Source organism: Enterobacter sp. YSU, assembly GCF_016082135.1.
Classification (GTDB): Bacteria; Pseudomonadota; Gammaproteobacteria; order Enterobacterales; family Enterobacteriaceae; genus Enterobacter; species Enterobacter hormaechei_C.
Window position 1 is genome coordinate 3762913 of record NZ_CP059487.1, and the last position, 230686, is coordinate 3993598.

Below are 230686 nucleotides of genomic sequence, written 5' to 3' on the forward strand. Positions count from 1 at the left end.
CAAGCGCTACAAGGGCGTGGGCTGGGACCAGAGCCCGATCTTCAAAAAAATCTACGAGCAGGAGTACGGCCAGTTCGGTGGCGAGCCGTTTGGCTGCATCGTGGGCGACTACTACTTCGACCACAGCCCGCAGGACGTTGAGCTGCTGGGCGAGATGGCGCGCATCGGCTCTGCGGCCCACTGTCCGTTCATCACCGGCACCGCGCCGGGCGTGATGCAGATGGAGTCCTGGCAGGAGCTGGCTAACCCGCGCGACCTGACCAAAATCTTCCAGAACACCGAATACGCTGCCTGGCGTTCACTGCGTGAATCCGAAGATGCCCGCTATCTGGGCCTGGTGATGCCGCGCTTCCTGTCGCGTCTGCCGTACGGCATTCGCACCAACCCGGTCGACAGCTTCGATTTTGAAGAGCAGACCGACGGCGCGAACCACAACAGCTACTCGTGGGCAAACGCTGCCTATGCGATGGCGGCCAACATCAACCGCTCCTTTAAAGAGTACGGCTGGTGCACCTCGATTCGCGGCGTGGAATCCGGCGGGGCGGTGGAAAACCTGCCGTGCCACACCTTCCCAAGCGATGACGGAGGCGTGGACATGAAGTGCCCGACCGAGATCGCCATCAGCGACCGTCGTGAAGCGGAACTGGCGAAAAACGGCTTTATGCCGCTGGTGCACCGCAAAAACTCCGACTTCGCCGCCTTCATCGGCGCGCAGTCCCTGCAAAAACCGGCCGAGTACCACGACCCGGATGCCACCGCTAACGCGCGCCTGGCCTCCCGTCTGCCGTACCTGTTCGCCTGCTGCCGTTTTGCTCACTACCTGAAGTGCATCGTGCGCGACAAAATCGGCTCCTTCCGCGAGCGCGAAGAGATGGAACGCTGGCTGAACGACTGGGTGATGAACTACGTGGACGGCGACCCGGCGAACTCCTCCCAGGAAACCAAGTCCCGCAAACCGCTGGCGGCTGCGGAAGTGCAGGTGCAGGAAATCGAAGACAACCCGGGCTACTACGCCGCGAAGTTCTTCCTGCGTCCACACTACCAGCTGGAAGGTCTGACCGTTTCCCTGCGTCTGGTATCTAAACTGCCGTCGCTGAAGACGAAGGACGCGTAATGATAATTGCCGCCGGGGGGCCATGCCCGGCGTTAGCTTTATAGTATGGAAATTTGAGAGGAAATATGACCGCGAGACCTTCGTTTGTTGCTGCCTGGGCGGCGGCAACACGTATTTACGATGCAAATGATTCTATCGGCAAAGTTAAGCAAGTTATCGGCGGCAAAGTTAAGCACAACTTCGAAATAGCGCCAGATGAGGGCGGGTGGTCAAATAGTTGTGCCGTACGGATGAGTTATGTTCTTAACTATACCGGGCATCCCGTTCCGCGTATTGCAAATCTCACGGTATCCGGTGCTGATAATAAATGGTACTTCTACCGCGTAAAGGATGTCATTGCCTGGTTGACGCGTCAGTGGGGTAAACCTGACATGATCGTGAGTTATCCTTCCTTACCCGTTGAGCAATTAGCCAACAAAAAGGGCGTCATTCTGTTTGAGGTACAGGGCTGGAGTGACGCCGCAGGTCATGCAACATTCTGGAATGGTTTAACCTGTTCGGATCACTGTTATTTCAATGCGCCGGAGACGAATTACACGACGACCAAAGCTAATTTTTGGGAGTTGCCATGAAAAAAATGATTGCTAGTCTACTGTTGCTCACCAGTTCCGCCTCTGTGTATGCAACTGACGATCCGGTGTCGTTTGTCAAAAAAATGCCTTATAAACAAGTTGTTAAAGACGTTGTTTTTTCTCGCTGCCTGGCACAAGTTGCAGATGATAAAAGCCAGTTTTCTCTGGATGCAGCCCGTAGCAGTAGCGCATTACTGGAATGGGTGCCTTTCGATATTGAAAATGGCAATGACAAAATTAATGCTCTTATTAATAAATATAAAGGTGCAACCAATGCCTTTCATTCTGAGAGAAAACCCGATGTAAAAGGCGTAACCTTAAACTGCCTGCGTCTTTATCATAGTGACGAACTTAATCAACTTGCTCCTCAATTAATCATCGGAAATCCTGACCGCACCTGGATTCAGGATAATCCACAATAGTATAAGACTTCACATTCTTTCCTTTCGTTCAGGGGGAATGTAAGACTGTCAAATGACACGGGTCGTTTGATATGAGGCAGAGGTAAAATATGGACGGTTTTATTCAGCCCCATGCTTTCCTGTTTGCCATATAAGGGCTTTTTCGAAAGCAATATTGTTCATCCACGAAGAGTAGATATTATGGCTATTGATATGTTTCTGAAGGTCGAGGGTGTTACGGGCGAATCTAAAGATTCTAACCACACCGGCTGGACTGATATTACCTCCTTCTCCTGGGGCGCGTCCCAGCCAGGTAATATGAGCGTTGGCGGTGGCGGCGGTGCCGGTAAAGTGAACTTTAACGATCTGCACGTTAACGCTCTGATCGACAAATCCACTACAGCAATCCTGAAACACTGCGCAAGCGGTAAACACCTGACCAAAGTTGAACTGTCCGTCTGTAAAGCGGGTGGTCAGCAGGTTGAATACACCCGCATCACCCTGGAAGACGTTCTCGTGACTTCCGTTCAGTACACGGGTGCAGACAACGGCGATACCGTTGGCGTGACCTATGCATTCCAGGCTGCGAAAGTGAAACAGCAGTACTGGGAGCAGACCACTGCCGGTGGTAAAGGTGCTGAAAGCAGCGCTGGCTGGAACATCAAAGAAAACAAAGAAGCGTAATTGCGCGCGTGACCGGGGAGTTTTCCCCGGTCATTATTTACAGAGACTTAATTTCGTTTGCAAAGGGATGTCAATATGAGCGTAAAATCAACGGTTGCTCCTGGTTATTGTGTTGTTCAGCAGGCTGGTACGTTAGATTTCCAGGCAAGACTACTGTTCAATAAACCAGACAGTGAAGCGGCACGTTATTTTATGCAAGTGAACAGGGACACACGGTGGTTAAAACCCGGGCAAATATTGATCCTTAATGCTCCGGGTGCTGAAAATGCGGTTCAGCTAAAACAATTACAAAATGCAAAGCAAAAGGTTAATGGAGCATTGGCAGAACTGAATACAGATGAAGCTAATTTCTTTAACAAGCATTTTAGTACCATCGCAGCATTAACTAATTTTATGGATAAATCTCTCGGGGTGGTTGCTGATGCAGGTGAAAGGTACTTTAGCGAAATAGAAAAGAAATTAAAAGCTATCGAACTGGCTTATCAAAATCAATACAGAACGCAAGGCACATTGATCGGGCAGCAGTTTTTTGTTGAAAGGCAAAAACTTTTTTCTGAGCTGGACGTTTTATTAAATAAGCTGTCCAGACTAACGCTGAAACTGAAACCTTATGAAGAAATCAAGCACGCTTTAGGTTTATCAAGCAGGTCAATTGTCCACGAATGGAGTACTGCGGGTGTTGCCTCGATACGAGGGTATTCAACATATGTAGACAATGCTTCAAAAGCTGCCCGTTTTCTGAAAATGGGAGGATGGCTTGCTATCGGCTTCGCTGGTGCAAACACAACCAATGAAGTTTACGATGCCTGTACAGTAGGTAGAGAGCAGAGTTGTTCCAAAGTCGCCGTTAAGAAGTACAGTCAATTTGGCGCCAGTCTTGCGGGCGGGATTTATGGCGGAAAATATGGCGCCATGGCTGGGGCTGGCGTATGTGTTGCATTGGGCGTGGCAACAGGTGGTGTAGGGTTGCTCGCGTGTTCTGTGGTAGGCGCCGCTGCGGGTGGATACATTGGTGGCGAAGTTGCCGGTGGAGCAACTGAGTATGTCATGGATAAACTATGGTGAATGTAGAAAATATTCTTTTATTTCTGATTGTAGTTTTATTTTTACTTGTCGTAATTATGGACCTCATCAGTTCCCGTTATTTTAAAAAACACGAGACCGAATATAATCAGCTTCTTTCAGAATATCGGCAAAAAGGCTACGATCTCGATCTGGTGACAAATTACGCATCTTTTTTCGGTTCGCTGGCGAACTATCAAAAAATAATCTGGTTTGTTCGTCTTCGCAAAGGCGTGAAGATGAAATTTACCAAAGACAGAAATGTTCAGGACGATGCCTATAAATTCGTTCAGGCATTACCGGAAGAGAGAATCGGCTGGATATTAAAACTGCATCGACGCTATAAAGCTCAGGCCTTACTTTTTACGCTATGGCTGCTTATCGGTATTATTTTCCTGAATGTAGTCAAATAGTTTTAATCAGCCCTTAACCCCCAAACCCCGCCGTTCTCACCCCCGAGAGCGGCAGCGTTTGAGCGCTAATCATACCAGCAGGAATACGCCATGCGATTCACGATTATTTCTACGAAACCCGGTCATCAGCCGCCGCAAAGCAGCTGTGATTTTTATGCCCCGGGCGGCACCATTGGGCGCGGTACGGATAACAATCTGGTGCTGCCGGACAATGACCGCACCATCTCGCGTTTGCAGGCCATCGTTCACGTCGACGCCAGTGGCGAATGCCGCGTCACAAACCGCGGCAGCGTTACCCGCGTGGTACTGAATGATATCCCGCTGGAGCGTGGGCGTCAGGTTGAGCTTCAGGATGGGGATATTCTCGGTATTGATGATTATCGCATTGAAGTCAGCGAACTCATTCATGACACCCAGCCCGTAAGCCGCATGGCGGCCAGCATGCAGCAGGCGCGCCCAGTGGCGACACCTGCACCAGCGCCGCAACCGAAACCGGCCAGCGCCGCGCCACGCGGAAAAGCTGAACCTACGGCCGTGCCGTCGGAAATCTGGGACAGCCTGATGCAGGAGTTTTCCATCTCCGACAGCATCTCCAGCAACCGGGCAAAACCACAGCCCGCCGCATCCCACGATCCGTTCTCTCAGCCTGCGGCCCCGGAGCGGAATGCCGAAGATCCGCTGGCAATGTTTAACGACGCCGAACCGTCGCTTGAACGTAAAAACGTTGACCCGGACACGCTGTTTAGCGATGAAGCGTTGTTTAAAAAAGAGAGCATCTTTGACGATGTCACCCCTTCAACGCTGGTACAGCCGGACGAAAGCAAACCTGCCCAGCCAAAGGAAGAGGCGTCGGACGAACTCGATCCGTTAGCCCTGTTTGGCGGGTCGGCGAGCGCACCTGCCGCGCGTCACGATGACCCTCTCGGCCTGATGGGCGGCGCACCGTTAACCCATCCGGATGAAATCGTGGCCGATAAGCCGGAGCCAAAGCCTGAACCGCAAGCCGCACAGGAAGAGGATGCGCTGGCCAGCTCACCGCTGTTCGATCCGGAACCGACTGAACCACAGGATGCGCCGCGCGCGGAAGAGGAGCCCGCGCGCCCTGATTACGCTGGCTTCACCATGCCAACACCGCAGGCCGTGGCGCGCAGCAACGCGCAGGCGCCTAAAGGCCGCCTGCGTATCGACCCGGTTAAAAACGCTGCATCGCCTGCTGCCTCCGCGCAGACCGGCGAGCGGGGCGAGGTGCTTCAGGGCGAACTGCTGGAGGCGCTGCTGGAGGGCATGGGCCTGAGCGAAATGCAGCCGGTACCGCAATTCGACCGGGAAAATATGCGTCAGCTGGGGCAGATCCTGGGCATGTTCTCGCAGGGGACCGTGGCGCTGCTCTCCTCGCGCTCCATCCTCAAGCGTGGGGTGAAAGCCGATATGACCATGGTGCTCGACGATGCGAACAACCCGTTCAAACTGTTGCCGACCGGGAAAACGGTGCTTATCCAGATGTTCGGCACGCCGATGCCGGGCTTTATGCCGCCGACCAAATCGGTGCGTGATGCGCTGATCGATCTCCAGGCACACCAGCTAGGGATGATCTCTGGTATCCGCGCCATTATCGCCGCCATGCTGCAATCCTTTAACCCGGAACAGCTGGAGGAGCAGGCTAAGCAGAACGGGATGACGTCACGCCTGGCGCTGCCGGGCAGCCGTAAAGCCGCGCTGTGGGATTATTTCGTTCGCAGCTATGGCGAGACGGCGGGCGAGATCGAGGACGACTTCCATACCCTGTTTGGCGAAGCCTTCCTCCATGCCTATGACATGGAGGTCAATCAGTACAAAGACTCACAAAGCGGATCGGAAGAAAAATGAATATCGCAACGGCTTCTCTCTCCCGCCAGGGGACGCGCGCCAGCAACCAGGATCAGACGGGAGAAACCATCGGGGAACGTTCAGCCTGCTTTGTCGTCTGTGACGGCATCGCAGGCCTGCCGGGCGGCGAGGTGGCCGCTGAGCTGGCCCGCAACAGCATTATTTCCCGCTTTGATGGCGACAAGCACCTGAATGCGCAGCATATTCGTGACTACGTCCAAACGGCGAACCGCACCATTCTCAGCGAACAACAGGCCGTGCAGGACTATCGCCGGATGGGCACCACGCTGGTCAGCCTGTTTATCGACAGGGATTACCGTCTGGCTTACTGGGCGCACGCCGGAGACAGCCGCCTGTACCTGTTTCGCCGCGGCTGGCTGTGGCATGTCACCACCGATCACAGCCTCGTCCAGCAGATGAAAGATGCCGGGCATCAGACTGACGATCTCAACAGCAACCTTTTGTATCTGGCGCTGGGTATTGAGAATGGCGGACCGGAAGCGAGCTACAGCGATGTCGTGCAGGTTGAGGACGGTGATGCCTTCCTGCTCTGCACCGACGGTTTCTGGCACGGCGTCAGCGAAGAGCAGATGAAGCAGTCGCTGCACATGGTCAATACGCCACAGGAGTGGCTGACCTTAATGAACCAAATCATTCAAAAGAATGCCGAACAGGAGGGCAATGCTCAGGATAACTATACCGCCGTGGCGGTGTGGATGGGCAACCCTCAGGACACCACTTTGCTGCATACGCTCTCTGACGCAGCACAATTTCTTCCCTGCGGAACTGATTAGACACACAAGGATTGATATGAAACTTTGGCTATCGGGTTTGGCTCTTCTGACGGTGGCGACCACCGCACAGGCTGAAAACTTCCGCATCGTGCAGTCTCCTGCGCAGAAGCTGGATATCTGGATCGACAACATTAAAGACAATACGCCGCAAAGCTGGTGTAAGGCGGACGTGGCGCTGCGTATCGTGGCGAACGGCAAGAAAGAGGTTTCGGTGCTGGAAAACTTCGTGCCGCGCCTTGGCTCGCTGCTGGAGCACCAGTGCAGCAAGCTGAATACCCTGAACTGGACGCTTAACGATCCGGAAGGCACGACGCTTGCCCGGGGCACAGCGGCTAAAGCGCAGGACTGGGCGCTGGTGGTGAAGCAGCAGGAAACGGCGGCGGCAACGACCGCCACCTCAGGCGCGCTGCTGCCGCCTGACCAGAATCCGGAGACGCACACCGTGGCGGCAGATCGTACGCCATGGCAGGAGTTCACCCTTCAGGACGGTTGCCATCTGCGCACCTTCTGGGAGGGCGGTTCCTCCGCGCCAGCGCTGTTTATTCCGGATTCCGACACCACCCGCTGCGGCAACGGCAGCTGGCTCAGCGGCCACACCGTGGTGACGCAGAACCGTAACGGGACGCAGAAAGCGATTCCGGTCACCTACATTCACGGCTTCCCGGTGATGGGGCTGAACAACGCGGTCGATCCTGAAAAGGCGCTGATCACCTCCGTCAACAAAGAGCGCATGGTCTTCAGCACCCAGAACAGCGACCAGAGCTGGATGATCCTGCCGTACGACAGCACCCTGAACGGCTGGAAGAGCAACGGCACGGTGGCGGTGGAAATCACCCGTGAGATCGCCAGCGACGACGCCAGACTTCAGGCGCGTATCGCAGAGGTGAAGAAAATCTGGAGCGCATGGGTTGCACCGGGCGCGGAGCTGAACGTTGTTCTGATTGACACGCTGCGCCCGCAGTTGCGCGATCCGGCAGTGGGCGCCTGGCGCGCGGCGAATTAAGGAGGGGCTATGAATACGCTTTATCAACGTCTGGCGGGCGAGTCGATTAGCGACGCGCTGCTTCGCCTGGAAGCCGATATCAAAGCCCGTCCGGCGGATGCCGATCTGCGCGCCGCGTTTGTGCAGTTTCTGATCCTCAGCGGCAACTGGGCGCGCGCCCTGACCCAGCTGAAAAGCTGGCTGGCGCTGAAGCCGCAGGCAAAACCGACCGTAACGCTGCTGGAGCAGGCCATTCAGGGTGAACAGCAGCGGGCGCGCGTGTTCGCGGGAGAGGTACGACCGGCAATGCCCGAGGCGCAGTGGCCGTGGCTGACGACGTTAGCCCAGGCGCTGACCGAAAGCGCCGGGCAAGCGCAAACGCTGCGCCTGGCGGCACTCGAACAGGCCCCGGCAAGCCGCGGGCAGGTCACGCTGGAGAATGAAGAGAGCCACACCTTTGAATGGCTGATGGACGGCGATGCCCGTCTGGGGCCGGTGTGTGAAACCCTGGTCAATGGCCGTTATTTCTGGGTGCCGTTCTGCGCCATCGACGCGATCCGTTTTCAGGCTCCGGCCAGCGTGACCGATCTGGTGTGGCGTCATGCGCTGGTCCGCCTCACGGACGGCACCGAGCAGGTGTGTCAGATCCCGGCGCGTTATCCGTTTGCTGACGGGGCGCCAGACAGCGTTAAGCTGGGGCGCACCACCGAGTGGCTCCCGCTGGACGATGACGGCGCCCTGTATGAAGGCATGGGGCAGAAAGCCTGGCTGAGCGAGCAAAGCGAAAGCCCGCTGCTTACCCTGAGCCTGGTGACATTTACCTCGGATGGTGCGGATGAGTAATCCCGCAGGCGAAGGCGATCTGCTGCGCAGCGGCTGGCAGGCCCGCAGCAGGCAGGAGAAAGTGGGGGCGCGCGACAAAATGCAGCCTTCACTGCTGGATCGTCTGACGGATAACGATCCGGAAAAAAAACGCGAGTCCGCCAACAGCAATCTGATTACCCACGCCGCGCTGCGTCGTAACGTCCTGCGGGATTTACAGTGGTTGTTTAATACCATCAACCACGATGCCTCCAGCGATCTGAGCGGGCTGACGCAGGTGAGCCGTTCCGTCGTGAATTTTGGCGTCGCGCCGCTGGCGGGGAAAAGAATGTCCGATATCGAATGGCACGACATTCAGCGCAAGCTCACCGAAGCGATTATTAACTTTGAACCGCGGATCCTGCCGCAGGGGCTTCAGGTTCGCTGCGTGTCCGATACCTCCTCGTTAGATCTGCACAACGTTCTGTCTATCGAAATCAAAGGTCGCCTGTGGTGCGTGCCGTATCCGCTGGAGTTTCTCTTTCGCACTGACGTCGATCTTGAGAACGGCCATTTTGAACTGAAGGATGCGGGGTAATTATGGAAAGCAAACTGCTCGAATATTACAACCGTGAACTGGCCTATCTGCGCGAGATGGGCGCAGAGTTCGCCGAGCGCTACCCAAAAGTGGCGGGGCGGCTCGGCATGCGCGGCATCGAAGTGGCGGACCCCTACATTGAGCGCCTGATGGAAGGTTTCGCCTTCCTGACCTCCCGCGTGCAGATGAAAATGGACGCCGAGTTTCCGCGCTTTTCACAGCGTATGCTGGAGATGATTGCGCCAAATTATCTGGCGCCTACGCCGTCGATGGCGATCGCTGAAATTCAGCCCGACAGCAGCCGGGGCGACCTGAGCAAAGGCTTTACTGTGCCGCGCGGCACCATGATGGACAGCCTGGCGCTGAAAAAGACCGGGGTTACGTGCAGCTATACCACGGCGCATGAGGTCAACCTGCTGCCGTTAAAAATTGAGCGGATCGAACTGGGAGGCGTTCCCGCCGATCTGCCGCTGGCCCAGCTCGGCCTGAGCCAGCGGGGGATCAGCAGCGCCTTGCGGGTCCGCATTGCCTGCGATGGCCCGCAGCATCTCGGGCATCTGGATTTTGACCGCCTGGAGTTCTTCTTAAGCGGCCCGGACATCGAGGCGCTGAAGCTGCTGGAGCTGGTGATGGAGCACCACGCGGGTATTGTCTGCCAGACGGTCAGCAAGCAGCCCCAGCGCCAGCTGCTGTCTTCTGACGCCCTGCGTCAGGAAGGCTTTGATGCGGACCAGGCGCTGCTCCCGGACGATCTGCGCAACTTCGACGGCTATCGCCTGTTGCAGGAGTACTTTGCGTTCCCGGCGCGTTTTCGTTTCATCAGCCTGAGCGGGCTGGGCAAGCTGATCCAGCGCTGCGAAGACGAAAAAGCGTTTGATATCTTCATTCTGCTCGACAAGAGCGACGATCAGCTGGAGCGCGTAGTGGATGCCAGCCACCTGGCGCTGCACTGCACGCCGGTGATCAACCTGTTCCCGAAAGTGGCGGCCCGGCAGAAGCTGAGCGAAAGCCAGCATGAATACCACCTGGTGGTGGATAACATCCGCCCGCTGGATTATGAAATTTATGCCGTGAAAAAAATCTATGCCAGCGCCGATGGTCAGCGGGACGACCAGACGTTTCGTCCGTTCTGGAGTACCTGGAGCGGAGACGCGGGCAACTACGGCGCCTATTTTTCCCTGCGCCGTGAGCAGCGCGTTCTCTCCGAACACGCGCTGCGCTATGGCACCCGCACGGGCTATATCGGCTCGGAGGTCTTCGTCTCGCTGGTGGATGCGCAGCACGCGCCGTGGCAGGAGAATTTGCGCTACATTTCCGCCGAGGTGCTGTGCACCAGCCGTGACCTGCCGCTGATGCTCCAGCAGGAGCTTGGGCAGTTTATTATGGCCGACTCCATGCCGGTGAAGGCGTTAACCCTGCGTAAAGGCCCGACGCCGCCGCGTCCGGCGCTGGCGGAAGGGTTCAGCACCTGGCGGCTCATCAGCCAGCTGCAAATGAACTACCTCAGCCTGATGGACAGCGAAAACGAAGAGGGCGCTGCCGCGCTGCGTCAGCTGTTAGGGCTGTACGCCAACCTGGCCGAGACGCCGGTTGCCCGTCAGGTGGATGGCGTTCGTCACTGCGTGCTGGAGCCGGTGCACCGCCGCGTGCCTGAACCCGGCCCGGTGGTGTTCGCCCGCGGGATCGGCATCACCCTGACGGTGGACGAACGCGCCTTTTCCGGCGCCAGCCCATGGCTTTTCGGCAGCGTGCTGGAACGCCTTTTTGCCCGCCTGGTCTCCATCAACAGTTTTACGGAGTTCACGCTCAAGAGCCAGCAGCGTGGTGAAATCGGCTACTGGGCGCCGCGCATGGGTAAAAGGGCGCTGGTATGAGTGAAGTTGCCCCTGCAACGCTGCGCGTGCATCGCCTGACGCCGCTGCCCGATGCGTTCTGGCGCGGGGTGCGCGAGACGCCGTGGCGCTATGATCTGTTCCAGCTGTTAAGACGCATTGATGCCCAGGGCGGTGAACGTTACCCGCTGGGGCGCGCGCCGCTGCCTAAATTTGAGCCGCTGCGTATTGGTCAGCAGCCTTCAATGGGCTTTGCGCCGTCAACGGTTGCTGAGGTCCGGCAGCGGGAAGAGAACGGACTGCATGACGTTTCCATACTCAGCTTCGGCCTGTTTGGTCCTAACGGCCCGCTGCCGGTGCACATGACTGAGTATGCCCGCGAGCGTATTCATCATCATCAGGATCACAGCCTCAGCGCGTTTGCCGACCTCTTTCACCACCGCCTGACGCTGCTGTTCTACCGCGCCTGGGCGGACGCGCAGCCTGCCGTTTCACTGGATCGCAACGACAACAGGCGCTTCGAAGGGTATCTGGCATCGCTGATTGGCATGGGGCAGCCTGCCCAGATGTCGAAAGGCAGCCTGAGCGCGCACGCCCGCTTTACTCACGCCGGGCACCTGACCCGCCACGGGCGGGACCCGGAAGGGCTGGAGAAAATCCTGCGCAACTATTTCAACGTGCCGGTCAGGCTGGTGGCCAACGTCCCGCAGTGGATGCCGCTCTCAACGCGGGAGCAGGCACAGCTGGGCGAGGGGCGTCGTATGCCGCGCATGGGAGAGTCCGCTTTTCTCGGCATTGCGGTACGCGACGTGCAGCATAAATTCCGGCTCGAGATTGGCCCGTTGAGCGCAGACGACTACAACCGTTTTCTGCCGGGCGAAGGGTGGGTGACCGAGCTGCGCGACTGGGTGCGACAGTACGCCGGGGTGGAATTTGAATGGGAAACACGGGTGATCCTGCGCGCCGATGCGGTGCAGGGCGCCACGCTCGGCAGCGCCGGGCGATTAGGGTACAACACCTGGCTCGGCCTTCAGCCTCAGCCTGTTCCGCGTGGCGATCTGGTGTATCGCGCAGAGCGATAATCCTTCCGTATACCGAATCATTGTTAATGGAAACTAACATGTCAGAAATTAGCCGTGCCGTGCTTTTCGGCAAACTGGATACGCTGTTATTTACCTCTCTGGAAAGCGCGACTGCCTTCTGTAAGCTGCGCGGCAACCCGTACGTTGAGCTGGTGCACTGGCTGCATCAGCTGATGCAGCAGCAGGATGGCGATCTGCAACAGGTCATCCGTCACTTCGCCCTTGATGAACAGCAGCTGACACGCGATATCGTGGCGGCGCTGGATGCCCTGCCGCGTGGCGCGAGTTCTGTGTCTGATCTTTCCGAGCATATCGACAGCGCCGTCGAGCGCGCCTGGGTCTACGGCTCGCTGAAGTTTGGCGTCAGCCGCATCCGCGGCGGCCATTTGCTGATCGGCATACTGAAAACGTGGAATCTGGCTAACGTGCTGAAAAGCATTTCGGCGCAGTTCACCCGTCTTAACGTCGAGGTGCTGATCGAGCAGTTCGACGCCATTTGCGCCAGCAGCAAAGAGAGCCAGCAGGCCGCCGCCGCTGCGGACGCGCCTGCCGGGGCAGTACCGGCTGCGCAGGGCACGCTGGCGCAGTATGGTCAGGATCTGACGGCGCGCGCCCGGGAAGGGAAAATCGACCCGGTGGTAGGGCGCGATGAAGAGATCCGCCAGATGGTCGATATTCTGATGCGTCGTCGCCAGAACAACCCCCTGCTGACCGGGGAAGCCGGCGTCGGGAAAACGGCGGTGGTGGAAGGGCTTGCGCTGCGTATCGCTGACGGCGACGTGCCGGAGCCGCTGCAAAACGTTCAGCTGTGGCTGCTGGATATCGGCATGCTTCAGGCCGGCGCGGGCATGAAAGGGGAATTTGAGGCGCGCCTCCAGGCGCTGATTAACGAGGTGCAGTCCAGCGCCACGCCAATTATTCTGTTTATCGATGAGATCCACACCCTGATTGGCGCTGGCGGTCAGCAGGGCACCGGCGATGCCGCTAACCTGCTCAAACCTGCCCTGGCGCGCGGGCAACTGCGCACCATCGGCGCGACCACCTGGGCGGAATACAAAAAATACATTGAGAAAGATCCGGCGCTGACCCGCCGTTTCCAGACCGTACAGGTTCACGAGCCGGACGAAGCCAAAGCCGTGCTGATGTTGCGCAGCACCGTGTCGCCGCTGGAAACTCATCATCAGGTTTTACTTCTCGACGAAGCGGTCAGCGCGGCGGTGAAACTGTCGCATCGCTATATTCCTGCGCGTCAGCTGCCGGATAAAGCGGTGGCGCTGCTGGACACTGCCTGCGCGCGCGTGGCCGTCAGCCAGAGCGCGCCGCCTGCCCAGCTGGAAGATTGTCTGCGTCACCTGGCGGCCCTGGACGTGGAGCTGGAGATTGCTGAACGCGAAGCGCGCGTGGGGGCGGGCGATCCGGCGCGTGTGGCGGCCTTAACCGCCGAACGTGACGCGTTCGAAACCCAGCGCGAAGCCCTGGCTCGTCGCTGGGAAGAAGAGCGCACGCGGGTGCAGGAGATTATCCGTCTGCGTGCCGCGCTGTTTGCGGCGGGTGATGAGGATACGGCTGAACTGCGCGGTCAGCTGGCAGAACAGCAGCAGGCGCTGAAGACCTTACAGGGTGACGAACCGCTGCTGTTTGCCGCGGTGGATGAGAACGTGGTGGCTGCGGTGGTCTCAGACTGGACCGGGATCCCGCTGGGCCGGATGGTGAAAAATGAGATCGACGCGGTGCTGAATCTGGCCGACACGCTGAACCAGCGGGTTATTGGTCAGCGTCACGGTCTGGATCTGATTGCCCGTCGGGTAAAAACCTCGCGGGCGAAGCTTGACGATCCGAACAAACCGGTCGGCGTATTCATGCTCTGCGGGCCATCCGGCGTGGGTAAAACCGAAACCGCGCTGGCGCTGGCGGAGTCCCTTTACGGCGGCGAGCAGAACGTCATTACCATCAACATGAGTGAATTCCAGGAAGCGCACACCGTTTCGACGTTAAAAGGTGCGCCTCCGGGCTATGTAGGCTATGGTGAAGGCGGCGTCTTAACCGAGGCCGTGCGCCGCCGTCCCTACAGCGTGGTGCTGCTGGATGAAATTGAAAAAGCGCACCCGGACGTGCACGAGATCTTCTTCCAGGTCTTCGACAAGGGCTGGATGGAGGACGGCGAAGGGCGTCACATTGATTTCCGTAACACCATTATTATTCTGACCTCTAACGTCGGCACCGACCTGATCGCAGCCATGTGCGCCGACCCGGAACTGATGCCGGAGCCTGACGCGTTAAGCGGCGCCCTGCGCCAGCCGCTGCTGGAGGTGTTCCCGCCTGCGCTGCTGGGCCGCCTGCTGGTGGTGCCGTATTACCCGCTGAGCGACGAGATGCTGGGGCAGATTGTGCGTCTTCAGCTCAGGCGCATTCAGCGTCGTCTGGAAGAGAATCACAACATTATTTCTGAATTTGACGACAGCGTGGTCGAACAGATTGTTCAGCGCTGTACCGAGGTTGAGTCGGGCGGGCGTATGGTGGATGCGATTTTGACCAATACGTTGCTGCCTCAGATGAGCCAGATTTTACTTACCGCCAGCCGCAGCGACGAGCAGTACCGACGTCTGCATGTCACCTGCGAGCAGGGCGAGTTCCACTGTCAGTTTGCCGCGTAATAATCATCAAGAGAACTGTAAAAGATGACGGATAATGATAACAATCGGACTGTCCCAAACGCGCTCCCGGTCGGGTACCGTTTCAATGAGTTTGAGATAAAAGAGGTGATTGGCGGCGGCGGATTCGGCATCGTCTATCGCGCCTGGGATCACCAGCTCGAACGCACTATCGCTATCAAAGAATTCATGCCTTCCTCCCTCGCCGTGCGCGGCGAGGATATGACGCTGGTGCTGCGCAGCGAGCGCTTCGGCAAAGCGTTTTCTGCCGGTCTGAACAGCTTCATCCAGGAAGCCCGCCTGCTGGCGCGCTTTAACCACCCGAACCTGCTGCACGTACTGCGTTTCTGGGTGCAAAACGACACGGCCTATATGGGGACGCTGTTTTACAGCGGTACCACGCTGTCGCGTCTGCGCGAAGAGAAACCGGAGCTGATTAACGAGGCGTGGATCCGCCGCATGCTGCCAATGCTCTTCGGCGCCATCAAAACGATCCACGACGAGGGTTATCTACACCGCGACATCTCGCTGGATAACATTCAGATTCAGGATAACGGCCTGCCGGTGCTGCTCGATTTCGGATCGGCGCGCCGCACCATCGGTAATCTCTCGGATGAGACGGAAACCATGCTGCGTCCGGGCTTCGCGCCTATCGAGCAGTATACCGACGACAATGAAAGCGAGCAGGGGCCGTGGACGGATATCTACGCGCTCGGCGCCGTATTGCGCACCCTCATCGTGGGCTCTCCGCCACCGGTCAGCGTGGTGCGCTCGATTCAGGACACCTGCAAACCGCTGGTGGAGTTGATGCCGCAGGGCTATTCCATCCCGCTGCTACAGGCCATCGACAAGGCGCTGGCGCTGCATATGGAAGACCGTCCGCAATCCATTGAGGAGTTCGCGGCGCTGATCGAGATGCCCGTCGCCGGTATCGACGAGGTGCTTACCGCGAAGAAGACCGGCACGATGCTGGTGCCGGTGGAAGAGGAGACATCTGCTTCCGCGCTGGACTGGCGACGTTACAAGCTTCCGGGGCTGGTGGCCGCGGGCGTGCTGGTTGGGGTGGTTGCCGGTGCGATGCTGTTCGGCGGCGACAGTCAGGAAACGCCAGCGCAGACGGCGCAAACGCCTGCCGTGAGCCCTCCGGCTGAGACCTCCGCCCAGGCGGAAACCAGACCGGCAACGGCAGACGTGAGCGAGCCGGTTGCGCCACCTGCTACGGCGCAGCAGAGTGCGCCGCCTGTCGACGCCAGCCCGGTCGCGCTGGTCTACATCCGCATGCTTGATGGCGAGACGCTGAAGGTGAACGGCGAGTCTAAAGCGCTGCGTCCGGGCAATAACGGTTACGCATCGCTGAAATTGCCTGCGGGCGAGACCCGCATTGAACTGGAAGGCAATGGAAGAACGCGTACCCAGACGCTGGATATTGCGAAGCCAGGCACCTGGCTGGTGAATCCGTAAGCCTGCGGGTAACAGGACGGAGCGAATGTATAACATCAAGTTTGTCTATCTGTTCCACGAGAACGTCTCGCCAGCGCTGTTTGCGAAAATAATCCGCCCGTCCGTTGCCGGACAGTGGATTATGTCGGTTCCCGACCATTCGCTGCGCTCGCTCTTCACGCGCTACGATCTGTTGCGCACGATCACCGGTGCGAATCCTTATCAGTCCGGGCGCGATACCCGCACGCTGATCGCGCAGGATTTAGAGATGGGCAGAGTGGTTGGCATTGACGAAAGTTTTCGTGACTGGTCATCAGTAACGGAAATTTTTTACATCAATGCCAAAGGGCAACTCCAGGCTGCCTCGCTGGTCGGCCTGGGCTGGTATCCGGTGAGTACGATTGTCGACCGCTACGAAACCATGGTGAGAACGTACGGATCTCGCCCTGCGCCAACGGTACTGCCAAAACAGGTGGTGAAATCTAAAACGGCACAGGTGCCGGATGAACCTACTCCGGGCAAGGACGGTAAAACCTATGCCGGGCAGCTTCAGAAGATGACCAAAGCAGAGCGCTGGCAGGCGCGTAAAGATCTGATTGCGAAGGGGAGCAATAGCCTTTATCCGGATGCCCAGATCGCCGCGAAGCGTCTGGCGGCGAATAATATCGCGGTGGAAAAAGCGAAGCTTGCGGAAAATATTTATAAGACCGTGAACCCGCTGGAAACCACACCGGGCGTGCCGGAGGGGTGGACTGATATCAGTAATGACGATGCGCTGTTAGGAAAGTTCGGGCTGAACAAATCAATGCTCTTTGACGATGATACGTCCCCCAATTTTCTGGCGCGCGTCTATCAACCGAAGCCGGAAGTGTTTGGTACAGATATGAACCCCACACTGGTATTCAGGGGATCGCGCGAGCCTGGTTTCGCCTCTCTGTCTGATAATGTCTCCTCTTTACTGACCAAAGGGGAGCTGGCGCCGGTGGTAAACGGGGCTGACTGGTCGAATAACTTCTCACAGGGCATGGGTATGGCTTCAGATTATTATAAAAAGGCCGTGAGTATTGGTAAGGAGCTGGCAAGGTCAGGCCAGAATATTGATATTGCCGGTCATTCCCTTGGCGGTGGCCTCGCCTCTGCAACCTCTATGGGCAGCGGGAAAGCGGGGTGGACGTTCAACGCCGCCGGCCTGAATGCCGGAACCGTAGAAAAATACGGCGGCAAGATATTAGGCAGTACGGATAATATCCAGGCTTATCGGGTTGAAGGTGAGCTGCTGACGAAGATTCAGGAAGTTAACCCCTGGGAGGATCTGAAAACGATGAAAGGGCATGTCCCTTCGTGGATCCTCAAAGAGGAAATCTCTGCGCTGAGCCCTAATGCTGCCGGAATACCCCACGATCTTCCCGGTGGAACCGGAAGCGCGCTGGACCGCCACGGGATTAATCAGGCGATTGATTGCATAGAGCAACAGAAGGACGAGGATATTTCGATAATCGGGAGTCGATTGTGAAAAAACGGTTGATGGCTTTTGTCGCGTTATGTTTTTTATTCATGATTCAGGGGTGTAAGCAGGATATGGACCTTAATCCACAGGACTACTTCAGCGGTCAGCAGCTTGAACTGGCGAAAGCGATTGAAGAAGGTGATGTCGACGCGGTGAAGACGCTTGCACCAGAAAGCGATCTTAATAAACCGGGAAAGCAGGATATGACCCTGCTTTTTTGGGCCATCGGCAACGCGATTAATGATAAAAAAACATCGCCCCATTTAAAGGTGATTACGTTGCTTGTTAAGGCCGGCGCAGATCCGCTCCAGCCTCGACCGCAGGGAAAAAGCAGCCCTGCCGAATTTGCCCTGAAGGGGGACAGCGCAGACTGGATCAACGCTATGCTGGACGGTGGCCTTTCGCCCAATGTGAAAGATAAGGTCTTCCACGAACCCATCATCTTCCAGTCGCTAAAAGCGAAAAATACAGAGACGCTGGAAGCCATGCTCGATAGCGGAGCTGACGTCAATGCAACCAATTCACTGGGTAAAACGCTGGTGTTTGATGCGCTGGATAACCAGGCTTACGATCATGTCTTGTTACTGCTCGATCGTGGAGCGGACCCGTCAGTTAAGGCTAAAAATGGCTGGTCAATGAGCAATGCGCTTGCGGACGCGCTGAGTGGACTTGATCGAGGCAGTGAGCAATACGAGAAGTTAAACGAAATAAAAGAGAAACTTATTCAGAAAGGGGGCGTGTGGCCACCTGCGCCGGTTAAGTGATTGCTCAACTTTCATGAAAGCCATAGATAAGGTTTTTTCCGGAGTTTCCATAAGCCTGCACTCTTTGGATTTATAAAAACGAAAGTTCGTACCTCCAGACAAATCAACCCAGCATTGCATCAATCCAAAACCACCTCGTCGAAATTAGCTTTACGTTCATAAACGTTCCCAGCATAAACCATTACGGAATAAAGATTATGCTCAACCGAATTACCGTCCAGCTCCCGGTGGAGGGGCTGCTGTTCTGGAAAGTCTCCGGCCGCGAGGCGATGTCCGAGTCGTTCGCGCTGACGCTGACCCTTCTCGGCACAGACGCGCGCATTGACCGCAGCAGGCTGCTGGGCCAGCCGGTCACGGTGACCATCCCCACGCAGAACCTGCTTACCCCCCGCTATATCAACGGCAAGGTGACGCGCGTGGCGGTGAGCGCCGTGGAGCTGACGGGCACCCGCTATGCGGTGTACCAGCTGACGGTGGAGCCGGACCTGTGGCCGATGAAGCGCGACCGTAACCTGCGGATCTTCCAGGGCCAGACGGTGCCGCAGATTGTGAAAACCCTGCTGGGTGAGCATCAGGTTAACGTTGAGGATAAACTCACCGGCAGCTACCGGGTGTGGGACTACTGCGTGCAGTATCAGGAGTCGAGCCTGGACTTCATCAGCCGCCTGATGGAGCTGGAGGGGATTGCGTATCACTTCCGCCATGAGGCGGACAAGCATACCCTGGTACTGACCGACGCCGCGACGCAGCATCAGCCGTTCAGCGGCTATGAGGTCATTCCTTACCACCAGACGCCGTCCGGTGGCAGCACTGACGAAGAGGGGATCAGTCAGTGGGCACTGGAGGACAGCGTGACGCCGGGGATTTACAGCCTCGACGACTACGACTTCCGCAAGCCGAACGCGTGGCTTTTCCAGGCGCAGCAGAACCCGGCGTCACCGAAACCGGGCAGCATCGACGTGTACGACTGGCCGGGCCGCTTTGTGGAGACAGGCCATGGAGAGTTCTACGCCCGAATCCGTCAGGAGCGCTGGCAGGTTGAGCATCAGCAGATTCAGGCGACGGCCACGGCGGCGGGCATTGCGCCGGGCCACACCTTCACCCTGACCAACGCGCCGTTCTTCAGCGATAACGGGGAGTATCTGGTGACGGCGGTGGGCTATCACTTCGAGGAGAACCGCTACGCGAGCGGCGAGGGGGAAACCATTCACCGCACCGATTTCACCGTTATCCCGGCGTCGGTGTCGTACCGTCCGGCGCAGAGCACGGCGTGGCCGCGCACCTACGGCCCGCAGACCGCCAAAGTAGTGGGGCCGCAGGGCGAGAGTATCTGGACGGACAAATATGGCCGCGTGAAGGTGAAGTTCCACTGGGACCGTCTGGCGAAGGGCGATGACACCAGCTCCTGCTGGGTGCGCGTGTCGAGCGCCTGGGCGGGCCAGGGCTACGGCGGGGTGCAGATCCCGCGCGTCGGCGATGAGGTGGTGGTGGACTTTATCAACGGCGACCCGGACCGTCCGATCATTACCGGGCGCGTGTACAACGACGCGAGCATGCCGCCGTGGGCGCTGCCGGCTGCGGCGACGCAGATGGGCTTTTATAGCCGCAGCAAAGATGGCCATAAAGACAATGCCAATATTCTCCGTTTTGAAGATAAAGCCGGGCACGAGCAGATCTGGATCCATGCAGAAAAAAATATGGATACGGATATTGAAAATTCTGAAACTCATGATGTCGGTGTCGATCGTAGAAAAACCATCGGACAGGATGAGAATATAACGATTAAGCGGAACCAGAAATCAGATGTAGGTAATAATGTAACGCATAATATTGGTAACAAGCACGTTATAAACGTTGGGAAAGATCAAACCGTCTTGACCATGGATAAAGAAGGTAACGCGCTGCTGGAATCTGTAACCACGATTAAACTCAAAGTTAAAGACAACTATATTCTGATCGCCCCAGATACCATTGAGATTCACGTAGGCCAAGGCAACCTCAAAGCAGAGGCTGTGGAACAAGCCATCTTCAAAGGTGAAGAGCTTACAAAACTGGGTGATGGGATCAATACCGAGCTCAAGGCAAATGATACGGTGAGTATAACGGGAACTAACCTTACCGATATTAAGGGCGCGATTGTAAAAGTTAACAGTTAATCTGCGTACAGAGAACGCTATTATGGGAAAACCAGCCGCCAGAGCGCGCATTGATTCCAGCGCACATACTGGCCCAATTCAAAGCGGAAGTCCCAACGTAATTATTGGCGGATTTCCGGCGGCACGAAAAGGCGACCCGCTTTCATGTTCTCAACATGGTCAGGGAAGTATTCTCAGCGGTTCAACAACGGTATTTGTGAACGGTTTACCTCTCGCCAGGGAAGGCGACAAGACGGGTTGCAATACTTCAGCGACCCCTGCGGTCGCAACCACTCAACCTGCACCTCCGCAATATTGGGGAGGAACGGCGGCGAAGGATGCGGGTAAAGATGGTGCTATACATGGTGATGTTTACGACGCCCGGGTGCTCGGCGCCTATGCAAGTCTCGAAGATAAATCCGGCTTTGGAAAACCCGATACGGCTTCAGCCGGATTCGCGCTTGCCGATATCACGGTCGGGAATACAAAAAGCCAGGATAAATATAAAGGCGAGGTTCGTACAAAAGTAGGGGTGGCGAATGCCAGCGGCACGTTAGTGACAGATAGGGCCGATTACGGGGCTATCAACCTCAATGCTAACGCTACCGCGATACAATATGGCGCCTCGGGTAGCATTGGAAAAGAAGGGGAGCAATACGGCGGGGTTGGTGGGGACGTGTATCTGGCAACCGCTGAAGCGAAGGCTGTCAGTGAAATGTACGACGGTAATAAAGGACGTTATGGTTTTAATGTGGAACTTGGCGCAGAAGCAGCGGCGGTCAAAGGAGAAGCGACGGCTAAAGCCGATTTTTATGGCGTAGTCGTTGCCGATGGCAAACTTTCAGGGAGTGCAGGGAGCGCTGGCGCTTCTGCTGGCGTGGGAACCTGGATTGATAGTACAGATTATTCATTTAACCTCAAGGTGTCAGGTGAGCTTGCAGCGGCGCTTGGTCTGGGAGGGGATGCCAGTATCAAATTGGCTCTCAAACCGATCCTTGACTGGATTTATGACGATGATGAAAGTAAGCCGTCCCCAGCGGTGGGCAGTGGCGATGGTGTGATTAAGACGGGCTGTGTTACAGTCCTGATAGGAGATTAAAATGTGTAAATGGGGAACGTTGTGATGCATTGGTTTTTCTTTATTCTCTTTATGATCTGGACGCTAGCGCTAATCTGGAATGGAAAAGATTTATTTAACAAAAAACAATGGCTCCTGGCTGGGTTGATGTTCGTTCTGGTGCTAGTGGCTACAGTCGTCATTGGCTTTACGTTGAAATGGCTTGCTCAGTCAATGTCATTATTTTCCGTCGCAACGGCCAAACATTATTCGATCATCTTATCCATGTCTTTCCTGTGCGTCTGGGGATTAAAGGTCACAGTAGTCCTGCTGTGCACGTTATTTTCCGGGATTATGGGGGGGCACAAAAGATACAACGCAGAAAATTATGAAAAATTATCGTCTATGACACGTGCCGTGGCGCCTGGCTTACTTATCTTTGCTAAAAGCTTAATTACCCTCGGAAGCTTCCTTATGTTTTCGGGTTTATGGCTTAAGTAAGCGCGACGAGTGAGGTTGCATTATGGTTACTGAAAAAAAATATCTTTTTCCTCTCGAGATGAAGGATCAGGAAAAAGAGATTCGGGAAAAATTCTGGAAATGTCTCTATACCTCCGGAGAAAAAGAGATGTTCCATTACTGGCTACTGTTACCACAGAATGTTAAGCCAGCAGAATTAAAACCGGTCACGTTTCAGGAGGTTGGACTGACGAATATTGGACGATACATCGCCGATGACACCGGCCCCTATATTGAAGTCTGGGCTGCGTATGAACACTGCCAGTGGGAGATGAATGCGTCAGACTGGCTTATCAATAAGCTCGACTTAATGGGCGAGAAAGTACTGAGCCAGAGGATAATTACGCATCCTTCAGGAAGTGGGAAATTTGCGGATATCCTGTCCATTAAAAAGATGCCATCGGGTGATGAGGTCGTTTCACGGTATACGGTGCAAAAGGATTATAATCCTGTAAATGGTGGAGGGAATTACTTCCTTTTGAAAACGGCTTGTGGTTCTAAGGATTACAACTCGATCGCCGATACTATTTTCCTGATTGCTATCAACTGGGATTTAATGCATCGCAGCAATATGATGCTTTCAGAACTGTTGAAAACAGTTAGCCTTAGCAACAAAAATGACAGTGGATTTAAAATTCCGGATTCATGGCAGGTGAGTACACTAGATGATAATCGTCTGGTAATTGAACACACGTTAGCTAATGTCAACCATGGAGTGATTAATTTCTGTCTTTTCCGTCAGACTGATTATACTTCTGCGCAGGCTATTTTCGAAGAAGCAACTGCGCGTTTTAACCGTTACGATAGTGCGGTCTCTCTTGCGACGTCGGACATTGCCAGCATTCCAAATGATATCAATCTCACGTTTACAGGCGATCTTTATAGCTGTACTGGAGAGGTTGTCAGCGCTGCTGAGAATATCAGGGCTTATTACGACATGCGTATCTTCAAAATTAATGATTTATGGTGTTACGTTGAGGTGGTTGGGCCCCATCGTAATCATCGGGATTATTATTACGAAACCAATAAACGATGTATGGAAATCATTCTTTCTACGTTTCGCATAGAAAAACGATGAGCTGTCAAAGTTAATTCATGGCCATCTAAATAGAACCACAGAAATGTGGTTTTATTTTTGTTGCACAGAAACATGACCATAAACGCGGGTGAATATAAGCAAAAAACTCGCGATCAGATTCGTTCAAGTGGTTATGTTATCGATACGCTTGAGGCTGCGATGTGGTCCGTATGGAATACGGATAATTTCCGTGATGCCATTCTGCTGGCCGCCAATCTTGCCGATGATGCTGACAGCGTTGCGGCGACGGTGGGACAAATAGCGGGGGCGTTGTATGGTTATTCCGCTATCCCGCAGGACTGGAAAGATAAACTCGTACAACACGAACGTATTGCCACAATGGCGGGTAAACTATTCGATAGAGCACCTGAGGATAATTTTTTATAGTTAGAATTATCAAGGGTAAGCGAGGGCATATGATGACTTGCGATCAAGTATGGAATTTTTAGTTAACTGAATCTACTGCAATGAATGAAATGACAATGTTTGGTTACGTTGATAGAGCATTAACTTTAGCACAGAAAAGATATGCAGACGTCAAGAATCGTGATCCCCAATCCCCGCTTTTGCAAATGTACGACTCTATTGTACAACAATTATTATTTCTACGGGATTTAATCGAAGGCAAGGAAAAGGATAGAGCGAAATTATGGGATATGACGTTCGGTATGTATGCAGGGAAGGAGTTTGATCATTCTGATGAGTTGTTTTTTGAAAGGTTGTCAGATGCCTGGTTTATTGTGGATCAAATCCGCCGAGGGTTAAAGGTTAGGCTGCCGCATGAGGTCGATACCAACTATAATAAAAAGAAACAAAACCTCATGAAGAAATTCCCTGATGAATTTTAGTATTTCATATGAATAATATTTTTTATTATGGGTGAAAGGTGATTGACTTACATGCTGATTTAAATGCCTTGTTAAAATATGTTGATAGATATCGTAAATACTTACCCATTAGCAGACCTTCAGTCCAGCGAAGGATGCAGTATACTTATGATAATAAGCCATTAGAATCATCCTCAAATAGTGATGTACAAAAACAATGGGATTTACCACTACCATGTAATATCTCACTAGCGCAATCACGGGATCGTGCGGTAGGTACGCTTATTGGTCTTGCTGTTGGAGATGCTGTAGGTACCACGCTCGAATTTTTACCGCGTGACAGAGCATACGTCAAAGATATGACAGGAGGTGGGCCATTTCAACTTCGTGCAGGCGAATGGACGGATGATACATCCATGGCATTATGTCTTGCGGAAACGCTTCTTGAGAAAGGCGATGCTGATACTATATGTTTCAGGAATAAGCTTCTGGAATGGTATCAGCATGGTTATAACAGTTCAAATGGCGTCTGTTTTGATATAGGTAATACAACGCGATTCGCTTTAGAGCAATATTTAACAATTGGCCCAGGATGGAGCGGCAATACTGCTCCAGAAACTGCGGGTAATGCTTCCATTATCAGACAAGCCCCTGTCTCTATTTTTTTTAGAAAGTCATTAAGCAAAGCGTTTTATGAAGCTAAAAAACAATGTATCGCAACACACGGTGCCGCGGAAGCAATCAATAGCACGCAGTATTTAAGTTATTTGCTTGTGCATATGATTAACGGTAGCAATAAAGATTTTGTTTTTTCTCCGCACGTTATGCCGCTTCAGCCACGCGTAATGATTATCAACGCGGGTGAATATAAGCAAAAAACTCGCGATCAGATTCGTTCAAGTGGTTATGTTATCGATACGCTTGAAGCCGCGATGTGGTCCGTATGGAATACGGATAATTTCCGTGATGCCATTCTGCTGGCAGCCAACCTTGCCGATGATGCTGACAGCGTTGCGGCGACGGCGGGACAAATAGCTGGAGCATTATATGGTTATTCCGGTATTCCGCAGGAGTGGAAAAACAATCTTGTACAACATGAACGTATCGCCAAAATGGCTGGTGAATTGTTCGATAGAGCCCCCGAAGACACTTTCTTATAACTTTTTATCTCAATGAAACTACAGGAAAAGTAGTTTTATTTTGTGGCAAGCGAAGTCAATCTTACAGCTACTCATTATCACATCAACGGCGTTTCCGCTTTGCATACTGAGATGAGTTAACTTCTGGCACTGAGATTCGTCCATAGTGGAATAAAGATTATGCTCAACCGAATTACCGTCCAGCTCCCGGTTGAGGGGCTGCTTTTCTGGAAACTCTCCGGCCGTGAGGCGATGTCCGAGTCGTTCGCGCTGACGCTGACCCTGCTTGGTACGGACGCGCGCATTGACCGCAGCAAGCTGCTGGGCCAGCCGGTCACGGTGACCATCCCCACGCAGAACCTGCTCACCCCCCGCTATATCAACGGCAAGGTGACGCGCGTGGCGGTGAGCGCCGTGGAGCTGACGGGCACCCGCTACGCGGTGTACCAGCTGACGGTGGAGCCGGACCTGTGGCCGATGAAGCGCGACCGTAACCTGCGCATCTTCCAGGGCCAGACGGTACCGCAGATTGTCAAAACTCTGCTGGGTGAGCATCAGGTTAACCTCGAAGACAAACTTACCGGCAGCTACCGGGTGTGGGATTACTGCGTGCAGTATCAGGAATCGAGCCTGGACTTTATCAGCCGCCTGATGGAGCTGGAGGGGATTGCGTACTACTTCAGCCACGAGGCCGACAAACACACTCTGGTACTGACCGACGCCGCCACCCAGCACCAGCCGTTCAGCGGCTATGAGGTCATTCCTTACCATCAGACGCCGTCCGGTGGCAGTACGGATGAAGAGGGCATCAGCCAGTGGGCGCTGGAGGACAGCGTCACGCCGGGAATTTACAGCCTCGACGACTATGACTTCCGCAAGCCGAACGCGTGGCTGTTCCAGGCGCAGCAGAACCCGGCGTCCCCGAAGCCGGGCAGCATCGACGTGTACGACTGGCCGGGCCGCTTTGTGGAGACAGGGCATGCGGAGTTCTACGCCCGCATCCGTCAGGAGCGCTGGCAGGTGGAGCATCAGCAGATTCAGGCGACGGCCACGGCGGCGGGCATTGCGCCGGGCCACATCTTTACCCTGACCAACGCGCCGTTCTTCAGTGACAACGGCGAGTATCTGGTGACGGCGGCGGGTTACCACTTCGAGGAGAACCGCTACGCGAGCGGTGAGGGGGAAACCATTCACCGCACCGATTTCACCGTTATCCCGGCGTCGGTGTCCTACCGTCCGGCGCAGAGCACGGCGTGGCCGCGCACCTACGGCCCGCAGACGGCGAAAGTGGTCGGGCCGCAGGGCGAGAGTATCTGGACGGACAAATACGGCCGGGTGAAGGTGAAGTTCCACTGGGACCGTCTGGCGAAAGGCGATGACACCAGCTCCTGCTGGGTGCGCGTGTCGAGCGCCTGGGCGGGCCAGGGCTACGGCGGGGTGCAGATCCCGCGCGTCGGCGATGAGGTGGTGGTGGACTTTATCAACGGCGACCCGGACCGTCCGATTATCACTGGTCGTGTCTATAACGAAGCAAGCATGCCGCCGTGGGCGCTGCCGGCTGCCGCGACGCAGATGGGCTTTATGAGCCGCACGAAAGACGGTTCAGTCGACAACGCCAACGCCCTGCGCTTTGAGGACAAGGCGGGCGCAGAGCAGGTGTGGATCCAGGCCGAGCGTAATATGGACACCAGCGTCAAGAATGATGAAACGCACACCGTTGGCGGCGCACGCAGCCATTACGTGAAGAAAAATGAGCTGCATCGCGTGGAGGCTAATCAGATCCAGGCCGTGAAAGGCGGAACCGAGATCCTGACGGGTAAAGGCAAGCTGGATGCGGCGGTAGAGCAGTATGTTATTGCTTCCGGGACGAAGCTGCGGCTGGTCTCCGGTGAAAGCGCCATTGAACTGAATGCTAACGGCAAGATTAACCTGATCGGCAAAGAGTTTAATTTCTTTGTGGAAGGGGATGGTTATATCACCACGGGCGGTAAGCTGCACCTGAATACCTCTGGCACAAAACCGGGCACCACGGCACCGGGGTCAGGGCATAAAGGGGATATTGATGCGGCGGTGCAGGAGAAATTTGCGCCGGGAAAGGAGAGTAAGGCTGGTGTGGCTGCCAGCGCACCTGCCGAAACCTCTAAAAACGCTACGCCTCAAGCATCCAATGTTCCTTCAAGCGGATATGGAAAGGATGTAGATAGTCTTGTCGATAAATCACCTACTATGAAAAATGACATAGCTACGTTAAAGAAACGAGGCTGGACATTTGAAGAAGGTGAAGCAGGCAAGGGGACGTTTGCCAATCGTCAAAAGCGCGTTATTACCGTTGATAAAAATGAGCTCGGTAACCCGAATGCAGTCGTTCAGTCTCTGTCACATGAAAGTGGTCACGCTTTATATGAACCCAACATTGATTTTTCTTCGCGCGACGCCTATCTCAACAGCACACTCAGTGATGAAGGCGCTGCAACGTTGAACAATATCCGGGTCCAACGCGAAATCATAGCCAACAAGGGTGGGGATATCGGTATTGCAGGCAATCCAGCAAATCAGACACAATATAATCGTATCTATGATTCTCTCGAACGTGGGGCTATAAAGGAAAGTGAAGCGCGTACGCAGATAGGCCGTATCTTTGGCAAAGGCGAACAAACGTCTACCACAGGGCAATATTACGAAGATTATTATGGCGGTTGGTATGATAAAAATTATCCATAGTCTAAAAACGGGTGCGGTGCTTGCGGCTTTATTAACGACGGGAATGGCAGGAGGTAACATGCAAAAACAGGATCTTTGGCAGTTCATTACAGAAATGAGCGCATCACTCAAAACGTTGTCCGTTAACAGTCTGGATAACGCTCCGTTGTCATTCAAGCTAACGAAACAGAATGAATATATCAATTTCTACAATGCCGACGATATCAAACTGGCGGATGGAACGAACATTACTGCAATTGATTTACGTTTAAGTAAAGAAAGTGAAGGTATGGCACCGTTACTGAATTTTTCACCGTCCGGCCAGTGCATCACTCTCGACACGGTTAAAAAACATTATCCGCAACTGACGTTAACTGATTATCCGCGAGGCCGTTCGGAGAACGAAGTGACCAGTTATACAGCGCCAAAGGATATGAATGGACAAAAAATAAGCTTCAGTTTCACGGTAAAAAAACCTGACTGTTTGGGTGGGATCGCTATTAGCGCTGACTAAAAATGCTTATTTCATTACTCACCGCTTTTTAAAGTGGTGAGTAGCATAATATTTATCCAGCAAATGACGATTAACGTGAAAAAAAGCCTTTCTGTCTCTCTTTTTTTTACCCTCATGTCTACCTTTCTGAGTAGTTATGAAGTAGTAGCTCAGACTATGCCGCCCAGTCTGGCTAAAGAGGATTTTTCTCTGCAGATAAAAGACCAGATTTTGGCACTGGGCGATAGATGGACTCCTGAGGTTGCGCGTAAAATTGCACTTTCTGTGGAAGGTAGTTTTGTCGGTGAGGTTCCTTTTGACGGAACGAACTATAAATTCTACCAGCATCAGAAGACTGGGTTAAAAATATTCAGTTCCAATCTCTGGTGGGATAAAACCGAGCGAAGTGTTGACGATTATATTGTGGCGCAGATTACGCTAACTACTACGGATAGCAAAACAGCTCGCGGGATCCATATTGGTTCAACATTAAATGAACTTAATAAAACATATGGTGGTGGCCAGGTCGAAAATGATTCCGGGGAGCAGTGGGTTTCCTATGAATTGGGTAAGAAATTACTCTCTTTTGAGGTTAAAGACAGTAAGGTTGTAAAAATAACAATGAATTACGATAATGATTCTTTAGAGTGATTTATGACCAAGAAATTTCTGGCAGTCGTATTGTTCACTGCTTTATGGGCAGGCGTAGGTAAAACGTCAACTGCGCTTGAATTATCGCAATACAATAACCTCAATACGGTAAATCGCATCATTAACGTTAGCGAAGTGACAGACAATCTCAGGAAGACGCTGGGAAATCATTACCAGACCTTTATTGATAACTTTGATGTCTTCGGTGAACCGCATACCACCACAGGTGGAGGATTGTTTGTCGAAGGCTGGCTAAAGGATCTCTGCCAGGAGAATGCGTCAGCGCTGGTCATCGATCCTGACGGCAAAATATTTGCGGCCTGGGTGGTTCCGGAGTCGGACGTTATTCATTACCAGTCTTCTGATAATAGCCCGGTTATTCATGCCGATATTAAGCAATGGGCTGCCAGATTCAATGCGATGCATTTTGCAACGAACATCCAGGCAGGCCTCGCGTTTGACGGGGACTGGGCTGGCGAATTCGAGAACGACTCGACGTTAACACTGCGGTTAGCTGAATCAGGCAACCGGATCACCGGCTCTTATTGCTATATCTCCCAGAGAGGAAACCGCATAGATTGCCCTGAAGATGATGAGCAAAATCTTAGCGGTACGATCGCTGGCAATCGTGCCAACGTTGAGTTCAACTCATCATTTGGCGGCCCAGGCGGACGGGCTGTTCTGGAAATAAAGGGGAGTGAGATGGAATGGCGTTTAGTTACTCCTCCTCAAAAAGGAAATTATTATGCTCCGCAGCGTTATACGTTACGTAAAGCCGCTTCGGTTCAAAACGCTGAAACCAGAAAACTGGACACCAAAAGGTTCGCTATTTCTCTTATAAATAAGTGCGGTCATTTTGATAGCGAATGTGACCAGATGGCCTATCTCGGCGTGCGCAAAAGCGATAACAGTACGATCTCCTTAAGGGGAAAAACGTTGCACGACTCCGCAGGTAAAATAATCGGCTCAACGTACAAGAATGGCGAGACCGTTTACACCGTAACGTATGCACTTGTGAAATTGGTTGTCAGCAAAGGCAGTCATGTTTTAGTCGAACAGTCAGGCCAGTGGCTTAAATAAAACAGCCCGCCAAAAGGCCAGCACGGATTGGCCTCTTTTGTTTCTCACAATATTAATCATCCCGAGTTCACTTATGAAATACACCCTCCAGGAAGGTTCCTTTACCCTTTTTCCTGCCGCCTGGCAGGACAACAGCATGAACATCATTCGCGATGACGAAAGCGGGCTGTCCGTGGTAGTCAGCCGCGGCGTTATCCCGGATGGCAGCGACTACGAACAAGAGTTTCACCGCCAGTGGGACGTGCTGCGTCCTCAGATGGGTGAGATCGCCCAGAGCGAATTTCAGCACGTAAAAGCCGGGTCTGCCGGCAACATTGATGGGGTTGAAGTTGAGACCACCTTTGACCGTAACGGCCAGCGCCTGTGGCAAAAACAGCTGGCCGTGCAGACGCCAGGCAAACCGGTACTGATGATTTTTACCCTCTCGGCCTTAAAAGCCTTTACGGAAGAGGACGAGGCGCGCTGGAGCGCACTGAAGCAGAGTCTGACGCTAAACGACAACCGGAATGTGTAAGGCATGAGCGATAACAACGCGGCCCGTAAGGGCGACGAGATTATTCACTCCAGCATTTTTGCTGATATTACCAGCATTGTGGCGGAAGGCGCTGCCTATGCGGTGATTGGCGCGGCGGTGGGCGCGGCAGCGACCGTCGCGGCCCCACTGCTGGGAGCCGGGGCCGCAGCAGCAGGCGTGGCGGCGATTGGATCCAGCTGTCTGTTGAGCGGCATTATCGGCGGGGTTCTGGCGAACGTCGCCGGGATCACCGACGATATCAGCAACGCCGCTGAAGGGCTGGGTAACGCGCTTTTCCCGCCGTCGCCCGCGGGCAAAATCACCACCGGTTCGAGCAATGTTCTGACAAATAAACTTCCCGCTGCGCGCGCCGCCGGGACGTTAACGCCTGCCGATACCCCGTCCCCTGAGCCGCAGTCGCCGGGCAGCTTTGCCGACTACGCGGGCATGCTGCTCTCCGCTGCCGGACAGTTCGGCAGCGAGATGTGGCAGCCGAGCGTCGCCTCTGCCGCCGCAGGGACCTCGCCACTGGAAGAAGACAAGGTGGCGTGTGATAAGCACTCCGGGCCGCAGTATCTGGCGGAAGGCTCGAAAAGCGTCTTCATCAACGGACAGCCTGCGGTGCGCGCAAAAGATCGCACCACCTGCGAGGGCACCGTTTCCGACGACGTATCCCCGAACGTGATCATTGGCGGCGACACGCTCACGGTCCGCGACATCAAAAGCGGCAAAACGCCGGGTCTGGCGCTGGGGATGATTGCGCTCTCCCTGCTGCGCGGGCGTCCGGGCAAGATCCTGAAAAACATGCCCTGTGCGCTGGCTGCTGCCGGTGGCGGGATGCTGGCTGATATGGCCGTCAACGCCGTATTCGGCTCTTCGCACCCGGTTCACGCCGCTACCGGCGTGAAGGTGCTGAATGACGACGACGAACTCGATTTCTCGCTGCCGGGGCGCTTTCCACTGCGCTGGCAGCGCAGCTACAACAGCCTGACCACCCGCGAAGGGCTGTTTGGTCTGGGCTGGGCTACCACCTTTGACAGCTATCTGACGCTGGAAGAAAACAACGCCACCTGGTTCGATGAAACCGGGCGCGAGCTGAGCTTCGAGCTGCCGCCGGTCGACCGCGTGTTTTACAGCATCAGCGAAGGCATTATCATCCGCCGCAATGAGAGCGGCGACGTGGCGATAGCCGACGATGACGGCGCGGTGTGGCGTCTGTATAAACCGACCCGCGCTAACCCCTCCATCCTGCGCCTGGCCTCCCTCAGCGACGAATACGGCAACGCGCTGCTGACTGAATGGGATGAGCACGGGCGGCTGGTCGGTCTGCACGATGAGCCGCGAGCGATCGATGTCACCCTGCGCTATGACGATGAACGTTTCCCGCAGCGCGTTACCGCTGCCAGCCATTTTGACGGCAACCAGACATGGCCGCTGATGCAGTGGGGGTACGACGCGCGCGGCCAGCTGGCCAGCGCAACGGATGCCTCCGGCGTGGTTACCCGTGAATACCGTTATAACGATGATGGCCTGATGGTCTGGCACCGTCTGCCGGGCGGGCTGGAGAGCGAATACCGCTGGCAAAAATTCGACCACTGGCGCGTGGTGGAAAACCGCACCAGCACCGGCGACGGCTGTCGCTTTAGCTACGATTTAGCCGCCGGGCTGACGACCGTCGATCACTACGACGGTCAGACGCGAAAGCATTACTGGAACGCGCAAAACCTGATTGTTCGCTACGTTGACGAGCGCGGTGAGAACTGGCGCTACGAGTGGGATGACAACGAACTCCTCACGCGTCGCATCGATCCGCTGGGTAATGCCGTTACCTTCGTCTATGACGAGATGGGCAACCGGGTGCAGGAGATCGACGCCGACGGCAATACCCGCACCACCACCTGGCTGGAGCACCGTGCGCTTCCGGCGTCCATCATCGAAGCCGACGGTAGCGCCACCCGGTTCCTGTATGACGAACATCACGGACTGAAACGCGTGGTGGATCCGATGGGGCAGACCACGCTGCTGCGTCGGGACGAGTTTGGTCAGGTTGTGGAAGAAGTCGATGCCGCCGGGAACAGCCGTTACCAGGAGTACAACGAGGCCGGGCAGATGGTGCGTGCGACGGACTGTTCGGGCCGAGTGACACAATACCGTTATCATCCGCTGGGCTGGCTGGTGGCTGAGATAAGCGCCGACGGCGAAGAGACGCGTTACCGCTACGACGCCGCGGGGCGTCCGGTGCAGCTCGACCGACCAGAAGGCTGGACCGAGTCGCTCAAATGGAACGAACGTGGCCTGCCGGTGAAGCATGCGGGCGCCGACGGGAAAGAGAGCGAGTTCAGATACGACGAGGCAGGGCGCTTAACCGCCACCCGTAATACGCAGGGTGAAGAGGTGCGCCGCCGCTGGGACAGCCGCGGGCGTCTGATTGCCCTGGAAAACGAAAACGGCGAAGCGTATCAGTTCCGCTGGGGCGCAGACTCGCTGCTGCTGGAAGAGGTGGGGCTGGATGGCGTGGCCTCGCAGTATCGCTACGATGCCTGCGGGCGTACGATAGCGCGCACCTTTGCCGCCGGACATCCGGAGGCCATTACCCATGCCTTCGCCTGGAGCGCGAGCGGCCAGCTGGTCGCCCGCACCACGCCGGAGGGGCAGACCCGCTACCACTACACCCCGTCCGGCCTTCTGAGCCGGATTGGGCTGCATCCCGCGCTTTCAGCCGATGCCTGGAGCGCCGAGGCCGAGCAGGAGCTTGTGTTTGAGTATGACGCGCTCGGGCGCGTCACGCGCGAAACGGGCGAACACGGGGAGCTGGCGTGGGAGTATGACGCGCTGGGTAACCGCACCTCCGTCACGCTGCCCGATGGCCGGGAGCTGAAACAGTTCTACTACGGCAGCGGGCATCTGCTCAGCATCGCGCTTGATAAGCTTTCGGTCTCCGACTTTACCCGCGACGAACTTCACCGTGAAACCAGCCGTACGCAGGGGCTGCTAACCACACGCAGCGAATATGACCGCCTTGGCCGACTGCATCGCCGGGACGTCTTTACCGGCAATGCCCAGCGCCCGTCGCCGCGCCGCTGGTCCCGCCGCTGGGATTACGACTATCGCAATAACCTGGTCCGCGAAGAGCGTGACGATAACCCGTTCAGCTGGTACCGCTGGCAGTATGACAGCGCCGGACGTCTGCTGGTTCAGGACGGCACGCTGCCCGGCCAGGAGCAGTGGCGCTGGGATGCAGCCGGTAACCCGCTCGAAGGCTCTGCTGAGAAGGTCACGCACAACCGCCTGACGCAGCTGAATGGCATTCGCTGGCGCTATGACATCCATGGTCGCACCGTGGAGAAGGATAACGGCCAGACCCGCTGGCACTACCGCTACGACGGCGAGCACCGCCTGACGGAGGTCATCAGCCAGCCGCGGGACCGCAACAGGCCGCAGACGCAGGTCAGCTTCCGCTATGACCCACTCGGACGACGCATCAGCAAAACGCGTCGCCAGATGGTGGGCGGACAGCCAACCGGTAACCCAGTCACCACCCGGTTTGTCTGGGAAGGGTTCCGGCTGTTGCAGGAGGTGCACGGGGATGTGCCGCTGACCTACGTCTATAGCGATCAGGACAGCTACGATCCGCTGGCACGTATTGACGGCGTTGATGCCCCGGAGATCTTCTGGTTCCACTGCCAGCCCAACGGCACGCCGGAGCGGATGACGGATATCGAAGGGCAGGTACGCTGGGAAGGGGTGAGCAGCGCCTGGGGCAAGCTGCTGCGGGAAAGCGAGACGCAGGTATCAGGATATTCTCAGAACCTGCGTATGCAGGGGCAATACCTGGATCGTGAGACAGGGCTGCACTACAATCTGTTCCGGTATTATGACCCGGACTGCGGAAGGTTTACGCAGCAGGACCCGATAGGGCTGGCGGGAGGGATAAACCTTTACCAGTATGCGCCGAACGCGCTGGGGTGGGTGGATCCGTGGGGGTTGAGCCGAAAATGTAAGGATCCTTCTAAAGAAGCGACTCAATGGCAAGGCCCTCATAATAAAGACTATAAAGGAATCGATAGTTACTCGAACAGAACGCTTAAAAAAGGAACAGTCCTTTATGCATTACATCCAAATGGTGATCAGTTACCTTCATATACCGTAACTCATCCTACAGTTAGGCAATATAAAGGTGATTCATTAGGATATCATGAAGCGTTACAGGTGAAACTTAATCCAGATTTCCCATTGCGAACAAAGGTTAGGGCATATTATGTTTCTGAGGATATATTTGTTGCTAGTGGTCGTGCTAATGCGAATCCGCAATACGGAAAAGGTGGAGGGATGCAATTCTATATACCTGAAGAAGCACGTAGTAAATTAATTCCTGGCAAGGTGATAGATATATGAAAAAAATGACATTAAATTTTAAAGATGGAAGCATTAAAATTGATGGCTACTCGATTGAACTTAGTTCTTTTGAAAATTTTACTTCTTCTGAATTTTACAAAGCCCATTCTGAATTCACTAGGATAGGTAAATTTTATTTTGCGAAAGATGATATTGAATGGGAAGGGCAGAACTTTATTGTGGAGTTTAGACCAGCTGTTTTTTCATTTAATTCATCTCTTTTTCTTACAAGTAAAGATGGGGACTTCTATCAAACACTTAAAGATTGGGAACTTAGAGCATCGTTAAAAAACCTTAAAGATGAAGAAAGAAGACTGACAGACTGGATTCAAAATAAACTTTCCAAAGAGAAAATGGTAAAGATAAGTACCCCCCCTTATGGAGTTACATGGAACTTTGAATGGGGTGAGCTAACAGTGCAATCAAATGAAAGATCCTTTGATTGCGGTATATACATAGAATGGAAAGATTAAAATTTAGTATAAATGGAGAATTATAGGGTAGCGCAGCAGACTCCAACAAGGCTTGCGTATGAACAATGCCAGAATTCCCAATCAAGAAACATTGTTCCATGAAAGGCCTTGCAAACCCTAAAATTGAATCTGAAATTATCTCCTTTGTTGAAGTTTCACGATGATAAAAAATATGCCGTGACTTTAGAGCAATACCAAAAAAACTGGCAAGCTCTCCCTGAGCGAAAGTTCGAATGGGAGCCAAACCGGTTTTCTGCCTGCATGTATAGTGTTTATTTTGTTCTCACTACTATGCTGAGGCAAAGAAATGGGGGAAGACGACAATGCGGACCAGTGGATCGGGTATAGTAACGGCATCCTTAATCGATCACGGCATGGTCTTTTAGGAGTACAATCAATTCGAGGAAGCGTATAAATATTTTAACGATGCTTATAACTACGGCAAAGAGCGTGCGTTTCAGGATAGACCTAAAAAATATCTAGAGTTTTATCTGCGCAAAAGGGATAAGTTCGTTACTCTATAAAAAAATCAAACATTACGCGTGGATCCGACTACGCCAGGTAGGTCGTATGAATTACCATCAATATGGGCAGAATGGCTTGAAGAAGTAGCGATTCCAGGCTCCGGGAATGTAAGATAGGTTACTATATGAATATCAATAAAGATGACGAACTCCTTGTGATAGTTAAGTATGAAGGAAGATTTTATTGGTTCGTTGCGTTCAAGGAAATGTGGGTCTTAGACAGAGTAAAATGGGTAGAGGATTTTGTGAAAAGTGGGGTGAAAATAAACCTACAGAATACCCATAAGGAAAGATATGACATACCAGTTGTAAATGAAGAAAACGCGCAGATATTCATTGATGATTTAATTAAAGATGGCTATTCATACGATAAGGATGACATTGCTGAGAAGTTTTATAAAAGGCTTTCGCAAAAAACAATTTGGTGGGATATATATGAACTTATGCCGGATTTATTTATAGACTTTGATAATAAAAGATTATATTCGGAATATGTTGAGACTATGTATTATCAAGAATATGTTCCTGATGGTTGGCAAGGTGAACTTGTTGATTTTTGCAGTAATGGATCGTTACCTCAAGATGAAATTTTCTGGATAAAAAATGAAACTGATCATAGAAGCGTTTTGATCGCTAAATGATAAAATATATTTTCGGCAAACCATTTTTAGACAATGCAATGGTCGATTCAATACGCCAATTTGTGTTTGTATTAAGCGAGACAAAGCCGTTACCAACCGTTTTGACCATCTTCAACGCTCAGGGTGAAAAACTATTTTGGTCTGCATCTCCTGAAGGTGCTATTTTCTATTACTTAACATTAAACCAGTCAAAGGAAGTGGTTGATGTATGTAATTTTACAGTAATACTAAATGGCTGGCATAATTGGTTTTATTCTTGGGATATGAAGCGTAACGCGTTGTCTAGATCAGGACCTTCGTACTAAATTCACATTTAACATTAAAATTACAGCGACAAGAGTGCCTGAAACTGGCGTACGCAAAGGGGGTATACCTGCTAAAGGTGAGAGACTTGCCTGACCAGCAGAGCGTTTACACCAGCACCCTTTTCAGACGTTAAAATTTGCGACTGCCGACATCATTCTCTTTACCATGTAAAAAAAAATCCACGCCCAAGCGGGTTTTTTTCCCATTAAAAACAACTCAAAGGTTAAACAAGAAGTTCATCACATCGCCATCTTTAACGATGTAATCTTTGCCTTCCGCACGCATCTTGCCTGTTTCTTTCGCGCCTTGCTCTCCCTTGTAGGTGATAAAGTCTTCAAACACGATAGTCTGTGTACGAATAAAGCCTATCTCGAAATCGGTGTGGATTTTATCGGCCGCCTGAGGCGCAGTCGCACCCACACCCACAGGGATGGTCCACGCACTTCTTTTACGCCCGCGGTGAAGTAGGTTTGCAGGCTGAGCATCTCATGGCCCGCGCGGATCACGCGGTTCAGATCCTGCTCGGCCATGAAATCTTCACGATCGGCGTCGTTCATTTCAGCGATATCGGATTCAACCGCGTTCCAAAACGCTACCACTACAGAACCTTTATCGCTTGAAGAGTCTGCTGAGAAGGTCACGCACAACCGCCTGACGCAGCTCAACGGCATTCGCTGGCGCTATGACATCCACGGTCGTACCGTGGAGAAGGATAACGGCCAGACCCGCTGGCACTACCGCTATGACGGCGAGCACCACCTGACGGAGGTCATCAGCCAGCCGCGGGACCGCAACAGGCCGCAGACGCAGGTCAGCTTCCGCTATGACCCGCTCGGGCGCCGCATCAGCAAAACGCGCCGCCAGATGCTGTTTGGGCAGCCGACCGGCAAGCCAGTCACCACCCGGTTTGTATGGGAAGGGTTCCGGCTGTTGCAGGAAGTGCACGGTGATGTGCCGCTGACCTACGTCTACAGCGATCAGGACAGCTACGATCCGCTGGCGCGTATTGACGGCGTTGATGCCCCGGAAATCTTCTGGTTCCACTGCCAGCCCAACGGCACGCCGGAGCGGATGACGGATATCGAAGGGCAGGTGCGCTGGGAAGGCGTGAACAGCGCCTGGGGCAAACTGCTGCGGGAAAGCGAGACGCAGGTATCAGGATATTCCCAGAACCTGCGTATGCAGGGGCAATACCTGGATCGTGAGACAGGGCTGCACTACAATCTGTTCCGGTATTATGACCCGGACTGCGGACGATTTACGCAGCAGGACCCGATAGGGCTGGCGGGAGGGATTAACCTTTACCAGTATGCGCCAAATGCGCTGGGGTGGGTGGATCCGTGGGGGTTGAGTCGTTGTAAAAATGACTGGAATGAGTTTCAGAAAAAATCTAATAAGCGTCAGTTCTCTTCGAGAACACAAGCATCTAAGGCCTACGCGTTATGGAAGAAACAAGACTGGGCGGCATTAGAGAAATTTATGGGCGATGGTGCCTGGCCTCCTAATCGTGGATTTATTACTGCAACGAAAACGACTCTAAAACCTGGTACAAAAGTTGACCGCTACGGTGGTTGGACCGATGCAGATGGTTTCCGCGATAGTGGTACGTTTATATCCCCTGCGGGATCATCTTTCGAGGGGAGAGCCCTCCAACAAAATACTTTAAACAAACCATATTCGGTTTATGAAGTTCTAAAACCGTTGCCGGTAGATAGTGGTCCTGCTATACCATGGTTTGGGCAACCGGGCAGAGGAACCCAATACGAAACATCCGAAGCGATCGAAGCACTAATTGAAAATGGTTTTTTGAGGAAAATATGACTTTAATTAATTTTCAGAAAAGAAAAGAACTTATCCATGATGGGCTTGAAGATGACTTCTTAAGGAACGAAAAAGAAATATCCTGTCCATGTTGTGATGCTGTCGTTCGTTTCGGTTTATATAACTCTAAAAGTTTTGATAAGCTTGAGGACTGCAAAAAAACAAAAATGGTAAGTAAGATGCGAGGCGTAAAGTTATCAGATGGTTTAATCCCGGGCTATAGATACAAAGAAAGCCCACTAAGGATATCAGAAAAAAAATGTTCAAAAGGAATCCATGATATTTTTGTCATCTTTACTTATAAAGAGATACAACCCGCTCGTTATGAATCTTATTTAATAGGTGTTTTTAATAGTAATGATGTTTAGTATTCTGCTATATTAAATGTGATTTAAAATGCCTTTGGGATGAGGCTCCAGATTTTAGGGTTTTCGGTAACAACCTGAGAGTAATCTTTGGATGGGATAAAAATATCATCACTCCCGTAATAAATTGTTCGATTATATCAAGCATCATTCAACATGGGTCTTATATAATTTATATTTAGAAGGGTTGATAATTTTATGCAGTTAGGACATGTATGATTGCTTACTTAAGATTCATTAGAGAAAACAACGCGCTCGAATGGATTCACTGTTCAAGAAATATAAGTCTAAACATACCTCGCTTAGATATCGCTATGGTCGATCCTACACGCCAGTTAGTCTTTGCATTAAGCGAACCAAAATCATTACCAACCGTTTTGACCATCTTCAATGCTCATGGCGAAAAACTATTTTGGTCTGCACCTCCTGAAGGCGCGACTTTTTATTACTTAACATTCAACCTGTCAAATGAAGTGGTCGTTGTCTGTAGTTATCCAGTAAAACAAAATGGCTGGCATGATTGGTTTTATTCCTATGATATGAAGCGTAACGCATTGTCTCGATCAGGCCCTGCGTATTAATATCAAATGAGCCCAAAAAATGATAACAATAGCCGGTGGCAAAAGAGATACTATATAAATAATTCCAACAAGTGGTTTAAAAAGGTGTGCGTAAAGGGGAATTATCCTGGCCTCCGGAAGACGGATCCCAAGAAACGGCAGTGTCATTCTCGCTAAATATAAGATTCTTGACTCTTTTGAAGAGCGCTTAGGCGAGGATCTTTTTCAGGCGTTAAAGCTTGTGACTGCCGATATCATTCCTTTTGAACCCAGCATGAAAACAGAACTCTTAAACAATGTGTTTTAGCCACGCAATAAAAAAATCAAACGTTAAACAAGAAGTTCATCACGTCGCCATCTTTAACGATGTAATCTTTCCCTTCCGCACGCATCTTGCCTGCTTCTTTCGCACCTTGCTCACCCTTGTAGGTGATAAAGTCTTCAAACGCGATAGTCTGCGCACGAATGAAGCCTTTCTCGAAGTCGGAGTGGATCTTACCAGCCGCCTGAGGCACAGTCGCACCGACAGGGTTGGTTCACGCGCGCACTTCTTTCCGCCCGCGGTGAAGTAGGTTTGCAGGCTGAACATCTCATGGCCCGCGCGGATCACGCGGTTCAGAGCCGGTTCGGCCATGAAATCTTCACGATCGGCGTCGTTCATTTCAGTGATATCAGATTCAACCGCGGCGCAAACCGCCACCACTACAGAATATTCACCGCTCGAAGATTTTGCTGAGAAGATCCCGCACAACCCCCTGACGCAGTCTTTGCTAAATTATTTAAAAATCACACTATTGAAAAATAAAAGATGGAAGTAATATGGATAAAATAATATTTAATAATTATGGAGTGATCCTTATCGAGAGAGAAGGGCGTTTATTTATTAGGTTTTATTCAGGGGGGATGGTTATGAAAGAGGAGGAGGAAGAAGTGAGTATTGATGCGGCTAAAAAAGTTCAAGTGAGTGAAAAAGATGCTTGTGAGGTTTTAATTTCTATCGAAAATAGAAAAAATAAAGTATAGACTTCATTTTTAATGAGCAACTATAGGTCAGCGACAAAGAAGGCGCATCTAATTATATTGGTGATTTTTACATAAAAATAGTAGAGTAATCTAAATGTATTTTTTAGAAAGAAAAGATGCAGGGAAAATGCTCTTTGAATTCTTAAAGAGAACTTTAATAAAAGAATCTGATATCGATGAGTTAATGAGCATGGCAATTAAACATGAGTCCGGCCCTCCTATGAAAGGCATAATGTTTAAATATGATAAAATGGAGAGAAATGAACTCACCGCACAAGATAGAGATGACCTTAGTACATTGATGCATTTTTATGGTCCGTGATGAGATATATCAATTCTTTTCTTTTAAAATACTATAATTACAGAGACAGGAAAGTTATCAATAATCAAACAGATTATATTTTTATTATTTCTCAGATAAAATATTCAATCCAAAACTAAATTCAAGGTTGTTTTCTTAATAAAAAATTCCTCAAACATCAATGGAGTCTCGAGGCCGTTTTAAAAAGTGAAGCAAGCATCAATATCAAAAAATTCAACATCATCCATGTATAAAAAACATTTTTATTGAGAGCGAACATGATCGCTGACTTCAGGTTTTCCAGAGAAAAAACATGCTCGAATGGATCTTCTCTTCAAGAACTATAAGTCTAAACACACCTCGCTTATATGCCGCCATGGTCGATCCTGCACGCCAATTAGTCTTTGCGATAAGCGAACCAGAACTATTACCAACCGTTTTAAAATCTTCAATGCAGAGGGCGGAGAGCTATTATTGTCTGCACCGCCTGAAAAGGCTTATTTCTATTACTTAACATTAAATTTGTCGAAGGAAGTGGTTGTTATCTGTAGTTTCGCAGTTCAACAAAATGGCTGGTATGATTGGTTTTATTCCTTTGATATGGTTCATAACACGTTGTCTCGATCAGGACCTGCGTACTAAATTCGCTATTAATAATAAAAGTTATATTGGCCCACAGGAAAAATCACAATATTTCCAATGAAGGAGCATTGTTCCATGAAAGACCTTGAAAACCCAAAAATTGAATCTGAAATTAACTCCTTTGTTGAACAAGGAAACGAGTTTCACGATGATAAAAAATACGTCGAGGCTTTAGAGCAATACCAAAAAGCCTGGCAAGCTCTTCCTGAGCCAAAGTTCGAATGGGAACTCGCCAACTGGATCGCTGCCTGCATGTACAGCGCATGTTTTGATCTCGCGGATTACGCTGAGGCAAAGAAATGGGGAGAGACGACATTACGGACACGTGGATCGGATATAGACACTGCACCCTTAATCGATCTCGGCATGGTCTGTTATGAGTTGAATCAATTCGAGGAAGCGTATAAATATTTTAACGATGCTTATAACTACGGCAAAGAGCGTGCGTTTCAGGATAGACCCAAAAAATATCTAGAGTTCTATCTGCGCAAAAGGGGATAAGTTCGTTACTCTATAAAAAAATCCACGCCTAAGCGTGGATTTTTTTTCATTCAAAACAAATCAAACGTTAAACAAGAAGTTCATCACGTCGCCATCTTTAACGATGTAATCTTTCCCTTCCGCACGCATCTTGCCTGCTTCTTTCGCGCCTTGCTCACCCTTGTAGGTGATGAAGTCTTCAAACGCGATAGTCTGCGCACGAATGAAGCCTTTCTCGAAGTCGGTGTGGATTTTACCGGCCGCCTGAGGCGCAGTCGCACCTACAGGGATGGTCCACGCACGCACTTCTTTCACCCCAGCGGTGAAATAGGTTTGCAGATTCAGCAGCTCATAGCCCGCGCGGATCACACGGTTCAGGCCCGGCTCTTCCAGACCCAGTTCGGCCATGAACTCTTCGCGGTCGGCGTCGTCCAGCTCTGCAATATCAGATTCAACGGCAGCGCAAACCGCTACCACCACAGAACCTTCCGCCGCAGCGATTTCACGCACTTTGTCCAGATACGGGTTGTTCTCGAAACCGTCTTCGTTAACGTTGGCGATGTACATGGTTGGCTTCAGGGTCAGGAAGCTCAGGTATTTGATCGCCGCTTTGTCTTCGTCAGTCAAGTTTTTCAGCGCGCGTAGCATGCCCGCGTTTTCCAGCTGTGGCAGACATTTTTCCAGCGCAGCCAGTTCCGCTTTCGCGTCCTTGTCGCCGCCTTTGGCTTTCTTCTGCACGCGATGAATCGCGCGTTCGCAGGTGTCGAGGTCAGAGAGCGCCAGCTCGGTGTTGATGACGTCGATGTCGTCAGCCGGATCCACTTTGTTGTTAACGTGGATAATGTTGTCATTCTCGAAGCAGCGCACAACGTGGCCGATCGCTTCGGTTTCACGAATGTTGGTCAGGAACTGGTTACCCAGGCCTTCACCTTTGGATGCGCCTTTTACCAGGCCCGCGATGTCCACGAATTCCATGGTGGTTGGCAGAATGCGCTGCGGTTTCACGATTTCCGCGAGCTGGTCCAGACGCGGGTCCGGCATTGGTACAACGCCGGTGTTAGGTTCGATGGTACAGAACGGGAAGTTCGCCGCTTCGATACCCGCTTTGGTAAGCGCGTTAAACAGGGTGGATTTGCCCACGTTTGGCAGACCGACGATACCGCATTTGAATCCCATTTCTAAATCACCTTAATATCTTGATAATCAATCCGTTAACGATAACCGATTGAAGAAAAGTAAATAACTACGCCTATTATACACGTAACCCGCGCGACGCGCGGTAAAAAAGCCCCAGGGCGCCGATTATTGCGCTTTGAAAGCGTGCAGTCGATTGGTGGCTTTTGTCAGGCCATCCTGAAGCCAAATCTCGGTGCAGCGGGCCGCTTCGTCCACCGCTTCGTCAATCAACTTCTGCTCAGAAACCGGTGGTTTACCCAGTACGAAACCAACAACTTTGTTTTTATCGCCCGGATGGCCGATTCCCACGCGCAAACGGTGGAAATTAGGGTTATTACCCAGTTTGCTGATGATGTCTTTCAGACCATTGTGGCCGCCATGACCGCCGCCCAGTTTGAACTTCGCCACGCCTGGCGGCAGGTCCAGTTCGTCGTGGGCCACCAGAATCTCATCCGGATTGATGCGATAAAACGTTGCCATGGCCGCCACGGCTTTGCCGCTCAGGTTCATAAAGGTGGTTGGCACCAGCAACCGCACGTCAGCACCCGCAAGATTGATGCGTGAGGTATACCCGTAAAACTTGGGTTCTTCACGCAGGGGAGCGCGCAAACGCTCCGCCAGCAGATCAACATACCAGGCACCGGCGTTATGGCGGGTAGCGGCATACTCTGCGCCCGGATTGGCGAGGCCGACAATCAGTTTAATCGTCACGATTTACTTCCTAATGGGTTCCAGATCTGGCGCGTAGTTTACTGTCTGGCGCGCCGCTTGACAAAGTTCTGCCTGCGGTACACCGAAATGCGAATAATTTCCTCTTTGAACAATTAGAATTTCAAGCTGTTCAATGTCTTATTTGTAAATTTTTGTCCGGGAGTGATCTGTAAATGTGATCATTCACGCAACTCATATAAGAGGCGTTGTCTATACTTTACACACAAGGAGAAGGGGCTTTTCCCCTGACAACCCAAAGTTCCGGAGGTGACATATGAAACGCAAAAACGCTTCAATGCTCGGTAACGTGCTAATGGGGTTGGGACTGTTCGTGATGGTCGCCGGTGTCGGTTATTCAATCTTAAACCAATTACCGCAGCTTGACCTCCCACAATACTTTGCGCATGGCGCGGTGCTGAGTATCTTCCTAGGTGCGGTATTGTGGCTCGCCGGGGCGCGCGTGAGCGGACATGAGGAAGTCTGCGATAAATACTGGTGGGTGCGCCATTACGATAAACGATGCCGCCGCGACCAGCGCAAGCATAGCTAGTGCCCCATAAAGAACACCGAAACGACTTCATCTGAAGTCGTTTTTTTTTGCATGACGCATTGACCCTCACGTAACGTAAGGCTCCAGAGTAACGACACTGGCAGAACAAAAGGAGCCGTTATGTTGATACAGGTGGGTGAACTGGCGAAACGTGCCGGGATCACCGTGCGGACTTTGCATCACTACGAGCAAACAGGGCTGTTGTTACCTTCTGCCAGAAGCGCGGCAGGCTACCGGCTTTATAACCTGGCGGATGTGCAGCGTCTGCATATGATCCAGACGCTGGCAAAAGCCGGGCTGGAGCTTGCCGAAATCAGGGATTTTCTGGAACAGCGTTCGCTGTCATTAGCCGAATTACTCGACGGGCAAATCACTCTGCTGGACAAGCAACTGCGTAGTATCCATACGCTGCGCAACCGGCTGGTGGAGTTGCGTACCGGGCTGACCGACGATGCGACGCCGGATCTGGAATCCTGGCTACAGACTCTGGAGTTAATGAATATGTACGATCGCTGGTTTAGCAAAGAAGAGTTGCAGCAACTGCCGTTTGCGGTAGAGAAAGAGGCGCTGGCGGATATCTGGTCGGGGCTGGTGACGGAGGTTAAACACTTGCTGGAACAGAACGTCAGCGTCACGGACGCGCGGGCGACCGATTTGGCTTCACGGTGGATGGAACGCCTGGAGCAGGATACCGCAGGCAAACCGGAATTTTTGACTCGTCTGAACGAGATGCACAGCGTGGAGCCGCAGATGCAGGAGCAAACCGGCATTACGCCGGAGATAACTGATTACATCACGCGGGCGTTTGCCGAATCAAAGCTCAGCATCTGGGAGAAATATCTCACTGCCGAAGAGATGGCCTTTACCCGGGCGCACTACTTTGAGCGGATGATGGAGTGGCCGCCGCTGGTGGCGAAGCTGCATCAGGCGCAGCGGGATAATCTCAGTCCCGCTTCTGACGATGCGCAAAAGCTGGCAGAAAACTGGCTGGTTTTATTCCAGTCCTATGCGGGAACAAACCCGCAGACCCAGCAAAAATTTCGCCTCGCCATGCAGCAGGAGCCGCATCTGATGAAGGGCACGTGGATGACGCCTGCCGTGCTTGAATGGCTCCAGCAGGCGATCGGGGTGATGATGCAAAGACGCGTCTCTGCATCAGATGACTCACAGATCCGCTAATGCAGCTTCACGGTTAGGGTAGAAGGACAATCGGCCAGGGATCGGCTGCACGCCCGCGCGCGCCATGGTGCGCAGGGGCTGGAATTCAAGGTTACTCACCCGCAGTTCACAGCCTTCCGGCAGGCGGGCAACAAAGCGCTGGAAGGCATCCAGACCGCCGGCATCCAGCACCGGGACGGCATCCCATTTCAGGACCACAATCCGTTTGCCCGCGATGCGGGACGCCAGATCGCTGAACAAACCTTCCGCTGCGGCGAAGAACAGCGGGCCAATCACGCGCAGCACCAGCACATCGTCAGGCACCTCAACGTTAACCGGGGAGAGACGCGTCATCTGCGCGATGCGGCGCATAAAGAGCAGCGAGGCCAGCACAATGCCGACGCTGATGGCGATAACCATATCGAACAGTACGGTCAGCGACATGCAGATCAGCATCACGATAATGTCGTCTTTCGGCGCACGGCGCAGCAGGTTAACCACCTTATGCGCCTCACTCATGTTCCAGGCCACCATCAGCAGCAGCGCAGCCATGGCAGAGAGTGGAAGCCATGAAAGCAGCGGGGCAAGGATCAGCAGCGCCATGATCACCAGCAGGGAGTGAATGACCGCCGAAACCGGTGATGTCGCGCCCGCACGTACGTTCGCGGCGGAACGGGCAATCGCAGCCGTAGCGGTAATACCGCCGAAGAACGGTGCAACGATGTTCCCTAAGCCCTGGCCGACCAGCTCGCTGTTGGCTTTGTGCTTAGTGCCGGTCATGCCGTCGAGCACGACGGCGCAGAGCAGGGATTCAATCGCTCCCAACATTGCCATGGAGAACGCGGCAGGCAGCAGAGCGCGAAGGGAATCCCAGCTTAGGGTGAAGCTTGAGCCCGGCATGTCCCACGGCAGAACCAGCTGCGGCAGCAGCTGCGGAATGCCGCTGCCCTGTGAGCCGTCCGCCAGAACATAGTGGAACTGGGAGCCAATGGTGGCGACCTGTCCACCGAGCAGGTTGACAACGCCCATCACCGCGCAGCCCAGCAGCAGAGCGGGCAGATGCCCCGGGAGACGAATGCCTAAGCGAGGCCAGACGATAAGTGTGCCGAGGGTAACGATGCCAATGGCTGCATCGCCCAGGTTGGCCGTCGGCAACGCCATAAACAGCGCGCCCACTTTCTGTAAATAGTGCTCCGGAACATGGGCCATTTGCAGGCCGAGGAAATCCTTAATCTGCATGGTCCCGATGGTAATCCCAATCCCCGAGGTGAACCCCAGCGTTACGGAAAGGGGAATATATTCAATCAGGCGACCAAAGCGGGCCAGACCAAACAGAATTAAAAAGATGCCGGACATCAGGGTGGCAACCAGCAGGCCTGCCAGACCAAACTGTTGGGAAACCGGGTAGAGGATCACCACAAAGGCGGCAGTCGGGCCGGAGACGCTGAAGCGGGACCCGCCCGTCAGCGCAATCACAATCCCCGCAACGGCCGAGGTGTACAGCCCGTACTGCGGCGCGACGCCGCTACCAATCGCCAGCGCCATCGCCAGCGGGATGGCAATAATCCCGACGGTGATCCCGGCTATCAGGTCACGAACAAAGCGTGACGATGTGTATTTCTCATTCCAGCAGGCGTCGATGAGGGCGCGAAAGGGCAGAACATGTGAGGAGGTTACGTTTTTCACAATTATCTATCATCCGTGTGCGCATCATCTGTCATGTGAATGGCAGGTGAAGGAGGCATAAGTCATACAAATAAATACTATAAACAAAAAAACCCGCCGTAGCGGGTTTTTTGGCCGTGTTCGATCAGTGTTCGAACATTGCAGAGATCGATTCTTCGTTGCTGATACGACGAATCGCTTCGGCCAGCATCCCGGACAGAGTCAACGTACGCACGTTTGGCAGCGCTTTGATCTCGTCGCTCAAGGGAATGGTATCGCACACCACAACTTCGTCAATGACGGAGTTACGGAGGTTATTTACCGCATTGCCGGAGAAGATCGGGTGAGTGGCGTAAGCGAATACGCGTTTCGCACCACGCTCTTTCAGCGCTTCAGCGGCTTTACACAGCGTACCGCCGGTATCGATCATGTCGTCCACCAACACGCAGTCGCGGCCAGCCACGTCACCGATGATGTGCATCACCTGAGAAACGTTAGCGCGCGGACGGCGTTTGTCGATGATCGCCATGTCGGTATCGTTCAGCAGCTTCGCGATAGCACGAGCACGTACCACGCCGCCGATGTCCGGAGAAACCACAATCGGGTTGTCCAGATTCAGTTGCAGCATGTCTTCCAGCAGGATTGGGCTGCCGAATACGTTATCAACCGGCACGTCGAAGAAGCCCTGGATCTGCTCTGCGTGGAGGTCAACCGTCAGTACGCGGTCAACGCCGACGCTGGACAGGAAGTCAGCGACAACTTTAGCGGTGATTGGCACACGCGCGGAACGGACGCGACGGTCCTGACGTGCATAGCCAAAGTAAGGAATAACAGCAGTGATACGGCCAGCAGAAGCACGACGCAGCGCGTCGACCATAACAACCAATTCCATCAGGTTGTCATTCGTTGGAGCACAGGTGGACTGGATGATGAAAATATCACCACCGCGTACATTTTCGTTAATTTGTACGCTGACTTCGCCGTCGCTAAAGCGACCTACAGCGGCGTCGCCGAGGGAAGTGTACAGGCGGTTGGCAATACGTTGTGCTAGTTCCGGGGTGGCGTTACCAGCAAAAAGCTTCATATCAGGCACGAGAAGAACCTCAGGCATGCGTCCAGTGGTGGATAGCGTTCGCCGCAAACTGCGGGGCCTAAGCAAACGCTATCCAGGCGGTGTATTAAAGAGCGCGATGCAACGTCTGGAACAGGGTGACGTTGTCACCGAAACTCAGTCTGCGCCAGAATGGCCTGCTGTAGGGGGGAGGTGTTCATCCCGCGTGCTACAAAACCATGCAGCCAAACCGGCGCTTGCTCAAGCACCTGACGAGCGGCGGTTTCGGTGTCAAATTCAGCAAAGACACAGGCCCCTGTACCGGTCAGGCGCGACGGCGCGTATTCTAACAGCCAGGAAAGCACCGCATCAACCTCGCGAAAACGTTTTCTTGCGATAACCTCGCAATCGTTGCTGAATTCACAATTTAATAACGTTTTTATTGACCGTGCCGGGGTATTTCTTTTCAGGTCAGGATCTTTAAAGATGACCGGGGTAGGAATGCTCACGCCGGGGTGAACGATCAGATACCATTTTTCCGGCGGATCGACCGGCGTGAGGATTTCACCGACACCTTCAGCGAACGCCGCGTGGCCGCGCACAAACACCGGTACATCGGCGCCCAGCGTCAACCCTAACGCTGCCAGTTCGTCCGTCGTCAGACCGCAGCCCCAGAGGTGGTTAAGCGCCACCAGTACGGTCGCGGCGTTTGATGAGCCGCCGCCAAGACCGCCGCCCATCGGCAGGCGTTTGTCGATACGGATATCCGCACCGCTTCCCGCCGGCAGACGACCCGACGTCGACGCCGTTTTCATCAGCAGGCGAGCAGCGCGCACGATCAGGTTATCGTCATGCGCCACGCCGTCGACCGGCGTCAGCAGGCAAATCTGCCCGTCCTGACGCGGTTCGATGGAGATGGTGTCGCCGTAATCGACAAACTGAAACAGCGTTTGCAGGGTGTGATAGCCGTCAGCGCGCTGCCCGGTAATGTAGAGAAACAGGTTCAGTTTTGCGGGAGAGGGCCAGTGGGTCATCATTTAACGATCCAGTTGTCCATTTTCAGCTTGATACGCTGGCTACCCTGCGTCAGCTCCATATTGGACGGCAGCGACGGTTGCGTCTTGCTGTCATACGCGCTGTACACCACTTTCCAGGTTTTACCGCCCTGGGTGTAGTTCACCTGGCTCAGACGGTATTGATCGTCGAGCATATAGTCGGTTGCGTCACCCGGCAGGCCGAGGATCCACTGGCGCAGACTATTGAGCGGAATCGGCATTCCGGTCAGCTTGCCAATCATCTCTTCGGCGTCGGTTGCCGTGTAGTGCTGGCCTTTGTTATCGGTGATCTGCGCTTCGCCAGGCTTCGCGTTAAGCTCCAGCTCGGTGCTGCCCAGCGGGTTCAGCAGCAGCAGGCGATAGTTGTCCTGACCCGTTTGCTGCCAGAAGAAGCGAGCGTAAACTTTTTGTTCGTCAGAGAGATAAGCAAATGCACCGCGGGTCTGGTACTGGCTTAATTTCAGCACGTCCTGCTGGTGCTGGCGCCACTGCGGTGAGTCAGGGCTTTTGCCCGGGCCTTTCGGCTGATGAACGGAACAGGCGGTCAGAACCAGGGCCGCCAGAGGCAGCAGGCGAATCATTCGGGTCATAATGATGACAAATCCTTGAGATACGTTGCAGTTATAACTGTTAATGCTAGCGTTGAAGGGTGCCACCGTCTACGTTCAAATTATCTCAAAGCGTGGCGTAAGCTATTACTCCGAAAGGGGGCAGTCTCTTTTATTGATCTCGCGCATCCTGTATGATGCGTCCTGCTAACCTTATTAACGCTGGTACTACTCCCGCTCAACATGACCCTATTAGCACTCGGTATTAACCACAAAACGGCCCCGGTTTCACTGCGAGAACGCGTTACGTTTTCGCCGGATACGCTCGACCTGGCGCTGGACAGCCTGCTTGCACAGCCGATGGTGCAGGGTGGCGTGGTGCTGTCGACGTGCAACCGTACCGAGCTGTATTTGAGCGTAGAAGAGCAGGACAACCTGCACGAGGCGCTGATCCGCTGGCTGTGTGACTACCACAACCTCAACGAAGAAGAGCTGCGCAACAGCCTGTACTGGCATCAGGATAACGATGCGGTCAGCCATCTGATGCGCGTGGCCAGCGGTCTGGATTCTCTGGTGCTGGGCGAGCCGCAGATCCTTGGCCAGGTGAAAAAAGCCTTCGCCGATTCCCAGAAAGGGCATCTGAAAGCCAGCGAACTGGAACGAATGTTCCAGAAGTCATTCTCCGTGGCGAAGCGTGTGCGAACCGAAACCGACATTGGCGCCAGTGCGGTTTCGGTTGCTTTCGCGGCCTGTACCCTTGCCCGTCAAATTTTTGAATCCCTGTCGACCGTCACCGTAATGCTGGTGGGGGCGGGCGAAACCATCGAGCTGGTGGCGCGCCATCTTCGCGAACACAAGGTGAAGAAGATGATCATCGCCAACCGCACCCGCGAACGTGCGCAGGTGCTGGCAGATGAAGTGGGCGCTGAGGTGATTGCGCTGAGCGACATCGATGAACGTCTGAAAGAGGCGGACATTATTATCAGTTCTACCGCCAGCCCGCTGCCGATTATCGGGAAAGGGATGGTCGAGCGTGCGCTGAAATCCCGCCGCAATCAGCCGATGCTGCTGGTGGATATCGCCGTTCCGCGTGATGTCGAACCGGAAGTGGGCAAACTGGCGAACGCCTACCTGTACAGCGTGGATGACCTGCAAAGCATCATTTCGCACAACCTTGCCCAGCGTAAGGCGGCGGCCGTGCAGGCGGAAACCATCGTTGAACAGGAAACCAGCGAATTTATGGCCTGGCTGCGCGCGCAAAGCGTCAGCGAGACCATCCGCGAATACCGCGGTCAGGCGGAGCAGGTGCGTGATGACCTGACGGCCAAAGCGTTAGCGGCCCTTGAACAGGGCGGCGACGCGCAGGCGATTATGCAGGATTTAGCCTGGAAACTGACCAACCGCCTGATCCATGCCCCAACCAAATCTCTTCAGCAGGCTGCCCGTGACGGGGACGATGAACGCCTGACTATTCTGCGCAACAGCCTCGGGCTGGAATAGCGCCCTATACCCATTTTCTAAGACAAGGTGCATTTACGCCTATGAAGCCTTCTATCGTCGCTAAACTGGAAGCTCTGCACGAGCGCCATGAAGAAGTCCAGGCGCTGCTCGGTGATGCCGGGACCATTGCCGACCAGGAACGTTTTCGCGCGCTGTCGCGTGAATACGCGCAGTTAAGTGATGTTTCAAAATGCTTTACCGACTGGCGACAGGTCCAGGAAGATATCGAAACCGCGCAGATGATGCTCGACGATCCTGAGATGCGCGAGATGGCGCAGGAAGAGTTACAGGACGCAAAAGCGCGTTCAGAAGAGATGGAGCAGCAGCTTCAGGTGCTTCTGCTGCCGAAAGATCCGGATGATGAGCGTAACGCCTTTGTGGAAGTCCGCGCCGGTACCGGTGGCGACGAAGCGGCGCTGTTCGCCGGGGATCTGTTCCGTATGTACAGCCGGTATGCCGAATCCCGTCGCTGGCGCGTGGAGATCATGAGCGCCAACGAAGGCGAGCATGGCGGCTACAAAGAGGTTATCGCCAAGATCAGCGGCGACGGCGTGTACGGTCGACTGAAATTTGAATCCGGCGGTCACCGCGTGCAGCGCGTGCCTGCGACAGAATCTCAGGGACGCATTCATACGTCAGCCTGTACGGTGGCGGTGATGCCGGAGCTGCCGGAAGCGGAACTGCCGGATATCAACCCGGCGGATCTGCGCATCGACACCTTCCGCTCTTCAGGGGCAGGTGGTCAGCACGTTAACACCACCGACTCCGCTATCCGTATTACTCACCTGCCCACCGGGATTGTGGTTGAGTGTCAGGATGAACGTTCCCAGCACAAGAACAAAGCTAAAGCGTTATCCGTGCTGGGCGCCCGTATCCACGCGGCGGAAATGGCGAAACGCCAGCAGGCGGAAGCCTCTACCCGCCGTAACCTGCTGGGCAGCGGCGATCGTAGCGACCGTAACCGTACCTATAACTTCCCGCAGGGTCGCGTAACCGACCATCGCATCAACCTGACGCTCTACCGTCTGGATGAGGCGATGGAAGGCAAGCTCGATATGCTGATTGAGCCTATCGTGCAGGAATACCAGGCCGACCAGCTGGCGGCACTGTCCGAGCAGGATTAATGGATTTTCAGCGCTGGTTACGCCATGCCGCCAGTGAGCTTTCTGCAAGTGAAAGCCCGAAGCGCGACGCCGAAATTCTGCTTGAGCATGTGACGGGTAAAGCCCGCACGTATCTGCTGGCTTTCGGCGAAACCGCGCTGACCGCTGAACAGCAATCGCAGCTGGAGGCGCTGCTTGCCCGCCGTAAAACCGGCGAGCCGGTGGCGCATCTGGTTGGCGAACGCGAGTTCTGGTCACTTCCGCTGTACGTTTCAGCGGCCACGCTGATCCCGCGCCCGGACACCGAGTGTCTGGTGGAGCAGGCGCTGGCGCGGTTACCGGCGCAGCCGTGTCAGATCCTCGATCTCGGTACTGGCACCGGCGCGATTGCGCTGGCGCTTGCCAGCGAGCGACCGGACTGCACCGTGACGGCGGTAGACGTGATGCCTGATGCGGTCGCCCTCGCGCGGCGCAACGTTGAACGGCTGGGGCTGAACAATGTTTCCGTTCTGCAAAGCAGCTGGTTTGCCGCGCTTGAAAGCCGCATGTTCGAAATGATTGTCAGCAATCCGCCCTACATCGACGAAGACGATCCGCATCTCGCGCAGGGCGACGTGCGTTTTGAACCGTTGACCGCGCTGGTCGCTGCGAATCAGGGACTTGCGGATCTCGATCACATTGTGACAACGTCACGACAATATTTGCTTCCCGGTGGCTGGCTGCTGGTGGAACATGGCTGGACGCAGGGAGAGGCGGTGCGAGCGCTGTTTACGCGTGCCGGATACGCTGCCGTGGAAACCTGCCGGGATTACGGCGGCAATGAACGTCTGACGCTGGGGCAGTGGTCATGAGCCTGTTTACGCTGCTGATCTCCGTTCACCTGATTTCCGTTGCCCTGACCATCGGCTTTTTCATTGCCCGCTACTGGTGGCGCTACAGCAACAATCCGCTAATTAACGCCCGCTGTGTACGCATTGCCCCGCACTGTATCGACACGGTGCTGTTCCTTTCCGGAGCCGGGTTAATGTGGAAAACCGGCTATCTGCCATTTACTGATAAAGGCGCATGGCTGACTGAAAAGCTGTTTGGCGTTATCATCTACATCGTTTTGGGTTTTATCGCGCTTGGGCGTCATCGTCCGCGCAGCCAGCAGACAGGGTTTATCGCCTTTTTGCTGGGTCTGGTGGTGCTGTACATCATCATTAAACTCGCCACCACAAGAATACCGTTACTGGGGTAAGTCATGAGGTCCTTAGCCGATTTCGAATTTAACAAAGCGCCGCTCTGCGATGGTATGATCCTGATTTCAGAGATGATCCGCGACGATTTTACGTCACAGTACGTTTACGCTGAACTGGAGAATCTGGTCAGCCTGGCGCGCGAAGAGATCAATCAGGCACGTCCGCAGGACTGGCAATTAGAGAAGCTGATTGAGCTTTTCTACGGCGAATGGGGTTTCTGCGACACGCGAGGCGTGTACCGCCTGTCTGACGCACTGTGGCTGGACCAGGTGTTGAAAAATCGTCAGGGCAGTGCCGTCGCGTTGGGCGCCATTTTACTGTGGGTTGCGCACGAGCTGGATATTCCACTGGTGCCGGTCATTTTCCCGACGCAGATGATTTTGCGGGCGGAGTGGCTGGACGGTGAGATGTGGTTAATCAATCCGTTTAACGGCGACACGCTGGATGAGCATACGCTGGACGTCTGGCTGAAAGGCAACATCAGCCCGATAGCTGAGCTGTTCAATGAAGATCTCGATGAAGCCGATAACGCCGAAGTGATCCGCAAGCTCCTGGATACGCTGAAGTCTGCGCTGATGGAAGAGCGTCAGATGGAGCTGGCTCTGCGCGCAAGCGAAGTGCTGTTGCAGTTCAATCCGGAAGATCCGTACGAAATCCGCGACCGCGGCCTGATTTATGCGCAGCTCGACTGCGAGCACGTGGCGCTGAATGATTTGAATTATTTCGTCGAGCAATGTCCGGAAGACCCGATCAGCGAGATGATCCGCGCGCAGATTAACGCGATCGCGCATAAACACATTACACTGCATTAATCTTAATTCCGATTCACACCTGAATAAGGCGATCCTATGAAACAAAAAGTGGTTAGCATTGGTGATATCAACGTGGCAAACGACCTGCCGTTCGTGCTGTTTGGCGGTATGAACGTTCTGGAATCCCGCGATCTCGCTATGCGCATCTGCGAACACTACGTGACCGTGACCCAAAAGCTGGGCATCCCGTACGTGTTTAAAGCCTCTTTTGACAAAGCCAACCGCTCCTCCATTCACTCCTACCGTGGCCCGGGCCTGGAAGAGGGGATGAAGATTTTCCAGGAGCTGAAACAGACGTTTGGCGTGAAAGTGATCACCGACGTGCACGAAGCGTCTCAGGCACAGCCCGTGGCTGATGTGGTAGACGTGATTCAGCTTCCGGCGTTCCTCGCTCGCCAGACTGACCTGGTAGAAGCGATGGCGAAAACCGGTGCCGTGATTAACGTGAAAAAACCGCAGTTCGTGAGCCCTGGCCAGATGGGTAACATCGTCGACAAGTTTATCGAAGGCGGTAACGACCAGGTGATCCTCTGCGACCGTGGTTCAAACTTCGGTTATGACAACCTGGTTGTGGATATGCTGGGCTTCAGCGTGATGAAGAACGTCTCTAACCAGTCCCCGGTGATTTTCGACGTGACCCACTCCCTGCAATGCCGCGACCCGTTTGGCGCCGCGTCTGGCGGGCGTCGTGCGCAGGTGACCGAACTGGCGCGCGCCGGTATGGCAACCGGCCTGGCGGGTCTGTTCATTGAAGCGCACCCGGATCCGGCTAACGCGAAATGCGACGGTCCATCCGCGCTGCCGCTGGATAAGCTGGAGCCGTTCCTGAAACAGATCAAAGCGATTGACGATCTGGTGAAGAGCTTCGACGAGCTGGATACCAGCAACTAATAAAAAAACCCGCTTCGGCGGGTTTTTCTTTGCCCGGCGGCGCTACGCTTGCGCGGGCCTACGGGTTTCGTAGGCCGGGTAAGCGCAGCGCACCCGGCAAAAAAATTACGCAAATATCGTCATCAGATACGCAATAAACAGCGCCATATGCGCCGCGCCGTTCAGCACATTGGTGCGGCCGGTGGAGAAGGATATCTGGCACAGCAGCAAGGATGCCACCATCACAATCATCTCTGGCGCACCCAGCGCAAACTGCAATTCATTTCCCGTCATAAAGGCAATCAACGTCACCACCGGAACGGTAAGGGAGATGGTCGCCAGAACGGAGCCGAAGAACAGATTCATCGCACGCTGCACCTGATTATTGAGCACCGCTTTCAGCGCTCCCAGGCCTTCTGGCGACAGGATCAACAGGGCCACCAGGAAACCGGTAAAGGCGACCGGCGCGTTCAGTTCAGTTAACAGCGCCTCCAGCGGGTTCGCATTCATCTTGGTGACCGCAATAACGGCAATCAGATGCACGATCAGCCAAACCGTATGCCACGCGCTGCTGTGCGCCGACGGCTTACCGTGATGCGGGTCATCGTCGTCGCCGTCGTCTTCATGCTCGTAAACAAACAGGCTCTGGTGGGTTTTGGTCTGGATCAGCAGGAACACGCCGTACATCGCCGCGGAAATCAGCGCCACCAGCAGCGCCTGGCCGGTGGTGAAATTTGCACCCGGCAGCGCCATCGGAAATACCAGCACAATAATCGCCAGCGGGAACAGGGCGATCAGGTACTGTTTAATGCCAAAGAGGTTCATGTACTGGGTGGCAAATTTGCGACCACCTAATAAAAGTGAAAAACCGACCAGGCCGCCGGTAACAATCATAATGATGGAGTAGAGCGTATCGCGCATTAGCGTTGGCGCGGCGTCGCCGGTGGCCATTAATGCGGAAATTAAACTGACTTCAAGAATCACAACCGAAAGGCTTAAAATTAATGACCCATACGGCTCTCCAAGACGGTGGGCTAACACATCCGCATGGCGTACCACGCTAAATGCACTGGTTAAAATACCCACCAGAGCCAGAATATTGATCCCCACAACCACTGGCAATGACTGACTGCTTCCCCAGAAGAGCAGCACAGCCAGTGCCAGAACCGGGAAAATGAGAGAGGTCTCCTTGTGGCGGGTTTTTACCGCCTCGTGTGTTGCTGTCATGTGTTTCTCCAACAATGCAGGTGCTTGTAATTATAGATAGATTTTAAAGGTATTAAATTAACAGAAATCTGTTAAATACCCTGTATTTTTTACTTAATTTTACCCTTTATTATAATTTTTATGTCTGAGGCTTATAATGCCTTATCTCTATTAAATCTTGGTTTAATAACAATGAATTGCATTTTTATATTGTTCATTTCTTTCTGTCGGGTGGCACCCTCGCGTATCGTCGTCCACACTTATCTTTTAGCCAAAAGAGAGGTTAACGATGCCATACAAATCGAAAAGCGAATTACCGGATAACGTGCAAAACGTATTGCCTGCCCACGCTCAGGATATCTACAAAGAAGCCTTTAACAGCGCCTGGGATCAGTACAAAGATAAAGAAGATCGCCGGGACGATGCCAGCCGTGAAGAGACGGCGCATAAGGTGGCCTGGGCCGCCGTGAAAAATGACTATGAGAAAGGAGACGATGATAAATGGCACAAAAAGAAATAGCCGCCAAATAACACGCTGCCTCCATTTTGACATTTCAGGCGGTTGATCTGCCGCTGTATTGCATCTGGCCCGCGAATTGCTTATCGTTGCTCAACTGCTGTTAAAATGAACAGCACAGAATGCCGGGAAGGCGAATTACAGATGTCGCAAGGAAGCATGCAGTGGCGGAGGTGGAATGTGTTAACGCGTGATTTCTTGATGAAGGCAGATTGTAAGACGGCATTTGGTGCTATTGAGGAATCGCTTCTGTGGTCGGCTGAACAACGTGCGGCGTCGCTTGCGGCAACGCTGGCCTGCCGCCCGGATGATGGCCCGGTCTGGATCTTTGGTTACGGCTCGCTGATGTGGAACCCGGCGCTCGAATTTGTTGAATCAGCAACCGGAACGCTGCCTGGGTGGCACCGCGCCTTTTGTTTGCGCCTGACCGCCGGACGCGGCAGCGCGTGCCAGCCAGGACGCATGCTTGCACTAAAAGAGGGCGGGCGCACCACGGGCGTGGCATACCGGCTGCCGGATACCACGCTGGAAGATGAGCTGACGCTGCTGTGGAAGCGCGAGATGATCACGGGCTGCTATATGCCCAGCTGGTGCAAGCTGGAACTGGATGACGGGCGCACCGTCAACGCGCTGGTGTTCATTATGGATCCGCGCCACCCGCTGTATGAAGCCGATACCCGAACCCAGGTGATTGCCCCGCTGATTGCCGCCGCCAGCGGACCGCTGGGCACTAACGCCCAGTACCTTTTCTCGCTCGATCAGGAGCTGACGCGTCTCGGCATGCAGGACGACTGTCTGAGTGAGCTGGTGGTGAAGGTGAAAGCGCTGCTGGAAGGGAACCCGCTCAGCAATACGCTGCGGCCGGGTTTTGCCTGATAATACGCCCGGCTGGCCGGGCGTTGACTGTTATGCCGCCACGTAACTTACGGAATGTTCGAGCGACTGGCTGTGGCTGTCGATCAGCACATCCCAGGTGCCGGTGTAAGGCACCGTCAGCCAGGCCTTATCGTCCTGGACGGTAAGGATATCTGCCTGCGATTGCTTCTGTCCTTTTGTACTCATCAGATGGATGCGGCAACGCTCTGAGCAACGTACCACTACCGTATCCCCGCCAAACAGTTTCAGACTCGTTTTAACTCGTGCCATTTTATACCCCGTCGTTTTTGCCCATCCCGAGCGTGATGTTGTTCACAATTTACTCATTGCATAACACCAAAGGGGCAGGGGTGGGATGCTGATTTCGATCAAAAAATGGCGCAACGATTAAACAAAAATGACAAAATCCCTGAAACCTTTCAGCGGACGCGCGTTTACCCTGCTTAACGCGCGCCCGGGAAAAATTATATGCGGAAATGGCCAGCGGTCTCAGCAAGGTCGCCCGCCTGGCTTTGCAGCGCGCTGGCCGCCGCAGCAGACTGTACAACAAGCTCGGCGTTCTGCTGCACCATGCGATCCAGGTGAGTCACCGCGTGGTTAATCTCATGGATCCCTTTCATCTGCTCCCGGGTGGCAATGGATATTTCACGCATAATGCCTGACACGCTCCCGACGCTGGCGCGGATCTCATCCATGCTGTCGCCCGCAAGGTGCACAAACCGGGAGCCGGTTGCAACGCTTTCGGTGGTGGAATCAATAAGGGATTTGATCTCCTTCGCCGCCTGAGCACTGCGGCTGGCCAGGTTACGTACTTCCCCCGCAACGACCGCGAACCCACGGCCTTGTTCCCCGGCACGCGCCGCTTCCACCGAGGCGTTAAGCGCCAGAATATTGGTCTGGAAGGCGATGCCGTCAATGACGCTGGTGATATCGCCGATTTTCGCGGAAGCCAGTTCGATGGACTGCATGGTGCTGATGGCCTGAGCGACGACGTCGCCGCCGCGGGATGCGGCGGCAGAGGCCTTGCTAGCCTGTTCATTCGCTTCTGCTGCCGACTCGTTTGACTGCGTAACGGAGGCCGTGATCTCTTCCACGGCGCTGGCGGTTTCGCGAAGGCTTGATGCCGCCTGCTCGGTACGCCCGGAAAGATCCTGATTGCCTGCCGCAATCTCATGCGCGGCGTTTTTCACTGAGGCGCTGGCATCACGCAGCTGGACCATCACCACAGAAAGCTTATCGCTGAAGGCGTTAAACGCCTGCGCAATTTGCGCCACTTCATCGCCCCCCTTATCCGGCAGACGCTGCGACAGATCGTTAGTACCGTTGGCAATGCTGTTCATCGCGTCACGGATACCGGACAGCCGCTTAAGCAGGCGGGCAATCAGGAGGTGCATGAGGGCTCCGCTCAGCAGGGCGAGGATCGCCAGAGACAGTGCAGATGCTTTTAGCAATGACCGCATCCCGGCGGTGGCATCGCCGTTATCGAGCGCCACAACCAGCAGCCAGTGCGTCCCCGGTACGGCGGTGGCCAGGAACGTTTTTTCGCGTCCGTTAAACGTTCCGTCAACCAGGTTGCCGCTTTTCAGGGTGGCAAAATCGGTCCCTTTGATCGTCTCCGTAAAAGGCTTAAGCGTCAGCGCAGGATCGCTGCCGGCAATAACGGTGCCGTTGCTGTCCAGAAGCAGTCCGCTGCTGGCCGGAGTCGGGTGAATACCGCGCACGTTAGCCACCACGCTGTCCATCGCCACATCGCCCGCCACCACCGCTTTCAGGGCGCCTTGCTCTTTAACCGGTACCGCGAACGTCACCACCAGTTTCCCGGTGCCCGCGTCCACATAGGGTGCAGTCACTACCGGGCCATCAGCGCTGACGGCCTGCTGATACCACGGGCGAAGGGTGGGATCGTAATCAGCGGGTACCCCGGTTGGGTCAGAAAATTTAGCCGTTTTGCTGGCATAACCCACGTAGACGTTGGTGAATCCACCCGCCAGCGCAAGCTGTTTAAACACCGGAACCGGATCGTCGCTGAGCGCGACTGGTTGCGCCGAGGTGATGACGGTCATTTTGCTGTTCACCCAGTCGGCAATCGCCATGTTGTGGCTGGCGCTGGTGCTGGTCAGAATATCGCGCTGCGACTGCTGATTATCCTGGCGCGTGACCTGAAAGTTAATAATGGTATTAAGAAGAAGGGCGACGACCAGACAGCCTGTCGTCGCGGCAATGATGCGGGTGCGAATGGATCTGAACATAAGTGTAATACCTGCTGTGTTGTTTCCATGCCTATCGGCAACGGTGCAGATAAACTTGATGCTGAAACCGCGTCCATAAGAAAATAATATTTTTAGCGGGTTATTATTAAAAAGTTAATACTTTATCGGCGGAAAGCGTCCATTCAGCCAGCTCCACCAGCGTACCAATTTCCACGCCATCAATCAGCGGCAGCCCGGTAATGCCGCGCCCGTCGGTACAGGTTTTGCACAGTTTGACCGCAACGTTTTGCGCGGTCAGGATCTCCAGCATTTGTTGAATGTTGTAGCCCTCTGCGGGTTTCTGCCCCTTCAGCCCGGCCGTGACGGCATCGGACATCAAAAAGAGGCGCAGCTCCAGCTCACTCTCCTTATCGCGCAGCGCGATTGCCAGGCGCAGGCTGTTAAAAAGGGATTCACTGCCGTAGGCCGCACCGTTGGCGACGATCACAATCTTCTGCATGTTGACTCCTGTTCTTTGAAAAGGCACGAATATTGCTTCTCGTACCGAAGAATACGTATCGGGGAGAGAAACGATGACGATAGTGGCTGGCAGTTCCCCTGGCGCAACCGAATGGTTCCAGCGTGCGAGAATGTTGCGCGAGGAACAGCTCGGCAGACTGGCGCAGCTGGGCGCACTGGTGAACGGCATCAGTCGACTGGTGCATATGCTACAGTGCGAGCGCGGTGCGTCAAATGTCTGGCTCTGCTCGCAGGGCAAATTGTACGCGCCTGAATGCAAGGCCAGCAGGGCCCTGGTGGATGAAAACCTCGCCGCATTGCACCTTCAGTTTAACGAACCGCTGCCGGGCAGCGCCCTGTGCGAACGTATTGCCAGCGCACTGCACGGCCTTGAGACGCTAACGGCGCTGCGTGATGGCGTTACAGGTCAATGCGTCACCGCGCCGCAGGCGATGGAACATTACAGCCGCATACTGCGACATTTGCTCAGTATCGTACCCCAACTCAGCGACAGCATTGACGATCCGCACATCGCGGGCCGATTTGTGGCCCTTTACAGCCTGATGCAGGGCAAAGAACTTGTGGGACAAGAGCGGGCGCTGGGGGCTATTGGTTTCACCCAGGGATTCTTTGACGATGAAACCCGCCAGCGGCTGGTGGATCGCATTGATGGCCAGCAGGCCTGCTTTGAGGTTTTTATCTCCCATTGCACTCCAGACGTGCAGGAGACGTTTATCCTCAACTGCCAGCCGGGTCTGGAGACTGAAAAACTCAGGCGTGAAGCGTGCACCCGCCAGCCTCCGGCAGATAACGGCGATACCGCCCTCAAATGGTTTGCCCTGCAAACCACGCGCCTTGAGCACCTGCGCACGCTGGAGGAGGTGGCAATTGCCGATCTGATGACGGCAGTTGAGGAGCGCCGCTATAGCGAAAACCTGCACGCAGACGATGAACACGACGATATCCTGGCGCGATTTCCGGATAAACCGCTGCTGCCGCTGGTGCGCCAGCAGGCGCGTGAAATTGAGCAACTCTCCCGTCAGCTTGCTTCCCTGCGCGACTCGCTGGAGGAGCGTAAGACCATCGATAAAGCCAAAAGCGTGCTGATGACGCACCAGAACATGAGCGAGGATCAGGCGTGGACCGCCCTGCGCAAAATGGCGATGGATAAAAACCAACGCATGGTAGATATCGCCCGTGCGCTGCTTACGGTGAAAAATCTGTGGAAGATACCCCCTGGGGAGTAATTGCACAGTCAGTGGGCAATTTATGCCTGATTGAGGTGCGTAATACAGCGCTCTTCTTGCAGAAACCCCGTAACGCCGGGGATGAAAAGCTGGCATTACCTTTGCATTAACAGATTAACCATTTTCGACGATGCGCCAACGGCGGTGCATGCGTCTTCAGGATAAAGGCGTCCAGCGGTGCTTCAGCACCGTCGGGCGCTTTTTTTTGCCTTTTTTCAGGAGCAATTATGGCGGATTTGTCGAGACGGCGGTTATTGCAGGCCAGCATGCTGGCGAGTGGTGCGATGCTGTTGCCGGGTGTCATGCAGGCCGCATGGGCGGCGGGGTCAGATAAGCCGGAGCAGGATACCGTGCGTATCGGGTTTATCCCCCTGACCGACTGCGCGCCCGTGGTTATCGCGGCCCTGAAGGGGTTCGATAAAAAACACGGCATTACTATTGTGCCGACCAAAGAGGCGAGCTGGGCGGCGGTGCGCGACAAGCTGGTGGCGGGCGAGCTGGACGCTGCGCACATTCTTTACGGCCTGCTGTACGGTCTGGAGCTGGGTATCGCGGGCAAGCCGCAGCAGATGGCGAACCTGATGACCCTCAACCAGAACGGTCAGGCCATTACGCTCTCCAGCGATCTGGCGGAGAAGGGCGTTCGTGACCTCGACGGGCTGAAAAAGCTGATTGCGCAGCAGGCGCCGGGAACCTACACCTTCGCGCATACCTTCCCGACGGGAACGCACGCCATGTGGCTCTACTACTGGCTGGCCAGCGCGGGGATTAACCCGTTTGACGACGTGCGCACCGTGGTGGTGCCGCCGCCGCAGATGGTGATGAACATGCGCATTGGCAACATGGTCGGGTTTTGCGTCGGCGAGCCGTGGAACGCGCGGGCGATTAACGACCGAATCGGGTTTACCGCCGCCACGTCGCAGTCCATCTGGGCCGATCACCCGGAAAAGATCCTCGGCACCCGACGCGACTGGGTGGCGAAAAATCCGCACACCGCACGGGCGCTGGTGAGCGCCGTGATGGAAGCCGCGCGCTGGATCGAGGCGTCAGCGGAAAACAAACGCGAAACCGCGCAGATCCTCTCGCGCCGCGCCTGGCTCAACTGCAAGGAACAGTATCTCACCGGACGTATGCTGGGCGAGTACGACAACGGGGTCGGTCAGCGCTGGCAGGATGCGCACCCGATCCGTTTCTTCAACGAGGGTGCCGTGAGCTACCCGTATCTCTCAGACGGGATGTGGTTCTTAACCCAGTTCCGCCGCTGGGGCTTGCTCAACGCCGCGCCGGATTACGCGGGCATTGCACAGCGCATTAACCAGACCGCGGTCTGGCAGGATGCCGCGACCGCCGTGGGCGGCATGTCCACACCGTCATCACCGTATCGCAGCAGCACCCTGATGGACGGCACCGTCTGGAACGGCACCGATCCGGAAGGGTACGCCAACCGCTTCGCCATTCACCGTAAAGGGGCCTGAGTATGCAGCATCTGCAAAATACAAAACCACAAGAGACGTCAGAGAGCGGGGAAGTGATTGTCCTGCCTCCGCTACAGGTTCGCCGTCGTGCGCCAGCGTTTACGCGTCGGATGAATGATTTTTTACAGCGCGTCATCCCGGCGCTGCTCGGTCTCGGCCTGCTGGTGGTGCTCTGGCAGCTGGCAGCGATAAACAGTAAAGGCTTTCCGACGCCGCTCAGCACGCTCGATTCGGCCATGACCCTGTTTGCCGATCCGTTTTATCGCGACGGGCCAAACGATATGGGCATTGGCTGGAACGTGCTGGCGTCGTTGCAGCGCGTTGCCATCGGCTTCGGTCTGGCGGCGCTGGCGGGCATTCCGCTGGGCTTTTTGATTGGCCGCTTCACCTTTTTCTCCCGCATGTTCAACCCGCTGATCGCGCTCCTGCGTCCGGTCAGCCCGCTGGCCTGGCTGCCTATCGGCCTGCTGCTGTTCCAGAAAGCGGAGCCTGCATCGAGCTGGACCATTTTTATCTGCTCCATCTGGCCGATGGTGATCAACACCGCTGAAGGGGTACGCCGTATTCCGCAGGACTACCTCAACGTGGCCCGGGTGTTGCAACTCTCAGAGTGGACCATCATGCGCCGCATTCTTTTCCCCGCCGTGCTGCCTGCGGTGCTGACCGGGGTACGTCTTTCCATTGGCATTGCCTGGCTGGTGATTGTCGCCGCCGAGATGCTCACCGGAGGTTTAGGCATTGGATTCTGGATCTGGAATGAGTGGAACAACCTCAACGTCGAAAACATTCTCATCGCCATCGTCATCATTGGCGTGGTCGGGTTGCTGCTGGAGCAGGGGCTGATGCTGATCGCCCGTCGCTTTAGCTGGCAGGAAAAATAAGGAGTGAAGATGAAACCGTTAATTCAGGTCCAGGCCGTGAGCCAGCGTTTTTCCACCGCCAGCGGCGAGTTTCTGGCGCTGCAAAACGTCTCTTTTGATATCCACGAGGGCGAAACCGTCAGTCTGATTGGTCACTCCGGCTGCGGCAAGTCGACGCTGTTAAACCTGATCGCCGGGATCACGCTGCCGACGGAAGGCGGGCTGATTTGCGACAACCGCGAAATCGCCGGGCCGGGGCCCGAGCGCGCGGTGGTGTTCCAGAACCATTCGCTGCTGCCGTGGCTGACCTGCTTCGACAACGTGGCGCTGGCGGTGGATCAGGTCTTCCGTCACACCATGAGTAAGGCCGAGCGCAAAGCGTGGATTGAGCACAACCTCGACCGGGTGCAGATGGGCCACGCGCTGCATAAGCGCCCCGGGGAGATCTCCGGCGGTATGAAGCAGCGCGTCGGGATTGCCCGGGCGCTGGCAATGAAGCCGAAAGTGCTGCTGATGGATGAGCCGTTTGGCGCGCTCGATGCGCTGACGCGTGCCCATCTGCAGGACTCGGTGATGCAGATCCAGCAGGCGTTGAACACCACCATCGTGCTCATCACCCACGACGTGGACGAGGCGGTACTGCTCTCTGACCGCGTACTGATGATGACCAACGGCCCGGCGGCCACCGTGGGTGAGATCCTGCGCGTCGATCTGCCGCGCCCGCGCAACAGGGTGCAGCTGGCGGATGACAGCCGCTATCACCACATGCGCCAGCAGATCCTCCATTTCCTCTACGAAAAACAGCCGAAAGCGGCGTAATGAGGGGGCACGATGCGACTGGTCATTATCGGTAATGGTATGGCGGCAACCCGGCTGATTGCGTCGCTCACCGGGCGTGTTCCCGGTCGTTTCGCTGTCACCGTCATCGGTGACGAGCCTGAGCAGGCGTACAACCGCATCCAGCTTTCACCGGTGCTGGGTGGTGAAAAGCAGGCGGAGCACATCTGTCTGCACGATGAAGACTGGTACACGGCACGAGGCGTGACGGTGCTGCGAGGAGAAAAGGCGCTCGCAGTAGACGTCAACGCGCGTGAAGTGCATACCTCTGCTCGCACGCTGGGCTGGGATGCGCTGGTGTTTGCCACCGGGTCTACCCCTGTAGTGCCGCCGATCCCCGGCGGCGATGCACCGCATGTGTTCACCTTTCGCACCCTGGCAGAGACCCGCGCCATCCAGAATATCTCCGGGCCGGCGGTAGTGCTGGGCGGCGGCGTACTCGGCGTGGAGGCAGCGGCAGCGCTGGCGCGAAACGGTGACAACGTCACGATTATCCATCGCGGCACGTGGCTGATGGAACAGCAGCTGGATCAGCAGGCGGGACTGCTGCTTGACGAGGCGCTGGCGAAGCGGGGCGTACGCTGTGAACTCGCCTCCGGCATCACGGCCATCACTGACGATGCCGTGACGTTGCTCGACGGACGCCGCATCGCCGCCACGCGCGTGGTGCTGGCTACGGGTGTACAGCCCAACGTCGCGCTGGCAAAAGCCAGCGGCATTCGCTGCGCGCGCGGCATCGTGGTGGATCAGCAGATGCAAACCTCCGTGCCGGATATCTACGCCATCGGCGAGTGCTGCGAAATTGACGGCCAGACGTTTGGCCTGGTCGCCCCCTGTCTGGCGCAGGCGGATATTCTTGCCGCGCGGCTGGCCGGGGAGGTCACCACGCCGTTTACCCTGACCGACAACGGCGTGCGCCTTAAGGTGACCGGCGTGGCGCTGTTCAGCCTCGGACGCGCGACGGCGCAGGCGGACGATGTGGTCTGGAGTTCATGGGACCCGCTGACCCGTCACTATCGACGTTTACTGATCCATCAGGGGGCGCTGGCTGGCGTGCTGCTGATGGGTGACTGCCGCAGCGCGGCAACCTTTACCGATTTACTGGCAACGGCTGCGCCCGCCCACGCGGACTGGCTGTTCGATCGTTTCACAACGCAACCGCAGGTTGCAGGACAGAACGCTATGACAAAACCTACTCTGGTGGTGGTTGGGCACGGTATGGTCGGCCATCATTTCCTCGAAGACTGCGTTAACCGCAATTTGCATCAGCAATATCAGATTATTGTTTTTGGCGAAGAGCGCTATGCGGCCTATGACCGCGTGCATCTGTCGGAATATTTTGGCGGACGCAGCGCGGACTCGCTCTCGCTGGTGGCGGGGGCGTTCTTTGCCGATAACGGCATTGAGCTGCGCCTCTCGCAGCAGATCGTCGCTATCGATCGTGATGCACACGTAGTGCGTACCGCCAGTGGCCATGAGACTCACTGGGACAAGCTGGTGCTGGCGACCGGCTCGTACCCGTTCGTACCACCCGTTCCGGGCAACGATCTGCCGGGTTGTTTTGTCTACCGCACCCTCGACGATCTGGACAACATTGCGGCCCATGCGACAGGCTCTCGCCGCGGCGTGGTAATTGGCGGCGGCCTGCTGGGGCTGGAGGCGGCGAATGCGCTTAAGCAGCTCGGGCTGGAAACCCACGTGGTGGAGTTTGCGCCTAACCTGATGGCGGTGCAGCTCGACAGCGACGGCGCGGCAATGCTGCGTAAGAAAATTGAGGCGCTGGGCGTAGGGGTACACACCAGTAAATCGACGACGGAGATTGCCACCGCAGACGACGGGCTGGTGCTGCGCTTTGCCGATGGTGAACAGCTGGAAACGGACATGGTGGTCTTCTCTGCCGGTATTCGGCCGCAGGACGCGCTGGCGCGCAGCAGCGGGCTGGCTGTCGGCGAGCGCGGCGGGATCTGCATTGACGACGGCTGCCGGACCTCGGATCCGGATGTGCTTGCCATCGGTGAATGCGCGCTGTGGGAGGGGAAAATCTTTGGCCTGGTGGCACCGGGCTACCAGATGGCGCGCGTGGCCGCCGCTGTGCTGGCGGGTGAGGAGAAGCGCTTCACCGGCGCGGATATGAGTACCAAACTCAAGTTGCTGGGCGTGGATGTGGCGTCGTTTGGCGATGCCCACGGGCGCACGCCGGGCGCGCTGAGCTACCAGTGGACGCACGGGCCGCAGCAAATCTACAAAAAGATTGTGGTCAGCCACGACAGCAAAACCCTGCTGGGTGGCGTGCTGGTGGGCGATGCCAGCGAATACGCCACGCTGGTGCAGATGATGCTCAACGGCATCAGCCTGCCAAAAGAGCCGGAAACGCTGATCTTACCCGTATCGTCAGGCAGCGCGCCGAAAGCGCTGGGCGTGGCGGCGCTGCCGGAAAGCGCGCAGATCTGTTCGTGTCATAACGTCAGCAAAGGGGATATCTGCCAGGCGGTAAGCGCGGGTGCGACGGATATCGGCGCCATTAAGCAGTGCACCAAAGCCGCGACCGGCTGCGGAGGCTGTAGCGCGCTGGTGAAGCAGGTGATGGAGTTCCAGCTTGCAGCGCAGGGCGTGGAGGTGAAAAAGGATATCTGCGAACACTTCCCGTACTCGCGTCAGGAGATTTACCACCTGGTGCGCGTCAACCATATCCGCACCTTCGACCAGCTTATCAGCCGCTACGGTCAGGGGCACGGGTGCGAGATCTGTAAGCCGCTGGTGGGATCGGTATTGGCTTCCTGCTGGAACGAGTATCTGCTGAAACCGGCGCATCTGCCGTTGCAGGACACCAACGACCGCTATTTCGCCAATATTCAGAAGGACGGAACCTACTCCATCGTCCCGCGGATGCCTGCGGGTGAAGTGACCGCCGACGGGCTGATCGCCATCGGCCAGATCGCGAAACGCTATAGACTTTACAGCAAAATTACCGGCGGGCAGCGTATTGACCTGTTTGGCGCCACGCTCGAACAGTTGCCGGAAATCTGGCAGGCGCTGGTAGAGGCCGGGTTTGAGACCGGACATGCTTACGGGAAATCCCTGCGCACGGTGAAATCATGCGTCGGGTCGACCTGGTGCCGCTACGGCGTGCAGGATTCCACCGGCCTCGCGGTCAGGCTGGAGCACCGCTACAAGGGGCTGCGCGCGCCGCACAAAATCAAAATGGCGGTCTCCGGCTGTACCCGTGAGTGCGCAGAGGCGCAGAGCAAAGACGTGGGGGTGATTGCCACGGACAAAGGCTGGAACCTCTATCTGTGCGGCAACGGCGGGATGAAGCCGCGCCACGCGGATCTCTTCGCCAGCGATCTGGACGACGAAACGCTGATCCGCACCGTTGACCGTTTCCTGATGTTCTACATTCGCACGGCAGATCGTCTGCAACGCACCAGTACCTGGATGGATAACCTGGAAGGCGGCCTCGACTATCTACGCGAGGTGATCCTCAACGACAGCCTGGGGATCGCCCACGAGCTGGAGCAGGAGATGGCCCGGGTGGTGGAGACCTACCAGTGCGAATGGCAAACCACCCTTAACGATCCTGACCGCCTGGCGCTGTTCCGCACCGCGGTGAACGTCCCCGCCGCGGAGGAGAACAAGCGCTGGCAGGAAATTTGTAATATCGACGAGATCCCGGAGCAGGCGGGCATTGGCGCGCATCTTGGGCGCAAACCGATTGCGCTGTTCCGCTTTGGCAAAACCGTTTATGCCCTCGACGATCGGGAGCCGGGCAGCCGCGCGAACGCGCTTTCACGCGGCATCCTCGGCGATGCGGCGGGGGAACCGGTGGTGATCTCGCCGCTCTACAAGCAACGTATTCGTCTGCGCGACGGGTGTCAGGCTGAGAGCGGGGCGCCTGCGGTGCGTGCCTGGCCGGTAAAAATCGAAAACGGCAAGGTGTGGGTTGGAAATGAAGAGCTGGTGATGCGCGCGGAGGCCTCATGACGGAAACCCGGACAACGTGCCCTTACTGCGGGGTGGGCTGCGGCGTGGTCGCCAGCGCAGACGGTGAAAAGGTGAGCATTCGGGGGGATGAAACTCATCCGGCGAATTTCGGTCGTCTGTGCGTAAAAGGATCTGCCCTTGGGGAAACCACGGGGCTACAGGGACGCCTGCTGCGCCCGGTTGTCGATGGCCGGGAGGTGGCATGGCCGCAGGCGCTGGGCGAAGCGAGCGAGCGGCTGCGGAACATCATCAACGAATGGGGGCCGCAGGCGGTGGCGTTTTATGCCTCCGGCCAGCTGTTGACCGAGGATTACTATGCCGCCAACAAGCTGATGAAAGGCTTTATCGGGGCGGCGAACATTGATACCAACTCGCGGCTGTGCATGTCATCGGCGGTGGTGGGCTACAAACGCGCCTTCGGTGAAGACGTGGTGCCGTGCAGCTACGAGGACGTGGAAAACAGCGATCTGGTGGTACTCGTTGGCTCGAACGCGGCCTGGACGCATCCGGTGCTGTATCAGCGGCTGGTGCAGGCAAAACACAACAATCCGCAGATGAAAGTGGTCGTGATCGATCCGCGTAAAACCGCCACCTGCGATATCGCCGATCTCCACCTCGCGCTCAGACCCGGCAGCGACGCCGGGCTGTTTGTGGGGTTGCTCAATCTGATCCAGGGGCGCGGCGAGTGGCCGATCCCTCGCGTGGCGGCGTTTTGCGATCTGCCTTCAGACGAGATTAGCACCTTCTACGACTGGTTTGTCACCGCGCCACGCGCGATCACGCTCTACACCATGGGGATCAACCAGTCCTCCAGCGGCAGCGACAAGTGCAACGCCATCATTAACGTGCATCTTGTCAGCGGGAAGTTCAACCGTCCTGGCTGCGGCCCGTTTTCGCTGACCGGACAGCCAAATGCCATGGGCGGGCGGGAAGTGGGGGGACTGGCGAACCAGCTGGCGGCGCACATGAACTTCGAGCCGGACGATCTCTCGCGCGTGGCGCGTTTCTGGGGAACGGAACGGCTGGCGCAGACCCCGGGCCTGATGGCGGTGGAACTGTTTGACGCTATTGCCCGCGGCGAGGTGAAGGCGGTGTGGATCATGGGCACCAACCCTGCCGTGTCACTTCCCGACAGCCACGCGGTGTGCCAGGCGCTGGCGGCCTGCCCGCTGGTCATGGTATCTGAGGTGATGCAGGAGACGGACACCAGCCGGTTTGCCCATATCCGTTTTCCCGCCCTGGGCTGGGGCGAGAAAAACGGCACGGTGACCAATTCAGAACGCCGTATCTCCCGCCAGCGCGCCTTTCTGCCTGCGCCGGGCGAGGCCAGACCGGACTGGTGGATCATCGCCCGGATCGCAGACCAGCTCGGTTATGGCGATGCCTTCGCCTGGGAACACCCTCAGGAGATATTTTGTGAACATGCGGCGCTAACGGCGTTTGAAAATAACGGCGAACGGGCGCTAAACCTGCGCGAACTGGCGTCGCTGTCACGAGAGGCGTGGGACGAGCTGGCGCCGTATCAGTGGCATGCCGGTGATTTCCCGCAAAGAACGCTTGTTCCGGTTGACCCCTCCCCGCATGGGGCAGGCGTCGACGAATTGTACCCCTTGATACTGAATACCGGGCGGATCCGCGATCAGTGGCACACCATGACGCGCACGGGGTATGTTCCGCGTCTGATGCAGCATATCGATGAGCCTTTTGTTGAGATGAACGCAACCGATGCGGCGCGCGCCGGGCTGACTGACGGCCAGCTGGCGCGGGTAAGTTCCCCGCGCGGAGTGATGGTTGCCAGAGTACGTATTTCCACCGCGCAGCGTGCAGGCGAGCTGTTTGCGCCGATGCACTGGAACGCGCAATTTGCCCGCCAGGGTAAGGTCAATGCGCTGGTGGAAGGGCGGGTTGATGCCGGGTCCGGCCAGCCGGAGAGTAAACAAACCGCGGTGAGGATCCTGCCCTGGCTACCGGCCTGGCAGGGTGAACTGTATGCCCGCGAGCTGCCAGCGCTGCCGCCGTCGGTCTGCTGGTGGCGTAAAGCCTCACGTCTGACGGTGGCGGGGGAGCAGCCGTTGCTGTCGTGGATCATGGCGTACGCCAGCGGTCGGGGCTGGCAGTTACAGGTGGCACAGACGGGAGAACGCAGCAGCGTGCTCGCCTGGCATCACGGTGAGCTGATGCTGGGCTACTGGGAGGGCCATACGCTGCCGGCGCTGGCGCATGCGTTTATTGAAGAAGCCTTTGCTGCTGCGCCCGTCCAACTTGCTGAACGCCATGCGCTGCTGCACGGGCAACGGCCGGACGAAGATGCCGATCCCGGGCGAATTATCTGTAGCTGCTTCAGCGTGGGTGAAAATACGATACGTAAGGCAATAGCCGGAGGCTGTGATTCTGCCCCAGCGCTGGGCGTGAAGCTGCGCTGCGGCACGAACTGTGGTTCCTGCGTGCCGGAGCTGAAAGCGCTGTTGGGATAATAGTGTAAGGGCGTCGGGTGGCGGCTTCGCACCGGTACGAATTTGTAGGTCGGGTAAGGCGAAGCCGCCACCCGACAAATCTTTTCAGGATATTCCTGAAATTTCTCTTAAGACTGGTTTTCAGGGCTTATGGCGTTAACATAATAAGTGTTTGTTCATAAACACAGGTTCTGATTGACGACGTTGAAGGCTGTATCGTCCCGCATCCGTTTTTTGCTGTTACTCCCCCTTTTTACGGCTGGAGCCGTTCATGGTGCGCCGAAATCCTTCGTGCAGCAGGCGCAAAATCCGTTTGATAACAACGGCGATAGTCTGCCGGATCTCGGCATGGCGCAACCGACCAGCGAAGGCGAAAAGCATCTGGCTGAAATGGCTAAGGCATTCGGTGAAGCCAGTATGACCGATAACGGCCTGACGGCCGGGCAGCAGGCGCGACAGTTCGCGTTTGGCAAGGTGCGGGATGCCGTGAGCGGGGAAGTCAACGAGCAGATTGAATCCTGGCTTTCACCCTGGGGAAACGCCAACGTCAATGTGCTGGTGGATGACGACGGCAACTTTAACGGCAGCAGCGGAAACTGGTTTATCCCCTGGAACGACAACACCCGCTATCTGAGCTGGAGCCAGCTTGGGCTGACGCAGCAGACAGACGGGCTGGTGAGTAACGTCGGGGCTGGTCAGCGCTGGGTTGCCGGAAACTGGCTGCTGGGCTACAACACTTTTTACGACAACCTGCTGGAAGACAACCTGCAACGTGCCGGGCTGGGCGCAGAGGCGTGGGGTGAAAACCTGCGCCTGTCGGCCAATTACTACCAGCCGTTCGCTGGCTGGCAGCCGCGTTCCGACATCCGCGAGCAGCGCATGGCGCGCGGATACGACGTAACGGCCAAAGCCTGGCTTCCCTGGTTTCACCACCTGAACACCAGCGTCAGCTTTGAACAGTATTTTGGCTATAACGTCGATCTGTTTAACAGCGGTACGGGGTATCACAACCCGGTTGCGGTCAACCTGGGGCTGAACTATACCCCCGTACCGCTGGTCACCCTGACGGCTGCCCATAAACAGGGGGAGAGCGGCGTTAGCCAGAATAACCTCGGGCTGAAGCTCAACTATCGTTTTGGCGTGCCGCTGGCGAAACAGCTTTCCGCCGGGGAAGTGGCGGCGACGCGCTCGCTGCGGGGCAGCCGCTATGATTCACCCGATCGCGATAATCTGCCCGTGATGGAATTCCGTCAGCGCAAAACCCTCTCGGTATATCTGGCCACGCCGCCGTGGGATCTTAAGCCAGGCGAAACGGTTATGCTGAAGCTGCAAATTCGCAGCACGCACGGTATCCGGCAGATCCACTGGCTGGGTGATACCCAGGCGCTCAGCCTGACCTCACCGGCAAACGGCAACAGCAGCGATGGCTGGAGTGTGATCATGCCTGCATGGGATGATTCGGAAGGGGCGAAAAATACATGGCGGCTTACGGCCGTGGTGGAAGATAAGGATGGGCAGCGTGTCTCCTCCAATGAGATCACGCTTTCCGTGGTGCAACCGCTCGTCGCAATGCCTGCCGACGATCCACGGTGGAAGTTGCTGCCGGATGAGTAAGTTAAAAAATGCGCTCCTGATGCACCCAGACGGCGGCTTCGACGCGGGATTTTAACTTCATTTTTTTCAGCATGTGTTTGACATGCACTTTGACCGTGCTCTCGGTGATGTCCAGACGGCGGGCGATCATTTTGTTCGGCAGCCCCTGGGCAATCAGCTTCAGAATGTCACGCTCACGCGGGGTCAACTGGCTGACGTCACGATCAGACGTGGCGCGGTTCGCACGCAGGCTGGCGGCCAGTACCGGCGTTAACGCTTCACTCAGCACCATCTCGCCTGCGGCAGCCTGTTGCAGCGCCTTGAGCAGATCTTCCGGCTCCATATCTTTCAGCAGATAGCCGTCTGCCCCTCGCTTGAGGGCGGTGACCACGTCTTCTTCATGGTTTGAGACGCTGAAGACCACCACCCGGCCAGAGAGGGATTTCTCCCGCAGCTTGTCGAGGGTTTCCAGGCCATTCATGCCCGGCATGTTGAGATCGAGCAAGATCAAATCAGGATCGAGCGATTCGGCAAGTTCAATACCCTGTTCGCCGTTACTGGCTTCCCCGACGACGGTGATATCTGGCGCCATGCTGACAAGCTGTTTAACGCCAGTGCGCAGCATCGGATGATCGTCAATCAACAGGATAGATGCCGGTTCCTGATTAGTCATGGTTTTCTCCTTGAGCAGTTATGAGGGGCTTTTCGGGTATAAAGGTGACCACAACTTCGGTGCCACCTGACTCTCCCCGGCGAACCTGGCAATCACCGCGCAGGCTTTGCGCGCGGTCTCGCATAATAATTAAACCATAGTGGTTCGTTCGTTCGGCATTTTCCGGCACGCCGCGGCCGTTATCCTGAACCCTGAGCTTCACCTGATTATCCTGGCAGCTGACGGTGACCGTGACGGCCGTCGCCTCGGCATGCTTGAGCACGTTGCTCAGGGCTTCGCGGGCAATTTGCAGCAAGTGGATCGCCTGGTGAGAGGGGACAAAACGCGGTGGCAGCTGGTAATCCAGCTTCACCGGGAAGCCCAGCCGGGCGCTAAACTCCTGACAGCTGGATTCCAGCGCAGGGCGCAGCCCCGGCTCTGTGAGCTGCAAACGGAAGGTGGTCAGCAGCTCGCGAAGCTCAATCCACGAGGTGTTAAGTTCGTTGCGGATCTGGCTGAGCAGCTGTTTGCTGCTCTCGGGCATGCCTTCATCCTGCATTTGCAGGCAGCTCACCTGCATCTTCATGCAGGAGAGGGACTGGGCGATGGAGTCGTGCAGCTCGCGGGCGATGGTGGCACGCTCCTCCATCACGATCAGCTGCTGCTGTTTCTCCTGGTGGCGGTCGAGCGCCAGCGTGGCCGTGAGCTGCTCAACAAGCGTATCGACCAGCTGCTGCTGGTCGTGGCTCAGGTGACGTCCGGCGGGCAGGGTGGCCAGCAAAATACCGTACTGGGTATGGCTGTCCATCAGCCGCCACTTGAGGGTCGTGCCGCTGGCGGTAAGCGGCGGCAAGCCGCGCGGGCACAGATGACACCCTTTATCGTCGCAGGATATGTCCGACTGACAGGTAAATTCCTGATGGTTTTCCTCATCCTCAACGTCGTAAACCCGAAGCTCAAGATCGCGGAGCAGAGTCAGATTTTGCAGGCCGTTCAGTACCGGCGAGAGACGTTCGCAAAGCGGGACCTGCATATGCAGGCGACGGTTCGCCTGCCAGAGGAAAGAGAGGATCTCGTTTTTCTGCTCAAGCCCGGCGGTTTTCTCCTGGACGCGTTGTTCCAGTACCGCGTAGCTTTCTGATAGCTCTGCCGACATGGTGTTGAGCGCCTCGCCGAGCATCGCCATTTCGTTGCGCCCGCTGATGTGCGTGCGCTGGGTAAAATCGCGCTGTGTGACGGCGCGAGCCATCGCCAGGAGCTGTTTCCAGGGATTAAGCAACCGCGCGCGTAGCCAGATAACCGTGAAAATCAGCAGCAAACCCATAAACAGCGCCATTGCGCGGTGAACCATCACCACACGGTCAATGCGTAACTCAGTGGTGCGATCGAATGAGGAGACAAGATGATCGATGCGTGACACAAACCCGGCGACGTCCCGGGCGACCGTTTCCCGGTCTTCCGCCCGCTTTAACCCAGGCTCCAGCTGGGTATGCCAGTAGCCCTGAAGCGCCTTAAGCTGAGATTGCTGACCGTCACGGATGGCGGCTCTTTCCAGTTCAGGGCTGAATGCGGTACGCTCCATTTCGTCGATAAGCGGTTGGTCAGCCTGCGTCAGCGGCACCGACGCCAGCAGCCGGTAACTCTGCATACGTAGCGAGCCTGCCTCGTTGATGGCATGCGCGTTACCCTGTACACCCTGTACCAGCCAGCCAGAAATAGCCATGCCGGTCACGCCGATAGCGGTGGACAGCAGAACAATAAGCGCCAGCTGGTTAACCAGCGTCAGCGGAGATAAACATCTTTTTAACATAGAGTTGCCGGGCTCCTGACGTGACCTGATTGCAGGAATGGCGCTATTCTGGTGCATACCCTGGAGTATACCCATACCAATAAAGGATTACCTCTAAATTGCCAGAGGGGTAACGGTTAGTGGGTGGACGAAGCAGGGATGCGTCAGCACCGTGAAAAACCACACCTTTTTTACGTTTTGCATCTACTCATTAAGAGTGATGGCTTTTTTTTCGCCGCAAAACCTCCCACTTTTCCTTTGATTTATATCAACTTACCGCCGCTCTAAAGCCCTAATGTTTGCAGCATCATTCGAGAATCAGAGGTGTCTATGAGTCACTCTTCCGCTCCCGAAAGGGAAACTGGTGCCGTTATTACAGACTGGCGTCCAGAGGATCCGGCGTTCTGGCAACAGCGCGGCCACCGTGTAGCAAGTCGTAATCTGTGGATTTCCGTTCCATGTCTGTTACTGGCGTTTTGCGTCTGGATGTTGTTTAGTGCGGTTGCGGTTAACCTTCCAAAAGTGGGCTTTACCTTTACCACCGATCAGCTGTTTATGTTGACCGCGTTGCCGTCGCTTTCAGGCGCACTGCTGCGCGTTCCTTACGCGTTTATGGTGCCGGTCTTTGGCGGTCGTCGCTGGACGGCTTTCAGTACCGGGATCATGATCGTACCGTGCGTGTGGCTCGGTTTTGCGGTGCAGGATACCTCCACACCGTTTAGCGTATTCGTGATTATCTCTCTGCTGTGCGGTTTTGCGGGGGCGAACTTTGCGTCCAGTATGGCAAACATCAGCTTCTTCTTCCCGAAAGCGAAGCAGGGTGGTGCGCTGGGCATTAACGGCGGCCTCGGTAATATGGGCGTGAGCGTGATGCAGCTGATTGCCCCGCTGGCGATCTCTGTCTCCATCTTTGCGGCCTTTGGCGGCGGCGGTGTGACGCAGCCCGACGGTTCCGTGCTGTTCCTGCAAAACGCCTCCTGGATTTGGGTACCGTTCCTGGTGGTCTTTACCCTGGCTGCGTGGTTCTTCATGAACGATCTGTCCGCGTCCAAAGCGTCACTGAGCGAGCAGCTGCCAGTGCTGAAACGTGGCCACCTGTGGGTGATGGCGCTGCTGTATCTGGCGACCTTCGGCTCGTTCATCGGTTTCTCCGCAGGTTTTGCCATGCTGTCTAAAACCCAGTTCCCGGACGTGCAGATCCTTCAGTTTGCCTTCTTCGGTCCGTTTATCGGCGCGCTGGCACGTTCGCTGGGCGGGATGATCTCCGACCGTCTGGGGGGAACGCGCGTTACGCTGGTGAACTTTGTTGTGATGGCCATCTTCTGTGCGCTGCTGTTCCTGACGCTGCCTGCGGGTGGTGAGGGGGGTAACTTCTTTGCCTTCTTCGGCGTATTCATGGTGCTGTTCCTGACCGCCGGGCTGGGCAGTGCGTCTACTTTCCAGATGATCTCTGTCATCTTCCGCAAGCTGACCATGGACCGCGTCAAAGCGCAGGGTGGGAGCGACGAGCAGGCAATGCGTGAAGCCGCCACCGATACCGCTGCGGCGCTTGGGTTTATCTCTGCGATTGGCGCGATTGGCGGCTTCTTTATTCCAAAAGCGTTCGGCATCTCACTGGATCTGACCGGCTCTCCGGCGGGTGCGATGAAAATATTCCTCGTCTTCTATATCGCCTGCGTGGTCATCACCTGGCTGGTATATGGCCGTAATACCAAGAAAAACAAGTAAGCTTGATTATCCGTTTGCGCGGCCTGAGTGCCGCGCTTTTTTTAATCGCTAAATAGTTACAACATACTAATAGCTTTTCCTGTGGTCATACGCAGGTAACGCTGTGATCGCCATCGCTTTACAGGTGTTTCTACCCCTTAATACCTAAGATGTTAAATTTTGCCTCGCTTATTGTACGATAAATAAAATATATCTATATAAATCATAAAGTTAAAAAATATTAACGGCTACCGCTTTGGTGGTATTTGATCTAATACCCCCCCTCAGAGTCCCCCTTCGTCTTGATCGTTATCAATTCTCACCATCTTTCATAGCGTTACCTTCGCTGCAAATCAGCAATGTCGATTTAGAGAGCCACAGGCTCCACACAGGAGATACCCGATGAGCAAATTTTTGGACCGGTTTCGCTACTTCAAACAGAAGGGTGAAACTTTTGCCGATGGGCACGGCCAGGTTCTGGATACCAACCGGGACTGGGAAGACGGTTACCGTCAACGCTGGCAGCATGACAAAGTTGTCCGTTCTACCCACGGCGTAAACTGCACTGGCTCATGTAGCTGGAAGATTTTCGTTAAAAACGGTCTGGTGACCTGGGAAATGCAGCAGACCGATTATCCGCGTACCCGTCCGGATATGCCGAACCACGAGCCGCGCGGCTGCCCGCGTGGGGCCAGCTACTCCTGGTATCTCTACAGCGCCAACCGTCTGAAATACCCGCTGATGCGTAAACGCCTGATGAAAATGTGGCGTGAAGCGAAAGTGCAGCACAGCGATCCGGTTGATGCCTGGGCCTCCATCATTGAAGATGCCGACAAAGCGAAAAGCTTCAAGCAGGCGCGTGGTCGCGGTGGTTTCGTTCGCTCTTCCTGGAAAGAGGTGAACGAGCTGATTGCGGCTTCCAACGTCTACACCGTGAAAACCTACGGTCCTGATCGTGTGGCAGGCTTCTCGCCAATCCCGGCGATGTCGATGGTCTCTTACGCCTCCGGCGCGCGCTACCTGTCACTCATCGGTGGTACCTGCCTGAGCTTCTACGACTGGTACTGCGACCTGCCGCCAGCGTCACCACAGACCTGGGGTGAGCAGACCGACGTGCCGGAGTCCGCCGACTGGTATAACTCCAGCTACATCATCGCCTGGGGCTCTAACGTTCCGCAGACCCGTACCCCGGATGCGCACTTCTTTACCGAAGTACGTTACAAAGGGACCAAAACCGTCGCCGTGACCCCGGACTACGCCGAAATCGCCAAACTGTGCGACCTGTGGCTGGCGCCGAAACAGGGTACCGATGCCGCAATGGCGCTGGCGATGGGCCACGTCATGCTGCGTGAATTCCACCTCGACAAGCCAAGCCAGTATTTCACCGATTACGTGCGTCGCTACACCGACATGCCAATGCTGGTGATGCTCGAAGAGCGTGACGGCTATTACGCGGCAGGCCGTATGCTGCGTGCCGCGGATCTGGTGGACGCGCTGGGTCAGGAAAACAACCCGGAGTGGAAAACGGTCGCCTGCAACAGCAACGGCGAGCTGGTGGCGCCAAACGGTTCTATCGGCTTCCGCTGGGGGGAAAAAGGCAAATGGAACCTGGAGCAGCGTAACGGCACCACGGGTGAAGAGACGGAGCTGCGTCTCAGCATGCTGGGCAGCCAGGATGAGATCGCCGATGTCGGCTTCCCGTACTTTGGTGGTGAAGGTTCCGAGCACTTCAACAAGGTTGAGTTGCAAAACGTTCTGATGCACAAGCTGCCGGTGAAGCGCCTGCAACTGGCGGACGGTTCTACTGCTCTGGTCACTACCGTCTACGATCTGACCATGGCGAACTACGGCCTGGAGCGCGGCCTGAACGACGAAAACTGCGCGACCAGCTATGATGACGTGAAGGCTTATACCCCAGCCTGGGCGGAGCAGATCACCGGTGTGCCACGCGCCCAGATCACCCGTATCGCCCGCGAATTTGCGGAAAACGCCGACAAAACCCACGGTCGCTCCATGATCATCGTCGGTGCCGGTCTGAACCACTGGTATCACCTCGATATGAACTATCGCGGCCTGATTAACATGCTGATCTTCTGCGGCTGCGTCGGGCAGAGCGGCGGCGGCTGGGCGCACTACGTGGGCCAGGAAAAACTGCGTCCGCAGACCGGCTGGCAACCGCTGGCGTTTGCCCTTGACTGGCAGCGTCCGGCTCGTCACATGAACAGCACCTCCTACTTCTATAACCACTCCAGCCAGTGGCGCTACGAGACGGTTACCGCCCAGGAACTGCTGTCGCCGATGGCGGATAAATCCCGCTACAGCGGCCACCTGATTGACTTCAACGTGCGCGCTGAGCGTATGGGCTGGCTGCCGTCTGCGCCGCAGCTGGGTACGAACCCGCTGCGTATTGCGGAAGCGGCGAAGCAGGCGGGCATGTCACCGGTGGACTACACCGTTAAATCCCTCAAAGACGGCTCAATCCGCTTCGCGGCAGAACAGCCGGAGAACGGTAAAAACCATCCGCGTAACCTGTTCATCTGGCGCTCTAACCTGCTGGGTTCGTCCGGTAAAGGTCACGAGTACATGCTGAAATACCTGCTCGGTACCGAAAACGGTATTCAGGGTAAAGATCTCGGCAAGCAGGGCGGCGTGAAGCCGGAAGAAGTGGAGTGGAAAGACAACGGTCTCGACGGCAAGTTGGATCTGGTGGTGACGCTGGACTTCCGTCTGTCCAGTACCTGCCTGTACTCCGACATCGTGCTACCTACTGCCACCTGGTACGAAAAAGACGACATGAATACGTCGGATATGCATCCGTTTATTCATCCGCTGTCTGCGGCCGTTGACCCGGCGTGGGAATCAAAAAGCGACTGGGAAATTTACAAAGACATCGCGAAGAAATTCTCTGAAGTCTGTGTAGGGCACCTGGGCAAAGAGACCGACGTGGTGACGCTGCCAATCCAGCACGACTCCGCTGCCGAACTGGCTCAGCCGCTGGACGTGAAGGACTGGAAAAAAGGCGAGTGCGACCTGATCCCGGGCGTAACCGCGCCGCACATTATTCCGGTTGAACGTGATTACCCGGCAACCTACGAGCGCTTTACCTCTATCGGCCCGCTGATGGAGAAGATCGGTAACGGCGGTAAAGGCATCGCCTGGAACACCCAGAGCGAAATGGACCTGCTGCGCAAGCTCAATTACACCAAAGCAGACGGCCCGGCGAAAGGCCAGCCGATGCTGAACACGGCAATTGATGCGGCAGAGATGATCCTGACCCTGGCCCCGGAAACCAACGGCCACGTGGCGGTGAAAGCCTGGGCGGCCCTGAGCGAGTTTACCGGTCGTGACCACACGCACCTGGCGAAGAATAAAGAGGAAGAGAAAATCCGCTTCCGCGATATTCAGGCCCAGCCGCGCAAGATTATCTCCAGCCCGACCTGGTCTGGCCTCGAAGATGAACATGTGTCCTATAACGCCGGATACACCAACGTTCACGAGCTGATCCCATGGCGCACGCTTTCTGGCCGTCAGTCTCTGTATCAGGATCACCAGTGGATGCGTGACTTCGGTGAAAGCCTGCTGGTTTACCGTCCGCCAATCGACACCCGCTCCGTGAAAGCGGTGATGGGCGCGAAATCGAACGGTAACCCTGAGAAGGCGCTGAACTTCCTGACGCCGCACCAGAAGTGGGGTATCCACTCCACCTACAGCGACAACCTGCTGATGCTGACGCTGTCGCGCGGGGGGCCAATCGTCTGGATGAGCGAAGCGGACGCCAAAGATCTGGGTATCGAAGACAACGACTGGATCGAAGTGTTCAACAGCAACGGCGCCCTGACGGCACGTGCGGTGGTGAGCCAGCGTGTACCGGCCGGGATGACCATGATGTACCACGCGCAGGAACGTATCGTTAACCTGCCGGGGTCTGAGATCACCGAGCAGCGCGGCGGTATTCACAACTCCGTGACCCGTATTACGCCGAAGCCGACCCACATGATCGGTGGTTATGCCCAGCTGGCCTACGGCTTTAACTACTACGGCACCGTAGGATCGAACCGCGATGAGTTCGTGGTGGTACGTAAGATGAAGAATATTAACTGGTTAGATGGCGAAGGTAATGACCAGGTACAGGAGAGCGTAAAATGAAAATTCGTTCACAAGTCGGCATGGTGCTGAATCTGGATAAATGCATCGGCTGCCATACCTGCTCGGTCACCTGTAAAAACGTCTGGACCAGCCGTGAAGGTATGGAGTACGCCTGGTTCAACAACGTGGAAAGCAAGCCGGGCACCGGCTTCCCGACCGACTGGGAAAACCAGGAGAAGTGGAAGGGCGGCTGGATCCGTAAAATCAACGGCAAACTGCAACCGCGCATGGGTAACCGTGCCATGTTGCTGGGAAAAATCTTCGCTAACCCGCATCTGCCGGGCATTGATGATTACTACGAGCCGTTTGATTACGACTACCAGAACCTGCACAACGCGCCGGAAAGCAAACACCAGCCGATCGCCCGTCCTCGCTCGCTGATCACCGGCCAGCGCATGGACAAAATTACCAGCGGTCCAAACTGGGAAGAGATTCTGGGCGGCGAGTTCGAAAAACGCGCCAAAGACCAGAACTTCGAGAACATGCAGAAGGCGATGTACGGCCAGTTCGAAAACACCTTCATGATGTACCTGCCGCGCCTGTGCGAACACTGCCTTAACCCGGCGTGCGTGGCGACCTGCCCAAGCGGCGCCATCTACAAGCGTGAAGAAGATGGCATTGTGCTGATCGACCAGGACAAGTGCCGCGGCTGGCGTATGTGCATCACCGGCTGCCCGTACAAAAAAATCTACTTCAACTGGAAGAGCGGTAAGTCTGAGAAGTGCATCTTCTGCTACCCGCGTATCGAAGCCGGTATGCCGACAGTCTGCTCAGAAAGCTGCGTAGGTCGTATCCGCTACCTCGGCGTGCTGCTGTACGACGCGGACGCGATTGAAAATGCCGCAAGCACCGAGAACGAGAAAGATCTGTATCAGCGTCAGCTGGACGTCTTCCTCGATCCAAACGAGCCAAAGGTTATTGAGCAGGCGCTGAAAGACGGTATTCCGCAGAGCGTAATCGACGCCGCGCAGCAGTCTCCGGTGTACAAAATGGCGATGGACTGGAAGCTGGCCCTGCCGCTGCATCCGGAATACCGCACGCTGCCGATGGTCTGGTACGTGCCGCCGCTGTCTCCGATTCAGTCTGCGGCGGACGCGGGTGAACTGGGCAGCAACGGCATTCTGCCGGACGTGGAAAGCCTGCGTATCCCGGTTCAGTATCTGGCCAACCTGCTCACCGCAGGGGATACCCAGCCGGTACTGCTGGCGCTGAAACGTATGCTGGCGATGCGTCACTTCAAACGTGCGGAAACCGTTGACGGCGTTAACGATACCCGCGCGCTGGAGGAGGTCGGCCTGACCGAGGCGCAGGCGCAGGAGATGTACCGCTATCTGGCAATCGCTAACTACGAAGATCGTTTCGTGGTGCCGAGCAGCCACCGTGAACTGGCTCGCGAGGCCTTCCCGGAGAAAAGTGGGTGTGGCTTTACCTTTGGCGACGGTTGCCACGGGTCAGACAGCAAATTCAACCTGTTCAACAGCCGCCGCATTGACGCGATGGATGTGACCAGCAAAACGGAGCCGCACCAATGATTGAACTCGTCATTGTTTCGCGTCTGCTCGAGTACCCTGATGCTGCGCTTGTGCAGCATCAACAGGAACTCTTTGATGCACTCGCGTCATCTGAAAACCTGGATAAAGAGGATGCCCAGAAGCTGGGCGTTTTCCTCCGCGATCTGCTGGCACGCGATCTTCTTGATGCGCAGGCGGACTACAGCCAGCTGTTTGACCGGGGCCGTGCCACGTCTCTGCTGCTGTTCGAACACGTTCACGGTGAATCCCGCGACCGTGGTCAGGCGATGGTGGATCTGATGGCCCAGTACGAGCAGCACGGTTTGCAACTCGACAGCCGCGAGCTGCCGGATCACCTGCCGCTGTATCTGGAATATCTGGCACAGTTGCCGAAAGAGGAAGCGCTGGGCGGGTTGCAGGACATTGCTCCCATTCTGGCGTTGCTCGGCGCGCGTCTCCAGCAACGTGAGAGCAGCTATGCAGTCCTGTTCGATCTGCTGGTGAAACTGGCTAACGCCTCGGTTGACAGTCAAAAAGTGGCGGAAAAAATTGCGGATGAAGCCCGTGACGATACCCCACAAGCACTGGATGCCGTCTGGGAAGAAGAGCAGGTGAAATTCTTTGCTGACCAGAGCTGTGGCGAATCTGAAATCTCCGCGCATCAGCGTCGTTTTGCCGGAGCGGTGGCTCCGCAATATTTGAATATCTCTAACGGAGGACAGCACTAATGCACTTCCTGAATATGTTCTTCTTTGACATTTACCCGTATATCGCGGGCACCGTGTTCCTGGTGGGAAGCTGGCTGCGTTATGACTATGGCCAGTACACCTGGCGTGCTGCCTCCAGCCAGATGCTGGATCGTAAAGGGATGAACCTGGCGTCAAACCTGTTCCACATCGGGATTTTGGGAATTTTCGCCGGCCACTTCCTGGGGATGCTGACCCCGCACTGGATGTACGAAGCGTGGCTGCCGATTGACGTGAAGCAGAAGATGGCGATGATTGCCGGCGGCGCCTGTGGCGTGATGACCCTGGTGGGTGGTCTGCTGCTGCTGAAACGACGTCTGTTCAGCCCACGCGTGCGGGCTACCACGACCGGAGCGGACATCCTGATCCTCTCCCTGCTGATGGTGCAGTGTGCGCTTGGTCTGCTGACCATTCCATTCTCTGCGCAGCATATGGACGGCAGCGAGATGATGAAGCTGGTGGGATGGGCGCAGTCTGTCGTGACCTTCCGCGGGGGCGCTTCTGAGCATCTGGACGGTGTGGCGTTTATCTTCCGCGTTCACCTGGTGCTGGGTATGACCCTGTTTGTGCTGTTCCCGTTCTCTCGCCTGGTGCACATCTGGAGTGCGCCGGTGGAGTACCTGACGCGCAAATATCAGGTTGTGCGTGCCCGTCGCTGATTCGCTGTATTAATACAACCCCGCATTTGCGGGGTTTTTTTTGTCCCCGATCCAGGGGGCGTGCGGATGCCGGGTGGCGGCTGCGCCTTACCCGGCCTACAGACCCTATTTGTAGCCCCGGTAAGCGAAGCGCCACCGGGGAAAACAGGCAGGGAAGGATTACTCCCGGCATCGAGAAATATGGAGCATTGTGCTTGAGTGAGTGCTTAAGAATCTGGAAGTGATGGTGGTGGGGGAAGGATTCGAACCTTCGAAGTCGATGACGGCAGATTTACAGTCTGCTCCCTTTGGCCGCTCGGGAACCCCACCAGGGGTAATTCATATTTTGAGGTAAAGCTGGAGATGGTGGTGGGGGAAGGATTCGAACCTTCGAAGTCGATGACGGCAGATTTACAGTCTGCTCCCTTTGGCCGCTCGGGAACCCCACCACGGGGTAATACTTTTAACTGGCCTGCTTCCTGTTGGAAGCGGGGCGCATCATATCAAATGAGACGCCCCTGTAAAGCATTCCTTTAGGAAAATGAAGCTGTTTGCCTGCTTTTTATCCGTAAAGGCGTAAAGCTAATCAATTCATTTTCCGAGGGATTAAAGAATAATCGTTCTGTTGCCGTACACAAAGACGCGCTGAGCAAGTACCTGATACAGCGCACGGCTCAGTACGTTCTTCTCAACGTCACGGCCAGCACGCATCATATCTTCTGCCGTATAGGTGTGATCCACGTGGATCACGTCCTGCATGATGATTGGACCTTCGTCCAGATTGTCATTCACGTAGTGCGCGGTTGCGCCAATGATCTTCACCCCACGCTCGTATGCCTGGTGATAAGGACGCGCGCCAATAAAGGCTGGCAAGAAGGAGTGGTGGATGTTGATAATTTTGTTCGGGAAGCGTGCCACAAAGGATGGCGTCAGCACGCGCATATATTTCGCCAGCACCACGTAGTCCGGGTTATGCGCTTCAATCGCAGCTGCCATCAGGTTGTCGTGCTCTTCACGGGTATGGCCTTCGTGACTGACCAGTTCAAACGGAATGTCGAAACGTTCTACCAGCGTACGCAGCGTTTCGTGGTTGCCAATGACGGCGGCAATTTCTACGTCCAGGCCACCGTAGTTGGCTTTCATCAGCAGATCGCCCAGGCAGTGCGCCTCTTTGGTGACCAGAATGACAATGCGGCGACGGCCCGCCGGGTTCAGCTCGCGCACCGAGCCTTCCGGCAGGGCGCTGTCCAGATCGGCAAGCAGGGTTGTGTCGTTGAAAATGCCTTCCAGTTCGGTACGCATAAAGAAGCGACCGGTACGGTGGTCAACGAACTCGTTGTTCTGCACGATATTCAGTTCATGCTTGTAGCAAATGTTGGTAATTCGTGCGATCAGCCCTTTTTGATCGGGACAGATAGTGCGCAGAACTTTACGTTGTAATGATTGCATCGCCGGGAAATCCTGTTTATGTATTTGCGAAGTCTGAGTTGTCAGGCATTACTGCCGCAACACTTTTTAAATTTTTTTCCTGAACCACTGGGGCAGGGATCGTTACGACCGAATTGCGGACGTGTGCCGTCAATATAATACCATTGCCCGCTGTCCTTTAAGAACCGTGAGCGCTCAATGATGGCGCCGGGTTTGTTTTGTTCGCTAAAGCGGGCGACAAAACTGACATAGCCCTCGTTGGCATCGCGGCCGGGAGCGGCTTCAAAGACGGTGAGGCCCAGCCAGACGGTGTTGGCAAATCCGGCTTCAATCTCTTGGCGAAAATCGGCAGCATGGCAGGACGGATGCCAGGTTTTAATCAGGTAGTCTGCGTTTTTGATCACAAAAGCAGTATACCGCGAGCGCATAAGGTGTGACGGCTCTGGTGCAACCTGCTCGCCAGAAAGATATCGCTGGCAACATAGGCTATACTCCAGAGCGCTACCACAGGGGCAGAGTTGAGACACGATTCTCTTCCTGGAACAAAAAATAAGGCGTTAAACGCTTAAGGTAGCAATATGTTAACTGAGCAGGTGCGTTGACGCTATGTCAGGAATCCAGGGGAAGTAAAACAGGGCTAATGAGAAAGGTAAAAATTGGACTGGCGTTGGGCTCAGGTGCAGCCCGGGGTTGGTCACATATTGGCGTTATCAATACCTTAAACCAGATGGGGATTGACGTTGATATTGTCGCAGGATGTTCTATCGGGTCGCTGGTCGGATCCGCGTACGCCTGCGGTAAGCTCCCGGAGCTTGAAAGCTGGGTGCGCTCCTTCAGATACTGGGATGTGCTGCGCCTGATGGATCTTTCCTGGCAGCGTGGCGGCCTGCTGCGCGGCGAACGCGTGTTCAATCAGTTTCGTAAGATAATGCCCCTCGCTGACTTCAGCCACTGCCAAATGCCTTTCGGTGCCGTTGCAACCAACCTCAGTACGGGCAGGGAGTTATGGCTCACTGAAGGGGATATTCATCTCGCCGTTCGCGCATCCTGTAGCATGCCGGGGTTAATGGCGCCTGTGCCTCACAACGGCTACTGGCTCGTTGATGGGGGCGTAGTGAATCCTGTACCCATCTCTCTGACCCGCGCCATGGGGGCGGATATCGTTATTGCCGTGGATTTACAGCACGACGCACACCTTATGCAGCAAGATTTGATGCCGGTTAATCTTCAGAGCGATGACGCGGAAGAAGAGAAACTTGCCTGGCATGCACGATTACGCGGCAGAATAGGGCGCCTGACCGCCCGTCGCGCGGTGACCGCGCCGAACGCCATTGAAATCATGACGACCTCTATTCAAATCCTTGAGAATCGCCTGAAGCGAAACCGTATGGCTGGCGATCCTCCGGATATTCTTATTCAACCCTATTGTCCACAAATCTCTACCCTTGATTTCCACCGGGCTGAGGCCGCCATAGCAGCGGGCTCGTTAGCCGTCGAAAAGAAAATAGATGAACTGTTGCCTTTTGTGCGTACAGCACGTTGAGCACTTTTTTGATTACTTCAGCAAAATCTGACAGGCGATAGTACCAATAGCATGCCACTATTGAGTAACTGTCAGCCAGGGGAGGAACCATGACACAGCCATTGGCCGGAAAACATATTTTGATAGTTGAAGACGAGCCCGTTTTCCGATCGCTACTGGATTCGTGGTTATCCTCACTGGGTGCAACCACGTCCCTTGCCGAAGATGGCGTCGAGGCACTGGAAAAAATGGCCAGCATGGCGCCTGATCTGATGATCTGCGACCTTGAGATGCCGCGCATGGACGGATTAATGCTGGTGGAAAACCTGCGTAATGAAGGTTATCAGACACCGATACTGGTGATCTCGGCCACCGAAAATATGGCGGATATTGCTAAGGCGTTGCGTTTAGGTGTGCAGGATATTCTGCTCAAACCGGTTAAAGATTTGAACCGTCTGCGTGAAACGGTGTTGGCCTGCCTGTATCCCAATATGTTTAATTCCCGGGTGGAAGAAGAAGAACGTCTTTTCCAGGACTGGGATGCTTTAGTCAGTAATCCGCTCGCGGCCGCGAAGCTGCTTCAGGAACTTCAGCCGCCGGTGCAGCAAAATATCTCTCATTGCAGAGTAAATTATCGCCAGCTGGTAGCGGCTGACCAGCCTGGGCTGGTGCTGGATATTGCGCCGTTATCAGATTCTGACCTCGCTTTTTATTGCCTGGATGTTACCCGGGCGGGAGATAACGGCGTTCTGGCGGCCTTATTACTCCGTGCGCTGTTTAATGGATTGCTACAGGAACAATTATCCCATCAGGGGCAACGACTTCCTGAGTTAGGCAGTTTACTAAAACAGGTCAACCAACTTTTTCGCCAGGCCAATTTGCCGGGGCAGTTCCCGCTTCTGGTTGGCTATTATCACAGCGGGTTGAATAACCTTATTCTGGTCTCTGCGGGTTTAAATGCCACACTGAATACTGGCGAACACCATATTCAGGTGAGTAACGGCGTGCCGTTGGGTACGCTGGGAAATACTTACCTTAATCAAATTAGCCATCGCTGCACCTCCTGGCAGTGCCAAATTTGGGGTGCCGGAGGGCGGTTACGCTTAATGTTGTCCACGGAGTAAGCAGTCAGATTTTATTTTTCAGATTGCTTTACCTGTGTTTTTGCTGGCAGTGCTACTATCGCTGCAAGTTTCATGCGTATTTGTCTTAATTGATCGGCAACGCGTTCTTTTCAGACCCGTATTAGTGGCTGAGACTGTATACTCAACGCGTTATTCAATGCATAAAAGTTCAAAACTTGAACAGTTCAGGAGAATTTCAATGGCTGCCCTTAATTCGAAAGTCAGAAAGGCCGTTATCCCGGTGGCGGGATTGGGTACCAGGATGTTGCCAGCGACGAAGGCAATCCCAAAAGAGATGCTGCCTCTGGTTGATAAGCCATTAATCCAGTATGTCGTGAATGAATGTATTGCAGCAGGTATCACCGAAATTGTGCTGGTGACGCATTCATCTAAAAACTCTATCGAAAACCATTTCGATACCAGTTTCGAACTCGAAGCAATGCTGGAAAAACGCGTTAAGCGCCAGCTGCTGGAGGAAGTGCAGTCTATTTGCCCTCCACACGTTACCATTATGCAGGTTCGTCAGGGCCTGGCGAAAGGCCTGGGGCACGCAGTATTGTGTGCACACCCGGTAGTGGGTGATGAGCCGGTCGCGGTTATTCTGCCTGACGTGATTCTTGATGAGTACGAGTCCGATCTTTCTCAGGAAAACCTGGCGGAAATGATTAAACGCTTCGACGAAACCGGCAGCAGCCAGATTATGGTTGAGCCAGTCGACGACGTGACCGCTTACGGCGTGGTTGACTGCAAAGGCGTTGACCTGCAACCTGGCGAAAGCGTACCGATGGTTGGCGTTGTTGAAAAACCTAAAGCGGACGTCGCGCCGTCTAACCTTGCTGTCGTTGGTCGTTACGTCCTCAGTGCTGAAATTTGGGCTCTGCTGGCGAAAACGCCTCCGGGTGCGGGCGATGAAATCCAGCTGACGGATGCTATCGATATGCTGATCGAGAAAGAGACCGTGGAAGCCTACCATATGAAAGGTAAGAGCCATGACTGCGGGAATAAGCTCGGTTATATGCAGGCATTCGTCGAATATGGTATTCGCCATAACAGCCTGGGTGAAGAATTTAAAGCCTGGCTCAAAGGTAGCGTGGGTATTAAGTAATAAACTCACAGCCCAGTGAACAAGACCGGTGGAGCGATGTCCACCGGTTTTTTTATGCCTGTCGCTCCGTAATTGGCGGGGGATTGTCAAGGACGTTAAATAGGGAGCCTCACAATATGACAGAATGTAAGGAGATGTTCGGGCGAATATTACAGGCATAAAAAATCCCGCATTAAGCGGGATTTTTCAGAATCTTTCCAGATTAATCCTTGATCAGGAAGTCATCCAGTTGTTTACCTTGTTCGTCCATTGCTTTCTTGATTACAGCAGGAGTACGGCCCTGGCCGGTCCAGGTTTTCTCTTCGCCGTTCTCATCGATGTAGCTATATTTAGCAGGACGTGCCGCGCGTTTTGCTTTGGTACCGGTTTTAGCCGCAGCCATGCTGTTCAGCAATTCGTTTGGATCGATACCATCGGCAATCAGCATTTCACGATACTGTTGCAGTTTACGTGTACGTTCCTCGATTTCAGCCGCAGCAGCGCTTTCTTCTTCACGACGTTCGTTAACTACAACTTCTAATTTTTCGAGCATTTCTTCAAGCGTCTCAAGGGTACATTCTCTTGCCTGCGCACGAAGAGTACGGATGTTGTTCAGAATTTTAAGTGCTTCGCTCATTGTAGTAATCTCAAACTTATAATGGGGGTGGGTTTGTTGTCCTAATAATAGAGCCTTAATTTCACTTGTGCAATAGGTGGGAATGTAAGGAATTCAAAAAATACAAAATAAACGACGCTATTATTAATTACGCTAACTTAAATTTCATTGTTTGTTGGGTCTGTGAGATATCGTTTCAAACGGCAAAAGCGCGTCATTTGCGTGTATGTTTTGTGACTTTTACCTCAGGAATTATAGTTGCGGTTGATAAATATCAGCCTTTTGTATTACCCCGAGTAAGCGCAGCGAAGACAAGAATAGTTAATAAATAGTGAATTTTAATGAACGAAGAAGACACTATAAAAAGAAGTGTTATCTCTGGTTGCGGACTCACCTTATTGTCAGTGTTTAATGCCTTTACTGCCTGTTTTAACGCATTATTTTGCGCCACTCGCGAAGGATTTACTGATGCATGGCAGGCTGGAGAGCGCAGCCCGCCGCTGATGACGGTACAAAATATGGTACAATGATCCATCGGGAATATTACACATTGATTAGGGTTCTTCGGCCAATGGCACAACTTTATTTCTACTATTCGGCAATGAATGCAGGGAAATCGACGGCGTTACTGCAATCCTCATACAATTATCAGGAGCGGGGGATGCGTACCGTTGTTTATACCGCCGAAATCGACGATCGCTTTGGGGCAGGGAAGGTGAGCTCAAGAATAGGGCTCTCGTCGCCTGCAAGGCTGTTTAACCCTGAAACGGACCTGCTGGAGGACATTCGTGCCGAGCATGCCTCTAAGCCTGTCCATTGCGTGCTGGTAGATGAAAGCCAGTTCCTGACCCGAGAGCAGGTCCACGCACTTTCAGAGGTCGTTGATGAGCTGGATATTCCCGTTCTTTGCTATGGATTACGTACCGATTTTCGTGGGGAGTTATTTGCCGGCAGTCAGTATCTGCTTGCCTGGTCGGATAAGCTGGTTGAGCTGAAAACAATCTGCTTTTGTGGCCGCAAGGCAAGTATGGTTCTTCGCCTGGACCAGTCGGGTAAACCCTATGCTGATGGCGAGCAGGTGGTGATAGGAGGCAATGAACGTTATGTCTCGGTCTGCCGCAAGCATTATAAAGAGGCGCTGGCTGTAGGCTCGCTGACGGCGTTACAGGGCGACAATCGAAAATAATAAGAATGTTTTACGGATCCTCAGATATAAAAAACCCGCCAGCGGCGGGTTTTTTTATCATACTGTCAATCAAGCATTTTTCTTCGCTTTCTTTTCAGCCTTTACAACTGCGGGGATTTCAACTTTTACGGCAGCGACATCGCTTTCAGTGAAGTTACGACCGTAATAAGTATCCAGCAGGATCTGTTTCAGTTCGGAAATCAGTGGGTAGCGCGGGTTAGCACCAGTACACTGGTCATCGAATGCATCTTCAGACAGCTTATCTACGTGAGCGAGGAAGTCAGCTTCCTGAACGCCTGCTTCGCGGATAGATTTAGGAATACCCAGTTCAGCCTTCAGGCTCTCCAGCCAGGCCAGCAGTTTCTCGATCTTCGCGGCAGTACGGTCGCCCGGTGCGCTCAGACCCAGGTGATCTGCGATTTCAGCATAACGACGGCGCGCCTGTGGGCGGTCGTACTGGCTGAATGCAGTCTGCTTGGTTGGGTTGTCGTTGGCGTTATAGCGGATAACGTTGCTGATCAACAGGGCGTTCGCCAGACCGTGAGGAATGTGGAACTGTGAACCCAGCTTGTGCGCCATGGAGTGACAGACACCCAGGAAGGCGTTAGCAAACGCAATGCCCGCGATGGTTGCCGCACTGTGTACACGTTCACGCGCAACAGGGTTTTTCGAACCTTCGTTGTAAGAAGCTGGCAGGTTTTCTTTCAGCAGTTTCAGCGCCTGCAAAGCCTGACCGTCAGAGAACTCAGAAGCCAGTACGGAAACGTAAGCTTCCAGAGCGTGAGTTACCGCATCCAGACCACCGAACGCACACAGTGATTTCGGCATTTCCATGACCAGGTTGGCGTCAACGATAGCCATATCTGGCGTCAGCGCGTAGTCAGCCAGCGGGTATTTCTGACCAGTTGCGTCATCAGTCACAACGGCAAATGGCGTCACTTCTGAACCGGTACCGGAAGTGGTGGTGACGGCGATCATTTTCGCTTTCACGCCCATTTTCGGGAACTTGTAGATACGTTTACGGATATCCATAAAGCGCAGCGCCAGTTCTTCGAAGTGAGTTTCTGGATGCTCGTACATCACCCACATAATTTTCGCGGCGTCCATTGGGGAACCGCCACCCAGTGCGATGATCACATCAGGTTTGAAGGAGTTCGCCAGTTCAGCGCCTTTACGTACAACGCTCAGGGTTGGGTCAGCTTCAACTTCAAAGAAGACTTCAGTTTCGACGCCAGCCGCTTTCAGAACAGAGGTGATCTGGTCTGCATAGCCATTGTTGAACAGGAAACGGTCGGTCACGATGAGCGCACGTTTGTGGCCATCAGTAATCACTTCATCCAGCGCGATTGGCAGAGAGCCGCGGCGGAAGTAGATAGATTTCGGAAGTTTGTGCCACAACATGTTTTCAGCTCGCTTAGCAACGGTTTTCTTGTTGATCAGGTGTTTTGGACCAACGTTTTCAGAGATGGAGTTACCACCCCAGGAACCACAACCCAGAGTCAGGGAAGGTGCGAGTTTGAAGTTGTAAAGGTCACCGATACCACCCTGAGAAGCAGGGGTGTTGATCAGGATACGTGCCGTCTTCATCTTCTGACCGAAGTAAGCAACACGCTCAGGCTGGTTATCCTGGTCGGTGTACAGGCAAGAGGTGTGGCCGATACCGCCCATCGCCACCAGCTTCTCTGCTTTATCTACCGCGTCATCGAAATCTTTCGCACGGTACATTGCCAGCGTCGGGGAGAGTTTCTCGTGAGCAAACGGCTCACTTTCATCAACGACTTTCACTTCACCAATCAGAATCTTGGTGGTAGCAGGGACGCTAAAGCCAGCGAGCTCAGCGATTTTATACGCAGGCTGACCTACGATAGCCGCGTTCAGCGCACCATTTTTCAGAATCACGTCCTGAACGGCTTTCAGTTCTTTACCTTGCAACAGGTAGCCGCCGTGGCTGGCGAAACGTTCACGAACGGCGTCGTATACCGAATCAACCACGACAACAGACTGTTCAGATGCACAGATAACGCCGTTATCGAAGGTTTTAGACATCAGCACAGAGGCAACAGCACGCTTGATATCAGCCGTTTCGTCGATCACCACAGGGGTATTACCTGCGCCTACGCCGATGGCTGGTTTACCGGAGCTGTACGCAGCTTTAACCATACCAGGACCACCGGTCGCCAGAATCAGGTTAATGTCCGGGTGATGCATCAGGGCGTTGGACAGTTCAACAGAAGGTTGGTCGATCCAGCCGATGAGATCTTTTGGCGCACCCGCCGCAATGGCAGCCTGAAGCACGATATCTGCTGCTTTGTTGGTGGCGTCCTTCGCACGTGGATGCGGGGAGAAAATGATTGCGTTACGTGTCTTCAGACTGATGAGAGATTTGAAGATGGCGGTAGAGGTTGGGTTAGTGGTTGGAACGATACCGCAAATGATGCCGATCGGTTCTGCAATGGTGATGGTGCCGAAAGTATCGTCTTCTGACAGCACACCGCAGGTTTTCTCATCTTTATAGGCGTTGTAGATATACTCTGAAGCAAAGTGGTTTTTGATCACTTTATCTTCAACGATACCCATGCCGGATTCGGCAACGGCCATTTTAGCGAGAGGGATTCGAGCATCAGCAGCAGCCAGAGCGGCCGCGCGGAAGATTTTATCAACCTGTTCTTGGGTGAAATTGGCATATTCACGCTGGGCTTTTTTTACGCGCTCGACGAGGGCGTTCAGTTCAGCGATATTGGTAACAGCCATAATGCTCTCCTGATAATGTTTAAACTCTTTTAGTAAACCAGCGCTCGATACGTCTGACAGTATAGTCAGAGCCGATCCCACTTGCGTAACACACAGTAAAACAAAGGATTACTCACTGCTCCAGCTCACTAATTTACTAAAAGAGCCTTACCTTAGCATCATACCTTTTTGATAGGTGATCTCCCTGGCGGCGTAACCAAGATTACTCACTTCTGAGTACGAAAATTATGATCGAGATCAATTTTGTCCTAAGCTGATACCTTTCAGCAGGGTTATTTTGTGCTAAATATTCTACTGTTAAATAATTAAGTAACTATTGGAAGCAGCGATATCATTGATTACACAAATGTTTAACATCATGAATTGATAACGTTTAAGAACAGATTTCTGGTGAAGTATGCGGCTAAAAAGCGTATCTTCAGCGCGGATTTATCATGACACGCAGTTTCTCCCTGGCCATGCTCAATTGCGGAGCTTAATGTGATTCAAACGCTCTTTGATTTCCCTACATATTTCAAGTTTTTTATCGGCTTGTTTGCTCTGGTTAACCCGGTAGGGATCATCCCTGTCTTCATTAGTATGACCAGCTATCAGACGGCTGCGGCACGAAATAAAACCAACCTGACGGCAAACCTGTCGGTGGCGATCATCCTACTTACGTCTCTTTATCTCGGGGACGCCATTCTTCAGGTCTTCGGCATCTCGATTGATTCGTTCCGTATAGCAGGCGGGATCCTGGTGGTGACGATTGCCATGTCGATGATCAGCGGCAAGCTGGGGGAGGATAAACAGAACAAGCAGGAAAAATCAGAGACAGCTATCCGCGAGAGCATCGGGGTCGTGCCACTGGCACTGCCGCTGATGGCGGGCCCGGGGGCGATCAGTTCCACTATTGTCTGGGGAACGCGCTACCACAGCCTGATGCACCTGATTGGCTTTTCCGTCGCTATTGCGCTGTTCGCGCTGTGCTGCTGGGGTGTATTTCGTATGGCGCCATGGCTGGTTCGCTTGCTGGGACAAACGGGCATCAACGTGATTACCCGTATCATGGGTCTGTTGTTAATGGCGTTGGGCATCGAATTTATCGTTACCGGTATTAAAAGTATATTCCCCGGGTTAGTACACTGACTTTCATTTGAAAGAGCGGAGCCAGCGGCTCCGTTTTTTTTACGTGATTATCTGCAAATCATATAAATAAAGTTGAAATAGGCGCCAGTCATAATAAGTTCTACTAATAATCCTCTTCTGTTGTTTTTCAAGGGGTTGTTTATTTTCATTTCCCCTTGCCGCGCATAAATCCCTCAAACCCTCTGTTATTTTACTCACATGATACTCTGGGGCTTGCTGACAGATAACCGAAATGATATTAGTAATTTCGACGCTGACTCAGACGAATGTGCTAAATAATAATCAATTGTTAAATTATCGTGAAAAATCGTTCAGCTAAGCTTTGTCGCCGCGTTTGTAGCAACAAAATTTCTTATCTGTATGAATTACATCTCTTTTTGTTGATTTCGGCGTAAGCCAGGGTTGGCACCATAGTTATGCCAGCCATCGTAAAAGAGAAATGCTTAACAAATTTGCAAAATGTATTGGCGAGAGATGGCACCATTTGGTACTTTCCGGCCTTATATTTTGCAGCATTAAACAAGTTGATGAGAACTATTTTCATATAGCCCTCACATAAGATATCCAACGCATCTCTCTGACAGGGGAGAGGTGTAAAGAATCGACGCAAGACCGCCGTACGAGCGGTCAGTAATAATGAAGTCGGTGATAGCAAGAAGTAAAAAAAGAACCTGACAGTAGCAAAAAAAACTCCTGCGCTGTACAGGCCCCAACAGGGGATTACACAACTGGCGAAGGCCGGTCATTATAATGAGTGGAGTATCAACACAATGTCCATCATCACAAAAAAAAGTCTGGTAGCGGCGGGGATTTTAACTGCGCTAATCGCGGGCAACGCTGCAATGGCAGCGGACGTTCCTGCTGGTGTTCAGCTGGCTGAGAAGCAAACGCTGGTACGTAATAACGGTGCGGAAGTGCAGTCTCTTGATCCGCACAAAATTGAAGGTGTTCCAGAGTCTAACGTTAACCGCGATCTGTTTGAAGGTCTGCTGGTGACTGACGTAGACGGCCACCCGGCTCCGGGCGTGGCGGAAAAATGGGACAACAAAGATTTTAAAGTCTGGACCTTCCATCTGCGTAAAGATGCGAAATGGTCTGACGGTACGCCGGTTACCGCCGAAGATTTCGTCTATAGCTGGCAGCGTCTGGCGGATCCGAATACCGCCTCCCCGTATGCGAGTTACCTCCAGTATGGCCATATTGCCAATATCGATGACATCATCACGGGTAAAAAGCCAGTTACCGACCTGGGCGTAAAAGCCATCGATGCCAACACCTTTGAAGTGACGTTGAGCGAACCTGTTCCGTACTTCTATAAGCTGCTGGTTCACCCGTCCGTCTCCCCGGTACCAAAATCCGCAGTAGAAAAATTTGGTGAAAAATGGACGCAGCCTGCGAATATCGTGACCAACGGTGCATATAAGCTGAAGGACTGGGTCGTTAACGAACGTATGGTGCTGGAGCGCAACCCGCAGTATTGGGATAATGCGAAGACCGTTATCAATCAGGTCACCTACCTGCCAATCTCTTCTGAAGTGACGGACGTAAACCGCTACCGCAGCGGTGAAATCGACATGACCTATAACAATATGCCGATTGAACTGTTCCAGAAGCTGAAAAAAGAGATCCCTAAAGAAGTTCACGTCGATCCGTATCTGTGCACCTACTATTACGAAATTAACAACCAGAAAGCACCGTTCACCGACGTACGTGTTCGTACCGCACTGAAGCTGGCTCTGGATCGCGACATTATCGTGAATAAAGTGAAGAATCAGGGCGACCTGCCGGCTTACAGCTACACCCCGCCTTACACCGACGGTATGAAGCTGGTTGAACCTGAATGGTTCAAATGGTCCCAGGAAAAACGTAACGAAGAAGCGAAAAAACTGCTGGCTGAAGCTGGCTATACCGCCGACAAGCCGCTGACCTTTAGCCTGTTGTACAACACCTCCGATCTGCATAAAAAGCTGGCTATTGCCGTCGCGTCAATCTGGAAGAAAAACCTCGGCGTGAACGTGAAGCTGGAAAACCAGGAATGGAAAACCTTCCTCGATACGCGCCACCAGGGAACCTTTGACGTGGCTCGTGCAGGATGGTGTGCGGACTATAACGAACCGACCTCATTCCTGAACACCATGCTGAGCGACAGTTCGAACAATACCGCACACTATAAGAGCCCGGCGTTTGATAAGCTGATTGGCGAAACCCTGAAGGTGGCAGATGACGCCCAGCGCGCCGATCTGTACGCGAAATCAGAACAACAGCTCGATAAAGACTCTGCGATCGTTCCGGTTTACTACTACGTTAACGCCCGCCTGGTGAAACCATGGGTAGGGGGTTATACCGGTAAAGACCCGTTGGATAATATTTCCGTTAAGAATCTTTATATTATCAAGCATTAATGGCAATACGTGGGGCGAGCGAGCTTGCCCCACTGTGTCTATTTTGTAACATTCATCAGGCACACGCCAGAAGGTACGGGCAATGTTGAAATTTATCCTGCGTCGCTGTCTTGAAGCGATTCCAACGTTATTTATTCTAATTACAATTTCCTTCTTCATGATGCGTCTTGCACCGGGCAGTCCTTTTACCGGTGAACGCACGCTTCCGCCAGAAGTTATGGCCAACATCGAAGCGAAATACCATTTAAACGATCCTATCACCACGCAGTACTTCAACTATCTGAAGCAGCTTGCACACGGTGATTTTGGTCCGTCATTTAAATATAAAGACTATTCCGTTAACGACCTGGTGGCGTCCAGCTTCCCGGTATCGGCTAAATTAGGGGCTGCTGCATTTATCCTGGCCGTTGTTCTCGGTGTCACTGCGGGCGTTATCGCTGCGCTAAAACAAAATACCCGATGGGATTACGCCGTAATGGGGGTCGCAATGACCGGGGTGGTTATCCCCAGCTTCGTTGTCGCGCCGTTGCTGGTCATGATATTCGCCATAACCCTGAAATGGCTTCCCGGGGGCGGCTGGAACGGCGGGGCGCTGAAGTTCATGATATTGCCGATGGTGGCATTATCTCTGGCCTACATCGCCAGCATCGCCCGTATTACTCGCGGTTCAATGATTGAAGTCCTGCACTCGAACTTCATCCGTACCGCCCGTGCGAAAGGGCTGCCGATGCGCCGGATTATTTTCCGTCATGCCCTCAAGCCTGCACTGTTACCGGTACTCTCCTATATGGGTCCGGCTTTCGTCGGCATTATCACGGGTTCAATGGTGATTGAAACCATTTATGGTCTGCCGGGCATCGGGCAGCTGTTTGTTAACGGGGCGCTTAACCGTGACTATTCGCTGGTGCTGAGCCTGACGATCCTCGTGGGCGCGCTGACCATTCTGTTTAATGCCGTTGTCGATGTGCTGTATGCCGTTATCGACCCGAAAATCCGTTACTAACTGGAGCACGCCATGATGTTGAGTAAGAAAAACAGCGAGGCGCTGGAAAACTTCAGTGAAAAGCTGGAGGTCGAAGGTCGTAGCCTTTGGCAGGACGCCCGCCGTCGTTTTATGCATAACCGTGCCGCCGTTGCCAGCCTGGTCGTGCTGGTGCTTATCGCGCTGTTCGTAACCCTGGCACCAATGCTCTCTCAGTTCACCTATTTCGATACGGACTGGGGCATGATGTCCAGCGCGCCGGATATGGAATCCGGGCACTATTTCGGCACCGACTCCTCCGGGCGTGATTTGCTGGTGCGTGTGGCGATTGGCGGCCGTATCTCCCTGATGGTTGGCATCGCGGCGGCGCTGGTGGCGGTGATTGTCGGCACGCTTTACGGCTCGCTTTCCGGTTACCTCGGCGGGAAAGTGGACTCCGTGATGATGCGTCTGCTAGAAATCCTGAACTCCTTCCCGTTCATGTTCTTCGTCATTCTGCTGGTGACCTTCTTTGGTCAAAATATCCTGCTAATCTTCGTGGCGATCGGGATGGTGTCCTGGCTGGATATGGCGCGTATTGTGCGCGGCCAGACGCTGAGCCTCAAACGTAAGGAGTTTATCGAAGCCGCACAGGTTGGTGGCGTTTCTACCGCCAATATTGTGGTGCGTCATATCGTTCCTAACGTGCTGGGCGTGGTGGTGGTATACGCCTCTCTGCTGGTGCCAAGTATGATCCTGTTTGAATCTTTCCTGAGCTTCCTGGGATTAGGTACGCAGGAGCCGTTGAGTAGCTGGGGCGCTCTGTTAAGTGATGGCGCAAACTCCATGGAAGTGTCACCGTGGTTACTGCTGTATCCGGCGGGCTTCCTGGTCGTCACCCTGTTCTGTTTCAACTTTATCGGCGATGGCCTGCGTGATGCCCTCGACCCGAAAGACCGTTAAGGAGCGCCGTCATGACCATTATTGAAACGGCAACCGCGCCACAGGCGCAACAGCGAACCAGCGCACTGCTGGACGTTAAAGACCTCCGCGTGACGTTTAAAACCCCCGACGGTGATGTTACTGCCGTTAACGATCTCAACTTCGACCTGCGTGCCGGTGAAACGCTGGGCATTGTGGGCGAATCCGGTTCCGGTAAATCCCAGACCGCATTCGCGCTGATGGGCCTGCTGGCGTCAAACGGCGTGATCGGCGGTTCGGCGACGTTTAACGGGAAAGAGATCCTGAATTTGCCGGAACATGAGCTGAACAAGCTGCGCGCCGAGCAGATTTCAATGATTTTCCAGGATCCGATGACGTCCCTGAACCCCTATATGCGGGTGGGCGAACAGCTGATGGAAGTGCTGATGCTCCACAAGGGGCTGGGTAAAGCCGAAGCGTTTGAAGAGTCCGTCAAAATGCTGGATGCGGTGAAAATGCCTGAAGCACGCAAGCGCATGCGCATGTATCCGCACGAGTTTTCCGGCGGTATGCGTCAGCGCGTTATGATCGCGATGGCATTGCTTTGCCGGCCAAAACTGCTGATCGCTGATGAACCAACCACCGCCCTGGACGTGACCGTTCAGGCGCAGATCATGACGTTGCTGAACGAGCTGAAGCGCGAGTTCAACACCGCCATCATTATGATCACCCACGATTTAGGCGTCGTTGCCGGGATCTGCGACAAAGTGTTAGTCATGTATGCAGGCCGCACGATGGAATACGGTAATGCCCGCGATGTGTTCTACCAGCCAGCCCATCCGTACTCTATCGGGCTGTTGAATGCCGTTCCGCGTCTTGATGCGGAAGGGGAGTCGCTGCTGACTATCCCGGGCAACCCGCCTAACCTGCTGCGTCTGCCAAAAGGCTGCCCGTTCCAGCCGCGTTGTCCGCATGCGATGGAAATCTGTAACAGCGCACCGCCGCTGGAAGCGTTTGCCCCAGGCCGTCTGCGCGCCTGCTTTAAGCCGCTGGAGGAGCTGGTATGAACGCGATCGACGAAAAAAGAAATGTGCTGCTCGAAATCGCTGACCTGAAGGTCCATTTCGATATCAAAGACGGTAAACAGTGGTTCTGGCAGCCTGCCAAAACCCTGAAAGCGGTGGATGGCGTCACGCTACGCCTGTACGAAGGCGAGACCCTGGGCGTGGTAGGCGAATCCGGCTGCGGCAAATCGACGTTTGCGCGTGCGATCATCGGCCTGGTGAAGGCCACCGACGGGAAAGTGGCCTGGCTTGGCAAAGATCTGCTGGGGATGAAGCCGGATGAATGGCGCGACGTGCGCAGCGACATCCAGATGATTTTCCAGGATCCACTTGCGTCCCTGAACCCGCGTATGACCATTGGCGAAATCATTGCCGAGCCGCTGCGCACCTATCATCCGAAGATGCCGCGCCAGGAAATTCGCGATCGGGTGAAAGCGATGATGCTCAAGGTGGGTCTGCTGCCTAACCTCATCAACCGCTACCCACACGAGTTTTCCGGCGGTCAGTGCCAGCGTATCGGTATCGCACGCGCGTTGATCCTTGAACCAAAACTGATTATCTGTGATGAGCCGGTTTCGGCGCTGGACGTTTCCATCCAGGCCCAGGTGGTTAACCTGCTACAAAAACTGCAACGGGAAATGGGGCTGTCGCTGATCTTCATCGCCCACGATCTGGCGGTGGTAAAACACATTTCGGACCGTGTGCTGGTCATGTATCTGGGCCACGCCGTGGAGCTGGGCACGTATGATGAGGTGTACCACAATCCTCTGCACCCTTATACCAAAGCGCTGATGTCTGCGGTTCCCGTTCCGGACCCCGATCTGGAAAAAAATAAAAACATTCAGCTTCTGGAAGGTGAACTGCCTTCGCCAATCAACCCGCCTTCAGGCTGCGTATTCCGTACTCGATGCCCAATAGCCGGGCCAGAATGTGCAAAAACACGGCCGGTTCTGGAGGGCAGTTTCCGACATGCGGTTTCCTGCCTGAAAGTAGACCCGTTATAATCGCAAGGGCTGACATGATGTCAGCCCTTATTTTTCGAGGTTAATGTGTCGCGATTATTCACGTCGGCCCGTCAGCGGCTGTATCACCTTTTATTTGATCCTGAAACGGTTTCCGGTCGCCGCTTCGAAGGTCTGTGTGGTTTATTTGCGCTGATTAGCGTCATTATTATCTTTATCGAATCCGGCGCCGGAACGCAGTACCACATGACGTATGAGGAGTGGCACGTTTTCGTCTGGCTGGAATTGATTGTCACGCTGGTGTTTACTGCGGAATATGTGCTGAGGGTCATTAGCTGGCCAAATCCGGCGAAATACGTTTTCAGCTTCTGGGGATTTATTGATTTAGCCACCATCCTGCCGCTGTATGTCATGTGGCTGTGGCCTGAGATCAGCCTGAATTATGTGTTTGCCTGGCGTGCAATGCGGGCGATTCGTGTGTTACGGATTCTCAAACTGCTGCGCTTTATGCCGTCGCTGCGGGTTTTTTGGGTTGCCATTGTCAGCGCCCGCCACCAGCTGATTCTCTTCTATTCGTTTATTGCTATCGTGATGATCGTTTTTGGCTCCCTGATGTATTTAATCGAAGGGCCGAAATACGGGTTTACCACGCTTAATGCGTCTGTTTACTGGGCTATCGTCACGGTGACCACCGTGGGCTATGGCGATATTACCCCGCATACGCCGCTCGGACGTATTGTGGCATCGGTTCTTATCCTGATCGGCTATTCTGTGATAGCGATTCCGACGGGGTTAATTACCACCCATATGAGCAGCGCCTTCCAGAACAGCAAGCAGCAACGCAAATGTCCGAATTGTCAGCAGGGGAATCATGAACCCGGCGCGCGGTTTTGTCACCGCTGTGGAAATGCCTTACCGGATTAAATAAAAAAGGCTGCGCGGGCAGCCTTTTTTATTATTCGCGCCAGAGGATATGGCACAGTTTGTGATCTTTCTCGCGGCACAGCAGGACGCGGGCAAAGATGTCGTTAATTTCTCCGCCGTCTTCATCTGCCAGGCCAATCACCACCTCGGCGAAGAAGTCCGGGTTGAGATCAAAATCGACATGTTCGGCCCAGTCTTCAGCCGGATCGAACAGCTCAGCACCGCCACGCTCTTCAAATTGCAGGTTGAAAAGAATGACGTCAGCAGGGTCGAGATTATCGACCGCCAGCTCGAGAAAAATATCGTAGGCCTGTTCGAGCGTTTCGTCTTCGGTCAGGCGATTGTTCAGATCCATTTCCATGATGACTACCTGTTAAACATCGTTGGGCACGTTTTACAGCAACGGACTAAAGAAGTAAAACAGTCGTTCGGCAATTCGCTGCCACAGCGGACGTTTCGCCCAGAGTCTGGCGTCCAGCAGGCGTGAGCGGGAGATATAATCGTCCTGAACCGCTGCCAGATCGCCACCGAACCCGGCGTCATCAATGACCAGCGTAATTTCAAAATTCAGCCACAGACTGCGCATATCGAGGTTGACGGTACCCACCAGGCTCAGCTCTCCGTCCACCAGCACGCTCTTGGTGTGTAACAGCCCGCCTTCGAACTGATAAATTTTAACGCCTGCGGCCAGCAGCTCACTAAAGAACGCGCGGCTTGCCCATCCCACCAGAAGCGAATCGTTCTTGCGCGGCATAATAATGCTCACATCCACTCCGCGCTGTGCCGCTGTACAGATGGCATGCAGAAGGTCGTCGCTGGGAACGAAATAGGGCGTGGTCATGATCAGATATTCCCGCGCGGAGTACGCGGCGGTCAGCAGTGCCTGATGGATCAGATCTTCCGGGAAGCCAGGACCGGAGGCGATAGTGTGGATAGTGTGCCCGCTGGCTTCCTCAAACGGCATGATATTGCCATCCGGCGGCGGGGGAAGAATGCGTTTACCGGTTTCAATTTCCCAGTCGCAGGAGTAGACGATGCCCATTGAGGTCGCGATCGGTCCCTCCATCCGTGCCATCAAATCGATCCATTGCCCCACGCCGGAATCCTGCTTGAAGAAGCGGGGGTCAACCATGTTCATGCTGCCGGTGTAGGCGATGTAGTTATCGATCAGAACCATTTTCCGGTGCTGGCGGAGATCCATGCGGCGCAGAAAGACGCGGAAAAGATTCACTTTTAGCGCCTCGACCACCTCTATACCGGCGTTGCGCATCATGCCTGCCCACGGGCTACGGAAAAAGGCCACGCTGCCGGCGGAGTCCAGCATCAGGCGGCAGTGGATACCGCGACGTGCAGCGGCCATTAGCGATTCGGCGACCTGGTCCGCCATGCCGCCCGGCTGCCAGATATAAAACACCATCTCGATATTATGCCGGGCGAGCTGGATATCACGGATCAGCGCCTGCATCACATCATCAGAAGAGGTCATCAGTTGCAACTGATTGCCTTTTACCCCAGCAATCCCCTGGCGGCGTTCGCACAGCTTGAACAGAGATGCGGCCACGCTACTGTTCTCTTCAGCGAAGATATGCTTGCAGGCTTTAAGGTCGGCAAGCCATTTCGCCGTGGAGGGCCACATGGCGCGGGCGCGTTCGGCGCGGCGTTTACCCAGATGAAGTTCACCGAAAGAGAGATAGGCGATGATGCCCACCAGCGGCAGAATGTAGATAATCAGAAGCCAGGCCATGGCGGAAGGTACCGCTCTGCGTTTCATCAGAATGCGCAACGTCACCCCGGCAATTAACAGCCAGTATCCTAAAATGACCAGCCAACTCACCACGGTGTAGAAGGTTGTCATAAATAAAAAATCCTTTTGAAAGCGTATTGTTATGAGTTTACGCATCAGGATTCATCTGGCAAATAAAAACGGCAGATAAAAGCGCTGGTTTGCCGCCTGCTTAGGCATATAATGGCATCTCTGTTAGAGAAAGAGTTGTAGACATGAAGCGCAGTAGAACTGAAGTTGGGCGCTGGCGCATGTTGCGACAGGTGAGTCGTCGTAAGGCTCGTTGGCTGGAAGCACAATCCCGCCGCAATATGCGTATCCACGCCATCAGAAAATGTGGCCTGAACAGACACCGTAACGCGCTGTTGTTCGCGGTCCAGGACATCTGAAAAGCATGAAGGGCACCGTAAAGGTGCCCATTAAACATCCAGGCTATCAATTTTTGCAGTCTGTTCCCATCCGCTTTCCGCGATATACTAAGTCCCCATAACGTCATGATATTAAAAGATGAATCCTTATCTCTGGATTTTTATTGTACTTTTGGCGCTGGATGCGCTCAGGGAAGATTTAGGACTTTCGTCATTTTCCTCATTGGCAGATTATGTTTTCGCATGGGGAATACATTTTTATTAAAGGAAAAAAGGATGAACGGAAAAGTAATGGCAGCACTCTTTGGGATTGCGATATTAAGCGGTTGTGCCAGCAGCAAAACCTCACCCGAACGGCACGCGTTTTATTTCGTGTCGCATCAGTCCAGCTTTACTGGCGGCAATTACACCTCCAGCGTGCAGAAAAATTATCAGCTGAACGTGGCGCAGTTCCGCGAGCTTTATGCCCGGGGCAAAGCTGACCGCGCGGAAGGGCGGACTCAGGCTGAAGCCAGTGAATACGCGCAAAGCATTCGCGATCAGCTAAAAGAAAATGCGAAGTCGCAGGAACTGTTCGCAGGCAACGCGAAGGATAAATGGTCTTCGGACATGGACAGTAAAGACGCCATATTATTTGGTAACGAACTGGCCGCGACTTATCTTGATGGCTATAACGGCGTACAATAGCGCAACTGATTCAGGGGATACCGTAATTACCGGTATCCCCGCTGTTTTTGAGCGAAAGGAGTGAGACGTGTTTGCGGAGTTTGGTGTACTGAATTTCTGGACCTATGTTGTCGGCGCATTTTTTATCGTGCTGGTTCCAGGACCGAACACCTTGTTTGTGCTGAAAACAGGGATTGGCCACGGCGTTAAGAAAGGCTATCTGGCAGCCACCGGTGTGTTTATTGGTGATGCCGTGCTGATGTTTCTGACCTGGGCGGGCGTCGCCGCGTTGATCCAGACCACTCCGGTTTTATTTAATATTGTCCGCTATCTGGGCGCGTTTTATCTGCTGTGGCTGGGCGGAAAAATGCTCTGGTCCGTTATGACGCGTCAAAAAAATGCGCACGAAAGTAGCGCCGAACCGGCAAGCGCAATCCTTAAGCGTTCGCTGGTGCTGAGCCTGACGAACCCGAAAGCGATTCTCTTTTACGTGTCGTTCTTCGTGCAGTTCATTGATGTCAATGCGAAGAATACCGGCACGTCGTTCCTGATCCTCGCCACAACGCTTGAGCTGATCAGCTTCATGTACATGAGCTTCCTGATTTTCTCAGGCGCGTTTGTCACGCGTTACCTCAAAACCAAAAAGAAACTGGCGAAGCTGGGGAACGGGCTGATAGGTCTGCTGTTTGTCGGATTTGCGGCGAGGCTGGCGTCGCTGCACTGAATGAAGAAAAGGCTCCCGAGGGAGCCTTTCGTTTCAGAATACTTTTTTATACGGACGAACCGTGACTTTCTCGTACACGCCGGCTGCGACGTACGGGTCTGCTTCTGCCCAGGCCTGCGCGGCTTCCAGAGATTCAAACTCGGCAATCACCGTGGAGCCGGTAAAACCCGCCGCGCCCGGATCGTTGCTGTCAACGGCAGGCATCGGGCCTGCGGTCAGCAACCGACCTTCATCCTGTAGCAACTGTAAACGCGCCAGATGAGCAGGGCGAACGGAAAGACGTTTTTCCAGAGAATCAGGTACATCTTCAGCGTAAATCACGTAAAGCACGGCAAAGCTCCTTAACCGGTAAAAGTGACAATTACGTTATGTGAAAGCACAAATGACTGCAATGTAAAGATAATAACAATGTTAAAACCCTGATCTGGATGCCCCTTTTTTGCCCTCATGTACGCTTAAATTGCGCCAGGACAAAGTGTCTTATTGAATATGATTGCTATTTGCATTTAAAATCGAGGTTCGGTTTTTTAACGTTGATGATTATGACTTCGATGACCCTTGATTTACCTCGCCGCTTTCCATGGCCGACGCTGCTTTCCGTCGTTATTCACGGTGCTGTCGTGGCGGGTCTGCTCTATACCTCGGTTCATCAGGTTATTGAAATGCCGGCGCCAGCGCAGCCAATTTCTGTGACCATGGTATCGCCTGCGGATCTTGAGCCGCCGCAGGTTGCGCCGCCGCCGCCACAGCCCGTTGTTGAACCCGAGCCGGAGCCAGAGCCCGAGCCGGTTCCTGAACCGCCGAAAGAAGCACCGGTAGTGATCCATAAGCCGGAGCCGAAACCTAAGCCGAAGCCAAAACCCAAGCCGGTCAAAAAGGTGGAAGAGCGTCCGAAACGCGAAGTGCGTCCGGTTGAGCCACGCGCCACGCAGCCGGTTGAAAATGCCGCCCCGTCACGTCCGCTGATGAATAACACCACGACCGCGACAAAACCGACGGTAACGGCGCCCGCGGGCCCGCGCGCGCTGAGCCGTAACCAGCCGCAGTACCCGGCACGTGCTCAGGCGTTACGTATTGAAGGGCGTGTACGGGTGAAATTCGACGTTACGGCCGATGGACGTGTCGATAACGTGGAAATCCTGTCCGCACAGCCGGCGAATATGTTTGAACGCGAAGTTAAATCGGCCATGCGCAGGTGGCGCTATGAAGCCGGTAAACCCGGCAATGGGTTGATTGTGAACATTGTCTTCCGCCTGAACGGCGGGGCACAGATGGAATAAAAGAAGCCTCCGCAAGGAGGCTTTTTTTTACCTGAGGATCAGCTCCGTGGGAGCTGGCGGGGCTTACCGTCGCTATCCACCGCCACATAGATAAATAATGCCTCCGTCGCCTTATAGCGCTGACCAATCGGCTCAGAAGAGACTTTTTTCACCCATACTTCAATGTTGATGGAGACAGACGTATTGCCGCGTTTTACGCAGCGTGCGTAACAGCACACCACGTCCCCCACCGCGACAGGGCGCAGGAAGGTCATGCCATCGACCCGGACTGTCACCACGCGCCCGTGTGCAATCTCTTTTGCCAGGATTGCACCGCCCATATCCATCTGCGACATCAACCAGCCACCAAAAATATCGCCATTGGCATTCGTATCCGCAGGCATTGCCAGTGTGCGTAAAACCAGTTCGCCCTGTGGGGCGTCATTTGTTGTCATTGTTTTAAACTCGTAACTGAAGACTTCAGGCGGGATGCTACTATGATTTCTGGCTGGAGAGAATAGGGTTAGCGCCCGCAGAGCAGGCGCCAGAGGGTCAGAAGGACAGGGTCACGCCGGCGTAATACGCACGGCCTGGTTCGTTATAGGTCGATGCACCGTCATTTTCTCGGTAAATTTGCTTATCAAAGAGGTTGCTGATCCCGGCATTCAGGCGGAGATCTTTTGTCAGTTGATAGTTACTACCGATCCCAACGATGGAATAGGCGCCAATCTCTTTATCTGACATCGCATTCTGCTCTTTGCGGATTTCAGCATTTTCTCTTGGCTTCTGGCGGCCATACATCGTCCAGCTAAGGTTCGCTGAAAGTTTGCTGTTAACCTGCCAGTCGAGCATCGTGTTGACGGTATATTTTGGGATAATCGACAGAGGGTTGCCGGTGTCCTTACTTTCAGACTGAATCATATACGTCGCATTGGTACGCCAGGTTAGCGTGTCGCGAATAACCGGGACGGTGAGGTTGCCTTCCAGCCCCTCAACAACAGCCTTTCCTCCGTTCTGCCACTGAAGGATATTTGCGCCGCTGCTTGTCTGGCCCAGCACATCCGTTCCCGAAACAATCTTGTTTTTGTAATCGTTGCGGAACCAGGTTATGCCAGCCTCGTAGCCTTCCAGCGCGAAGGCCAGGCCAATCTCTTTGTTCACGCTGATTTCAGGATCCAGATCCGGATTACCTAACAGGTAACAGCTTCCTTCGGAAACGTTGTTCGGGCAGCCATTGCCGCGGGTGGAAAGCAGATAGCCTTCGCTGGATTGATACAGGTTTGGCGCTTTAAATACCCGAGCGATACCCGCTTTAACCTTGAACATGTCACCCAAATCCTGAGAGAGGTTCAGGCTAGGACTCCAGTTGCTGCCAAACTGATTGTGATAATCAAAGCGGAGCCCTGGGATCAGGTTGGTGCCCTGGCGCGCTTCAATATTGTCCTCAAGATAGATGCCAGTGAGGTCAGCGCTGTTTTTGCTGTTGCGCTCAGAAGCCGTACCGGGAACGCCGTTAATCACTTCTCCCGACACATTTGTCGCCTGCATTGAGGCCGGATCGTTCAGTTCATCACGGTTCCATTCTGCACCCACGGTTAGCGTCTGTTCGACCAGCCAGAAGAAAGGCATGTTCAGTTCACCCGTTGAACGGTATGACTCCAGCCGGCTGGTATCGTATTTATCGCTATTGATCATCCCCTCAACTTTGCCCGTAGAGCCTTCTTCCAGGCGGGTGTTGTTGGTCTTTTCATAATAAACACCGAACTTTGACTGACCCCAGTCCCAGATGCCGTTGTGCGTAATGCCATAAGACTGGCGGTACATTCGGTTCGTTTCGTGTCCATACAGGGACGACACCAGACCGTCAGGGCTGACGTTGCTGTTGCTGTATTGAGTATCACCCGCGTAGATATTGCCCTGGCGGCTGTAGCTGTAGTCGAAATCGATAATCTGCTGTGGCTTGAGTTTCCAGGAGAGCAGGGCATTAATGTCCTTGTTGCGCACGCCTTCACGTCCGGCGGCGTAAGAACCGTTTTGCGCGGTGTTGATGTCCTGAGCATCTGCGTCAGTTTTGTTGATATTCCCGTACAGGCGCATCGTTAACGCATCGCCCGCAAGGGGGCCGCTCAGATCAAAATTAGCGCGTTTCGTCGCTCCCTCTTTATCATTTTCAGGCTGGTTAGTGTACAGGGAGAGCGAGCCGTGCCAGTCGTTGGTCGGGCGTTTGGTAATGATGTTGACGACGCCGCCGGCCGCCCCCGAACCATAGCGGGCGGCAGCAGGTCCCCGGAGCACTTCAATGCGCTCAACCATCTCTGGCGGAACCCAGTTGGTATCCCCGCGGGTGTCGCGCTCCCCGCGCCAGCTGTAGCGCACCGAGTTACGTGACGTCACCGGCACACCGTCAATCAGAATCAGCGTGTTCTCCGGCCCCATACCGCGGATGTCGATCTGGCGGTTGTTACCGCGGCTGCCTGTCGCGCTGTTTCCGGTGAGGTTAACCCCGGGCATTTTGCGAATAATTTCAGAAAGATCGTTCACCGGTGGATCCTTTTCTATGTCCTTTGCCGTGATGATGGAAACCCCCGGCTGTTGCTTCAGCGCCTCTTCAGCGGTGGCCTGAACAACCATTGTTTCACCATCGGCTAGAGGATCTTCCGCTGCGTGTGCGCTCTGATAAAGCGTTGAAAGAATGGCGAGCGTAAGTGTAGCCGGGGCAAATCTTATTATGTTATTCATCAACTCATTTCCATTTGTTAAAAATGCGATGACGAATATTAATGATAGTCATTCTCATTACAATAAAGTGACAGCAATCTCCATAAAATCTTCATGATTCAGACATTTTCGCAGGAAGGATGTAGAGAAAAGAGAAGGCGGGAAAAGAGGCCAGACCGCGTGGCGATCTGGCCAGAAGGATCAGTGCTTGTCATCCTGCGGCATGTGGCGATAAATATAAACGCCGCTGAGCAGGGTGAAGATAAGAGTCAGCGCCGTCAGGCCAAACACCTTGAAGTTGACCCAGATATTCTGCGGCAGCCAGAATGCGATATAGATATTCGCCAGACCACACAGAATAAAAAATAGTGCCCAGGCGATATTCAGACGCCCCCACACAGCCTGCGGCAGGGTCAGTTCTTTCCCCAGCATGCGCTGGATCAGCGGCTTCTTCATCACCCACTGGCTGATGAGGAGTGCGCCCGCAAACAGGCCGTAAATCACCGTGACCTTCCATTTGATAAATTCATCATTGTGGAAGAACAACGTCAGACCTCCAAACACCGCCACCATCAGGAAGGTGATGAGCGCCATCTTTTCAACTTTGCGATAGCGAACCCAGCTGTAAATCAGCACCACAGCCGTTGCCACAATCAGCGCCAGCGTGCCGGCATAAATGTCGTACAGCTTATAAAAAGCGAAAAATACGATCAGCGGTAAAAAATCAAGAAACTGCTTCATTCTGCGATCCCAGTTACTGACGAATTAACATGTACAGGCGGAACAAATAGACCAGCAGCACGGCTGAAATCAGATTGCTCAGCGTATTGGCGACAACCGCTCCGACGTTTGGCGTTAACACCGCAAAATTCGGCGCAAACAGCAACAGCAGAGTTTTGGCCAGCAGCCAGCTGATAACGGCCGGGGCGACCAGTCGCATATTGGCCCATGCGAGCCTGATGCTGCTGCGCATGGCGGTGAAAATGCCCATTTTGTCCTGCACAACCATTACTGGCGCGAATGAAAGCACGATAGCCAGCAGCACGCCCGGAACGACAACCAACATTATCCCCATCTGGACCAGTAGCGTGGTCAGGAAGATGAGAATAAACAGTTTTGGCTGCACCGGAGCGCTGGCCCCGATTGCACGTAACGCGCTGACGCGTTGGCCGGCAGACACCAGCTGGATCATCAGCAACACGCCACCCGCCAGAATGGCGTTGCCAATCAGGCCCGAGAAGGTAGATGCCGCAGATGCGCGCAGCAAGATTTGCTGTTGCTCTGGCGTCATATTCTGCACAAGGTCAAACAACCCTGCGCTGCCTGCAAGATGATCCCCCTGGCTCAGCGTGGCAATCTGTTCATCACTGGGTGAGAACGCATGACCCAGCACCACCGTAATAAAGGCGCACAACAACGCGATCAGTAAAAAGGTAATGAACTGATTGCGGAAAAAATTTCCCGTGTCACGGTAGACAGACTTCGCCGTGATAGACATGCACTCTCCTTGAGTATTGCAGGTGTTAATTAGCCGGCAATTGTACACCGGATAACACGCTGGTGGCAGCATCAAGGCTTGTATGGAAAAGCATATCTTTGTAAAGCGGCGGTAATCCATAGCGGGCGCGGGCGCGATTGCATGCCTCATTGACCTGCCCATCCTCTCCCGACATCGCGAAAGTGCGACACGGGCTGGGGCGATCCGCGTAAATGGAACAGCGGGTGGATACCCCAGGCTCACCTTGCAGTGCCACACAGCGGCTCTGTTTTTGGTTGGTGCCGCGCATACAGCGCAGAAAAGGGGTTAAGGGTTCAGTGAGATCAACCGGAACGGTGCCGCCGCCATCGCTGGCTTCAGCCCAGTAGAAAGAGACTCGAAAATACGCACAACAGGCTCCGCACGTCATGCACGGGTTATGATCACTCATGGCACACCTGCAAAAGTAGAACGCATCAAATCACATTGTGAGAGCGATAAATTATCCAGCCGCTACAGGAAGCGCAAGAGAGGGAAAACAGAAAATTTTGTAACCATGAGATGCCAAAAATTGACGCGGTAACAACTTATTGCTTTATGAGGTGTCACCAAAAATTAACCTAGATCAATGAATGTTAACTTACTGGTTTTAATGTGATCTGTGTTAGATCACTTATTACTCATTTGTGAGTATATTCTCCTCCGCAATTAAAACCACAACGATGGAGCGGATATGAAAAAATTAGCGGTGGCAGCCCTTATCTTAAGCAGTCTCTCTGGCGGCGCGTACGCGCATGAAGCAGGCGAATTCTTTATTCGTGCCGGTTCGGCAACGGTACGTCCAACGGAAGGGTCCGATAATGTACTGGGTATGGGCGGGTTTAACGTCAGCAATAACACCCAGTTAGGCCTGACGTTTACGTATATGGCAACGGATAACGTTGGCGTCGAGCTTTTAGCCGCCACGCCATTCCGTCACCGCGTCGGTTTAGGACCGACCGGGGACATTGCCACGGTTCACCATTTGCCACCAACGCTGATGGCGCAGTGGTACTTCGGCGATTCCAGCAGCAAGGTGCGCCCTTATATTGGTGCAGGGGTTAACTACACCACCTTCTTTGATGAGAAATTTAACGATACCGGTAAAAAGGCCGGGCTCTCCGATCTCAGCCTGAAAGACTCGTGGGGTATGGCGGGGCAGGTTGGTCTGGATTATCTGATTAACCGTGACTGGCTGATCAACGCCTCGGTCTGGTATATGGACATTGATACGGACGTGCGCTTTAAAGCTGGCGGGCAGCAGCAAAGTATCAATACCCGACTGGATCCGTGGGTATTTATGTTCTCAGCAGGCTATCGTTTCTGACAGAAGATATATCCCCTGTCAGCCGGTGATTGCTGTATGGTGGTTGTTCCATACACCTGGCTGGAGGGGATATCCCCAACATCAAATTTGAGTGTCCGGTTTGTGCAGGTAAACAGTTTCAGTTCACGACGTTCAGCCCAGCACATAGCCTACCTCACGGTGCTATCTGTTCCGTTTGCGGAACACGTCTCACCATTCATTCATGCCTGCCGAAGCTCAGACGACGACGGTGGCCAAAGCCAGTAAACTAGAAAAGGCCTCTGAGAGGCCTTTTTAGATCGTGAAGTCACTTCTGAATTAAATAACGAATGGTTGGTCCGTCCTGCTGGATATCCAGCACGGTATAGCCGTGATTTTTGGCATCAAGAGGAATGTTATTGATCGACTGGGGGCAATCGCTCACCACTTCCAGAATTTCACCTTTCTTTAGCTGCGGTAGCGCTTCAAGCGTGGCGACGGCCGGGTAAGGGCAAGGTTCACCCACCATATCGAGACGATAATCAGGCACGATCTCTTTCATGCGGCATTCTCCTGAGTTTCAGTTTTGGCGGTGGCGCGTCGGAAGAAGCGCTTCTCTTGTGCAACAACCAGTAAGAAGGCGATAAGCAGCAGGGCATAGGTCACCAGGAGCCCCCCGAGTGGACCAAAGGTATTCAGCAGGTTGACCTTGTCCCAGTTTGTTGCCAGTACCGGAGAGACGTCATCCCAGTAGTAGGCCAGAATGGTAGAGCCAATCACGTTACCCAGACCCACCCACCAGTAATGCACCTGGCCTTCCACAGCGCGATACATCCAGCCGGTTTCACACCCGCCCGCCAGCACGATGCCAAAACCAAACAGCAGCCCGCCAATGACGGCATTTGGGCCCGCCCACATGATTTTCGGTTCCACGCCGAGCTGAACGTAGCTGAAGATGCCGATCGCGCTCACGGCCATACCGGCAATGATCGCCTTCGCCATCATGGTTCGTCCGGTGATCCACATATCGCGAAACGCGGAGGTAAAGCAGATCTGCGCGCGTTCAATCAGCAGACCAAAACCGACGCCGAACAGCATGGCCAGGCCGAGTTTTGGCTGATTCATCGCCGTGCAAATCGCCCAGGCAACCATGGCAAAAAAGACCAGCATACCGAGGCGGAAGCGACGACGCGCCTGATCGGGTTTTTGCGTTAACGGAGAGGCAGCGCTAACTTTCGTCATTTTCACCGGAATGCGGAACAGCGGCAGCAGGGTGAATTTAGCACCGAAGTAGGAGCCGATGGCGGTGGCGACGGCAAAGAACCAGGCATGCAGCGAGAACTGCGGAATACCGGTAAAGAACGCGGCCAGATTACAGCCCATCGCCAGGCGGGCGCCAAACCCGGCAATGATGCCGCCGACCACGGCCTGCATAATGCGGATGCGGCTTTTCGGCATGCGCAACTTAACGTTGTTGGCCCACAGCGCGGCCGCAAAACAGCCGCCGAACATGCCAATGATCATCATCCCGTCGATGCGGGTCAGCGGTGTGCCCTCAAGATGGATCAGTTTGAAGTAGCCCCACTCTTCGGCATGGACACCTGCCAGCTGTAATAGCTGCCCACCCCAGCGGGTAAACTCGCCCGTAACAGCCCAGAAGGTGCCGGTAATACCGAAATAATAAGTAGAGAGAATGCCTGCCGCGATAACGGCCGGAACAGGTGACCAGAACTTAACCAGGTAAGTCTGTTTGAAGGAATGCCATGACATGAATAACCTCTGAACTCAGAAGGGTAACGCTAAAAAGTGCCCAGATCATACGCTTACGCGAAAGTTTGGAAAGTCATTCACACCGAAAATATCGACAGGATCAATTTTGACCTGCTTCTTTCAGGAAGATAGAAGGGAAAACCGCCTGACGCCGGGGCCAGACGGTGTTAACGGTTACGCCTTGCGCGTGGCCGCTTTCATGGATGTGACGAATGCGTGTAACTCAGTTAGCATCTGCTCTGGCTTATCCACGTTCTTCTCGATGATTTTCACGATAGCCGAACCGGAAATGGCTCCGGCGGCTTTCGCGTCAATCGCCGCAGTAACCTGATCCGGTGAGGAAATGCCAAAGCCCTGAAGCGGCGGTGCAGCATGGTATTCTGCCAGCTTCTCCACCAGATGATGCAGCGGCAGCGCGGCTTTGTTTTCCGCACCGGTGACGCCCGCACGGGAGAGCAGGTAGGTGTAACCTCGTCCGTAAGAGGCAATCTGGCGCAACAGATCGTCATCGGCATTCGGTGGACAGATGAAAATCGGCGCGACGTTGTGGCGCATTGCCGCCTGACGGAATGGCGCAGACTCTTCAACGGGCACGTCAGCCACCAGCACGGAGTCAACGCCCACGCGGGCGCACTCTGCGTAAAACGCATCAATACCGCGGCTGAACACCAGGTTGGCGTACATCAGCAGGCCGATCGGAATGGTCGGGTGCTTCTGACGGATCGCCGCCAGCATTTCAAAGCACTGGCTCGGCGTCACGCCCGCGGCAAACGCGCGTAGCGTTGCGTTCTGAATGGTCGGGCCATCCGCCAGCGGATCGGAGAACGGAATACCGAGCTCCAGCGCGTCGGCACCGGCATCAATCAGGGTGTCGATAATCTTCAGCGACTGCTCCGGGCCGGGGTCGCCCAGCGTCACGAAGGGAACGAAGGCGCCTTCCTGGCGAGCTTTCAGTTGTGCAAATGCGTTGTCGTAGCGTTCCATCAGATTTCCCCTCGTGCTTTCAGAATATCGTGAACGGTGAAGATATCTTTGTCACCGCGACCGGAAAGGTTTACCACCAGCAGCTGCTCTTTTTCCGGGTTTTCCTTCATCATTTTCAGCGCGTGCGCCAGCGCGTGGGAAGACTCCAGCGCCGGGATGATCCCTTCATTGCGGCACAGCGTTTTGAAGGCCTCCAGCGCTTCGTCATCGGTGATGGAGACATAATCCGCGCGGCCGGTGCTGTTGAGGAACGCGTGCTGCGGCCCTACGGACGGGAAATCCAGCCCGGCAGAGATTGAGTAAGACTCCTCAATCTGCCCTTCATCGGTCTGCATCATCGGGGCCTTCATGCCGAAGTAGATCCCCACGCGGCCATGCTTCAGCGGCGCACCATGCTCGCCCGTTTCAATGCCGTGGCCGGCAGGCTCAACGCCAATCAGCCCAACGCTGGTTTCGTCGATAAAATCGGCAAACATGCCGATGGCGTTAGATCCGCCGCCAACGCAGGCGATCACCGCATCCGGCAGGCGACCCTCTTTTTCGAGGATCTGCGCTTTAGTCTCTTCGCCGATCATGCGCTGGAATTCACGCACGATGGTCGGGAACGGGTGCGGGCCCGCGGCGGTACCGAGCATGTAGTGGGCGGTTTCGTAGCTGCCAGACCAGTCGCGAAGCGCTTCATTACAGGCATCTTTCAGCGTGGCAGAACCGCTGTGCACCGGGATCACTTCCGCCCCCATCAGACGCATACGGAACACGTTTGGCGACTGGCGCTCAACGTCCTTCGCCCCCATGTAAATGCGGCATTTCAGACCGAGCAGGGCGCTGGCGAGCGCTGAGGCCACACCGTGCTGCCCAGCGCCGGTTTCGGCGATGATTTCGGTTTTACCCATCCGCTTCGCGAGCAGCGCCTGGCCAAGCACCTGGTTAGTTTTATGCGCGCCACCGTGCAGCAGATCTTCACGCTTAAGATACAGCGTAGTTTTAGTGCCTTCGGTCAGGTTGCGGCACTTTGTCAGCGCCGTCGGACGACCGGCGTAGTTTTTCAGCAGGTCAGTAAACTCCGCCTGAAACGCCGGATCTTTCTGTGCGCTCACGAACGCTTCTTCCAGCTGGCGCAGCGCGGGCATCAGGATTTGTGGGACATACATCCCACCGAACTCACCAAAATACGGGTTAAGTAATGTCGTCATCTTCTCTTCCTTAATATGCACGCAGAGTTTTAAATACCGATGCCAGCTTGCTGGCGTCTTTAATGCCCGGTTGGGACTCTACGCCTGAATTGAAATCGAGGCCGGCGCAGCCGGTTTTGGCCGCTTCCACACAGTTATCGGGGCTTAATCCCCCTGCCAGCAGGACATTGTCCAGCACTTCGCCACGCAGCAGTGACCAGTCAAAACGCTGCCCCGTGCCGCCCTGGCCGTTGTCGAGCACGTATTTATCAACATGCTTCAGGTTACGCGCGGGCAGGGTGGCGCCAACGCTTTGCGCTTTCCAGATCTGAACCTGAGGCGCCAGAACATGTCGCAGAGCATCGATGTACGCCTGATCTTCATCGCCGTGCAGCTGGACCGCTCTCAGGGATAACGCGTCCGCTTTTGCCGCAACGTCGTTAATATCCGCATTGCGGAACACGCCCACGTAGCTCAGTGGCGCAGCCGCGATCACCTTGCGCGCCTGTTCTTCATTTACTGCGCGAGGAGAGGACTCGACAAAGATTAGACCACCATAGATTGCGCCCGCTTCATATACGGCCTGCGCATCCTGTTCACGGGTCAGGCCGCAGACTTTGTTCTCACCCAACAGCACGCGGCGCACGGCCGCATTAAGATCGTCGTGTTCCATCATCGCGGAGCCGATCAGGAAACCGTTGGCAAAGTGGCTGAGTTGGCGCACCTGAGCGTAGCTGTTAATCCCGGATTCGCTGATCACCGTGACGCCCGCGCCCAGACGCGGCGCAAGCTGGCGCGTACGGTTGAGGTCAATCGACAGGTCGCGCAGGTCGCGGTTGTTAATGCCGACCACTTTGGCTTCCAGCGCGATGGCACGCTCCAGCTCCTCTTCGTTGCTCACTTCGGTCAGCACGCCCATATTCAGGCTGTGCGCGACGGCGGAGAGCTGGCGATACTTCTCGTCATCCAGAACGGAGAGCATCAGCAGGCAGGCATCTGCCTGGTAAAAGCGCGCCAGCCAGATCTGATACGGGTCGATAATAAAGTCTTTGCACAGAATCGGCTGCGGCGCGATGCCGCTGACAACGGGCAGAAAATCGAAGCTGCCCTGGAAATATTTCTCATCCGTCAGCACAGAAATGGCAGACGCATGATGCTTGTAGATACCGGCAATACGCGCCGGGTCGAAATCGTCGCGGATCACGCCTTTGGACGGAGACGCTTTTTTACACTCCAGAATAAACGCGGTACGCGCGCCCTGGAGCGCATCATAAAAACGACGGCTGCTCGGAACGACGTCATTCTGAAAACTGGCGAGCGGCTGCTGTTGCTTACGGGCTTCCACCCAGATGGCCTTATCGGCGACGATTTTCGCTAAAACGGTCTGCATTATTTACCCTCTTGCCGCAAGTGCGGTAACGCGATCGTAAGCTGCACCGGAGCGCAGTACGTCCAGAACTTTTTGGGCGTTGGCTTTCAGATCTTCCTCGCCATGTAAACGCATCAGCATGGCTACGTTGGCCGCCACGGCGGCCTCATGGGCGGCCTCACCTTTACCTTGTAATAAGCGCGTGAGAATGTCACGGTTTTCTTCCGGCGTGCCGCCCGCCAGGGCGTCCTGATGGTACGGGGTCAACCCGAAGTCAGCGGCCTCAAGCTGATAGTTCAGCACTTCGCCGTTATTCAGTTCCGCCACCAGCGTGGGCGCATGCAGGGAAACTTCATCCATCCCGCCGCTGTGTACCACGGCGGCGCGTTGGTAACCGAGGACGCGCAGCGTCTCCGCAATCGGCAGGACCAGTTCCGGGCTGTAAACGCCAATCAGCGCCAGCGGCGGGTGCGCCGGGTTAATGAGTGGACCGAGCACGTTAAACAGCGTGCGGGTTTTGAGCTGCTGGCGAACCGGCATCGCGTGGCGGAAACCGGTGTGATACTTCGGCGCAAACAGGAAACAGACGCCCAGGTCATCCAGCGCTTCACGGGAACGCTCGGCGTTCATGTCCAGGTTGATACCGAAAGCCGCCAGCAGGTCGGACGATCCTGAACGGCTGGACACGCTGCGGTTGCCGTGTTTCGCCACCTTCAGACCGCATGCCGCGGCCACAAAGGCGCTGGCGGTGGAAATATTGATACTGTTACTGCCGTCGCCACCGGTCCCGACAATATCGGCAAACGGATAGTCCGGGCGCGGGAACGGGGCAGCATTTTCCAGCAGCGCGGTTGCCGCACCGGCGATCTCCTGCGGGCTTTCGCCGCGTACCTTCATGCTCACCAGCGCAGCGGCCAGCTGCTCAGGCTTCAGCTCGCCGCGCACGACGGCGGAGAACAGCTGATGGCTCTCCTGCTGGCTCAGAGTCTGAGCCTGATACAGTTTTTCCAGAATCGGTTGCAGGGTGTTGGTCTGCTCCAGCTTTTGCAGCGCCCAGTCGAGCGTTTGCTCCAGCAGGCGCGCGCCGTTGGACGTCAGGATAGATTCCGGGTGGAACTGCATCCCGCAGACGCGATCCGCATCGTGACGCACCGCCATCACCATCCCTTCAAACGAGGCGTTAATGGTCAGCCCGGCCGGAATGTTGCTGCCGACCAGCGAGTGGTAACGCGCTACCGGAAGCGGGTTCGGCAGACCGGCAAACATCGCCTGACCGTCATGTTCAATACTTGACGCTTTACCATGCAGGATCTCCCCCGCCTGACCCACGTAACCGCCGTAGGCTTCGACAATCGCCTGGTGGCCGAGACAGATGCCGATAATCGGCAGCTTGCCGCGCATACGGGTCAACAGCTCAGGCATACAGCCTGCTTCGCTCGGTGCGCCTGGGCCCGGGGAGAGCATCAGCACCGGGTTTTGCATGGTCGCCAGACGGTCAATCAGCGTCTGGGCCGGAACGTGGTTGCGATAGATAACGACGTTGTGACCATTCGCACGCAGCTGATCTGCCAGGTTGTAAGTAAAGGAGTCGATATTATCGAGCAGCAGAATGTCAGCCATCAGAAAATCTCCTGTGCATGGTGTGCGGTAGCAATGGCGCGCAGTACCGCGCGCGCTTTACTGCGGGTTTCGTCGGCTTCCGACTGCGGAACAGAATCCAGCACAATCCCGGCCCCGGCCTGGACGGTGGCAATGCCGTCCTCAACGTAGGCGGAGCGGATCACGATGCAGGTATCGAGGTCACCGTGAGCGGTGAAATAGCCCACGGCACCACCGTAGCTGCCGCGACGGCGTCCTTCCGCTTCGGCGATCAGCTGCATGGCGCGGACTTTCGGCGCGCCGCTCAGGGTGCCCATGTTCATGCAGGCGCGGTAGGCATGCAGAACGTCGAGGTCGTGGCGCAGTTCACCCACCACGCGGGATACCAGGTGCATGACGAAGGAGTAGCGGTCGACTTTGGTCAGGTCCGCCACGTAGCGGCTGCCAGGCGTGCAAATGCGTGCCAGATCGTTACGCGCCAGGTCAACCAGCATCAGGTGTTCGGAGAGCTCTTTATGGTCGGTACGCATCTCCAGCTCGATGCGGCTGTCGAGGTCGCGATCCAGTGAACCATCGGCACGACGGCCGCGTGGACGGGTTCCCGCTATTGGGTAGATCTCAATCTGGCGGCTGGTGGCGTCGTACTTGAGGGAGCTTTCCGGCGACGCGCCAAACAGGGTGAAATCATTGTCCTGCATAAAGAACATGTACGGGCTTGGGTTGCTCTTTTTCAGCACATCGTAAGCCGCCAGCGGCGACGGGCAGGGCAGTGAGAAGCGACGGGACGGCACCACCTGGAAAATCTCCCCGGCACGAATCGCTTTTTGCATCTGACGTACCACCGCGCCGTACTGATCGTCGGTCTGACTCACCTCGCAGGTCATCTTTTCAACACGCTGCACCGGGAGCGTGGGCGGTGCTTCCGACATCTGCTGTTGCAGTTGGGCGATGCGCTGCGCGAGGCGATTTTTCTCGGACTCAGACGGCGTGAACAGGCTGGCCTGGATGCGGGTGTATTTTTTCTGATGGTCGATCACCAGCAGGGTTTCGGCCAGGTAGAAGCAGTAGTCCGGGCAGCGATTACCCTGCTCGGTTTCCGGTAAATCTTCAAAGCCAGCAACCAGGTCGTAAGCAAACAGCCCGCCAAAAAACATTGCTTCGCGCTCAACTTCCGGCACGGCCACCAGATTTTGCAGCAGGCGAAAGGCGTCAAAAACGGAGAGCGAGCAGAGGCGGGCATCCTCATCCAGCAGCTGGCTCACCGGCGGGAAATGCAGAATACGCAGGTCCGGGTGGCGTTCATTTTCAATGCCTGAAGGCAGCGCCGCATCCAGCAGCGGCAGGAGCGACGCGCCATTGTCAGACAACGCCCTGATAGTGACGGTGTCACCTAACGCGGTAATGCGCAGCGCGCAGTCAACCAGCAGCAGGCTTTTGAGGTCGTCCTTACTGTCGATATCAGCTGACTCCAGCAGCAGCGTCGCGGGACGTGCGCCGCACACCTGATGAAACAGCGCGGTAGGGTTATGGCGATAGGCCGCCTCGCAGGTCAGCAGTTCGAGGTGGGGTTTGGCTGTTTGCATGTTGTTGTTCTCATATTCTGTTCAAAAAAAAGCCCGCTTGGGAGCGGGCCGGGTATCTGTTTGCTTATCGCAGACGTGTGACACTGCCCGAAGATCAGGAAGTACGCCACCAACCGTGCAGAGCGAAATGTGCTGTCATTTTCAGATACCTTTCTCGTGTGAACTTGCGTACTAGTTAACTAGTTCGATGGCGTGTTGTCAACCCCTGATTTCAGTATTTCACGGTTAGTCGGTATCATAGGGGCTTCGGATGTCTCCAACCTGTTATGGGAAGTGCTTTGAGCGATACCACCTACGCCGTAATTTATGATTTACATAGCCATACGCAGGCTTCAGATGGCCTGCTGACACCCGAAGCTCTGGTCCATCGCGCCGTTGAAATGCGTGTCGGCACGCTGGCAATAACCGATCACGATACCACTGACGGCATTCCCGCCGCGCGCGCCGAGATTGCCCGCAGCGGACTGGCGCTGGATCTGGTGGCCGGGGTTGAGATCTCGACGGTCTGGGAAAACCACGAAATTCATATCGTTGGCCTGAATATCGATACAGAACATCCGGCCATGCGTGCTTTTTTGCAAGAACAAAAAACACGCCGCAATCAACGCGCGGAGATGATTGGCGAACGTCTGGAAAAAGCGCATATTCCCGGTGCGCTGGAAGGCGCGCGAACGCTGGCGAACGGTGGGGCGGTGACGCGCGGCCATTTCGCCCGTTTTCTTGTGGATGCCGGTAAGGCGACGACCATGGCGAATGTCTTTAAAAAGTATCTGGCGCGCGGGAAAACCGGATACGTTCCCCCACAGTGGTGTACAATAAAACAAGCTATTGATGTGATTCATCATTCTGGCGGTAAGGCCGTGCTGGCCCATCCGGGGCGGTATAATCTTTCTGCTAAATGGCTGAAAAGACTGCTGGCACACTTTGCCGACTGCGGCGGTGAGGCGATGGAAGTTGCCCAGTGTCAGCAGGCACCCAATGAGCGTTCGCAGCTCGCGACCTACGCCCGTCAGTTTGGTCTGCTTGGGTCACAGGGTTCAGATTTCCATCAGCCCTGCGCGTGGATTGAACTGGGGCGTAAGCTCTGGTTACCCGCGGGCGTTGAGCCTGTCTGGCAGCTCTGGGAACAGCCACAGCAAATTGAAGAGAGGGAAGTATGAGTCAGTTTTTCTATATCCATCCGGATAACCCCCAGCCACGTCTGATTAATCAGGCCGTGGAGATCGTCCGCAAAGGCGGCGTTATTGTCTATCCAACCGATTCTGGCTACGCGCTGGGCTGTAAAATTGAGGATAAAGGGGCGATGGAGCGCATCTGTCGCATCCGCCAGCTGCCGGATGGCCACAACTTCACCCTGATGTGTCGCGATCTCTCTGAGCTGTCGACCTATGCTTATGTTGATAACGTGGCCTTTCGTCTGATTAAAAACAACACGCCGGGTAACTACACCTTCATTCTGAAGGGGACAAAAGAGGTGCCGCGTCGTCTGTTGCAGGAAAAACGTAAAACCATCGGCATGCGCGTGCCGTCGAACCCGATTGCCCAGGCGCTACTGGAAACCCTCGGCGAGCCGATGCTCTCCACATCGCTGATGCTGCCGGGCAGTGAGTTTACCGAGTCCGACCCGGAAGAGATCAAAGATCGTCTGGAGAAGGTGGTGGAGCTGATTATTCATGGCGGCTATCTTGGCCAGCAGCCGACCACCGTGGTGGATCTCACCGAAGACGCGCCAGAAGTGATTCGTGAAGGCGTGGGCGATGTTAAGCCTTTCTTGTAAGGGTGTAAGCAGATATACTACGCGGCCATCAAAGCAGGGCGCCGCCCTGTTTTTGACCTGATTCGACGCCTGTGAAGGCGACACCTGAGGAAGCTCAATGAGCGAGAAGTTACAGAAAGTGCTGGCGCGCGCCGGCCACGGTTCGCGCCGTGAAATCGAAGCCATTATTGAAGCAGGCCGCGTGAGTGTGGACGGTAAAATCGCCACGCTCGGTGACCGCGTTGAAATCGTACCGGGGCTGAAGATCCGCATTGACGGCCATCTTATCTCCGTGAAAGAGTCTGCTGAACAGATCTGCCGCGTACTGGCTTACTACAAGCCGGAAGGCGAACTGTGTACCCGCAACGACCCGGAAGGTCGCCCGACGGTGTTTGACCGTCTGCCAAAATTGCGTGGCGCCCGCTGGATTGCCGTAGGGCGTCTGGACGTGAACACCTGCGGCCTGCTGCTGTTCACCACCGATGGTGAACTGGCAAACCGTCTGATGCACCCGAGTCGTGAAGTGGAACGTGAATACGCCGTTCGTGTTTTCGGCCAGGTTGATGAGAACAAACTGCGCGATCTGTCGCGTGGTGTTCAGCTGGAGGACGGCCCTGCGGCGTTCAAAACCATCAAGTTTACCGGTGGTGAAGGCATTAACCAGTGGTACAACGTTACCCTGACAGAGGGACGTAACCGCGAGGTGCGTCGACTGTGGGAAGCGGTCGGTGTCCAGGTGAGTCGCTTGATTCGCGTCCGCTATGGCGACATTCTGCTGCCGAAAGGCCTGCCACGTGGCGGCTATACCGAACTGGATCTGACGCAAACCAACTACCTGCGCGATCTGGTTGGCCTGACGCCAGAAACCACGTCGAAAGTGGCGGTAGAGAAAGATCGTCGTCGCATGAAGGCGAATCAAATCCGCCGTGCGGTGAAACGTCACAGCCAGGTTAGCAGCAATCGCCGCTCTGGCAGCCGTAATAACAACGGTTAATTGAAAAGCCCGGTGAATATACCGGGCTTTTTTTCTTCAGTAATCAATCCCAATTTGCGCTTTGATACCCGCATCGAACGCATGCTTAACCGGACGCAGCTCGCTGACGGTATCGGCCAGCTCCAGAATGTCCCGATGACACCCGCGCCCCGTGACGATCGCCGTCTGGTGTGCAGGGCGGTTCCTGAGGGCCTCCAGCACGGCTTCCAGCGGCAGGTAGTCATACGCCACCATATAGGTGATCTCATCCAGCAACACCATGTTCAGCGACGGGTCTGAAAGCATTCTTTTGGCATGCTCCCAGACGGCGAGGCAGGCTGCGGTATCGGTTTCCCGGTTCTGGGTATCCCAGGTAAAACCGGTTGCCATTACCTGAAACTCAACGCCATGCGGCTCGAGCAGATTACGCTCGCCGTTGGGCCATTCACCCTTGATAAACTGGATCACGCCCACTTTCTGCCCATGCCCGACTGCGCGGGTGGCGGTCCCAAATGCGGCGGTGGTTTTGCCTTTGCCGTTGCCGGTGAACACGATGAGGATCCCGCGCTCGTCCTGAGCGGCCGCCACGCGTGCATCAACCTGTTCTTTCAGACGCTGCTGGCGCTGCTGATGCCGATCTTCACTCATTGCGATATCCCCGGTTTGCGGCCTGGCTGGGCATCGAAGGTCATTCCGGTTTTGCGACGGCTGTCGTCACCCATCAGCCACAGGTAAAGGGGCATGATATCGGCCGGGGTTTTAAGCTTCTGCGGATCTTCTGTCGGGAAGGCGCTGGCGCGCATTTTGGTGCGCGTACCGCCTGGGTTAATACAGTTAACCCGCAGGTGGCGGCTTTGGTACTCTTCGGCCAGCACCTGCATCATTCCTTCGGTGGCAAATTTTGAGACGGCGTAAGCCCCCCAGTTCGCACGCCCCTGACGCCCCACGCTGGAGGAGGTAAATACCAGCGAGCCGGAATCGGAGTTGAGTAATAAAGGAAGCAAGGCCTGGGTCAGGAAAAACGTCCCGTTGACGTTAACCTGCATCACCTGCTGCCAAATTTCCGGATCCTGTTCATCCATCGGGCGCACTTCGCCCAGTAACCCCGCGTTGTGCAGTACGCCGTCCAGACGCGGATAATGCGTGCTGATACGCTGGGCAAGGGCCTGACATGACGCTGGCGTGCAGGTCAGCAGATCGAGCGTATACCAGGGCGTGGGGGTACCGCCGGCGTTTTCGATTTCACGGGCGACGGCTTTGAGCTTTTCTTCATTACGTCCCAGCAAAATAAGGCTCGCACCGTATTCAGAATAAGTCAGCGCCGCTTCGCGACCAATCCCGTCGCTGGCACCGGTAACCAGAATGATGCGGTTCTGTAGAAGGTTTTTTTGTGGCTGATAATGCACGGTGGCTCCTCAGGCGCATTGGGCGTGACTTGCACCTTTATTTATGACTTTTCGGCTTTATGCCCGAAACAGCGTCAGAATTCAATCAGTCTACAGGACAGAACGCTGGGAAATTAACAATTTGCAAAGATTTAAACCAGAAGCGGGGGATTCCTGAAGCCGCCTCGCAGAGGTAATGTCCAGAGCGAGACGCCTGCGCAGGGCTGTTGTACACTGGCGTGAAAGATTCGTGGTTAAATCAAGGTGGAACGCGTGGAATTACTTTCTCAGTATGGGTTGTTTTTGGCCAAAATCGCGACGGTGGTTATTGCTGTCGCGGTGATTGCCGTCCTGATTGTCAACCTGACGCAGCGTAAGCGTCAGCGTGGTGAGTTACGCATTACCCGCCTGAGCGAGCAGTATAAAGAGATGCAGGAGGAGATGTCTCTGGCGCTGCTTGACGATCATCAACAGAAGCTGTGGCTAAAAGCCCAGAAGAAAAAACATAAGCAGGACGCCAAAGCCGCGAAGGCGAAAGCTAAGCTCGCCACGCCACAGGCTGACGCAAAACCGCGCGTCTATGTGCTCGATTTTAAAGGTAGCATGGATGCGCATGAAGTCTCCTCTCTGCGTGAAGAAGTGACGGCGGTGCTGGCCGTGGCGACAGCCCAGGATCAGGTGGTGGTACGCCTTGAAAGCCCGGGCGGCGTAGTGCATGGGTATGGACTGGCGGCTTCGCAGTTACAACGTCTGCGGGATAAACAGATCCCGCTCACCGTTGCGGTAGATAAGGTCGCGGCGAGTGGCGGCTATATGATGGCGTGCGTGGCGGATAAAATCGTCGCGGCACCGTTCTCCATTATCGGCTCGATTGGGGTGGTCGCGCAGATCCCTAACTTCAATCGTTTCCTGAAAAATAAAGAGATCGACATCGAACTGCATACGGCGGGTCAGTACAAACGTACGCTGACGCTGCTCGGCGAAAATACCGAAGAGGGACGGCAGAAATTCCGGGAAGATCTGAACGAAACCCACCATCTTTTCAAAGATTTCGTGCACCGCATGCGCCCAACGCTGGACATTGAGCTGGTGGCTACGGGCGAGCACTGGTACGGCACGCAGGCGCAGGAGAAAGGGCTGGTGGATGAGGTGGGTACCAGCGACGACCTCCTGCTCAACCTGATGGAAGGCCGTGAGCTGGTGGGGGTGCGCTTCACCCGACGTAAGCGCCTGCTCGACCGTTTTACCAATAGCGCGGCAGAAAGCGCGGATCGCCTGCTGCTACGCTGGTTGCAGCGCGGACAAAAGCCGCTGCTGTAAAGAAAAACGCGAGGCAGATGCCTCGCGTTTTCGTTTCAATCGACCAGGTGGTACTTCTCTGAGAGGGTATGCGCCAGGTATTTAAACATGTTAAACACGGCGGTGCTTTTCGGGGTGGGTAGCCCTTGTTCATCAAGGAAGTATTCACCGCTGAACACCAGCACGCCATTACGTTGTTCCACGCCAGTCGCTTCAATTCCCGCCAGGGTGTCTTCATGGTCGCGAATGAGTTTGTTTGCTTCGATAAGCAATGAAGCTCGGTCAATGGGTTGGGTCGTATTCTGCATATTCCACTCCTTAAACAGTGACAATAGTCTACGCCTGGGTCGCTTCGGGGGCAAATTTTCCCTGTTATCCGAGGGGATAAGAAACAGGGGCTGGCTGGCGGGATTTGCTTTTGCATGCTAATAAAGTTGCGTAACGAATTTTATCAGGTACAGTGTGCGCTTTCGTCATTCTGGCAACAGAATTGCTTGACATTCGACCGGGAATTCGTCACGAATGAACTTTGATGTGAGAAAAATACCCGAAAACTCAATGACCTGGATGTCGCCATTCTGACGTTCGGTAACACATAGGGGTTGATATCCCCTGACGATGTCGCAATATCAATGGCTCGTCGTCAGCGGAAGGGAAATCAACGTGCGGCGTATTCCTGGAAGAATTAAATTAGGTAAAGGTGAATATGGGTAAAGCTCTCGTCATCGTTGAGTCCCCGGCAAAAGCCAAAACGATCAATAAATATCTGGGCAATGACTACGTGGTTAAGTCCAGCGTTGGTCACATTCGCGATTTGCCGACCAGTGGCTCAGCCAGCAAAAAGAGCGCAGACTCTACCTCCACCAAAGGGGCTAAAAAGCCTAAAAAGGATGAACGTAGCGCGCTTGTCAACCGCATGGGTGTTAACCCATGGCACAACTGGGATGCACATTACGAAGTGCTGCCAGGCAAAGAAAAAGTCGTTAACGAGCTGAAACAGCTTGCTGAAAAAGCAGACCACATTTATCTCGCAACCGACCTTGACCGCGAAGGGGAGGCCATTGCATGGCACCTGCGGGAAGTGATCGGGGGTGATGACAAACGCTACAGCCGTGTAGTGTTCAACGAAATTACAAAGAATGCGATTCGTCAGGCGTTTGAAAAGCCGGGTGAACTGAATATCGACCGTGTTAACGCTCAGCAGGCGCGTCGCTTTATGGACCGCGTTGTAGGCTACATGGTCTCGCCGTTGCTGTGGAAAAAGGTCGCTCGCGGCCTGTCTGCGGGGCGTGTGCAGTCTGTGGCTGTTCGTCTTGTTGTTGAGCGTGAACGCGAGATCAAAGCGTTCGTCCCGGAAGAGTTCTGGGAAGTGGATGCGAATGTCACCACGCCGGGCGGCGATGCGCTGCCGTTGCAGGTGAGCCATCACAACGACAAACCGTTCCGTCCTGAAAATCGCGATCAGACCATGGCCGCCGTGGCGCTGCTGGAAAAAGCGCGTTATCAGGTTCTGGATCGTGAAGATAAACCAACCAGCAGCAAGCCTGGCGCACCGTTTATCACGTCAACTCTCCAGCAGGCGGCAAGTACCCGTCTGGGTTACGGCGTGAAGAAAACCATGATGATGGCCCAGCGCTTGTATGAAGCGGGTTACATCACCTACATGCGTACTGACTCCACCAACCTGAGCCAGGACGCTGTCAACATGGTGCGTGGCTATATCGAGGACAACTTCGGTAAGAAATACCTGCCGGACGGGCCTAATCAGTACGCCAGCAAAGAGAATTCTCAGGAAGCGCACGAAGCGATTCGTCCTTCTGACGTTTCTGTTCTGGCTGAATCGCTGAAAGATATGGAAGCGGACGCCCAGAAGCTGTATCAGCTGATCTGGCGCCAGTTCGTAGCCTGCCAGATGACGCCAGCGAAATACGACTCCACCACGCTGACGGTCGGCGCGGGTGATTTCCGCCTGAAAGCGCGCGGCCGCATTCTGCGCTTCGACGGCTGGACAAAAGTGATGCCAGCGTTACGTAAAGGTGATGAAGACAGAACGCTGCCTTCAGTCAACAAAGGTGACGAGCTGTCGCTGGTTGATCTGGTCCCGGCTCAGCACTTCACCAAGCCACCTGCGCGCTTCAGCGAAGCATCGCTGGTGAAAGAGCTGGAAAAACGCGGCATCGGTCGCCCGTCCACCTATGCGTCAATCATTTCGACCATTCAGGATCGTGGATACGTTCGCGTCGAGAACCGTCGTTTCTATGCTGAAAAAATGGGTGAGATTGTCACCGACCGTCTGGAAGCGAACTTCCGTGAGTTGATGAACTATGACTTCACCGCGCAGATGGAAGACAGCCTCGATGAGGTTGCCAGCCATAAGGCAGAATGGAAGAAAGTTCTCGACAGCTTCTTCAGCGATTTTACCAATCAGCTTGAGAAAGCTGAGAAAGATCCTGAAGAGGGCGGCATGCTGCCTAACCAGATGGTACTGACGAGCATCGACTGCCCAACCTGCGGCCGTAAAATGGGGATCCGTACCGCGACCACGGGCGTGTTCCTCGGTTGCTCTGGCTATGCACTGTCGCCGAAAGAGCGTTGCAAAACCACCATCAACCTCGTGCCGGAGAACGAAGTTCTCAACGTGCTGGAAGGTGACGATGCGGAGACCAACGCACTGCGCGCCAAACGCCGCTGTAAGAAATGCGGCACGGCGATGGACAGCTACCTGATCGATCCAAAACGCAAACTGCACGTTTGTGGCAATAACCCGACCTGCGATGGTTATGAGATCGAAGAAGGTGAGTTCCGCATTAAGGGCTATGACGGTCCAATCGTTGAGTGTGAGAAATGTGGTTCCGAAATGCACCTGAAAATGGGACGCTTCGGTAAGTACATGGCATGCACCAACGACGACTGTAAAAACACGCGTAAGATCCTGCGTAACGGTGAAGTTGCGCCGCCGAAGGAAGATCCGGTTCCGCTTCCTGAGCTGCCGTGCGAGAAGTCAGACGCGTATTTCGTGCTGCGTGACGGTGCTGCTGGTGTATTCCTGGCGGCCAACACCTTCCCGAAATCGCGCGAAACCCGTGCGCCGCTGGTAGAAGAGCTGTACCGCTTCCGCGACCGTCTGCCGGAGAAACTGCGTTACCTGGCCGATGCGCCACAGCAGGATCCGGAAGGCAACAAAACCGTGGTGCGCTTCAGCCGTAAAACGAAGCAGCAGTACGTGGCGGCAGAGAAAGAGGGCAAAGCGACCGGATGGTCAGCCTTCTTTGTCGACGGGAAATGGGTTGAAGGCAAGAAATAATCTTCCCTTACCGTAACTTACCTGTAAAAGGGCCGGACTTCCGGCCCTTTTTTATTACGTAGTTATTATTTTTTGTTCCGTACTATACAGCCTGGCTATAAATGATATAGTGGTTATAGTTAACCCGTTTCTTATTATCAAATCGTCTTAATCGATTGACGCATGCGCTAAATCGGATGGTCTGGCATGAAATTACAGCAGCTTCGCTATATCGTTGAGGTCGTCAATCATAACCTCAATGTCTCTTCCACCGCAGAAGGTCTTTATACCTCTCAGCCCGGCATCAGTAAGCAGGTGCGTATGCTGGAGGATGAGTTAGGTATTCAGATATTTGCCCGCAGCGGTAAGCACCTGACTCAGGTCACCCCGGCAGGACAGGAAATCATACGCATCGCACGGGAAGTGCTCTCCAAAGTCGACGCCATTAAATCCGTCGCCGGGGAACATACCTGGCCGGATAAAGGCTCTCTGTATATTGCCACCACGCATACACAGGCGCGTTATGCGCTTCCCGGGGTGATTAAAGGCTTCATAGAACGCTATCCCCGCGTTTCCCTGCATATGCACCAGGGCTCACCGACGCAAATCGCAGAGGCCGTGTCTAAAGGCAATGCAGACTTCGCTATCGCGACGGAAGCGCTCCATCTGTACGATGATCTGGTCATGCTCCCGTGCTACCACTGGAACCGCTCTATTGTCGTGACCCCGGATCACCCGCTGGCGGGGAAGGACGAAGTGACAATCGAAGAACTGGCGCAATACCCGCTGGTGACCTATACGTTCGGCTTTACGGGCCGGTCTGAACTGGACACCGCGTTTAACCGCGCCGGATTAACGCCACGGATTGTCTTTACGGCGACGGATGCGGACGTCATAAAAACGTATGTGCGTCTGGGCCTGGGCGTTGGGGTTATTGCCAGCATGGCGGTGGATCCTGTCTCAGACCCGGACCTGGTGCGTCTGGATGCGCATGATATTTTCAGTCACAGCACCACCAAGATAGGTTTTCGTCGCAGCACGTTCCTGCGCAGCTATATGTATGATTTTATTCAACGCTTTGCGCCACATTTAACGCGCGATGTGGTGGATACAGCTGTGGCGTTACGCTCCAATGAAGACATCGAAGAGATGTTTAAAGACATTAAACTTCCCGCCAAATAATCACTCCCGGTATCTTTCTCTTGCGGAAAGATACCGTCATTCCGCTTTAAACCTGAATTAGAATTATCATCATCTACGCCCACTGTCATATATCGTCATAACCCATTTGATGACTATGGTTTTACTGTCGCAAATTTGCGACAAAAGTAGAAACTAATTTACAGCTGTGCAAATTATTCTTTTCAATTATTTATTTCTGGTCAAAAGATTGAATTTTCCCGGGCTCAGATACGTAAATTCACTGGCTTTTCGGCTAAAGTTTCTTTAGGATTTATCTCATCAGATGATTACTTGTGCCAATTGTTTGGTCTCTAAATGATAAGCGATATCGATTGTATGAGGTTAGCAATGCCGTCAGGAAGTGAAGAACCGCAAAGGGATCCCGCGCTTAAGCGTAAAGCCTGGCTGGCGGTCTTTCTTGGCTCTGCCTTGTTCTGGGTGGTGGTTGCTCTTCTTGTCTGGAATTACTGGGGTTGATTATGGTCATGACGGTGCGTACAGAAGCGAGAAAAGAGATGTGTCAGCTTCGTGACAATGCTCACAAAGCCCGTAAGGCGCCAGCAACCAGCGTGCCAGCTTCCTGGAAACTGACGCCGCAGCAGCAGGCCTTTATTGATGTGTTCGCGGAAGACGAACCCAAAAAACAATAATTTTGATTTTTGCGTAATGATGCAAATAGTCTGAATATAGACCGTGCACTTTTGTACTCCTTAATAAATACACATCAGCAATATAGAACGAGGGCAGACCTCGCAACCTTAAATAATTAAAGTCTGGTGTCCCTATGATGAATAACATGACAACCGTAAAATACTGGTCATGGCTCGGCGTATTCTCAGCGTCGATCCTCTTCTGGTGTCAGCTCCTCTGGCTGGCCTTGCACTAAATCGTAAAACCTCGCCACGGCGGGGTTTTTGTTTTATCCCTCGCGTTGGACCATTCCTAAATTTATCAATTTGGGTTGTTATCAAAACGTTACGACATCTTTGTGTTATCTTTAATTACAGCCCTGATGATTGTCAGGACATCCCTGTTTTTAAGGAGGAGCTTATGTCGTTAACCCTACGCGAAGCCAGTAAGGACACATTACAGGCGGAAAATAAAACCTGGCGCTACTACAGCTTACCGCTGGCTGCCAGAACGCTTGGGGACATTTCGCGGTTACCCAAGTCGTTGAAAGTCTTACTGGAAAACCTCTTGCGCTGGCAGGATGGCGACTCGGTTACCGAGGAGGATATCCAGGCTCTGGCAGGGTGGCTGAAAAATGCTCATGCAGACAGAGAAATTGCCTATCGCCCGGCCAGAGTGCTGATGCAGGATTTCACCGGCGTGCCAGCGGTGGTGGATTTAGCTGCCATGCGTGAAGCCGTTAAGCGTCTCGGGGGCGATACTGCTAAGGTTAACCCCTTGTCCCCGGTAGACCTCGTCATTGACCACTCCGTCACCGTCGATCACTTTGGTGACGACGATGCTTTCGGCGAAAACGTCCGTCTGGAGATGGAACGTAACCATGAACGCTACGTTTTTCTGAAATGGGGTCAGCAGGCGTTCAGCCGCTTCAGCGTTGTTCCACCGGGCACCGGCATTTGTCACCAGGTCAACCTGGAATATCTCGGCAAAGCCGTCTGGAGTGAATTGCAGGATAAAGAGTGGGTGGCTTACCCTGATACGCTGGTGGGCACAGATTCACACACCACCATGATTAACGGCCTTGGCGTTCTGGGCTGGGGCGTCGGTGGTATTGAAGCGGAAGCGGCCATGCTCGGCCAGCCGGTATCAATGCTCATTCCCGATGTGGTGGGCTTTAAGCTGACCGGTAAGTTGTCCGAAGGCATTACCGCCACGGATCTGGTTCTGACGGTCACCCAGATGCTGCGTAAGCATGGCGTGGTGGGTAAATTCGTTGAATTTTATGGCGATGGTCTGGATTCACTGCCGCTGGCGGACCGGGCCACCATCGCCAACATGGCGCCGGAATATGGCGCGACCTGCGGCTTTTTCCCGATTGATAGCGTTACGCTGGAGTATATGCGCCTCAGTGGTCGCAGCGAGGAGCAGGTGGCTCTCGTTGAGGCTTATACCAAAGCGCAGGGCATGTGGCGTAACCCGGGTGACGAGCCGGTATTTACCAGTACGCTGGAGCTGGATATGGGCACAGTTGAGGCAAGCCTCGCAGGGCCAAAACGTCCGCAGGACCGCGTCGCCCTGAGCAACGTTCCGAAAGCCTTTGCCGCCAGCAATGAGCTGGAAGTTAACGCCGCACAAAAAGATCACCGTCCGGTGGACTATGTTCTGAACGGGCATCAGTATCAGCTCCCTGACGGCGCCGTGGTGATCGCCGCTATCACTTCCTGTACCAACACGTCCAACCCGAGTGTGTTAATGGCTGCCGGGCTGCTGGCAAAAAAAGCGGTAGAGCTTGGGCTCAAGCCACAGCCTTGGGTTAAAGCCTCCCTGGCGCCTGGTTCGAAAGTGGTATCCGATTACCTGGCACAGGCCAGACTCACGCCTTACCTCGACGAGCTGGGCTTTAACTTGGTGGGCTACGGCTGTACGACCTGCATCGGTAACTCTGGTCCACTGCCTGAACCTATTGAAATGGCGATCAAGCAGGGGGATTTGACCGTTGGCGCGGTACTTTCCGGTAACCGAAACTTTGAAGGGCGTATTCATCCGCTGGTGAAAACCAACTGGCTGGCCTCGCCGCCGCTGGTTGTAGCCTATGCGCTGGCCGGAAACATGAACATTAACCTGGCGACCGATCCGATTGGTCACGATCGCAAAAATGAACCGGTCTATCTGAAAGACATCTGGCCATCATCGCGCGAAATTGCGCGCGCGGTAGAGAAAGTTTCCACCGAGATGTTCCGCAAAGAGTATGCGGAAGTGTTCGAAGGCACAGCGGAGTGGAAAGCGATCGACGTAGTGGGTTCCGATACCTATGACTGGCAGGATGATTCCACCTATATTCGCCTGTCGCCATTCTTCGACGAAATGCTGGCGGAGCCTGCACCGTTGAAAGATATTCACGGCGCGCGCATTCTGGCGATGCTGGGCGATTCCGTCACCACCGACCATATCTCCCCTGCGGGTAGCATCAAGGCGGACAGTCCGGCAGGTCGGTATCTGCAAAGTCGTGGCGTGGAACGTCGCGATTTCAACTCCTACGGTTCGCGCCGCGGTAACCACGAAGTGATGATGCGCGGGACCTTTGCCAACATCCGCATTCGCAATGAAATGGTCCCAGGCGTGGAAGGGGGTATGACGCGCCACCTGCCGGATACAGAGGTCATTTCAATTTATGACGCAGCCATGAAGTATCAGCAGCAGGGTACGCCGCTGGCCGTTATTGCCGGTAAAGAGTACGGCTCCGGTTCCAGTCGCGACTGGGCGGCAAAAGGTCCGCGTCTGCTCGGGGTTCGCGTGGTGATTGCCGAATCCTTTGAACGTATCCACCGCTCAAACCTGATCGGGATGGGGATCCTGCCGCTGGAGTTTCCGCAGGGCGTAACGCGTAAAACGCTGGGTTTGACCGGGGAAGAGCAGATTGATATCAGCGGTCTGCAAAATCTGCAACCGGGTAAAACCGTTCCGGTGAAGTTAACGCGCGCAGATGGAGCGACAGAAGTGCTGGATTGCCGGTGTCGTATTGATACGGCAACAGAGCTGACCTATTACCAGAACGACGGCATTTTACATTATGTGATTCGTAAGATGCTGGACTGATCAAACTCGCCCGGCACATGTGCCGGGCGTTTTGCGTTTACTCGCTCAGCAGATGCCCCATTTTGGCAGCTTTGGTATCGAGGTAGTGCGCGTTTTTCGGGTTGCGGCCGACAATCAGCGGTACGCGTTCCACAATATTGATGCCCGCTTCAGTGAGGATTTCCACTTTTTTCGGGTTATTGGTCAACAGACGCACTTCGTCCACGCCCAGCAGCTTGAACATATCCGCGCACAGGGTGAAATCGCGCTCGTCAGCAGCAAAGCCGAGCTGATGGTTCGCTTCGACGGTATCGTAGCCCTGATCCTGCAACGCGTAGGCGCGGATTTTATTCAGCAGGCCGATATTGCGTCCTTCCTGACGGTGATACAGCAGAACGCCACGTCCTTCCTCTGCGATATGAGAAAGGGCGGCTTCAAGCTGAAAACCGCAGTCGCAGCGCAGGCTGAACAGCGCGTCACCGGTCAGACACTCTGAATGAACGCGGGACAGCACCGGCGTTTGCCCCGAAATGTCGCCGAACACCAGGGCGACGTGATCTTGCCCGGTTGCCAGTTCTTCAAAACCCACCATCAGGAAATCGCCCCATGGGGTTGGCAGTTTGGCTTCTGCCACACGTTTAAGCTGCATGTGATTCTCCAGACCAGGCTGACACGTTTCGTGCCTTTGCCCCATTATGCTTTCTGTATCGGACTATTTTGCCACAAGCCCGGCAACTTCACCTAATCACCACCACGCTTTACAAACGTTAAACGCACAATCCGACATATCCACCAGAATGATGAAATTCAGTTATGATTGTGGTGCTTAGTGAAAAAGGAGAGGACATGCTTTCAATTGCCAGACGAACGGCCGCAGGAGCCGCCGTATTGCTCGTTATACCCCTGGTCGTTTGGTTCTCCGGCTGGATGTGGCAGCCCGGACAAAACGAGACGTGGCTGAAAGCCTTATACTGGATAACCGAGACGGTCACCCAGCCGTGGGGGATTATTACGCACGTGCTGCTCTGTGGCTGGTTCCTGTGGTGCCTGCGCTTTCGCCTTCGCGCGGCGCTGGTACTGTTCGCTATTCTCGGCGGCGCCATACTTATCGGGCAAGGGGTGAAGTCGTGGGTCAAGGATCGCGTGCAGGAACCCCGTCCTTTCGTCGTCTGGCTGGAAAAAACGCATCATGTTCCGGTGGATGAGTTCTACAATTTAAAGCGTAAAGATCGCGGTGCGTTGGTAAAGGAGCAGCTTGCAGAACAGCAGGATATCCCGACCTTTTTACGCAAACACTGGCAAAAAGAGACCGGCTTTGCGTTTCCTTCCGGGCATACGATGTTTGCTGCCAGCTGGGCGCTACTTGGCGTGGGACTGCTGTGGCCGCGTCGGCGTACCCTCACGATTGCGATTTTGCTGGTCTGGGCGACAGGCGTAATGGGCAGCCGGATGCTGCTGGGGATGCACTGGCCGCGTGATTTGGTGGTGGCAACGCTGATCTCGTGGGTACTGGTGACGCTGGCGACCTGGCTTGCACAACGTTTTTGCGGACCATTGACGCCGCTGCCGGAAGAGAAGGAAGAAATAGCCGAAAGGGAGTCTGGCGGAACCTGAAGGTTGATATTCCGCATTTTGACCATAAATCCATGTAGGGCGCGTTACTTTTTCCATTTCGCGCCCGCCACTAAAATGGTAGCTTATAAGGCTGATTGCAGTGAGTTGAACACGCTTTATACGCTCGAACCACATAACGGGAAGTCATGTGAAATATTTACTCATTTTCTTACTGGTGTTGGCGATTTTTGTCATTTCAGTCACATTGGGCGCGCAAAACGATCAACAGGTGAGTTTTAACTATCTGCTGGCGCAGGGCGAGTACCGGGTGTCGAGCCTGCTGGCGGTGTTATTCGCGGCGGGTTTTGTCATCGGCTGGCTTGTATGCGGCCTGTTCTGGCTTAAGGTTCGTGTTTCTCTTGTTCGCGCTGAACGTAAAATTAAACGACTTGAACATCAACTTACGCCTGCGTCTGACATTCCGGCGAGCTCTGGTGTGCCGGTAGTCAAGGAATAATCGAATATGCTGGAGTTGTTGTTTCTGCTTTTGCCTGTCGCCGCAGCCTATGGCTGGTATATGGGCCGCAGAAGCGCGCAACAAACAAAACAGGATGAAGCAAACCGACTCTCCCGTGACTACGTAGCGGGGGTGAACTTCCTGCTGAGCAATCAGCAGGATAAAGCGGTGGATCTGTTCCTCGACATGCTCAAAGAGGATACCGGCACCGTAGAGGCGCATCTCACCCTGGGAAACCTGTTCCGCTCGCGCGGAGAGGTTGACCGTGCCATTCGTATCCACCAGACCCTGATGGAAAGCGCTTCGTTGACCTATGAGCAACGGTTGCTGGCCGTGCAGCAGCTTGGGCGGGATTACATGGCCGCGGGGCTTTACGATCGCGCCGAGGATATGTTCTCTCAGCTGGTGGATGAGACGGACTTCCGTATCGGTGCGCTTCAGCAGCTTCTGCAAATCTATCAGGCCACCAGCGACTGGCAAAAAGCGATTGATACCGCCGAACGGCTGGTCAAACTCGGTAAAGACAAACAACGCGTCGAAATTGCCCACTTCTATTGCGAGCTGGCTCTCCAGCAGATGGGTAGCGATGACATGGATAAAGCCATGGCATTGTTAAAGAAAGGCGCTGCGGCCGATCGCAACAGCGCGCGCATCTCGATCATGATGGGGCGGGTCTTTATGGCTAACGGTGATTACGCCAAAGCCGTGGAGAGCCTGCTTCGCGTTATCGATCAGGACAAAGAGCTGGTCAGCGAAACGCTGGAAATGCTGCAAACCTGCTATCAGCAGTTAGGTAAGCAGGACGAGTGGGTTGCGTTTCTGCGTCGCTGCGTTGAAGAAAACACCGGTGCCACAGCCGAGCTGATGCTATCGGATGTCGTCGAAGAGCACGAAGGGAGTGATACCGCCCAGGTATACATTACCCGCCAGTTGCAGCGTCATCCTACCATGCGCGTCTTCCATAAGCTGATGGATTACCACCTTAATGACGCAGAAGAAGGGCGCGCTAAAGAGAGCCTGATGGTGCTGCGAGACATGGTGGGTGAACAGGTGCGCAGCAAACCGCGCTATCGCTGCCAGAAATGCGGCTTCACCGCCTATTCGCTTTACTGGCATTGCCCTTCCTGCCGGGCGTGGTCAACCATTAAGCCAATCCGAGGTCTGGACGGGCAGTGATTTTTTAAAACACCGCCTTTTAGTTACAACATACTAATTGTTGTGGTAATTTCGTCAGCACCGTGCGGTCTGGGGTTCGGCAGGAAAATCATTCGATTCTGTTCATTTACCCCGAGGGCAGGTAGAATGCACGCCGTTTATCTGTTCCGCGCCGCTGCGCGCCCATAGACGAAAAGGGCTGGTCATGACGTCTGTTACATCCTCCACTTCCCGCGTAGTTACCGATTCTCCCGTAGTTGTTGCTCTGGATTACAATAACCGTGACGCCGCACTGGCCTTTGTTGATGGCATTGATCCCCGCGATTGCCGTCTGAAAGTAGGCAAAGAGATGTTTACGCTGTTCGGCCCACAAATCGTCCGCGATCTGCACCAGCGTGGCTTCGACGTTTTCCTCGACCTGAAATTCCATGATATTCCAAATACCACTGCGCACGCCGTAGCTGCGGCGGCTGAACTGGGCGTGTGGATGGTTAACGTTCATGCATCCGGCGGGGCACGCATGATGACGGCTGCGCGCGAAGCGCTGGTGCCGTTTGGCAATGACGCTCCGCTTCTGATCGCCGTCACCGTGCTGACCAGTATGGATGAATCCGACCTGCGCGACCTGGGTGTGACGTTGTCACCTGCCGAACATGCGGAGCGTCTGGCGCGCCTCACGCAACAGTGTGGTCTCGATGGCGTGGTCTGTTCGGCTCAGGAGGCGGTTCGCTTCAAAGCTGAGCTAGGCCGCGACTTTAAACTGGTAACGCCAGGCATCCGTCCGGCAGGCAGCGAGTCTGGGGATCAGCGACGCATCATGACGCCAGAGCAGGCGCTGAGCGCGGGTGTAGACTATATGGTGATTGGTCGCCCGGTGACGCAATCCGCTCATCCGGCAGAGACCCTGAAAGCGATTAATGCATCACTGAAAAAGGGGGCATAATGCGTGACGCCAACAGTCGTCTGGTCTATTCAACGGATACCGGGCGCATTGAAGAGCCAAAAGAGAAAGCTGAACGTCCGAAAGGCGATGGTATCGTGCGAATTCAGCGGCAGACCAGCGGCAGGAAAGGTAAAGGGGTTTGCCTTGTCACTGGCATTGATCTGGATGATGCAGACCTGGTAAAGCTCGCCGCTGAACTTAAAAAGAAGTGCGGATGCGGTGGGGCAGTAAAAGACGGCATTATTGAGATTCAGGGTGATAAACGGGATTTAATTAAAACGCTGCTGGAAGCCAAAGGAATGAAAGTTAAACTGGCGGGCGGCTAAAATAAATGAGCCACGGACATTGCCGTGGCTCTTTTTTTTACGTGCGTAAGTCAGACCTGAAAATACAAAATATATTATTATACCGGTGAGAGCCGTTATGGTGATTATTTGCCCACCTGGTGACCGATAACACCACCTACGGCAGCACCACCTAATGTACCCAGCGTACTACCATCCGTTAATACTGCACCACCAAGCGCACCAGCACCGGCACCAATCGCGGTGTTACGGTCACGTTTAGACCAGTTAGAGCAAGCGCTCAGGGACATTGCTACAGTGATTGCCAGAACAGCGGCGGCTAATTTTTTGCTGGTAAAGGTCATAATACTTTCTCCTGAATTATCGATTCACGGAAAGGAATGCACTTTAAGTATAGACAATATCCATACTTAAATTCTGTTCCCGTGAAAGCTGGTCGCGCAGGTGTTTCATCATCACGCAGGTGATAGTCACTTCCTGTTATATCGCTAATATTAATTTTACGTGTTTAGAACGGTTTCAACAGGTAAAAACTCTTAAAGGCAGGGTCAGAATACTCTCAGAGAAAGGTTTAAGTGCGCCCATTATTCGGGCGCAGCAGGATAATCAGGCCGTTTTTTTCACAATATCGACAGTCAGGCCGTCTTGTTCTAATTGCTGGCGATATTCATCGCGCAAACGCTCATCCGTGATCACGCGGCTGAAGCGCGAAGCCGGACCCATCGTATAAGGGTGTACGGCGCCAAACTTAGAGCTGTCGGTCAGCACTATCGCTTCACACTCTTTGGCGAGTACTGCGTTAACCACGTCTGAACGCATCATGTCGCGACCAGTAAAGCCGGTGTCGGGCTGCCAGCCGTCAATACCAATGAATGCTTTACTGAAGTGAACCTGCTGAACATATTGACGCGTTAATGGCCCCACCATGCTTTCGCTTTTCTTCTGGTAAATGCCGCCCAGCAGTATCACCTCGCACTGAGTTTCCTTCAACAGATGGGCGATATAGCTGCTTACGGTGATGATGGTAACGTCTTTTTGATCGGCGAGCGTGCGCGCCAGAAGGGCGTTACTGCTGCCATTTTCAATAAAGACGGTCTCACCGCTATTCACTAAGGATGCAGCAAACTCCGCCAGCTCCCGCTTGAGCGCATAATTGTTCATCATGCGGGTTTCGACGTCGTCGCTGTCCAGTGGAACGGCATATCCGTGCGCACGCCGCAGGTAGCTCTGTTTTTCCAGCAGATTCAGATCCTGACGAATGGTGACTTCAGAAACGCCGGTGGCTTTAGCGAGATCGACCACGCTTACGCGTCCCTGATCGATCACCATCTGCAAAATGATTTGTTGTCGGGAATTCATAGCATCCATTTAAAAGGCAAGGGCGGAAACGACGTGGCTACACTTCCCACGGGGCTTTAGGTTGAGTGGATTCTGGAGCGTCATCAGCGCCGTTCTCAGCCAGCAGTTCAGACTTGAGGATTTCAAGGTTACGGATAGCAGAGTGATAATCGCCTGCGACAAGAATATCCAGCACAGTATCAATACGCTGTGCCACGGCTGTTGCATCAATGTTAGACATAAGCTCACCCTGAAGCGAAAAGTTAATATTATCAATGATGCAGAAAATTGATTCAAAAGAGAAGGTAAAAAATGCAATAACCAAAGTTCATAAATGAAAGTGATAAATTTGGCCCCCGTATGCTGCGGGTTGTAGGGGTGGATTAGTCTAAAACTGCGCGCAACGCGCTTTTTTATAAGAGGAATTCGACTATGACAGTTATCAACCAGACAACCTGCACATTGTTTACTGATGCTGAACGATTCACTCAACTGGCGGCTTATTATGAGGCCGAACGGCGTACGGTGTGGATGATGTTACGTGCCACGCCACGGCCTTGCTTCAATCATGCGCTGATCGAGGAGATCATGAATCTCTCCTGGCTGGTTCGACAGTCCGGATTTGTCGTTGATTTTTGGGTCACCGGATCGCTGGTCCCCGACATCTACAATACCGGCGGTGATTTACAGTTCTTCGTTGAGTGCATCAAAAACAACCGACGCGAAGCGTTACGCGCCTATGCCCGGGCCTGTGTGGACTGCGTTCATGCCGCCTCGCGAGGGTTTGATACCGGAGCTGTCACGCTGGCTATGGTGGAAGGAAGCGCGTTAGGGGGCGGGTTTGAAGCCGCGCTGGCGCATCATTTCATTCTGGCCCAGCGCGATGCCCGATTAGGCTTTCCGGAAATCGCGTTCAATCTGTTCCCGGGCATGGGCGGCTATTCACTGGTGGCGCGTCGTGCCGGCATGAAAATGGCGGAGGCGCTGATCTACAAAGGTGAGACGCATACGGCGGAATGGTATGAGCAGTATGGTCTTGTGGATCTCTTATTCGAGCCGTTACAGAGCTATGTTTCGGTGCGGACGTTTATCGACACGCTACAGCCGAAGCTCAACGGCGTAAGGGCCATGCTGCGTGCACGTACGCGCGTGCTGCCACTTCCGCGAAGCGAGCTGATGGACATTACCGAGGATTGGGTTGATGCCGCCTTCTGCCTTGAACCGAAGGATATCGCCTACATGGAGCGGCTGGTTATGCTGCAAAATCGCCATCAGGCGACGGGCTTACGCAAAGCCAGCTAACGGACATTTCTGGCCTGATAGCGCTTTAGCCATCGCTCGAATGCGGCAGCGGGCATGGGCTTAGCAAAAAGATAACCCTGCCGTTCGTTGACGCCATTCTTCGTCAGAAAGGCGTCTTCTTTTGCACTTTCCACCCCTTCAGCAATGACCTGCAAATTTAACGCCTGCGCCACGGCGACTATCGCACGCACCAGCGACTGTGAAATGGACTGCTTATGGATGTCCCGCACGAAAGCCTGGTCAAGCTTAATGGCATCGATAGGGAAGCGCGCCAGCTGCGACAGGGAAGAGTACCCCGTACCAAAGTCATCCAGGTGAATTTGCGCTCCCAGGCGGCTAAATTGCTGGATCACTGACAGGGCCAGCTCTTCATTTTCAATGAGACAGCTTTCGGTCAATTCCACGTCAATCGGGCAGTATTCAAAACTCAGGTCTTTCAGCGCCTGCTTCAGGTCGCTGAAGATGGTCTGGTCCGCCAGCTGACGGGCGGAGACGTTGACCGCGACGCGAAGGTTGATCCCCTTGTCGCGCCATTTTGCCACCTGGCGCACCACATCAAGCATAACCCAGCGGCCCAGGGGCACAATCAGCCCTGACTCCTCAGCATAGGAGATAAATTCCATCGGCGGGATCAGGCCACGCTCTGGGGACTGCCAGCGCACCAGCGCCTCCAGACTTCTGACTTCGCCGCGCCAGGTTATTTTGGGCTGGTAGTGGATTAACAGCTGATCGTTATCCAGCGCTTTACGCAGGTTGGTATCCAGCCACAGGTATTCAAATACGCGCTGGTTCATCTCTGGCGAGAAGACGCAGAATTTGCCCCGGCCATTTTCTTTGGCGGTGTACATGGCGGTGTCGGCATTACGAATGACGCTTTCGCGATCGTTACCGTGCTGGGGCGCAAGCGCGATGCCCAGCGAGCAGCCGGTGTAAACCTCTATCAGCCCGATGCGGAAAGGCTGACGAAGTCGGGTCAGTATGCGCGATGCCATGGCTTCCAGCGCGCCCTGCGAGGTATCGGTGGCTAGCACGATAAACTCATCCCCACCCAGGCGCGCCAGGGTTTGTCCTTCGTCCAGGCAGCTCAGGATCGCCAGCGCAACGGCCTGTAGCAGCTGGTCGCCAAACATATGCCCATAGGCATCGTTCACTTTTTTAAAGTTATCCAGATCGAGATAAACCACGCCTACCTGGGTGTCACCCCGAGCGGTGATGGCATCAGAGATCAGCTCATGGATGGCGTTTCGGTTAGGCAAACCGGTAATCGTATCCGTATTGGCGAGTACGCGCAGGCGCTCCTGGGCCCGACGCTCTTCGGTTATATCGGTACCTGAACAGATGAGGAAGATTTCATTTTTCCCGCTGCCGCTGTGAACAAATTTATTTCTGAAGAGAAACAGGCGCTGCCCTTTGCGGGTCTTGATCCAGCGTTCAACTTCGTACGAGCTGCCGTTACGAAAAAAACCGGTGATGTTGCGTTTGGAGGCCGCGGCTTCGCTACGGCTCATAAACAGTTTGAACACGTTTTGCCCGATAACTTCCTGTTCCTTCAGGCCCGTATATTCTTCACTTAAACGGTTGAAGCGCTGAATATTCCCGTTCTGGTCGAGGATCACAATCACGGAGTTAGCCTCGGACACTACCTGTTCGGCGAAGGAGAGCCCCTGCGCCAGGTCCCGCGCCACGGAAGGAGTATCGTTCCAGGCTGATGCCGTTCCTGCCCACTCATTTTTGTTAATTTTACGGCCGACAAGATGAACGGGAACGTCCACACCGTACAAGGGCAGGGTCATGGCAATGCTGGAGGTTATCACGGTGAGCTGGCGGATTAGCGCGGCCTGCTCATCATTCAGCGCCACCACCTGAATGATGTCAGCGCTTTCACTGGCAGCAAGATGAAGAGCATTGCTGTCTGCTGTCAGTCGCCACCAGGGGCTATGCGTACCCATGTAACGAAACAGCAAATTCTGCTCCAGATCGTCCATCACGTTTTCTCCCGCGGCTGCTGAGTAGCGCACAAATTATTCATTTGCAGTCGACAATGACGGCTCTCTTTTACTGTAGATAATTCTGGCGAAATGTGGCGATGGGAAACAGAAAAGTGTGAGAAAAAACGATGATTTTGCGGGAGATAATACAGAAGAGAACTCCCGGCCACCCCTTAACGGAACGGCCGGAAGTTTACGCAGTTATCAGGCGACAGGGCGCGCGATAATACTGCGGGTTTCCATGCGCACTTCAGCGATGGTGACATCAATCACGTCAGTGACCTTGTAAACCGTTTCGCCTTTAATTTGCACGGTCCCGTTTTCCTGGCTACAAACCAGTTCGTCGCGAACGGCATGCAGGAACGGGGCAGGAATAAAGGCAACGGCGCCATTATCCACCAGACGAACGCGCATACCGCCGCGGCTGATGTCAATGATTTCAGCCGGGAAACGGGTGTCAGTCCCTGCCTTATCATTCAGGAAGCGCGCGTATAACCAGTCGCCGACATCACGCTCCGCCATACGGTTGAGACGGCGACGTTCTGCCATCTGCAACGTCGTATCATCCTGTGGGCGGGCAACAGATTCCCCTTTGATGATCGCTTTCAGCAGACGATGGTTAACCATGTCGCCGTACTTACGGATCGGGGAGGTCCAGGTCGCGTAAGCCTCAAGGCCAAGGCCGAAGTGCGGGCCTGGCTCGGTGCTGATTTCCGCAAAGGACTGGAAGCGGCGAATACGGCTGTCAAGGAACCCTGAAGGCTGCGCGTCCAGCTCGCGGCGCAGTTTGCAGAAACCTTGCAGGGTCAGCACTTCCTCAGGATCGACGTGTACGTCATGGGTTTTCAGCAGGGCAGCCAGCGCTTCGGTGTTCGCCGGATCAAACCCGGTGTGCACGTTGTAAATGCCAAAGCCTAATTTGTCGCGCAGCACGCGGGCGGCACAAATGTTGGCGGATATCATCGCTTCTTCAACGATGCGGTTGGCAATACGGCGCGGCTCAGCGACGATATTCAGCACTTCACCTTTTTCACCCAGCACAAAACGGTAGTCCGGACGATCTTTGAAGACCAGCGCGTGAGTTTGACGCCATTCGCTGCGGCTCAGGCAGACGCGGTGCAGCAGACGAATTTGTGCGGCAATGTTGTCGGACTCGGGTTTCCAGCTGCCCGTGTTCTCCAGCCAGTCGGACACGTCGTCATAGGCCAGCTTGGCTTTGGATTCGATGGTGGCGGCGAAGAATTCAATATCTTCTTCAATGGTACCGTCAGCCGCAATGGTCATCCGACAGGCCAGCACCGGACGTACTTTGTGCGCACGCAGCGAGCAAAGATCGTCGGAGAGTTCACGCGGCAACATCGGAATGTTAAAGCCCGGCAGGTAGTTGGTGAACGAGCGCACTTTGGCCATCTCGTCCAGCTTGCTGCCTTCGACAATCCATGCGGTAGGGTCGGCAATGGCGACGGTCAGATGCAGTTTGCCATCGGCTGTCTCTTCGGCATACAGCGCATCGTCCATATCCTCGGTGCTGGCGCTGTCGATGGTGACAAAGTCCAGTGCCGTCAGATCGCGACGTTCCAGACCTTCGTCCTGCATTTCAGTCGCCACGCCCTCAGGCGCTTCTTTTTCGAGGTTGTGGCGCGCCAGCGTCACCCACCATGGGACGAAATGGTCGTCGCCGAAGGTAATGTATTGGGTAAGCTCGGCGTAGAAACCGCGATCGCCTTTTAAAGGATGACGGCGCATCTCAGCAACCGCCCAGTCACCCTCAACAAAATCATGCTCAACGCCACGCGCGGCGCGGCACGGAATAGCATCTTTCAGGAGAGGATGGTCCGGCACGACAGAAAGACGATCGTCTTTTTTATGCACTTTCCCGACAAAGCGGGTCAGGAAAGGTTCGATCAGTGCTTCCGGCTCGGCAGACTCTCGTTCCTTTTCGGTATGAATAACGGCCGAAATGCGGTCGCCATGCATCACTTTCTTCATCTGAGGAGGCGGAATGAAGTAGCTCTTCTGCCCGTCAACTTCAAGAAAGCCAAAGCCCTTTTCCGTGGCTTTTACGACCCCTTCTGCACGCGGCGTCTGGGAATGCAGTTGCTGTTTAAGCTGCGCTAGCAGCGGGTTGTCCTGAAACATAATGTTCTATTTTCGTAGCCATTGAGCGGCTGACAGTTTTACGCGAATCTCACTGCTACAGCAAGCGCTCTTTAGGTAAAGAGTATGGTTATTCCTCTTTGCCGAGCGCCACGCGCAGACGGTCCAGCCAGCCATAAAATGCATCTCGGGTAAGCAGGTTGATGGCCTTCTCTGGCGAGAGACCTGACCCGGTCAGGGGCGTTAACTGGGCGGCGCTAAAGCGATCCGGAGAGGCGACAAGCAGCGCACGAGCGGCTGAGAGCATCGAAGACGCGGGGCCTTCACTTCGCGGATGGTTAAGCAGAATTTCGCCCGTCAGATCAAGCAGCATCGGCTCATGACACAGCACAGGAGTAAGCGCTTCAAGCGCCGGTTCCGCCTGCCAGCGTGAGAGCGCCTCAAGCTGAAGCGCACTGGCATATTTTAGCTCAACCGGGGGTAGCGTGGCGGTCCATCTGCTGAAGCTGACCGGCAGCGTATGGGGCTGAATGTGATGCCCGGGCAGCCAGCGTACCGGATGGCCAAGCAATGCCTGAAATACCGCGACCACTCGCGCCTGAAAACCGACAAAGCCGATGATCTGGTTGATGAGCACAATGTCATACGTTGTGAGTCCAACCTCATCAAGCTGGTTTTGGGCTTTATCATCGATGACATCGGGTGAGCTGGCTAACTGGCGGGCATACTGGGTAATTTCTGCAAGGCGTCGATTGCTTTCCCGGGAGGAGTCCGGCCCCGGAAGAGGGGCGAGCAGAGCAGCGTAGTGGTTACAGAGCCGCTGAACGCCACACGCCTGGGCAACCGTTAATGCCGTGCTCAGCCTGTCGTAGGCGCTGAGCGTATGCAGACGGTTCACGGGAGTATCAAGTGGGAACAAAAGATGACAGAGAGTTCGGGCAGGCGTAAGCCAACCAGCACAGCTTGCGAGAATGTCATCGGGCAGGGCTAAATCGAGCAAAAAACGGTCGTCGACGTTAGCGGCTTCGGGCACCAGCGGCAGAACGTCCGTCTGCGAATGATTCGACTGGGTTTCATGATACCAGTGGCCTTTGCCGGAAAAACGGCGTTGTTCCATGGGCGTTCCTTGATCTCAAAATGGCGATCAATATCCTGGCGTAAGGCGGATGAGGGGAAAAATATTGTTAGGTGATAACAAATAGCTGAACGGAATAACGAGGGGCGGGAGGAAACTCTCTTCCCTGGCGGGAAGAGAGTGACAAGCTTATTTGATTTCCAGCTCGTTCATTGCAGCGATGTTGAAGCCGCCGTCAACGTGAACCACTTCGCCGGAGATGCCCGCGGAAAGGTCAGAGCACAGGAATGCCGCAGAGTTACCCACATCTTCGATGGTAACGGTACGACGAATCGGGGTAACCGCTTCGCAGTGTGCCAGCATTTTACGGAAATCTTTGATACCGGAAGCGGCCAGGGTACGGATTGGACCCGCAGAAATAGCGTTAACACGCACGCCTTCAGGACCCATCGCGTTCGCCATGTAGCGCACGTTGGCTTCCAGAGACGCTTTCGCCAGACCCATAACGTTGTAGTTAGGGATAGCACGTTCTGCGCCGAGGTAGGACAGAGTCAGCAGGGCTGCGCCCGGGTTCAGCATCGCGCGGCAGGATTTTGCCATTGCAACGAAGCTGTAGGAGCTGATGTCGTGGGCGATTTTGAAGCCATCACGGGTAACCGCGTTCACGTAGTCGCCGTCCAGCTGGTCGCCAGGAGCGAAGCCGATGGAGTGAACAAAACCGTCGAATTTCGGCCATGCTTTTGCCAGTTCAGCAAACATGCCATCAATGCTTTCGTCTTGTGCAACGTCACATTCCAGAACAATGCTGGAACCCAGCTGCGCGGCAAATTCTTCAACACGGCCTTTCAGCTTGTCGTTCTGGTAGGTGAACGCCAGCTCAGCGCCTTCGCGATGCATTGCCTGTGCGATGCCGTATGCGATGGACAGTTTGCTGGCAACGCCAGTCACCAGAATGCGCTTACCGGAAAGAAAACCCATAGCTTTAATCCTTATATTCATTGCTTATTTTGCCTTGTAATTCATAGCGTTACAGGCAGTATTTCAAAATCATTCGAAATTAGCTCGAAATTATAGCCCACTCACAGCCCCTTGTGTCACGATATTTCTCGCTCCTGCGCCGTGAATGGGCTCACGGAAGAGGTCGAACTGTCTCTTCATCAGGCTGTTTCGTGTGTATCCCAGCAGTATATCACCGCACGCGGGGTTCGCCTCATCCAACCAGAGACTGCCCGGAGCTTCACGCTTATACAGCCGGATCTTAATTCGCTGACGAGGGGATTCTGGCGATAACCTTAATTTCGAAATCAAAACCCGCAAGCCAGTTAACGCCTATTGCTGTCCAGTTTGGGTAAGGAGCGTGGGGAAATGCCAGTTTTTTCGCCTCCATGATAACGGGGAACTGGTTTTCAGGATCGGTATGAAACGTCGTGACATCAATCAGATCGTCAAAAGTACATCCCGCGGCTGCCAGGATCGCCCGTAAATTATCGAACGCCAGCTGCACCTGAGCGGGGAAGTCGGGTTCAGGTGTGCCATCGCTGCGGCTGCCAACCTGACCGGAAACAAATAACAGATCGCCAGAGCGAATTGCAGCTGAATAGCCATGCTCTTCATAGAGGGCATGTCGGTTAGCCGGGAAGACGGGATCACGTGAAGACATGGCTTTTCCTTTTCTGTCAGAGGTATTGTTGTGCTTACGCGGTAGAAGTAACATACGCGATGTATGTGAAAAATGTAATTCACATACGTCGCGTATGTCAAATTATAGTTATCGCTTAATTAAGGAAGTCCCATGGCTACAAAACGTCGCGCTGAAACGGCCCAGGAAAATCGCGAGAAAATGATTCAGGCGGCGCGAAAGGCATTTGCTGAAAAAGGCTATGCCGCAGCGTCAATGGATGAACTCACGGCAAGCGTGGGGTTAACACGCGGCGCGCTATATCATAATTTCAACGACAAGAAGGGACTACTGGCGGCGGTGGTCGCGCAGATAGACAGCGAAATGGCAGCAAACGCAAAAGCGATTGCCGCCGCCGCCGAAGATGACTGGGAGCGACTGCTGGCGGAGGGCATCGCCTATATCAAAATGGCGCTCGTTCCGGAAGTTCAGCGTATCGTCCTCCTTGACGGCCCGGCTGTTCTGGGCGACCCGGCGCAATGGCCCAGCCAGAACAGCTGCCTTGAGTCGACCCGTCAGACCATCGAAAAAATGATGGAGTGCAACGTAATCAAAAAGATGGATGCCAGAGTCGCAGCCCATCTGCTGAATGGCGCTGCTCTGAATGCGGCTCTGCTGATTGCCGCGAGTGAAGAACCGCAGAAGACCCTCCCGCATGCCATAGAGGTGTTTACTCTGCTGGCAAGCGGGTTACGCAGCGGCTAACGATCTTTACGCCACGCGTCCGCCGTCAACGCTTCACCAAAGTGGCCGGCAATCAGGCGTTTTGTCAGATCGTGGAGCGGGGAGGCCAGTACGTCAGCGGTACTGCCGCGCTCGACAACTTCTCCCTGGTGCATCACCAGCACCTGGTCGCTTATGTGCTTCATCATGCCCAGATGCTGAGTCACGTAAATATACGAGATCCCCTGCTTTTCCTGTAACTCCAGCATCAGGTTAATGAGCTGCGAACGCATCGACATATCCAGCGACGCCAGCGCTTCGTCGGCGATGATGACCTTCGGGCGCAGGATCAGCGCGCGGGCCAGACCGAGACGCTGTTTTTGGCCCGGGGCCAGCATGTGCGGGTAATAGCTGACATGGTCGGGCAGGAGGCCTACCAGACGCAGGGTTTCGACAATCCGTTTGCGACGCGCTTCCGGCTCCAGGTCGGTATTCAACCGCAGCGGGAAATCCAGGATCTGGGAAATACGCTGACGCGGGTTCAGGGACGTCGACGGATCCTGAAAAATCATCCGGATGCGCTGACTGCGAAAAGAGTAGTCCCCAAATTCCAGAGGATGATCGTCAATCAGTATTTCACCGCCGCTCGGCTCGACCATACCCGCGAGCATTTTTGCCAGGGTCGATTTGCCCGAGCCGTTTTCACCGATAATCGCCAGCGTCTGCTTTTCGCGCAGCGTAAAGCTCAGGGGTTTAACAGCCTCGACGGTCTGACGGTGAAACAGGCCGGTGCGATAGCGAAAGGTCTTACTCAGGTTACGTACTTCCAGTAAGGTTTCGACCATTTCACTCTCTCTCCATGTTCAGCGGGAAATGACAGGCAAACAGATGGTTTTTCGGCCCTGTCAGGCGCGGTGTTTCAATGCATTTGCGCTGAGCATACGGGCAACGCGGACCCAGACGGCAGCCAATGGGCAGCGATTCCAGCAGCGGTATCGCGCCAGGCAGTGTATTCAGCCGGCTTTTGTGCGGCATCGCGCTGCCAAAGTCCGGGATCGCCCTGATCAGCGCCTGCGTGTAGGGATGATGCGGCGTCGTCACCAGGTCCTCGCTTGGCGCGGTTTCTACCGTCTGGCCGCAATACATTACGTCAATTTTATCCGCCCACTTGCTCAGCATTTGCAGGTCGTGGCTGATCAACAAAATGGTGGTGTTGTTATTCTGGTTCAGACGCGTGAGCAGGCGGAAAATCTGGGCCTGGGTGGTTGGCTCCATCGCGTTCGTTGGTTCGTCCGCAATCAGCAGACGCGGCTGATTCGCCAGGGCGATGGCAATCATCACTTTCTGGCATTCACCGTCGGTCAGTTCGTAGGGGAAACTGCGCATCGCGTCTTTATGGTCTTTGATCCCGACACGGTGCAACAGCTCAATGGCACGGCGTTTACGCCAGCCGAAACGTTGCCACCAGCGGCCTTTATAGGTCCAGCCGGGAATGTTCTGCATCAGCTGTTTCCCGACGCGCTCGGACGGGTCGAGACAGGATTGCGGCTCCTGGAAAATCATCGAGACGTTATGGCCCACCAGTTTACGGCGTTCGCGCGGGGAGAGACGCAACAGATCGATGTCGTCGAAGCGCATACGATCGGCGGTCACCCGCCAGTTGTCCTTCGCCACGCCGCAAATGGCCTTGGCGATCAGACTTTTCCCTGAACCCGATTCGCCCACCAGCCCGCGGATTTCGCCCTCTGCGAGCGTAATACTGATGCGATCCACGGCCTTGACCCAGCCTTCGCCCGTTTTAATTTCGATCGTGAGGTTGCGGATATCGAGTAACGGCATTATTGCACCCCCGCATTGATTGCGCGGCGGATCCCGTCGCCCAGCAGGTTAACGAGCAGCACGCTCACCATGATGGCCGCGCCCGGCAGCATGACCGTCCACGGCGCAACGTAAATCAGCTCCAGCGCATCGCCGAGCATGGCGCCCCATTCCGGGGAGGGGAGCTGCGCGCCAAGGTCCAGGAAGCCCAGCGCTGCGATATCCAGAATCGCCATCGACAGGGCGCGGGTGATCTCCGTCACCAGCCCGGCGGCAATGTTAGGCAGCACGGCAAACCACAAAATATTAAACGTGGTGGCGCCATCCAGGCGGGCGGCAACGACATACTCTTTCTCCAGCTCGTCGTGAACCAGGCTGTAAACCGAGCGCACCATGCGCGGCAGAATGGCCAGCCAGACGGCGAACATCGCATGGGTGAGGTGCGGCCCCGCGAAGGCCACGACGATAATCGCCAGCAGCAGCGAAGGAATAGAGAGCAGGGTATCAAGAATATGGTTAAGCACGGCCGACCGCAGCCCGTGGGTTGAGCCGGCAAAAATGCCCAGCGCCAGGCCGCAGATTGCGGCAGCCAGGGTGACCACGAACGCGCCGCCTACCGTCGGTGCGGCGCCGCTCAGCAAACGACTTAGCACGTCGCGTCCGAGATCGTCAGTCCCCAGGAAGAACGAAACCTCCCCGTAGCGCGACCACGACGGCGGTAAAAGCTGATAGCCAAGGAACTGCTGATCGATGCCATACGGTGCAAACCACGAACCCAAAACGCACAGCAACACGAGGCCAATGCAGCCGTAAAAGCCGATCATCGCCGTGGTGTCGCCGTAAAAATTACGCCACACGGTACGTAGCGCACCGGGCGTGCGCTTTTCGCTGTAGACGTTATCGTAAGGCATACCATTCCTTATGCTTCAATGGGTTGGCCATGGCACCCAAAATATCGGAAATAACGTTAACAATAATGACCAGCGAGCCAATCACCATCACGCCGGCGGAGATCGCCGCGTAATCCTGCTGGCGAATGGCGTTGATCATCCAGCGCCCAAGGCCCGGCCAGCTGAAAACCATCTCGGTGATCATTGCCAGCGTCAGCATGGTTGAGAATTGCAGCCCAAGACGTGGGATTACGGGGGGCAACGCATTGTGCAGCACATGGCGACGTAAAATCGTCAGGCGAGACAGTCCGCGCGTGGCGGCGGCTTTCACATAGTTTTGATCGAAGACGTCGATAGTGCTGATGCGCATCAGGCGGATCACCTCGGTCGTCGGCGCGACGGCCAGCGTAAGCACCGGCAGCACCATGTGGCGCAGCGCACTCACGATCATTTCGTCGCGCCAGACTGAATCAGAAAGCCAGGCGTCAACGATGGCGAAGCCGCTAACCGTTTGCACGTTATACAGCAGGTCAAAACGGCCAGATACCGGCAGCCAGCCTAACGTCAGTGAGAAGAAGAGGGTAAGCAGCAGCGCCAGCCAGAAAACAGGGATGGAAAAGCCAATTAAGGCAAGCGCGCTAATTAATTTATCCTGCCATTTATTACGATAAATTCCCGCCAGCATTCCCACCGGGATCCCCACCATGAGGGCAAAGCCAAAGGCGAGTATACACAGCTCCATGGTGGCCGGGAAAACCACTTTCAGCTGTTCGGAGATGAGCTGTCCGTTGATGCTGGACACGCCAAAATCCCAGTGCAGCAGGCCATTAAACCAGAACAGCCAGGCGTCCCAGAGAGATGAGCCCTGAAGCGGGGCGTGCGGCGTAAAGTAGCTCAGGCTAAAGCCGACAAAGGTCAGGAAGAACAGGGTCACCAGCAGTAACAGCAGCCGACGCAAGGTAAATATAATCATGGTTTCTTCACCTCTTGTTCTTTCTCACGGGTCACGCCCGCGAAGGAGGCGTTACCAAACGGGCTGAGTACCAGCCCTTTAATATCGTAACGGTAGGCCTGGAGGCGCAGGGAAGAGGCAAGCGGCAACACGGGAAGTTCTCTGGCCAGAATATTTTGCGCTTCATCGTAGGCCTCAATGCGTGAGGCAAGCTGTTGAGACGCCAGCGCTTTTTGCAGCACGGCATCAAATTCCCGGTTACACCAGTGGGCGTAGTTGGTCTGGGAGTTGATTGCCGCACAGCTCAGCAGCGGACGGAAAAAGCTGTCCGGGTCGTTACTGTCGGTGGACCAGCCAGCCAGCGTTAAGTCGTGATTCATGTCCATCAGACGCGCCTCCTGGAAACGGCCTTCGACAGGCACGATGATCACCTTAACGCCCACCTGCGCCATATCAGCCTGCAACAGTTCAGCCGTTTTCAGCGGGCTGGGGTTCCACGCCTGAGAGCTGGTGGGCACCCACAGCTGTAGCGTCAGGTTTTCTGCCCCCAGCGCTTTAAGCTGTTCGCGCGCTTTCGCCGGATTATATTCCGTAATCTTCGCCTCGCCGTCATAGGCCCAGGAGGCGCGCGGAAGAATAGAGGCGGCGGTTTCCGCGGTACCGTAGTAAATCGACTGCATCAGACGCTGATTGTTGATCGCTAACGCCAGCGCATGGCGCACGGCCGGATTATTCAGCGGCGGCTTATCGGTGTTAAACGCCAGATAAGCGATGTTCATTCCCGGGCGCAGGGTCAGGCGAAGGCGTGGGTCGTCGCGCAAAATGGTCAACTGGCTGGCCGCAGGCCAGGCAAGCACGTCGCACTCGCCGGTCAGCAGTTTGGAGAGTCGGCCTGTGCCACCTGAGCCCAGATCGACAATCACCTGCGGCATCAGCGGTTTGCCGCGCCAAAAATGATCGTGACGTTGCAGGCGAATGTATTGTCCGGCGCGGTACTCTGCTAACTGGAACGGACCGGTGCCCACAGGCTCACGATCGAGACGTTCCTGACGATCTTTTTTCGTCAGCTGATCCGCGTATTCGGCTGACATGACCGAGGCGTAGTGCGTCGCCAGATGCCAGAGGAAGGAGGCATCCGGGCGATTCAGACGAAACTCAACCGTACGGTTATCCAGTTTGCGAACGCTTTTGACCGAGTCCGCGAATTGCAGACTGTCGAAATAGGGGAAGTTCCCGCCATTAACGTTATGCCACGGATGATTGCGGTTGAATATGCGCTGGAAGGTGAAAACCACGTCATCCGCGTTGAGCTTACGGGTTGGGGTAAACCACGGGGTGTGCTGAAATGCGACATCATCGCGTAGACGAAAGCGGTATGTGGCGCCGTTATCAAGCACTTCCCAACTTTCAGCAAGCTCCGGAACCAGCCGATAGGTATAAGGATCGACGTCGAGCAGGCGATCGTAGAGCTGTGCGGCCAGCGTATCGACAATCAGGCCGCTCCCCGCTTTTTGCGGATTAAAAATATCAACTTGACCGCTGACGCAGTAGACGAAACCACTATCACGGATATCAGGAGGCACAGCGCGATCGGGCGCAGCAAAGGCCAGATTGCTGAACAAACCGAGTGCAAACAGGGACGATAAAACCAGGCGCATAGTTTTTAAGGTTTTTAGATTCGATCTGCAAAGTGTATCGCACTTACGCCTGCTTCGTAAAAATGTCTGGGGGTAAGTGCTGATAATGTCAGCGCATTTGATGTTTTTTGAGCAATGCCCTTAACTGATGGTAGGTCAGGCCCAGCAGTTCAGCCGCCCGTTTCTGATTATATTTCGCCTCTTTCAGGCTCTGCTCAAGCAGCTGTTGCTCCTGCTGATGCTGGAACTGGCGTAAATCGAGCGGCAACGCCGGAGCCTGCTGGCGCGTCGCCGGAGCAGGGAGCTGTTTATCCTCGCGCCGAAACGGATCGAGAATAATGTTGTCCAGTTCGGTCTCGCTGCTGCCATGCCGGTAAACGGACCGTTCCACCACGTTTTTCAGTTCACGAATATTGCCCGGCCAGTGGTAACCGAGCAGGGTCCCGGTGGCCCGTTCACTGAAGCCCGGAAAGAGAGGCAGACCCAGTTCCCGGCACATCTGAATGGCAAACTGATCGGCCAGCAGCATGATATCGCTGCGCCGCTCCCGCAGCGGCGGCAGCTGTACAACATCGAAAGCCAGCCTGTCCAGCAGGTCAGCGCGGAATTTGTCCTCAGCCACCATCGCGGGCAGGTCGGCGTTGGTGGCGCACACCAGGCGAACGTTGACCTGGAGCGGCTGACTGCCGCCAACGCGTTCCAGTTCACCGTACTCAATGACGCGCAGCAGCTTTTCCTGCACCAGCATCGGCGCGGTCGCCAGCTCGTCGAGAAAGAGCGTTCCGCCATCGGCGCGCTCAAAGCGTCCGGGATGGCGTTTTTGTGCGCCGGTGAAGGCGCCAGCTTCATGACCAAACAGCTCGGTGTCGAGCAGGTTTTCATTCAGCGCCGCGCAGTTAAGCGAAATAAAAGGGCCGTCCCAGCGGCCAGACAGAAAGTGCAGGCGGTTAGCGATAAGTTCTTTACCCGTTCCGCGCTCACCGATAATCAGCACCGGTTTATTCAGCGGCGCGAGGCGCGATACCTGTTCAAGCACTTCCAGGAAGCTGTTGGCCTCGCCAAGCAAATTATCTTTATATTCAGCCATGATGAAATTAACCACTCCTTAGTGATATTCACCAGGTGAGAATAGCCGCTGGCTGGATAAATATCAATCACACTCAGTAAAATCAATAAGATAAAAAGTTGGCATGGGATTTGTATTAACTACTCAGCAGGGCATCGCCCGATAACAGAACTATGAGGATTGAATTATGGGTATTTTTTCTCGTTTTGCCGACATCGTGAACGCCAACATCAACTCGCTGCTGGAGAAAGCGGAAGATCCGCAGAAGTTGGTGCGCCTGATGATTCAGGAGATGGAAGACACGCTGGTTGAAGTACGCTCCACCTCCGCCCGCGCGCTGGCAGAGAAAAAGCAGTTAACGCGTCGTATCGAGCAGGCAACTGCCCAGCTTAACGAATGGCAGGAAAAAGCGGAACTGGCGCTGCGTAAAGATAAAGAAGATCTGGCTCGCGCTGCGCTGATTGAGAAGCAGAAGCTGACCGACATGGTTGCCACGCTGGAACACGAAGTGACGCTGGTGGATGATACTCTGGGGCGTATGAAGAAAGAGATTGGTGAGCTTGAAAACAAACTCAGCGAAACCCGTGCACGTCAACAGGCGCTGGCGCTGCGCCACCAGGCTGCAAGCTCGTCCCGCGACGTGCGTCGCCAGCTGGACAGCGGCAAGCTGGATGAAGCGATGGCCCGTTTCGAATCGTTTGAACGTCGTATCGACCACATGGAAGCGGAAGCCGAGAGCCACAGCATCGGTAAGCAGAAAACCCTCGATCAGCAGTTTGCTGACCTGAAAGCCGATGATGAAATTAGCGAGCAACTGGCTGCGCTGAAAGCCAAAATGAAACAAGACAACCAATAATAATTCCTGCGGCACCTGAGCGTGCCGCATCGTAAGACAAGGAGTACACATGAGCGCGCTTTTTCTGGCTATACCCCTGACCATTTTCGTGCTGTTTGTTCTGCCCATCTGGTTATGGCTGCACTACAGCAACCGCTCTTCACGCGGTGAGCTGTCGCAGAGTGAACAACAGCGGCTGGCGCAGCTCTCTGCCGAGGCAAATAAAATGCGCGAACGTATTCAGGCGCTGGAAGCGATCCTGGACGCGGAACACCCGAACTGGAGGGAACGGTAATGGCTGGACTGAATCTGAATAAAAAACTGTGGCGGATCCCACAGCAGGGCATGGTTCGGGGCGTTTGCGCCGGGCTGGCGCACTATCTGGATGTTCCGGTAAAACTGGTGCGTGTGGTCACCGTATTGTCGATTTTCTTCGGCCTGGCCTTTATTACGCTTGTGGCATACATCATTCTGTCGTTTGTACTCGATCCTATGCCGGAAGGTGAGCTGGATGCGGAGAACACGCCAACCAGCAGCGATCTCCTGAACGCGGTGGATGAACAGCTGAGCGCAGGGGAGAAGCGATTGCGCGAGATGGAACGTTATGTCACCTCCGATACCTTTACGCTGAGAAGTCGTTTTCGTCAGCTTTAAGAGAGAACTTACATGAAACAAAACTGGCAACAGGCCGGTCAAAAGGTAAAACCCGGCCTGAAAATCGCAGGTAAACTGGTTCTGATGACGGCGTTACGTTATGGCCCGGCCGGTGTGGCGGGTTGGGCGATCAAGTCTGTTGCCCGCAAGCCGGTCAGAATGTTGCTGGCGGTCGCTCTGGAGCCGCTGTTACAGAAGTTGGCAAAACGCGTTTCCCGGCGCTACCTGTCACGCTAGTTCCTCCCGCATAAGCCCTTTCTCGCCCAGAGAAGGGGCATGACTTTCCCTTCTGCGTTTCTTCTCCTTTTCTGCTTTCTTTGCGGCAGCTCACAATAATGCGTTGCGCTGCGCTGAGATTGCTGCTTTCTGCCCCCGGGTCCGTTGACAGATATTTTTCATGGGAGTAGATTGCCAATCCGTGGGACCGCTACCATGGAAAATAATGTGAACGCAAAAATTAAAAAACTTATCAATCATATTTACGGTGAATCATTTTCAGATGCACACCTTAACGTGTTATTAACCAAGCTTGAAAAGGCGGCGGTTAATATTACGGAAAAGCGTAAGTCAGGCTGGGATGAAAAAGACGTTGTGCTGATTACCTATGCCGATCAGTTCTCCGCGAAAGGGGAGAAAGCGTTGCCGGTATTTACCCGGTTCTATAATGAATGGCTTTCTCGCACGTTTTCTCATGTCCATCTGTTACCGTTTTATCCGTGGTCGTCGGATGATGGATTTTCCGTTATTGATTATCACGAAGTTGCACCTGAAACCGGAACCTGGCGAGATGTCGCGGAATTAAAACAGTCTGCCAGCTTAATGTTTGACTTCGTTTGCAACCATATGTCAGCGAAAAGCGAATGGTTTGCTAATTATCTGGCGCAGAAGCCGGGCTACGAAGATTTCTTTATTTCTGTCGACCCCGAAACCGATTTATCGGCGGTGACGCGTCCCCGCGCATTACCGCTGCTGACGCCGTTTACGCTTAATGATGGCAGCGTTCGTCATCTGTGGACCACATTCAGCGATGACCAGATCGATCTCAATTTCGCCTCGCCGCAGGTGCTGATTGCCATGGTTGACGTTCTGCTCCATTACCTTATGGAAGGGGCGCGTTATATCCGTCTGGATGCGGTCGGGTTTATGTGGAAGATCCCGGGAACCACCTGTATTCATCTGGAACAAACCCATTGCCTTATCCAGCTGTTCCGCACCATTACGGACGCCGTGGCGCCTGGAACGGTGATCATCACTGAGACAAATGTTCCCCACAAAGACAATATCTCTTACTTCGGTGATGGTGAAAATGAAGCCCAGATGGTCTATCAGTTTTCCTTACCACCGCTGGTGCTGCACGCCGTTCATCGTCAGGATGTTAAAGCCCTGTGCCGGTGGGCGGGCTCGCTGGCGCTGCCTTCAACTTACACCACCTGGTTTAATTTCCTGGCTTCACATGATGGTATCGGATTGAACCCGTTACGCGGCATCCTTCCGGAATCAGAGATCCTCTCGCTGGTCGAAAAGCTTCAGCAGGAAGGCGCGCTGGTCAACTGGAAAAATAATCCTGACGGAACGCGAAGCCCCTATGAAATTAATGTCACCTATCTTGATGCGTTGAGTTTGCGAGACAGCTCAGATGATGAGCGCATTGCGCGGTTCATCCTGGCGCATGCTGTGTTGTTAAGTTTTCCTGGCGTACCGGCTGTATATATTCAAAGCATTCTTGGTTCGCGTAACGATTATGAAGGTGTCGAACGTCTCGGATATAATCGCGCGATAAACAGGAAGAAATACACCGCAGGTCAGGTTGATCGGGAGCTTAATAATAATAAGAGTATACGTTATCAGATTTATTCTCGTTTGAGTGAGCTTATTGCTATTCGTCGCGGCGAGCGTGCGTTCCATCCGGATAGTCAGGCTATTTTTGACGCAATCGGTGAACATATTCTTAAAATTGTTCGTGTTGCTGAAAATGGCGAGCGAATGACAGCATTATTTAATTTTAGCAATAAAATGCAGACCGTTTATGGACAAACGCTCTTTGGTAGGGAATTACTCTCAGGACAAGATATTAGCGGTACGGAACTGACCCTCAATCCATGGCAGGTAATGTGGATTAAAGAAAACTAAAAAGGACCCTAAAATGAAAATGCCCAAAATTGTGCTGTTATCAGCACTGGTTTCGTGCGCCCTGTTATCAGGCTGTAAGGACGATAAAGCATCTCAGGTCACCATTGAGTTTATGCACTCGTCGGTAGAACAGGAGCGTCAGGCAGTTATTACGAAACTGATCGAAAAATTCGAGAAAGAAAACCCGACTATTACGGTGAAACAGGTCCCCGTTGAGGAAGATGCCTATAACACCAAGGTCATTACGTTGGCCCGTACCGGCGCGCTGCCGGAAGTGATTGAAGTCAGCCATGACTACGCCAAAGTCATGGATAAAGAGCAACTGCTGGACCGTGACGCGATCGGCAACGCGATTAACGCCGTCGGTGAAGATACCTTTTACGACGGCATTTTACGCGTTGTTCGCACCGAAGACGGCAAGGCATGGACGGGGGTGCCGGTTAGCGCCTGGCTGTCCGGCGTCTGGTATCACAAAGATGCGCTCGCGGCAGCGGGAATCGAAGAACCGCACAACTGGGAGCGACTGCTGAAAGCCAGTCAGGCGCTCAACGATCCGGCGAAAAAACATTACGGTATCGCGCTTCCAACCGCAGAAAGCGTCATGACGGAGCAGGCCTTCTCGCAGTTTGCTTTGTCCGGCGGAGCCAACGTCTTTGATGCAAACGGCAACGTGAAAATCGATACCCCTGAAATGTCGAAAGCGCTGGCGTTTTATCGGGCACTGGCCGCGAACACCATGCCGGGCTCCAATGATGTCATGGAGATCAAAGACGCCTTCATGAACGGCTCTGCGCCTATGGCCGTTTACTCCACCTATATCCTGCCCGCGGTCTACAAAGATGGCAATCCGGCCAACCTGGGGTTCGTGGTCCCGACGGAAAAATCATCAGCCGTGTACGGCATGATCACCTCGTTGACGATCACGACCGGCCAGACCGAAGAGGAAACGCAGGCGGCAGAAAAATTTGTGACCTGGATGGAGCAGGCTCAAAACGCGTCTGACTGGGTGATGATGTCCCCTGGCGCGGCGCTGCCGGTGAACAAACTCGTGGTGGGCACTGAGAGCTGGAAAAACAACGACATGATCAAAGCCTTTGGTCAGCTGCCTTACGAGCTGATTGCGCAGTTCCCGAACGTCCAGGTATTTGGCGCCGTAGGCGACAAAAACTTTACCCGCATGGGAGATGTTACCGGGTCCGGCATTATCAGTTCCATGGTGCATAACGTGACGGTGGGACAAAAAGATCTCAATGCGACGTTAAGCAACAGCCAGAAGAAACTGACTGACCTGATATCACAACGATAGGAGCGCTTTGCGAAGGGAATTATGAAGACGTTGTTTTCTGGTCGTTCAGATATGCCTTTCGCCATGCTGCTGTTGGCCCCCAGCCTGATTTTGCTGGGGGGCCTGGTGGCCTGGCCAATGATTTCCAACATTGAGATCAGTTTTTTACGTTTACCGCTGAACCCGCGTATTGATGCGGTGTTCGTCGGCCTGGATAACTACATTCGCATTCTGGGCGATGCTGCGTTCTGGCACTCCCTGTGGATGACGTTCTGGTATACGGCGCTGGTCGTGCTCGGCAGCACCGGGCTGGGACTGGCCGTAGCGATCTTCTTTAACCGTGAATTCCGCATGCGGAAAACGGCTCGTTCACTGGTGATCCTGTCCTACGTGACGCCGTCTATTTCACTGGTATTTGCCTGGAAATACATGTTCAACAACGGCTACGGGATTGTGAACTATCTGGGCGTGGATCTGCTGCATCTCTACGATCAGGCGCCGCTGTGGTTCGATAATCCTGGCAGCAGTTTTGTCCTGGTTGTGCTGTTCGCCATCTGGCGTTACTTCCCGTATGCCTTTATCTCGTTCCTCGCGATTTTACAGACCATTGATAAATCATTGTACGAAGCGGCAGAGATGGACGGAGCAAATGCCTGGCAGCGTTTTCGTATCGTGACGTTGCCCGCCATCATGCCGGTGCTGGCCACGGTGGTCACGCTGCGAACCATCTGGATGTTCTACATGTTTGCGGATGTGTATCTGCTCACCACCAAGGTCGACATTCTTGGCGTATATCTCTACAAAACCGCCTTTGCGTTCAATGACCTGGGTAAAGCAGCCGCCATTTCCGTTGTGCTGTTTGTGATCATCTTCGCGGTCATTCTGCTGACCAGAAAAAGGGTAAACCTCAATGGCAACAAATAAACGCGTTCTGGGCCGTATCGGTTTTTATCTGGGACTGGCGCTATTTCTGATTATCACGCTGTTTCCGTTTTTTGTGATGTTGATGACGTCGTTCAAAAGCGCGAAAGAGGCGATCTCGCTGCACCCGACCATTCTGCCGCAGGAGTGGACGCTACAGCACTACATCGACATCTTTAACCCGCTGATTTTCCCGTTTGTGGATTACTTCCGTAACAGCATGGTGGTGTCGCTGACCTCCTCGGTCATTGCGGTGTTTCTCGGCACGCTGGGCGCGTATGCGTTATCCAAACTGCGCTTTAAAGGGCGCACGACGATCAATGCGAGCTTCTACACCGTCTATATGTTCTCCGGGATCCTGCTGGTGGTGCCGCTGTTCAAAATCATCACCGCGCTCGGCATTTATGACACCGAACTGGCGCTGATCATCACCATGGTGACGCAGACGTTGCCTACCGCGGTCTTTATGCTGCGCAGCTATTTCGACACCATCCCGGACGAAATCGAAGAAGCCGCGATGATGGACGGCCTGAACCGCCTGCAAATCATCTTTCGCATCACCGTGCCGCTGGCGATCTCGGGTCTGGTGTCGGTCTTTGTCTACTGCTTCATGGTGGCGTGGAATGACTATCTGTTCGCCTCCATTTTCCTGTCCAGCGCCAGCAACTTCACGTTGCCGGTCGGGCTGAACACGCTCTTCAGTACGCCAGATTACATCTGGGGTCGCATGATGGCTGCATCGCTGGTAACGGCACTTCCGGTCGTCATTATGTATGCCCTGTCTGAACGTTTCATTAAAAGTGGTTTGACCGCCGGCGGCGTGAAGGGCTGAGGCGGCCGATTTTAACAAGGAGTCAGTCATGAAAAAATTAGTTGCGACAGCGCCTCGTGTAGCGGCGCTGCTGGAATACGAAGATCGTCCTGTTGCAGCACACGAGGTGAAGATTCGTGCCCGTTATGGCGCCCCAAAACACGGCACTGAAGTCGTGGATTTTCGCGCGGCAAGCCCGTTCATCGATGAAGAGTTCAACGCGGAGTGGCAGATGTTTACCCCGCGTGAAGAAGGTGCAGCGCGCGGCATCGAATTTGGTAAATTCCAGCTGGGGAACATGATCGTCGGCGACATCATCGAATGTGGTGCGGACGTGACGGAATACCAGATCGGCGACAGCGTCTGCTGCTACGGCCCGTTGCAGGAAACGGTCATTGTTAACGCGGTGAACAACTATAAGCTGCGCAAAATGCCGCAGGGCGCATCCTGGAAAAATGCCGTTTGTTACGATCCGGCGCAGTTCGCCATGAGCGGCGTGCGTGATGCTAACGTCCGCGTAGGGGATTTCGTCGTGGTTGTGGGGCTGGGCGCGATTGGCCAGATTGCGATTCAGCTGGCGAAAAAAGCCGGCGCGTCAGTGGTTATTGGTGTCGATCCTATCGAACATCGCTGTGAGATCGCCCGTCGTCACGGTGCAGACCACTGCCTGAACCCAATCGGTACCGATGTTGGTCTGGAAATTAAGAAACTGACCGGCAAGCAGGGCGCGGATGTGATCATCGAAACCAGCGGATTTGCAGATGCGCTGCAATCTGCGCTGCGCGGTCTCGCCTACGGCGGAACGATCTCCTACGTGGCCTTCGCCAAGCCGTTCGCGACGGGCTTCAACCTTGGTCGCGAAGCACACTTCAACAACGCCAAAATTGTCTTCTCCCGCGCATGCAGTGAACCCAACCCGGATTATCCGCGCTGGAGCCGCAAGCGTATTGAAGAGACCTGCTGGGAATTGCTGATGAACGGTTATCTCAATTGCGAAGATCTGATCGACCCGGTCGTCACCTTCACCACCAGCCCGGAAAGCTATATGAAGTATGTCGATCAGCACCCGGAACTCAGTATCAAAATGGGCGTCACTTTTTAAGCTAAGGACAGCAAATCATGAAAATCGCAACACAAAACCAGGCCTTTTTCCCGACCGCTATCATGGAAAAATTCGAATACATCAAAGCGATGGGATTTGATGGCTACGAAATCGATGGCCGACTGCTGGTGGACAATCTTGACGAAGTAAAAGCGGCTATCAAAGCCACCGGCCTGCCGGTCACGACGGCCTGTGGCGGATACGATGGCTGGATCGGGGATTTCATCGAAGAACGCCGCCTGAATGGTCTACAGCAGATTGAACGCATTCTGGAAGCGCTGGCAGAAGTGGGCGGAAAGGGGATTATCGTTCCGGCTGCCTGGGGGATGTTTACCTTCCGTCTGCCGCCAATGACTTCGCCACGTAGCCTGGACGGCGATCGCAAAGCGGTCAGCGCTTCCCTGCGCTGGCTGGATGCGGTGGCAGCGCGCACCGGTACTACCGTCTACCTGGAGCCGCTGAACCGCTATCAGGATCATATGATCAACACCCTGGCCGACGCGCGTCGTTATATCGTAGAGAACGGCCTGAAGCACGTGCAGATCATCGGTGATTTCTACCACATGAATATTGAAGAAGACTCCCTGACGGAAGCGCTGCATCACAACCGCGACCTGCTGGGTCATGTGCACATTGCTGATAACCACCGCTATCAGCCGGGCAGCGGCAGCCTCGATTTCGCCAGCCTGTTCGATCAGCTGCGTGCCGATAACTATCAGGGTTACGTCGTGTACGAGTGCCGGGTGCGTGCCGACGATCCGGCTCAGGCCTATAAGGACTCTCTCACTTACTTGCGTGAATGCTAAGGATGACGAGCGTGATGAGTGCTTCTACACCTTTGCCTCTGCGCGTCGCCATTATTGGCGCCGGGCAGGTTGCAGACAAAGTGCATGCCTCGTATTACGCCACGCGCAGTGATGTTCAAATGGTGGCTGTCATGGACAGCCGCCTTGAGCAGGCACAGGCGTTCGCGGAACGTTATGCTATTCCATCGGCATGGCAGGACGCTCACGAGATGTTGCAGGAAGTAAAACCGGATGTGGTGAGCGTCTGTTCGCCTAACCGGTTCCATTTTGAACATGTGATGGCGGCTCTCGAAGCAGGCTGTCATGTGATGTGTGAAAAGCCGCCGGCGATGACGCCGCACCAGGCGGATGAGATGCGTCTCGCGGCGCGCAAGGCCGGAAAAGTCCTCGCGTACGATTTTCACCATCGCTTTGCCCTGGATACCCAGCTCCTGCGCGATGCGGTTATGAACGGAACGCTCGGTGAAATTTACTTCACCTCCGCGCAGGCGCTGCGTCGCTGCGGTGTGCCGGGGTGGGGCGTGTTCACCAATAAATCGCTTCAGGGCGGCGGGCCGCTGATCGATATCGGCATTCATATGCTGGATGCCGCGATGTACGTGCTGGGTTTCCCGGCCGTTAAGCGGGTAACCGCGCACAGCTTCCAGAGACTGGGGAACCGGAAACACACCGGCCAGTTTGGCGAATGGGATCCTGCGCAGTTTACCGTGGAAGATGCCCTGTTTGGTACGATTGAGTTCTGCAACGGTGGCATTCTGCGTCTGGACACCTCTTTTGCGCTTAATATCCGCGAGCAGTCGATCATGAACGTCTCTTTCTGCGGTGAGAAGGCGGGTGCAACGCTGTTCCCGGCACACATTTATAACGACGAAGCCGGTGTTTTGCAGACGCTGATCCAGCGTGAAGAAGCTGACGATCGGAGACATCTACGCAGTATGGACGCGTTTGTTCGCCACGTATTGGGCGAGCCGGTCATGATTGCCGATGCGGAGCAGGGGCTGGTGATCCAGCAATTAGTCGCGGCGTTATATGAAGCCGCGGAAACAGGGGAAAGCGTGACGTTATGCTGAACCAGTCTGTATTAACCGATCCGGGCTTTTGCCCGCATAGCCTGAATAAGTACGCGTCCATTATGGCCTGCGGCAATGGCTACATGGGCATTCGCGCCACGCATGAAGAAGATTACACCCAGCAGACCAGAGGCATGTATCTCGCCGGGCTGTATCATCGCGCGGGACGCAATGAAACCACTGAGCTGATCAATCTGCCGGATGTCACCGGGATTGAAGTTGAGCTGGACGGCGTCAATTTCACGCTCCTTTCAGGCGAAATTCTTGAGTGGCAACGCGAGCTGGCCTTTGCTAACGGCGAACTGCATCGTAACGTTGTCTGGCGTTCGCCGGACGGAAAACGCTATCGCCTCGAGAGCCGTCGTTTTGTTTCGCTGGACCAGTTGCCCTTAGTGGCAATGCAGCTCTCGATCACACCGCTTGACGGCGCCGCTCAGGCCGTGCTGAAAACCGGCATAGATGCGACACAAACGAACAGCGGCAGGCAGCACCTGGATGAAATCTCGGTCAGGGTCTTTGACCAGCACTACATGCAGGGTGTGTATGAAACGCAGGACCGGGCGTCTGAAGTTGTTGTTTCGGCGTTTTGTCAGCTCTCCGCTAAGAGCGACAGTTGTTTCACCGCCAAAAATCGTTGCCTCAGCGTTCATCATTCTCTGACTATCTCGCAAGGTGACACTGTCACGCTTGAAAAAATCGTCTGGCTGACGCATCGCTGCGATAAATCGCTCTCGCAGGAGTCTTTCGCCCGCAACGCGCTGGCCGATCTCAAAGTCTGCGCCGCAAGAGGCTACGATGCGTTGCTTGAAAGCTCAGCGTACGCCTGGAAAGCGGTATGGCGTGACGCTCGGGTGGAAGTGACGTGTGCAGAACAGCAGGATCAGCTGGCGCTGGATTACGCCGTCTGGCATCTGACGACAATGACGCCTGCTCATGATGAGCGAAGCAGTATTGCGGCTAAAGGGCTGACGGGTGAGGGGTATAAGGGACACGTCTTCTGGGATACCGAAATTTTCCTGCTGCCGTTCCATCTGTTTACCCGTCCACAGATTGCCCGCAGCCTGCTGCGCTATCGCTGGTTGAATCTTTCGGGCGCGCGTGAAAAAGCACGCCGTAACGGTTGGCCGGGCGCGTTGTTCCCGTGGGAAAGTGCCGCCAGCGGACAGGAAGAGACGCCAGAATTTGCGGCCATTAACATCCGCACCGGGGTTCGCCAGAAGGTCGCCTCCGCACTCGCTGAACATCACATCGTGGCAGATATTGCCTGGGCCGTTGTCGCTTACTGGCAGGCAACACACGACGATGCCTTTATGCGCAATGAGGGCCTGACGCTGCTGATGGAAACCGCTTCGTTCTGGATGGGACGCGCGACGGAAATTAATGGTCGTCTTGAGATCCATGACGTAATCGGACCGGATGAATACACCGAGCATGTCAACAACAACGCCTACACCAACTATCTGGCCTGGCACAACGTTGCCTGCGCGCGTCAGTTTATGGCGATGTTTGGGCGTGAAGATGCGCGTTTTACGGAGAATGCCGGGACGTTTCTGGCGCGCCTGTGGCTGCCAGAGGCCGACGCAGAGGGTGTGATCCCGCAGGATGATACCTTCATGGCAAAACCTGCCATCGATCTGAGCCGCTATAAAGCCAAAGCGGGTAAGCAAACCATTCTGCTTGATTACTCTCGCGCGGAAGTGAACGAGATGCAGATCCTGAAGCAGGCCGACGTGGTGATGCTTAACTACCTGCTGCCGGAACGGTTTACGCCGCAGCAATGTGCCGCCAATCTGGCGTTCTACGAGCCACGCACGATCCATGATTCATCCCTGAGTAAAGCCATTCACGGCATTGTGCTCGCACGCTGCGGTGACACTGACGGGGCGTATGCCTTCTGGCGCGATGGTATCGCCATTGATCTGGGAGACGACCCGCACAGCAGTGATGATGGTATTCATGCCGCCGCCACCGGTGCGATCTGGTTGGGCGCCATTCAGGGATTTGCTGGCCTGCACATTAGCGAAGGGGAGCTGCATCTTGCGCCGAAGCTGCCTGCTCACTGGCAGAAACTCGCCTTCCCGCTGCGGTGGCGGAACGCAACAATGCACGTTACCTGTGAAGATGACCAGTTAACCATTGAAACTACCGCACCTGTCACGTTGACGCTGTGGGGTAAAGCGCTGCACGTATCAGGGCGAAAGGTCTGTGCGCGTAAGGACTTTCTTGCATCTGTTAATGGGACCGCTACCACGGAGGGGCGCCATGACGCTTAACGCTGTTGTATTCGATCTGGACGGGGTGATCACCGATACCGCGCATCTTCACTTTCTGGCCTGGCGCGCCGTGGCGGAGGAGATTGGTATCACCTTCGACGAAGTATTTAACGAACAGCTGAAGGGAATAAGCCGTATGGACTCCCTACAGCGCATTCTGATACATGGCGGGAAAGAGGGGATGTTCAGTGACGAGCAGCGCCTGGCGCTGGCGACGAAAAAAAACGCGCTTTACGTCCAGTCGCTGGCATCACTGACGCAGGATTCGCTGCTGCCGGGTATTCGCGACGTGCTGGCGGATATTCGCGCCGCGAAGGTCAAAATTGGACTGGCATCCGTATCGCTTAATGCTCCTGGGATTTTGCACGCGTTGGGTATTCATCAGGCTTTCGATTTTTGCGCCGATGCTTCGCGCATTTGCCGCTCAAAGCCGGACCCGGAAATCTTCCTTGCGGCCTGTAAAGGACTGAACGTGCGTCCTGAAGAGGCCATTGGTATCGAAGATGCCGCCGCAGGAGTAGATGCGATTAACGCCGCAGGAATGCTGTCGGTGGGGATTGGGCCTGGCCTGAACCATGCGGGATTACAACTTCATTCAACGCAGGAACTGACCTGGGAACGCCTGACGGCGTTCTGGGCATCCCGGGCGTATTGATAAGGAATTAATAATGGCTCAACTGTCTCTGAAACACATTCAGAAAATCTATGATAACCAGGTCCACGTGGTGAAGGATTTCAACCTCGAAATTGAAGACAAAGAATTTATTGTCTTCGTCGGTCCATCGGGCTGTGGGAAATCCACGACGCTGCGAATGATTGCCGGCCTTGAGGAGATCAGCGCGGGTGAACTGATTATTGACGGGGTTTGCATGAATGATGTTCCCGCCAAGTCCCGTGATATCGCGATGGTCTTCCAGAACTATGCGCTCTATCCGCATATGACAGTCTACGACAACATGGCGTTTGGCCTGAAAATGCAAAAAATTGCGCCCTCCGTCATTGAAGAACGCGTTACCTGGGCGGCACAGATCCTGGGCTTGCGCGACTATCTCCAGCGTAAACCTGGTGCGTTGTCCGGCGGTCAGCGCCAGCGCGTGGCGTTAGGCAGGGCGATAGTGCGCGAAGCGGGGGTCTTCCTGATGGATGAGCCTTTATCCAATCTCGATGCCAAACTTCGTGTGCAGATGCGCGCTGAAATCAGCAAGCTGCACCAGAAGCTTAATACCACCATGATTTACGTGACGCACGATCAGACGGAAGCCATGACGATGGCGACCCGCATCGTGATTTTAAAGGACGGCATCATTCAGCAGGTGGGCGCGCCGAAGCAGGTCTACAACGAGCCGGCGAATATGTTCGTTGCAGGGTTTATTGGCTCACCGGCGATGAACTTCATTCGTGGCGCAATCGACGACCGCTACTTTGTGACGGAAACGCTGCATCTGGAGATCCCGGAGGACAAGCTGGCCGTGCTTAATGCGCAAGGTTACCAGCGTAAAGCGGTTGTCTTTGGGATCCGTCCGGAAGACATTCTCACCGTACAGCGAAGCGGTGAAAACATCACGGCGAAGATCAGCGTTGCTGAGCTGACCGGGGCTGAATTTATGCTTTATGCCTCCGTGGGTGGGCATGAACTGGTTGTCCGTGCGGGAGCGGCGGATGATTACGTTGCAGGAGAGAATATCGGCATCCAGTTCGATATGAATAAGTGCCATTTCTTCGATGCTGATACTGAGACAGCTATTAGATAAGAAAGGTGTTCGCCGGAAATGAAAGTTTCCGGTTTTTTGTGTGTTAATTATAAAGGAATATTTTAATGAGTACTCTACTAAGAAGTGCTGCGCTCGTCCTGTGCGCAGGGGTGAGCTGCGCGCAAGCAACAGAATCAGCCAAACAGTGGGAATTTAATATTGGCGCCATGTATGAAATTGAAAACGTAGAAGGTCAGGCTGACGATAAAGATGGATTATATGAACCCTCCGTGTGGTTTAATGCCACATGGGATGCCTGGACCATTTCGCTGGCTATGTATCAGGAAGGGCCGGTCGATTACAGTAGCATGACGCGCGGCACCTATTTCGATCGTCCTGAAGTAGAATTACGCTATCGTTTTATCGGCACCGATGATTTTACGTTCGGCCTGACCGGTGGCTTCCGTAATTATGGCTATCACTTTAAGGATGAGCATGGTGCTAAAGATGGTAGTGCTAATATGCAGCGCTACAAAGTTCAGCCTGACTGGGATATTAAACTAACCGACGACTGGCGTTTTGGCGGCTGGTTTGCCATGTATCAGTTTGCCAACGATCTGGAAAAAACCGGCTATTCTGACAGCCGCGTCGAGACCGAAACCGGTTTTACCTGGACAATTAACGAAACGGTCTCGGCAAAAGTTAATTACTATTTAGAGCGCGGTTTTAATATGGACGGTTCACGTAATAACGGTGAATTCTCCACTCAGGAAATTCGCGCCTATCTGCCGATTTCATTGGGTCAGACGACGCTAACGCCTTATACCCGTCTGGGACTCGATCGCTGGTCAAACTGGGACTGGCAAGACGATCCTGAGCGTGAAGGACATGATTTCAACCGTTTGGGTATGCTGTACGCCTATGATTTTAACAATGGTTTATCCATGACGCTGGAATATGCCTACGAATGGGAAAACCATGACGAAGGGGAAAGTGACCGCTTCCACTATGCCGGTATCGGCGTGAATTACGCGTTTTGATAACACTTCACCAGGGGCGTTTGCCCCTGGTTTTTAGCGTAATGAAGCCGCATCTGAAAAATGCGTTTCAACCAATATCTTATGCGGGGCAGGTTTACCCGCTATGCACCTGAACAACACATCGCAGCTCTCTTCGCCCAGCTTTCTGGTGGGGATATCAAAGCCGCCAGGCGCAGGGGTTAAAATGAGAGATAGCATTGGGTCGCTGTATCCTGCCATTGCGACCTGTTCCGGGATCGTCAGGTTTAGCGCATCCGCGGCACGATAAAGACTCAGCAATTTCATACTGTCTGTCGCAAAAACCGCATCGGGCGGGTTGTCTGAAGAGAGTAGCTGACAGGCCGCCTGAAGCGCGCTTTCATGGGTGTATCCGCCATCAATAACCCAGTCCGGGTTAATTGCAATACCCTGCTTCTCAAGGCTCGATTTATAGCCCGCCAGGCGATCGATAGAAACGTGATAATCGAGCGGGGCATGCAGGCAGGCAATTTTAGTGCGACCATGTTTGATAAATGAGTCGGTTAATATGGCGCTGTCGCGGAAATTATCCGTGTCGACAGAATAGATATTCTGGTAATTGCCTTCCACTTTACCAATAACGACCACGGGCACGCCATATTCGTCCAGCGTCGCGAAAAAAGACTCGTTCGCCGGCGAGCTTAGCATGATGATCCCCTTGATCATCTTCTGCTTTATTTTACCTACGCATTTTTGCAGATCATCTTCGCTGCTTTTGGACGTTTGTAAAATAACATCAAAACCCTCTTCTTCTGCTTTTGCCGTAATGGCATGTAGTACATCAGAGAAAAACGGATTGCCTGCGGTGGTTTTGGTTGAACGGGTCGAAATAACCATAATGGCGTCGAAGCCAGAAGAGGTGAGTGCGCGGGCAAGTTTATTCGGTTGATAATTTAATTCTTCTATCGCCTTCAACACCTTTTCGCGCGCTTCAGGAGAAATATTCGTTTGCTTATTCAGAACGCGCGACACGGTTGATTTCGAAACGCCAGCAACGCGGGCAATATCATAGATGGTGGGTGACATACACCTTACTCACTCCAGACGGACAGCAATTGCGCCCATCTTACTGGAGAGAAAACGGCAATAGCAATAATTAAGAATTGATAATCAACGATCTGCCCCAATTTACTGTATTCTGAAGTGACTTTTTTCAGGGTTCCAGGCAATGAAGGACGGCGATGAAGCGACTTAAAAACGAATTCAATTCTCTGGTGAACCGTGGCGTTGATCGCCATCTGCGTCTTGCCGTGACGGGGCTGAGCCGCAGCGGTAAGACAGCATTCATTACGGCGATGGTCAATCAGCTGTTGAACCTGCATGCAGGGGCGCGCCTGCCACTGCTTAGCGCAGTGCGCGAGGAGCGGTTGCTTGGGGTGAAACGCGTACCGCAACGTGATTTTGGCATACCCCGTTTCACCTATGATGAAGGTCTGGCGCAGTTATACGGGGAGCCTCCCGCCTGGCCCACCCCGACGCGTGGCGTGAGCGAAATCCGTCTTGCGCTTCGTTTCCGCTCGAATGAATCCCTGATGCGTCACTTCAAAGAAACGTCCACGCTCTATCTCGAAATTGTGGATTACCCGGGAGAATGGCTGCTCGATTTACCGATGCTGGCGCAGGATTACCTGAGCTGGTCCCGACAGATGACCGGTCTGTTGCAGGGGCAGCGGGCAGAGTGGTCGACCAAATGGCGCCAGCTTTGCGAAGGACTGGATCCGCTGGCACCGGCGGATGAAAACCGTCTGGCCGTCATAGCCGAAGCCTGGACGGATTACCTGCATCAGTGCAAGCAGGAGGGGTTGCATTTTATTCAGCCGGGCCGCTTTGTTCTGCCGGGTGATTTAGCCGGTGCTCCCGCGCTACAGTTTTTCCCGTGGCCGGACGTTGACAGCATCGGTGAATCGAAACTGGCGCAGGCGGACAAGACCACCAACGCCGGTATGCTCCGCGAGCGATACAATTATTACTGTGAGAAGGTGGTTAAGGGCTTTTATAAAAATCACTTTTTACGCTTTGACCGCCAGATCGTGCTGGTGGACTGCCTGCAACCGCTCAACAGCGGGCCGCAGGCGTTCAATGATATGCGGCTGGCGCTGACGCAGCTGATGCAAAGCTTTCATTATGGCCAGCGTACGCTGTTTCGCCGTTTGTTCTCGCCGGTCATCGACAAGCTGCTGTTTGCCGCCACAAAAGCTGACCATGTGACGGTCGATCAGCACGCCAACATGGTATCCCTGCTGCAACAGCTGGTGCAGGATGCCTGGCAGAATGCGGCCTTCGAAGGGATCAGTATGGATTGTCTGGGGCTGGCGTCCGTACAGGCTACGCAGAGTGGGTTGATTGACCTGAATGGCGAGAAAATTCCGGCCCTGCGGGGCAACCGTCTCAGCGACGGTGCGCCGCTCACGGTCTATCCGGGGGAAGTTCCGGCGCGTCTGCCGGGCCAGGCTTTCTGGCAAAGCCAGGGTTTTCAGTTCGAAGCCTTCCGTCCGCAGAGTATGAACGTTGACCAGCCATTGCCGCATATCCGTCTGGATGCCGCGCTGGAGTTTTTAATTGGAGATAAATTGCGATGACGGAACCGTTAAAACCACGCATTGATTTTACCGGCCAGCTTGAGCAGACCCCGCATGAGGCGTTTAAAACGGCGCAAACCTTCAGCGGGCCGCAGGCCGACAACTTTGCTCCCGTGCTGGCAGACGAGCCGTTGGCTGAAGAGGGGCAGGCGGAAGCGGTGGTTGATGCGGCACTGCGCCCGAAACGCAGCCTGTGGCGCAAGATGGTGACCGCCGGGTTAGCCCTTTTTGGTGTGAGCGTAATCGGTCAGGGCGTGCAGTGGGGCGTCAATGCCTGGCAAACGCAGGACTGGGTGGCGCTGGGGGGATGCGCCGCCGGGGCGTTGATTGTTGGTGCGGGCGTTGGCTCGGTCGTTACCGAGTGGCGTCGCCTATGGCGTTTGCGTCAGCGTGCCCACGAACGCGATGAAGCGCGGGATCTGCTGCACAGTCACGGCACAGGAAAAGGGCGTGCTTTTTGTGAAAAGCTTGCGGCTAAGGCCGGGATTGATCACTCTCACCCGGCGCTTCAGCGCTGGTATGCGGCGATCCACGAAACCCAGAATGACCAGGAAGTGGTCACGCTCTATGCCCACATTGTTCAGCCGGTGCTGGATGCGCAGGCTCGTCGTGAGATCAGCCGCTCGGCGGCGGAATCTACCCTGATGATCGCCGTCAGTCCGCTGGCGATGGTGGACATGGCCTTTATCGCCTGGCGCAACCTGCGCCTGATCAACCGCATCGCCAGACTGTATGGCATCGAGCTTGGTTATTACAGCCGGCTGCGCCTGTTCAAACTGGTATTGCTGAATATCGCCTTCGCCGGGGCAAGCGAACTGGTGCGGGAGGTCGGGATGGACTGGATGTCGCAGGATCTTGCGGCGCGTCTCTCTGCCCGGGCGGCGCAGGGGATTGGTGCCGGTCTGCTGACGGCACGCCTGGGCATCAAAGCGATGGAGGTTTGTCGTCCACTCCCCTGGATCGATGGCGATAAGCCGCGGCTGGGGGATTTCCGTCGCGAATTGATTGGCCAGCTTAAAGAGACGCTCAATAAAAAACCTGCTCAGTGAGGTTTTGTTTACTAATCATGCGGGCTGTCAATATTTGTTGACAGCCACCTTCCCGAATACCGTGATCTGACATATCATTTTACTGTTATTGGCTTAAACGGTGAATTTCCCATGCGTCTGGAAGTCTTTTGTGAGGACCGTCTCGGTCTGACCCGCGAGTTACTCGATCTTCTTGTTTTACGTAGCATTGATTTACGTGGCATAGAGATCGACCCTGTCGGGCGAATTTACCTCAATTTTGCCGAAATTGAATTTAATACCTTCAGTAGCCTGATGGCGGAAATCCGCCGTATCGCTGGCGTTACGGATGTACGCACCATCCCCTGGATGCCGTCCGAGCGGGAACATCTTGCGCTGAGCGCGCTGCTGGAAGCAATGCCGGAGCCGTTTCTCTCTCTCGATCTGAAAAATAAAGTCGAGCGCGTTAACCAGGCCAGCTGCCAGCTGTTTGCGCAGACTCAGGAAAAACTTATCGGGCACCACGCCACGCAACTGATTACCGGTTTTAATTTCCAGCGCTGGCTGGACAGCAACCCGCAAAATACCCATAGCGAGCATGTCGTTATCAACGGACAGAATTTCCTGATGGAGATCACGCCGGTCTACCTGAAAGGGGAAAATGCCGCGCGGGTGCTCACCGGCGCGGTGATCATGCTGCGCTCCACGGTGCGCATGGGACGCCAGTTACAGAATCTTTCCAGCCAGGACGTCGGCGCATTCAGCCAGATTATTGCGGTGAGCCCGAAGATGCGTCATGTAATCGACCAGGCGCGCAAGCTGGCAAATCTTACGGCACCGCTGCTGATTACCGGGGATACCGGTACGGGGAAAGATCTGCTGGCGCATGCTGTGCACATGGCCAGCCCGCGTGCGGCAAAACCGTATCTGGCGCTGAACTGCGCGTCTATTCCTGAAGATGCCGTTGAAAGTGAGCTGTTCGGGCATGCGCCGGAAGGTAAAAAAGGCTTCTTTGAACAGGCGAATGGCGGCTCGGTGCTGCTGGACGAGATTGGCGAAATGTCGCCACGCATGCAGGCGAAACTGCTGCGTTTTCTCAATGACGGCACGTTCCGCCGTGTGGGGGAAGATCATGAAGTGCACGTGGACGTGCGCGTCATCTGCGCCACCCAGAAAAACCTGGTGGAGCTGGTGCAGAAAGGGGTATTCCGCGAAGATCTCTACTATCGTCTCAACGTTCTGACGCTCAATATACCGCCGCTGCGTGATTGCCCGCAGGACATCATGCCGTTGACAGAACTGTTCGTGGCCCGTTTTGCCGACGAGCAGGGCGTGCCGCGTCCGAAGCTCTCTGCCGACCTGGGCACCGTGCTGACGCGTTACGGCTGGCCGGGCAATATTCGTCAGCTTAAAAATGCGGTCTATCGCGCATTAACTCAGCTTGAAGGGTATGAACTGCGCCCTCAGGATATTCTGTTGCCGGATTACGATGCCGGGACGGTCTCGGTAGGCGAAGAGGCAATGGAAGGCTCGCTGGATGACATCACCAGCCGTTTCGAGCGTTCGGTGTTAACGCAGCTTTATCGCAGCTATCCGAGCACGCGCAAGCTGGCTAAACGTCTTGGGGTGTCACATACCGCAATTGCGAATAAGCTGCGCGAGTATGGGTTAAATCAGAAGAAGGGTGACGAATAAATAAAAAAGCCTCTTTGCAGAGGCTTTTTTACGTTTAGGCTTTAAGCGCCTCAAGTGCAGCGGTGTAATCCGGTTCGGTAGTGATTTCGTTAACCAGCTCACTGAAAACAACGTTGTCGTTTTCGTCGATCACCAGCACCGCACGAGCAGCCAGACCTTTCAGCGCGCCTTCGGAAATGGCAACACCGTATTTTTCCAGGAAATCCGGGCTGCGCAGAGTGGAAAGGGTGATGACGTTGCTCAGGCCTTCAGCGCCGCAGAAGCGGGACTGGGCAAACGGCAGGTCAGCAGAAATGCACAGCACTACGGTGTTGTCCATTTCGGTCGCCAGCTGGTTGAATTTACGCACTGATGCAGCACAAACGCCAGTATCGATGCTTGGGAAAATGTTCAGGACTTTACGTTTGCCAGCAAACTGGCTCAGCGTGACGTCAGACAGATCTTTAGCCACCAGAGTAAAAGGCTGTGCTTTGCTGCCAGACTGTGGGATGGAACCTGCAACAGCAACCGGGTTGCCCTGGAAATGAACGAGTTGTGACATAGATATCTTCCTGTTTACAAATAGTTAACGTCGTGGCTAGTGTATGTCATCCGCAGTTAGCACGGCAAACCAATTTTCTGCCTTTCCGGCCTGCAAGGAGTTAGTGATGAGAAGCGTTAAGGTCTATGAAGAAGCCTGGCCATTGCACACCCCGTTTGTGATCTCGCGCGGCAGCCGTAATGAGGCCTGTGTGGTCGTGGTTGAATGTGAAGAGGACGGCGTAAAAGGCGTCGGGGAATGTACCCCTTATCCTCGCTACGGAGAAAGCCTGGCGTCAGTCATGGCGCAAATTATGACGGTGGTGCCCGAGTTGCAGGCGGGTCTGACGCGCGAGGCTCTTCAGCTTCGGTTGCCGGCCGGCGCGGCACGCAACGCGATTGACTGCGCACTCTGGAGTCTGGAAGTGGCGAAACAACAAAAACCGCTGCCTGCGCTGCTGGACGTTACGCTGCCGCAATCGATCGTCACCGCGCAAACGGTGGTCATCGGTGAACCAGAGCAAATGGCCGCCAGCGCTCAGGCGTTGTATGCCACCGGTGCAACATTATTAAAGGTGAAGCTCGACGATCGTCTGATTAGCGAACGCATGGTCGCCATTCGTGCGGCGGTGCCTGATGCCACTCTTATCGTCGATGCGAACGAATCATGGCATAGCGAAGGGCTGGCAGCCCGTTGTCAGCTGCTTGCCGATCTGGGCGTTGCCATGCTGGAGCAACCCCTCCCGGCAGAAGACGATGCCGCGCTGGCGAATTTTATTCATCCGCTTCCCGTCTGTGCAGATGAAAGCTGTCATACCCGTGAGAGCCTGTCAGCTCTCGAGGGACGCTACGAAATGGTGAACATTAAGCTGGATAAAACAGGTGGATTAACCGAAGCCCTGGCACTGGCACAAGATGCGCAGGCGCAAGGCTTTGCTCTGATGCTGGGCTGCATGTTGTGCACGTCAAGAGCGATCGGCGCTGCGCTCCCGCTGGTGAACAGCGTGCGTTTTGCCGATCTTGACGGCCCAACCTGGCTGGCGGTTGACGTATCACCCGCCCTGAATTTTACCTCCGGTGTACTTCATCTTTGAGGCTGCCAGCGCAGGAGATCTGTCATCGCCCGCAGGTATTTTTCGCTCGCTTCATCCGAGGAGATGGGCGGAAACTCTGCGGTGATACAGTGAAGGCTAAGGTCCGCGCACCAGCTGCCAAACGACCCGGGTGTTTCATAGCCAACGCTGCTCACCATAGGTAGAGCAAACGCATCCGCCAGCCACTGCCCGAGCGCCGTATTACGAGGATCTTCAATACAGGCGAGGGGATCGTGGAAAGAGACAACCCAGGCCGGGTGGATCTTATGAATAAGCCGGCACAAGGCCTGAGTCTCCGGTTCGGAACCGGGTTTTTCTCCCGTGAGCAGGACAACATCTCGCTCCTGCGCTGAACTGTTCCAGCGATACACCGTTTCACCGGCGCGCCAGTTTGCCGCCGGGAAGTTCCTGTTCAAGTCAACGCCGCGTGCATTCGCCCGTAATCCAAGCTGACAACCGTCCGGGTTGACGGTCAAAATCACATGATGTCGTCGTAAATCGGGGGCCAGCGTACGTAGCGCGCACGAGAGCGTCACGACAGACGAGTTTTCATCGCCATGCGTGCCCGCAATGATTAAGCCGCTATTGCGATCGGCCTCGGGTGCCGGAAACCAGATCAGCGGCGCGCCTAAAAACGAGCGTCCATAATGTTCAGTCCCGGGCGGGAAGGCGCCGCGTTCCGTTCTTGGTCGGGTAGTTGCCATAGTAAACCCTGATGATAAAGTCACTTCTGGCAGTGTTGTGCAAAAGCCGCGCTTAATCAAATAGTTTCCGTGTGTGTGTAAAATTGCCTGACATCAACTTTCCGGAGGAAGCATTTGCATTTCTCCGTTTCGAAACAAATAATTACGCATCTGCCTGTTACCTGACATCATTAAGGGGATCGTATGAAGCATCCTGTTTCGCTTCTTTGTACTGCGCTGTGGCTGTGCGGGCTTTCTTCACTTTCATATGCCGCGGAGGTTCCCGAAGGAACGGTTCTGGCGCAAAAGCAGGAGCTGGTTCGACATATCAAAGATGAGCCCGCCTCGCTCGATCCGGCAAAAGCGGTGGGGTTGCCCGAGATACAGGTGATCCGCGACCTCTATGAAGGGCTGGTGAATCAGAACGAAAAAGGGGAGTTAGTTCCCGGCGTGGCGACGCGCTGGCAGAGCAATGATAACCGCGTCTGGACATTCACGCTGCGGGATAACGCTAAGTGGTCCGACGGTACTCCGGTGACGGCACAAGATTTTGTCTATAGCTGGCGTCGTCTGGTTGATCCTAAAACAACGTCACCTTTCGCCTGGTTTGCGGCGCTGGCGGGCATTAACAATGCCCAGTCCATCATCGACGGCAAAGCTGCTCCGGATACGCTCGGCGTGACGGCGGTCGATGCTAAAACGCTGCGCGTGCAGCTGGACAAACCGCTACCCTGGTTCAGTAATCTGACGGCTAACTTCGCGTTTTATCCTGTTCAAAAGGCCAATGTGGAGAGCGGTAAGGAATGGACGCGCCCTGGCGCGCTCATTGGCAACGGTGCTTATGTGCTGAAAGATCGCGTGGTGAATGAAAAACTGGTGGTTGAGCCGAACTCTCATTACTGGAATAACGCCAGGACGGTGCTTAAAAAAGTCACCTTTGTGCCGATCAACCAGGAGTCCTCAGCGACCAAACGCTATCTGGCGGGCGATATCGATATTACAGAATCGTTTCCGAAAAACATGTACCAGAAGCTGCTTAAAGATATTCCGGGACAGGTATACACACCGCCACAGCTTGGGACCTATTACTACGCGTTTAACACGCAAAAAGGCCCAACCGCGGATGCCCGCGTACGTCTCGCGCTCAGCATGACTATCGACAGACGTATTATGGCGGAGAAAGTCCTGGGGACCGGTGAGAAACCGGCCTGGCATTTTACTCCCGATGTCACTGCGGGTTTTACGCCGGAAGCCTCGCCATTTGAGCAGATGACGCAGCAGGAGCTGAATGCGCAGGCGAAAACGTTGTTGCAGGCGGCAGGCTATGGCCCTCAGCGGCCGCTAAAATTAACGCTGCTGTACAACACGTCTGAAAACCATCAGAAAATTGCGATTGCCGTCGCATCCATGTGGAAGAAAAATCTGGGTGTTGACGTTAAGTTGCAGAATCAGGAGTGGAAAACCTACATCGACAGCCGCAATACAGGGAATTTTGACGTCATCCGTGCATCGTGGGTAGGGGACTACAATGAGCCGTCAACATTCCTGTCGCTGCTGACATCCTCCCATAGCGGGAATATCTCACGATTCAACGATCCTGCTTACGATAAGATTATTCATCAGGCGACGCTCGAAGCTACTGAAAAAGCGCGTAATGCCGACTACAACATGGCCGAGAAGATCCTCACCGAGAAAGCACCGATTGCCCCTATTTATCAGTACACCAATGGCCGTCTCATCAAGCCATGGGTTAAAGGTTATCCGATAAATAACCCAGAGGATGTTGCGTACAGCCGTACAATATATATTGAAAAGCACTAAAAAGAGCTCAGGGCGCTACGTGATTATGGTTAACATCCATTAACCGCATAAGCGCCCGCTCTCAGGGTTGATTGTTTTACAGCCTGGTTATTTCCGAATATCCCCTTCATATCAGCCCATCACTCATTGTCATGATGAATATCTTCAGGGAGATTCTTCCTCCCGTTTATCGAAAAACGCGTAGTCATTTATTCGCCATTCCAGTAGCAGTGTAGTCATTACTTTTTTTAAGATTAAATTTGTCCGATACAGGATTTTTCATATTCAGGCCATTTATTGAATTAAAACCTTATTTCTCTGCATTGTTAAGGGACGCGTTAACAAATGCATTGATGTAAATCAATTATTCAACCTCATGGAACAATAAGTTCAATATTTCCAATCAAAGCAGTCATTTCTGCCAAATTAATGTGAATAAATAGTTAATTTTTACTGTGTGTCATGTATCTATGGCATTTATGAGTACAATAATTTAGTGGAATATTCTTAAGAAAAGTCTAATGGTAGATCTTTGATCTGATAAGTTGATTTTAAATGGGCTTTTGCTCTAGTATGGTTTTGTAAAGAAACGTCACTCACTTAACATTTATTTCTTTTAAAGAAAGGGACTGCTATGGCCGATTCATTCCAGAATGAGGTGCCCAAGGCACGCATAAACTTAAAGCTGGCTCTGCATACAGGTGGCGCGCAGAAGAAAATCGAACTGCCGCTTAAACTCCTCACCGTCGGTGATTTCAGTAATGGAAAAGAGAATCGCCCATTATCGGAAAGGGAGAAAATTAACGTCAATAAAAATAACTTCAACAGCGTACTTTCGGAATTTAACCCGGAAGTGAATCTGACGGTTCCTAACACAATGGCCGGGGATGGTTCGGAAGAAAGCATAAAACTGAATTTCTCCGATATTAAGGATTTCGAACCTGAACAGGTTGCCCGCCAGATCCCCCAGCTCCGCGCCATGCTGGCCATGCGTAATTTATTACGCGATCTCAAATCCAATCTCCTTGATAACGCCACTTTCAGAAAAGAACTCGAGAAAATTCTTAAAGACCCGGCGCTGTCTCAGGAATTACGCGACGAAATGAGTGCACTGGCCCCGAAATAAGCGGCATGTGTAATTTAATGGATTAACCGGGAATATGCTGATGTCTGTAAATACTGAAACCGCCTCCGCGCAGGGGCAGACCACCGTACTGGAAAAAGAGGGCGTTTACGCCTCCCTGTTTGAAAAAATCAACCTGACCCCGGCCTCCAGCCTGGGGGATATCAATGCGTTTCTGGATGACGCCGCGCTTTCTGACGCTCCGGCGGGTGAACGCCTGACGGCGGCGATGCAGGTGTTTATGGACTGCATCCGCAAATCCGGTCAGCCTGTGGAGAAGCTCGACAAAACGCTGATTGACCACCATATCGCTGAGCTGGATTTCCAGATCAGCCGTCAGCTGGATGCCGTAATGCATCACCAGGAGTTCCAGAAGGTGGAGTCCCTGTGGCGCGGCCTGAAGCAGCTGGTGGACAGCACCGACTACCGCCAGAACGTGAAAACCGAAATTCTGGATGTGTCGAAAGAAGATCTGCGTCAGGACTTTGAAGACGCGCCGGAACTTATCCAGAGCGGCCTCTACTGGCACACCTATACCGCCGAATACGACACCCCGGGCGGCGAGCCGATTGGCTCCGTGATTTCATCCTATGAATTTGACGCCAGCCCGCAGGATGTGGCGCTGCTACGCAACATCTCTAAAGTGTCAGCTGCCGCACATATGCCGTTTATTGGCTCTGTCGGTCCGAAATTCTTCCTGAAAGACACCATGGAAGAGGTCGCTGCAATTAAGGATATCGGCAACTACTTCGACCGCGCCGAGTACATTAAGTGGAAATCCTTCCGCGACACCGACGACGCCCGCTACATCGGCCTCGTGATGCCGCGCGTGCTGGGGCGTCTGCCGTATGGCCCGGACACCGTACCTGTACGCAGCTTTAACTACGTTGAGCAGGTGAAAGGCCCGGATCACGAGAAATACCTGTGGACCAGCGCGTCGTTCTCCTTCGCGTCAAACATGGTGAAGAGCTTCATCAATAACGGCTGGTGCGTGCAGATCCGTGGCCCGCAGGCGGGCGGGGCGGTGAAAGACCTGCCTATTCATCTGTACGATCTGGGTACCGGCAACCAGGTGAAAATCCCGTCTGAGGTGATGATCCCGGAGACCCGCGAGTTCGAGTTCGCCAACCTCGGCTTTATCCCGCTCTCGTATTACAAAAACCGCGACTATGCCTGCTTCTTCTCGGCGAACTCCGCGCAGAAACCGGCGCTGTATGACACTGCGGATGCCACGGCCAACAGCCGCATCAACGCACGTCTGCCGTACATCTTCCTGCTGTCGCGTATTGCGCACTACCTGAAGCTCATCCAGCGCGAGAACATCGGCACCACCAAGGACCGCCGTCTGCTGGAGCTGGAGCTCAACACCTGGGTGCGTAGTCTGGTGACGGAAATGACCGATCCGGGCGATGAGTTGCAGGCTTCTCATCCGCTGCGTGACGCGAAGGTGGTGGTGGAAGATATCGAAGACAACCCGGGTTTCTTCCGCGTGAAGCTGTTTGCGGTACCGCACTTCCAGGTGGAAGGCATGGATGTGAACCTGTCTCTGGTGAGCCAGATGCCGAAAGCGAAAGCGTAACGTAAGGCAGGAAGCATGAAAACGGAACAACCGTTATGGGGCAGGGGCCAGATGGTCTCTCCCCAGCACTTCCAGCAACAGGCCGCCTATGCGGCCTGGTCTGCGGAATGTATCGCCCGACTGGGTCTCTCCCATCCCTGGGGGGTGATTAATGCCACTTTCGAACCGGATGTACTGAAGTTGGGCCGTCTACAGGCCCGTCATCTGCACCTCCGGTTCCCTGACGGGACATTAATCGATACGGATAATGCTGACGACCTGCCACCGGTGCTGGCGCTTGAGAGTGAAACACAGGACGTGGTGGTGGTTCTGGCTCTTCCGCTCCTGCGCGCGAATGGTGGCAACTGCCTTAAGCCCGATGAGGTGGCCGCGCGTCCTGTTCGCTATCGCCAGCGCTGGCGGGATGTCCGCAACCTTTTTGGCGATGACACCCGCCAGATTGCAGTGATGCGGCCAGAGCTGACGTTGCGATTTGCCCATCAGAACAACAGCGATTACCTGACCTGTCCGGTTGCCCGCCTGCAACAAGATTCGCAGGGGAATTGGGCACTTGATGAGACATACCTTCCGCCGCTGCTGGCGTTGCTGGGCAGCCGCTGGCTGATGACCCAGCTGGGGCAACTGTTGACGCAACTGCGCGCCCGTCTGGGCCGCCTGATGGACATGCGCCGGGAAAGTAATGAGCGCATGGCGGATTTTGCCGTAGCCGATGTTTCATTGTTCTGGTTGCTCAATGCCCTGAACAGTGCTGAGCCCGTGCTGGGTCAGTTTCAGCGCCACCCGCAAAGCCCGCCTGAGCGTCTCTATCCGGAGCTGGCAAGGCTTGCAGGCAGCCTGTTGACATTCTCGCTGGAGCATCAGGTCAGTGCGATCCCGGCATGGCAGCATGAGCAGCTGAATAACGTCTTCCCGCCGCTGTTTGATTTACTTGGCGATCTTCTGGAAGCCAGCCTGCCATCGCGGGTGGTGGCAATTGAGCTTGAGCATGATGACCGGCTTCACTTCTGGCAGGCCCGTCTGCATGATCCACGTCTGCGCGAAGGAGCTGATTATTACCTCTCCGTGCGTTCACCGATGCCGGTGGCACAATTGCAGGAGCAGTTCCCGCGCCAGTGCAAGGTCGGCAGTCCCGATCATGTCAGGAGTATCGTCAATTCATCGCGGGTGGGCGTCCCTCTGATGCCGCTGCGCCATGTGCCGGCAGCCATTCCACTACGCCTGGAAAATCAGTATTTCAGCCTTGATGTCTCTCATCCCCTGGCCATCGAAATGTTCCAGAGCGGCACCTGTATGTTTTACGTTCCGGGAATGCTCGCCGAGCCTGAACTTGAACTCTTTGCGGTACTGAGAACATGAATGATCGTAAACGCGCTACTGCCGCGTTCATTGATATTGATGCCCTGTTACAGGACACCTGGCTACAGGTGATCAGTCTGCGTCACGGCCCGACATTCCAGGACGGGGAAGGGCGTACGCTTTGGGAGCGCTGCATCGACGATGTCGGGCGTGTGCAGCGAGAACTGAAAGCGAGCGAACTCGATGAGGCCAGCTGCCAGCATATTCTTACGGCACAGTGTGCGCTGCTTGATGAGGCAGTCAAAGGTCGCGGTGTGGAGGATGACGCCTGTATACAGTGGTATGACATTCCCCTACAGGGATATTTCCTTGGCACCATGGACGCCGGTGACACGTTATGCGATCGGATGCGTGATGTGCTGCGTGAACCGGCTCCTGACCACGCCGTTGTGACCTGCTTCCAGCGAGTCATGATGCTCGGATTCCTCGGCAACTTCCGCTCCCTGAACGATCCTGAGCGGCAGAAACTCATGAATGCACTGAATGAATATGTTGCGCCGTTCAGCTATTCACAACCCCATCCCGTTCTGGCGGAAAGCCATGCCGGACGGGGGATAGGGGGGTGGCTGGCATCATGGCCTATGCGCATTGGCCTGAGTGTGGTGGTGGTCACCGCATTATGGTGGGGACTGGATTGCTGGCTGGATCAGACACTGCTTACCCTGCTGCCGGGAGCCGTGAAATGAGCCCTGCACAACAGCGCGGGCTTGCGCTCTGGGCTGCCCTGCTGAGTGCAGTGGTCTGCCTGTGGTTTCTGCCAGCATCCCGTCTGGTTTCCATTCTCGTCCTGCTGGCGGTACTGGGACTCATCATAGCGTTCTGGGCTGTCGCCTGCCGTCGCGTGCAGCACGATTTCACCCTGTGTCTGGAGGACCTGCCTGAAGCCAATTATTGTCAGCCCGTGGTACTGGTCTGTGGCGATCTGCCGCTTGCCTGGCCGCATCAGTCACCTGTGCTTACTGTCACGCAGGGCTGCTGGATCCGTGTGGAGGATCATCTGGAACTGGAGCTGGCCGCCCGTCAGGTACTGTGGTTGCGCCCCGACTGGGGACGTCAGCTGTCAGTGATGGTCAGTGTTTGTCCGCAGCAGCACCCTGACAGTGAGCGCCTTACCAGTCGTTTGCTTGCCCTGCGCTGGCAGATTAGCCGGTTGCGTAAAGCAACCGGCCATTCTGTGCCACTGGTTCTGAATGGACAGGTCGGCAGTGCGATGATGAATGACATGCTCTGGCAGACGGCGATCCTGGGGGAAGGGGTAAAGGTCTGGAGTGGGACTTCAGCGCCTGGCTCAGTTGCTGAATGGGTTAATACTGGCGGAACGCCTGCGATGCAGCAACAGGTGCTGATGAACAGCCTGATGAGCTGGTTCCAACAGCACGTCCAGGCTGTCCTTATGGATGAAAACCCCGATATTCCTGTCATTGAACCTGTTGCGGTTCTGTGGGGATTGGGTCCGATCCTGGCCGGAAGCATGGCCACCTCTATCTGGACAGCGTGGTTGTCCCGCCATACTGCGATGCAGCAGGTGTCTGGCTGGCAGCCGGCGGGAACGGACAGTACGGTTATTTCCCTGTTCCCGAATTTTGTCCTCCCTTTACTGCCAGAAGGACGAGGCCTGACACCGCATGGACGAACCTGGCGCGGTGCGCTCGGAATCTTCACGCTGGCAGCCATTGCTGCGCTACTCAGCAGTGGCTGGAATAATCGCCAGCTGCTGCAACGCGTGAGCTTCGATATTGCACGCTATGAACGTATACCGATGAATGACTCCGGGCCGAAAGCTGACGCCGTTGCCGTGCTGCGCGAGGATGCGGCATTGCTGGACGACCATGCACGTAACGGCGTACCGGCCCGGCTGAGTCTAGGTCTGTATCAGGGCGGACGTCTGCGTATGCCAGTGCTGAATACGATTCGCTCTTATGTGCCTCCGCCTCCGCCGCCTGAGCCGGAACTCAAACCGGTACCGAAAATCATCCGCCTCGACAGCATGTCGCTGTTCGATACCGGAAAGTGGGCGCTTAAACCCGCCTCAACAAAGCTGCTGGTGAACTCACTGGTGGGGATCAAGGCGAAGCCCGGCTGGCTGATTGTGGTGGCGGGCCATACCGACAGCACCGGGGATGACCAGTCCAACCAGGTGCTGTCGCTTAAGCGCGCGGAGTCGGTACGCAACTGGATGCGGGATACCGGCGACGTGCCGGAAAGCTGTTTTGCGGTGCAGGGCTATGGTGAAAGCCGTCCTGTCGCCACCAACGACACCCCGGAAGGGCGTGCGCTCAACCGCCGTGTCGAAATCAGTCTGGTGCCACAGGCGAATGCCTGTCAGGCGCCGGGCACGACCCATGCGTCATCGCAGGATGATGGCGCTGATAACAATGTAACGGAGTAATTAACATGGCAATTCCAGTCTATCTGTGGCTGAAGGACGACGGCGGCGCGGACATCAAAGGGTCCGTGGACGTTCAGGATCGTGAAGGCAGTATCGAAGTGGTGGCCCAGGAGCACAACCTGTACATCCCGACCGATAACAATACCGGCAAGCTGACCGGCACCCGTATCCACACGCCTTTCCTGTTCACCAAGGAAATCGACTCCTCCAGCCCGTACCTGTACAAGGCGGTGACGACCGGCCAGACCCTGAAATCGGCTGAGTTCAAATGGTACAGAATCAATGACGCAGGCCAGGAAGTGGAGTACTTCAACACGAAGCTTGAGAACGTGAAGCTGGTGAAAGTGAATCCGAAGATGCATGACATCAAGGACCCGGCTTTCGAGAAGCACAACCACCTCGAGCAGATTGAACTGCGCTACGAAAAAATCACCTGGACCTACAAGGACGGCAACATCATTCATTCCGATTCCTGGAACGAACGCGCCACTGCGTAAGAGCCCTGAGCAGACGGTCAGCCGTCTGCTTTTTTTGCTGAGCGCCTGCACTGACGGGTGGTCAGCAAAGAAAAACACAATCTGCCTGCCCGACCTGATGCGCTTTGGGTTCCTGAATAACAGGGAACAGCGACGGGCGGTAGCGTGTCCGGAACTGATAAAGAGAGAGTCTCATGGAAAATCCAGCCATCCTGTTACGCCGTCTTAACCCTTACTGTGCCCGCGCAATGGAAGGGGCCGCTTCCCTGTGCCAGACCCGCGCCCATGCGGAAATACTGCCTGAGCACTGGCTGCTGAAACTGCTGGAGCAGGGTGAGGGCGACCTGACGGTGCTGGCGCGGCGCTACGAATGGGATATGGATACGATATGGCAGGATATGCTGGGTTTTCTGGACAGCCTGCCACGGTCAGTGCGCAGCCGTCCGCAGCTTTCGGAGGGCGTGCAGTCCCTTATGCAGGACGCCTGGCTGCACGCCTCGCTGGCGGGGGAAGAGCATATCCGCAGCATTCACCTCCTGATGGCGCTGGTGGAAAAACCGAAACTGCTGCGCTGCGACGGCCTGTGGCCGCTGCTGACGCTGGCGCAGAGCCAGCTTGAGCGCCTGCGTGGACTTCTGGATGCGCAGTCGGATGAACGCCCGGAGGTGCAGCAGGAAGCGGAGCTTACGCAGGGTGATGAGGTGGAGTTTGTCGGCCGTCCGGTGAATGCGGATATAAAAGGAGAGCTGAACCCGGCGTTGCAGAATGCGCTGGACAGGTTCACCCTCGACGTCACCGCCCGCGCCCGTGAGGGCAGAATCGACCCGGTCTATGGCCGCGACAATGAAATCCGCCAGATGGTGGACATTCTTTCCCGGCGCCGCAAGAACAACCCGATTCTGGTCGGCGAACCGGGAGTCGGCAAGACCGCGCTCGTGGAGGGACTGGCGCTGCGCATTCATGAGGGCAATGTGCCGGACGCGCTGAAGCCGGTCGCGGTACGCACCCTTGACCTCGGCCTGTTACAGGCCGGGGCGGGTGTGAAGGGGGAATTCGAGCAGCGCCTGAAAAACATCATCGACGCGGTGCAGCAGTCACCCCTGCCGGTTCTGCTCTTTATTGACGAGGCGCACACCATTATCGGCGCGGGCAACCAGGCGGGCGGCGCCGATGCGGCCAACCTGCTGAAACCGGCGCTCGCCCGCGGTGAGCTCAGAACCATCGCCGCCACCACCTGGAGTGAGTACAAACAGTACTTTGAGCGCGACGCCGCGCTGGAGCGTCGCTTCCAGATGGTGAAGGTGGACGAACCGGACGACGACACCACCTGCCTGATGCTGCGCGGACTCAAGTCACGCTACGCGGAGCATCATGGCGTGCATATTACCGATGAAGCGGTTAAAGCCGCCGTCACGCTCTCCAGACGCTATCTGACCGGACGCCAGCTGCCGGACAAGGCGGTGGATTTGCTGGATACCGCCTCTGCCCGTATTCGCATGAGCCTGGATACGGTACCGGAGCCGCTGACCCGCATGAAGGCGCAGCTCACGGCACTGGCTATGGAGAAGCAGGCGCTGCTGGAGGATATCGCGGTGGGCAACACCACCCACGGCGAGCGTCTGGTGGCCATTGAACAGGACGAAATCCGCATCATCCTGCAACTCGACGAACGGGAAATCCAGTACGGCCAGGAGCTGGCGCTGACGGAACAACTGCTGGCCTGCCGGGCTGATATCTCCCGTCAGGCGGAGATGGCGGACCTGCAACAGCAACTGAGCGATATACAAAAGCATACCCCGCTGCTGGGGCTGGATGTGGATGCGCGTACCGTCGCCACCGTTATCGCCGACTGGACGGGCGTACCGCTCTCTTCCCTGATGAAGGACGAGCAGACGGAACTGCTGAGCCTTGAGCACAGTCTGGCGAAACGCGTCGTCGGTCAGGACAGTGCGCTGAATGCCATTGCGCAGCGCCTGCGCGCCAGCAAAACCGGTCTGGCGCCGGAGAACGGCCCGCAGGGCGTGTTCCTGCTTGTGGGGCCGAGCGGCACCGGCAAGACCGAAACCGCCCTGGCGCTGGCCGATGAACTGTTCGGCGGCGAGAAGTCCCTTATCACCATCAACCTCTCGGAATACCAGGAGCCACACACCGTCTCGCAGCTCAAGGGCTCACCTCCGGGCTACGTGGGTTACGGTCAGGGCGGCATTCTGACCGAAGCCGTCCGTAAGCGCCCGTACAGCGTGGTGCTGCTGGATGAAGTGGAAAAGGCGCACCGGGACGTGATGAACCTGTTCTACCAGGTGTTTGACCGGGGCGTCATGCGCGACGGCGAGGGGCGGGAAATTGACTTCCGCAACACGGTGATTCTGATGACCTCCAATCTCGGCAGCGACCTCATCATGCAGATGCTGGAGGAACAGCCGGAGGCGACAGAGCCGGACCTGCATGAACTGCTGCGTCCTGTCCTGCGGGACCACTTCCAGCCCGCGCTGCTGGCGCGCTTCCAGACGGTGATTTACCGTCCGCTGGCAAAGGCAGCGATGCGCACCATCGTGGAAATGAAGCTGGCGCAGGTCAGTAAACGCCTCAACCGTCACTACGGTATGAAGACCGATATCCACGAAAGTCTGTACGACGCACTGACCGCCGCCTGCCTGCTGCCGGACACCGGGGCGCGCAATGTTGACAGTCTGCTGAACCAGCAGATTCTGCCGGTCCTGAGCCAGCAGTTGCTGAGCCATATGGCAGCGGGGCAGAAGCCGCAGCATCTTACGCTGGGCTGGGATGAGGAAGAGGGCATAGTGCTCGAGTTTGACCGGACAGAAGGAGTGCACGCATGAGCAATAATCCTCCGTTAAGATTCAGCCACAGCCATCACCTGCTGTCGGTGAAGGACTGCGATGCAGGGCTTGATGTGCTGGAGTTTGAGGGCGATGAAGCCCTGAGCACACCGTTCAGCTACCGTATTGAGTTCACCAGCACGGACCATGCCATCAGCAAAGAGATGATGCTGATGAAAGCGGCTTCCCTGACGCTTCAGGCCCCGGTTGACCAGGGTTACGGCATCAAAATACAGCAGCCGGTGCGGGTGATTCAGGGCGTGGTCACGGGTTTTGAACGTCTGGGTACCTCAAAGGATGAAACCCGTTACGCGGTGACGCTTGAGCCGCGTCTGGCCCTGCTCAGCCGTTCGCACCAGAACGCCATCTACCAGGACATGTCCGTCCCGCAGATTGTGGAGAAAATCCTGCGCGAGCGCCACGGCATGCGTGGCCAGGATTTCCTGTTCTCACTGAGTAAAGAGTACCCGCGCCGCGAGCAGGTGATGCAGTACGGTGAGAGCGACCTGCACTTTATCACCCGCCTGCTGGGTGAGGTCGGTATCTGGTTCCGCTTCACCACCGACACGCGCCTCAACATTGACGCGGTGGAGTTTTACGACAGCCGGCAGGGGTATGAGAAAGGCCTGACGCTGCCGTCGGTGCCGCCGTCAGGGCAGCACTCGCAGGGTGTGGACTCGGTGTGGGATATGGAGTGCCACCATAACGTGGTCCAGAAGGAGGTCAGCACCCGCGACTACAACTACCGTCAGGCCACGGAGGACATGAACACCCGGGTTGACGCGACCGGCGGGGATGTCACCACGTACGGTGAGGCCTATCACTGGGCCGATAACTACCTGACACCCGGCAGCGCGTATGACCGCAACCCGGCACCGGAGTCCGGTGCGTTTTATGCCCGCATCCGTCACGAACGCTACCTGAATGGCCAGACGCAGACCGTTGCCTTCACCAGTTGTCCGGTGCTCTCTCCGGGTATGCTGCTGACCGTCACCGGCGGGTACGAAGTGGCAGACGTGTTTGCGCAGGGCGTGGTTGTCACGGCGATGCACAGCCATGCGCAGCGTGATGCGGACTTTTGCGTCAGGTTTGACGGTATCCCGGACAGTCCGGATTTCAGTTTCCGCCCGGAACCTGGTTCACGTCCGGTGATGGCCGGTACCTTACCGGCCCGCGTCACCAGTACCACTGAAAATGACATCTACGGGCATATCGATAAAGACGGCCGCTACCGCGTCAACATGCTGTTTGACCGTGAGAACTGGGAGACAGGGTTCGAGAGCCTGTGGGTCCGTCAGTCCCGGCCGTACGCCGGGAATACCTACGGCCTGCACCTGCCGCTGCTGGCGGGTACCGAGGTGGCGATTGGTTTTGAGGACGGCAACCCGGACCGGCCGTACATTGCCGGTGTGCTGCACGACTCGGCGCACGGCGACCACGTCACCATCCGCAACTACAGACGCAACGTGCTGCGCACGCCGGCGAACAACAAAATCCGCCTCGACGACGAGCGCGGGAAAGAGCATATCAAGGTCAGCACGGAGTACGGCGGCAAGAGCCAGCTGAATCTAGGCCACCTGGTCGACAGCGAGAAACAGCAGCGCGGTGAGGGGTTTGAGCTCAGGACGGACAGCTGGGGGGCCATCCGGGCGCAGAAAGGACTATTCATCTCGGCGGACGGGCAGGCGAAAGCGAAGGGACTGCAGCGTGAAATGCAAGCTGCGCTCAAAGAACTTGACGCTGCCAGAGAGGTGACTTCTGGATTACGTCACGCTGCTCAAGCAGCCCAGGCGGAATTAGCCGATCTTGAGAAACAAACAACATTAATGAATCAGACGCTTAGCGATCTTAAGCAGCAAGCGTTACTTCTGTCTGCCCCTTCAGGAATTGCGCAGGTCACCCCCGCGAGCATACAAGTCTCGGCAGGGGAGAATCTAATTGTTACCGCAGGTCAAAATGCAGACATTAGCATTGCCAAAAAATTAACCCTGGCGGTGGGCGATATTCTGAGCTTATTTGCACACAAACTGGGAATAAAAATGTATGCCTCGGAGGGCAAAGTAGATATTCAGGCACAGTCGGACGCGCTGAATTTATTTGCTAAAGAAAAGCTTTCTGTTGCCAGTTCTGACAACAGCGTTGTCATATCAGCCAAAAAAGAAATCCTTTTGGTTTGTGGGGGGGCATTTATACGGTTAAGTGACGCGGGGGTTGAAGTTGGTACTGGCAAAAACGTCACGTTGAAATGTATTGCGGTTCAACAGCAGTCTGCGGCGACGTTAAATTCAACGCTTTCGCTACCTTCTGGTTGCAAACCTGGAGTAATTTCTGCAGCCCAACAGCAAGGGGCTGTGGTGATGCTTAGCTAATACTTGAGGAAAAAGATGACTACAAAATTAGCCGTTTTAGGTGACAGGACGAGTAATGGGAAAATAATTACTGCAACTGCGAATTATTTTAGTGATGGAAAACAGGTGGCACAAAATAATGACAAAGCCATCTGTACTGTCTGTAAGGGAACATTTCCCATCCTGGCCACTGCAGTTGGTATCGTCAGTAATGGCATAGTTCTGGTACAGGATCAGGACCGTGTGCTTTGTCTATGTTCCGGCCATAAAGTGATCGCAGGCTCTAATTTTTTCACTGGTTGAATAAGAATTTTTTATTTACAGGCTTAATTAAAAAAAGGATGTGAATATGGCATGCCAGGGGTTATGCACAACGAAAGGCCTGACAGTACTGCCCGTGCGCTATGCTGTTGTGCCGGAAAATATTAATGCTAGTTTACCGGGATGGGCGAATGATCCGTGCATCACCGGGGTAACGCTCGCCAGTAATGAAAAGTACACACTCCGCGCGCTTCGCCAGGGCTACCTTTACGTTTTTTATGAAAAAGGAAAGCAGGGCACCAATTACTGGCAGTGCTACAGCGTTGCGCCGGACGGCTCACTGTGGCTGCAACAGGTGGCGTCTAATCCTGTACCGGTGGATAAAGCGCTGTGCGAAACGGGCGAGCATATCGCTCAAAACGTCGAGTTCATGAGCATTGAATCCCCGGATAAGTGCGGCAATGTGTGGTTTGCGTTCAGTCAGTATCCGTGGGAGCAGGAAACGCTCGATCGGTATCGCACCAGGCCAGAAGAGCGCACGGAGAGAATGCAGAAAGTGATGCCTTCGGTGGCGGGATCTCAGCGCACAAAAACAGGGACCGACGTTACCGGGGCAAGCCTGAATCAGGTACTGGACTATCAGGTTCCTTCTGTTTCTGGTCTGCTTCCTGGTCCGGATGATGCGAAAGTGGTAAACGTCAGCCGGGCATCGTCACTCTGGGATCCGACGGTGGATGATCCCTGGCGGGTTAATAATGATGTGGTGAAACTGCAGTCCAGTCTGTATCCGTGGGTAAAAAACCGCAGTGGCATGGCAGACGCGACGGTCACGGCCATGGAAAACCGAAGTGAGGGGATGACGCCGCTGCTGCTTCCACTCTGGGATCCGGTGGGGATTGTTCATGAACTTAACGGATGGAGCCAGGATGTGCTGGGGCGCCAGGCGCAGTTTCTGCAGGAACGTGAGCTTGAGTTCGCCACCAAAACAAATCTCGATGCCGTCAGAACGCTGCTGGAAAGCAATGCCGAATCTCGGGAGGACGCAATGCGGAGACGAAGAACTGATGGTCCCATGCTGACAGACGAATATCTGGATTCGCGTCTGCAGGCGCTTGAGAAAAGGTATCAGGGTAAGCCTGATGTGCTGGCACAAATCAGGGCAGATGACAGGTTAGTGAGAAACTGGCATGCGCAGAACGTGACGGCATCATACCCGGAGAGTGTGCTGATGAGTCCACCCGAACCGCTGGCTGCTCACCAGCGACGGGTTGCCGCGATACAGGCGCAGGTCGATGAGGAGCTGGCGTTAAATCTGCCTAAACCCTCGCAGGATTTCAGTGGAGTCCGGGCCCGGAGCTGGGCACCCTATCAGAAAAAGCTCAACGCAACCCGACAGGCGAACTTTGATACATGCTACACGAACCTGGTTGATTCGGTTAACGCTATCTTCCAGAAGCGTATCGTCAGCGTGGTGAACTGGCTCAGTGCACCGGTACTGCTGGCAACGCTGGATGATTTCCACTGCGAGGCACAGCGGGCAGGGCTGTTCTACCAGTCAGCGGTGGGGATGGCCATGCACGGGATCAACAGTTGTCCGGCAGGGGCGGCAAAGATAGACGGCTGGTGGAATGAGTACAGCACTAAAAATCGCGGGAATCTGCTGTGGCGGCATGTGGCGGCCAATAACCCGCAGCTAATCAGTGAGCTGGAGCCGTATCTGGCGACGGTGAAAGGGAAAAAGGACGAGGACGTGACGCCTCTGACGGCGACCGCCATGACGGCAGCCCTGATGCAGCAGGTCAGCAATATGAAAAAGCTGGAGGGGTATTACCAGAAATCGATGAACAGTGTCGTGAAGGGGCTGAGGGAAAATGCCAGCAAACTGGAAGTACAGCTCTTCAACACGGATGCGTTTATCGTCACGGTGGGAGACAGGGTAAGCCGCATTCTGCGGGTGGATAAGGCAGGCGAGAAGCTGGCGACCACGGCGTTCAGGCTGATATTTATGATAAGGGCGGGAATACCTTCAGAAGAAGTTCACTCGTTAGTGAATGCGTATCTGAAAGATGCCCCGGCGTTACGTCAGACGGTGCTGGAAGGTATACGGCGCAGTGGACGTTTTATGGCGAGCGGGAATGAAGTCGCCGAGATTAAACAGAGAATGAGCAGCAGGCTGGAAGAGCACTTTGCATCAGAAAAGGGCAAGGCCGAATACCGGCTGGCGGGAATAAACAGTCTGTTGCTGGTGCTGAATGCGATGGATTTTATCTACCTGTGCGGACAGGTAAGGGATGAAAAGAAGCCGCTGGCGAGCCTGCTGGCCAGCGGGCTGGCGATGGTGAGTCAGGGGACGTCGGTTATTTTGCCGGCAATAGAAAAAGGTCTGGAAGCGCGTGAGCTTACAGTGGCCTGGGTCAAGGGGGTTGGGGCGGCAGCGGGTGGAACTGCGTCTTTAATTTCGGTGTTTGCTGATGGTGCAAGTACTTACGAAGAGTTGCAAAGCAATCGTTTTTTACTTTCCTCTGTATTGCTTATTAAAACAACAGTTGATGTCCTGGCAGTCACAAAATCAGTCGGTCTTCTGCTGGAACAGTTTAGTCAACCGATAGCTAAAAAAGTAGCTGGGAAAATTACAGGTTTTTTGGCTTGGGAAATTTTAGGGATCCGAATACTTGCAGTACTGATGACCTGGGAAGTGATGGTTGCGATAACTTTGTTACAGGTGGTTGTGACCTGGATATCGGACGATGAGCTTCAGATATGGTGTAGAAAATGCGTGTTCGGTACAGCACCTTTCAACCGCAGTCTGACAGACCAGAATAAAGCCCTGGAAGGGGCGATAAAGGATATTTCATGAATTCAGTTGAAAATCAGCAGATATGCTCCCGTTTTGTTGAGCCAGAAAAATTAGCAGACCTGCGTACAAAGCGAGAGATTGAGGTGATGAACGGCAGGCCGTGGACACGTGAGCTTCCGCCGCCGCCGGTATTGCCGCCTTATGGTCCTCTGGAGAAAATATCAGGGAAACTGCAGTCTTTCCGTAGCGAATATTTTCGGGAGTATTTTGATGCAGTTGCCTACCGGACCAGCATGTTGCCGGAGATATCAGATGGCCAGCGCGGAGCTGCCGCCGCTGCAGCGATAGTTGCAGGGAGCCCGGGTGTCGGGGCTGTAATGATGGCTGAAAGCGAGTCATCGAATGATTCGGCGGAATATGTGCAGGGGATGATTAATGGCCAGCCGTTTCGCGGCTGGGTGGGTGTCACCCGACTTCAGACTGGCGATGATGTGGACATGATTGTTGAGTGGCAGCATGACCATTATGAGGTCTATGCCATTGCGTTACCGGAAGAGCGGATAGTGTCAGTATGTCCGAAATGTGATATGGGGCATATTGCGCATATGCTGTGGCGCATTAAAAATATGTTCATTCTAATCACCATATTGATGGTGGCTTTTGTTTCTGTATGTGTATTTATCTCTCTCTCAAAAGGAAATCCAAATGGTGTCTCTTTATTTGAGAGGTTTTATCTTTTCCTGGTAATGGCTTTTGTGGTGTCTTCTGTAATTTCGGGGTTGATTGCATTCTTTGCATATAAAGCCTGTGCGCCAACACGCTGCAAACTGGCGGAGGAGATATTTCAGTTGCTGGGGATGAGACGTGTTGCAACAATCAATCTCAATAAAATAACAAAAAAACATGAGCAGCAACTAAAAGATAATGGGAAGTGGTATGAGCCGGGTGATAAAAGCAAACCAGCCTGTCCCAGTGGGAAATTCATTTATTCAGATGAAGGCTGGTTTTACTACTAGACAGAAAAAAACATTGTTATTTTGGTTGCCCCCGGCAGGAATCAAGGTAAACCAGCATGCCCAAGTTTGAAATTTACCTATTCAGGAGAAAATTGCTATCGCTACTGAGAGGGGCGGCTCAATATGAATAAGATAATGATGTTTTATGAAAGTCATAAATATAAATTAATTGAAATGTGTTTCTGATATTATTCTGGTGGGGTTGATTATGGATGGTATATTTTTTAACGATATACATGAAGAAATTACCAATGCTGCTTTTGGGAAAAATGGGAAATGTTTTCTACTGATAGATGCATCTTTAGAACAGTATCATTCATCACTTTTTTTGCCCAGTATTCTTAGAGAATATAAATCTTACCCTGTTACATTCCGCCAGGATGAACTTCAGGGGGCTTTACCACTTTACCTTTTCCCTCTTAGTGCCTCCAGCGAGAGAGATGGCCAATTGTTTAAGAATAGTATTTACAATTCATTGAATGAGTTGAAAATAGAAAAGCTTGAGTCCGGGGAAGGGCGCAGCGTCTGTGCGTGGATTTCGACGGATTTAACTGGGGAGCAGCTTGCTGAACAGGTCGCTTTGTCCGCCGTACAGTCGATTCAATCAGTTGGTAATATATTACTTCGCTATTACGACCCATCAGTATTTGGTTTGTTAATGTATACGCTGGATAAATGGCAAAAGCAACAGCTATTAAGCAATATTAATACATGGTCTTATATTGATGGAGGCGGAATAGCTCAGGTGGCGAATGGTGATGGTAAATGCAAAAAAAAATTAAACTACTCACTTGGATTAACAGAGCAAAATGCATTCGAAATGGGCCGGATTTCAGTTGTTAATAATATTTTGCGAGCATATCGGAAAATGAGAATGCCGCATAAATTTAGTGAGCGTGATGTGATGAAATTATTGAGTCCTGCGCTGGATTATTATTATTCAACTTTCTCTACATCCGCTAAGGATCTTATTGATTTTGGGCTTGACGTGTTGAGCGCGCAGCGACTATTTTATCAGGATGAGGTATTTAAGAAGATCATATTTAGTAATCGCAGTAAAGATCTTCAGTCATACTCAGATATTAAATCCATAATTGACAGTATGGCATGTTAAGAAGTTTTTTCTCTTAAAGAAAATGTGCTGTTAACAATGATGGAGAATGATATGAATTGGCCTGTACAAATAATCCCTCCAGTCGATAAGATTCCTGGAATTAAATGGAGTAAATGGTTTTTTTCTTTCATAAGTATTTTGTTGACTGTGGTGGTTAGTTGGGTTGGGGCTAAAATTATTTTGCCTGCTGAAGATAATGAGTTGTTAAAATTACTTACCCTGTTGGTTTTTTCGGTGCCCCTAGCTTTTTCTGTCATAATTCCCGTTAGAACCTATTACCATGGTTTGTGTTTGTCGGCATTCGAAGCAAGAGAGCGCGAAGCAGCATTGGTCAGGAAAGACTGGACTGAATGGGCAAGTCAAAAATTTTATGTTTCCGCTTATAAAGCGTTTCTCCCTTCTGTAATATCGCAAACCGATATGGCAATGTCTCATTCGGTTGAAATATATAATAACCAGCGATTGAAACTACGGGGCCATAACGATGATTTATATACTGAAGAACAACTGATTTACGAACTGTTGGCGTCTGTCAGAACAAGGCTGTTACGGTTGAGTGAATCATGTATATTTGATGTTATATTTACCTATGATAGTAATTATATTACTTTCTCAATATTTAAAGAGTGCTGGGCTGCGATCGGGTTTGATGAAAATTGCTTGCGTAATTATTACTGTTGGAGTAAAGCATTAGGGCAGGAATTTGATACATTATCCAACATCTCAAAAAATCGGGTGTCAATAATAATATCTGCAAACATTGAAAGTTTTGAAAAATACCCTCCTAACTCAACAGAGTTCGCTTCAATATTGCTGGTGACTCATCAAGAGCAACCACCTGAAAAAGCCAATAACGGTATAGCCTTGCGACCAATGGTATGCAACAAAAATCTCACCAAACAAGAGGTCATCCACATGATGACTTACCAGTCAGATGTCCTTAAAACGACAAGAGTACTTTTTAGCAATATGAGTGCAGAGGAAGTTTCAGAAGTTTCGGGGATATTAAGACTCTCATCTTTATCTATGAATGTTGAATGGGAGTGTGAGAGAATGTATTTAAATTTGATGCTGGGTAATTTAAATGAGCACCATTTTTGGTTGGTGTTTGCTCTGGCACTTTTCATATCAGAAAAAAACAATGAGCCGGTTTTAATGGTCACTGGCGTTGGTGATGAATACCTTTTAAATGTCATTAAGCCCTTTGATAATAGCAAGGAGCATTAAATTGAACACCTCGGCAAAATGGAGAGTGATTGGCCTTGTATCCTGTCTCATTATTTTTGGTGTACTGACTTTTATAGGATGTTACTACTATGGGGATATCTTTGGATGGGTATCCTCAAAAGAAAAAGTGAGCCTTTGGTTCTTATGCATGTTTTTAATTTCTGTGTTCCTGATGTTGATGAACTTCGGTGTATGGTTCCATCAAAAAGAGTATCGCTTTCAGCATATCGCGGGAGGGAAGTCCGTCACAGCTAATGTTCTTAATAACTATAAAAAGTCCAGTAAAAAGGATCCTGTAAAAGCTCATTTATGCCGACGCTATAGCTTCTTCTGGCAAAACAAGATCCGCCTGCTGCTGATCACCGGCGATGAAGCCGCGATTGAGCAACTGCTACCCGGCCTGCAAAAGCAGCAGTGGCTTGAAGGCAACCGCACCGTGCTGATTTACGGCGGCAGCCTGGCATCGGAGCCTGACCGCGAAAAATACACAGCGCTGCGTAAACTACGCCGCGGGCGCCCGCTGGACGGGATTATCCGTTTACTGCCCGAGTCGCTTAAGCTGACCCCACATATCAGCGACAGCGATTTACGCGGCCTGGAAAAAATCAGCGAACTGCTGCGTTATTCCGCTCCGGTCTGGCTGTGGCAACTGTGCAGCAGTCACTGGTCGCAGGGTACGCGTCCTGAGCAGGCGGTAGGTGCAAGCTTTCCACCACGCGCAAAAGAAGACGATGTAATCCGCCAGCTGGAACTGATGCTGCCGGCCCTGCGGGCGCAGGGGATGAGTCAGGTCGCGGAAAACAGCAGCCACGACTTCCTGCTGCGCCTGAGCCAGCACCTGAACGACGGTGCTATTGCCCGCTGGACTCAGCAGTTGCAGCCATGGCTCTTTGTTTCTCAGCAGCGCGTCCCGCTACGTGGTCTGATGTTCAGCCTGTCGGAGAAGAAACCTGCCGGAATGTCAGCGGGAACAGCCGACGCTGAGAATTATGGATCACAGCGTCATGCCCTGACTCTGCCAGCAACCTGGCAGGGTATTGTCGACGACTGCACCCGCGTACGTGGCCGTCGTGTCGGTATGCCGTGGGAACGAGCGCTGGCCTGGGCACTGATGGCCATCATCAGTTTCTGGGGGGTAGGGACGCTGCTGTCGTTTGCGGTCAACCGGTCACAAATAGTTTCTGTTGCACAGCAGGCTCATGCTCTGGTGGAGCACACTTCTGTATCGGATTACCAACTGACGGCCCTGCATGCTCTGCGTAATGATGCCGGTCGTCTGCTGCACCATATTCAGGACGGCGCGCCATGGTATCAGCGCTTTGGTCTGGACCATGATCAGCAGTTGCTTGACGCAATGCTGCCCTGGTACGGGGTGGCGAACAACCGTCTGATACGTGACCCGGCAAATGAAGCGCTTAAGCAGAAGCTCATTGCGCTGGTCAATTCGGCACCCAACAGCGACCAGCGGACACAGATGGCGAAACCGGGTTATGACCAGCTGAAAGCCTGGCTGATGATGTCCCGTCCGGATAAAGCTGATGGTGCATTCTACGCGCAAACCATGAAAACCGTGCAGCCGACGCGTTTAGGCATCTCAGCTGGCCTGTGGCAAAGCCTGTCACCGGATTTGTGGGCTTTCTACATCAACGAACTGCCAGCGCAGCCACAGTGGAAAACCACACCGGATGCGCAACTGGTCAGCCAGAGCCGCCAGGTGCTGTTGCAGCAAATTGGACGGCGCAACGCGGAAAGTACGCTGTACGAGAACATGCTCAAATCCGTGCGTCGTAACTTCGCCGATGTGTCTCTGGAGGACATGACCGGCGGTACCGATGCCCGTCGCCTGTTTACCACCGATGAGGTGGTGCCGGGCATGTTCACCCGTCAGGCCTGGGAGGGTGGTATTCAGCAGGCCATTGAGAAAGCGGCAAACTCCCGCCGCGATGAAATTGACTGGGTGCTGAGCGACAGCCGGAAAGCCGTCTCCTCAGACCTGTCGCCGGAAGCACTGAAAGCACGTCTGACGGAACGCTACTTCACCGACTTTGCCGGTAGCTGGCTGAGCTTCCTCAACAGCCTGCAACTTAATCCGGCAAACAATATTGCAGACGTCACCGACCAGCTGACGCTGATGAGTGATGTTCGCCAGTCACCGCTGATTGCCCTGATGAACACCCTCGCCTGGCAGGGGCAGACCGGCCAGAAGAGTGAAGACCTGTCGGATTCCATCATCAAATCGGCTAAAGACCTGGTAGGCGGGAAGGACAAACCGGTAATTGACCAGTCAGCCTCAGGCCCGCAGGGCCCACTGGATGAAACCTTTGGACCGTTGCTGGCACTTATGGGTAAAAACAAAGGCAGCAATGTTATGTCGGCTGACAACTCACTGAGCCTGCAAACTTATCTTACCCGTATCACCCGTGTGCGTCTGCGTCTGCAACAGGTCGCCAGCGCCTCTGACCCTCAGGAAATGATGCAGAGCCTGGCGCAGACCGTGTTCCAGGGCAAAAGCGTGGACCTGACCGACACCCAGCAGTACGGCAGCCTGATTGCTGCAAGCCTGGGCGAAGAGTGGAGTGGTTTTGGCAGCACCATGTTTGTGCAGCCACTGACCCAGGCCTGGGAAACTGTGCTTCAGCCATCGGCAGCGAGCCTGAATGACAAATGGAGTCGCTCCGTGGTGGCGAACTGGCATACGGCATTTGACGGACGTTTCCCATTCGCTATCAGCAAGAGTGATTCCTCTCTGCCAATGCTGGCTGAGTTTGTGCGTAAGGACAACGGACGCATTGAGCGCTTCCTGACCGCGGAACTCGGCGGTGTGCTGCATAAGGAGGGCAGCCAGTGGGTGCCAGATAAGGTTAATAGCCAGGGGCTGAGCTTTAATCCAGCCTTCCTGCGGGCGATTAATCAGCTCAGCCAGCTATCGGATATCTTATTTACCGACGGCAGTCAGGGCATCAGCTTTGAGCTACAGGCGCGTCCAGTACCGCAGGTGGTAGAAACGCAACTGACTATCGATGGAAAAAAGCTGCACTACTTCAACCAGATGGCAGACTGGCAGAGCTTCCGCTGGCCTGGTGACACCTACAAGCCCGGAGCCATGCTGACATGGACCACCGTCAATGCGGGCGCACGTCTGTTTGGTGATTACAGCGGAACCTGGGGCTTTATTCGTTGGCTGGATGAAAGTAAGAGAGAGCAGCTAGACCGCAGTCAGTGGATGATGAGTTTTACCGCCCCGGATGGTCGGACCCTACAGTGGGTACTGCGTTCACAACTGGGCAGTGGGCCGCTGGCGTTACTGGCACTGCGGGGTTTTACGCTGCCAGATCAAATATTCAGCGTCGACAGCGCGGCTATGGCGCAGGCGCTGATGACCAACACAGAAAACAGTGACATGGACGGAGTCGAATAATGGACGCTTTGCAGAATCTGGTTGTTGCCTGCCAGGCGGATGAAACCTTGCTGCGACAGCAGGCGCAGTCACGTATGGAAAGCTGGCAGAGCTGGCTTACCCCTATCAGTGAGATCAATCCTACAGGAGAAGACCCGGGTTATGACGATGATTTCCAGCGTATCCGGGAGGAGGTCAATAAACTTTCCGGCATTGATACCGGGCTGATTTGCCAGCTGGCTGAAAAGGTGCTGACCACAGAGGCCAAAGATGTCCGGGTTGCTACTTACTATTGTTGGGCGCGCTTGCACCAGGACGGTGAAACCGGGTTTGCTGAAGGGCTTGAGTTACTGGCGGGATTACTAACCCAGTATGGAACACAGCTCCATCCACAGCGCGAGCGAAGCCGTAAACCGGCGCTGGAGTGGCTCGCAGGCTCTCGTCTACTTGACAGCCTGTTACTCTGGCCAGAAGTGGTACGCGACGATGCCCAGCGTACGACCGGTGCGTTGCTGCTCATCCGAGACAGTCTTGAAACTGAGCCTGAAGCGTCACGTCCAGATCTGAGTGCCCTGTACAGCGCGCTGGGAGCCCGCCTGATGAAAGCCGGTGGCGTGGATGCGGTAATACCCCAGAACGCCAGCAGTCAGACACGCCCGCAGTCGGCATCTCACACGGCAGAACAGGACGCGCCAGTGCTGAGCCGCATCACATCCGGTCAGGATTTGCTGGCTCAGGCCCGAACCCTGACGGGATATTTGCGTGAGCAACCTGATGGCTGGCTTGCCGCACACCGGCTGATGAAAAGTCTGCGTCACGACACGCTAAGAGCAATCCCGGCACCGGATGCCGAAGGGAAAACGCGCATCGAACCGCCGCGGGCTGACCAGCGTGCAATGCTTAAACGGCTGTATTTGCAACAGAGCTGGCTGGAGATACTGGAACAAGCGGACAGCACTTTCTCGCGTGGCGCCAATCATCTCTGGCTGGATTTGCAGTGGTACATCCATCAGGCCCTGATTAAATCAGGCCAGGATGTGCTGGCCGATATCATTACCGCTGACCTGAAAGGGCTGCTGCGGCGCCTTCCCGGACTTGAAACGCTGGCCTTCAATGACGGCACACCCTTTGCTGATGAGGTCACGCTGAACTGGATAAACCAGAGCGTGCTCGACGAGATGTCCAACTGGCGGGATGAACCTGTCAGTGCCTTGAGTGAAACTGGCAACGATATTCTGGCCCTTGAACCGGAAGCACTGGAGAAAGCTGACACGGATGGTCTGGATGCCACACTCCACTGGCTGCAAACGCGTCCGGGCACCGACACCACAAAAGACAAATGGTTGGTGCGCCTGCTGATGGCACGTGTGGCGGAGCAGAAGGGTAGGAATGAACTGGCCCTGCATCTGCTGGGTGAACTTGACGGTGCAGCACAGGCCATCACCCTCACTCAGTGGACACCGGCGCTGTTGTTTGAAGTGAAATCGCGCCGCCTCAGGCTGCTGCGTATGAAAGCCGCCCGCAGTGAAACCGATAAGTCACGGCTTCAGCCAGAGATGGACCAGCTTCTGGCGGGCCTGATTGCCCTTGACCCGGCAGGCTGTGCGGTACTTTGCGGGTAAAGCGACTGACATACCTTTAAAACACACATATTCAGGTTCTTATGGACGACTTAACCCTGCGTTATTACGACGCTGAAATGCGCTACCTGCTGGAAGCCGGCGAAGAATTTGCCCGCGCTCACCCTGAACAGGCGGCAATGCTCAATCTCGATAAAGCGGGCGCGCGCGACCCGTACGTGGAGCGACTGTTCGAGGGCTTTGCCTTTCTGATGGGCCGCCTGCGTGAGAAGCTTGATGACGACCTGCCTGAACTGACTGAAGGGCTGGTCAGTCTGCTGTGGCCGCATTACCTGCGCACTATTCCCTCGATGTCGGTGGTGGAGTTCACTCCTGTCTGGCGTGAGATGAAAGAACCGATGCGTATTGCCAGAGGTTTCGAGGTCAATTCGCGGCCGATCGGTGAAAAAGGCACGCGTTGTCGCTACACCACAACTAAAGAGATAACCCTTCAGCCACTGGCGTTGGAGCATGCCCGCCTGTCGACTGATCCTGACGGGCGCTCTGTCATCAGCCTGCGCTTCAGTTGTAGCCATCTTGCTGACTGGAGCCGTGTCGATCTCAGCCAGATCCCGTTCTATTTCAACGCTGACGCACCGCTGGCCTGCGCTATGCATGAAGCTTTTACCATGAATACTGCGCGTCTGTGGCTGCGCATGCCGGGCGACATGGACGGAAGGCCGATGGACGGGTATTTCACCGCACTGGGGTTTGGTGATGATGACAGGCTGTGGCCGAAGGGGGACAGCAGTTTCAGCGGTTACCAGTTGCTGCTGGAGTACTTCACCTTTCGCGAGAAATTCATGTTTACGGGGCTGCGCGGGCTGGAGAGCGTGGTCTTTCCGGCTGAGATCCCGTGGTTTGAAATCGACGTGGTGCTGGCGGAACGCTGGGAGCATGACTTCAGCTTTACCGAAAAGCACCTGCGCCTGAATTGCGTGCCGGTCATTAACCTGTTCCCGCTGGAATCCGATCCGCTGACGCTCAATTCTCTGCAAACCGAATACATGCTGCGCCCGATGCGCGTGCAGGATGGCCATACCGAGATATATACCGTGGATTCGGTGATGTCATCGAGCCAGCACACCTACGTGCCGTTTTCGAGCTTCCGTCATAAGGGAGGAATGATGCGTCATGAAGCACCGGAATATTACTACCACACCCGCGTGCGCCGCGGTCCGTCCGGCCTGCATAACACCTGGCTCATCCTTGGCGGCGAAGCATTTGATAATCATACCGTCCCGGAAGACGAAAGCCTGTCGCTGACGCTCACCGGCACCAATGGTCAACTGCCACGACGTGCGCTGCAAAGCACCGTGCTTGATACGGTGATGAAAACCACTTCGGTCAGCATTGCCGTGCGCAACCTGTGTGCGCCGACGCTGCCTTGTTACCCACCTGCGCAGGACCGTTTTCACTGGCGCGTACTGAGTCACCTTGGCAGCGGATTTCTGTCGATGATGGATAATGCCGACGTGCTGCGCGGTACCCTGGCGCTGTATGAATGGACCGACAGCGAGATGAACCGTCGCCGTCTGGAAGCCATCCTCGAGGTGAAGCACAGTGAAACGGAGCGCTTTGAACAGGGCTACCTGGTCCGTGGCGTGCAGATTGAAGTCACGCTGGACAGCAATGGCTTTGCCGGACGCGGCGACATCTGCTTATTTGGCGAGATGATGAGCCGATTCTTTGCGCTATACACTGACATCTATTTGTTTAACCGCCTGATTATCATTCTGCAACCGACCGGAGAACGCCTGGAATGGGAAGAGAAGCACAACCGCCGCATTCCCGGCTGAGCCCACGGCTGGAAGCCGACCTGCATCGTATTAACTTTTACCGTTTATGCCAGTTGCTGGAGAAGCGTAACCCAGGCAGGCCGCTGATGGGTTCGACCAGTCACCCGGGCGATGACCCGGTACGCTTTGCCCCGCATCCGGGGATGGGATTTCCGGCCAGTGAGCTGAAGGCCGTGGAGTATGATGAGGATGATGACAGCCGGCCACCACTTATCCGCACGACCTTTATGGGAATGTACGGTGTCGACTCACCCCTGCCGATGGCGTATCTCGATGACATCGCTCAGCATCGGGAAGGGCATGACGCACTACAGGGTTTTCTGGATATTTTCAGCCATCGCATTCTGACGCAGTTTTACCGTATCTGGCGTAAATACTCTTATCCGGCCACCTTTGAACCCGGTGGTACGGACAGCATCTCGCAGTCACTGCTGGGCCTGGTGGGATTGGGTATTCCCGGCACCGCAGACCACATCGCCACACCGGTATCCCGTTTTCTGGCTCTGCTGGGTGTTCTACAGCAACCGGGCAAAACTCAGGAGGGAATGCAGGCGCTGGTGACGTTGCTGGCCCCGGATACCACCGTGAAGGTCAGTCCATACTGCCTGCGGCCGGTGGAAATGGGTCAGCCGCTGGGCTTTTACGGTGATGACGATTTTCTGCTGGACGGCAACACGCCACTGGGTGACGAAGCGATGGATGCGGGTAGCCAACTGCTAGTTGCGCTTACAACGGATAATGAACAGGAGGCACAGGGCTGGAAGCCGGACGGTCTGCTGTATCAGGACTTTCTGGTGATGCTTCGTGTCTGGCTCGGCTGGCGTTTTAAGGCGAAGATCACCCTGACCACACGGACCCGACTGCTGGCCGTTCCGCCGCTTGGCGAAGGCCCTTTCTGGCTCGGGATGAACGGCGTGCTGGGTGCTGATGAGAGGGAACTTAAAGACGATATCCCACCGACCTTTACGACGGAACTGGGCTATTACACTGGCCTGAAGCCGGCAATACCACAACAAGGAAACCGACGTGTTACGTACAAGTTTGATTAAATCCGCAGGCTGGTTGCCTGCACTGCTGGTGTTCAGCCTGACGGGGTGCGGGATGACGCAGGGTATCACCGATGGCACCAAATCGGCATTTAACGCCGTGTTCTACAAAAAAATTAAGATGCTGCACCTGGATTTCACGGCGCGTGAAGCGCTAAACACCGATTCCCGCGAAAGTAACTCACTCTCCGAGCCGGTGGTAGTCCGTGTCTATCAACTGAAAGACCGTAAAATCTTCGATAAAACGGTTTACCAGCAACTACTGAACGATGGCGAAACTATTCTGAAAACCGACCTGATGGCGACCCGCGATGTGGTCGTAAAACCGGGCGGTGATACAAATCTTGATATGCCAATGGAAGAAGAAACGCAGTTTGTCGCGGTAGTCGGCCTGTTTCGTCACCCGGACCTGGTAAACAATACCTGGAAGCAGGTTCTAAAACGTGAAGATCTCGATCCGGATAAGCCGCGCATTCTGGAGGCCGGGAATAACCACCTGACGTTACAGCCATTGAAGGATGACTGATGCCTAAGGGACATAATACGCCATCGCTGTATGAAATGCTGAGCGGCAATTTCTCAGGTGGCCTGAGCCTCAACCAGGTCAGCGAACAGAATCAGGTGATTTTATCAGTACTCGATAACATGCAGCGCATCCTCAACTGCCGCGCCGGTACGCTGGCCCACCTGCCGGACTACGGCCTGCCGGATATGACAAAAATCCTCCAGGGAATGCCCGGGACCGCCCACCAGTTGATCACCACACTGTCGGCCGTGTTGCTGAAATATGAGCCGCGCCTGAGCCGGATTAACGTGGTTATGCAGGAACAGATGCAGCCCGGTGAACTCCGCTACGCCATTGATGCGGAGCTGAAGGGGGTGGGGCTGGTGCGCTACGGCACGGAATTTATGCCCGAGGGCAGGGTATTAATCCGTCATCTGAAACAACAGCAATACCTCGATGCACGAGCCGCCATCTAGTTATTACTCAGGTTAAAACAGTTATGACAATAAATTCTGAACGCCAACTTAAAACCGGCGGGGATCCGCGCACGCTTGCGGATTACGCTGCCTTGCGCGACGAAATGAACAAGCTCACCCATCCGGCACGCCCGGATGTTAACTGGCAACACGCGGAAACGCTCTGTCTGTCACTGTTCGAGCATAACGGTGTGGAGCTACAAACGGCTGCCTGGTATACGCTCGCCCGCACGCATCTTGCCGGCCTCTATGGTATGAATGAAGGGCTGGCGCTACTGGCTGCACTGGTCGTCCGTCAGTGGGGTAGCCTCTGGCCACAGCCTGTCCATGCGCGAGTTGAAATCCTCAATGCACTGAGCAAACGCCTGCAACAGGTGGTGAGAACGCTGACGTTGACGTATGCCGATTTAGGGCAGCTTTATCAGGCTGAGGAGAATCTGAAGGCTCTGAGTGACATGTTGCAGCGCCTCGAACTTAAGCATGCTGCTCAGCTTGATGCTCTGCGCACGATGATGCAGAACGCAGCAGTGCGTCTGGAAAACAGCGAAAATACGGGCGTAAGTCTGCCGGGTAACGCGGTGGGGGCCGCTGAACTCCACCTCACAGAACCGACAGAGCGTTGTAAATGGGTTTATGTGGTTCAGCCCGAGCCGTTGCCGAATAAAGAGCCTCCTGTACCCGTGAAGCAGTGGAAGCCATTTGCTGCGGGTATGTTGTTCATGCTGGCGGCAGCCAGCATTGTCGCAGTGGGATGGCAGACGATGCATGCGCCAGATTCAGTACAAACTCAGCTGGCCGCGTCCCTGACTCCTTTACCTGATGGACTCTCTACAGCACAGTTGCAGGCGCTGCAACAAACGTCACCGCCACCTGAACCGGGGATCAGCAAGACACAGCAGCTGTTAGCGCAGCTTTTACACCTGAAACCAGACTGGGCAGTAAGCTACGGCGACCGTCTGGTGCAGCAGGCGCTGACGCTGTGGCCTGAAGAGGCCAAACCCTTGGCGCAACAGTGGCACAAGCAGATTAGCGTTGCCGGACTTGCAGAGTCAGAGCTGAATGGCTGGCATCAGGGAATGACGCAGTTACAGCAGTTGACGAACAGGCTAAACGCGCTGGATGAACAGAAGGGGAAGTACATGACGGTCAGCGAACTGAAATCAGCCGTGTTTGCCATGTCGCAGTCCTTCAGCCATACCGTTCCGCTTGAGGAGCAGCTTCGTCTGCTTTCCATTTTACCTGCCGGGCAACCCGTGTCAGCAGCGCAGCTAAACCAAGCCGAACAGCATCTTCAGCAGTTGATTGCCAGCTATGCCTTGCTGAAGCACCAAAAAGAATAATGAGACTGGCGAAAAACACGGAGTTGACATGTCAGCAAGAGAGCGTTTTTTTAAGAAAGTGCAGCAGAGCATCGGGGACAAACCGATCTATGTTAATACGGCTGAGGCCGAAGTCAGGGCGTTTTGTGAGCGGATGGAGGATCTTGCGCAGCAAATCATTACATGGTTTGAAGGTTCTGGTATTGAAATATTTTTATCTAAAAAACATATCACCGATTTAAGTACGGTTGGCTACAGCCTCAGTAGCGGTATATGTCGTTATGCCATTACGACGATCATTTTGCAAAATGGGGATCGCAGCGTCACCATTATGCCAGAACAGGTGATCAGCGGGCCGGAGAAGGGGTGTGTGACGATGAGTATTAATGTCCCCGATAGTCTGTCGGGGGCGAGGATATTCCATTTAAGCATGGCGCCTGAAACAGGCTGGTATATTCGTCGCGGGCATCAAAGTCCAAAAGAGAATATCCTCATGACAGAGGACCGTTTTTTCCAGACTATCGACTGTCTGGCCTGAACGTAAGCCACTCTAACGAGAGGAACGCGTATTAACTACGTTAACTTATTAAGCGCCACTAAACAACGGCGACCTACAGTACCCCTCCTTAAATATATAATTACCGTTATGGAAGGGGTATCAGCAACCCAACGACAAGCCAGATATTTAGCGTAAAACATGCTTTTTATCCGCCTTAAGTAAAACTGCGCAAATCAAACTGCAAAACAACAAACCAGCGACGAACGTGAGGACAAATTTGTATGGCAATGCTATAACCCTTAATGCCAACCAAAATATAATGTCCCAGGAAAACGTATGCTAAGAAATATTAGTGTCAGAACGTTCATTATCTATTTCCTTTTATGTGTATTTTTGGTAAGTGATGGAGTTATAGCGCTATTTTCACGAAATTCTTCGCTTTTTATTGCAGTCATAATTGTACAATTCATCGCTTTATTTTTGCTTTGGGCGTACATGACAAAATATCTTGTGACGCCGATCAATACGGTGAAAAAAAGTATTGAAGAAGTAACGTCAGGCAAACTTGGCGTGTTGATACCTGAATTTGGCAACAACTGTGCGGGACGACTGATCCCGGGGATTAACAGTCTCTCCAACAACATTGCAACGCTGGTCCGTGAGATCCGCGCCTCCTCGCAAACCGCGATGACCCTGTCTGATCAACTCTCTTCACGCAGCGCGCAGCTTTCCGTCAAAACAGAACAGCAGTCAGCTTCGCTGGTGCAAACGGCAGCCAGCATGGAAGAGATGGCTGCAAGTACAAAAAATAATGCCGACAATACCCGTTTAGCCAGCGAGCAGGCGAATATCGCGACGTTACAGGCGCGTAAAGGCGGAGAATTAATGGGGCAGGTCGCGAACAATATGCAGTCGATTACCGACTGCGCCCAGCAAATGACAGAGATTATCTCGCTGATTGACGGTATCGCTTTTCAGACCAATATTCTGGCGCTTAACGCCGCCGTTGAAGCGGCAAGAGCGGGCGACCATGGTAAAGGGTTTTCTGTGGTCGCGGGTGAGGTGAGAAGCCTGGCGCATCGTAGCGCCGAAGCGGCAAAAAATATTAAGTCACTGATTGAAGTTACCAGCCATAACGTGACGCAGGGCGTTAACGTGGTCTCTGAAGCCGAAAAAAACATGCATGACATTGTTACCGGTTCGGGCAATGTGAGCAGACTGATGGATGAAATATCCGCCTCAACATCAGAACAGGAAAAAGGTATTTCACAAATTACGCAGGCATTATCAGAGCTTGAACGCGTAACGCAGAGCAACGTGTCGATGGTTGAGGAACTCAATGGATCGTCAGATGTGCTGCGCAATCAGGTGATTGAGCTCCAGACACGAACACGTAATTTCCGTCTGGAAAATGAGTTCCAGACTGACAATGCGTTAAGAAGCCGCGAATGGGCGGTGAATTCCTGAACGTATTCAGGACGATGCCTCACATAATTATTGCTTAACCCTCGGCGAAAGCTAGACTGACACCGAAAGAGATAAAACGGTGGAGGCGCTGTGGAGAGCATTAAAGGGTCTGAGGTTAACGTACCTGACGCAGTTTTTGCATGGGTGTTTGATGGACAAGGCGGCGCAAGGCCGCTTGAAGATCAGGATCACATCGACAGCGAACATCCATGCTGGCTGCACCTCAACTACACGCACCCGGACAGCGCCGAGTGGCTCGCGTCCACGCCGCTACTGCCCAACAACGTTCGGGATGCGCTGGCGGGAGAAAGTCTCAGACCCCGCGTAAGCCGGATGGGTGAGGGGACGTTAATTACGCTGCGTTGTATAAACGGCAGTACGGATGAGCGTCCGGATCAGCTGGTGGCAATGCGTGTTTATATGGATGAACGGCTGATTGTTTCCACCCGCCAGAGAAAAGTGCTGGCGCTGGATGATGTCATTAACGATCTGAAAGAGGGCACGGGGCCTACGGATTGCGGCAGCTGGCTGGTGGATGTGTGTGATGCGCTGACCGATCATGCCAGCGAGTTTATAGAAGAACTTCACGATAAAATCATCGATCTGGAAGATAACCTGCTCGATCAGCAAATCCCCCCACGTGGTTTTCTGGCGCTGCTGCGTAAGCAGCTCATCGTGATGCGCCGCTATATGACCCCTCAGCGCGACGTTTATGCGCGGCTGGCCAGCGAACGCATGAGCTGGATGAACGACGATCAGCGCCGCAGAATGCAGGATATCGCTGACCGGCTCGGACGTGGACTGGACGAGATTGACTCATGTATTGCCAGAACGGCAGTCATGGCGGATGAGATAGCCCAGGTGATGCAGGAGTCGTTAGCCAGGAGAACGTACACCATGTCGCTGATGGCGATGGTCTTTTTACCGAGTACCTTCCTGACGGGGTTGTTTGGCGTAAACCTCGGAGGGATCCCCGGCGGTGAATATCACTATGGCTTCACCACGTTTTGCGTCATGTTAGTGGTTTTGATTGGGGGTGTTGCATGGTGGTTGCATCGTAGTAAATGGCTGTAAATTTACGCTTTTCTGAGGCAGAGTCGGCTTCAAAACGACATTTTAATTGAGCGAAGTCAATAAACTCCGACCATGTTAGGTGCAATATTACTCCCGCAGGTGAATGCAACGTCAAGCGATGGGCGTTGCGCTCCATATTGTCTTACTTCCTTTTTTTGAATTACTGCATAGCACAATTGATTCGTACGACGCCGACTTCATAGTCGGCTTTTTTTTGCCTCCTGTTTATCTGCGTCTACCCTTTAGGAGTAAGCACCCTAATCTGGAGGAAAAGATGAGTATGCTACTTGCCCTGCAACGCCTTAACACCTGGCAGTCCGATCCAGTGCCCACCGATCCGACGCCGATACCCGATCCTGTCCCACGTCCGCAGCCGATGCCGGATCCGCCGCCCGATGAAGAACCGATTAAATTGTCGCATCGTTAGCGCAGATCTGCGAGGATACGCGCCATCTGACTGCAATCATTACCACGAGAGTATATTGTGACCGCTTTTTCCACGCTGAACGTTCTGCCTGAAGCCCAACTGACTAACCTGAATGAGTTGGGCTACCTCACTATGACCCCTGTCCAGGCCGCCGCGCTGCCGGCTATCCTTGAAGGCCGTGACGTGCGCGTGCAGGCGAAAACCGGCAGTGGAAAAACGGCTGCATTCGGGCTAGGCCTGTTACAACACATTGATGCAACCCTGTTTCAGACCCAGTCCCTGATACTCTGCCCGACGCGCGAGCTGGCCGACCAGGTCGCGGGTGAGCTGCGTCGTCTGGCGCGTTTTTTGCCTAACACTAAAATTTTAACGCTCTGCGGCGGGCAACCGTTCGGAGCGCAGCGCGATTCCCTTCAGCACGCGCCGCATATCATTGTGGCAACGCCGGGCCGTCTGCTCGATCACCTGCAAAAAGGCACTGTTTCACTCGATGCACTGCAAACGCTGGTGATGGATGAAGCTGACCGCATGCTGGATATGGGCTTCAGCGATGCGATTGACGAAGTGATCCGCTTTGCGCCAGCCACGCGTCAGACGCTGCTATTTTCTGCCACCTGGCCAGAGGCGATTGCAGCGATCAGCGGGCGCGTGCAGAAGAACCCGCTGACCATTGAAATCGATACTGTCGATGCGTTACCGGCGATTGAGCAGCAGTTCTTCGAGACATCGCAGCAGGGCAAAATTCCACTGCTACAAAAATTGCTGAGCCAACACCAGCCAGCGTCCTGCGTGGTGTTCTGTAATACCAAAAAAGATTGTCAGGCGGTGTGCGATGCTCTGAATGATGCCGGACAGAGCGCATTATCGCTGCATGGCGATCTGGAACAGCGCGATCGCGATCAGACTCTGGTGCGTTTCGCTAACGGCAGCGCACGCGTGCTGGTTGCAACGGATGTTGCGGCCCGTGGCCTGGATATTAAATCGCTTGAGCTGGTGGTGAATTTCGAACTGGCATGGGATCCGGAAGTGCATGTCCACCGCATCGGGCGTACCGCGCGTGCAGGTAACAGTGGTCTCGCCATCAGCTTCTGCGCACCTGAAGAGGCGCAGCGCGCCAATATTCTTGCGGAAATGCTGCAACTGAAACTCAACTGGGTGAATACCCCTGGTAATATCAGCATCGCTCCGCTGGCGGCGGAAATGGCCACCTTGTGCATCGACGGCGGTAAAAAGGCCAAAATGCGTCCCGGTGACGTTCTGGGGGCGTTAACTGGGGATATCGGTCTCGACGGGGCAGATATTGGCAAGATCACGGTCCATCCTGCGCATGTCTACGTAGCGGTTCGCCAGTCGGTTGCGCATAAGGCCTGGAAGCAGTTGCAGGGCGGGAAGATTAAAGGGAAGACCTGCCGCGTTCGACTGCTCAAATAAGCTTAAAACGCGTCTCAGAAACGATATCTGAGACGCTGCCAGGTTACTTGACTTCTACCACGTTCAGGCGCAGTTCATCGAATTGCGCATCCTCTTCCTCTGGCTGCCAGCCAGCAGGCTGCATCGGGATCTCTTCGCGGTCAAACGCCAGATCCCCGCCATTCACCACCTCTGAACCGTGGTTAATCCCTTTGAAATCGAACAGTTCAACGTCGGCCAGGTGCGAAGGCACCACGTTCTGCATGGCGCTGAACATGGTTTCGATGCGGCCCGGATAGCGTTTATCCCAGTCACGCAGCATGTCGCCAATGACCTGACGTTGCAGGTTCGGCTGTGAGCCGCACAGATTGCACGGAATGATAGGGAAGGCTTTGGCCTGGGAGAAACGCCCAATGTCTTTCTCGCGGCAGTAGGCGAGTGGGCGGATCACGATGTGTTTGCCGTCGTCGCTCATCAGCTTCGGTGGCATTCCCTTCATTTTGCCGCCATAGAACATATTCAGAAACAGCGTTTGCAGAATGTCGTCCCGGTGATGACCAAGCGCAATCTTGGTGGCGCCCAGTTCGGTTGCGGTGCGGTACAGAATGCCGCGACGCAAACGTGAGCAGAGCGAGCAGGTCGTTTTGCCCTCTGGGATCTTCTCTTTAACAATGCCGTAGGTATTCTCTTCTACGATTTTGTACTCAACGCCCAGGTTCTCAAGGTACTCCGGCAGGATATGCTCCGGGAAGCCCGGCTGTTTCTGATCGAGGTTAACCGCGACCAGGGAAAAGTTCACCGGTGCGCTTTGCTGTAGATTGCGCAGGATCTCCAGCATGGTGTAGCTGTCTTTACCGCCCGACAGGCAGACCATGATGCGATCGCCTTCTTCAATCATGTTGAAGTCTGCAATGGCTTCGCCCACGTTACGGCGCAGTCGCTTTTGCAGTTTATTCAGGTTGTACTGTTCTTTCTTGTTAATTTCTTGATTTTGTTGCATCTATTCGTTACTCAGATCTCAAATGGGGCACAGGGTGAGGAAAACGATTTCAAAGCGTCAGCTTCGTGTTCATCTCTTCTATCCATGTAGCATAGATTTCATACACCATCTGCGCATGTACGTGCCCCATCTGGTTAGCGATAAAAGACGGGTTTGCGGCTACCGGTAAAAACCAGCATGCGAAAGTGTGTCGTGTATGGTACGGATTGCAGCGCCGAATGCCAGCACGATTTACAAATGAGCTCCACAGGAGAAGTTTGGTTAAGACTGAAGGGTTGTCTACACTTACAGCTTACGCAGTAAAAACGGAGGTGAAAATGACTGACCGTCCCGTTAATGGTGACCATCCTGATTATAATCCCAGCCCGGATAACCCGGACAAGGATGGAAAAAAACCGAAAGATGATCCTGGCTCAGCGCCTGAATCAGGCGATAAAGATCCAGAGTAATGACCTGCCGCCTTTTCGAAGGCGGTTTTAACACCCATTCGGCCTCTCTATGCGCACCGCTATTCATGTTGTCCTCTTCAACGTTGTCTGATAACCGCTCAGAACCCCTACTGTTTTGCCTGGCGAACAGCTGAGATAAAGCACGGATCTCATTCCCGCGTACCAGCGCGTTTTACATTTCTCCTGCTACGCTTTTGAGGGGGACAAGGGAGCGCTTCTATGAAAAATAAAGACGAGCAGACAGGATTAGTTGGGCTGGCGATTGGTGCCGCCGTTATCGGGCTGGTTTCATCCCAGAAGATCATCAACCGTGAAAGTATTGTCGCTGAGCTGGTAAGGCTCGGCAGGCAGAAGGGGGATGGTGTCGAAGATGAGGTCTTTTTAAAAGCGGCTGAATTAGTGAGAAAAGGAGTATAACAATGGCTGATATTCGTCATGCACAGTGTCATTGTGGGGCGGTGAAATTTACGGTTGAGCTGACGGACGGCCTGAATACCGCACGTCGATGTAGCTGCTCGTTTTGCAGGATGCGTGGGGCGGTAGTGGTTTCAGCGCCTTTGACGGGCATTAAGGTGACGCAGGGCGCGGACACGCTCACAGAGTACCGTTTCAACACCGGCACGGCGCGCCATTTCTTCTGTTCGATTTGCGGTATTTACACGTTCCATCAACGACGTTCCAATCCCAATGAATATGGTGTGAATGTCGCCTGTCTGGAAAATGTCACGCCATTCGACTTCCCGGAAGTGGCGGTAATGGATGGAGTAAATCACCCTATGGATGGCGACAGCGGGGTAATTGGCTATCTCTCTTTCCGCAAAGAACAGGCGAAACAGCGATAAAATTAGCCCGCAGATCGCTGCGGGCTAACGGGATTAGAACTGGTAAACCAGACCTAACGCTACGATGTCATCCGTACCGATGCCATTGTTTTTGTAGAACGAATCATCTTCATCCAGCAGGTTAATTTTATAATCAACATAGGTGGACATGTTTTTGTTGAAATAGTAGGTAGCACCGACGTCAGCGTATTTCACCAGATCTTTATCGTCCTGGCCATTGCCCAGGTCTTTACCTTTGGACTGTAAATAGGAAATAGCCGGACGCAGACCGAAATCGAACTGATATTGTGCGGTGACTTCGAAGTTCTGGGTTTTGTTTGCCACCGCATCTGCATTGTCGCCGTACGGCGTCATATTGCGGGTTTCGGAATACATTGCCGCCAGATAAATGTTGTTGGCATCGTATTTCAGACCTGCGGTCCATGCATCCGCAGTATCGCCGCCCGCAGTAGTGTAATTTACCTGATCGTTGGTACGGTCAGATGAAGTATATGCCGCACCTGCGCTGAAGCCCATGCCGAAATCGTAGGTTGCGGATATACCGTAACCGTCACCATTTTCATGACGTGTATCACGACCGTTGTTGGTCCCTTCATTGGTAGAGCAGAAATTCTCGTCGCAGTTATTACCTTCATTATTACCTTGATACTGCACCGCGAAGTTCAGACCCTGCACCAGACCAAAGAAGTCGGTGTTACGGTAGGTAGCCACGCCGTTTGCACGACCGGTCATAAAGTTATCGGCATAAGTATAAGAGTCGCCACCAAATTCTGGCAGCATATCGGTCCAGCCTTCAACGTCGTACAGGACGCCATAGTTACGGCCGTAATCGAAGGAGCCGTAATCGCCCACCTTCACACCCGCGAAGGCCAGACGCGTCCAGGACTGATTGTCAGACCCTTCGGTGTTGTTTGCCTGAATGTTGTATTCCCATTGTGCGAAGCCAGTCATCATGTCGTTGATTTGGGTTTCACCTTTGAAGCCCAGTCGCATATAGGTTTGATCGCCATCTTTAGACGCGTCGTCAGAGAAATAATGCAGACCATCTACTTTGCCATACAGATCCAGTTTATTGCCGTCTTTATTATAAATTTCAGCTGCGTGAGCGGCGCCAGCCATTAACAAAGCGGGGATCATCAGTGCCAGTACTTTTCTTTGCATTTTGATTATTCCTTTGCAGTTATTTTTTTATTACTTCGTGAACTTTCCGGGCTGGAAAGCTGTCCCATGCTAAATCACTCTGACGGCGAATGAATAAAATATAATTGTTACGGGTTAAGTAAAATCTAAACCAAATGATGCGGTAGAAATAACGATTGATGCCATGAATGAATTATTATAATCAATACAAAATAAAAATTATTAATTACGTGGAAAACAAGGTAACCTTCACGCCGTTATATGCCTTTAAGATTTTTTCATCCATAATTCACGTGAATATTGTTCAGAACATTGAGGCAATTTTCACCGATCTTCTGGATTCGCCCGGTGCACGTGCATCGGGCTTTTTTTGGCAAAAAAATGCCCGGACAAGCCGGGCATACAGGTTATTCGCTGGTCGATTTTTCGGCTTTCCCCGCCAGTTGCGCCAGGAAGTCATACCGCTTCTGTAGATCCGCTGCCGCATCCTTCCATAGCTGCTCTGCCACTTCTGGCTGTTGAGCGTTCAGCCTGCGGAAACGCTGCTCCTGAAGTAAGGTTTCGGCAAGGGCGTCTGACGGCGGACGCGAATCCAGCGCCAGCGGCAATTTCCCTTCATCGGCACGGCGCGGGTCGAAGCGGTACAGTGGCCAGAAGCCGGTTGCGGTGAGCTGACGCATCTGGTCGTGGCTGAGCGCCAGATCGTAGCCATGCTCCTCACACGGACTGTAGGCGATAATCAGCGACGGCCCTGGATACGCTTCCGCTTCCTGAATGGCTTTCACCGTCTGGTTGAGCTGCGCCCCCAGCGAAATCTGCGCGACGTAGACGTGTCCATACATCATCATGCTGACGCCCAAATCTTTACGCGCCTTGCGCTTGCCGTGCTCACCAAATTTCGTGACCGCCCCCAATGGCGTTGCTTTCGAGGCCTGTCCGCCGGTGTTGGAATAGCACTGAGTATCAAGCACCAGAATATTGACGTTTTCGGTCAGGCTCAGGACATGGTCAAGACCGCCGAAACCAATATCGTAGGCCCACCCGTCGCCGCCGATCAGCCAGACAGATTTTTCAACCAGCGCGTCAGCATCAGTCAGGAGTTGTTCAGCCCCTTCAACACCCTGAAGCGCGTTGCGCAGTTCAGCAACCTGCGCGCGACGAACGTCAGGTGTGGCCTCCGCATGCAGGGCATCATTCAGTTCTGCCGGGATCTTATCGGCAAATTGTGCCAGCAGACGCATTACGCGGGCGCGGTGCTGATCGACCGTCAGACGGAATCCCAGACCAAATTCTGCGTTGTCCTCGAAAAGCGAGTTTGCCCACGCCGGGCCGCGACCGTTCGCGTCGGTGGTGTATGGCGTAGACGGCAGGTTACCCCCATAGATTGACGAGCAGCCCGTCGCGTTGGCAATCAGCATTCGGTCACCGTAAAGCTGAGTGAGCAGTTTGATATACGGTGTTTCGCCGCAGCCGGAGCACGCCCCGGAGTACTCGAAGAGCGGGGTGATGAGCTGCGAGGTACGAATGTCAATGCGTTCCAGCTTGTTGCGATCGATTTCGGGCAGGTCGAGGAAGAAATCATAATTCACTTTCTCTTCTTCAACATGTTCAAGACGCGACATCATATTGATGGCTTTGATTGACGGGTCCTGACGATCTTTCGCCGGGCACACCTCGACGCACAGGTTACAGCCGGTACAGTCTTCCGGCGCCACCTGTAGGACATATTTCTGACCACGCATATCGCGGGATTTTACATCCAGCGAGTGCAAACTTTCCGGCGCGCCATCTAACGCTTCTGGCGACACCACTTTGGCGCGAATGGCGGAGTGCGGGCAGGCCGCCACGCAGTGGTTGCACTGGGTGCACAGCTCTTCTTTCCAGATAGGGATCGCTTCGGCAATGTTGCGTTTTTCCCAGCGGGTCGTACCCATCGGCCAGGTTCCGTCAGGCGGAAGCGCAGAGACGGGAAGGGTGTCGCCCAGTCCGGCAAGCATCGCCGCCGTGACGGTTTTGACGAAATCCGGGGCGGCGTCAGACACCACTGGCGGCCGGTTCGGACTGCTGGCATTGACCGGCTGCAACGGCACCGCGAACAGCGATTCGCGGGCCAGCGCCAGCGCCTGCCAGTTGCGCTCAACCAGTTCCTGACCCTTGCTGCTGTAGCTTTTGGCGATTGCACCCTGAAGCTCCATCAGCGCGCTGTCGCCCGGCAGAATATTGGTCAGGTGGAAGAACGCCATCTGCATAACCGTATTGATGCGCGCCGCCAGGCCGCATTCGCGGGCGATCTTCGCGGCGTTAATGACATACAGGCGCGCCTGTTTCTGGTTAAGCACCGCCTGCACTTCCTGGGGCAGGCGTGCCCAGACCTCGTCGGCGCTGTAAGGGGTGTTGATCAGGAAAATACCGCCGGGCTTCAGGCGCTCGGCCATCTGATATTTATCAATGAACTGGAGCTGGTGACAGCCAACAAAATCCGCCTGAGAAATCAGGTATGCCGAGCGGATCGGGTGTTCGCTGACGCGCAGGTGGGAGACGGTCAGTCCGCCCGCTTTTTTGGAGTCATAGACGAAATACCCTTGCGCATACCACGGCGTAGAGTTGCCGATAATTTTGATGTTGTTCTTGGTTGCCGAGACGCTGCCGTCGCTACCCAGACCGTAGAACAGCGCTTCCAGTTTCGCAGTCGAGGGCAGGGTGTTTTCCGGCAAGGGGAGAGAAAGGTTAGTCACGTCATCATAAATGCCGACCGTAAAGCGCGGCTTCGGTTTTGCCTCGCGGAGTTCAGCAAATACCGCCAGGACGCACTCCGGTCCGAACTCTTTGGAAGACAATCCATAACGCCCGCCAATGACGCGTGGCAGCGTTTCGCGCTCACCGCGGTTAAACGCCTCAGCCAGAGCGGTCATCACATCCAGATAAAGTGGCTCAGCCTGTGCGCCAGGCTCTTTGGTGCGGTCCAGTACCGCCACTGCACGCGCGCTATCCGGCAGGGCTGCGAGCAGGTGTTTCGCTGAGAAGGGACGGTAGAGGCGAACTTTGAGCACGCCAACTTTTTCACCACGCGTCAATAGCTCATCAACCACCTCTTCACAGGTGCCAATGGCGGAGCCCATCAGGACGATCACGCGCTCGGCCTGCGGATGACCGTAATATTCAAACGGCTTATATTTGCGGCCCGTCGCAGCGGCAAAATCGTCCATCGCCTGTTTAACGTGCTCATAGACCGCGTTGTACCACGGGTTCGTCGCCTCGCGGGACTGGAAATAGGTATCCGGGTTCGCAGAGGTACCCCGGATCACCGGATGTTCCGGATTGAGGGCGCGAGCGCGATGCGCATCGATGTCAGCCTGCGGCAGCAGATTAAGAATAGTGTCGTCCGGTAGCGGAACGATTTTATTGATCTCGTGGGACGTACGGAAACCATCGAAGAAATGAATAAATGGCACTCGGCTTTTCAGCGTGGCGATATGCGAAATCAGCGCGAAGTCCTGCGCTTCCTGCACGCTGCTGGCGCAGAGCATAGCGCAGCCGGTCTGACGCACGGCCATCACATCTGAGTGGTCGCCAAAAATAGAGAGAGCGTGAGTGGCTACGGTGCGTGCGGCGACGTGCAACACGAATGGCGTTAATTGCCCTGCCAGCTTGTAAAGCGTGGGGATCATCAACAGCAGCCCCTGAGACGACGTAAACGAGGTCGACAGGGCACCGGTCTGCAACGCACCATGCACGGTGGCAATGGCACCGGCTTCGGACTGCATCTCTACAACCCGCGGGACATCGCCCCAGACGTTTTTTATCCCATTACCAGCCCAGGCGTCAGCCTGTTCAGCCATCGTGGAGCTGGGAGTGATGGGGTAGATAGCGATCACTTCGCTGGTACGAAACGCAACAGACGCGACTGCACCATTGCCGTCAATAGTTTGCATAGGACAACACCCTTACATTGCGCAAAAAGAGGGGCCTGTAAAACGACGACAGACCCTGAATATTATCTGTGTATTTTAGCAAAGCTCAGGTTTTACGATTTTCGCTTTTGTGTCCTTGGTATGCGCTGTATCAATGACTCGTAGGCTATTCGTGTTAAAAAATTGCGAGAAATTGTTACCAGGGCGCATAAATACGCACATCCGCTCTCGACGATGCGTCGCGTGATGCCTATTATGCATAGGTTTCGCGTTAATTATGGGGAGGAAGGTATGCGTTCAGCATTTTGGGTCGGATGTGCCGCGTTACTGTTGTCGGCATGCAGCAATGAACCTGTACAGCAGGCGTCAGCGGCACACGTTACGCCAGGTATGCGGGCGGCGATGTCCAGTTCAGGTCAGGCCAACTGCGCAATGATCGGCGGTTCACTCTCCGTTGCCCGTCAGCTCGATGGCTCCGCCATCGGCATGTGCGCATTGCCAAATGGCAAACGCTGTAGTGAGCAGTCGCTTGCCGTAGGTTCGTGCGGAAGCTACTGAGTTATTCAACTCGCTTAAACATCAATGTCTTATTGGCTGTCGCCAGGGTTAACTGGTCTTCGGTCAGGTCTACCTGTGCGCCTGTGCGTAGCATATCGGCGATGGTCTGATCCAGTTCATTTAGCTGCGGCTCGGTGCAGAGTTTCCGCGTCATTGCCAGCGTTTTGACCGTCAACTCTCCTTCGGACAGTTTCCCCTGGCCGTTGAAGCCGTTGCACATTGTGCCGGAGACGACAATGTTGTTAATCAGGCTGATATTGGGTTGCGCACTGAAGCGAATTTCAGGCTGGGTTTTCCCGCCTTTAACCGCTTTGCCATCCACATTTTCCAGAACGAAACGATGATTCTCTAGCTGTTCGGTCTGAACGGAGGCTTTACCAGGATTAACGCATCCAGCCAGTGCGAGGCTGATTAAACTTACTGCCGCGAGCTTTTTCATTTTTTTTCTCAAACTATCAATACCGTAAATATTTTTTCAGTGTAACCATACCCTCCTGAGTGTTAATGGGGTTTATCTGAAAGTGCGGGAAGGGACCGGGCGGCGGCGCACCCGGTCAGTGAGTTAGTGCGATTTAAATCCGGCTGCGGCCATCAGCATTTTAAAGAGCATACTTACGCAGGCCAGCGCCAGAACGCTGCCGCCCCAGATGATGGCAAGCCACATCAAACGTTTCCATACAGGTTGTTGCATCAGTGATAACCCTCCCCATGCTGTACTTTTCCGCGAAAAACGTAATAACTCCAGAAGGTGTAGACCAGAATCACGGGAATGATCAACAGTGCACCCACTAACATAAAGCCCTGGCTTTGGACTGGCGCAGCGGCCTGCCACAGGGTAATGTCCGGCGGGATAATATGCGGCCAGATGCTGATCCCAAGCCCGCTAAAGCCAAGAAAAACCAGCCCTAATGTCATAACAAACGGCAGAGTATGGCTCGCAGGATCGTTCAGGCAGCGCCACTGGCACAGACTCAGGATCGCAACCAGCGCAGGAACGGGCAGCAGATAAAACAGATTCGGCAGCGTAAACCAGCGCGCAGCAATAGCTGGTTGGGCGAGAGGGGTCCAGATACTGATTACTGCAATGAATACCAGAAGCAGGAGCAGAAGCACTTTCGATACCTGACGCATCCGCTGTTGCAGGGCATTTTCGCTTTTCATTACCAGCCACGTTGAACCTAGCAGCGCGTAAGCCACTACAAGACCCGCACCGCAGAAAAAATTGAACGCGGTAAACCAGTCAAACGGACCACCGCTGTAAGCGCGACCAGTGATGCTGAACCCATGGATGACCGCGCCGACGGTGATGCCCTGGCTAAAGGTCGCCACAATTGATCCGCCAATAAAGGCCTTATCCCAGAACGGGCGGTGCGCCGGAGTGGCCTTGAAGCGAAATTCGAAGGCGACGCCACGAAATATAAGCCCGATCAGCATTATTGTCAGTGGAATGGATAGCGCGTCGATGATAACCGCATAGGCGAGAGGAAAGGCGCCAAACAGGGCCGCACCGCCAAGCACCAGCCAGGTTTCGTTGCCATCCCAGACGGGAGCCACGCTATTGACCATCACGTCGCGGTCGTCCGCATTCGGCGTTGCCGGAAACAAGATGCCTATCCCCAAATCAAAACCGTCCATCACGATATACATCAACGTGGCGAAAACGATAATCACGAACCAGATAATGGAAAGATCGATACCCATTACGGTTACTCCTTAAATTCAGTGGTGACGGCAGAAAGCGGACGAGCAGGGCGGCCATCGGATTCAGTCGCGAAGGATTCATGGGGCTGCGGCCCTTTTTTAATCAGACGCACCATATAGCTGTAACCCACGCCGAATACTGCGGTATAAACCACGAAGAAGGCCAGCAAACTGACGCTCATGTGCAGATCGCCATGCGCGGAAACCGCATCCTTTGTACGCTGTAGACCATAGACGACCCAGGGCTGGCGGCCGACCTCCGTTGTTACCCATCCGGCGAGGATCGCGATCAGCCCGGACGGCCCCATCAGCAGGGCAAACCACAGGAAGGAACGTGAGGTATAAAGGCGCTGTTTATAACGCAGCCAGATTGCCGTCACGCCCAGGAGCAGCATCAACATTCCCAGGCCGGCCATGATGCGGAAAGACCAGAAGACAATGGTGGCGTTCGGGCGATCTTCTTTTGGGAACTCTTTCAATGCCGGAACCTGTTTATCGAGACTGTGGGTCAGGATCAGGCTGCCGAGAGCGGGAATTTCCAGGCCAAAACGGGTCCGTTCCTGCTCCATATCCGGCCAGCCAAATAGCAGCAGTGGGGTAGGCTCACCCGGCGGATTCTCCCAGTGGCCTTCTATGGCGGCTATTTTCGCTGGCTGGTGTTTTAAGGTGTTAAGCCCGTGCATATCCCCCACCAGCGCCTGGACTGGGGCCACGATCAACGTCATCCACAACGCCATGGAAAACATGGTGCGAATAGCGGGCGTATTGTTTCCGCGCAGCAAATGCCAGGCCGCGGAAGCACCGACAAACAGCGCGCTGCTGAGAAATGCCGCTATCGACATGTGCAGCAGGCGGTAAGGGAAGGAGGGGTTAAACACCACGGCAAACCAGTCCACCGGAACGACCTGACCGTTGATGATTTCATACCCTTGCGGTGTCTGCATCCAGCTGTTTGACGAGAGGATCCAGAACGTAGACATGAGGGTTCCCAGTGCGACCATGCAGGTCGAAAAGAAGTGCAGCCCCGGCCCGACCTTATTCCAGCCAAACAACATTACCCCGAGGAACCCCGCCTCAAGGAAGAACGCGGTAAGCACTTCATAGGTCAGCAGGGGGCCGGTAATACTGCCCGCGAACTGGGAAAACCCACTCCAGTTAGTGCCAAACTGATAAGCCATCACCAGGCCGGAGACCACACCCATCCCAAAGTTGACGGCGAAGATCTTCGACCAGAAATGGTACAGCGAGCGCCAGACGGGATTTTTTGTTTTCAACCACAGCCCTTCCAGCACGGCGAGATAGCTCGCCAGGCCAATGGTTATCGCCGGAAAAATAATATGAAAGGATACGGTAAAGGCGAACTGTATTCGCGCAAGATGAAACGCATCTGGACCAAACATGCACTGCCTCAATGTTAAACGGTGTACTGTTATGATAGAGAGGCGGCAAGTGAGATATCAGAAGCAGAAATCGATAATTTATCTATAACAGTTGTGGGAAAAGCTGAACTTTATCTGGCTGATATAGGTAACAAGGAAGAATAAAAAATTTCTTTTTATGATTTTTACGCATTAAACAGCTTGCTTTGTCGCCAGCAACATGCGTTAATGGATTTCTGGTTTTGAATCCAAATAAATATCTGACGTAGTTTTATAAAGCAGTTCTCATCACGTTGTGCCTCTCCGCAGCCTCTCTTGGGTCTTTATCTACATTCCGATTAGTTTTGTATCGAACCATTTATTGCCTGATCGGCTCATGAGTAATTTACGTTTTTACGTTTACAGGAGAATCCTATGACTTCTTATATCCATTTCCGCTGCCCATGCTGTCATGGCTCGCAGTACCGCACCTCAGCTTTTGATGTGTCTGACAAAAATCCGTTCGGCGCGAAATGCATTTTCTGCAAATCGTCGATGATCACGCTCGACCACCTGGCCGCAGCGCGTTCTGCTCAGAATCACATTACAGAGTACCGCAAGTAATCTGCCGCGTTTCCTATAACAGTTAGCAAAATCTTCTCTTTTTCTCCTGCTGATATACACTGTCAGCAATAAGGAGAATCTGATGAAAAAATACCAGCGTCTGGCGCAACAAATTATCTCGCAGATTGAGCTTGGCGTATGGTTGCCGGGCGATAAGCTGCCTTCTCTGCGAGAGCAGGTGGCAAGCAGCGGCATGAGTTTTATGACCGTGGGCCACGCGTATCAGATGCTGGAAAGTCAGGGGCGCATTGTTGCCAGACCGCAGTCAGGCTATTACGTTGCCGCCCGCCCGACCACACACCAGCCTGCACCGCCCGCGCAGGTGATGCGCGATGAAGTGGTCGACATCAACACCTATATTTTCGACGTGCTACAGGCCAGCCGCGACCCCTCCGTTGTCCCTTTTGCCTCGGCGTTTCCCGATCCGCGCCTTTTCCCGCTTCAGCAACTCAACCGATCGCTGGCTAACGTCAGCAAAACGGCTACCGCCATGAGCGTGATCGAAAACCTGCCGCCGGGTAACGTCGACTTACGTCATGCCATTGCCCGCCGCTACGCTCAGCAGGGAATGAATATCTCCCCGGATGAAATTGTGATCACCGCGGGCGCGCTTGAGGCGCTTAACCTCAGTTTGCAGGCTGTGACTGAACCAGGGGACTGGGTTATCGTTGAAAACCCCTGTTTTTATGGTGCACTCCAGGCGCTTGAACGTCTGAAACTGAAAGCGCTGTCGGTTGCCACTGACGTGCGTGAGGGCATCGATCTCAGTGCCCTTGAGCAGGCGTTAAATGATTATCCGGTGAAAGCCTGCTGGCTGATGACCAACAGTCAGAACCCGCTCGGCTTCACGCTGAGTGCAGAGAAGAAAGCTCAGCTGGTGGCCTTACTCACCCGGCATAACGTCACGCTGATTGAAGACGATGTTTACAGCGAACTCTACTTTGGCCGTGAAAAGCCGCTTCCGGCAAAGGCCTGGGATAAGCAGGATATGACGTTGCACTGCTCCTCATTCTCCAAGTGTCTGGTGGCCGGTTTCCGTATTGGCTGGGTGGCGGCGGGAAAACATGCGCGCCGTATTCAGCAGTTGCAGCTGATGAGTACGTTGTCCACCAGCTCTCCCATGCAGCTGGCGCTGGTGGATTACCTGGCGACCAAACGTTACGACGCCCACCTTCGTCGCCTGCGACGCACGCTTGCTGAACGCAAACAGCAGGCCTGGCAATCGCTTTTGCGTCATATGCCTGCCGGCGTCAAAATCCATCATAACGACAGCGGCTACTTTTTATGGCTTGAACTGCCTGAACAGCTGGATGCGGGGCGGTTGAGTGAGAAGGCGTTAACCCATCAAATCAGCATTGCGCCCGGCAAGATGTTTTCCACCTCCAATATCTGGACACCGTTTTTCCGTTTCAATACCTCATGGGGCTGGGGCGAGCGGGAGGAGCAGGCGGTCGTCCAGCTGGCGGGGTTAATCCGCGAAATGATGCTGCACCCAGTCACACCTTGATGAAAATTCCTGAAGCGACATGACGCGCGGTCTACCTTTAGTAAGGGAGCGCGGATTGGTAACGTGACGTTGTCACGTTTCTGCCCGCCAGAACGTGTGCTGACGCGAAAACAATGTCGATTTCAACAGGACGATGCTATGCAAAATCAATTGCTGATTAATGGTGAACTGGTGACCGGCGAAGGTGAGAAGCAGGCGGTTTATAATCCTGCCACGGGTGAAGTGCTGCTGGAGATTGCTGAAGCGTCGGCAGCACAGGTGGACGCTGCCGTCCAGGCTGCCGATCGCGCGTTCACAGAGTGGGGACAAACGACGCCGAAAACGCGCGCCGAATGTCTGTTGAAACTGGCTGATGTGATAGAAGCCAACGCTGACGCGTTCGCAAAAGTGGAGTCCCTTAACTGCGGGAAACCGCTGCACTGTGTTCAGGGAGATGAGATCCCGGCCGTGGTCGATGTGTTTCGCTTCTTTGCCGGGGCCGCCCGCTGCCTGAACGGGCTGGCTGCCGGAGAATACCTCGAAGGACATACCTCAATGATCCGCCGCGACCCGGTTGGCGTTGTCGCCTCTATTGCGCCCTGGAACTACCCTCTGATGATGGCGGCGTGGAAGCTGGCGCCCGCGCTGGCGGCGGGAAACTGTGTCGTCATCAAGCCGTCTGAAATTACCCCGTTGACGGCGCTGAAGCTGGCGGAACTGGCGAAAGATATCTTCCCGCCAGGTGTGCTGAACGTGCTGTTTGGTCGCGGAAAAACCGTAGGAGATCCGCTGACCGGCCACGAAAAAGTCCGTATGGTTTCTCTCACCGGCTCTATTGCTACCGGAGAACATATTATCGGGCATACCGCATCTTCAGTTAAACGTACCCATATGGAATTGGGCGGAAAAGCCCCGGTCATTGTCTTTGACGATGCAGATTTGGATGCCGTGGTTGAAGGCGTGCGTACGTTTGGTTTCTACAATGCTGGTCAGGATTGTACCGCAGCCTGTCGTATCTATGCCCAGAAGGGGATTTACCCCGCGCTGGTCGAAAAGCTGGGCGCAGCCGTTGCCAGCCTGAAAATGGGCGCGCCGGACGATGCGTCAACCGAGCTGGGCCCGCTCAGCTCCGCAGCGCATCTTTCCCGCGTTTGTGCTGCCGTGGACGAAGCCAAAACCCTTGGACATATCCGCGTCGTCACCGGTGGCAGTAAAAGAGAGGGGGCAGGATATTACTTCCAGCCAACGCTGCTGGCCGGGGCGAAGCAGGAAGATGCGATCGTCCAGCGAGAAGTGTTTGGCCCGGTGGTCAGCGTGACAGAATTTGAGGATGAAGCGCAGGTGCTGAACTGGGCCAACGATTCGCAATACGGCCTGGCCTCGTCCGTCTGGACAAAAGACGTCGGACGCGCCCATCGCCTCAGCGCACGGTTGCAGTATGGCTGCACCTGGGTCAATACCCATTTTATGCTGGTGAGCGAAATGCCGCACGGCGGGATGAAGTTATCCGGTTATGGCAAAGATATGTCGGTCTACGGACTTGAGGATTACACGGTAGTCCGGCATGTAATGATCAAACACTAAACCCTCATGCCCGGCGCAGTGCCGGGCGATTCAGCTTACCAGCCACAGACCTCGTGTTCATTTTCCGTATCGTAGGCGCGAACGGTGTTCACCAGATCCTTCACGACATCTGCCGCGACGTCCGGGATCAACAGCTCCATTGGCGCTTCTGTTTCATAATCCACCGACACGCCGTTGCTGTTGTTGGTGACGGTCACGGTATAGGTAGCCTTACCCATTATTTACTCCTTATGCGTGTTGACCACTTTACCGATGCCCGCACCGCTGAGCGTGACGGCAGGATCCGCGAAAAAGTCGATATTAAAATAGGTGTCGTCGGTCAGTAGCTCAATGCGGTGCCATTTTTGGGGTGGGGAGATGCCAAAAGAACCGGCCTCAATGACCACTTCCAGATCGGGTTCGGTGGCGTCGCCATCGGCAAAGCCAAAGTAACGCACTGCACCCTGCATGACGGATAACCGACCGTACACGCCGGCTTTGGTGTTGTGATGGGTAAAAAGCGCTTTTGGGGCGGTCTCTTTATTCCAGAACGGCGTCGAGCGGGTATGAACAAAGTTTTCAGGAATACGTAACATCATAGTTTCCTTCATGTTGGCGGGCGCTTAAAGGGACTTAAGCACCTCAGGTTCAACAAAGAATTCAATATTGAACAGGGTGTCGTCGGTCATCACCTCAATGTGGTGCCATCTCTCTGGCGGGAAAACGCCGAAACGACCCGCTTCAATGACGAGCTCGCTGTCAGGCTCAGAGGTAAATTCATCAGCATAGCCCAGATAACGCACTGCGCCACGCATCACCGACAGGCGAGGGTAAACGCCCGGACGCGTGCCCGTATCAAGGTGACGTTTAAAAATGCCGGCGGGGGCCGTTTCTTTGTTCCAGAAAGGCGTGGAACGGGTGTGAATGCAACTCTGCGGAATGCGTAGCATGTTTCCTCCCTTAAAAGCCTGCTGTTATTAAACTGCTTTCTCAGGGGATGGATTTATCAAAAAGTGCATTTAATTTGCATCTTATCAATAATAACCGTTTTGCTTTACCCGGCGTTGTTACACAAGGTACTCAGTTGTTATTATCCTTAGTATTTAAGTGGTTATGATGTAACGAAAAAACTTGATCTGTGTCAACATATGACGCATATTGCGTGCGGTTATTTTTCGGCTCAGGTAAACAGAATGACGTTGTATCAAAAGATGTTGGTGTTCTACGCAATCATGGCCTCCATCTGCGCATTAATCACCTGGTTCCTGTCTAAAGATCGTAAACGTATTCGCCTGTTGAGCGCATTCCTGGTGGGTTCCACCTGGCCGATGAGCTTTCCTGTTGCCCTGTTGATCTCTCTTTTCTGAAGCACGCTTCCAGAATCGGCATCCAGCCATAGCATTCCATACATTGAGGCTGTATAAATATACAGTCCGTCATACATGGAGTGCTTATGAACAGTTTCTATTCGCAGCAAGCAGGCTGCACTGTGCGCTGGCAGGATCTTCCCGGTTTCGGTGACCCGGTTGTGTTTATCCACGGGTTGGGCTGCGCATCGTCATATGAATATCCTCGTATTGTCTGTGATACCCGTTTCGGGGGGCGCAGAGCCATTCTGATCGATCTTCCCGGTAGCGGCTACAGTGATAAACCTGACAACTACCGTTATCGCACGAGTGAACAGGCGCAGGTGGTGGTTGAACTGTTAAACCATCTCGGCCTGGATAGTCTCTGGCTCTATGGCCATAGCATGGGGGGGAGTATCGCGATCGAAACGGCAACGCTGTTAACGTCGCGCGTTAAGGGCCTGATAGTGTCTGAACCCAATTTTCATGCGGGTGGCGGGATGTTCAGCCGAGCAATTGCGGCCCAAACGGAACAACATTTTCTGGAACAGGGCTATGATGACATGCTGCGGGCGGAAACGTCGCCGTGGGCTGGAAGCCTTCAAAGCAATGCCCCCTGGGTCGTCTGGCGCGGCGCAACAAGCCTGGTCGAGGGCGTTAAACCTGACTGGGCACACCTGTTCTTGTCATTGAGCTGCCCGGTAATGTTAGTTTTTGGTGAGCGATCCCTGCCTGATGACGATTTTAATCGCCTGCAACAAAACGGCGTTGCTGTAAAAATTATCCCTGATGCGGGCCATTCAATGTCCTGGGAAAACCCGTCAGCGTTGGCTCAGGCTTTGTCTGGCTTCATAAACGGCTCATGAAGGGGTAGCCCGCATTGCTGCGGGCTGCAATGATTAAGACAGCAGGGCAGACAAGGCTTTCCGCGCAGCAGGCTGAACGTCATACGGGCACTGATAATCCACGTTCTCAATCGCGCGGGTGTAGAGCGCAACCAGCCAGTCATAAACATAGGCTGTCGCCGCATGG

General features: G+C 54.3%; 211 protein-coding genes, 2 tRNA genes, 5 pseudogenes and 1 other annotated feature (2 of these 219 running past the window's edge). Of the genes and pseudogenes, 149 read left to right on the forward strand and 69 right to left on the reverse strand.

All coding sequences use genetic code 11. The annotated features are described in order from the left end of the window. From tssC (H2Z33_RS18115) to H2Z33_RS18270, 32 genes and pseudogenes are all read left to right on the forward strand, one after another. Positions 1 to 1114, forward strand: partial view of a type VI secretion system contractile sheath large subunit gene (tssC, locus tag H2Z33_RS18115; RefSeq protein ID WP_006810956.1) — the 3' portion only. The gene continues 386 nt to the left of window position 1, outside the view; 1114 of the gene's 1500 nt are visible here — the last part of the coding sequence; its start codon lies off the left edge, out of view; the stop codon is at positions 1112 to 1114. Between the two features lie 65 nt (positions 1115 to 1179). Beyond that, on the forward strand, positions 1180 to 1686 hold the full coding sequence (locus H2Z33_RS18120) for a type VI secretion system amidase effector protein Tae4 (protein WP_017384301.1): 507 nt from the start codon (positions 1180 to 1182) through the stop codon (positions 1684 to 1686). Beyond that, a complete protein-coding gene (locus H2Z33_RS18125) occupies positions 1683 to 2108 on the forward strand; it encodes a T6SS amidase immunity protein Tai4 family protein (protein WP_017693279.1) in 426 nt (141 codons plus the stop codon). Before H2Z33_RS18120 ends, H2Z33_RS18125 begins: the two co-directional genes overlap by 4 nt. Before the next feature lie 180 nt (positions 2109 to 2288). After that, on the forward strand, positions 2289 to 2771 hold the full coding sequence (locus tag H2Z33_RS18130) for an Hcp family type VI secretion system effector (RefSeq protein WP_014884229.1): 483 nt from the start codon (positions 2289 to 2291) through the stop codon (positions 2769 to 2771). 75 nt (positions 2772 to 2846) lie between these two features. Continuing rightward, on the forward strand, positions 2847 to 3836 hold the full coding sequence (locus H2Z33_RS18135) for a hypothetical protein (RefSeq protein ID WP_015570333.1): 990 nt from the start codon (positions 2847 to 2849) through the stop codon (positions 3834 to 3836). Beyond that, positions 3830 to 4246, forward strand: a complete 417-nt coding sequence (locus H2Z33_RS18140; RefSeq protein ID WP_040117764.1) for a hypothetical protein — start codon at positions 3830 to 3832, stop codon at positions 4244 to 4246. Before H2Z33_RS18135 ends, H2Z33_RS18140 begins: the two co-directional genes overlap by 7 nt. Positions 4247 to 4336: 90 nt before the next feature. After that, positions 4337 to 6112, forward strand: coding sequence for a type VI secretion system-associated FHA domain protein TagH (tagH, locus tag H2Z33_RS18145; RefSeq protein ID WP_015570335.1), 1776 nt, complete (start codon positions 4337 to 4339; stop codon positions 6110 to 6112). After that, positions 6109 to 6906: a PP2C family protein-serine/threonine phosphatase gene (locus H2Z33_RS18150; protein ID WP_003859969.1), complete on the forward strand. Its 798-nt coding sequence runs from the start codon at positions 6109 to 6111 to the stop codon at positions 6904 to 6906. The genes tagH and H2Z33_RS18150 overlap by 4 nt, the downstream gene beginning before the upstream one ends. Positions 6907 to 6922: 16 nt before the next feature. Beyond that, on the forward strand, positions 6923 to 7909 hold the full coding sequence (locus tag H2Z33_RS18155) for a hypothetical protein (RefSeq protein ID WP_033486830.1): 987 nt from the start codon (positions 6923 to 6925) through the stop codon (positions 7907 to 7909). Positions 7910 to 7918: 9 nt separating this feature from the next. Next, the gene (locus H2Z33_RS18160) at positions 7919 to 8731 is read left to right on the forward strand and encodes a type VI secretion system accessory protein TagJ (RefSeq protein WP_017384294.1); all 813 of its coding nucleotides are present in this window, start codon (positions 7919 to 7921) and stop codon (positions 8729 to 8731) included. Next, entirely contained in the window at positions 8724 to 9287 is a 564-nt protein-coding gene (gene tssE, locus H2Z33_RS18165; protein ID WP_015570336.1) for a type VI secretion system baseplate subunit TssE, read from the forward strand. Before H2Z33_RS18160 ends, tssE (H2Z33_RS18165) begins: the two co-directional genes overlap by 8 nt. A gap of 2 nt (positions 9288 to 9289) precedes the next feature. Continuing rightward, a complete protein-coding gene (gene tssF, locus H2Z33_RS18170) occupies positions 9290 to 11161 on the forward strand; it encodes a type VI secretion system baseplate subunit TssF (protein ID WP_033486831.1) in 1872 nt (623 codons plus the stop codon). After that, entirely contained in the window at positions 11158 to 12201 is a 1044-nt protein-coding gene (tssG, locus tag H2Z33_RS18175) for a type VI secretion system baseplate subunit TssG (RefSeq protein ID WP_032653904.1), read from the forward strand. The genes tssF (H2Z33_RS18170) and tssG (H2Z33_RS18175) overlap by 4 nt, the downstream gene beginning before the upstream one ends. Positions 12202 to 12239: 38 nt before the next feature. After that, a complete protein-coding gene (tssH, locus tag H2Z33_RS18180; protein WP_032648551.1) occupies positions 12240 to 14855 on the forward strand; it encodes a type VI secretion system ATPase TssH in 2616 nt (871 codons plus the stop codon). A gap of 24 nt (positions 14856 to 14879) precedes the next feature. After that, the gene (locus H2Z33_RS18185) at positions 14880 to 16313 is read left to right on the forward strand and encodes a serine/threonine protein kinase (protein ID WP_047719480.1); all 1434 of its coding nucleotides are present in this window, start codon (positions 14880 to 14882) and stop codon (positions 16311 to 16313) included. A gap of 25 nt (positions 16314 to 16338) precedes the next feature. Further along, positions 16339 to 17805 (forward strand): hypothetical protein, encoded by a 1467-nt coding sequence (locus tag H2Z33_RS18190; protein WP_063134688.1) that lies wholly within the window; start codon positions 16339 to 16341, stop codon positions 17803 to 17805. 11 nt (positions 17806 to 17816) lie between these two features. Next, complete coding sequence (locus H2Z33_RS18195; RefSeq protein ID WP_032103586.1) at positions 17817 to 18563, forward strand: ankyrin repeat domain-containing protein; 747 nt, start codon at positions 17817 to 17819, stop codon at positions 18561 to 18563. A gap of 197 nt (positions 18564 to 18760) precedes the next feature. Next, positions 18761 to 20719, forward strand: a complete 1959-nt coding sequence (locus H2Z33_RS18200; RefSeq protein WP_063134687.1) for a type VI secretion system Vgr family protein — start codon at positions 18761 to 18763, stop codon at positions 20717 to 20719. Between the two features lie 22 nt (positions 20720 to 20741). Continuing rightward, on the forward strand, positions 20742 to 21797 hold the full coding sequence (locus H2Z33_RS18205) for a PAAR domain-containing protein (protein WP_063134686.1): 1056 nt from the start codon (positions 20742 to 20744) through the stop codon (positions 21795 to 21797). Positions 21798 to 21821: 24 nt separating this feature from the next. Continuing rightward, the gene (locus H2Z33_RS18210) at positions 21822 to 22256 is read left to right on the forward strand and encodes a hypothetical protein (protein WP_022651399.1); all 435 of its coding nucleotides are present in this window, start codon (positions 21822 to 21824) and stop codon (positions 22254 to 22256) included. A gap of 22 nt (positions 22257 to 22278) precedes the next feature. Continuing rightward, positions 22279 to 23352: a hypothetical protein gene (locus H2Z33_RS18215; protein ID WP_063134685.1), complete on the forward strand. Its 1074-nt coding sequence runs from the start codon at positions 22279 to 22281 to the stop codon at positions 23350 to 23352. 63 nt (positions 23353 to 23415) lie between these two features. Beyond that, a pseudogene (locus H2Z33_RS18220) lies at positions 23416 to 23739 on the forward strand (ADP-ribosylglycohydrolase family protein); the annotation flags it as partial. Between the two features lie 80 nt (positions 23740 to 23819). Further along, complete coding sequence (locus H2Z33_RS18225) at positions 23820 to 24200, forward strand: immunity protein Tsi6 family protein (protein WP_022651396.1); 381 nt, start codon at positions 23820 to 23822, stop codon at positions 24198 to 24200. 38 nt (positions 24201 to 24238) lie between these two features. Further along, positions 24239 to 25339: an ADP-ribosylarginine hydrolase Tri1 gene (gene tri1 / locus H2Z33_RS18230; RefSeq protein WP_063134683.1), complete on the forward strand. Its 1101-nt coding sequence runs from the start codon at positions 24239 to 24241 to the stop codon at positions 25337 to 25339. Between the two features lie 159 nt (positions 25340 to 25498). Further along, positions 25499 to 28039 (forward strand): type VI secretion system Vgr family protein, encoded by a 2541-nt coding sequence (locus H2Z33_RS18235; protein ID WP_063134682.1) that lies wholly within the window; start codon positions 25499 to 25501, stop codon positions 28037 to 28039. After that, on the forward strand, positions 28020 to 28532 hold the full coding sequence (locus H2Z33_RS18240) for a hypothetical protein (RefSeq protein WP_063134681.1): 513 nt from the start codon (positions 28020 to 28022) through the stop codon (positions 28530 to 28532). The genes H2Z33_RS18235 and H2Z33_RS18240 overlap by 20 nt, the downstream gene beginning before the upstream one ends. Before the next feature lie 75 nt (positions 28533 to 28607). Then, a complete protein-coding gene (locus H2Z33_RS18245; RefSeq protein WP_074133762.1) occupies positions 28608 to 29162 on the forward strand; it encodes a hypothetical protein in 555 nt (184 codons plus the stop codon). Positions 29163 to 29165: 3 nt separating this feature from the next. Next, the gene (locus H2Z33_RS18250; protein ID WP_063134679.1) at positions 29166 to 30242 is read left to right on the forward strand and encodes a hypothetical protein; all 1077 of its coding nucleotides are present in this window, start codon (positions 29166 to 29168) and stop codon (positions 30240 to 30242) included. A gap of 73 nt (positions 30243 to 30315) precedes the next feature. Further along, complete coding sequence (locus tag H2Z33_RS18255) at positions 30316 to 30756, forward strand: DcrB-related protein (protein ID WP_017384279.1); 441 nt, start codon at positions 30316 to 30318, stop codon at positions 30754 to 30756. Positions 30757 to 30759: 3 nt separating this feature from the next. Then, entirely contained in the window at positions 30760 to 35151 is a 4392-nt protein-coding gene (locus tag H2Z33_RS18260) for an RHS repeat-associated core domain-containing protein (RefSeq protein WP_063134678.1), read from the forward strand. Then, on the forward strand, positions 35148 to 35624 hold the full coding sequence (locus H2Z33_RS18265; RefSeq protein ID WP_015570344.1) for a hypothetical protein: 477 nt from the start codon (positions 35148 to 35150) through the stop codon (positions 35622 to 35624). Before H2Z33_RS18260 ends, H2Z33_RS18265 begins: the two co-directional genes overlap by 4 nt. 649 nt (positions 35625 to 36273) lie before the next feature. Next, positions 36274 to 36789 carry a hypothetical protein gene (locus H2Z33_RS18270; protein ID WP_058688658.1) on the forward strand — a complete coding sequence of 172 codons (516 nt, stop codon included), beginning with the start codon at positions 36274 to 36276 and terminating at the stop codon, positions 36787 to 36789. Between the two features lie 522 nt (positions 36790 to 37311). Here the strand turns inward: H2Z33_RS18270 and H2Z33_RS18275 are convergent. Then, positions 37312 to 37715: pseudogene (locus tag H2Z33_RS18275) on the reverse strand (DUF933 domain-containing protein); the annotation flags it as partial. Here H2Z33_RS18275 and H2Z33_RS18280 point away from each other — a divergent pair. The 3 genes and pseudogenes from H2Z33_RS18280 to H2Z33_RS18290 all read left to right on the forward strand — a co-directional run. After that, positions 37711 to 38916, forward strand: a pseudogene (locus tag H2Z33_RS18280) (glycohydrolase toxin TNT-related protein); the annotation flags it as partial. The pseudogenes H2Z33_RS18275 and H2Z33_RS18280 overlap by 5 nt on opposite strands. Beyond that, positions 38913 to 39284 (forward strand): hypothetical protein, encoded by a 372-nt coding sequence (locus tag H2Z33_RS18285; protein WP_006810924.1) that lies wholly within the window; start codon positions 38913 to 38915, stop codon positions 39282 to 39284. The pseudogene H2Z33_RS18280 and the gene H2Z33_RS18285, both read left to right, overlap by 4 nt. A 212-nt stretch (positions 39285 to 39496) precedes the next feature. Further along, complete coding sequence (locus H2Z33_RS18290; protein ID WP_071992880.1) at positions 39497 to 39862, forward strand: hypothetical protein; 366 nt, start codon at positions 39497 to 39499, stop codon at positions 39860 to 39862. Positions 39863 to 40164: 302 nt separating this feature from the next. On the opposite strand, the pseudogene H2Z33_RS18295 reads toward H2Z33_RS18290, so the two are convergent. Then, positions 40165 to 40556, reverse strand: a pseudogene (locus tag H2Z33_RS18295) (DUF933 domain-containing protein); the annotation flags it as partial. A 104-nt stretch (positions 40557 to 40660) separates the two neighbouring features. Between H2Z33_RS18295 and H2Z33_RS18300 the strand changes: the two are divergent. From H2Z33_RS18300 to H2Z33_RS18310, 3 genes are all read left to right on the forward strand, one after another. Next, positions 40661 to 40864 (forward strand): hypothetical protein, encoded by a 204-nt coding sequence (locus H2Z33_RS18300; RefSeq protein WP_032653883.1) that lies wholly within the window; start codon positions 40661 to 40663, stop codon positions 40862 to 40864. 94 nt (positions 40865 to 40958) lie between these two features. Further along, complete coding sequence (locus tag H2Z33_RS18305; RefSeq protein ID WP_063134675.1) at positions 40959 to 41186, forward strand: hypothetical protein; 228 nt, start codon at positions 40959 to 40961, stop codon at positions 41184 to 41186. A gap of 696 nt (positions 41187 to 41882) precedes the next feature. Then, positions 41883 to 42308, forward strand: coding sequence for a tetratricopeptide repeat protein (locus H2Z33_RS18310; protein WP_047735509.1), 426 nt, complete (start codon positions 41883 to 41885; stop codon positions 42306 to 42308). 60 nt (positions 42309 to 42368) lie between these two features. On the opposite strand, the gene ychF is transcribed toward H2Z33_RS18310, so the two are convergent. Then, the gene (gene ychF / locus H2Z33_RS18315; protein WP_003856650.1) at positions 42369 to 43463 is read right to left on the reverse strand and encodes a redox-regulated ATPase YchF; all 1095 of its coding nucleotides are present in this window, start codon (positions 43461 to 43463) and stop codon (positions 42369 to 42371) included. Positions 43464 to 43589: 126 nt separating this feature from the next. Continuing rightward, positions 43590 to 44174 (reverse strand): aminoacyl-tRNA hydrolase, encoded by a 585-nt coding sequence (gene pth, locus H2Z33_RS18320; RefSeq protein ID WP_006810922.1) that lies wholly within the window; start codon positions 44172 to 44174, stop codon positions 43590 to 43592. A gap of 274 nt (positions 44175 to 44448) precedes the next feature. On the opposite strand from pth, the gene ychH reads away from it, so the two are divergent. Together ychH and H2Z33_RS18330 are read left to right on the forward strand one after the other, a co-directional pair. Then, positions 44449 to 44724 carry a stress-induced protein YchH gene (ychH, locus tag H2Z33_RS18325; protein ID WP_003856655.1) on the forward strand — a complete coding sequence of 92 codons (276 nt, stop codon included), beginning with the start codon at positions 44449 to 44451 and terminating at the stop codon, positions 44722 to 44724. 120 nt (positions 44725 to 44844) lie between these two features. Then, a complete protein-coding gene (locus H2Z33_RS18330; protein WP_063134672.1) occupies positions 44845 to 45903 on the forward strand; it encodes a MerR family transcriptional regulator in 1059 nt (352 codons plus the stop codon). On the opposite strand, the gene dauA is transcribed toward H2Z33_RS18330, so the two are convergent. The 4 genes from dauA to lolB form a co-directional block, all read right to left on the reverse strand. Then, entirely contained in the window at positions 45889 to 47568 is a 1680-nt protein-coding gene (gene dauA, locus H2Z33_RS18335) for a C4-dicarboxylic acid transporter DauA (RefSeq protein ID WP_063134671.1), read from the reverse strand. The genes H2Z33_RS18330 and dauA overlap by 15 nt on opposite strands. 124 nt (positions 47569 to 47692) lie before the next feature. Beyond that, positions 47693 to 48640, reverse strand: coding sequence for a ribose-phosphate diphosphokinase (prs, locus tag H2Z33_RS18340; RefSeq protein WP_003856663.1), 948 nt, complete (start codon positions 48638 to 48640; stop codon positions 47693 to 47695). Positions 48641 to 48765: 125 nt separating this feature from the next. Further along, positions 48766 to 49635, reverse strand: coding sequence for a 4-(cytidine 5'-diphospho)-2-C-methyl-D-erythritol kinase (ispE, locus tag H2Z33_RS18345; RefSeq protein WP_032669665.1), 870 nt, complete (start codon positions 49633 to 49635; stop codon positions 48766 to 48768). After that, on the reverse strand, positions 49632 to 50243 hold the full coding sequence (lolB, locus tag H2Z33_RS18350) for a lipoprotein insertase outer membrane protein LolB (RefSeq protein WP_032669666.1): 612 nt from the start codon (positions 50241 to 50243) through the stop codon (positions 49632 to 49634). The genes ispE and lolB overlap by 4 nt, the downstream gene beginning before the upstream one ends. A 201-nt stretch (positions 50244 to 50444) precedes the next feature. On the opposite strand from lolB, the gene hemA reads away from it, so the two are divergent. The 6 genes from hemA to kdsA are packed head-to-tail and all read left to right on the forward strand — an operon-like array spanning position 50445 to position 55748. Next, the gene (gene hemA, locus H2Z33_RS18355; RefSeq protein WP_023296765.1) at positions 50445 to 51701 is read left to right on the forward strand and encodes a glutamyl-tRNA reductase; all 1257 of its coding nucleotides are present in this window, start codon (positions 50445 to 50447) and stop codon (positions 51699 to 51701) included. Positions 51702 to 51742: 41 nt separating this feature from the next. Continuing rightward, on the forward strand, positions 51743 to 52825 hold the full coding sequence (prfA, locus tag H2Z33_RS18360; protein WP_003856667.1) for a peptide chain release factor 1: 1083 nt from the start codon (positions 51743 to 51745) through the stop codon (positions 52823 to 52825). After that, positions 52825 to 53655 (forward strand): peptide chain release factor N(5)-glutamine methyltransferase, encoded by an 831-nt coding sequence (prmC, locus tag H2Z33_RS18365; RefSeq protein ID WP_063134670.1) that lies wholly within the window; start codon positions 52825 to 52827, stop codon positions 53653 to 53655. The genes prfA and prmC overlap by 1 nt, the downstream gene beginning before the upstream one ends. Next, positions 53652 to 54044, forward strand: coding sequence for an invasion regulator SirB2 (gene sirB2, locus H2Z33_RS18370; protein ID WP_047731102.1), 393 nt, complete (start codon positions 53652 to 53654; stop codon positions 54042 to 54044). The genes prmC and sirB2 overlap by 4 nt, the downstream gene beginning before the upstream one ends. Before the next feature lie 3 nt (positions 54045 to 54047). Continuing rightward, complete coding sequence (sirB1, locus tag H2Z33_RS18375; protein WP_063134669.1) at positions 54048 to 54857, forward strand: invasion regulator SirB1; 810 nt, start codon at positions 54048 to 54050, stop codon at positions 54855 to 54857. A gap of 36 nt (positions 54858 to 54893) precedes the next feature. Further along, complete coding sequence (gene kdsA / locus H2Z33_RS18380; RefSeq protein ID WP_003856671.1) at positions 54894 to 55748, forward strand: 3-deoxy-8-phosphooctulonate synthase; 855 nt, start codon at positions 54894 to 54896, stop codon at positions 55746 to 55748. A 105-nt stretch (positions 55749 to 55853) separates the two neighbouring features. On the opposite strand, the gene chaA is transcribed toward kdsA, so the two are convergent. Then, the gene (gene chaA, locus H2Z33_RS18385) at positions 55854 to 56954 is read right to left on the reverse strand and encodes a sodium-potassium/proton antiporter ChaA (RefSeq protein ID WP_003856672.1); all 1101 of its coding nucleotides are present in this window, start codon (positions 56952 to 56954) and stop codon (positions 55854 to 55856) included. A 268-nt stretch (positions 56955 to 57222) separates the two neighbouring features. Between chaA and chaB the strand changes: the two genes are divergently transcribed. Both chaB and H2Z33_RS18395 read left to right on the forward strand, forming a co-directional pair. Further along, the gene (chaB, locus tag H2Z33_RS18390; protein WP_003856674.1) at positions 57223 to 57453 is read left to right on the forward strand and encodes a putative cation transport regulator ChaB; all 231 of its coding nucleotides are present in this window, start codon (positions 57223 to 57225) and stop codon (positions 57451 to 57453) included. 177 nt (positions 57454 to 57630) lie between these two features. Beyond that, complete coding sequence (locus tag H2Z33_RS18395) at positions 57631 to 58326, forward strand: gamma-glutamylcyclotransferase (protein ID WP_017384255.1); 696 nt, start codon at positions 57631 to 57633, stop codon at positions 58324 to 58326. Positions 58327 to 58356: 30 nt separating this feature from the next. On the opposite strand, the gene H2Z33_RS18400 is transcribed toward H2Z33_RS18395, so the two are convergent. The 3 genes from H2Z33_RS18400 to H2Z33_RS18410 form a co-directional block, all read right to left on the reverse strand. Next, the gene (locus H2Z33_RS18400) at positions 58357 to 58596 is read right to left on the reverse strand and encodes a hypothetical protein (protein ID WP_015570352.1); all 240 of its coding nucleotides are present in this window, start codon (positions 58594 to 58596) and stop codon (positions 58357 to 58359) included. Between the two features lie 194 nt (positions 58597 to 58790). Continuing rightward, the gene (locus H2Z33_RS18405; protein WP_063134667.1) at positions 58791 to 60575 is read right to left on the reverse strand and encodes a methyl-accepting chemotaxis protein; all 1785 of its coding nucleotides are present in this window, start codon (positions 60573 to 60575) and stop codon (positions 58791 to 58793) included. Between the two features lie 106 nt (positions 60576 to 60681). Then, complete coding sequence (locus tag H2Z33_RS18410) at positions 60682 to 61035, reverse strand: DsrE/DsrF/TusD sulfur relay family protein (RefSeq protein WP_017384253.1); 354 nt, start codon at positions 61033 to 61035, stop codon at positions 60682 to 60684. 73 nt (positions 61036 to 61108) lie between these two features. On the opposite strand from H2Z33_RS18410, the gene nasR reads away from it, so the two are divergent. The 7 genes from nasR (at position 61109) to H2Z33_RS18445 (ending at position 73501) form a co-directional block, all read left to right on the forward strand. Further along, positions 61109 to 62281, forward strand: coding sequence for a nitrate regulatory protein NasR (nasR, locus tag H2Z33_RS18415; protein WP_048974231.1), 1173 nt, complete (start codon positions 61109 to 61111; stop codon positions 62279 to 62281). Between the two features lie 227 nt (positions 62282 to 62508). After that, positions 62509 to 63756 (forward strand): CmpA/NrtA family ABC transporter substrate-binding protein, encoded by a 1248-nt coding sequence (locus H2Z33_RS18420; RefSeq protein ID WP_023296759.1) that lies wholly within the window; start codon positions 62509 to 62511, stop codon positions 63754 to 63756. Positions 63757 to 63758: 2 nt separating this feature from the next. After that, complete coding sequence (gene ntrB, locus H2Z33_RS18425; protein WP_032671624.1) at positions 63759 to 64637, forward strand: nitrate ABC transporter permease; 879 nt, start codon at positions 63759 to 63761, stop codon at positions 64635 to 64637. Positions 64638 to 64646: 9 nt separating this feature from the next. Next, positions 64647 to 65435, forward strand: coding sequence for an ABC transporter ATP-binding protein (locus H2Z33_RS18430; protein ID WP_015570359.1), 789 nt, complete (start codon positions 64647 to 64649; stop codon positions 65433 to 65435). Between the two features lie 12 nt (positions 65436 to 65447). Continuing rightward, a complete protein-coding gene (gene nirB / locus H2Z33_RS18435; protein WP_074133752.1) occupies positions 65448 to 69434 on the forward strand; it encodes a nitrite reductase large subunit NirB in 3987 nt (1328 codons plus the stop codon). Next, a complete protein-coding gene (locus H2Z33_RS18440; RefSeq protein ID WP_063134666.1) occupies positions 69431 to 71908 on the forward strand; it encodes a nitrate reductase in 2478 nt (825 codons plus the stop codon). The genes nirB and H2Z33_RS18440 overlap by 4 nt, the downstream gene beginning before the upstream one ends. Positions 71909 to 72082: 174 nt before the next feature. Further along, positions 72083 to 73501: a YchO/YchP family invasin gene (locus H2Z33_RS18445; RefSeq protein ID WP_063134665.1), complete on the forward strand. Its 1419-nt coding sequence runs from the start codon at positions 72083 to 72085 to the stop codon at positions 73499 to 73501. Between the two features lies 1 nt (position 73502). On the opposite strand, the gene narL is transcribed toward H2Z33_RS18445, so the two are convergent. Then, positions 73503 to 74153 (reverse strand): two-component system response regulator NarL, encoded by a 651-nt coding sequence (narL, locus tag H2Z33_RS18450; protein ID WP_003856701.1) that lies wholly within the window; start codon positions 74151 to 74153, stop codon positions 73503 to 73505. Beyond that, complete coding sequence (gene narX, locus H2Z33_RS18455; RefSeq protein ID WP_063134664.1) at positions 74146 to 75942, reverse strand: nitrate/nitrite two-component system sensor histidine kinase NarX; 1797 nt, start codon at positions 75940 to 75942, stop codon at positions 74146 to 74148. The genes narL and narX overlap by 8 nt, the downstream gene beginning before the upstream one ends. A 309-nt stretch (positions 75943 to 76251) precedes the next feature. On the opposite strand from narX, the gene H2Z33_RS18460 reads away from it, so the two are divergent. The 5 genes from H2Z33_RS18460 (at position 76252) to narI (ending at position 84690) form a co-directional block, all read left to right on the forward strand. Beyond that, entirely contained in the window at positions 76252 to 77649 is a 1398-nt protein-coding gene (locus H2Z33_RS18460; protein WP_017693303.1) for a NarK family nitrate/nitrite MFS transporter, read from the forward strand. A gap of 381 nt (positions 77650 to 78030) precedes the next feature. Next, complete coding sequence (locus H2Z33_RS18465; protein ID WP_032669675.1) at positions 78031 to 81774, forward strand: nitrate reductase subunit alpha; 3744 nt, start codon at positions 78031 to 78033, stop codon at positions 81772 to 81774. Further along, the gene (gene narH, locus H2Z33_RS18470; protein ID WP_063134663.1) at positions 81771 to 83306 is read left to right on the forward strand and encodes a nitrate reductase subunit beta; all 1536 of its coding nucleotides are present in this window, start codon (positions 81771 to 81773) and stop codon (positions 83304 to 83306) included. The genes H2Z33_RS18465 and narH overlap by 4 nt, the downstream gene beginning before the upstream one ends. Further along, positions 83303 to 84013 (forward strand): nitrate reductase molybdenum cofactor assembly chaperone, encoded by a 711-nt coding sequence (narJ, locus tag H2Z33_RS18475; RefSeq protein ID WP_022651366.1) that lies wholly within the window; start codon positions 83303 to 83305, stop codon positions 84011 to 84013. The genes narH and narJ overlap by 4 nt, the downstream gene beginning before the upstream one ends. Continuing rightward, entirely contained in the window at positions 84013 to 84690 is a 678-nt protein-coding gene (narI, locus tag H2Z33_RS18480; RefSeq protein ID WP_017384241.1) for a respiratory nitrate reductase subunit gamma, read from the forward strand. Before narJ ends, narI begins: the two co-directional genes overlap by 1 nt. Positions 84691 to 84914: 224 nt before the next feature. Here the strand turns inward: narI and H2Z33_RS18485 are convergent. The 4 genes from H2Z33_RS18485 to H2Z33_RS18500 all read right to left on the reverse strand — a co-directional run bounded on the left by H2Z33_RS18485 (position 84915) and on the right by H2Z33_RS18500 (position 86624). Beyond that, positions 84915 to 84999, reverse strand: a tRNA-Tyr gene (locus tag H2Z33_RS18485). A gap of 34 nt (positions 85000 to 85033) precedes the next feature. Next, positions 85034 to 85118: transfer RNA gene (locus H2Z33_RS18490), tRNA-Tyr, on the reverse strand. 157 nt (positions 85119 to 85275) lie between these two features. Beyond that, the gene (gene purU / locus H2Z33_RS18495; RefSeq protein ID WP_003856715.1) at positions 85276 to 86118 is read right to left on the reverse strand and encodes a formyltetrahydrofolate deformylase; all 843 of its coding nucleotides are present in this window, start codon (positions 86116 to 86118) and stop codon (positions 85276 to 85278) included. Positions 86119 to 86159: 41 nt separating this feature from the next. Continuing rightward, positions 86160 to 86624: a YchJ family protein gene (locus H2Z33_RS18500; RefSeq protein WP_063134662.1), complete on the reverse strand. Its 465-nt coding sequence runs from the start codon at positions 86622 to 86624 to the stop codon at positions 86160 to 86162. Between the two features lie 113 nt (positions 86625 to 86737). Here H2Z33_RS18500 and rssA point away from each other — a divergent pair, with 113 nt between their 5' ends. From rssA to galU, 3 genes are all read left to right on the forward strand, one after another. Continuing rightward, a complete protein-coding gene (gene rssA, locus H2Z33_RS18505) occupies positions 86738 to 87640 on the forward strand; it encodes a patatin-like phospholipase RssA (protein WP_032653830.1) in 903 nt (300 codons plus the stop codon). An 89-nt stretch (positions 87641 to 87729) separates the two neighbouring features. Beyond that, a complete protein-coding gene (rssB, locus tag H2Z33_RS18510) occupies positions 87730 to 88743 on the forward strand; it encodes a two-component system response regulator RssB (RefSeq protein ID WP_003856721.1) in 1014 nt (337 codons plus the stop codon). Between the two features lie 199 nt (positions 88744 to 88942). Next, a complete protein-coding gene (gene galU, locus H2Z33_RS18515; RefSeq protein ID WP_003856723.1) occupies positions 88943 to 89848 on the forward strand; it encodes a UTP--glucose-1-phosphate uridylyltransferase GalU in 906 nt (301 codons plus the stop codon). Positions 89849 to 90050: 202 nt separating this feature from the next. Here galU and hns read toward each other — a convergent pair whose 3' ends face one another. Then, complete coding sequence (hns, locus tag H2Z33_RS18520; RefSeq protein ID WP_003856724.1) at positions 90051 to 90464, reverse strand: histone-like nucleoid-structuring protein H-NS; 414 nt, start codon at positions 90462 to 90464, stop codon at positions 90051 to 90053. Between the two features lie 320 nt (positions 90465 to 90784). Here hns and H2Z33_RS18525 point away from each other — a divergent pair, with 320 nt between their 5' ends. Then, positions 90785 to 90973: a hypothetical protein gene (locus tag H2Z33_RS18525; RefSeq protein ID WP_123906382.1), complete on the forward strand. Its 189-nt coding sequence runs from the start codon at positions 90785 to 90787 to the stop codon at positions 90971 to 90973. Between the two features lie 41 nt (positions 90974 to 91014). After that, positions 91015 to 91629 carry a thymidine kinase gene (gene tdk, locus H2Z33_RS18530; protein WP_003856726.1) on the forward strand — a complete coding sequence of 205 codons (615 nt, stop codon included), beginning with the start codon at positions 91015 to 91017 and terminating at the stop codon, positions 91627 to 91629. Positions 91630 to 91698: 69 nt separating this feature from the next. Here the strand turns inward: tdk and adhE are convergent, their stop codons facing one another. Then, complete coding sequence (gene adhE / locus H2Z33_RS18535) at positions 91699 to 94380, reverse strand: bifunctional acetaldehyde-CoA/alcohol dehydrogenase (protein ID WP_063866954.1); 2682 nt, start codon at positions 94378 to 94380, stop codon at positions 91699 to 91701. A gap of 480 nt (positions 94381 to 94860) precedes the next feature. Here adhE and H2Z33_RS18540 point away from each other — a divergent pair, with 480 nt between their 5' ends. The 7 genes from H2Z33_RS18540 to H2Z33_RS18570 all read left to right on the forward strand — a co-directional run bounded on the left by H2Z33_RS18540 (position 94861) and on the right by H2Z33_RS18570 (position 102742). Further along, complete coding sequence (locus tag H2Z33_RS18540) at positions 94861 to 95508, forward strand: YchE family NAAT transporter (RefSeq protein WP_017384236.1); 648 nt, start codon at positions 94861 to 94863, stop codon at positions 95506 to 95508. Between the two features lie 770 nt (positions 95509 to 96278). Continuing rightward, on the forward strand, positions 96279 to 97910 hold the full coding sequence (oppA, locus tag H2Z33_RS18545; RefSeq protein ID WP_003856736.1) for an oligopeptide ABC transporter substrate-binding protein OppA: 1632 nt from the start codon (positions 96279 to 96281) through the stop codon (positions 97908 to 97910). 82 nt (positions 97911 to 97992) lie between these two features. Then, positions 97993 to 98913, forward strand: a complete 921-nt coding sequence (oppB, locus tag H2Z33_RS18550) for an oligopeptide ABC transporter permease OppB (RefSeq protein ID WP_003856738.1) — start codon at positions 97993 to 97995, stop codon at positions 98911 to 98913. 12 nt (positions 98914 to 98925) lie between these two features. Then, positions 98926 to 99834, forward strand: a complete 909-nt coding sequence (gene oppC, locus H2Z33_RS18555) for an oligopeptide ABC transporter permease OppC (RefSeq protein WP_003856740.1) — start codon at positions 98926 to 98928, stop codon at positions 99832 to 99834. Positions 99835 to 99845: 11 nt separating this feature from the next. Beyond that, positions 99846 to 100859: an ABC transporter ATP-binding protein gene (locus H2Z33_RS18560; protein WP_017384234.1), complete on the forward strand. Its 1014-nt coding sequence runs from the start codon at positions 99846 to 99848 to the stop codon at positions 100857 to 100859. Then, positions 100856 to 101860 carry a murein tripeptide/oligopeptide ABC transporter ATP-binding protein OppF gene (gene oppF / locus H2Z33_RS18565; protein WP_063134660.1) on the forward strand — a complete coding sequence of 335 codons (1005 nt, stop codon included), beginning with the start codon at positions 100856 to 100858 and terminating at the stop codon, positions 101858 to 101860. The genes H2Z33_RS18560 and oppF overlap by 4 nt, the downstream gene beginning before the upstream one ends. A 45-nt stretch (positions 101861 to 101905) precedes the next feature. Continuing rightward, positions 101906 to 102742 carry an ion transporter gene (locus H2Z33_RS18570; protein ID WP_003856745.1) on the forward strand — a complete coding sequence of 279 codons (837 nt, stop codon included), beginning with the start codon at positions 101906 to 101908 and terminating at the stop codon, positions 102740 to 102742. A gap of 31 nt (positions 102743 to 102773) precedes the next feature. Here H2Z33_RS18570 and H2Z33_RS18575 read toward each other — a convergent pair whose 3' ends face one another. Both H2Z33_RS18575 and cls read right to left on the reverse strand, forming a co-directional pair. Further along, positions 102774 to 103103: an HI1450 family dsDNA-mimic protein gene (locus H2Z33_RS18575; protein ID WP_003856748.1), complete on the reverse strand. Its 330-nt coding sequence runs from the start codon at positions 103101 to 103103 to the stop codon at positions 102774 to 102776. A gap of 33 nt (positions 103104 to 103136) precedes the next feature. Then, a complete protein-coding gene (cls, locus tag H2Z33_RS18580) occupies positions 103137 to 104597 on the reverse strand; it encodes a cardiolipin synthase (protein ID WP_003856750.1) in 1461 nt (486 codons plus the stop codon). A 143-nt stretch (positions 104598 to 104740) separates the two neighbouring features. On the opposite strand from cls, the gene H2Z33_RS18585 reads away from it, so the two are divergent. From H2Z33_RS18585 to leuE, 4 genes are all read left to right on the forward strand, one after another. Beyond that, the gene (locus H2Z33_RS18585) at positions 104741 to 104914 is read left to right on the forward strand and encodes a YciY family protein (RefSeq protein ID WP_017384232.1); all 174 of its coding nucleotides are present in this window, start codon (positions 104741 to 104743) and stop codon (positions 104912 to 104914) included. 118 nt (positions 104915 to 105032) lie between these two features. Beyond that, positions 105033 to 105158 carry a KPN_01571 family protein gene (locus H2Z33_RS23610; protein ID WP_208971014.1) on the forward strand — a complete coding sequence of 42 codons (126 nt, stop codon included), beginning with the start codon at positions 105033 to 105035 and terminating at the stop codon, positions 105156 to 105158. An 11-nt stretch (positions 105159 to 105169) separates the two neighbouring features. Then, positions 105170 to 105580, forward strand: coding sequence for an Exc2 family lipoprotein (locus H2Z33_RS18590; protein WP_017693314.1), 411 nt, complete (start codon positions 105170 to 105172; stop codon positions 105578 to 105580). 67 nt (positions 105581 to 105647) lie between these two features. Continuing rightward, positions 105648 to 106283: a leucine efflux protein LeuE gene (gene leuE / locus H2Z33_RS18595; protein WP_063134659.1), complete on the forward strand. Its 636-nt coding sequence runs from the start codon at positions 105648 to 105650 to the stop codon at positions 106281 to 106283. Between the two features lie 33 nt (positions 106284 to 106316). Here the strand turns inward: leuE and H2Z33_RS18600 are convergent, their stop codons facing one another. Next, a complete protein-coding gene (locus tag H2Z33_RS18600; RefSeq protein ID WP_003856755.1) occupies positions 106317 to 106613 on the reverse strand; it encodes a YciI family protein in 297 nt (98 codons plus the stop codon). 221 nt (positions 106614 to 106834) lie between these two features. Here H2Z33_RS18600 and tonB point away from each other — a divergent pair, with 221 nt between their 5' ends. Beyond that, on the forward strand, positions 106835 to 107563 hold the full coding sequence (gene tonB / locus H2Z33_RS18605) for a TonB system transport protein TonB (protein WP_017384230.1): 729 nt from the start codon (positions 106835 to 106837) through the stop codon (positions 107561 to 107563). Positions 107564 to 107601: 38 nt separating this feature from the next. On the opposite strand, the gene yciA is transcribed toward tonB, so the two are convergent. The 5 genes from yciA to H2Z33_RS18630 all read right to left on the reverse strand — a co-directional run bounded on the left by yciA (position 107602) and on the right by H2Z33_RS18630 (position 112188). After that, positions 107602 to 107997 (reverse strand): acyl-CoA thioester hydrolase YciA, encoded by a 396-nt coding sequence (gene yciA / locus H2Z33_RS18610; RefSeq protein WP_003856759.1) that lies wholly within the window; start codon positions 107995 to 107997, stop codon positions 107602 to 107604. A gap of 97 nt (positions 107998 to 108094) precedes the next feature. Continuing rightward, entirely contained in the window at positions 108095 to 110281 is a 2187-nt protein-coding gene (locus tag H2Z33_RS18615) for a TonB-dependent siderophore receptor (RefSeq protein ID WP_063134658.1), read from the reverse strand. 180 nt (positions 110282 to 110461) lie between these two features. Continuing rightward, positions 110462 to 111001, reverse strand: coding sequence for a septation protein A (locus tag H2Z33_RS18620; RefSeq protein WP_003856762.1), 540 nt, complete (start codon positions 110999 to 111001; stop codon positions 110462 to 110464). A 13-nt stretch (positions 111002 to 111014) separates the two neighbouring features. Next, positions 111015 to 111758 carry a YciC family protein gene (locus H2Z33_RS18625; protein WP_063134657.1) on the reverse strand — a complete coding sequence of 248 codons (744 nt, stop codon included), beginning with the start codon at positions 111756 to 111758 and terminating at the stop codon, positions 111015 to 111017. A 25-nt stretch (positions 111759 to 111783) separates the two neighbouring features. Further along, the gene (locus tag H2Z33_RS18630) at positions 111784 to 112188 is read right to left on the reverse strand and encodes a YkgJ family cysteine cluster protein (RefSeq protein ID WP_017384228.1); all 405 of its coding nucleotides are present in this window, start codon (positions 112186 to 112188) and stop codon (positions 111784 to 111786) included. A 282-nt stretch (positions 112189 to 112470) separates the two neighbouring features. Between H2Z33_RS18630 and ompW the strand changes: the two genes are divergently transcribed. Next, positions 112471 to 113103, forward strand: a complete 633-nt coding sequence (ompW, locus tag H2Z33_RS18635) for an outer membrane protein OmpW (RefSeq protein WP_023303840.1) — start codon at positions 112471 to 112473, stop codon at positions 113101 to 113103. Positions 113104 to 113389: 286 nt separating this feature from the next. Here the strand turns inward: ompW and yedF are convergent, their stop codons facing one another. From yedF to trpL, 8 genes are all read right to left on the reverse strand, one after another. Next, positions 113390 to 113623, reverse strand: coding sequence for a sulfurtransferase-like selenium metabolism protein YedF (gene yedF / locus H2Z33_RS18640; protein ID WP_003856774.1), 234 nt, complete (start codon positions 113621 to 113623; stop codon positions 113390 to 113392). Next, positions 113620 to 114831: a selenium metabolism membrane protein YedE/FdhT gene (yedE, locus tag H2Z33_RS18645; RefSeq protein WP_023296721.1), complete on the reverse strand. Its 1212-nt coding sequence runs from the start codon at positions 114829 to 114831 to the stop codon at positions 113620 to 113622. The genes yedF and yedE overlap by 4 nt, the downstream gene beginning before the upstream one ends. Positions 114832 to 115005: 174 nt before the next feature. Next, positions 115006 to 115815, reverse strand: coding sequence for a tryptophan synthase subunit alpha (gene trpA, locus H2Z33_RS18650; protein WP_017384225.1), 810 nt, complete (start codon positions 115813 to 115815; stop codon positions 115006 to 115008). Next, positions 115815 to 117008, reverse strand: coding sequence for a tryptophan synthase subunit beta (trpB, locus tag H2Z33_RS18655; protein WP_003856780.1), 1194 nt, complete (start codon positions 117006 to 117008; stop codon positions 115815 to 115817). The genes trpA and trpB overlap by 1 nt, the downstream gene beginning before the upstream one ends. Positions 117009 to 117018: 10 nt before the next feature. Next, the gene (gene trpCF / locus H2Z33_RS18660) at positions 117019 to 118377 is read right to left on the reverse strand and encodes a bifunctional indole-3-glycerol-phosphate synthase TrpC/phosphoribosylanthranilate isomerase TrpF (protein WP_063134656.1); all 1359 of its coding nucleotides are present in this window, start codon (positions 118375 to 118377) and stop codon (positions 117019 to 117021) included. Positions 118378 to 118380: 3 nt separating this feature from the next. After that, positions 118381 to 119976: a bifunctional anthranilate synthase glutamate amidotransferase component TrpG/anthranilate phosphoribosyltransferase TrpD gene (gene trpD, locus H2Z33_RS18665; RefSeq protein ID WP_017384223.1), complete on the reverse strand. Its 1596-nt coding sequence runs from the start codon at positions 119974 to 119976 to the stop codon at positions 118381 to 118383. Then, positions 119976 to 121538 carry an anthranilate synthase component 1 gene (locus H2Z33_RS18670; protein ID WP_063134655.1) on the reverse strand — a complete coding sequence of 521 codons (1563 nt, stop codon included), beginning with the start codon at positions 121536 to 121538 and terminating at the stop codon, positions 119976 to 119978. The genes trpD and H2Z33_RS18670 overlap by 1 nt, the downstream gene beginning before the upstream one ends. A 23-nt stretch (positions 121539 to 121561) precedes the next feature. Then, positions 121562 to 121656 (reverse strand) — a sequence feature (Trp leader region). Then, positions 121633 to 121677: a trp operon leader peptide gene (gene trpL, locus H2Z33_RS18675; protein WP_071524153.1), complete on the reverse strand. Its 45-nt coding sequence runs from the start codon at positions 121675 to 121677 to the stop codon at positions 121633 to 121635. (Overlaps the previous feature by 24 nt.) Positions 121678 to 121804: 127 nt before the next feature. Between trpL and rnm the strand changes: the two genes are divergently transcribed. The 3 genes from rnm (at position 121805) to rluB (ending at position 124288) form a co-directional block, all read left to right on the forward strand. Beyond that, a complete protein-coding gene (gene rnm / locus H2Z33_RS18680; RefSeq protein ID WP_023296717.1) occupies positions 121805 to 122698 on the forward strand; it encodes an RNase RNM in 894 nt (297 codons plus the stop codon). Beyond that, the gene (locus H2Z33_RS18685; protein ID WP_003856793.1) at positions 122695 to 123315 is read left to right on the forward strand and encodes an L-threonylcarbamoyladenylate synthase; all 621 of its coding nucleotides are present in this window, start codon (positions 122695 to 122697) and stop codon (positions 123313 to 123315) included. The genes rnm and H2Z33_RS18685 overlap by 4 nt, the downstream gene beginning before the upstream one ends. A gap of 97 nt (positions 123316 to 123412) precedes the next feature. Continuing rightward, a complete protein-coding gene (gene rluB / locus H2Z33_RS18690) occupies positions 123413 to 124288 on the forward strand; it encodes a 23S rRNA pseudouridine(2605) synthase RluB (RefSeq protein WP_003856794.1) in 876 nt (291 codons plus the stop codon). A gap of 36 nt (positions 124289 to 124324) precedes the next feature. On the opposite strand, the gene cobO is transcribed toward rluB, so the two are convergent. Both cobO and H2Z33_RS18700 read right to left on the reverse strand, forming a co-directional pair. Continuing rightward, a complete protein-coding gene (gene cobO / locus H2Z33_RS18695) occupies positions 124325 to 124915 on the reverse strand; it encodes a cob(I)yrinic acid a,c-diamide adenosyltransferase (RefSeq protein WP_046619712.1) in 591 nt (196 codons plus the stop codon). Continuing rightward, on the reverse strand, positions 124912 to 125673 hold the full coding sequence (locus H2Z33_RS18700) for a YciK family oxidoreductase (RefSeq protein ID WP_017384219.1): 762 nt from the start codon (positions 125671 to 125673) through the stop codon (positions 124912 to 124914). The genes cobO and H2Z33_RS18700 overlap by 4 nt, the downstream gene beginning before the upstream one ends. A gap of 252 nt (positions 125674 to 125925) precedes the next feature. Between H2Z33_RS18700 and sohB the strand changes: the two genes are divergently transcribed. Continuing rightward, the gene (gene sohB, locus H2Z33_RS18705) at positions 125926 to 126972 is read left to right on the forward strand and encodes a protease SohB (RefSeq protein WP_063134654.1); all 1047 of its coding nucleotides are present in this window, start codon (positions 125926 to 125928) and stop codon (positions 126970 to 126972) included. Positions 126973 to 127007: 35 nt separating this feature from the next. On the opposite strand, the gene H2Z33_RS18710 is transcribed toward sohB, so the two are convergent. Then, on the reverse strand, positions 127008 to 127259 hold the full coding sequence (locus H2Z33_RS18710; protein ID WP_003856804.1) for a YciN family protein: 252 nt from the start codon (positions 127257 to 127259) through the stop codon (positions 127008 to 127010). A gap of 398 nt (positions 127260 to 127657) precedes the next feature. Here H2Z33_RS18710 and topA point away from each other — a divergent pair, with 398 nt between their 5' ends. The 6 genes from topA (at position 127658) to acnA (ending at position 135142) form a co-directional block, all read left to right on the forward strand. Further along, on the forward strand, positions 127658 to 130255 hold the full coding sequence (gene topA / locus H2Z33_RS18715; protein WP_017384217.1) for a type I DNA topoisomerase: 2598 nt from the start codon (positions 127658 to 127660) through the stop codon (positions 130253 to 130255). Positions 130256 to 130441: 186 nt separating this feature from the next. After that, a complete protein-coding gene (gene cysB, locus H2Z33_RS18720) occupies positions 130442 to 131416 on the forward strand; it encodes an HTH-type transcriptional regulator CysB (protein WP_033486857.1) in 975 nt (324 codons plus the stop codon). Positions 131417 to 131752: 336 nt separating this feature from the next. Further along, positions 131753 to 131893, forward strand: coding sequence for a YmiA family putative membrane protein (locus tag H2Z33_RS18725; protein WP_213083754.1), 141 nt, complete (start codon positions 131753 to 131755; stop codon positions 131891 to 131893). An 8-nt stretch (positions 131894 to 131901) separates the two neighbouring features. After that, positions 131902 to 132066, forward strand: a complete 165-nt coding sequence (locus tag H2Z33_RS18730; RefSeq protein ID WP_162183706.1) for a hypothetical protein — start codon at positions 131902 to 131904, stop codon at positions 132064 to 132066. A 137-nt stretch (positions 132067 to 132203) separates the two neighbouring features. Further along, on the forward strand, positions 132204 to 132302 hold the full coding sequence (gene ymiC / locus H2Z33_RS23445) for a small membrane protein YmiC (protein ID WP_032103392.1): 99 nt from the start codon (positions 132204 to 132206) through the stop codon (positions 132300 to 132302). 164 nt (positions 132303 to 132466) lie between these two features. Beyond that, a complete protein-coding gene (gene acnA, locus H2Z33_RS18735) occupies positions 132467 to 135142 on the forward strand; it encodes an aconitate hydratase AcnA (RefSeq protein WP_063134653.1) in 2676 nt (891 codons plus the stop codon). A gap of 37 nt (positions 135143 to 135179) precedes the next feature. On the opposite strand, the gene ribA is transcribed toward acnA, so the two are convergent. Continuing rightward, a complete protein-coding gene (gene ribA, locus H2Z33_RS18740; RefSeq protein ID WP_003856813.1) occupies positions 135180 to 135770 on the reverse strand; it encodes a GTP cyclohydrolase II in 591 nt (196 codons plus the stop codon). Positions 135771 to 135967: 197 nt separating this feature from the next. On the opposite strand from ribA, the gene pgpB reads away from it, so the two are divergent. The 5 genes from pgpB to yciH all read left to right on the forward strand — a co-directional run bounded on the left by pgpB (position 135968) and on the right by yciH (position 139616). After that, the gene (gene pgpB / locus H2Z33_RS18745; RefSeq protein WP_063134652.1) at positions 135968 to 136735 is read left to right on the forward strand and encodes a phosphatidylglycerophosphatase B; all 768 of its coding nucleotides are present in this window, start codon (positions 135968 to 135970) and stop codon (positions 136733 to 136735) included. Positions 136736 to 136883: 148 nt separating this feature from the next. Continuing rightward, positions 136884 to 137192 carry a LapA family protein gene (locus H2Z33_RS18750; RefSeq protein ID WP_003856817.1) on the forward strand — a complete coding sequence of 103 codons (309 nt, stop codon included), beginning with the start codon at positions 136884 to 136886 and terminating at the stop codon, positions 137190 to 137192. 6 nt (positions 137193 to 137198) lie between these two features. After that, entirely contained in the window at positions 137199 to 138368 is a 1170-nt protein-coding gene (gene lapB / locus H2Z33_RS18755) for a lipopolysaccharide assembly protein LapB (RefSeq protein WP_003856819.1), read from the forward strand. A gap of 184 nt (positions 138369 to 138552) precedes the next feature. Next, positions 138553 to 139290: an orotidine-5'-phosphate decarboxylase gene (pyrF, locus tag H2Z33_RS18760; protein ID WP_058700665.1), complete on the forward strand. Its 738-nt coding sequence runs from the start codon at positions 138553 to 138555 to the stop codon at positions 139288 to 139290. Further along, positions 139290 to 139616 carry a stress response translation initiation inhibitor YciH gene (gene yciH, locus H2Z33_RS18765; protein ID WP_003856822.1) on the forward strand — a complete coding sequence of 109 codons (327 nt, stop codon included), beginning with the start codon at positions 139290 to 139292 and terminating at the stop codon, positions 139614 to 139616. The genes pyrF and yciH overlap by 1 nt, the downstream gene beginning before the upstream one ends. A 104-nt stretch (positions 139617 to 139720) precedes the next feature. Here the strand turns inward: yciH and osmB are convergent, their stop codons facing one another. From osmB to H2Z33_RS18780, 3 genes are all read right to left on the reverse strand, one after another. Then, a complete protein-coding gene (gene osmB / locus H2Z33_RS18770; protein ID WP_017384212.1) occupies positions 139721 to 139939 on the reverse strand; it encodes an osmotically-inducible lipoprotein OsmB in 219 nt (72 codons plus the stop codon). Between the two features lie 262 nt (positions 139940 to 140201). Further along, entirely contained in the window at positions 140202 to 140954 is a 753-nt protein-coding gene (locus H2Z33_RS18775) for a DNA-binding transcriptional regulator YciT (protein WP_023296713.1), read from the reverse strand. 37 nt (positions 140955 to 140991) lie between these two features. Beyond that, positions 140992 to 141174 carry a hypothetical protein gene (locus tag H2Z33_RS18780; protein WP_032672073.1) on the reverse strand — a complete coding sequence of 61 codons (183 nt, stop codon included), beginning with the start codon at positions 141172 to 141174 and terminating at the stop codon, positions 140992 to 140994. A 191-nt stretch (positions 141175 to 141365) separates the two neighbouring features. Between H2Z33_RS18780 and H2Z33_RS18785 the strand changes: the two genes are divergently transcribed. Next, a complete protein-coding gene (locus tag H2Z33_RS18785; RefSeq protein WP_017384209.1) occupies positions 141366 to 142235 on the forward strand; it encodes a crotonase/enoyl-CoA hydratase family protein in 870 nt (289 codons plus the stop codon). Here H2Z33_RS18785 and pdeR read toward each other — a convergent pair. The 5 genes from pdeR to H2Z33_RS18810 form a co-directional block, all read right to left on the reverse strand. Then, entirely contained in the window at positions 142232 to 144223 is a 1992-nt protein-coding gene (gene pdeR / locus H2Z33_RS18790) for a cyclic di-GMP phosphodiesterase (RefSeq protein WP_047638229.1), read from the reverse strand. The genes H2Z33_RS18785 and pdeR overlap by 4 nt on opposite strands. A gap of 204 nt (positions 144224 to 144427) precedes the next feature. Beyond that, a complete protein-coding gene (locus H2Z33_RS18795) occupies positions 144428 to 146362 on the reverse strand; it encodes an exoribonuclease II (protein WP_047725973.1) in 1935 nt (644 codons plus the stop codon). Between the two features lie 88 nt (positions 146363 to 146450). Then, positions 146451 to 147437, reverse strand: coding sequence for a CMD domain-containing protein (locus H2Z33_RS18800; protein ID WP_045347742.1), 987 nt, complete (start codon positions 147435 to 147437; stop codon positions 146451 to 146453). Between the two features lie 147 nt (positions 147438 to 147584). Then, positions 147585 to 148373, reverse strand: a complete 789-nt coding sequence (gene fabI, locus H2Z33_RS18805) for an enoyl-ACP reductase FabI (protein ID WP_003856831.1) — start codon at positions 148371 to 148373, stop codon at positions 147585 to 147587. A gap of 280 nt (positions 148374 to 148653) precedes the next feature. Beyond that, a complete protein-coding gene (locus H2Z33_RS18810; protein WP_063134651.1) occupies positions 148654 to 149055 on the reverse strand; it encodes a RidA family protein in 402 nt (133 codons plus the stop codon). A gap of 132 nt (positions 149056 to 149187) precedes the next feature. Between H2Z33_RS18810 and H2Z33_RS18815 the strand changes: the two genes are divergently transcribed. Beyond that, complete coding sequence (locus H2Z33_RS18815; RefSeq protein ID WP_023296707.1) at positions 149188 to 149778, forward strand: TetR/AcrR family transcriptional regulator; 591 nt, start codon at positions 149188 to 149190, stop codon at positions 149776 to 149778. Here the strand turns inward: H2Z33_RS18815 and sapF are convergent. The 6 genes from sapF to pspF form a co-directional block, all read right to left on the reverse strand. Then, positions 149775 to 150581, reverse strand: a complete 807-nt coding sequence (gene sapF / locus H2Z33_RS18820) for a putrescine export ABC transporter ATP-binding protein SapF (protein ID WP_003856838.1) — start codon at positions 150579 to 150581, stop codon at positions 149775 to 149777. The two genes, H2Z33_RS18815 and sapF, sit on opposite strands and share 4 nt — an antisense overlap. Position 150582: 1 nt before the next feature. Continuing rightward, the gene (gene sapD, locus H2Z33_RS18825; protein ID WP_003856840.1) at positions 150583 to 151575 is read right to left on the reverse strand and encodes a putrescine export ABC transporter ATP-binding protein SapD; all 993 of its coding nucleotides are present in this window, start codon (positions 151573 to 151575) and stop codon (positions 150583 to 150585) included. Beyond that, positions 151575 to 152465: a putrescine export ABC transporter permease SapC gene (gene sapC / locus H2Z33_RS18830; RefSeq protein WP_003856843.1), complete on the reverse strand. Its 891-nt coding sequence runs from the start codon at positions 152463 to 152465 to the stop codon at positions 151575 to 151577. The genes sapD and sapC overlap by 1 nt, the downstream gene beginning before the upstream one ends. Further along, positions 152452 to 153417: a putrescine export ABC transporter permease SapB gene (gene sapB / locus H2Z33_RS18835; protein ID WP_063134650.1), complete on the reverse strand. Its 966-nt coding sequence runs from the start codon at positions 153415 to 153417 to the stop codon at positions 152452 to 152454. The genes sapC and sapB overlap by 14 nt, the downstream gene beginning before the upstream one ends. Beyond that, positions 153414 to 155054, reverse strand: a complete 1641-nt coding sequence (sapA, locus tag H2Z33_RS18840) for an ABC transporter substrate-binding protein SapA (RefSeq protein ID WP_063134649.1) — start codon at positions 155052 to 155054, stop codon at positions 153414 to 153416. The genes sapB and sapA overlap by 4 nt, the downstream gene beginning before the upstream one ends. 88 nt (positions 155055 to 155142) lie before the next feature. Then, a complete protein-coding gene (gene pspF, locus H2Z33_RS18845) occupies positions 155143 to 156135 on the reverse strand; it encodes a phage shock protein operon transcriptional activator (protein ID WP_163358567.1) in 993 nt (330 codons plus the stop codon). Positions 156136 to 156286: 151 nt separating this feature from the next. Between pspF and pspA the strand changes: the two genes are divergently transcribed. The 15 genes from pspA to H2Z33_RS18920 all read left to right on the forward strand — a co-directional run bounded on the left by pspA (position 156287) and on the right by H2Z33_RS18920 (position 170717). Then, on the forward strand, positions 156287 to 156955 hold the full coding sequence (pspA, locus tag H2Z33_RS18850; protein ID WP_033486862.1) for a phage shock protein PspA: 669 nt from the start codon (positions 156287 to 156289) through the stop codon (positions 156953 to 156955). A gap of 49 nt (positions 156956 to 157004) precedes the next feature. Further along, the gene (pspB, locus tag H2Z33_RS18855) at positions 157005 to 157229 is read left to right on the forward strand and encodes an envelope stress response membrane protein PspB (protein ID WP_003856853.1); all 225 of its coding nucleotides are present in this window, start codon (positions 157005 to 157007) and stop codon (positions 157227 to 157229) included. Then, on the forward strand, positions 157229 to 157588 hold the full coding sequence (pspC, locus tag H2Z33_RS18860) for an envelope stress response membrane protein PspC (protein WP_006810819.1): 360 nt from the start codon (positions 157229 to 157231) through the stop codon (positions 157586 to 157588). Before pspB ends, pspC begins: the two co-directional genes overlap by 1 nt. 12 nt (positions 157589 to 157600) lie before the next feature. Beyond that, a complete protein-coding gene (gene pspD, locus H2Z33_RS18865; protein WP_033486864.1) occupies positions 157601 to 157825 on the forward strand; it encodes a phage shock protein PspD in 225 nt (74 codons plus the stop codon). Positions 157826 to 158020: 195 nt separating this feature from the next. Then, positions 158021 to 159718 (forward strand): sugar phosphorylase, encoded by a 1698-nt coding sequence (locus H2Z33_RS18870; protein WP_062937816.1) that lies wholly within the window; start codon positions 158021 to 158023, stop codon positions 159716 to 159718. 13 nt (positions 159719 to 159731) lie between these two features. After that, positions 159732 to 161024 carry an ABC transporter substrate-binding protein gene (locus H2Z33_RS18875; protein ID WP_063134648.1) on the forward strand — a complete coding sequence of 431 codons (1293 nt, stop codon included), beginning with the start codon at positions 159732 to 159734 and terminating at the stop codon, positions 161022 to 161024. Between the two features lie 21 nt (positions 161025 to 161045). After that, complete coding sequence (locus H2Z33_RS18880; RefSeq protein WP_003856862.1) at positions 161046 to 161927, forward strand: carbohydrate ABC transporter permease; 882 nt, start codon at positions 161046 to 161048, stop codon at positions 161925 to 161927. Further along, positions 161914 to 162756: a carbohydrate ABC transporter permease gene (locus tag H2Z33_RS18885; RefSeq protein ID WP_015570402.1), complete on the forward strand. Its 843-nt coding sequence runs from the start codon at positions 161914 to 161916 to the stop codon at positions 162754 to 162756. The genes H2Z33_RS18880 and H2Z33_RS18885 overlap by 14 nt, the downstream gene beginning before the upstream one ends. Positions 162757 to 162784: 28 nt before the next feature. Then, positions 162785 to 163837, forward strand: a complete 1053-nt coding sequence (locus H2Z33_RS18890; RefSeq protein WP_063134647.1) for a zinc-dependent alcohol dehydrogenase — start codon at positions 162785 to 162787, stop codon at positions 163835 to 163837. 17 nt (positions 163838 to 163854) lie between these two features. Beyond that, entirely contained in the window at positions 163855 to 164643 is a 789-nt protein-coding gene (locus H2Z33_RS18895; protein WP_063134646.1) for a sugar phosphate isomerase/epimerase family protein, read from the forward strand. Positions 164644 to 164654: 11 nt separating this feature from the next. After that, positions 164655 to 165713, forward strand: coding sequence for a Gfo/Idh/MocA family protein (locus H2Z33_RS18900; RefSeq protein ID WP_101677597.1), 1059 nt, complete (start codon positions 164655 to 164657; stop codon positions 165711 to 165713). Then, positions 165707 to 167986, forward strand: coding sequence for a glycoside hydrolase family 65 protein (locus tag H2Z33_RS18905; RefSeq protein ID WP_063134645.1), 2280 nt, complete (start codon positions 165707 to 165709; stop codon positions 167984 to 167986). The genes H2Z33_RS18900 and H2Z33_RS18905 overlap by 7 nt, the downstream gene beginning before the upstream one ends. After that, a complete protein-coding gene (gene pgmB / locus H2Z33_RS18910) occupies positions 167976 to 168641 on the forward strand; it encodes a beta-phosphoglucomutase (RefSeq protein ID WP_026080595.1) in 666 nt (221 codons plus the stop codon). The genes H2Z33_RS18905 and pgmB overlap by 11 nt, the downstream gene beginning before the upstream one ends. Before the next feature lie 13 nt (positions 168642 to 168654). Then, positions 168655 to 169737 (forward strand): ABC transporter ATP-binding protein, encoded by a 1083-nt coding sequence (locus tag H2Z33_RS18915; RefSeq protein WP_058686507.1) that lies wholly within the window; start codon positions 168655 to 168657, stop codon positions 169735 to 169737. A 65-nt stretch (positions 169738 to 169802) separates the two neighbouring features. Next, positions 169803 to 170717: an OmpG family monomeric porin gene (locus tag H2Z33_RS18920; RefSeq protein ID WP_023303821.1), complete on the forward strand. Its 915-nt coding sequence runs from the start codon at positions 169803 to 169805 to the stop codon at positions 170715 to 170717. Positions 170718 to 170750: 33 nt separating this feature from the next. Here the strand turns inward: H2Z33_RS18920 and H2Z33_RS18925 are convergent, their stop codons facing one another. After that, positions 170751 to 171761: a LacI family DNA-binding transcriptional regulator gene (locus H2Z33_RS18925; protein WP_023296696.1), complete on the reverse strand. Its 1011-nt coding sequence runs from the start codon at positions 171759 to 171761 to the stop codon at positions 170751 to 170753. A 155-nt stretch (positions 171762 to 171916) separates the two neighbouring features. On the opposite strand from H2Z33_RS18925, the gene H2Z33_RS18930 reads away from it, so the two are divergent. From H2Z33_RS18930 to tyrR, 3 genes are all read left to right on the forward strand, one after another. Beyond that, entirely contained in the window at positions 171917 to 173314 is a 1398-nt protein-coding gene (locus H2Z33_RS18930; RefSeq protein WP_023296695.1) for a YcjX family protein, read from the forward strand. Then, a complete protein-coding gene (locus H2Z33_RS18935) occupies positions 173311 to 174363 on the forward strand; it encodes a YcjF family protein (protein WP_063134644.1) in 1053 nt (350 codons plus the stop codon). Before H2Z33_RS18930 ends, H2Z33_RS18935 begins: the two co-directional genes overlap by 4 nt. A gap of 111 nt (positions 174364 to 174474) precedes the next feature. Continuing rightward, the gene (gene tyrR, locus H2Z33_RS18940) at positions 174475 to 176016 is read left to right on the forward strand and encodes a transcriptional regulator TyrR (protein ID WP_003856887.1); all 1542 of its coding nucleotides are present in this window, start codon (positions 174475 to 174477) and stop codon (positions 176014 to 176016) included. A 34-nt stretch (positions 176017 to 176050) separates the two neighbouring features. Here tyrR and tpx read toward each other — a convergent pair whose 3' ends face one another. Then, positions 176051 to 176557, reverse strand: coding sequence for a thiol peroxidase (gene tpx, locus H2Z33_RS18945; RefSeq protein ID WP_003856889.1), 507 nt, complete (start codon positions 176555 to 176557; stop codon positions 176051 to 176053). 106 nt (positions 176558 to 176663) lie between these two features. Here tpx and ycjG point away from each other — a divergent pair, with 106 nt between their 5' ends. Next, a complete protein-coding gene (gene ycjG, locus H2Z33_RS18950) occupies positions 176664 to 177629 on the forward strand; it encodes an L-Ala-D/L-Glu epimerase (protein ID WP_063134643.1) in 966 nt (321 codons plus the stop codon). Here the strand turns inward: ycjG and mpaA are convergent. Continuing rightward, entirely contained in the window at positions 177620 to 178333 is a 714-nt protein-coding gene (gene mpaA, locus H2Z33_RS18955) for a murein tripeptide amidase MpaA (protein ID WP_058688690.1), read from the reverse strand. The two genes, ycjG and mpaA, sit on opposite strands and share 10 nt — an antisense overlap. 183 nt (positions 178334 to 178516) lie before the next feature. Between mpaA and H2Z33_RS18960 the strand changes: the two genes are divergently transcribed. From H2Z33_RS18960 to dbpA, 26 genes are all read left to right on the forward strand, one after another. Continuing rightward, on the forward strand, positions 178517 to 180133 hold the full coding sequence (locus tag H2Z33_RS18960) for a peptide ABC transporter substrate-binding protein (protein ID WP_063134642.1): 1617 nt from the start codon (positions 178517 to 178519) through the stop codon (positions 180131 to 180133). A gap of 613 nt (positions 180134 to 180746) precedes the next feature. Continuing rightward, positions 180747 to 181238: a type VI secretion system contractile sheath small subunit gene (gene tssB, locus H2Z33_RS18965; protein ID WP_003856899.1), complete on the forward strand. Its 492-nt coding sequence runs from the start codon at positions 180747 to 180749 to the stop codon at positions 181236 to 181238. Between the two features lie 40 nt (positions 181239 to 181278). Beyond that, the gene (gene tssC / locus H2Z33_RS18970) at positions 181279 to 182814 is read left to right on the forward strand and encodes a type VI secretion system contractile sheath large subunit (RefSeq protein ID WP_063134732.1); all 1536 of its coding nucleotides are present in this window, start codon (positions 181279 to 181281) and stop codon (positions 182812 to 182814) included. A 15-nt stretch (positions 182815 to 182829) separates the two neighbouring features. Further along, a complete protein-coding gene (gene tssK, locus H2Z33_RS18975) occupies positions 182830 to 184170 on the forward strand; it encodes a type VI secretion system baseplate subunit TssK (RefSeq protein WP_017693345.1) in 1341 nt (446 codons plus the stop codon). Beyond that, positions 184167 to 184856, forward strand: coding sequence for a type VI secretion system protein TssL, short form (tssL, locus tag H2Z33_RS18980; protein ID WP_015570416.1), 690 nt, complete (start codon positions 184167 to 184169; stop codon positions 184854 to 184856). Before tssK ends, tssL begins: the two co-directional genes overlap by 4 nt. Beyond that, positions 184853 to 186559, forward strand: a complete 1707-nt coding sequence (locus tag H2Z33_RS18985; RefSeq protein ID WP_033486880.1) for an OmpA family protein — start codon at positions 184853 to 184855, stop codon at positions 186557 to 186559. The genes tssL and H2Z33_RS18985 overlap by 4 nt, the downstream gene beginning before the upstream one ends. A 5-nt stretch (positions 186560 to 186564) precedes the next feature. Continuing rightward, positions 186565 to 187056: a type VI secretion system effector Hcp gene (hcp, locus tag H2Z33_RS18990; RefSeq protein WP_009653685.1), complete on the forward strand. Its 492-nt coding sequence runs from the start codon at positions 186565 to 186567 to the stop codon at positions 187054 to 187056. 173 nt (positions 187057 to 187229) lie between these two features. Then, the gene (gene tssH, locus H2Z33_RS18995; protein ID WP_063134641.1) at positions 187230 to 189875 is read left to right on the forward strand and encodes a type VI secretion system ATPase TssH; all 2646 of its coding nucleotides are present in this window, start codon (positions 187230 to 187232) and stop codon (positions 189873 to 189875) included. Beyond that, positions 189872 to 192244, forward strand: a complete 2373-nt coding sequence (locus tag H2Z33_RS19000; protein ID WP_063134640.1) for a type VI secretion system Vgr family protein — start codon at positions 189872 to 189874, stop codon at positions 192242 to 192244. The genes tssH (H2Z33_RS18995) and H2Z33_RS19000 overlap by 4 nt, the downstream gene beginning before the upstream one ends. 15 nt (positions 192245 to 192259) lie before the next feature. Then, positions 192260 to 192526 (forward strand): PAAR domain-containing protein, encoded by a 267-nt coding sequence (locus H2Z33_RS19005; RefSeq protein ID WP_017382243.1) that lies wholly within the window; start codon positions 192260 to 192262, stop codon positions 192524 to 192526. 46 nt (positions 192527 to 192572) lie between these two features. After that, positions 192573 to 195341: a T6SS effector BTH_I2691 family protein gene (locus tag H2Z33_RS19010; RefSeq protein ID WP_063134639.1), complete on the forward strand. Its 2769-nt coding sequence runs from the start codon at positions 192573 to 192575 to the stop codon at positions 195339 to 195341. Then, the gene (locus H2Z33_RS19015; RefSeq protein ID WP_033486884.1) at positions 195338 to 196297 is read left to right on the forward strand and encodes a putative type VI secretion system effector; all 960 of its coding nucleotides are present in this window, start codon (positions 195338 to 195340) and stop codon (positions 196295 to 196297) included. Before H2Z33_RS19010 ends, H2Z33_RS19015 begins: the two co-directional genes overlap by 4 nt. A 208-nt stretch (positions 196298 to 196505) precedes the next feature. After that, complete coding sequence (locus H2Z33_RS19020; protein WP_017382246.1) at positions 196506 to 197411, forward strand: DUF4123 domain-containing protein; 906 nt, start codon at positions 196506 to 196508, stop codon at positions 197409 to 197411. Positions 197412 to 197462: 51 nt separating this feature from the next. Beyond that, positions 197463 to 198638 (forward strand): hypothetical protein, encoded by a 1176-nt coding sequence (locus H2Z33_RS19025; RefSeq protein WP_033486885.1) that lies wholly within the window; start codon positions 197463 to 197465, stop codon positions 198636 to 198638. Continuing rightward, positions 198601 to 202056: an ImcF-related family protein gene (locus tag H2Z33_RS19030; RefSeq protein WP_318651753.1), complete on the forward strand. Its 3456-nt coding sequence runs from the start codon at positions 198601 to 198603 to the stop codon at positions 202054 to 202056. Before H2Z33_RS19025 ends, H2Z33_RS19030 begins: the two co-directional genes overlap by 38 nt. Next, entirely contained in the window at positions 202056 to 203657 is a 1602-nt protein-coding gene (tssA, locus tag H2Z33_RS19035) for a type VI secretion system protein TssA (RefSeq protein ID WP_063134636.1), read from the forward strand. The genes H2Z33_RS19030 and tssA overlap by 1 nt, the downstream gene beginning before the upstream one ends. Positions 203658 to 203698: 41 nt before the next feature. After that, positions 203699 to 205453 carry a type VI secretion system baseplate subunit TssF gene (tssF, locus tag H2Z33_RS19040; RefSeq protein ID WP_063134635.1) on the forward strand — a complete coding sequence of 585 codons (1755 nt, stop codon included), beginning with the start codon at positions 203699 to 203701 and terminating at the stop codon, positions 205451 to 205453. After that, a complete protein-coding gene (gene tssG, locus H2Z33_RS19045; protein WP_063134634.1) occupies positions 205417 to 206502 on the forward strand; it encodes a type VI secretion system baseplate subunit TssG in 1086 nt (361 codons plus the stop codon). The genes tssF (H2Z33_RS19040) and tssG (H2Z33_RS19045) overlap by 37 nt, the downstream gene beginning before the upstream one ends. After that, positions 206480 to 207025, forward strand: coding sequence for a type VI secretion system lipoprotein TssJ (gene tssJ, locus H2Z33_RS19050; protein WP_032648436.1), 546 nt, complete (start codon positions 206480 to 206482; stop codon positions 207023 to 207025). The genes tssG (H2Z33_RS19045) and tssJ overlap by 23 nt, the downstream gene beginning before the upstream one ends. Beyond that, positions 207025 to 207480 (forward strand): type VI secretion system baseplate subunit TssE, encoded by a 456-nt coding sequence (tssE, locus tag H2Z33_RS19055; protein WP_058688801.1) that lies wholly within the window; start codon positions 207025 to 207027, stop codon positions 207478 to 207480. Before tssJ ends, tssE (H2Z33_RS19055) begins: the two co-directional genes overlap by 1 nt. A gap of 23 nt (positions 207481 to 207503) precedes the next feature. Continuing rightward, positions 207504 to 208820: a VasL domain-containing protein gene (locus H2Z33_RS19060; protein WP_063134633.1), complete on the forward strand. Its 1317-nt coding sequence runs from the start codon at positions 207504 to 207506 to the stop codon at positions 208818 to 208820. 28 nt (positions 208821 to 208848) lie between these two features. Then, positions 208849 to 209337 carry a hypothetical protein gene (locus tag H2Z33_RS19065; RefSeq protein ID WP_063134632.1) on the forward strand — a complete coding sequence of 163 codons (489 nt, stop codon included), beginning with the start codon at positions 208849 to 208851 and terminating at the stop codon, positions 209335 to 209337. A 297-nt stretch (positions 209338 to 209634) separates the two neighbouring features. Then, positions 209635 to 210765 (forward strand): methyl-accepting chemotaxis protein, encoded by a 1131-nt coding sequence (locus H2Z33_RS19070; RefSeq protein WP_080459221.1) that lies wholly within the window; start codon positions 209635 to 209637, stop codon positions 210763 to 210765. A 90-nt stretch (positions 210766 to 210855) separates the two neighbouring features. Beyond that, positions 210856 to 211839: a zinc transporter ZntB gene (zntB, locus tag H2Z33_RS19075; RefSeq protein ID WP_017382256.1), complete on the forward strand. Its 984-nt coding sequence runs from the start codon at positions 210856 to 210858 to the stop codon at positions 211837 to 211839. Between the two features lie 280 nt (positions 211840 to 212119). Next, entirely contained in the window at positions 212120 to 212266 is a 147-nt protein-coding gene (locus H2Z33_RS19080; RefSeq protein WP_275427718.1) for a hypothetical protein, read from the forward strand. Between the two features lie 57 nt (positions 212267 to 212323). Continuing rightward, positions 212324 to 213697, forward strand: a complete 1374-nt coding sequence (dbpA, locus tag H2Z33_RS19085) for an ATP-dependent RNA helicase DbpA (protein WP_047717456.1) — start codon at positions 212324 to 212326, stop codon at positions 213695 to 213697. Between the two features lie 43 nt (positions 213698 to 213740). On the opposite strand, the gene ttcA is transcribed toward dbpA, so the two are convergent. Then, on the reverse strand, positions 213741 to 214676 hold the full coding sequence (gene ttcA / locus H2Z33_RS19090; RefSeq protein WP_063134629.1) for a tRNA 2-thiocytidine(32) synthetase TtcA: 936 nt from the start codon (positions 214674 to 214676) through the stop codon (positions 213741 to 213743). 49 nt (positions 214677 to 214725) lie between these two features. Beyond that, positions 214726 to 214923: pseudogene (locus H2Z33_RS19095) on the reverse strand (tyrosine-type recombinase/integrase); the annotation flags it as partial. Between the two features lie 70 nt (positions 214924 to 214993). Between H2Z33_RS19095 and H2Z33_RS23520 the strand changes: the two are divergent. The 3 genes from H2Z33_RS23520 to H2Z33_RS19105 all read left to right on the forward strand — a co-directional run bounded on the left by H2Z33_RS23520 (position 214994) and on the right by H2Z33_RS19105 (position 215967). Then, positions 214994 to 215125, forward strand: a complete 132-nt coding sequence (locus tag H2Z33_RS23520) for a hypothetical protein (protein ID WP_017693355.1) — start codon at positions 214994 to 214996, stop codon at positions 215123 to 215125. A gap of 219 nt (positions 215126 to 215344) precedes the next feature. Then, positions 215345 to 215542 (forward strand): hypothetical protein, encoded by a 198-nt coding sequence (locus H2Z33_RS19100; RefSeq protein ID WP_000790642.1) that lies wholly within the window; start codon positions 215345 to 215347, stop codon positions 215540 to 215542. A 2-nt stretch (positions 215543 to 215544) separates the two neighbouring features. Beyond that, positions 215545 to 215967 carry a GFA family protein gene (locus H2Z33_RS19105; protein WP_032653714.1) on the forward strand — a complete coding sequence of 141 codons (423 nt, stop codon included), beginning with the start codon at positions 215545 to 215547 and terminating at the stop codon, positions 215965 to 215967. A gap of 33 nt (positions 215968 to 216000) precedes the next feature. On the opposite strand, the gene ompC is transcribed toward H2Z33_RS19105, so the two are convergent. Both ompC and nifJ read right to left on the reverse strand, forming a co-directional pair. Next, positions 216001 to 217128 carry a porin OmpC gene (ompC, locus tag H2Z33_RS19110; RefSeq protein WP_017382260.1) on the reverse strand — a complete coding sequence of 376 codons (1128 nt, stop codon included), beginning with the start codon at positions 217126 to 217128 and terminating at the stop codon, positions 216001 to 216003. Positions 217129 to 217514: 386 nt separating this feature from the next. Beyond that, positions 217515 to 221039, reverse strand: a complete 3525-nt coding sequence (gene nifJ, locus H2Z33_RS19115; RefSeq protein WP_063134628.1) for a pyruvate:ferredoxin (flavodoxin) oxidoreductase — start codon at positions 221037 to 221039, stop codon at positions 217515 to 217517. A gap of 270 nt (positions 221040 to 221309) precedes the next feature. Here nifJ and H2Z33_RS19120 point away from each other — a divergent pair, with 270 nt between their 5' ends. Next, a complete protein-coding gene (locus H2Z33_RS19120) occupies positions 221310 to 221576 on the forward strand; it encodes a DUF333 domain-containing protein (protein ID WP_063134627.1) in 267 nt (88 codons plus the stop codon). Between the two features lies 1 nt (position 221577). Here the strand turns inward: H2Z33_RS19120 and hslJ are convergent, their stop codons facing one another. The 4 genes from hslJ to H2Z33_RS19140 all read right to left on the reverse strand — a co-directional run bounded on the left by hslJ (position 221578) and on the right by H2Z33_RS19140 (position 224677). Next, entirely contained in the window at positions 221578 to 222015 is a 438-nt protein-coding gene (hslJ, locus tag H2Z33_RS19125; RefSeq protein ID WP_015570436.1) for a heat shock protein HslJ, read from the reverse strand. 123 nt (positions 222016 to 222138) lie between these two features. Then, positions 222139 to 222267, reverse strand: coding sequence for a DUF2474 domain-containing protein (locus H2Z33_RS19130; protein WP_017693358.1), 129 nt, complete (start codon positions 222265 to 222267; stop codon positions 222139 to 222141). After that, complete coding sequence (gene cydB / locus H2Z33_RS19135) at positions 222267 to 223277, reverse strand: cytochrome d ubiquinol oxidase subunit II (RefSeq protein WP_062937805.1); 1011 nt, start codon at positions 223275 to 223277, stop codon at positions 222267 to 222269. Before cydB ends, H2Z33_RS19130 begins: the two co-directional genes overlap by 1 nt. A 5-nt stretch (positions 223278 to 223282) precedes the next feature. Next, positions 223283 to 224677 (reverse strand): cytochrome ubiquinol oxidase subunit I, encoded by a 1395-nt coding sequence (locus H2Z33_RS19140; protein WP_032103603.1) that lies wholly within the window; start codon positions 224675 to 224677, stop codon positions 223283 to 223285. Between the two features lie 393 nt (positions 224678 to 225070). Between H2Z33_RS19140 and H2Z33_RS19145 the strand changes: the two genes are divergently transcribed. The 3 genes from H2Z33_RS19145 to patD all read left to right on the forward strand — a co-directional run bounded on the left by H2Z33_RS19145 (position 225071) and on the right by patD (position 228329). Next, positions 225071 to 225259, forward strand: a complete 189-nt coding sequence (locus H2Z33_RS19145) for a hypothetical protein (RefSeq protein WP_017693360.1) — start codon at positions 225071 to 225073, stop codon at positions 225257 to 225259. Between the two features lie 82 nt (positions 225260 to 225341). After that, a complete protein-coding gene (locus H2Z33_RS19150) occupies positions 225342 to 226766 on the forward strand; it encodes a PLP-dependent aminotransferase family protein (protein WP_017693361.1) in 1425 nt (474 codons plus the stop codon). A gap of 138 nt (positions 226767 to 226904) precedes the next feature. Continuing rightward, entirely contained in the window at positions 226905 to 228329 is a 1425-nt protein-coding gene (gene patD / locus H2Z33_RS19155) for an aminobutyraldehyde dehydrogenase (RefSeq protein ID WP_017693362.1), read from the forward strand. Positions 228330 to 228364: 35 nt separating this feature from the next. Here the strand turns inward: patD and H2Z33_RS19160 are convergent, their stop codons facing one another. Genes H2Z33_RS19160 through H2Z33_RS19170 form a run of 3 tightly spaced genes read right to left on the reverse strand, consistent with a single transcriptional unit; the run spans position 228365 to position 229258 of the window. Further along, positions 228365 to 228547 (reverse strand): DUF1869 domain-containing protein, encoded by a 183-nt coding sequence (locus tag H2Z33_RS19160; RefSeq protein WP_003856955.1) that lies wholly within the window; start codon positions 228545 to 228547, stop codon positions 228365 to 228367. Positions 228548 to 228550: 3 nt separating this feature from the next. Beyond that, a complete protein-coding gene (locus tag H2Z33_RS19165) occupies positions 228551 to 228904 on the reverse strand; it encodes a DUF1971 domain-containing protein (RefSeq protein WP_003856958.1) in 354 nt (117 codons plus the stop codon). Between the two features lie 27 nt (positions 228905 to 228931). Beyond that, entirely contained in the window at positions 228932 to 229258 is a 327-nt protein-coding gene (locus H2Z33_RS19170; protein WP_023303799.1) for a DUF1971 domain-containing protein, read from the reverse strand. Between the two features lie 243 nt (positions 229259 to 229501). On the opposite strand from H2Z33_RS19170, the gene H2Z33_RS19175 reads away from it, so the two are divergent. Next, positions 229502 to 229675, forward strand: a complete 174-nt coding sequence (locus H2Z33_RS19175) for a GhoT/OrtT family toxin (RefSeq protein ID WP_003856960.1) — start codon at positions 229502 to 229504, stop codon at positions 229673 to 229675. Between the two features lie 86 nt (positions 229676 to 229761). Beyond that, positions 229762 to 230520 (forward strand): alpha/beta fold hydrolase, encoded by a 759-nt coding sequence (locus H2Z33_RS19180; RefSeq protein ID WP_063134625.1) that lies wholly within the window; start codon positions 229762 to 229764, stop codon positions 230518 to 230520. Between the two features lie 33 nt (positions 230521 to 230553). Here the strand turns inward: H2Z33_RS19180 and H2Z33_RS19185 are convergent, their stop codons facing one another. Further along, positions 230554 to 230686, reverse strand: partial view of a virulence factor SrfC family protein gene (locus tag H2Z33_RS19185; protein WP_063134624.1) — the final stretch only. 2042 nt of this gene lie beyond the right edge of the window; only the last 133 of its 2175 coding nucleotides appear in the window; the start codon falls outside the window, past its right edge — the gene reads right to left on this strand; its stop codon occupies positions 230554 to 230556.

Coding starts and splice junctions, on each gene's coding strand:
- H2Z33_RS18120 (WP_017384301.1), top strand. CDS start 1,180: ATGACCGCGAGACCTTCGTTTGTTGCTGCCTGGGCGGCGGCAACACGT.
- H2Z33_RS18125 (WP_017693279.1), top strand. CDS start 1,683: ATGAAAAAAATGATTGCTAGTCTACTGTTGCTCACCAGTTCCGCCTCT.
- H2Z33_RS18130 (WP_014884229.1), top strand. CDS start 2,289: ATGGCTATTGATATGTTTCTGAAGGTCGAGGGTGTTACGGGCGAATCT.
- H2Z33_RS18135 (WP_015570333.1), top strand. CDS start 2,847: ATGAGCGTAAAATCAACGGTTGCTCCTGGTTATTGTGTTGTTCAGCAG.
- H2Z33_RS18140 (WP_040117764.1), top strand. CDS start 3,830: ATGGTGAATGTAGAAAATATTCTTTTATTTCTGATTGTAGTTTTATTT.
- tagH (WP_015570335.1), top strand. CDS start 4,337: ATGCGATTCACGATTATTTCTACGAAACCCGGTCATCAGCCGCCGCAA.
- H2Z33_RS18150 (WP_003859969.1), top strand. CDS start 6,109: ATGAATATCGCAACGGCTTCTCTCTCCCGCCAGGGGACGCGCGCCAGC.
- H2Z33_RS18155 (WP_033486830.1), top strand. CDS start 6,923: ATGAAACTTTGGCTATCGGGTTTGGCTCTTCTGACGGTGGCGACCACC.
- H2Z33_RS18160 (WP_017384294.1), top strand. CDS start 7,919: ATGAATACGCTTTATCAACGTCTGGCGGGCGAGTCGATTAGCGACGCG.
- tssE (WP_015570336.1), top strand. CDS start 8,724: ATGAGTAATCCCGCAGGCGAAGGCGATCTGCTGCGCAGCGGCTGGCAG.
- tssF (WP_033486831.1), top strand. CDS start 9,290: ATGGAAAGCAAACTGCTCGAATATTACAACCGTGAACTGGCCTATCTG.
- tssG (WP_032653904.1), top strand. CDS start 11,158: ATGAGTGAAGTTGCCCCTGCAACGCTGCGCGTGCATCGCCTGACGCCG.
- tssH (WP_032648551.1), top strand. CDS start 12,240: ATGTCAGAAATTAGCCGTGCCGTGCTTTTCGGCAAACTGGATACGCTG.
- H2Z33_RS18185 (WP_047719480.1), top strand. CDS start 14,880: ATGACGGATAATGATAACAATCGGACTGTCCCAAACGCGCTCCCGGTC.
- H2Z33_RS18190 (WP_063134688.1), top strand. CDS start 16,339: ATGTATAACATCAAGTTTGTCTATCTGTTCCACGAGAACGTCTCGCCA.
- H2Z33_RS18195 (WP_032103586.1), top strand. CDS start 17,817: ATGGCTTTTGTCGCGTTATGTTTTTTATTCATGATTCAGGGGTGTAAG.
- H2Z33_RS18200 (WP_063134687.1), top strand. CDS start 18,761: ATGCTCAACCGAATTACCGTCCAGCTCCCGGTGGAGGGGCTGCTGTTC.
- H2Z33_RS18205 (WP_063134686.1), top strand. CDS start 20,742: ATGGGAAAACCAGCCGCCAGAGCGCGCATTGATTCCAGCGCACATACT.
- H2Z33_RS18210 (WP_022651399.1), top strand. CDS start 21,822: ATGCATTGGTTTTTCTTTATTCTCTTTATGATCTGGACGCTAGCGCTA.
- H2Z33_RS18215 (WP_063134685.1), top strand. CDS start 22,279: ATGGTTACTGAAAAAAAATATCTTTTTCCTCTCGAGATGAAGGATCAG.
- H2Z33_RS18225 (WP_022651396.1), top strand. CDS start 23,820: ATGAATGAAATGACAATGTTTGGTTACGTTGATAGAGCATTAACTTTA.
- H2Z33_RS18235 (WP_063134682.1), top strand. CDS start 25,499: ATGCTCAACCGAATTACCGTCCAGCTCCCGGTTGAGGGGCTGCTTTTC.
- H2Z33_RS18240 (WP_063134681.1), top strand. CDS start 28,020: ATGATAAAAATTATCCATAGTCTAAAAACGGGTGCGGTGCTTGCGGCT.
- H2Z33_RS18250 (WP_063134679.1), top strand. CDS start 29,166: ATGACCAAGAAATTTCTGGCAGTCGTATTGTTCACTGCTTTATGGGCA.
- H2Z33_RS18255 (WP_017384279.1), top strand. CDS start 30,316: ATGAAATACACCCTCCAGGAAGGTTCCTTTACCCTTTTTCCTGCCGCC.
- H2Z33_RS18260 (WP_063134678.1), top strand. CDS start 30,760: ATGAGCGATAACAACGCGGCCCGTAAGGGCGACGAGATTATTCACTCC.
- H2Z33_RS18265 (WP_015570344.1), top strand. CDS start 35,148: ATGAAAAAAATGACATTAAATTTTAAAGATGGAAGCATTAAAATTGAT.
- H2Z33_RS18270 (WP_058688658.1), top strand. CDS start 36,274: ATGAATATCAATAAAGATGACGAACTCCTTGTGATAGTTAAGTATGAA.
- H2Z33_RS18285 (WP_006810924.1), top strand. CDS start 38,913: ATGACTTTAATTAATTTTCAGAAAAGAAAAGAACTTATCCATGATGGG.
- H2Z33_RS18290 (WP_071992880.1), top strand. CDS start 39,497: ATGATTGCTTACTTAAGATTCATTAGAGAAAACAACGCGCTCGAATGG.
- H2Z33_RS18300 (WP_032653883.1), top strand. CDS start 40,661: ATGGATAAAATAATATTTAATAATTATGGAGTGATCCTTATCGAGAGA.
- H2Z33_RS18305 (WP_063134675.1), top strand. CDS start 40,959: ATGTATTTTTTAGAAAGAAAAGATGCAGGGAAAATGCTCTTTGAATTC.
- H2Z33_RS18310 (WP_047735509.1), top strand. CDS start 41,883: ATGAAAGACCTTGAAAACCCAAAAATTGAATCTGAAATTAACTCCTTT.
- ychF (WP_003856650.1), bottom strand. CDS start 43,463: ATGGGATTCAAATGCGGTATCGTCGGTCTGCCAAACGTGGGCAAATCC.
- ychH (WP_003856655.1), top strand. CDS start 44,449: ATGAAACGCAAAAACGCTTCAATGCTCGGTAACGTGCTAATGGGGTTG.
- H2Z33_RS18330 (WP_063134672.1), top strand. CDS start 44,845: ATGTTGATACAGGTGGGTGAACTGGCGAAACGTGCCGGGATCACCGTG.
- ispE (WP_032669665.1), bottom strand. CDS start 49,635: ATGATGACCCACTGGCCCTCTCCCGCAAAACTGAACCTGTTTCTCTAC.
- lolB (WP_032669666.1), bottom strand. CDS start 50,243: ATGACCCGAATGATTCGCCTGCTGCCTCTGGCGGCCCTGGTTCTGACC.
- hemA (WP_023296765.1), top strand. CDS start 50,445: ATGACCCTATTAGCACTCGGTATTAACCACAAAACGGCCCCGGTTTCA.
- prfA (WP_003856667.1), top strand. CDS start 51,743: ATGAAGCCTTCTATCGTCGCTAAACTGGAAGCTCTGCACGAGCGCCAT.
- prmC (WP_063134670.1), top strand. CDS start 52,825: ATGGATTTTCAGCGCTGGTTACGCCATGCCGCCAGTGAGCTTTCTGCA.
- sirB2 (WP_047731102.1), top strand. CDS start 53,652: ATGAGCCTGTTTACGCTGCTGATCTCCGTTCACCTGATTTCCGTTGCC.
- sirB1 (WP_063134669.1), top strand. CDS start 54,048: ATGAGGTCCTTAGCCGATTTCGAATTTAACAAAGCGCCGCTCTGCGAT.
- kdsA (WP_003856671.1), top strand. CDS start 54,894: ATGAAACAAAAAGTGGTTAGCATTGGTGATATCAACGTGGCAAACGAC.
- chaA (WP_003856672.1), bottom strand. CDS start 56,954: ATGACAGCAACACACGAGGCGGTAAAAACCCGCCACAAGGAGACCTCT.
- chaB (WP_003856674.1), top strand. CDS start 57,223: ATGCCATACAAATCGAAAAGCGAATTACCGGATAACGTGCAAAACGTA.
- H2Z33_RS18400 (WP_015570352.1), bottom strand. CDS start 58,596: ATGGCACGAGTTAAAACGAGTCTGAAACTGTTTGGCGGGGATACGGTA.
- H2Z33_RS18405 (WP_063134667.1), bottom strand. CDS start 60,575: ATGTTCAGATCCATTCGCACCCGCATCATTGCCGCGACGACAGGCTGT.
- H2Z33_RS18410 (WP_017384253.1), bottom strand. CDS start 61,035: ATGCAGAAGATTGTGATCGTCGCCAACGGTGCGGCCTACGGCAGTGAA.
- nasR (WP_048974231.1), top strand. CDS start 61,109: ATGACGATAGTGGCTGGCAGTTCCCCTGGCGCAACCGAATGGTTCCAG.
- H2Z33_RS18420 (WP_023296759.1), top strand. CDS start 62,509: ATGGCGGATTTGTCGAGACGGCGGTTATTGCAGGCCAGCATGCTGGCG.
- ntrB (WP_032671624.1), top strand. CDS start 63,759: ATGCAGCATCTGCAAAATACAAAACCACAAGAGACGTCAGAGAGCGGG.
- H2Z33_RS18430 (WP_015570359.1), top strand. CDS start 64,647: ATGAAACCGTTAATTCAGGTCCAGGCCGTGAGCCAGCGTTTTTCCACC.
- nirB (WP_074133752.1), top strand. CDS start 65,448: ATGCGACTGGTCATTATCGGTAATGGTATGGCGGCAACCCGGCTGATT.
- H2Z33_RS18440 (WP_063134666.1), top strand. CDS start 69,431: ATGACGGAAACCCGGACAACGTGCCCTTACTGCGGGGTGGGCTGCGGC.
- narL (WP_003856701.1), bottom strand. CDS start 74,153: ATGACTAATCAGGAACCGGCATCTATCCTGTTGATTGACGATCATCCG.
- narX (WP_063134664.1), bottom strand. CDS start 75,942: ATGTTAAAAAGATGTTTATCTCCGCTGACGCTGGTTAACCAGCTGGCG.
- H2Z33_RS18460 (WP_017693303.1), top strand. CDS start 76,252: ATGAGTCACTCTTCCGCTCCCGAAAGGGAAACTGGTGCCGTTATTACA.
- H2Z33_RS18465 (WP_032669675.1), top strand. CDS start 78,031: ATGAGCAAATTTTTGGACCGGTTTCGCTACTTCAAACAGAAGGGTGAA.
- narH (WP_063134663.1), top strand. CDS start 81,771: ATGAAAATTCGTTCACAAGTCGGCATGGTGCTGAATCTGGATAAATGC.
- narJ (WP_022651366.1), top strand. CDS start 83,303: ATGATTGAACTCGTCATTGTTTCGCGTCTGCTCGAGTACCCTGATGCT.
- narI (WP_017384241.1), top strand. CDS start 84,013: ATGCACTTCCTGAATATGTTCTTCTTTGACATTTACCCGTATATCGCG.
- purU (WP_003856715.1), bottom strand. CDS start 86,118: ATGCAATCATTACAACGTAAAGTTCTGCGCACTATCTGTCCCGATCAA.
- rssA (WP_032653830.1), top strand. CDS start 86,738: ATGAGAAAGGTAAAAATTGGACTGGCGTTGGGCTCAGGTGCAGCCCGG.
- rssB (WP_003856721.1), top strand. CDS start 87,730: ATGACACAGCCATTGGCCGGAAAACATATTTTGATAGTTGAAGACGAG.
- galU (WP_003856723.1), top strand. CDS start 88,943: ATGGCTGCCCTTAATTCGAAAGTCAGAAAGGCCGTTATCCCGGTGGCG.
- hns (WP_003856724.1), bottom strand. CDS start 90,464: ATGAGCGAAGCACTTAAAATTCTGAACAACATCCGTACTCTTCGTGCG.
- H2Z33_RS18525 (WP_123906382.1), top strand. CDS start 90,785: ATGAACGAAGAAGACACTATAAAAAGAAGTGTTATCTCTGGTTGCGGA.
- tdk (WP_003856726.1), top strand. CDS start 91,015: ATGGCACAACTTTATTTCTACTATTCGGCAATGAATGCAGGGAAATCG.
- adhE (WP_063866954.1), bottom strand. CDS start 94,380: ATGGCTGTTACCAATATCGCTGAACTGAACGCCCTCGTCGAGCGCGTA.
- oppA (WP_003856736.1), top strand. CDS start 96,279: ATGTCCATCATCACAAAAAAAAGTCTGGTAGCGGCGGGGATTTTAACT.
- oppB (WP_003856738.1), top strand. CDS start 97,993: ATGTTGAAATTTATCCTGCGTCGCTGTCTTGAAGCGATTCCAACGTTA.
- oppC (WP_003856740.1), top strand. CDS start 98,926: ATGATGTTGAGTAAGAAAAACAGCGAGGCGCTGGAAAACTTCAGTGAA.
- H2Z33_RS18560 (WP_017384234.1), top strand. CDS start 99,846: ATGACCATTATTGAAACGGCAACCGCGCCACAGGCGCAACAGCGAACC.
- oppF (WP_063134660.1), top strand. CDS start 100,856: ATGAACGCGATCGACGAAAAAAGAAATGTGCTGCTCGAAATCGCTGAC.
- H2Z33_RS18575 (WP_003856748.1), bottom strand. CDS start 103,103: ATGGAAATGGATCTGAACAATCGCCTGACCGAAGACGAAACGCTCGAA.
- cls (WP_003856750.1), bottom strand. CDS start 104,597: ATGACAACCTTCTACACCGTGGTGAGTTGGCTGGTCATTTTAGGATAC.
- H2Z33_RS18585 (WP_017384232.1), top strand. CDS start 104,741: ATGAAGCGCAGTAGAACTGAAGTTGGGCGCTGGCGCATGTTGCGACAG.
- H2Z33_RS23610 (WP_208971014.1), top strand. CDS start 105,033: ATGAATCCTTATCTCTGGATTTTTATTGTACTTTTGGCGCTGGATGCG.
- H2Z33_RS18590 (WP_017693314.1), top strand. CDS start 105,170: ATGAACGGAAAAGTAATGGCAGCACTCTTTGGGATTGCGATATTAAGC.
- tonB (WP_017384230.1), top strand. CDS start 106,835: ATGACCCTTGATTTACCTCGCCGCTTTCCATGGCCGACGCTGCTTTCC.
- yciA (WP_003856759.1), bottom strand. CDS start 107,997: ATGACAACAAATGACGCCCCACAGGGCGAACTGGTTTTACGCACACTG.
- H2Z33_RS18615 (WP_063134658.1), bottom strand. CDS start 110,281: ATGAATAACATAATAAGATTTGCCCCGGCTACACTTACGCTCGCCATT.
- H2Z33_RS18620 (WP_003856762.1), bottom strand. CDS start 111,001: ATGAAGCAGTTTCTTGATTTTTTACCGCTGATCGTATTTTTCGCTTTT.
- H2Z33_RS18625 (WP_063134657.1), bottom strand. CDS start 111,758: ATGTCTATCACGGCGAAGTCTGTCTACCGTGACACGGGAAATTTTTTC.
- H2Z33_RS18630 (WP_017384228.1), bottom strand. CDS start 112,188: ATGAGTGATCATAACCCGTGCATGACGTGCGGAGCCTGTTGTGCGTAT.
- ompW (WP_023303840.1), top strand. CDS start 112,471: ATGAAAAAATTAGCGGTGGCAGCCCTTATCTTAAGCAGTCTCTCTGGC.
- yedF (WP_003856774.1), bottom strand. CDS start 113,623: ATGAAAGAGATCGTGCCTGATTATCGTCTCGATATGGTGGGTGAACCT.
- yedE (WP_023296721.1), bottom strand. CDS start 114,831: ATGTCATGGCATTCCTTCAAACAGACTTACCTGGTTAAGTTCTGGTCA.
- trpA (WP_017384225.1), bottom strand. CDS start 115,815: ATGGAACGCTACGACAACGCATTTGCACAACTGAAAGCTCGCCAGGAA.
- trpB (WP_003856780.1), bottom strand. CDS start 117,008: ATGACGACATTACTTAACCCGTATTTTGGTGAGTTCGGTGGGATGTAT.
- trpCF (WP_063134656.1), bottom strand. CDS start 118,377: ATGCAGACCGTTTTAGCGAAAATCGTCGCCGATAAGGCCATCTGGGTG.
- trpD (WP_017384223.1), bottom strand. CDS start 119,976: ATGGCTGACATTCTGCTGCTCGATAATATCGACTCCTTTACTTACAAC.
- H2Z33_RS18670 (WP_063134655.1), bottom strand. CDS start 121,538: ATGCAAACAGCCAAACCCCACCTCGAACTGCTGACCTGCGAGGCGGCC.
- rnm (WP_023296717.1), top strand. CDS start 121,805: ATGGGAAGTGCTTTGAGCGATACCACCTACGCCGTAATTTATGATTTA.
- H2Z33_RS18685 (WP_003856793.1), top strand. CDS start 122,695: ATGAGTCAGTTTTTCTATATCCATCCGGATAACCCCCAGCCACGTCTG.
- rluB (WP_003856794.1), top strand. CDS start 123,413: ATGAGCGAGAAGTTACAGAAAGTGCTGGCGCGCGCCGGCCACGGTTCG.
- cobO (WP_046619712.1), bottom strand. CDS start 124,915: ATGAGTGAAGATCGGCATCAGCAGCGCCAGCAGCGTCTGAAAGAACAG.
- H2Z33_RS18710 (WP_003856804.1), bottom strand. CDS start 127,259: ATGCAGAATACGACCCAACCCATTGACCGAGCTTCATTGCTTATCGAA.
- topA (WP_017384217.1), top strand. CDS start 127,658: ATGGGTAAAGCTCTCGTCATCGTTGAGTCCCCGGCAAAAGCCAAAACG.
- cysB (WP_033486857.1), top strand. CDS start 130,442: ATGAAATTACAGCAGCTTCGCTATATCGTTGAGGTCGTCAATCATAAC.
- H2Z33_RS18725 (WP_213083754.1), top strand. CDS start 131,753: ATGAGGTTAGCAATGCCGTCAGGAAGTGAAGAACCGCAAAGGGATCCC.
- H2Z33_RS18730 (WP_162183706.1), top strand. CDS start 131,902: ATGACGGTGCGTACAGAAGCGAGAAAAGAGATGTGTCAGCTTCGTGAC.
- ymiC (WP_032103392.1), top strand. CDS start 132,204: ATGAATAACATGACAACCGTAAAATACTGGTCATGGCTCGGCGTATTC.
- acnA (WP_063134653.1), top strand. CDS start 132,467: ATGTCGTTAACCCTACGCGAAGCCAGTAAGGACACATTACAGGCGGAA.
- ribA (WP_003856813.1), bottom strand. CDS start 135,770: ATGCAGCTTAAACGTGTGGCAGAAGCCAAACTGCCAACCCCATGGGGC.
- pgpB (WP_063134652.1), top strand. CDS start 135,968: ATGCTTTCAATTGCCAGACGAACGGCCGCAGGAGCCGCCGTATTGCTC.
- lapB (WP_003856819.1), top strand. CDS start 137,199: ATGCTGGAGTTGTTGTTTCTGCTTTTGCCTGTCGCCGCAGCCTATGGC.
- pyrF (WP_058700665.1), top strand. CDS start 138,553: ATGACGTCTGTTACATCCTCCACTTCCCGCGTAGTTACCGATTCTCCC.
- yciH (WP_003856822.1), top strand. CDS start 139,290: ATGCGTGACGCCAACAGTCGTCTGGTCTATTCAACGGATACCGGGCGC.
- osmB (WP_017384212.1), bottom strand. CDS start 139,939: ATGACCTTTACCAGCAAAAAATTAGCCGCCGCTGTTCTGGCAATCACT.
- H2Z33_RS18775 (WP_023296713.1), bottom strand. CDS start 140,954: ATGAATTCCCGACAACAAATCATTTTGCAGATGGTGATCGATCAGGGA.
- H2Z33_RS18780 (WP_032672073.1), bottom strand. CDS start 141,174: ATGTCTAACATTGATGCAACAGCCGTGGCACAGCGTATTGATACTGTG.
- H2Z33_RS18785 (WP_017384209.1), top strand. CDS start 141,366: ATGACAGTTATCAACCAGACAACCTGCACATTGTTTACTGATGCTGAA.
- H2Z33_RS18795 (WP_047725973.1), bottom strand. CDS start 146,362: ATGTTTCAGGACAACCCGCTGCTAGCGCAGCTTAAACAGCAACTGCAT.
- H2Z33_RS18800 (WP_045347742.1), bottom strand. CDS start 147,437: ATGGAACAACGCCGTTTTTCCGGCAAAGGCCACTGGTATCATGAAACC.
- fabI (WP_003856831.1), bottom strand. CDS start 148,373: ATGGGTTTTCTTTCCGGTAAGCGCATTCTGGTGACTGGCGTTGCCAGC.
- H2Z33_RS18810 (WP_063134651.1), bottom strand. CDS start 149,055: ATGTCTTCACGTGATCCCGTCTTCCCGGCTAACCGACATGCCCTCTAT.
- H2Z33_RS18815 (WP_023296707.1), top strand. CDS start 149,188: ATGGCTACAAAACGTCGCGCTGAAACGGCCCAGGAAAATCGCGAGAAA.
- sapF (WP_003856838.1), bottom strand. CDS start 150,581: ATGGTCGAAACCTTACTGGAAGTACGTAACCTGAGTAAGACCTTTCGC.
- sapD (WP_003856840.1), bottom strand. CDS start 151,575: ATGCCGTTACTCGATATCCGCAACCTCACGATCGAAATTAAAACGGGC.
- sapC (WP_003856843.1), bottom strand. CDS start 152,465: ATGCCTTACGATAACGTCTACAGCGAAAAGCGCACGCCCGGTGCGCTA.
- sapB (WP_063134650.1), bottom strand. CDS start 153,417: ATGATTATATTTACCTTGCGTCGGCTGCTGTTACTGCTGGTGACCCTG.
- sapA (WP_063134649.1), bottom strand. CDS start 155,054: ATGCGCCTGGTTTTATCGTCCCTGTTTGCACTCGGTTTGTTCAGCAAT.
- pspA (WP_033486862.1), top strand. CDS start 156,287: ATGGGTATTTTTTCTCGTTTTGCCGACATCGTGAACGCCAACATCAAC.
- pspB (WP_003856853.1), top strand. CDS start 157,005: ATGAGCGCGCTTTTTCTGGCTATACCCCTGACCATTTTCGTGCTGTTT.
- pspC (WP_006810819.1), top strand. CDS start 157,229: ATGGCTGGACTGAATCTGAATAAAAAACTGTGGCGGATCCCACAGCAG.
- pspD (WP_033486864.1), top strand. CDS start 157,601: ATGAAACAAAACTGGCAACAGGCCGGTCAAAAGGTAAAACCCGGCCTG.
- H2Z33_RS18870 (WP_062937816.1), top strand. CDS start 158,021: ATGGAAAATAATGTGAACGCAAAAATTAAAAAACTTATCAATCATATT.
- H2Z33_RS18875 (WP_063134648.1), top strand. CDS start 159,732: ATGAAAATGCCCAAAATTGTGCTGTTATCAGCACTGGTTTCGTGCGCC.
- H2Z33_RS18880 (WP_003856862.1), top strand. CDS start 161,046: ATGAAGACGTTGTTTTCTGGTCGTTCAGATATGCCTTTCGCCATGCTG.
- H2Z33_RS18885 (WP_015570402.1), top strand. CDS start 161,914: ATGGCAACAAATAAACGCGTTCTGGGCCGTATCGGTTTTTATCTGGGA.
- H2Z33_RS18890 (WP_063134647.1), top strand. CDS start 162,785: ATGAAAAAATTAGTTGCGACAGCGCCTCGTGTAGCGGCGCTGCTGGAA.
- H2Z33_RS18895 (WP_063134646.1), top strand. CDS start 163,855: ATGAAAATCGCAACACAAAACCAGGCCTTTTTCCCGACCGCTATCATG.
- H2Z33_RS18905 (WP_063134645.1), top strand. CDS start 165,707: ATGCTGAACCAGTCTGTATTAACCGATCCGGGCTTTTGCCCGCATAGC.
- pgmB (WP_026080595.1), top strand. CDS start 167,976: ATGACGCTTAACGCTGTTGTATTCGATCTGGACGGGGTGATCACCGAT.
- H2Z33_RS18915 (WP_058686507.1), top strand. CDS start 168,655: ATGGCTCAACTGTCTCTGAAACACATTCAGAAAATCTATGATAACCAG.
- H2Z33_RS18920 (WP_023303821.1), top strand. CDS start 169,803: ATGAGTACTCTACTAAGAAGTGCTGCGCTCGTCCTGTGCGCAGGGGTG.
- H2Z33_RS18925 (WP_023296696.1), bottom strand. CDS start 171,761: ATGTCACCCACCATCTATGATATTGCCCGCGTTGCTGGCGTTTCGAAA.
- H2Z33_RS18930 (WP_023296695.1), top strand. CDS start 171,917: ATGAAGCGACTTAAAAACGAATTCAATTCTCTGGTGAACCGTGGCGTT.
- H2Z33_RS18935 (WP_063134644.1), top strand. CDS start 173,311: ATGACGGAACCGTTAAAACCACGCATTGATTTTACCGGCCAGCTTGAG.
- tyrR (WP_003856887.1), top strand. CDS start 174,475: ATGCGTCTGGAAGTCTTTTGTGAGGACCGTCTCGGTCTGACCCGCGAG.
- tpx (WP_003856889.1), bottom strand. CDS start 176,557: ATGTCACAACTCGTTCATTTCCAGGGCAACCCGGTTGCTGTTGCAGGT.
- ycjG (WP_063134643.1), top strand. CDS start 176,664: ATGAGAAGCGTTAAGGTCTATGAAGAAGCCTGGCCATTGCACACCCCG.
- mpaA (WP_058688690.1), bottom strand. CDS start 178,333: ATGGCAACTACCCGACCAAGAACGGAACGCGGCGCCTTCCCGCCCGGG.
- H2Z33_RS18960 (WP_063134642.1), top strand. CDS start 178,517: ATGAAGCATCCTGTTTCGCTTCTTTGTACTGCGCTGTGGCTGTGCGGG.
- tssB (WP_003856899.1), top strand. CDS start 180,747: ATGGCCGATTCATTCCAGAATGAGGTGCCCAAGGCACGCATAAACTTA.
- tssC (WP_063134732.1), top strand. CDS start 181,279: ATGTCTGTAAATACTGAAACCGCCTCCGCGCAGGGGCAGACCACCGTA.
- tssK (WP_017693345.1), top strand. CDS start 182,830: ATGAAAACGGAACAACCGTTATGGGGCAGGGGCCAGATGGTCTCTCCC.
- tssL (WP_015570416.1), top strand. CDS start 184,167: ATGAATGATCGTAAACGCGCTACTGCCGCGTTCATTGATATTGATGCC.
- H2Z33_RS18985 (WP_033486880.1), top strand. CDS start 184,853: ATGAGCCCTGCACAACAGCGCGGGCTTGCGCTCTGGGCTGCCCTGCTG.
- hcp (WP_009653685.1), top strand. CDS start 186,565: ATGGCAATTCCAGTCTATCTGTGGCTGAAGGACGACGGCGGCGCGGAC.
- tssH (WP_063134641.1), top strand. CDS start 187,230: ATGGAAAATCCAGCCATCCTGTTACGCCGTCTTAACCCTTACTGTGCC.
- H2Z33_RS19000 (WP_063134640.1), top strand. CDS start 189,872: ATGAGCAATAATCCTCCGTTAAGATTCAGCCACAGCCATCACCTGCTG.
- H2Z33_RS19005 (WP_017382243.1), top strand. CDS start 192,260: ATGACTACAAAATTAGCCGTTTTAGGTGACAGGACGAGTAATGGGAAA.
- H2Z33_RS19010 (WP_063134639.1), top strand. CDS start 192,573: ATGGCATGCCAGGGGTTATGCACAACGAAAGGCCTGACAGTACTGCCC.
- H2Z33_RS19015 (WP_033486884.1), top strand. CDS start 195,338: ATGAATTCAGTTGAAAATCAGCAGATATGCTCCCGTTTTGTTGAGCCA.
- H2Z33_RS19020 (WP_017382246.1), top strand. CDS start 196,506: ATGGATGGTATATTTTTTAACGATATACATGAAGAAATTACCAATGCT.
- H2Z33_RS19025 (WP_033486885.1), top strand. CDS start 197,463: ATGAATTGGCCTGTACAAATAATCCCTCCAGTCGATAAGATTCCTGGA.
- H2Z33_RS19030 (WP_318651753.1), top strand. CDS start 198,601: ATGTCATTAAGCCCTTTGATAATAGCAAGGAGCATTAAATTGAACACC.
- tssA (WP_063134636.1), top strand. CDS start 202,056: ATGGACGCTTTGCAGAATCTGGTTGTTGCCTGCCAGGCGGATGAAACC.
- tssF (WP_063134635.1), top strand. CDS start 203,699: ATGGACGACTTAACCCTGCGTTATTACGACGCTGAAATGCGCTACCTG.
- tssG (WP_063134634.1), top strand. CDS start 205,417: ATGGGAAGAGAAGCACAACCGCCGCATTCCCGGCTGAGCCCACGGCTG.
- tssE (WP_058688801.1), top strand. CDS start 207,025: ATGCCTAAGGGACATAATACGCCATCGCTGTATGAAATGCTGAGCGGC.
- H2Z33_RS19060 (WP_063134633.1), top strand. CDS start 207,504: ATGACAATAAATTCTGAACGCCAACTTAAAACCGGCGGGGATCCGCGC.
- H2Z33_RS19065 (WP_063134632.1), top strand. CDS start 208,849: ATGTCAGCAAGAGAGCGTTTTTTTAAGAAAGTGCAGCAGAGCATCGGG.
- H2Z33_RS19070 (WP_080459221.1), top strand. CDS start 209,635: ATGCTAAGAAATATTAGTGTCAGAACGTTCATTATCTATTTCCTTTTA.
- H2Z33_RS19080 (WP_275427718.1), top strand. CDS start 212,120: ATGCTACTTGCCCTGCAACGCCTTAACACCTGGCAGTCCGATCCAGTG.
- ttcA (WP_063134629.1), bottom strand. CDS start 214,676: ATGCAACAAAATCAAGAAATTAACAAGAAAGAACAGTACAACCTGAAT.
- H2Z33_RS23520 (WP_017693355.1), top strand. CDS start 214,994: ATGACTGACCGTCCCGTTAATGGTGACCATCCTGATTATAATCCCAGC.
- H2Z33_RS19100 (WP_000790642.1), top strand. CDS start 215,345: ATGAAAAATAAAGACGAGCAGACAGGATTAGTTGGGCTGGCGATTGGT.
- H2Z33_RS19105 (WP_032653714.1), top strand. CDS start 215,545: ATGGCTGATATTCGTCATGCACAGTGTCATTGTGGGGCGGTGAAATTT.
- ompC (WP_017382260.1), bottom strand. CDS start 217,128: ATGCAAAGAAAAGTACTGGCACTGATGATCCCCGCTTTGTTAATGGCT.
- nifJ (WP_063134628.1), bottom strand. CDS start 221,039: ATGCAAACTATTGACGGCAATGGTGCAGTCGCGTCTGTTGCGTTTCGT.
- H2Z33_RS19120 (WP_063134627.1), top strand. CDS start 221,310: ATGCGTTCAGCATTTTGGGTCGGATGTGCCGCGTTACTGTTGTCGGCA.
- hslJ (WP_015570436.1), bottom strand. CDS start 222,015: ATGAAAAAGCTCGCGGCAGTAAGTTTAATCAGCCTCGCACTGGCTGGA.
- H2Z33_RS19130 (WP_017693358.1), bottom strand. CDS start 222,267: ATGCAACAACCTGTATGGAAACGTTTGATGTGGCTTGCCATCATCTGG.
- cydB (WP_062937805.1), bottom strand. CDS start 223,277: ATGGGTATCGATCTTTCCATTATCTGGTTCGTGATTATCGTTTTCGCC.
- H2Z33_RS19140 (WP_032103603.1), bottom strand. CDS start 224,677: ATGTTTGGTCCAGATGCGTTTCATCTTGCGCGAATACAGTTCGCCTTT.
- H2Z33_RS19145 (WP_017693360.1), top strand. CDS start 225,071: ATGACTTCTTATATCCATTTCCGCTGCCCATGCTGTCATGGCTCGCAG.
- H2Z33_RS19150 (WP_017693361.1), top strand. CDS start 225,342: ATGAAAAAATACCAGCGTCTGGCGCAACAAATTATCTCGCAGATTGAG.
- patD (WP_017693362.1), top strand. CDS start 226,905: ATGCAAAATCAATTGCTGATTAATGGTGAACTGGTGACCGGCGAAGGT.
- H2Z33_RS19160 (WP_003856955.1), bottom strand. CDS start 228,547: ATGGGTAAGGCTACCTATACCGTGACCGTCACCAACAACAGCAACGGC.
- H2Z33_RS19165 (WP_003856958.1), bottom strand. CDS start 228,904: ATGTTACGTATTCCTGAAAACTTTGTTCATACCCGCTCGACGCCGTTC.
- H2Z33_RS19170 (WP_023303799.1), bottom strand. CDS start 229,258: ATGCTACGCATTCCGCAGAGTTGCATTCACACCCGTTCCACGCCTTTC.
- H2Z33_RS19175 (WP_003856960.1), top strand. CDS start 229,502: ATGACGTTGTATCAAAAGATGTTGGTGTTCTACGCAATCATGGCCTCC.
- H2Z33_RS19180 (WP_063134625.1), top strand. CDS start 229,762: ATGAACAGTTTCTATTCGCAGCAAGCAGGCTGCACTGTGCGCTGGCAG.